Origin of the sequence: Rhodococcus sp. YH3-3 (assembly GCF_001653035.1) — a bacterium.
GTDB classification, from domain to species: Bacteria; Actinomycetota; Actinomycetes; order Mycobacteriales; family Mycobacteriaceae; genus Rhodococcus_F; species Rhodococcus_F qingshengii.
In genome coordinates this window covers 2,189,129-2,419,814 of sequence record NZ_BCWH01000001.1, presented here as the reverse complement: position 1 = coordinate 2,419,814, position 230,686 = coordinate 2,189,129, and the positions used below count along the sequence as shown (strand labels likewise).

The window sequence follows — 230,686 nt, the reverse complement described above, 5'->3', positions numbered from 1 at the left end:
CGCGCGATAGCTGTTGCCGCCAATCGTGTCATCCGGGTGCTCGATTCAGCGGGGTGCAAGGCGCGGATCCTGACCGCACCGGAGATCGCGTCGTCCACTGCCCAGGTGACAAGAGGAGTGGCCGGCCACGAGGTCACCGAAACGTGGCGAAGTACCCCCTTGCCTGGCGTGTCCAACGTCGGATTTGGGATCGAACCCCGTTTCATCACCACTGCGACCCTGACCCGAGTGTGGGCAGTGGCAACGGTCGGGACGTCCGTGACAATTCGGTTACGACCCACCGGACAACGCGGAGAGGCGAAGGTCAGTGCGACATGTCGCTTCACCACGCGCAATCCACCTGAGAACGCACCGCTGGCCGGTTTGGTCTCGCTACGTGGGCGCCAGCGCGACGGATTGCTGACCAACTTGCCAACCGCATTGGCCGCGCTGGACGGCATCACGCCGGGCGTTCGCATGGACGGGGGCACACTCGACTCACTCGCTCTACCCCTTGCCGGGTGCGGCCAACTCATCGGCTCGGACCGAAACGGGCACGGTGTCGCGGCCAGAATTTCGGGGCCGGGCGTCAACACCGTTCTTGTCGCCGGCGAACTCTATCTGGCTCAGCAGTTGATCTTTCGAGCCATCGCGACCGGCGCACTGGTACTCGTCCACACCGATCGACCGCAAGCGTGGACCGCGCTCACCGACTCGATGGGAGTGCCTGACCGACTCCGCGTGTCCGGGCAGGGCGGTGGGCCTGAGGGCGCCTTCAACACTGTCGTATTCGACGGCGTCGAGGGGTTATCTCCGCGTGCCGGCGTGACCGCAATCTATGTGTACGGACATCCACGCCAATGGCCTCGGATCGACCCTGAAATCTCGATAGTCCAGCCATTCGCACTCGGTGACAAGATCACGGTCGAAACCGGCCGTACACGCGTCGACCTGACTCTGGTGACCATCGCTTCCGAGACATCGTTCATCGGCCGTCCACGAGCCGGCGACGCTCACCAGATGGCGTGATCACGTATGTCCAAGATCAGCCGGGATAGGGATCACTTGCACGTTGCATCCGCAATCCGCTTCCCCACCAATCCAATTCACGAATCATCTTCTCGCTTGCATCGATCGCAATCGAATCGACGCCGTACGGCTCGTGTCCGAATTGCTTACGCACCCGGTGGATGGTCACGCTTTGACGCACCGAGACCATGTGCAACTCCGCCACCACTTGCCTCAGTTGCTCGACGGCCCGAACACCACCTGAAATCCCGCCGTAGGACACGAATCCGATCGGCTTGGCACGCCACTCGTGTTTCACCGAATCGAATGCGGTCTTGAGAGCAGCCGGATACCCGTGGTTGTATTCGGAGGTCACGGCGACAACAGCGTCGGCGCGCCCGATTCGCCGGCGGAAAACCTCCGTGGCAGGTGAATCCGAGAAATCCTGGGGCAACGACAGCTCTCTGAGGTCGATCACCGATACGTTCCACGACGGGTTCGCGGTTGCGCGCTCGACAAACCAGTCCGCCACTGCTCGTCCCATTCGCCCCTCGCGGACCGAACCTACGATGACTTCGACGTTCAAAGGTGCCATGAACGTCGATGCTAGCGACTGATCACGCAGTGATCCCGTCCGTGATGAGTGCTGCCAGTTCCCGATAAGCGCTGGCATCGTCCAGACCAGTTGCCCGGTAGACCGCGCGTTGCTGGATCCGAACCATCGTCGCCGCAGCGGCATCGGCGACAAATGATGCGTGTACCTGCCGGAATGCGCCCGAATCGACTCCCTCGACGATGAGCGATCGCACACGATCAGCAGCGATCGACGTGTTCTTCTCGTAGACCTGGCTCGCCGACACCGATTCGGCCAGGTCTTCCATGAACTGACTGGACGCCGCGGACAGCCGATCACCCACTGCTTCGAGATACACCGCGACTCGACGAGGCGGGGCCGTTTCGGCGGCGACTGCACTCTCCACTGCATCGGTCGCCGCCCGGAAGAAGTGCACTGTCACAGCCCGCACCAGATCCTCTTTGCCGGCCGCCACGGTGTACAAGGTGCTCTTGGAGCAGTGCAGACGAGCTGAGATCTCGTCGAGCGTGAGGTGGGCGAAACCCTCGCTCAAGAACAGTTCGACCAATTGATCGAACAACTCTGCCCTGCGCGCAGTCGTCTTGTGAACCAGCCTTGCCATACCTACAACAGTACTGCAGTATCGTTCTCAGTACTATTACCTAGCTAGGAGCCGACCGTGCCCGTCGAACGCCTGATGCCCAGCCAAGAAGCTCGCGATCTCATCGAACTGACGCGTGATGTCGCGGACAAGGTACTCGCGCCCAAGGTCAACGAATACGAGAAGGCCGAGAAGTATCCAGACGGAGTGTTCCCCGCACTCGGACAGGCGGGTCTGCTGAGCCTTCCGTATCCCGAGGAGTTCGGCGGCGGCGATCAGCCGTACGAGGTGTACCTCCAAGTGCTCGAAGAGATCGCCTCACGCTGGGCAGCGGTTGCAGTGGCGGTGAGCGTGCACAGCCTGTCGTGCTTCCCGCTGTTCACCTTCGGCACCGACGAACAGAAGAACCGCTGGCTACCGGACATGCTGGGCGGCAACACCATCGGCGCGTACAGCCTTTCCGAAGCGCAGGCCGGGTCCGACGCCGCCGCGTTGTCGTGCAAGGCGACGCCCACCGACGGTGGCTACCGCGTCAACGGTTCGAAAGCCTGGATCACCAACGGCGGCAAGGCGGACTTCTACAACCTCTTCGCACGCACCAGTGACGACGGTTCACGCGGCGTCTCCTGCCTCCTGGTGGACAAGGACACCGAAGGCCTCAGCTTCGGAAAACCCGAAGAGAAGATGGGGCTACGCGCGGTCCCCACTGCCTCCGCGAACTACGACGACGCCTTCATTCCTGAGGAGCGATTGATCGGTCAGCGCGGCCAGGGGCTGCCGATTGCCTTCAGCGCTCTCGACTCCGGCCGACTCGGAATCGCTGCCGTTGCCGTCGGAATCGCTCAAGGCGCGCTCGACGACGCGGTCGCTTACGCGAAGGAGCGCAAGGCATTCGGCAAGCGGATCATCGATCACCAGGGACTCGGTTTCGTGCTCGCGGACATGGCTGCCGCAGTCGACTCCGCGCGAGCCACCTACCTCGATGCAGCCCGCCGCCGCGACGCCGGAGTTCCGTATTCACGCAACGCGAGCGTCGCCAAGCTCGTGGCCACCGACGCGGCAATGAAGGTCACCACCGACGCCGTTCAGGTATTCGGTGGGTACGGATACACCCAGGACTTCCCCGTCGAGCGCTACATGCGCGAGGCCAAGATCACGCAGATCTTCGAGGGCACCAACCAGATTCAGCGATTGGTCATCGCGCGCCAACTGGCGGGATAGCCCCCCGATACGAATGCCCTCCCACACAGAGTGGGAGGGCATTTTGCATGGTGAAGTTCAGTCGCCGCAGCATCCACCCGAAGACGGAATCTCGCGGGTCTCACGGGTAATCGCGTTGCGGGCAGCCAGTTCCGAGTAGTCGGGGTAGTCCACGCGGACCAACGAAAGTCCGTGCGCCGGCGCAACGAGGATGGAACTGGACCGCGAAGTTTCGTCGAGCAAACCTGCCACCCAGTCGGCGGTGCGCCGTCCCTCACCGACGGAGAGGACTGCGCCGACAAGACTGCGAACCATCGACCAGCAGAACGCATCGGCATTCACGTACGCCGTGAACACCGTGCCCTCTTGGGTCCAGTCGAAACGCTGCAGCTCCCGCACCGTCGTGGCGCCTTCTCGACGCTTGCAGAATGCCGCGAAGTTGTGCAGACCCAGCAGCCGATTCGACGCTTCCTGCATCGCTCCGAGATCGAGTGGTTTGGGATACGAGACGGTGTCGCGTGCGCGTAGTGGCTCCACTCCGAACGCCGCGTTGGTCACCCGGTACTCGTAATAACGTCGCATCGCGGAGAAGCGCGCATCGAAGTCACCCGGAACCACCGATATCTGTTTGACCCGAACGTCCTTGGGCAGAAATCGTGCAAGTCTGCGCACGAGTCGCGACGGATCGTCCGGGAGCAACTCTCCCGGAACGTCGACGTGCGCTACCTGACCGGTGGCGTGGACACCGGCGTCGGTTCGACCGGCAACGGTCAACTGAACCGGGTGTCGAAGCACCGTTCCCAACTTGTCTTCGATCTCACCGCACACGGTGCGCAGATCGGTCTGGCGGGCCCAACCCGAGAAGTCGGTGCCGTCGTAGGAGATGTCGAGCCGCAATCGAACGAGCCCGCCGTCCCCGATGGGGGCGGCGGGCTCGTTCGATTCAGCGTGTGCCGAAACCAAGGGAGACTAGTCCTTCTTGGCCTCTTCGGCCTCGGGAGCGTCGGCCGCAGTTGCGGTCTCGTCCTCGATGGCCTCGACCACTGCGTCAGCGTTCTCGACCTCAGCGTCGGTCGCGTCGGCCTCTACGGCCTCTACGACGTTCTCTGCGGCGGGAGCTTCCTGCGAGGACTTGACGCGACGAGCGCGGTCAGCCTCGGAGGTGACGGTCTTTTCCTTGACGAGCTCGATGATTGCCATCGGAGCGTTATCACCCTTGCGGGGGATCGTCTTGATGATGCGGGTGTATCCACCGTTACGGTCCGCGTAGAACGGGCCGATCTCGGCGAACAGGGTGTGAACGACATCCTTGTTGCGGATGACCTTCAGCACCTCACGACGGTGAGCCAGCGTGCCGGCCTTTGCGTGCGTGACGAGCTTCTCGGCGTAGGGGCGCAATGCCTTGGCCTTGGACTCGGTGGTGGTGATGCGACCGTGCTCGAAGAGCGCGGTAGCCAGATTGGCGAAAATCGCCTTCTGGTGGGAAGCCGACCCGCCGAAGCGGGCACCCTTCTTGGGCTTGGGCATGATGATCTCCTAGTAAAGGACCTGAGCTGCTACAGCTGTTCGGTCTCGGCGTAGTCCTCGGTACCTTCGGCATCGCCGAAGGAACCGGCATCAGTGTCACTCCACGTTCCGGTGGCGGCGTCGTAGCCGGCAACGGTGGTGGGATCGAAGGATGCGGGGCTGTCCTTGAGGGACAGGCCGAGCGAATGCAGCTTGACCTTGACCTCGTCGATGGACTTCTGTCCGAAGTTGCGGATGTCGAGCAGATCGGACTCGGTACGGCCGACAAGCTCACCGACGGTGTGAACACCTTCGCGCTTGAGGCAGTTGTAGGAGCGGACCGTGAGGTCCAGATCCTCGATGGGGAGTCCGAAGGAAGCGATGTGATCGGCCTCGGCAGGCGAGGGTCCGATCTCGATTCCTTCTGCTTCGACGTTCAGCTCACGGGCCAGGCCGAAGAGCTCAACCAGGGTCTTGCCCGCCGAAGCGAGCGCGTCCCGTGCGGTGATGGAGTTCTTCGTTTCCACGTCGAGAACGAGCCGATCGAAGTCGGTGCGCTGTTCGACGCGAGTGGCCTCCACCTTGTAGGTGACCTTGAGCACCGGCGAGTAGATCGAGTCGACCGGGATACGGCCGATCTCTGCGCCGGACGCCTTGTTCTGAACGGCGGGGACATAGCCACGACCGCGCTCGACTACGAGCTCGATCTCCAGCTTTCCCTTGTCGTTCAGGGTGGCGATGTGCAGATCAGGGTTGTTCACGGTGACGCCTGCCGGGGGCACGATGTCGCCCGCAGTAACAGCGCCGGGGCCCTGCTTGCGGACGTACATGGTGACCGGCTCGTCCTCTTCGGAGTTCACGACGAGGCCCTTGAGGTTCAGGATGATGTCGGTGACATCTTCCTTCACGCCCGGGACGGTGGTGAACTCGTGGAGAACGCCGTCGATACGGATGCTGGTGACAGCAGCGCCGGGGATCGACGAGAGCAGCGTGCGGCGCAGCGAATTGCCGAGCGTGTACCCGAAACCTGGCTCCAGGGGCTCGATGACGAACTTCGAGCGGTTATCAGCGATGACCTCTTCGGTCAGCGTGGGTCGCTGAGAAATGAGCATTGGTATTTCCTCCTGTACGGACGTCCACTATTTGACGCCCACGATGGGAAAGGGCCTGCGGCCCTGTGAGTGGTTGAGGAGTCCGGAGACTCCTCAACCACTCACGGGGTGCGAAGCGCCTTACTTCGAGTAGTACTCGACGATGAGCTGTTCCTGCAGAGCAATGTCGATCTGCGCGCGCTCGGGAAGCTGGTGAACCAGGATCCGCAGACGCGAGCCGACAACCTGCAGCCACCCGGGAACCGGGCGATCGCCGACGGTCTCACGCGCAACCTGGAACGGAAGCGTGGAGAGCGACTTCTCCTTGACATCGATGATGTCGTACTGCGAGACGCGGTAGCTCGGGATGTCGACCTTCTTGTTGTTCACGAGAAGGTGACCGTGCGTGACCAGCTGACGTGCCTGACGGCGCGTGCGAGCGAGGCCTGCGCGGTACACGACGTTGTCGAGACGCGACTCGAGGATGCGAAGCAGGTTCTCGCCGGTCTTGCCGGGGCGGTTGTTCGCCTCCTTGTAGTACAGGCGGAACTGCTTCTCCATGACGCCGTAGGTGAAGCGAGCCTTCTGCTTCTCCTGCAGCTGGAGCAGGTACTCGCTCTCCTTGATACGCGCGCGGCCGTGCTGTCCGGGCGGGTACGGGCGACGCTCGAATGCCTGGTCGCCTCCAACGAGGTCGACGCGCAGACGACGCGACTTGCGGGTGATGGGTCCGGTATAACGTGCCATTTTCTTCTACCTATCCTTCCCGCTATACCCGACGCCGCTTGGGCGGACGGCAGCCGTTGTGCGGCTGGGGGGTTACATCGGAAATGGTGCCGACCTCGAGGCCAGCGGCCTGGAGGGAACGGATTGCGGTCTCGCGACCGGATCCCGGTCCCTTGACGAAGACGTCAACCTTCTTGACACCGTGCTCCTGCGCCTTACGGGCAGCGCTCTCAGCAGCAAGCTGAGCGGCGAAGGGAGTCGACTTACGCGAACCCTTGAAGCCGACGTGTCCCGAAGACGCCCAGGAAATGACATTTCCGGCGGGGTCCGTGATGGACACGATGGTGTTGTTGAAGGTGCTCTTGATATGAGCGGCGCCGTGCGGGATGTTCTTCTTATCCCTGCGACGCGTCTTCTGGGTCTTCTTCGGACCGGTGCTACGTGACTTCGGGGGCATTACTTCGCCTTCTTCTTGCCGGCAATGGTGCGCTTCGGACCCTTACGGGTACGGGCGTTGGTCTTGGTGCGCTGACCACGCACGGGCAGACCACGACGGTGGCGCAGGCCCTGGTAGCAGCCGATCTCGATCTTGCGACGGATGTCGGCCTGAACCTCGCGGCGAAGGTCACCCTCGACCTTGAGCGACTCCTCGATGTACTCGCGGAGCTTTGCCAGGTCCTCGTCCGAGAGGTCCTTGCTCCGGAGATCCGGGCTGACGCCGGTGGCGTCAAGGATTTCCTTGGAGCGGGTACGGCCGATGCCGTAGATGTATGTCAGTGCGATCTCCATGCGCTTTTCGCGAGGAAGATCAACACCAGAGAGACGTGCCATGGTGGCATTTCCTTATCGGTGTGCGGAGGTCTGCTCCCAGCCCTTCCCCTGTGCCTCTTGCCGAGTACCGACGCCCGAAGGCGCAGATGATCTCATCAACTAACTCAGTGGGGCCCCGGCCTCCGTGCCGGGGGTGAACCATTGTCCGACCTTGGCGATCGGTGAACGATCGCGTGGGGTCTCGTCAACAATGGCTGGTACTGGGAGGTCTTCTTTGCTTGTTGCCAAGCAGATCTTCGAAAAGCTAGATCTAGCCCTGACGCTGCTTGTGACGCAGGTTCTCGCAGATCACCATGACTCGACCGTTACGGCGAATCACTTTGCACTTCTCGCAGATCTTCTTGACGCTCGGCTGAACCTTCACGTCTTCTGATCTCCTGTTTTGTCGCAGCCCGCCGCGATGAACCGCGGCAGACATACTTCTCCCTGACCCAGGTCAGGTCCGGGAAGTTCGTTACTTGTAGCGGTAAACGATGCGTCCGCGCGACAAATCGTAGGGCGAGAGCTCTACGACAACGCGATCTTCCGGGAGGATGCGAATGTAGTGCTGACGCATCTTTCCGCTGATGTGGGCGAGGACCTTGTGGCCATTCTCGAGCTCAATGCGGAACATCGCATTGGGCAGCGGCTCGACTACTCGTCCTTCGACCTCGATGGCCCCGTCTTTCTTAGCCATATCCTCCGCGATCCGTTTGGTTTGGCATGCTTCGTGCATCGGCTTCCGTTACATTGGCACGCAATGGAAAGATCGTCGGCAGTTCGAAAGCCCGATCCCGGAGCGATCCAGGCGTAGGCACACGAACTATCGACGCGCATAGCGCACCGCCTAGCCATGTTACGCGATGTAAACGACCAGGCCAAATGCGCCTCCGGTCAGGGTGACGACGCACACCGCTCCCCCACCGAAAAAGTCCCAGCCTCGAAATGAGGCTGGGACTTCTCGAACATGAATCATGCTCGCTGCCAACACTTGTCAGCGACTGTGTCGACTACTCCGGCCGGAGTGTCAGAATCCGCGGACCGTCTTCGGTCACTGCGACAGTGTGTTCCCAGTGCGCCGCACGGGACCCGTCGGTCGTCACAACGGTCCAGTCGTCGTCGAGAATCACCGTGTCGGTGGTGCCGAGCGTGAGCATCGGCTCAATCGCCAGGCACGATCCGACAACCAGTTCAGGACCCTTACCCGGGGCACCTTCATTGGCGAGGAACGGATCCATGTGCATTTCCCGGCCGATTCCGTGTCCGCCGTATCCGTCGACGATGCCGTAGGAACGACCGTGCAACTTCTCGGCGGCATGAGTACCGACCTCGATCGCGTGCGAAACATCCGTCAGACGGTTGCCGGCGATCATTGCCGCGATCCCGGCTTCCATAGAAAGCCGAGTGGCTTCGCTGAGCTCCTGATCGGCGACGCTGATCTCACCGACACCGAACGTCCAAGCGGAGTCACCGTGCCATCCGTCGAGGATCGCGCCACAGTCGATGGAAACCAGGTCGCCTTCAGCCAGGATGTCCTGAGCTGAAGGGATTCCGTGAACGACGCGATCGTTGACCGAAGAGCAGATCGAGCCGGTGAAGCCGTGGTACCCGAGGAACGAGGGCACGGCGCCGGCGTCACGAATGACGGATTCAGCGACCGCGTTCAATTCCAAAGTGCTGACACCGGGCTTCGCCGCAGCGCGAACCGCCACCAGAGCCGAACCCACGATCGCGCCGGCAGCAGCCATCGCGTCGAGTTCGCCCGCGGAGCGGAACGGAACAACCTTGCGTTTGCGCCCGAAGACCATTACTTACCCAACGCTGCCAGTGCGCGAGCGTTGACCTCTTCGACCTCGCCGATCGCGTCGACGGAGACGATGCTGTCCTTGTAGTAATCGAACAGCGGTGACGTCTCGTCGCGGTAGACCCGGAGTCGGTTGCGAATGACGTCCTCGGTGTCGTCTGCACGACCACGGGCGAGCATACGCTCGACCACGATGTCCTCGTCGACGACGAAGGAGAGGACACCGTCGAGCTTGGTGTCGAGATCCTTCAAGATTCCCTCGAGTGCCTGAGCCTGTTCGACCGAGCGCGGAAATCCGTCGAGAAGGAAACCGTTTGCTGCGTCCGGTTCTGCGACGCGAGCCTTCACCATGTCGTTGGTGATCGAGCTCGGTACGAGTTCGCCGGCGTCGATGTACTTCTTTGCTTCCACACCGAGAGCGGTGGCCTGACCGATGTTCGCGCGGAAGAGATCACCCGTGGAGATATGGGGAACGCCGAACTTCTCGGACAAGATAGCGGCCTGGGTGCCCTTGCCGGCACCGGGAGGACCAAGGAGGACAAGTCTCACTTGAGGAACCCTTCATAGTTACGCTGCATTAGCTGACTCTCGATCTGCTTCACGGTGTCCAGGCCGACGCTGACCATGATCAGCACCGCGGTGCCACCGAACGGCAGGTTCTGCGCGCCGCCGCCGTTCCCGATGTCGAGGAACAGGTTGGGCAGAACAGCAATGGTGCCGAGGTAAATCGCACCCGGAAGGGTGATGCGACTCAGCACGTAGTTGAGGTAGTCCGCGGTCGGCTGACCGGGTCGGATACCGGGGATGAAGCCGCCGAACTTCTTCATCTCGTCGGCGCGCTCTTCGGGATTGAAGGTGATGGCGACGTAGAAGTACGTGAAGAAGACGATCAGGCCGAAGTAGATCGCGATGTACACCGGGTTGGCCGGATTCACCAGGTAGGTGTTGATGAGGCGCTGCCACCAACTGGGGTCGACCGCTGTACTGGCCGAAGTCAGCTGTGCAATCAAGTTCGGGAGGTACAGCAGTGAAGACGCGAAGATCACCGGGATGACGCCGGCCTGGTTCACCTTCAGAGGCAGGTACGTCGAGGATCCGCCGTACATCTTGCGTCCGACCATCCGCTTCGCGTACTGCACCGGGATACGACGCTGACCCTGCTCGACGAAGACGACACCGGCGATGATCAGCAGCGCTGCGAGGCAGACGAAGGCGAAGACCAGCGGACCACGGCTGTCGAGGATTGCCTTGCCCTCGCTCGGGATACGCGATGCGATACCGGCGAAGATGAGGAGGGACATGCCGTTGCCGACGCCACGTTCGGTGATGACCTCGCCGAACCACATGACCATGGCAGCACCGGCAGTCATGACCAGCACGATGATGACAAGACCGAAGATCGACTTGTCGGCGATGATGTCGTCACAGCCCTGGAGCAACTGTCCGCGTGCCGCAAGAGCGACGATGCCGGTCGACTGCAGGATTGCCAGAGCAATGGACAGGTAACGCGTGTACTGCGTCATCTTGGCCTGGCCGGACTGGCCTTCTTTCCGAAGTTCCTCGAACTTCGGAATCACCACGGTCAGGAGCTGCACGATGATGCTCGCCGTGATGTACGGCATGATGCCGATCGCAAAGATCGACATCTGCAGCAGAGCGCCGCCGGAGAACAGGTTGATCAGCGAGTAGATACCTGCTGAGTCACCGGAGTTGGCGATATCGATGCACTGACGCACACGGCCGTAGTCGACACCTGGGGACGGGATGAGAGCGCCGACCCGATACAGAGCCACCAAGCCGAGGGTGAAGAGGATCTTCCGCCTCAGGTCTGGGGTCCTGAGGGCCGAGACGAAGGCGGAAAGCAAAGATCCTCCTGGCACGACGGTAGGGAGACAGATCGTTTTGACCTGTCGAACTTTTGAACTCTAACAGTGAGCATTTGGGAACTAGGCAGGCAGACCACGAAAACCGGGTAAGCCGAAGATACATTTGCCACTCGGTGACCAGAATACTGGCCCGTCCGAGCATGCACGACCAATCTGTGACACGACCTCGTACCTGTGACACGACCTCGTAGACGCCGATGGCCGCACCGCAGCAAACGCTGCGCTGCGGCCATCGGACTAGCTACGCGTGATCACTCACAGCTCGGTGGCGGAACCACCGGCAGCAGCAATCTTTTCCTTGGCGGAACCGGTGAACTTGTCGACGGTCACCTGAACGGCAACTGTCAGTTCGCCGTCGCCCAGAACCTTGACGAGCTGGTTCTTGCGGACTGCGCCCTTGGCGACGAGATCCTCGACCGTGATTGCTCCACCTTCGGGGAACAGACGGGCGATGTCGCCGACATTGACGACCTGGTACTCGACGCGGAACGGGTTCGTGAAGCCCTTGAGCTTGGGCAGACGCATGTGAAGCGGCATCTGTCCACCCTCGAAGCCCACGCGCACGGTGTTACGTGCCTTGGTGCCCTTGGTACCGCGACCTGCGGTCTTACCACGCTTGCCGCCCTCACCGCGTCCAACACGAATCTTGTTGGACTTGGATCCCGGAGCGGGGCGCAGGTGGTGCAGTTTGATGGTCATGGTTAGACCTCCTCAACTGTTACGAGGTGGCGCACCACGTTGATCAGACCGCGGTTCTGTGCGTTGTCCTCACGAACAACGGTCTGACGGATGCCCTTGAGACCCAGCGTGCGCAGAGAATCCTTCTGGTTCTGCTTGGTCCCGATGATGCTCTTGATCTGAGTGACCTTGAGATCTGCCATTACTTCACACTCCCAGCAGCCTGTGCGCGAGCGCGAAGCATGCCGGCGGGTGCAACCTCTTCGAGGGTGAGGCCGCGGCGAGCCGCAACTTCCTCGGGACGCTGCAGACCCTTGAGCGCAGCAACGGTCGCATGCACGACGTTGATGGCGTTGTCGCTACCGAGCGACTTCGACAGGATGTCCGCGATACCAGCGCACTCCAGCACGGCGCGCACAGCGCCACCGGCGATAACACCGGTACCGGGGCTTGCCGGGCGAAGCATGACGATGCCGGCAGCAGCCTCACCCTGAACGGGGTGAGTGATGGTGTTGGCGATCATCGGGACGCGGAAGAAGCTCTTGCGAGCCTCCTCGACACCCTTCTGGATGGCCGCGGGAACTTCCTTGGCCTTTCCGTAGCCGACGCCGACCAGTCCGTTGCCGTCTCCGACGATCACCAGAGCGGTGAAGCTGAAGCGACGACCACCCTTGACGACCTTGGAAACGCGGTTGATCGTGACAACGCGCTCGATGAACTGTGACTTCTCCGCAGCGTTTCCGCCACGGCCACCGTCGCGACGGTCACGGCCGCCACCACGGTTGTCCCCACGAGCGTTGCTGTTGTCACCGCTGTTGGGGCCATTCTGTCCGGCGGGTCCGCTTCCGCCGTCACGCCTTTGACGTCCCGGCATCAGGCTGTCCTTCCGTTGAAAATGTTGGTCATCAGAACTTCAACCCGCCTTCGCGAGCCGCGTCTGCCAGGGCCGCGATGCGACCGTGGTAGCCGTGTCCGCCGTGGTCGAAGACAACTGCTTCCACGCCGGCAGCCTTGGCGCGCTCGGCGATCAGCTGACCGACCTTCGCGCTCGCAGCCTTCTTGTCGCCTTCTGCCACGCGCACGTCTGCTTCGATGGTCGACGCGGAGGCCAGGGTGTGGCCGGCCAGGTCGTCCACGAGCTGGACGTGGATGTGGCGCGAGGACCGGTTGACGACCAAGCGGGGACGCTCGGGCGTGCCGGAGACCTTCTTGCGGAGACGGAAGTGACGACGCGTCTTCGAGAGACGACGCTTGGTGGACGCATCCTTGCCCAGCGGAATCCGCTTGGCTTTCTGGTTTGCAGTCTGGCTCATATCACTTACCCGTCTTTCCGACCTTGCGGCGGATCTGCTCACCCTCGTAACGCACGCCCTTACCCTTGTACGGGTCCGGACGACGGAGACGACGGATGTTGGCCGAGATCTGCCCGACCTTCTGCTTGTCGATGCCGGACACCGAGAACCGGGTGGGCGACTCGACGACGAAGGTGATGCCTTCAGGAGCCTCGATCGGCACCGGGTGGCTGAAGCCGAGCGCGAACTCGAGGTCCTTGCCCTTCAGTGCCACACGGTAACCAACACCGTGGATCTCCATCTTCTTCGTGTAACCCTCGGTGACACCGGTGATGATGTTCGCAACCAGGGTCCGCGACAGACCGTGCAGCGCGCGGCTACGACGCTCGTCGTCGGGGCGCGTGACGCTCAGCGAGCCGTCCTCTGCCTTTTCGATTGCGATGGGCTCGGAGATGGTCAGCGCGAGGGTGCCCTTGGGACCCTTGACGGTGACATCCTGGCCGCTGATCGTGACGTCAACGCCCGCGGGGACGGTGACCGGAATCTTTCCAATACGCGACATTGTGGTGGCCTCCCTTACCAGACGTAGGCGAGGACTTCCCCGCCTACTCCTTGATTGGCCGCCTGGCGATCGGTGAGCAGACCGGACGACGTGGAGATGATGGCCACGCCGAGGCCTCCGAGGACCTTGGGCAGGTTGGTGGACTTCGCGTAAACCCGGAGACCGGGCTTGGAAACGCGACGCACGCCGGCGAGGCTACGCTCGCGGCTGGGACCGTACTTCAGATCGACGATGAGGGTCTTGCCGACCTCTGCGTCTTCGGTACGGAAATCGGAGATGTAGCCCTCGCGCTTGAGGATCTCGGCGATGTTCGCCTTGATCTTCGAGTGGGGAAGCTTCACCTCATCGTGGTACGCCGTGTTGGCGTTGCGCAGACGCGTCAAGAAGTCTGCGATGGGGTCAGTCATGGTCATAGGTCGACCTCGACACCTTTCTCGCTGTGGTTCCCATGCAACACCGGACGAATCCGATCGTGGGCCTCCAGCAATTCGGCTGGGCCGTCCGACTTGTGTCAGACGGCGTAAGTTACCGCACCGAGCTGAACGCATGCGTCAGCCACGGCAACCGCTCTAGTGTAGGGAACTTCGGCGCAGGTGTCCACCGGGATCCCATGTCGCCTCCCCCACTGCCGCCCGAAGGATGCGATCGGGAAGCTATCGACGCACCCCGAAATCTGAACTGCTCGTTCGGCACCGAAGAACGACACCGACGAACGATGATCGCTTTCAACCAGAGTCGCAGCGGGGCAGTTCTTTTCAGGATCGGCACGATTCACATCTCGATGAAAACCACGAATGGGCGTGGGTTCCAAAGGAACCCACGCCCATTCACATGCGTGGTGTGACGAAGCCCGAGGGCCTCAGATCACCAAGAGCTCTTGCGAACTCCGGGAAGCTCGCCGGCGTGAGCCATCTCGCGAACGCAGATACGGCACAAGCCGAACTTGCGGAACACCGAGTGCGGGCGACCGCACCGCTGGCAGCGGGTGTAGGCGCGAACCGCGAACTTGGGCTTCTTGTTGGCCTTGTTGACCAATGCCTTCTTAGCCATGCGCTCAGTTCTCCTTGAACGGGAAGCCGAGGTGCTTGAGCAGTGCACGGCCTTCTTCGTTGTTGGTTGCGGTGGTCACGACGGTGATGTCCATGCCGCGGGGGCGATCGATCTTGTCCACGTCGATCTCGTGGAACATCGACTGCTCGTTGAGGCCGAACGTGTAGTTGCCGTTGCCGTCGAACTGGTTGCCCGAGAGACCGCGGAAGTCGCGGATACGGGGCAGAGCGACAGACACGAGGCGGTCCAGGAACTCCCACATGCGGTCACCACGGAGGGTGACGCGTGCACCGATGGGCATACCTTCGCGGAGCTTGAACTGCGCGATGGACTTACGTGCCTTGCGGATCTCGGGCTTCTGGCCCGTGATCAGCGACAGGTCATGGACAGCGCCGTTGATCAGCTTGGCGTCACGGGCAGCGTCGCCGACGCCCATGTTGACGACAACCTTGACGACGCCGGGGATCTGCATGACGTTCGAGTAGTCGAACTCGCTGTTGAGCGCGTCCTTGATCTCAGCGCGGTAGCGTGCCTTGAGGCGCGGCTGGACCTTGTTTTCGGTGGAGGTCATGTCAGATGTCCTTCCCGTTCTTCCGGGAAATCCGAACGCGCTTGCCGGACTCTTCGTCGGTGCGGTAGCCCACGCGGGTGGGGTTTCCGTCCGAGTCGACGACTGCAACGTTGGAAACGTGGATCGGGGCTTCCTGCGTGACGATGCCGCCGGAGGATGCTCCGCGCTCGTTCGCGGAAACCGCGGTGTGCTTCTTGATTCGGTTCACGCCTTCGACGAGGACCTTGTCGGTCGCGGGGTAGGCCTGAATGACCTTGCCCTTCGCGCCCTTGTCCTTGCCGGCGATGACCAGAACGGTGTCACCCTTGTGCACCTTCATCACAGCACCTCCGGGGCAAGCGAAACGATCTTCATGAACTTCTTCTCGCGCAGCTCACGGCCGACGGGTCCGAAGATGCGGGTTCCACGGGGATCACTGTCAGCCTTGATGAGCACTGCAGCGTTCTCGTCGAACTTGATGTAGGAACCGTCCGGACGACGGCGCTCCTTGGTCGTGCGAACGATGACGGCCTTGACGACCTCACCCTTCTTGATGTTTCCACCGGGGATTGCGTCCTTGACGGTGGCGACGATGACGTCACCGATCCCGGCGTAGCGACGTGACGAACCGCCGAGAACGCGGATGCAAAGGATTTCCTTGGCACCCGTGTTATCAGCGACGCGAACTCGCGACTCCTGCTGAATCACTTGATCTCCCTAGACCTGGAATTTCGTGCGCAACGGATTACCGACCCGGTGCGCGCGGTCATTGTTGCCACCTGCGTCGTGTCTGAGCTGCAGTCCCACCGACTGACGTCGGGAGACGATCACTGCAAGCACCGTTCGAGCTGCGCACGTGAAGACACACCTCTGCCACAGGCAACCGTTCTATTGTAGGGAAGGGTTCACCGAATACCAAATCAGCCGTACTCGACGCAACTCGAACCCTTCGCCCGGAAAGCCCCGAAAGCCCCCGGAAAGCCGAATGGCCCACTCCCCCAAGGGGAAGCGGGCCATTCGGTGATACTCGATCAGCTCGAGGATTCGATCAGGCTTACTTGGCCTTTTCGAGGACCTCGACCAGACGCCAGTGCTTCGTCGCGGACAGCGGACGGGTTTCCATCAGCTGAACGCGGTCGCCGACGCCGGCAACGCCGTTCTCGTCGTGCGCCTTCACCTTGGTCGTACGGCGGATGATCTTGCCGTAGAGCTTGTGCTTGACGCGGTCTTCGAGCTCGACCACGATCGTCTTTTCCATCTTGTCGGACACGACGTATCCGACACGGACCTTACGGCTCGCGCGCTCTTCTGTGCTCACTGCTTTTTCCTCACTCATGCCGCGTCACCTGCATCCGGACCCACAGCGAGTCCGAGCTCACGCTCACGCAGGACGGTGTAGATGCGCGCGATCTCGTGACGAACGGTGCGCAGTCGTCGGTTGTTGTCCATCTGGCCGGTAGCCATCTGGAAACGAAGGTTGAAAAGCTCTTCCTTCGACTCACGGAGCCGGGTGACCAGCTCGTCTTCACTGAGCTCGCGGAGCTCTGCTGCTGGGGTTCCAGTAGCCATCAGAACTGCTCCTCTCTGGTCACGATCCGGCACTTGCACGGGAGCTTGTGCATCGCGCGGCGCAGGGCCTCACGAGCAATCTCCTCGTTGGGGTATGTCATCTCGAACAGAACGCGTCCGGGCTTGACGTTGGCAATCCACCACTCGGGCGAACCCTTACCGGAACCCATTCGGGTTTCGGCCGGCTTCTTCGTGAGGGGGCGATCCGGGAAGATGTTGATCCAGATCTTGCCGCCACGCTTGATGTGCCGAGTCATGGCGATACGAGCGGACTCGATCTGCCGGTTGGTGATGTAGGCAGGCTCGAGAGCCTGGATGCCGTAGTCACCGAAGGTCACCTGGGTACCGCCCTTGGCGGCACCCGAACGGCTCGGGTGGTGCTGCTTGCGGTGCTTGCCCCGCCGTGGGATCAACATGCGTCAGCCCTCCTGATTCTGTTCAGTTGCGGGAGCATCGGCGGTTGCGGTCGCTGCGCGGCCGGCCTCGGTGCTGGTCGCAGTGGTACCGGTGGCACCGGAACGACGCGGACGGCTCGGACGCTCACGACGCGGGCGATCCCCGGCCGGTGCGGCCGTGTTGGCGGCGAGCTCACGCTTGCCACCGACGATGTCGCCCTTGTAGATCCAGACCTTGACGCCGATGCGACCGAAGGTGGTCTTGGCCTCGTAGAGGCCGTAGTCGATGTCCGCACGAAGCGTGTGCAGCGGCACACGGCCTTCGCGGTAGAACTCCGACCGGGACATCTCGGCGCCGCCGAGACGACCGGAGCACTGAACGCGGATTCCCTTGACGTTGGGCTGACGCATGGCCGACTGGATGGCCTTGCGCATTGCACGACGGAAGGCAACGCGGTTCGAGAGCTGCTCGGCCACACCCTGTGCGACGAGCTGTGCTTCAGCTTCTGCGTTCTTGACCTCGAGGATGTTCAGCTGAACCTGCTTGCCGGTCAGCTTCTCGAGCTCGGAGCGGATGCGATCGGCTTCGGCGCCGCGGCGGCCGATGACGATGCCCGGACGTGCAGTGTGGATGTCCACGCGAACACGGTCACGGGTGCGCTCGATTTCGACCTTCGCGATTCCTGCGCGCTCCATGCCGGTGGCGAGGAGCTTACGGATCGCGACGTCTTCCTTGACGTACTCCGCGTACTGCTTGTCTGCGTACCAGCGAGACTTCCAGTCGGTGGTGATGCCGAGACGGAAGCCGTGCGGGTTGATTTTCTGGCCCACTACTGAGCACTTCCCTTCCGGCGATTACGGGTCGATGTTCCGGTCTTCGGCAGGCTCTCCACGATCACGGTGATGTGACTGGTGCGCTTGCGAATACGGAACGCACGTCCCTGTGCACGCGGCTGGAACCGCTTGAGGGTCGCGCCCTCGTCCACGAACGCCGTAGCAACGACAAGCGTGCTGGGGTCGAGGTCGAGGTTGTTCTCGGCGTTGGCTGCTGCGGAGGCGATCACCTTGGCGACCGGCTCGCTCGCTGCCTGCGGCGCGAACTTCAGGATGTTCAGGGCGTCTTCAACCGAGCGCCCGCGGACCAGGTCCACAACTCGACGTGCCTTCATCGGCGTAACGCGAACGTGCTTCGCTACAGCCTTGGCAGTCGGGTTGGCGGTTTCGGTGTTGCTCATCGCCTCTTCGCCTTCCGATCATCCTTGATGTGACCCTTGAACGTGCGGGTCGGTGCAAACTCTCCGAGCTTGTGTCCGACCATGGAGTCGGAAACGAACACGGGGACGTGCTTGCGGCCGTCGTGAACTGCAAACGTGTGGCCGATGAAGTCCGGGATGATTGTCGAACGACGGGACCAGGTCTTGATGACCTGCTTGGTTCCCTTTTCGTTCTGTACATCCACCTTCGCGAGGAGGTGGTCATCGACGAACGGGCCCTTCTTAAGGCTGCGTGGCATCCTTCACTCCCTCCTAGCGCTTGTTCTTGCCGGTGCGGCGGCGACGGACGATCATCTTGTCGCTTGCCTTGTTCTTGCGGGTACGGCCTTCAGGCTTACCCCACGGGCTGACCGGGTGGCGTCCACCTGAGGTCTTGCCCTCGCCGCCACCGTGCGGGTGGTCGACCGGGTTCATCACGACACCACGAACGGTCGGGCGCTTGCCCTTCCAACGCATACGGCCGGCCTTGCCCCAGTTGATGTTCGACTGCTCGGCGTTGCCGACCTCGCCGACGGATGCGCGGCAGCGCACGTCGACGCGACGGATTTCACCGGAAGGCATACGCAGCGTGGCGTAGCTGCCTTCCTTACCGAGGAGCTGGATGCTGGCGCCTGCGGAACGAGCCATCTTGGCTCCGCCGCCGGGACGCAGTTCCACACCGTGGATGGTGGTACCAGTCGGGATGTTGCGCAGCGGCAGGTTGTTGCCCGGCTTGATGTCGGCGCCTGCACCGGACTCGACCGGTGAACCCTGCACCAGGCCCTTGGGGGCGATGATGTAGCGCTTCTCACCGTCTGCGTAATGCAGGAGTGCGATGTTTGCTGTGCGGTTGGGGTCGTACTCGATGTGAGCGACCTTTGCCGGGATGCCGTCCTTGTCGTTGCGACGGAAATCGATCAGTCGGTATGCACGCTTGTGTCCGCCACCCTTGTGACGGGTGGTGATACGACCGTGTGCGTTACGTCCACCGCGACCGTGCAGCGGGCGAACCAGCGACTTCTCGGGGGTCGACCGAGTGATCTCGGCGAAGTCCGAGACGCTCGAGCCACGACGGCCCGGTGTTGTCGGCTTGTACTTACGGATTGCCATGAGTCTTCTCGTCCTCTATGTCTCGTCAAGTCCCGGCGCTTACGCGACCGGTCCTCCGAAGATCTCGATGGGCTTGCTGTCAGCGGACAGGGTCACGAGCGCGCGCTTGGTGTCCTTGCGCTTGCCGTAACCGAATCGGGTCCGCTTACGCTTGCCCTGACGGTTGGCGGTGTTGACGCTGGTCACCTTGACGCCGAAGACCTTCTCGACGGCAATCTTGATCTGCGTCTTGTTCGAGTCCGGGTGCACCAGGAAGGTGTAGGTGCCTTCCTCGATCAGTCCGTAGGACTTCTCGGAGATGACCGGAGCGAGCAGGATGTCGCGGGGGTCAGCGATGGTGCTCACTTGGCGTCCTCCTTGTTCTGAGCGCTCTCTGCGGGCCCGTGGATGAACGCGTTGAGTGCCTCGACGCTGAACACGACATCGTCTGCATTGAGCACGTCGTAGGTGTTGAGCTGGTCGGGTGCAATGGGATGCACGCCTTCCAGGTTCTGCACGCTCTTCCAAGCGGCTACATCCTGGCGACCCACGACGAGCAGCAGCTTCTTGCGATCCGAAATCTCGCCGAGGAACGCGATTGCGCCCTTGGTCGAAGGCGTCTGCCCTGCAACCAGTTCGGTGATGACGTGGATGCGCTCGTTGCGTGCGCGGTCAGAGAGGGCTCCGCGAAGAGCGGCTGCCTTCATCTTCTTGGGGGTGCGCTGGCTGTAGTCACGCGGCTGCGGGCCGTGAACGGTTCCGCCGCCGACGAACTGCGGTGCGCGAGTCGAGCCCTGGCGTGCGCGGCCGGTGCCCTTCTGGCGGTACGGCTTCTTGCCACCGCCGCGGACGTCGCCGCGGGTCTTGGTGGAGTGGGTTCCCTGACGAGCAGCTGCGAGCTGCGCGACGACAACCTGATGGAGAAGCGCGATGTTGGCCGGAGCGTCGAAGATCTCAGCGGGGAGATCGACGGTGCCGTTGGTCTTGCCGCCGGCGACCTTGACGTCCAGGGTCAACTTGGTCTCGGTGCTGGTCATGCCCGTGCACCACCCTTCACTGCACTCTTGACGATCACGAGGCCGCCCTTGCGGCCGGGGATCGCACCCTTGATCAGCAGCAGGCCGTTCTCTGCATCCACCTTGTGGACCGAGAGGTTCTGCGTCGTGATGCGGTCGCTACCCATGCGTCCGGACATGCGCATGCCCTTGAACACGCGGCCGGGAGTTGCACAGCCACCGATGGAGCCCGGGCGGCGGTGAACAGCCTGGGTACCGTGCGACGCGCCCTGTCCCTTGAAGCCGTGACGCTTCATGGTTCCGGCGAAGCCCTTGCCCTTGCTGGTTCCGGTGACGTCGACGTATGCGCCGTCCTCGAAGACCTCGGCGGTGAGCTCCTGGCCGACCTCGTAGTCGGAGGTGTCCGCAACGCGGAGCTCCACTACGTGGCGACGCGGGGTCACACCAGCCTTGGTGAACTGGCCGGAAGTCGGCTTGTTCACCTTGCGCGGGTCGATGGCGCCGAACGCGAGCTGAACGGCGCTGTAGCCGTCACGCTCTTCGGTACGGATCTGGGTTACGACGTTCGGCCCAGCCTTCACGACGGTGACCGGGACAACCCGGTTGTTCTCGTCGAAGACCTGGGTCATGCCGAGCTTGGTGCCCAGGATTCCCTTGATCTTGGTATCAGTCATTGTTTTTGTCTCCGCCGTCACTGAATGTTCACGTCGACACTGGCCGGAAGGTCGATGCGCATGAGCGCGTCAACCGTCTTCGGCGTCGGGTCGAGAATGTCGATCAGCCGCTTGTGAGTACGCATCTCGAAGTGCTCGCGCGAGTCCTTGTACTTGTGCGGCGAGCGGATGACGCAATATACGTTCTTCTCGGTCGGCAACGGCACAGGTCCAACGACGCGGGCACCCGTACGGGTTACCGTCTCGACGATCTTGCGCGCTGACGCGTCGATCGCCTCGTGGTCGTAGGCCTTGAGCCTGATGCGGATCTTTTGTCCCGCCACGCTTAGTGTCCTTTTCTTGCCGCGTTTCGTAGCCCGCCTGGTCAGGCTCGAGCTACCTCGTCTGCACAGTCCTTGCCTGGACGATGACACGACGAACACTGAAGCGATCGGGACCAAGTCCAAGTTCTCGGGAGTACCGAGATTCGGATCGAGATCAGGATCTGCTGCCGCTGTTCGTTTGTCATTGTTCTCCGGTACACGCGGTCGGGCGTGTCGCCTTCTCACTCATCCTGCGCCGGACAATCTTTCGATTATCTGGCGCGTGATGCATACCGGACGTGTTCGATGTCGAACACAAAGTAGGTACTGCTTCCGTCCTGCATTACTTCTCGTCTTGCATGGTCACAGTCGTTGACCCGATTACCCTGACGGGATCTGCGATCGATCGTCTGTGACGTCTTACCCTTACCCGATCACGGCCGCAATCGACCGCGTCCCGGACAAGGCAACCCGACCAGTATGCCGTACCTGGCCCAAATCCTCAACTCCCCCGAACTGCCTTTTCCGAGTGAGCTGCGCGACAACAACCTTACTCAGAAGTAAGATAGGCCTATGACTACCTCCAGCCCTACCTATCGCGGATGGCAGAAATTGCCGGACAATGCCCTCGGACATGCAGTTTTCTCGGCGGCGATGTCCATTCGCGTGCCCTATTTCGCCTCTGTTCTCCCCCGGGTGACCAAGTTGGAACCAGGGCTCTGCGAGGTCCGCTCCCCCAAATGGTGGGGCGTCCACAACCATCTCGGCACTTTTCACGCGATCGCTGCCTGCAACCTCGCGGAGGTCGCGATGGGCATGCTGAGCGAAGCGACGGTTCCGAACTCGCACCGCTGGATCCCCAAGTCGATGAAGGTCGACTACCTCGCCAAGGCCGAGACCGGCCTGCGGGCGGTCGCCCGACTCGAGACTTTGCCGGACTTCGCGGCGATCGAGAGTGGCACGGAACTTCTCGTTCCCATCTCGATCTTCGACCGGGGCGGCAAGGAAGTAGTCCACGCCGAAATCACCACCTGGGTCTCCCCCAAGTAGGCACTCACGAACCCGCCTGCATCGCAACCTGATTCGCCCGCCAATCAGGTTTCGCAGAATTAGGCACCACCGCAGGTTTCGGCGAATGACGATCGTGGAACACCTCCCCGAACGGCGATGGTCGGTCGGGGTGCCGGTGTCCGGAGGTGGGTTGCGTTCCGGGCACCACATTGTCGACCTCGCGTCACGCCGAGCACCGGGAGGCCTCGTGGAAGAGTTCTTGACCACAACGAGTTCCGAAGCAGGCACGCAGACCTCGTCGTATCCGGACGAGGCCGAGGGATTGGACAGCTTCCGGCGCGACCTCGACGCCATCGACGTTCTACTTCTCGAGACGGTGCGGCAGCGGCTGGAACTCTGCCTGCGCATCGGCGAGTGGAAGCGCTCCCGCGAGGTTCCGATGATGCAACCCGGCCGCGTCCGCCTCGTGCAGGAGCGGGCGCGTGAATTCGCCCGTAGACACGACCTCTCCCCCGACTTCTTCAACGCCCTGTACGAGCTGATGATTGCCGAGACCTGTCGACTCGAAGACCTGGTGATCAACGCACCTGTTGAGGAGGAGGACACTGTTCGGGAATCCGTCGGACCGAGATCAGGATCATCGACATGAGTTCCCGCACCCTTCTGGTGGACAATTACGACTCGTTCACCTACAACCTGTTCACCCTGTTGACCGAGGTCAACGGGGTTGTGCCGACCGTGGTCCGCAACGACGCGGATTGGGATTCCCTCGATCTCGCGTCGTACGACAACGTGGTCATCTCCCCAGGTCCCGGCCGGCCGGATCGCGACCGTGATTTCGGAATCAGCCGCCGTTTCATCGAAGAAGCGCCTCTCCCACTTCTCGGTGTCTGTCTCGGCCACCAGGGCCTGTGCGAGTTGTTCGGCGCGGACGTGGTGGTTGCGCCCGTCCCGATGCACGGCCGAATTTCGCTGATCGATCACGACGGCTCGGGCATCTTTGCCGGACTTCCGTCGCCGTTCCGAGCTGTTCGCTACCACTCGTTGACCGTCGAGAATCTGCCGAACGCCTTCGTTCGTACCGCGTGGACGTCCGACGGTCTGCTAATGGGTGTCCGGCACCGGACCAAGCCGATGTGGGGCGTTCAGTTCCATCCGGAGTCCATCAGTACCGAGTTCGGCATAGATTTGCTCGCGAACTTCCGCGATCTGTCCGTCGGACGCACTCTGGATTCGGTGATCCGACCCGAACCTGTTCCGCAAACACCCGACCTGCGGCCGGCGATCAACTACGACGTCGACGACGTGACTCTCGATTTTGCAGTGGACCCGTCGGCGGCCTATGCAGCACTGTTCGCCGACGGCCCGAACGCGTTCTGGCTGGACCGCGCGGCAACCGCAGAGCCGAGTGCGCGCTTTTCGATTCTCGGCGATTCGTCGGGGCCGCTGGCCGAGTTCATCACGTACGACGTGCAAGCCGAGGTACTGACTGTCAGCCGAAAAGGCTTGTCCGACGAGCACATTCGAGTTCCTTTCTTCGATTACTTGGACGCACAACTCTCGACACGCTTCGTGCCCTCGCATCCGGAACTCGACTTCAACCTCGGCTACGTGGGATACCTCGGCTACGAACTGAAAGCACAGACCGGAGGAAGGGCAGTCCATCCGGCACCCACTCCTGATGCCGCTCTGGTGTTTGCCGATCGCGCCGTCGTCATCGATCACACCGCGGGCCGCACTCACGTTTTGAGGTTGCGCGAGAAAGTCCGGGACGCCGGCTATGACGATTGGCTCGAATCGACCGTCGACACCCTGGCGCGGATCGGCGCGGACCTTCCGGAACGCACCCCCGTTCCGCTGATCAGCGACACCGTCTGGACGCAGGCTCGCCTTCGGCATGATCGCGATCAGTACCTGTCGTTGATCGGAACGGCCCTCTCGGAGATCCGGGCGGGTGAGTCCTACGAGGTGTGTCTGACCAACATGGCGAGCGTCGACGAGACGATCGATGCACAGCAGGCGTTCGAGTATCTGCGCTCGATCAATCCGACGCCGTACAGCGCACTTCTCGACTTCACCGGCATCTCGGTGGTCTCGGCCTCGCCTGAGCGGTTCCTTCGTGTCGACTCGGCCGGCAACGTCGAGTCCAAGCCGATCAAAGGGACCCGCCCGCGCGGCGTCACCCGAGCGCGTGATGCTGCCCTACGGCAGGACCTGCTCGACAGCGAGAAGGACCGCGCCGAGAACCTGATGATCGTGGACCTCACCCGCAACGACCTCACCAAGGTCTGCGTTCCGGGAAGTGTCCACGTTCCGAGGCTGTTCGCGATCGAGTCGTACTCGTCCGTTCACCAAATGGTGTCGACGGTGCGCGGACACCTGAGTCCGGGGTCGTCGGCGGTGGACTGTGTGCGTGCCGCGTTCCCCGGTGGATCGATGACCGGCGCCCCGAAGGTACGGACGATGGAGATCATCGACCGCCTCGAATCAGGCCCACGTGGGGTCTACTCGGGATCGATCGGGTACTTCGCGCTCGGTGGCGCCGCGGACCTCTCGATCGTGATCCGGTCGCTGGTCTGCACCGAGAGCGGCGTGACCTTCGGAATCGGCGGTGCCATCACAGCGTTGTCCGATCCGGAAGAAGAATTCGACGAGACCACGGTCAAGGCGTCCACGCTGCTCCGTGCGCTCGATGCGGTGTCCTCGCGGGTCCTCGAGTACGGCGGGTAGATCCAGCCATGACGGCGGCATCAGGCACAGCGACGGTTGTCGGCGGGCTGGGTGCCGTCGGATCCATGTTCGTCGAACTGCTTCGCGCCGGGGGGTCGACCGTCACCGTCGTCGACCCAGCAGGCAGCGATCCCGACGGAGATGTAGTCGTCGGAGACATCACGAAACCCAGTGAGCAAGCCCTCGCGCACGTGGAGTCCTCGCGCATCATAGTGCTCGCGGTTCCCGAACAGGTCGCTCTAGCCGCACTACCGAGCCTTCGGACATCCGGCGCTCTCGTTGTGGACACGCTGTCGGTCAAATCGCGGATGGACGCAGCAATCGCCGACGCCGGCCGAGAAGGGGAGTTCCTCGGACTCAACCCCATGTTCCGTCCGTCGCTCGGGCCACGCGGTCGGACCGTCATCGCAGTGCCGTACGTCGGCGGTCCGCAGTCCGACAGATTCCTCGACGTCGTGCGCTCGTGGGGAGCGTCGGTCGCGGTGATGGACGCCGATCGTCACGACCGGTTGGCCGCAGCTACCCAGGTTCTGACACACGCGTCGGTGCTGGCTTTCGGCGTTGCCCTGGCCGAACTCGGAGTTTCCGCGGACGAACTCCTCGCGGTCGCCCCTCCCCCGCATCGGGCCTTGCTCGCGCTCCTGGCGCGTGTAGCCGGCGGCGAACCGGAGGTGTACTGGGACGTACAAGCGGGCAATCCGTACGCAGGTGCGACACGAAAAGCACTGTTCGATGCCACCGCACAGGTGGACAGGGCGGCCGAGACCCTCGGCGACTTCACGACGCTGATGAAAACCGCCGACGCAGCGCTAGACAATCGCTCAGGCGAATTGAACGCGGAGTGCCAGAGCTTGTTCGATCGCATTGCCGAAGGGCACAGAGAGATCGCCGAAGGGCACAGAGAGTAGGGCACGATGAGACCTGGAGTGAGTCCGCCCAGCCTCCCGGAGTACGACGCCTCCGATCCGGTCGAGAGTGCAATCGTCCGCCGCCTTGCGAGCAATTGGGCGCGCCGGGCAACCGTGAAGAAGGCGGAGCCGGAACTGGACGATCTCTTCGATTCGTCGTTGTCCGACTACCCCGAAGCACTTCTCCCGTTCGCGGAGCATCCGACCTACCTGGCATTGAGCCCCGAGCAGAAGCAACGCCTGCAAGCCTGGGCATGGATCGCGTTCAACAAGAACGTCATGGACATCGAGAAGTACGTCGTCAATCCCGGCTTCGACGTTCTCGCCGAAGACCGACTCGGCGTCGGTCTCGGAGATTGGGCTGCAGTGGCGGTCAATCAGGCGATGGTCGACGAGCAATATCACACGCTCATGCACTTCAATGCCAGTTCAGCGACCCGTCGAGGCAGGGGCTGGGGGCTGCCGGCCAAGGCATTGCCCGACGTCCTGACGGTCCGCACGCAGGCGCAAGCCCTCGACGCAGCCGAGGGGCCTCGCAAGATTGCCCTGACACAGTTGGCGTTCATGACCGTCGCCGAGGTGTCGATCACCGCATACCTCGACCTGATCTCGGACGATCCGGGCGTTCAGTCGATCAACCGCGCGACCATTCGGTTGCACGCTCGCGACGAGTACTGCCATGCCTCGATTGCCGGGGAATTGGCCGTCCTGGTCTGGGATTCCCTGGGTGGTGGAGATCGCAGCTATCTACTCGAAGGTTTCGAGGACGCAATGCGTGCGTTCAGCGGGACCGACTTCGGCGCGTGGCGAGCAATCATGGAAATTGAAGCCATACCTGGAGGACGGAAGATGCTCGACGATGTCGCATTGGAACCGCACAACGAACTGTTCGTGCAGGACTACAGTGGAATAACGTCCCTGCTCCAAAAGCTACAAGTTACACCAGAAGTAACAATCGCTGCAGATAAATATTCTGCCAGTTAATCCCGTGCAATAAAAGAAATAGTTCGCAACGAACGAGAACCAGCAATAGTCCGCAATTATCGGGCACTCCCGATTTTTCAGCTAGACACGAGCGTTCTCGAATCAATACCGGACGGATTTATCAAGAAAAGACGGGAAGATCCCGCGCCCGCTGCCTCCGACCCAAGACCCGAGACGAGAGTTGTCCGGAATCCTTGTCATAAATTCGATAAAGAGGCCACAAGATTGCATGCAGAATACTGTCTGCTGCAATCAAGAATGTTAACTTCCAATTCGATACACCATGATGCTCGAGGGTTTTCTTCGATGCTCGATTATATCGTGCATACACTCGCGGCGAACTAACTCCACGTCTACCCGAAACCTTTGCGGCCATGCTCGAGATCTGCCCCACTGCGCAACGAACATGCGCCATGCAGAGGGATAGATCGATATCCTCATGAATGTCGGTTCGATCGCTGACCGCACCCCTAACGGCCAACCAAGCCGACCGACGCATCGCCATGTTACTGCCTGGAACTGCAACAACGGGCCGAACCGCCCCCTGAGCCCCGCGACCGAGTCGCCAATTCGTCCATCGGCGCTGAAGGCCGGCGATCGGAGATTCATAAAGGTAAGTCAGGCCAGTTACGCCCGAGAAATCGTCGCGACGCTCGAAGAATTCGTGAACCGCAACGGCCCAGTCTTCCCCCACGATCGTATCCGCGTCGATACGTCCGATAATTTCTCCACTCGCCGCGTCAAACCCTTTGTTTCTCGCATGCACCACCCCGGGGCGGGATTCTTTGAGAAGCCGAACCTTGGGACAACTACTTTGATACTTCTCGATCAACTCGGAAGTGTTGTCCGAGGAATTATTGTCAACGATGATGATTTCGTCGACATATTCACCTTGAGCAATGAGCGCTTCGATGCACGTTTCGATGTATTCAGATTCATTAAAAGCCGGAACAACCACCGACAACGTCGCGTTCGCCATTTCCCAACGGTATCGCGAATCTCTCCACAAGACATCGAGCAGCGGGCCCAGGGGACCAACCGGAAGGAATCGGGGGACTTTCGTCACCGGTCAAATCAAAGACCTCCGGTCCGCGCAACCGAATACCCACCTGCGCAGATGCGCTGAAAATCTATTTGGTCATTCGTTCAATTAGAAGAGATCTTTACGTTACAAAGAATATTTGTGATTCTTGCCACAAGGTGAAATCGAAGGTGAGAGTTGCTGGCAGGAGCCACATACTCCCTCTCACGCGTCCGATTGCCCGAGTGTCGGTTTGACCCTCCGGTAACATCTGAGCGGAGATCACGGATAGAAGACAGAAGGCATCTGTGCGCCCGTCGGGAGCGCGTGCCCGTTCCGACAATGCAGACAGCGGAGTGTTGATGCCCTTTTCCACGGACGCAGCGGTACTAGTGGAGGACGTACACAAGTCCTTCAAGAACGTGCACGCGCTGCGAGGGATCAACTTCACCGCCCCACGTGGGACAGTGCTCGGCATCTTAGGTCCCAACGGCGCAGGCAAGACGACGACGGTGAAGGTCCTCTCCACGCTCATTCGTCCCACCAGTGGACGCGCGATGGTGGCTGGCTACGACGTAGTGCGCAATGCTCCCGAGGTTCGACGCTCCATCATGATGACCGGGCAGTTCGCCGCCCTGGACGATTCACTCACCGGCCGGGAGAACATCGAACTGTTCGGCAGGTTGATGGGTCTCGACCGAATGTCGGCGAAGGTGCGCGCTGCCGACCTGCTCTCTCAATTCGACCTCGTCGAAGCAGGATCTCGAGTAGTGAGGAACTACTCCGGCGGTATGCGCCGACGAATCGATATCGCGTGTGGCCTGGTTGTTCGCCCCGAGGTCGTTTTCCTCGACGAGCCGACCACCGGCTTGGATCCGCGCAGTCGGCAGAGCGTCTGGTCGCTGGTCCAGTCACTGAAGGAGCAGGGAATCACCGTGCTCCTGACAACTCAGTACCTCGAAGAGGCAGATTTACTGAGCGACAACATCATCGTCATCGACAAAGGCGCAGTCATTGCTGAGGGGACTGCTGACCAACTGAAGGCGCGAACCGGCGCAAGCTTCTGCGAGATTGTGCCCGCAGATCTCAAACAGCTGCCTCATGCGGTCCATGCCCTGGGCAATCTGGTCCCCCGCGACTTCAGATTCGATCTGGCACAAGAAAGCGGTCGCATCGCTATCCCCGCACCTGTCGGCGCAGGAACCCTCTCCGAAGCGCTGCGTCGTCTGGACCACGCACGGATTCCGCTTGCAGACATCGCGCTTCGTCGCCCGTCACTCGATGACGTCTTTCTTTCACTCACAGGTGAACAGCACGTAAGCGAGACGCCGTGACGACAACTACAAAATTCGGGGTCGATCAAGTGACTGTCCGCGGGGAAAGTCGCAGCAAGATTGCAGTTCCCGAGGCTTTAAGCGTTGGAAAGCACCGCCGACCGCATCCATCAGCGATCAATCAGTGGTGGGTGCTGACTGCACGCACCGTCAAATCGATGGTCAAGCGCTATGAGCTGCTCGTTGCAGTCATCGCACCGCTGATCTTCACGATCGGGTTCTACCTTCCCTTGAAGTTCGTCATGCAACTTCAAGGGATCAACTACGCGCAGTTCTTGATGCCGATCATTGTCCTGCAGGCGATGGCATTCACATCGATCTCGGCTGCTCAAATGTCTTCGACCGAATCGATCACCGGCTTCAGCAACCGGATGAAAACCATGCCGGTCGTCGGCCCGATCCCGCTGCTGTCCCGTCAATCCAGTGGGTTCGTCAGATCAACAGTCTCGCTTGCTGCCGCATTGGCGTTCGGCCACTTGATCGGTTTTCGATTCTCAGCCGGAGTCGGGCAGGCCGTCTTGTTCTGCGCTGTCGCCCTGGCGTTCAGCACCTGCCTGTCCTTCGCTGGTGACGCCATCGGCTCATTGTCGAAGAGCCCGCAGGCCACCAGTCAAGCGCTGACATTGCCACAGTTGATTCTGGGGATGTTGTCCTGCGGTTTTGCGCCCGAGACCGGCTTTCCCGAGTGGATTCGGCCGTTTGTACGCAATCAACCGGTATCGCAGTTTTCATTCGCCATGCGTGATCTTGCACAAGGCGGAGTCACCTGGAGCGTCCTGTTTCCCGTCGTTGCGTGGACTATCGGGTTGATCGTCGTGTTCGCGCCACTCGCGTTCTGGGCAAGTATGAGGCGGTCATGAACGAACCGACAGATCGATTCATGGCTGTAGTCCGCCCGGTCGAGGGGTTCAACTTCCCTTACCCGGATAAAGCGCTCCCCGAGAACTCGTTCAAGGCGCTGGTCGTGCACAGTGGGATTCAGGCTAAACGCCTGCTGCTCACCTGGCTGCGAGATCCGTCGACGGCCATTCAAGCCCTCATATACCCAGCATTCATGTTGCTCATGTTCCGGGTCGTATTGGGCAATTCGATTACAGCAGCAACCGGCCAGTCGAGTATTTTCGGGACAGTTCCACTGATCATCCTCGTAGGCGCTATGTTCGGGTCGATTGCGAGCGCCGTCGGCCTCAAAGGTGAACGCGCGTCCGGACTGCTGAGTCGATTCTGGACGCTCCCCGCGCATCGCGCCTCGAGTCTCGTCGGACGCATGATCGCAGAAGCAGTCCGAGTTCTTCTCACGTCAATCGTGATTCTCGGCGTCGGCTATCTGCTGGGGTTCCGATTCAATCAAGGTCCGCTGGCGGCCTTCGCGATCTTGGCGTTGCCCGTCATTTTCGGCGTCGGTTTTGCCATGATGGTGACGGCCCTGGCCACTGTCTCCGACAACTTGCCGCTCGTCGAAATCGTATCCATCTCGTGCACACTATTGATGTTCTTCAATTCCGGATTCGTCCCTGTGATGGCCTACCCGAAGTGGCTTCAACCAGTGGTGGCAGAGCAACCGATGTCCGTCGCTATCGACACGATGAGAGGGCTGTCGTTGGGCGGTCCTGTGGCGGAACCCCTCGTCAAGACGCTGATCTGGTCCATCGGCATGATTCTGGTCTTCGTCTACCCAGCAATTCGGGGATACCGACGCGCCGCGGCGATGTCGTAACGAATACAGACCGCAAACCGACTTCACAGTTCGAGAAACAAGTGGCACCAGGGATGAGCATCGATGTACCCGTGCCACGCAACGAGAGGTATCTAACTTGACGCGTACAAGGCAGTCCATGTGGAGGCGCGCTACCGGTGTCGCCGCGGTGACGATGGTGTGCGCTCTGGTTCCGGCCGGTATCGCAACTGCGTCGCCTGTCACTCACCAGGGCGGCGGAGATTCGGTGGAGCCCGTCACGAGTGGTTCTTACGTCGTCTCAGTCGAGCAAGTGAACGATCGCCAAAAGATCGTGAATGTATACGCGGCGTCGATGGACCGCGTTGTTCCAATTCAGGTCATCACTCCTGCCGATGACTCCGCGCCCCGTCCCATCCTGTACTTGCTCAACGGAGCCGGTGGTGGACAAGATTCCGCTACTTGGGAGTACCAGACCGATGTCGTCGACTTCTTCCAGGACAAGAACGTCAACGTCGCGACGCCAGTTGGTGGACGCCTGTCGTACTACACCGACTGGCAGAAGGAAGACCCGAAACTTGGTAAGAACATGTGGAGCACTTTTCTGGGTAAGGAGCTCCCCCCGTTGCTGAACAAGCAACTTGGCAGCAATGGCGAACAGTCGATTGCAGCAATCTCGATGTCGGGTACTTCTGTGCTCAACCTGGCGATCGAGTACCCAGGTTTTTACAACTCCGTTGCCGCATTCAGCGGGTGTGCTCAGACCAGCGATCCGCTCGGCCAGCAGTTCGTCAAGACCACCACGGAGTGGATCGGCGGCGTTGACGACGTGCAGAACATGTGGGGTCCGTTCGACGGCCCCGGTTGGCGGGAACACGACCCCCTTGTGAACGCTGAGAAGCTGCGTGGCACACAGATTTACATGAGCACCGGCAGCGGGCTCCCCGGTTTCCCCAATGACACCCCTGCTAATCCGCGCATCCAGGACGGCCGCGCTGCGATGTTCGACCAGATCGTTGTCGGCAGTCCGATCGAGCTTGCAACCAACCTGTGTACCTCCAACATGGCGAAGCGGCTCTTCGAACTGAATATTCCGGCAGTAGTGGATTTCCGACCAACAGGTACCCATTCATGGGGCTACTGGCAAGACGATCTACACAAGTCCTGGCCATTCATCGCACAGTCTCTGGGCGTCTGATTCAAGTGCCTCGTGCTGGCTTCAACTCCAGCACGAGGCACCGATTAGCTTCATAGGAGGAATCAGCGGTGCGGTTCATTCGGATCATGCTGGTCGTACTGGGAACGTGTTTCCTGCTGTCTGGCACCTCAGTTAGTGCCCTGGCGGATGATCGAGAACCCAGCCCTGGTTTCGCGACTATGGGTCCATCGCCGGCGGGCTCCAACAACTGGAATTGCGTTCCGAGCGCCGATCATCCTCGTCCGGTAGTTCTCATCCATGGAACAACCGCGAACATGGTTGATACCTGGGCTGAACTTTCCCCGCAACTTGCTGATCTCGGCTACTGCGTATTTGCTCTCAATTATGGAGGGGCACGGGAAATCTTCAATCCCAACGCTCTCCAATGGGGTATCAGGGACATTGCGACTTCAGCGAAAGAGCTTGCAACCTTCGTTGATTCAGTTCGCCGTCATACGGGTGCAGGCCAGGTGGATCTCGTAGGCCACTCCCAAGGGGGAGTCGTCGCTCGCCAGTACCTGAAGTTCGACGGTGGTTCGACTCCGGAAGATCCGTCGAAAAACGCCGTCCATTCTCTGGTCACCCTCGGCGCTACCAACCACGGAACGACCTTCGGCGGCTTGCAAGCAAACGCCAAACAACTCTCAGATATGGGGCTTCCTGGAGACCTCTTGGTTCAGGCGATTTGGGGACCAGCCGGTGTTCAACAACTTCAAGGGACACCGCTGTTGACTGAGCTCAATGCGGGCTCGGAAACCCAACCGGGAGTTACGTATACCGTAATCGCGACCGCTCACGACCAGATTTCAACCCCTCCGGAAGCTTCGTTCCTTACCGCAGGCCCCAATTCCGTTGTAAACAACGTCTGGGTCCAGGATGGATGCCCAGGCAACACTGCCTCGCATGCGGGGCTGGTTCGTGACGCGCATTCGTTGGACCTCGTAAAATCCGCGCTCGATCCGGAATTCACGCCGATCCCCTGCGCATAGCTGCCCCAGACGTCGAGATGGTCAGCCGCAGCGGTCGAAATCGCACGCTCGACAAACTCCGATCGACAAGCGTGCGCTGTCACGGGTGAACATGACCTCCTACAAGGCCAATCACGAAGAGCGAAGCATACGAGCCTGGCCGTCGCCCGACCAGGCTCGTATACGCCGGTTGATCAATCAGCGGCGCCACCGCGCAACACACGCTCAATGATCAGCCCGATAGCGCGAACGCCTTCAGGAGACATCATCTCCAGGTGGTGAACGTCGACCAATTCATCCGTCAGTTCTCCTTGCGCGTACGGACCCCAAACCTTATCGGCTTGCTTTGCGTCCGAACGATCCAACGAACTCACGAAGGTGATCGGCCCCCCGAACGACTGCGGCCGATGGGCGTTGATCAGCTTCGCCGAAATCGCAATGCTTGTGAGCAACCGCTTGATCGCAGACGCATCGAGTCCGATTCTCTCTCCGTCGACAGCCGTCAAGATCTCTGCAGACCTTTCGACCGACAATTCATCGAGCTTTTCGTTCTCGCCGAAGACAATCCCCATTGCAGCCAACTCAGCGCGCACCTGGACAGCGTGCTCTGATTCGTCGCGTGTTTCCGGCGAACCGTCCAGCAAGATCAACGCCTCAACGATCTCGCCTCGCTCCTCCATCTTCGCCGCAACCGCTTGAGCAATGATCGCGCCGAGCGACCAACCGAGAATTCGGTACGGGCCTGACTGCTGAACCCGGGTGATCTCATCCACGTAGCGATCCGCGTAATCGTCAAGGGATCGTCCTTGGAATGCCTCATCAGTCAGAACAGGGCTCTGCAATCCATAAAGCGGAATCGAACGGTCCACAACAGCCGCCAACGGCGCAAAAGGCCACGCCAGTCCAACGAGTGGATGAACACAGAACAACGGCACATCGCTCCCTGTCGTTCTCAGCGGCAGAAGCGTTCGTAGTGCATCATCGGTTTTCGCATCGAAGCCCACCCGAATTCCGAGTGCAATTCGTTCTGCAAGTTCGCTGACCGTCGAAGTAGCGAAGATGAGTCGCAGTGGGACCTCCACGGAAACTGCTGCGCTCAGCCGAGCAGCAACCCTCGCTGCGACCAATGAGTTGCCACCCAACTCGAAGAAGCTGTCGTCCGCTCCGATGTGCTCGACACCGAGAATCTCCGAAAAGACGCTTGCGACAAGTAGTTCAGCTTCGGTAGTGGGAGCCCGGAACACCGCAACCTCGAACACCGGCTCCGGCAACAACTTCCGATCCAACTTCCCCGAAGCATTGAGCGGCAACGCATCCAACACCACAAACTGCGACGGCACCATATACGACGCCAACCGCTCCCCCACACCCACCTTCACCACATCAACATCAACCGAAGACCCCACCGCAGCAGTGACATACGCAACCAACTGATCACGCCACACCACCACCACAACAGAACCCACACCCACCTGATCCCGAACCGCAGCCTCGATCTCCCCCAACTCGATCCGCTGACCACGCAACTTCACCTGAAAATCACTACGACCGACATACTCGAGCTCACCCGACACACCGATCCACCGCACCACATCCCCCGTGCGATACATCCGCGAACCCACCCCACCGAACGGATTCGCCACAAACCGCTCCGCCGACAAATCCACCCGCCCGAAATACCCACGAGCGACCTGCACACCCGACAAATACAACTCACCCGCAACACCCACCGGCACCGGACGCAACCGCGAATCCAACACCAACACCGACGAATTCCACACCGGAGCACCCATCGGCACCACCACACCCACACCATCAAGCGGACCCGCCGCCGTCGCATGCACCGTGAACTCCGTCGGACCATACAAATTATGAACCTCAACCGACGGCAACACCGACAACACCCGACCCACCACCGACGCCGGCAACGCCTCACCCGCCGCGAAAATCACCCGCAACGAACCCAACCCACCACCACCGAGACGCGAAATCGTCGCCTCCGACGCGTCGACCAACTGATCGACGAACACCTCCAACATCGACGGCACAAACGAGACCATCGACACCGACTCCGCCGCCACCACCGACGCCAAATACCCCGGATCCCGATGACCGTCATGAGTAGCCACCACCAACCGAGCACCCACCGCCAACGGAACAAACAACTCCCACACCGACACATCGAACGTCACCGGAGTCTTGAACAACACCACATCAGAACCCGACACCGCATAACGCTCCGCCAACCACGACACCTGATTGACCACACTGCGATGACTGACCGCCACACCCTTCGGCCGACCCGTCGACCCCGACGTGAAAATCACATACGCCGTATTCCCCGACCGCAACGGCGAAACCCGATCCACATCCGAGACAGGAGCATCCGAAAAACCAGACACATCAACAACATCAACCTCGACCACCGGCACCACACCAGCATCGAAACCAACATCAGAAGTACTGACCACACACACCGGCGACGCCGCCGCCAACACATACCCATTACGCTCCGCAGGCTGATCCGGATCCACCGGAACATACCCACCACCAGCCCTGAGCACACCGTAAACCGCAACCAACAAATCAACCGACCGACGAACCGCCACACCCACCAACGACTCCGGCCCCACACCCACCGAAACCAAATACCTGGCAAAACGATTCACCCGAGCATCGAACTCCGCATACGACAACGACACACCCTCGAACGAGAGCGCTACCGCATCCGGAGACGCCGCCACCTGCGCATCGAACCCGTCCAACACCGACACACCCGCAACCTCACGAGCCGTATCATTCCACCCCTCGAGCACCAACGAACGCTCAACAGAATCCAAAATATCAACGTCACCAACAATGGTTGACCGATCAGCAACGACGGCAGCCAGGATGCGTTCGAATCGGGTTGCCATCGAGGCCACCGTCGACTCGTCGAACAGATCCGTCGCGTACGTGAACGTCGCCGCCATCCCGGCCGGGGCACCGGACTCGTCGAACTGCTCGACCATGGTCAACTGCAGATCGAACTTCGCCGCCACCGCGCCGGTATCGACGCCCGCAACCGTCAGATCGCCCAACTGCAACCCGGTCTGGCGTGCGCTCTGGAACGAGAGCATCACCTGGAACAACGGATTACGCGCCTGCGACCGCGCCGGATTGAGCACCTCCACCAACCGCTCGAACGGCACATCCGCATGCGCAAACGCACCCAGATCACCCTCACGCACCCGACCCAACAACCCCGAGAACGACTCCGAAGAATCCACCTCCGTCCGCAACACCAACGTATTGACGAACATCCCGATCAAATCATCGAGAACCTGCTCACCACGACCCGCCCCCGGAGTACCGATCGCAATATCGGACGTCCCCGACAACCGCGACAACAACACCGCCAACGCCGCATGCACCACCATGAACAACGACGAATTCGACTCACGCGCAGCGTCACTCAACGACACATGCACATCACGATCAATCACGAACGAATACGCAGCACCACGATTGGACGCCACCGCCGGCCGCGGACGATCAGCCGGCAAATCCAACTGATCCGGCAAACCCGCCAACGCCGACTCCCAGAACCCGATCTGACGCGAAATCAACGACCCCGCATCATCTTCCGACCCCAAAGTCTCCCGCTGCCACAACGCGTAATCCGCATACTGCACCGCCAACGGCGCCCACCCCGGCACCTCACCCCGAGAACGAGCCTCGTACGCCACCATCACATCACGCGTCAACGGCCCCATCGACACACCATCACCACTGATGTGATGAACCACCATCGCCAACACGAACTCCGACTCCGACACCGCGAACAACCGCGCCCGAACCGGAACCTCCACCGCCACATCGAAACCAGCCGACAAGAACTCCGTCACCGCACCAACGACATCGGACTCCGACACCGCCACCGGCGACAAATCCAACCGCACCCGATCCGCAGACAACACCTCCTGGAACCCGACACCGTCGACCTCCGGATACACCGTCCGCAAAATCTCATGCCGCACAACAACATCCGACACCGCAGCATCCAACGCCGCCACATCCAACAACCCCGACAACCGAATCGCCACCGGAATATTGTCAACATTGGATCCCGGATCGAATCGGTTCAAGAACCACATCCGCTGCTGCGCCAACGACAACGGCACCCGCTCCGGACGCACCCGAGCCGTCAACGCCGCCCGCGCACCCGAACCAATCTCCGACTCCATCAGCGCAGCCAACAACTCCACCGACGACGCCTCGAACAACACCCGCACCGGAACCTGCGCATCGAGCGCCTGCCCCAACCGCGCCGCCACCCGAGTAGCAATCAAAGAATTACCACCCAAAGCAAAGAAATCGTCATCCAACCCGACACGCTCGACCCCGAGAACGTCCCCGAACACCGACGCGACGATCTCCTCCACCGCCGTCACCGGAGCCCGGAACACCGCAACCTCGAACACCGGCTCCGGCAACAACTTCCGATCCAACTTGCCGTTCGCATTCAGCGGCATCCGTTCGAGAGTGATCAATTTGGTAGGGACCATGTAGCGCGGTAGCCGCAACGAAAGATCCTGCAGGATCAATTCGGCGGATATTGAGGCAGAGTCGTCGCCGACCCCATACGCGACGAGGTGCGAGCGCCGATCTGCATCATCATGAAGTACAACCACGGCCTGGCGAACCCCTGGAATTTCAAGTAAGGCACGCTCGATCTCACCAAGTTCAATCCGGAGCCCGTGCAACTTCACCTGGAAGTCGCTACGTCCGATGTACTCCAACTCTCCCGACTTATTCCATCGGGCAAGGTCACCAGATCTGTACATCCTCATGCCCGGCTGACTGAACGGATTGGCAACAAAGCGTTCGGAAGTCAGTTCACCCCTCGTCTCATACCCGCGGGCAAGCTGACCTCCGGCAAGGTACATCTCGCCCACTACACCAGATGGAACGAGTTGTAACTTATTGTCGAGCACATAGATATCGACACCGCCGGCGGGCGAGCCTATTGGAATACTCTGGTATTGCTCAGCTCTGACCGAATGACTGGATACCGAGACAGCCGACTCCGTCGGCCCATACTCGTTAAACAACTCTGCAAGACTCAAGTTACGGAAGCGATCCGCCAAATGCGGCGTAAGTGTCTCGCCACCGCAGAATACTTGACGAAGACTAACCAAGTCGTCCGGGCACGCTTGCTCCAGAATTTCGCCAAGAACTGATGGCACGAAATGGGCCGATGTAACTCGGTTTTCGCGGATCGCGCGAACCAAATAACCAGGATCACGGTGCCCATCAGCAGACGCAATCACCAATCGGGCACCAGACAACAGTGGCCACCAAAACTCGCGAACGGAAGCGTCAAAAGTGAAAGGGGTCTTCTGCAGTACAACATCTTCCGCGGTCAACCCATAGCGTTCCTGACGCCAATCCAAGGATCGCACTACAGATTGGTGTGGAACCGCCACGCCTTTCGGCCTTCCGGTCGAACCCGAAGTGAAGATGACGTACGCCGTATCTTCCGGATGAAGACTCCGGCCTCTTTCTCCCTGACGAACTGGAACCGACGAGTACCTATCGAGTTCGATCGAGTCCAGAAGAATTCTCGCGCCCCCGAAAGACTCGTCTAGATGGGTAGCAGATGTCGTTAGGATACAAATTGGTGAGGATGTTTCGATGATGAACTGATTTCGATCAATCGGTTGATCCGGGTCCAATGGCACATAGGCTGCACCGCTCTTTGAAATCGCATACATTCCAACCACAAGTTCGATCGATCGCCGAACTGAGAGCACTACACTTGTACCGGGACCCGCGCCAATCTCGATTAGGAATCTTGCCAACCGATTTATGCGGCTATCCAACTCGCGATAGGTCAACGCGTTATCGCCGTCAGCTATGGCAATTAGATCAGGAGTCTTCGCAACCTGCCTATCGAATCGATCCGGTAGAAGATCCGCCGTCAACGGAGTTCGAACCGGCGCTTGGGACCAAGCCAGTATCGACTGTCTTTCAGCAGCACCAATGATGTCTATGTCGCCCAAACATATTGAATGATCGGCGACGACAGTACCGAGAATCCGTCCGAACCGAACCGCAAACCCTGCCACCGTCGACTCGTCGAACAGATCCGTCGCGTACGTGAACGTCGCCGCCATCCCGGCCGGGGCACCGGACTCGTCGAACTGCTCGACCATGGTCAACTGCAGATCGAACTTCGCCGCCACCGCGCCGGTATCGACGCCCGCAACCGTCAGATCGCCCAACTGCAACGCGGTCTGCTCCATGTTCTGGAACGAGAGCATCACCTGGAACAACGGATTACGAGCCTGCGACCGCGCCGGATTGAGCACCTCCACCAACCGCTCGAACGGCACATCCGCATTCATGCACATCACGATCAATCCAACAACCCCGACAACCGAATCGCCACCGGAATATTGTTCGCCGACGACAACGTATCGAAACGGTTCAAGAACCACATCCGCGCCGGTATCGACGCCCGCAACCGTCAGATCGCCCAACTGCAACGCGGTCTGCTCCATGTTCTGGAACGAGAGCATCACCTGGAACAACGGATTACGAGCCTGCGACCGCGCCGGATTGAGCCCCTCCACCAACCGCTCGAACGGCACATCCGCATGCGCAAACGCACCCAGATCACCCTCACGCTCCCGACCCAACAACCCCGAGAACGACTCCGAAGAATCCACCTCCGTCCGCAACGCCAACGTATTGACGAACATCCCGATCAAAGCATCGAGAACCTGCTCACCACGACCCGCCCCCGGAGTACCGATCGCAATATCGGACGTCCCCGACAACCGCGACAACAACACCGCCAACGCCGCATGCACCACCATGAACAACGACGAACTCGACTCACGCGCAGCGTCACTCAACGACACATGCACATCACGATCAATCACGAACGAATCCGCAGCACCACGATTGGACGCCCCCGCCGGCCGCGGACGATCAGCCGGCAACTCCAACTGATCCGGCAACCCCGCCAACGCCGACTCCCAGAACCCGATCTGACGCGAAATCAACGACCCCGCATCATCTTCCGACCCCAAAGTCTCCCGCTGCCACAACGCGTAATCCGCATACTGCCCCGCCAACGGCGCCCACCCCGGCACCTCCCCCCGAGAACGAGCCTCGTACGCCCCCATCACATCACGCGTCAACGGCCCCATCGACACACCATCACCACTGATGTAATGACCCCCCATCGCCAACACGAACTCCGACTCCGACACCGCAAACAACCGCGCCCGAACCGGACCCTCCCCCGCCACATCGAAACCAGCCGACAAGAACTCCGTCACCGCCCCAACGACATCGGACTCCGACACCGCCCCCGGCGACAAACCCAACCGCACCCGATCCGCAGACAACCCCTCCTGGAACCCGACACCGGCGACCTCCGGATACACCGTCCGCAAAATCTCATGCCGCACAACAACATCCGACACCGCAGCATCCAACGCCGCCACATCCCAACCTCGAACACCGGCTCCGGCAACAACTTCCGATCCAACTTCCCCGACGCATTCAGCGGCAACGCATCCAACACCATGATCAACGACGGAACCATGTACGACGGCAACACCGCACGCAGCGAATCCGTAAGCGCTACAACATCAACCACCGCACCCGACGCCGGCACCACATACCCAACCAAGCTGTCACCCGACTTGGAGTCAGAGTGCATCACGACGACGGCGTCGTTGACGTTCTCATGCGTGAGCAGGGCTGATTCGATCTCACCCAGTTCGATCCGCTGACCACGCAACTTCACCTGGAAATCGCTACGGCCGATGTACTCCAGCTCCCCCGATTTGGTCCATCGAACCAAATCTCCGGTGCGGTACAACCTGGCGCCGGCTGATCCGAATGGATCGGCGACAAATCGCAGCGCCGTCATAGCAGGCTCACCGTGATATGCACGAGCCACCTGCGGTCCACCCAAATACAGTTCACCGGCCACACCCACCGGCACTGGCGCCAACCGGCCGTCAAGCACAACAGTGGACGCGTTAGCGACGGGCGTACCGATCGGGACGACCACCGCCTCAGGAGTCGCCTCCCAAGCTGTTACCACCTCGACCTCGGCAGGCCCGTACCAGTTGTGCAGGCTCGCCGAGGCGTACCCGCTGAATCGGCGTACGGTGTCGGCGCTCAACGCCTCTCCTGCGACAAAGACTCGACGCACCGATTCCGGCAGCGGCGCGGGCACCGCGGACATGAATGCGCTCAACATCGACGGAACGAAATGCACCGTCGTGACCCGCTCTTGAGTAATGGTTTTCGCAAGATAATCTGCGTCCCGGTGTCCATCGGGAACCGCGATGACCAGTTTCGCGCCAGTTTGGAGAGTCCAGAACAATTCCCAGACCGAAATGTCGAAGGTGATCGGCGTTTTGTGTAGTACCACATCCGAGCAATCAAGCCTGTAGGTCGCCTGAGCCCACACCAACTGGTTCACCGTTGCGCTGTGTGTAATGGCAACGCCCTTGGGTCGACCTGTCGAACCTGAAGTGAAGATCAGATACGCCGTGTTTTGCGATCGCAAAGGCGAATTGCGTTCAGAGTCGGCAATCCGGCGAGATGGGAACCCGTCCAAGTTCAGAGCCTCGACAGTCACCATCCGTCGACCCGTAGACGCGAACTGATCGCGAGCGGTAGTCAGAATCAGTACCGGATCCGCCGCCTCTACGACGTACTCGGTGCGTTCTGCTGGATGATCTGGATCGATAGGAACGTAGGCGCCCCCAGCCTTCAGAACGGCGTAGATCGCAACCACGAGGTCAATGCTCCGACGCATCGCCACACCGACCAACTGCTCAGGTCCGACTCCTTCGGAAATGAGGTGACGCGCGAGTTGATTGACCTTGGCATCGAACTCCGCATACGTAAGTTCAATTGCGTCCATGGCCAACGCGACAGAGTTAGGCGTCCGCGCAACCTGCTCGTCGAACAACGAGACCAGCGTCGCATTGTCCGAGCACAAAGATCCGGCCGAAACAGCTTGTGCCAGTACCTGTTCACTCTCGCTCTGTGAGAGTACGGGAATATCACCCACCAGTACGTCCGGAGTTGCGGACACTGTGCTCAGAATTCGCAACAGACGATCGACGAATTCCAGCACCGTTGATTCGTCGAACAGGTCGGTTGCGTAGTTGAACGATCCGTGTATCCCCGAGGGTTCTCCAGACTCGCTGATGACCTCGGACAGAGTGATCTGAAGGTCATATTTCGCCGTTCCCGAGTCCGCTTCGATCCCGGAAATCGTGAGTTCTGGCAACACGAACTGCGTTTGCGCAAAGTTCTGGAACACCAACAAAACCTGGAACAGCGGTGAGTGCGCAGTAGAACGCACGGGGTCGATCTCATCCACCAACCACTCGAACGGCACATCCGCATTGGCAAACGCCGATAGATCGATTTCACGCACCTGCTCCAGGAACGAACCGAATCCCTCCGACGCTTCGACGTTCGTGCGTAAGACCAGCGTGTTGACGAACATACCAATCAGATCGTCGAGTTCGGCCTCCCCGCGTCCTGCGACAGGAGTACCAAGCACCACGTCCGTGGAACTGCTCAGTCTGGACATCAAAACAGCCACTGCCGCGTGAATGACCATGAAGACAGTGACGTTGTGACCCACTGCAAGCCTCGACAAGTCTGAATGAAGGCGTGCATCGATCGTGAAATTGACTGTCGCTCCGCGTAACGACTGAATCGCCGGCCTTGCACGATCCAAGGGGAGATTCAAAACGGGGGGGACGTCAGCCAACTGAGTTCGCCAATACGCAATTTGCTTCGACGCGATCGAGTCCGGGTCACCATCTGAGCCCAACATCTCGCGTTGCCACAACGCATAGTCCGCGTACTGCACTCCGAGAGGTGCCCACCCCGGAACCACGCCCCGAGATCGGGCCTCATACGCGACCATGACATCGCGCCCGAGTGGCCCGACTGAGGAACCGTCTCCGGCAACGTGGTGGATCACGACAACCAACACGTAGTCGCCAGAGCCAAGGCTGAACAGTTTCGCTCGAACGGGGACCTCAGCACCGACGTCGAATCCCTGTCCGACAACCTCTGCTACGCGCAGCATTACAGACTCGGCGTCGACCTCGACTGGACTCAAGTCCAGCACGACCTCTTCGGGTGGAACAATTACCTGCATTGGTCCATCTGGATCGCTTGGGTACAACGTTCTGAGCGACTCGTGCCGTGCCAGGACATCGGAAACAGCAGCTTTCAGCCCCGCCACGTCCAGCTTCCCTGAAAGCCGGATCGCGAGAGGAACATTGTAGACCGGCGACTCTGGGTCGAGTTGGTTCAGAAACCACATCCGTTGCTGTGCAAGGGACAACGGCACCCTCTCCGGGCGCACCCGAGCAGTCAACGCCTCCCGAGCACCCGAACCGATCTTGGTCTGAACCCGGGCAGCCACGCGCTCGACCGAGGACACCTCGAACAGCACCCGTACCGGAACCTGCGTATCGAGCGCCTGCCCAAGGCGGGCAACCATCCGAGTCGCAATCAGCGAATTGCCACCCAAAGCAAAGAAATCATCATCAAGCCCGACCCGATCCACACCCAACACCTCGGCGAAAACCGAGGCAACCGACTCCTCCACCGGAGTCACCGGAGCCCGGAACGCTGCAGCCTCGAACACCGGCTTCGGCAACAGCTTCCGATCCAACTTCCCCGAAGCATTCAGCGGGAACGCATCCAACACCATGATCTGCGACGGCACCATATACGACGGCAACACCGACCCCAACGAATCCACAAGCGCCGCAACATCAACCACCGCTCCCGACGTCGGCACCACATACCCCACCAACTGATCACCGGTCTTGGTCGACACCACCGCCACCGACGACACCGACACCGACACATCGGCCACCAGGGCCGACTCGATCTCCCCCAACTCGATCCGCTGACCCCGGAACTTCACCTGGAAATCAGTGCGCCCGATGTACTCGAGCTCCCCCGACCAGCCCCACCGCACCAAGTCCCCCGTGCGGTACATCCGATCGCCGACACTGCCATGAGTGAACGGATTCGCGACGAAGCGATCCGCCGACAAATCCGGACGAGAAACATACCCACGAGCCAACTGATCACCCGCAAGATACAACTCTCCCGCAACACCCGCCGGCACCGGACGCAATCGCGAATCCAAGACGAAAACCTGCGAATTCCACTGCGGCACACCAATAGAAGCCACACCACCGTGGACAGCATCCGTCACATCCGCGAACGTGATCGACACCGCGGCCTCGGTCGGACCATACAAGTTGTGAACCCGCGCGCTTGAAACAACACCGAAATCGCGCACCGTCTGCGCCGGCAACGCCTCACCGATGACGAACACATCACGTAGCGAATCCAACTGGCTGGCAGAGACTTCCCCCGCGAACACCGACAGCATCGTCGGCACGAAGTCCGTCACCGTCACGCGCTGATCAGCGATCACCGACGCCAAATACCCCGGATCCCGATGACCGTCATGAGTGGCCACCACCAACCGAGCACCCACCGCCAACGGCAGGAAGAACCCCCACAAAGACACGTCGAACGTCGTCGCAGTCTTCTGCAGATACACATCCGACCCGGTCAGAACATACTGCCCCTGCATCCACGCCATCTGATTGACGATCGCCGCATGCGAAACCGCCACACCCTTCGGCTTCCCCGTCGACCCCGACGTGAAAATCACATACGCAGCATTCGAAACACGCAACGGCGCAACACGATCCACATCAGAAACAGGCGCATCCGAGAATCCGGACACATCCAGCTCGTCTATCAACACCACATCGAATTTACTCGGCAACACCACACCGTCACCAGCAGTGGACAACACACAGACCGGTGCCGCGGTCTCGAGAATATGACCATTGCGCTCGACCGGATGATCCGGATCCAACGGCACATACGCCCCACCCGCAGCAACCACTGCATACATACCAACCACAAGGTCAACCGACCGGCGCATCGCCAACGCCACCAACGACTCCGGCCCCACGCCCACCGAAATCAGATACCGTGCAAGACGGTTCACCCGAGACCCGAACTCCGCATACGTCAGAGACTGCCCCTCGAACACCACCGCCACCGCATCCGGCGTCGCCGCCACCTGCGCAACAAACCCGTCGAGCAACAAAGCACCAACAGTCAACTCGTGAACAGTGTCATTGACCGCCACCAGCACCTGCGAACGCTCGCCCTCACCGAGCAACTCCACATCCCCGACAACCGAATCAGGCTCCGCCACCATTGCTTCCAGAACACGCACCAACCGCTCCGCAAACGAAACAACTGTCGACGCGTCGAACAGATCCGTCGCATACGTCAACGACATCGGCATCCCCACACCGACGCCGTCCTCCTCCAACGGCGTCACCGTCAACTGCAGATCGAACTTCGCGATCTCGACACCGGCGTCGAAACCGGCAATCGACAGTCCCGGCAACTCCACGACATCCTGCGCCATGTTCTGAAAGAACAACGCAACCTGGAACAACGGATGATGGGCCTGCGACCGCGCCGGATCAAGCACTTCCACCAAACGCTCGAACGGCACGTCCTCGTTGCCGAACGCCCCGAGATCGACCTCACGAACCCGACCCAATAACGCCGAGAAAGACTCCGAAGAATCCACCTCGGTCCGCAACACCAACGTATTGACGAACATACCAATCAGATCGTCCAGCTCCGGCTCACCCCGCCCTGCGATCGGAGAGCCCACCACAACGTCGTCACTACCGCTCAGCCGCGCCAACAACACCGCCAACGCCGCATGCACCACCATGAACAACGACACATTACGATCAAGCGCCAACTGCTCGAGCGCTCGATGTAACCGCGCGTCTATCGAAAACTGGTAACTCGCACCCTGATTGGATGCCACCAACGGCCGCGGGCGATCCGCCGGCAGCTCGATCCGCTCCGGCAACCCCGCCAACACCGACGTCCAATACCCCAACTGCTCAGACATCAACGACGACGGATCACCCTCGGACCCCAACACCTCACGCTGCCACAACGCGTAATCCGCATACTGCACCGCCAACGGCGCCCACCCCGGAACCTGTCCACCCGCACGCGCCACATACGCCATCGACACATCACGCACCAACGGACCCATCGACACACCGTCAGCAGCGATATGGTGAATCACCAACGCCAACACAAACTCCGACGAACCCGTCTGGAACAAACGAACCCGTAATGGCACCTCGACCGTGACATCGAACCCCTCTGCCACCACTGGCGTCAGCACACCGAGCAAGTCGGCCGCGTCGACAGTTTCGGGCAATACAGTTTCCACGAATTCGTCCACCGGAAGTACTTGTTGGAACCCGATGCCCTCGAATTCCGGATAGACGGTCCGCAACACCTCGTGCCGCGCAACAACATCCGACAGCGCTGCGGACAGTGCCGAAACATCGACGGCACCGGACAACCGCAACACGATCGGAATGTTGTTCACACCAGACACAGAGTCGAATCTCGACAAGAACCACATCCGCGACTGTGCAAGGGAAAGAGGTATCCGCTCCGGACGAGAGCGAGGGGCCAAGGCAATTCGCACACGCCCCGCTGAATCTGACAAAACAGATGCAAGACCGGAGACTGTCGAGTACTCGAAGAGCGTTTTGACCTGAACCCGCACATCGAAAGCCGCACTGAGACGCCCGGCCAATTTCGCAGCAATCAACGAGTTGCCGCCGAGTTCGAAGAAGTCGTCGTCAGCGCCGACTCGGTCCACCCCCAAGAGTTCTTCGAATATGCGCGCGACCACGACCTCACCATCGGAGGATGGCGCTACAAACTCTCGGGCCTCGAATACGGGATCAGGAAGTGCTGCTGAATCCAGCTTTCCTACTGGCGTCAAGGGAATCTCGTCGATGACAACGACAGCCGCCGGAATCATGTGACGGGGAAGATCCGTCTTGACCACTGCCAGGACGTCATCCCCGGACAGCACGGCTCCAACTGCAGGAAGCACATAAGAGATGAGAGCCGTTTCACCGCTGGGCAACACTCGCCCGAGCGTTGTCACGAACTCGACCCGTTCGTCGAGTGCGATGACCGCGTCGATTTCAGTCAACTCGATGCGGAAGCCACGGATCTTGACCTGGGAATCGGACCGTCCGACGTATTCGACGCTACGATCGCCGGCAGCACTTTCCGTCCACCGCACCACGTCCCCCGTGCGGTACATTCGTTCACCCTGTGCCCCAAAGGGATTCGCGATGAATCGATCGGCCGTCATACCTGCCAAATTGTGGTATCCGCGCGCAACCTGCGGCCCTGCAAGATAGAGCTCACCCGTAGTCCCCGTCGGTACAGGCTGCAAGCGGGCATCCAATACCAAAGACGCTGCACCACGAATCGGACCACCGATCGTGACGGGATCACCCGCGCCGAGTTCCGTCATGTTCGTGACGATCGTCATCTCGGTCGGGCCGTACGCGTTGACAAAGTGGCGTCCGGGCGCCCACTTCGCGACCAACTCTGGCGGACACGCTTCACCCGCGACCACGACGACAGCAACATCGTCGAGTCCAGATGGATCCACCGATGCGAGCACCGAAGGAGTAGCGCCGACATGCGTCACTCGCTCTGTCTTGATCAGCTCGGCTAGCTCGGGCCCACCGTAGATGCTCGATGGGGCAATCACCATGACGGCGCCCGCCCCGATCGTCTCGAGTAGTTCGAAGATCGATACGTCGAAGCTTGGAGTCGTGAAGTGCAAAACCCGCGAATTGCCGTCGAGCGACAGCATGCGAATTTGCTCTCGCTGCAGGACGGCTAGCCCCGAATGCGAAACAACAACACCCTTGGGTCGCCCTGTGGAGCCGGATGTGTAGATGACGTACGCGGCGTGCTGCTCACGCAGTGTCCTTACCCGCTCGTCATACGTCACTGGCGCGCCGGAGACAGCGGCCAACGACTCGACAGTGTCCGAAGCATCGATCGAGATCCACCCGACCGAGTCGGTTAACCCGGCGCGTGCACCCTCAGTGGTCAACCCGACCGAAACTCCAGAATCGCTGATCATGTAGGCCACGCGATCGGCTGGATAGTTCGGATCCACCGGGACGAAGGCGGCGCCGGACTTGGCGACTGCCCACAGTGCCAGAACGGACTCGATGGACCGCGGTATCGAAATTGCAACCCGATCCTCTGGCCCCATGCCGCCGGCGATCAACAATCTCGCCAAACGAGACGATTGCTCGTCCAACTCTGCGTATGACAGCGAACGTCCTTCGAACCGCAACGCCTCCCGCTCGGGCCCCAGCTCGACGGCCGCCGCCAGCAGTTGCGGAAGCAACGAGGTGCTGGCACGACGGCCGCGTGCCGGACGCTCTCGACGTGCCTTGCGAGCTACCGAAGTCCCTGGCGTCACACCATCGGAGCTCATGCGGTCACGACCTGCACTCGAACGGCATGCTGGAGGAACACGTGCTGCGTCAAGACAATTTCACCTTCGCTTTGGTACTGCAGTTCGATCAGTATTCGCAGGAATCCGATCACTTCCGAGGTTCTACCCTTGACCTGGGCAAATCGCGTTCGACGTCCCGGTAAAGCCCCAATAGTTGATCGGACACACCGAACCATTGTTACAGCTGTCGCGGAGTGGACATCATCGGACTGTTCGGGATATGGGAGTCCATCAACTTCGTGAACGGCGGCGTCAGCTCAGAGTCCACGTCGCGGGATCACACGCCAGGCGTAGATCTGGCAAAGCTCCTTCGACAACACCTGTGAAGACGTCTGTCGGACCAACCGCGTGCGAAACCCACTCCTCTGCAAGTAGCTCCTGTACCTCTGCGTCCTTCGCCGCTTCCGAGTACAGCAGTACGACGCCACCGACCGCTCCGCCAAGCAGAATAGTCAGAATCGATGTTTCGTCTTCCTCGGGACCGAAGTACATCAAACGCGATTCATAGTCGACATCGTGCTTCTGCGACATCGCGTCCAACTTCGCTGCGAGCTCTCCATGGGTGATCTGGCCAGGGTGCGAACCGGCAACCACGACCGCGATGTCGTCCGCGCTCAGCGGACGAAGCCGGTCCGTGTAGTTCACGGAACGACTCGAGTACGACGCCACCAACTCGATAACATCTGGCTGGTCCAAGTCGAGGCTCGTGTCCAGCGGTACGTCAGATTCGGCCTCACCCGAAATCAACGCCAAGGCCACACTCGGAGCCGTTTCTGTCCCACGTGCTGCTCCTGTAGCTCCTACCAGAGCTGCCGCGCCGGCTTTGGACAGCGCCCAGGCCGCCACCACCAGTTCGATGCCACGCAATCCTGTGATCCCCACCGTGTCGCCCGGACCGATCCCAAGATTGATCAGGTGGCGAGCGAGGCGAGATGATCGTGCATCGACCTCGTGGTAAGTCATTTCCTCCTCATCGCACACGACTGCGACAGCATCAGGATCAGCCTCTACGGAATTTGCCAATCGCTGTGGCACGAGTCGGCCCGTCGGAGCGCCAACGGCCGGGGGCGGCGTTGTGTCCACGGAGCCGAGGACTTCTGCTCGTTCGGAGTCGGTGAGCAGTTCGATGTCACCAATCGGACGTGAAGGATCCGAGGAGACCCGATCTAGAACGCGGACGAAGCGCTCGACATGTGCGTCGGCGGTTGCTTGGTCGAAAAGGTCCGCAGCGAAAACCAAATGGCCGAGCAACCCTCCCGTTACCGGATCTGAACTGAGATTGAGTTGGAGGTCGAACTTCGCAGTCGCCTCCACACCCTCGACAGCCGTGATCTTCAAATCCGGCAGACTGAACGAGGCTCCTGCCATCGGTTCGACCGACAGTGCAACCTGGAAGAGCTCGCTCGCTGACGCCGACAAGGCGCCGGTTACTTCCTCGAACGGGATGTCTCCGTTCGCAAATGCCTCGAGATCGACGTTTCGGACGAGCGAGACCAAGTCGCCGAATCCCGCTCCGAGATCCGGAGCGGTCCTGAGTGCAAGCGTGTTGACGAACATTCCGACTATGTCGTCCAGTTGCTGCTCACCTCGCCCGGCCACTACCGTTCCGATCGCGAAATCTCGGCTTCCACTCAACCGTGCGATGAGTACTGCAAGCGCAGCGTGCACAACCATGAACAATGTGGCGTTGTGTTCGCGCGCAATCTCGTTGAGCCGCGCCGCCGTCTCCGCGTTGACGGAGAACTCCGAGACACCGGCACGTGCAGACATCTGCGCGGGTCGCTGACGGTCGGAAGGCAATCCGGGCGTCGACGACACACCGTCCAACGTCCGGCGCCAGAAGTCGAGTTGCCGTGCAGCCTGTGAGCCGACCTCGCCAGCGCTACCGAGTACTTCGCGCTGCCAGATCGCGAAGTCCGCGTACTGAACAGTCAACGGCGTCCACGACGGCGCGGTGCCGCGCACGCGAGCCTCGTAGGCGACCATCATGTCTCGGGCAAGAGGTCCCATCGATTCACCGTCAGCGGCGATGTGATGAGCGACCAAGACGAATATGAAGTCTGCCGGGCCCAACTCGAGCAACCCAGTGCGTACAGGTACCTCCTGAGCTACGTCGAATCCGGTCGTCACCAACTCCACGACGCGATTGAACGCCGCGGCCTCGTCGTCCACCTGAATCGTTTCGAGAGGCGAAAGGAGTTCGTCGATCGCGACGATTTTCTGAACCGGCCCTTCGATGTCACTCGGGTAGCTGGTCCGGAGCGACTCATGTCGAACCAAAACGTCGTGAAGAGCCTGGCGCAAAGCCGCGACATCCAAGTTCCCTGTCAATCGCAGAGCCAACGGAATGTTGTATGCCGCAGAACCGGGATCCATCTGGTTTACCAACCACATTCGCTGCTGGGCCAAGGACAGAGGAAGACGTTCTGGACGTTCCCGCGCCTCCAACTCCATCCTCGCACCGGAACCTGCGGTCTTTTGGACTACTACAGCCAAACCTTCCACTGTCGAGTTCTCGAACAGCACGCGCACCGGGACCTGCGCATCGAGTGCCTGCCCCAATCTTGCTGCCAACCTGGTAGCGATCAACGAATTACCACCCAGCGCAAAGAAATCGTCATCCAGACCGACCCGCTCCGCGCCCAACACATCTCCGAACACCGACACAACAATTTCCTGCACCGCTGTGACCGGCGCCCGAAACTCTGCTGCCTCGAATACCGGTGACGGGAGAGCCTTTCGATCCAATTTGCCCGACGCATTGAGTGGAAGCTCGTCGAGGACAAGAACCTTCGAGGGCACCATGTACGTCGGAAGCACGGCCCGGGCAGACTCCAGAACTTCCGACGCATCTACTGCAGTTCCCACGACATACCCGACCAGGCTGTCGCCGAACGTCGCATCGCTGTGCAGGACGACCACCGCATCTGAAACCGCCTCGTGCGAGATCAGAGCAGATTCGATCTCGCCGAGTTCGATACGCTGCCCCCGCAGTTTGACCTGGAAATCCGATCGGCCGATGTACTCGAGCTCGCCCCGACCGTTCCACCTGACGAGGTCGCCGGTTCGATACAACCTGCTGCCGCCATCTGAGGCGCCCCTTTCCCCGCCCGCAAAGGGGTTGGCGACGAAACGCTCCGCCGTCAACGCCGCTCGGTTTCCGTATCCGCGACCGACACCGACACCACCGACATACAACTCGCCGATCACGCCCGGCGGCACCATACCCAACGACCGATCCAGAACGAACAGATCCATGTTCGGCACCGGTGCACCGATCGGAACGCTGACGGTGTCATGCGCAGTCACCGCGTGGAACGAGACCACGTCCGACGCTTCCGTCGGGCCGTAACTGTTCACCACGCGTACTCCGCCTGACAACAAACTGCCAAGACGATTAAGCCGGATCGACTCGCCTCCAAGGAACACAACATCGAGAACGCTCAAAGCAGACTCCTCGTCGGAATCCACCACGGCTTCGAACGCGCTCGGCGACATGTTCGCCACTGCAACGTCACCGTGCCCGACGCGAGCAACGATCGCATCCGGATCGAAACCGTCCGAGGCAAGCACTACGCTCCGACCGCTGCTCAACGCTGCCCAGACGTTCTTCTGCGTCAAGTCGAAACTCGGTGACGACGCGATCAATAGACCACCAGTTTCGGGCAACTCGCTGCGGTACCAGGCCACCGTGTTCTCGATGCCGGCCATCGGCACCAACGTCGGCTTCGGACGACCCGTCGAACCGGATGTCGAAATGACATACCCCAAGCGGTCCCCCGCACCGAGTTCACGCCATCGATCCGTCGGCCTCTCCACCATCGGCGAATCACGCATGATGCTGTCGAGGACGATCACGTCCACCGCCAGATCGAGAGTCGTCGTACTCACCGCGCATCGGGCACCGGTGTCGGCGATTATCGCTTCGATCCGATCCTGTGGGTACGACGGATCGATCGGCCCGTACGCAGCACCCGCCTTCCACGCCGCCAACATACCTACGACCCACTCGACCGACCTCGGCACGATCAACGCGACGACGTCATCCGGACCGACGCCGGCCGCCGTCAATCGCTCGGCCACCACGTTTGCGTAGGCGTCGAGCTGCCCATAGGTCAGCGCCTCGCCATCGCACTCGACGGCAAGAGAATCGGGCGTCCGCCCAACCTGTTCTTCGAACATCGCAGTCAAGGACGCGCCTGCCAACGCTGTGCGCCCACCAGCGGACCAGCTGAGAAGGTTGCTGCGCTCAGCAGCGGTAAGTACGTCGATATCACCCAACCGAACTGACGGATCAACAGTGATCTCAGCAAGGATGCGCCCGAACCTGCCGGCAAAGCCTGCCACCGTCGACTCGTCGAACAGATCCGTCGCGTACGTGAACTGCGCCGCCATCCCCGCCGGGGCACCCGCCTCGTCGAACTGCTCGACCATGGTCAGCTGCAGATCGAACTTAGCCGCCACCTTGTTGGCGTCGATTCCCGCAACTGTCAGATCGCCAAGTCGAAGCACCGACTGCTCCATGTTCTGGAACGACAGCATCACCTGGAACAACGGATTACGCGCCTGCGACCGCGCCGGATTGAGCACCTCCACCAACCGCTCGAACGGCAGATCTACGTGCGCAAACGCACCCAGATCGCCCTCACGAACCCGACCCAACAACCCCGAGAACGACTCCGAAGAATCCACCTCGGTCCGCAACACCAACGTATTGACGAACATCCCGATCAAATCATCGAGAACCTGCTCACCACGACCCGCCACCGGAGTACCGATCGCAATATCGGACGTCCCCGACAACCGCGACAACAACACCGCCAACGCCGCATGCACCACCATGAACAAGGACGAATTCGACTCACGGGCAATTTTTTTCAAAGAATGATGCTCTGGCGCGTCGATAACGAAAGCGTGTTTGGCGCCACGATTGGACGCCACCGCCGGCCGCGGACGATCAGCCGGCAAATCCAACTGATCCGGCACCCCCGCCAACGCCGACTCCCAGAACCCGATCTGACGCGAAATCAACGACGACGGATCATCTTCCGAACCGAGAGTCTCCCGCTGCCACAACGCGTAATCCGCATACTGCACCGCCAACGGCGCCCACCCCGGCACCTCACCCCGAGAACGAGCCTCGTACGCCACCATCACATCACGCGTCAACGGCCCCATCGACACACCATCACCACTGATGTGATGAACCACCATCGCCAACACGAACTCCGACTCCGACACCGCGAACAACCGCGCCCGAACCGGACCCCCCACCGCCACATCGAAACCAGCCGACAAGAACTCCGTCACCGCACCAACGACATCGGACTCCGACACCGCCACCGGCGACAAATCCAACCGCACCCGATCCGCAGACAACACCTCCTGGAACCCGACACCGTCGACCTCCGGATACACCGTCCGCAAAATCTCATGCCGCACAACAACATCCGACACCGCAGCGTCCAACGCCGCCACATCCAACAACCCCGACAACCGAATCGCCACCGGAATATTGTTCGCCGACGACAACGTATCGAAACGGTTCAAGAACCACATCCGCTGCTGCGCCAACGACAACGGCACCCGCTCCGGACGCACCCGAGCAGTCAACGCCGCCCGCGCACCCGAACCAATCTCCGACTCCATCCGCGCAGCCAACAACTCCACCGACGACGCCTCGAACAACACCCGCACCGGAACCTGTGCATCGAGCGCCTGCCCCAACCGAGCGGCCATTCGAGTAGCAATCAAAGAGTTTCCGCCGAGTGCGAAGAAGTCGTCATCCAGACCCACTCGCTCGACCCCGAGTACCGCCGAGAAAACAGAAGCGACAATTTGTTCTACCGGCGTGACCGGGGCCCGGAACACCGCAACCTCGAACACCGGCTCCGGCAACAACTTCCGATCCAACTTCCCAGACGAGTTCAGAGGCAACTCGTCCAAGACCATGATCGCGTTCGGAATCATGTAGACAGGTAGCGATTCAGGAAGCGCATTCCTCAAGACTTCTACGTCGATCACAGAATCCGGGACCGCGATCACATATGCGACCAGCTGATCGCCCATATCGGTGGATGCCACAGTGACCACACACTGAGCTACCGTCGAATGCGCCAGCAGAGCTGACTCGATCTCACCCAGTTCGATCCTCTGACCACGGAATTTGACCTGAAAATCGGTACGCCCGACATACTCGAGTTCGCCTGCGGTGTTCCACCACACCAGGTCCCCGGTGCGATACATCCGACTGCCACCGGGATTGATTTCACCGTTCGTGTCGCTCGCCTCCACAAATGGGTTCGCGACAAAACGATCACTGGTGAGATCGGGTCGCGCGACGTAACCGCGCGCCAGTTGATCACCGGCCAGATACAGCTCACCCGCAACGCCTACCGGCACCGGCTGCAACCGACTGTCCAACACGTAGACCTGCGAGTTCCACTCGGGCACCCCGATCGGAATCCCTGTTGATTCCGATCCATCGACCTCGTAGTAGGTGATCGAGACCGCAGCCTCGGTTGGGCCGTACACATTGTGCAGGCCTGCAGACGACACCTGAGCGAATGCACGCACCGTCTCGACCGGCAATGCCTCACCGATCACGAATACGTCCCTCAGTGACACCAATGCGTGTTCCGGAACCGAAGTCGCGAAGACGGTCAACATCGATGGAACGAAGTCCGTCAGCGTCACCCGATGATCTTCGATCAGACGAGCCAGATACGCGGGATCTCGATGGCCGTCGTGAGATGCCAGCACCACTCTCGTACCGGACAAAAGCGCAGTGAAGTATCCCCACAACGAGACGTCGAATGTCGTAGCAGTCTTCTGCAAATAGACGTCTTCTGGGCCGATGGCGTACTGATCCTGCATCCACAGGACCTGGTTCACGATGGCGTGATGCGACACCGCAACGCCTTTGGGCTTGCCCGTGGAACCCGAGGTGAAGATCACGTAGGCGGCATTCACATCATGCAGACGACCGCGACGATCAGCATCGGAAATGACTGAAGCCGAGTAGCTCGAAAGATCGACATTGTCGATCAACAGCACGTCGGCGCCGTTCGGCGCTACGAAAGCGTCCCTCGTCGTCGACAGCACACAGACTGGATCGGCCGTCGTGAGGATGTGCCCGATTCGCTCGGCGGGGTGATCGGGATCCAAGGGCACGTAGGCTCCGCCCGCGGCGATCACCGCGTACATACCTACTACCAGATCGAGCGATCGACGCATCGCCAAGGCCACCAACGATTCGGGCCCGACACCATCTTCGATCAGCTTGCGTGCCAATTTGTTCACACGTTCCGACAACTCGCCATAGGTCAGCGACTGGCCGTCGAACACCACGGCAACAGCATCGGGTGCCAACGCAACGCGAGTGTCGAACAGCGAAGCCAATGTCTCACTGTTCCCGACGTCATGTGCGGTGGAGTTGCGCGCAGTCAACAGCGACTCGCGCTCGGCCTCGTCCAACAGCTCGATGTCACCCACGGTGATCGACGGATCCACGACCACCTGTTCGAGGATCCTGGTGAACCGATCGGCGAATCCACGAATCGTCGACTCGTCGAACAGATCTGTGGCGTATGCGAACTCGGCGAACATGCCGTCTTCGAGCGCATCTTCGACGCGGGGAGCGAGAGTAAGTTGAAGATCGAATTTCGCGATACCGGCATCGAACTCGACGCCTGAGACTTCCAATCCCGAAAGCTCCAAAGCATCCTGCGACATGTTCTGGAAGAACAACGCGACCTGGAACAGCGGGTGATGTGCCTGCGATCGGGTGGGATCGAGCACCTCGACCAGCCGCTCGAACGGAACATCGCCGTTGCCGAGCGCCTGAAGGTCTGTCCTCCGCGTTGCCGAGACGAGCGCACTGAACGAACTGGCGAGGTCAACAGGAGTCCGCAGGACCAGTGTATTCACGAACATACCGATCACATCGTCGAGCGCCTTTTCGCCTCGCCCTGCAACCGGAGTACCGATCACGATGTCACTGGTACCGGACAACCTTGCGAGAAGCACGGCGAGGGCCGAATGCACCACCATGAACAGCGATGCGTTCCGCTCGCGTGCGAGTGAGTCCAAGCTCGACCGAATCTCTTCGCTGACGGAGAAGCGATACGTAGCGCCACGATTCGAGGCGACGACCGGGCGGGATCGGTCAGCCGGTAACGCAAGCACTTCCGGAGAATCACGGAGGACGGAGCGCCAGTGGTCCAGCTGAGCCGAGATCAACGAATCCGGGTCGTCCTCGTCGCCGAGGACCTCCCGCTGCCAGAGTGCATAATCGGCGTACTGCACCTCGAGCGGAGTCCAATTCGGAACGCCGTTCGAAACCCGAGCGGTGTAGGCAACCATGACATCCCGAGTCAACGGGCGCATCGAGAAGCCGTCCGCTGCGATGTGGTGCACAACGAAGGCCAGAACGTACGAATCCTCTGCAAGTTCGAACAACCCGACTCGAACCGGAACGGTTGACGTCACGTCGAAACCCTGGAGCGCGAAACTCAGAAGTTCGTTGTGAATATGCGAGGCGTCGATGACCTTCGGTGTCAGTTCAACCGGCACCTCGGACGACGGGAGGACTACCTGGTGTCCTTGTCCACCTTGCTCCGGATAGACGGTCCGGAGCGACTCGTGGCGTTCGATTACATCAGAAATCGCATGCCTCAGCGCCGAAACATTCAGGACGCCTTTGATATTCAATGCGATTGGAATGTTGTTGACGGCAGAATCAGGATCGAAGCGGCTGAGGAACCACATTCGCTGCTGAGCTAGTGAGAGTGGGATCAACGCCGGCCGTGGGCGGGCCACGAGCGCGGTCCTCCCTCCTGCCCCTGCGATCAACTCAACCTGCGCTGCCAAACCTTCGACAGTCGAAGCATCGAACAACACCCTCACCGGAACCTGAGTGTCGAGCGCTTGACCTACGCGAGCCACCAACTGCGTTGCGACCAAAGAGTTTCCGCCGAGCTCGAAGAAGTCGTCATCCAGACCGACCTGTTCCAACCGGAGAACATCTCCGAAGACGCCGGCCACAGCGATTTCGGCGACACTCGACGGTGCCCGAAACTCGCGCGCCACGAACACCGGATCCGGAAGAAGCTTCCGATCCAACTTCCCCGACACACCCAACGGCAACTCTTCCAGCACCATCACCACCGCCGGCACCATGTAACCCGGCAGACGACCCGCAACAACTCTCTTCAACTCGTCAACGTCCACCACACCACCAGCGGCCGTAACGTACGCAACCAACACATCCTCACGCACAACCACAACTACCGACGACACCGACTCGTGCTCACGAATCACCGACTCGATCTCACCGAGCTCGATCCGCAAACCGTGCAACTTCACCTGAAAGTCACTACGCCCGATGTACTCCAACTCGCCCGACGCAGTCCACCGCACCACATCACCGGAGCGATACATCCGCCCACCATCACCCGAGAACGGATTCGCCACAAATCGATCCGACGACAAATCCGGCCGACCCACATACCCACGAGCCAGCTGAACACCCGCCAGATACAGCTCACCCGCAACACCTACCGGCACCGGACTCAATCGAGAGTCCAGAACAAACACCTGCGTATTCCATACCGGAGCACCGATCGGCACCCCCAGAACATCCGCCGGCACCACCTCGTGGAACGTCACATCCACCGCCGCCTCGGTCGGACCATACAAATTGTGCACCCCGACACCCGGCAACACAGCCCACACATCGGCAACAACACTCGCCGGCAACGCCTCACCTGACGCGAACACCCGAGTCAGCGAAACACACGCAGCCACAGACGAATCCGTCACGAAAACCTCGAGCATCGACGGCACGAAATGCACCGTCGTCACACCCTCCCCCACAATGACCGACGTCAAATACCGCGGGTCACGATGCCCATCCGGCACAGCCACCACCAACCGAGCACCAACCTGCAACGGCCAGAAAAGCTCCCACACCGACACATCGAACGTGAACGGCGTCTTCTGCAACACCACATCCGACGAATCCAACCCGTACTCGTCCTGCATCCACGCCAACCGATTCACAATCGCCGCATGCGAAACCGACACACCCTTCGGACGCCCCGTCGACCCCGACGTGAAAATCACATACGCCGCATTGCCCGACCGCAAAGGCGAGACCCGATCGATATCCGAAACAGAGTTATCCGAAAAACCAGACACATCAACAACATCAACCTCGACCACCGGTACCACACCGGCATCGAATCCAACGTCAGAGGTACTGATCACGCATACCGGCGACGCCGACTCCAACACGTACGCATTGCGCTCCGCAGGCTGATCCGGATCCACCGGAACATACCCACCGCCAGCCTTGAGCACGCCGTAAACCGCAACCAACAAATCAACCGACCGACGTACCGCCACACCCACCAACGACTCCGGTCCCACACCCACCGAAACCAGGTACCGGGCAAGACGATTCACCCGCGAATCGAACTCCGCATATGACAGCGAAACACCCTCGAACGACACAGCTACCGAATCCGGCGACGCCGCAACCTGAGCATCGAACACGTCCACCAACGACACATCCGCAACCTCATGCGCAGTGCCATTCCACGACTCGAGCACCAAAGATCGCTCACCCGAATCGAACATATCCACATCACCAACCCGAACCGAGGGATCGGCAACCACTGCTTCGAGAACTGAAATCAACCGCTTTCCGATTGATTTGGCAGACGACTCGTCGAACAGGTCGGTCGCATAGACCAGTGCGACGGTCAAACCACCGACCTTGTCCGCGGTATCAGATTCCCACACAGTGAATTGGAGGTCGAACTTCGCGGCCGACGACTCTACGTCCAGTCCGGAAATGCGCAGTCCCGGAACCTCCAGACTTTGCTGCATGCTCTGTCCCAAGTTCTGCAGCGAGAGCATCACCTGGAACAACGGGTTCCGTGCCTGAGACCGGGCGGGGTTGAGTACCTCCACCAGTCGTTCGAATGGCACATCGGCGTGCCCGAAGCCGCTGAGGTCGGATTCGCGCGCCCGCGAAATCATGTCCCGTGCCGAAGCTTCGAGATCAACCTCCGTGCGGAGGACGAGTGTGTTGACGAACATTCCGATCAGGTCGTCGAGAGCTTGATCGCCTCGACCGGCGACCGGAGTGCCGATCACGATGTCCGAAGTCCCCGACAACCGCGCCAGCAGAATCGCCACGGCACTGTGCAACACCATGAACAGAGATGCGTTGTTGTCGAGCGCAATTCGATTGAGAGCCTGGTGGAGATCCGGCTCGATCGTGAATGTGTGCCCGGCTCCCCGGTTCGACGCGACGCGCGGGCGCGGGCGGTCCGACGGAAGATCGAGCTGATCGGGGATACCGGCCAACGCGTGGCGCCAGTAGTCGACCTGGCGAGTGATCAGAGAATCCGGGTCGTCTTCACTGCCGAGAACCTCGCGCTGCCACAGTGCAAAGTCGGCGAACTGTACGGGCAGCGGAGCAAGATCGTGCGAAATTCCCTGTGTCCGAGACACATAAGACGAAACGATGTCCTTGGTCAACGGTCCCATGGAGAACCCGTCACCGCTGATGTGATGGACGACGAACACGAGGACGAATTCGTCGGCGGCGAATTGGAAGAGTGCCGCCCGAATCGGAACCTCGGTGGTCACGTCGAATCCCGGAGTCACGAAGTCGGTCACGCGCTCGACGATCGCCGACTCGTCCACCCGTATGGGAGTCAGGTTCGGTACCACGGCTGCAATGTCGACCAGGCGCTGATATCCGACGCCGTCGACCTCCGGGTACACAGTCCGAAGGATCTCGTGCCGCTCGATCAAATCCTCGAGTGCGCCTTGCAACGCATCGACATCGAGCGCTCCGCTGAGCCGCAGCGCGACCGGAATATGGTCGACTGCCGATTCTGGTTCGAATCGATTGAGGAACCACATGCGCTGCTGTGCCAAAGACAGCGGAACCAACTCGGGGCGCTCGCGAGGGATCAGGGGAACGTGAGCCTTGCGGTCTTCTGAGATTTTCGCTTCGTCGATGAAGACGGCAAGTTCTGCGGCGGTGGGTGCGTCGAAGAAGTTGCGCATGTCGATGGCGATGCCGTGTTCGGCATTGATCCGCGCAACCACGCGAGTGGCGAGCAATGAGTTGCCGCCCAGTTCGAAGAAGCCGTCATCTGCCCCTACCCGATCCTGCCCAAGTAGATCGGCAAAGATCGCGACCACACCGGCTTCGGTGGGTGTCGCGGGCTCGCGATACTCAACCGTCTTCGACGCGAATTCGGGTGTGGGCAAAGCCTTTCGATCCAGTTTGCCGCTGGCGTTGAGCGGAAACTCGTCCAGTTCGACGAACATGGCAGGGATCATGTAGTCGGGTAGCCGTTCGCCAAGCGACGACGTCAGATTCTCAGAATCGATACCCTCGGCGACGATGTAGGCCACCAAGTTGTCACCGATCGTTTCGTCCGAATGGACGATCACCACGGCTTGGGAAACACCTTCGCAATCGAGCAGTGCCGCCTCGATCTCACCGAGCTCGATGCGCAGACCGCGGAGCTTGACCTGAAAGTCGGTGCGACCGATGTATTCGAGCTGACGGTTCGCTCCGGCACCGCGCCAGCGCACCAGGTCTCCGGTTCGGTACATCCGGGATCCGTCAGTAGCGCCGGGCCGCGCCACGAATCGGTCTGCCGTGAGATCGGGACGCGACACGTATCCCCTGGCCAGCTGAATCCCGGCAAGATAGAGCTCTCCTGCTACACCCGACGGCGAGGGCCGCAGCGCATCGTCGAGCACCAGGAGCTCGGTGTCCGCAACTGCTGCACCGATCGGCACCGACACCTGATCCTGCTCGCCGGTTTCGTAATAAGTCACGTCGACGGCGGCTTCGGTCGGGCCGTACAGGTTGTGGAGTCCAGCGCTGCTGACCTCGCGCAGACGTGCCGCCGTTCGAGCCGGCAACGCCTCACCGGAAGCGAACACGTAGCGAAGGGTTTTGACCTGCGCAACAAGGGGTTCGGCGACGAACACGGCGAGCATCGACGGCACGAAGTGCACCGCCGTCACTCCGCGCTCGATCATCGTGCGAGCCACGTACACCGGATCACGATGTCCGTCGGGTTCCGCGATCACCAGCGATGCACCGACCTGCAGCGGCCAGAAGAACTCCCACACGGACACATCGAAAGTGAAGGGTGTCTTCTGCAAGATCACGTCGTCGGCAGTGAATCCGTACTCGGTCTGACGCCATTGCAGGTTCGCGACGATGGCACGGTGAGAGACTGCAACGCCTTTGGGGCGTCCGGTCGATCCGGACGTGAAGATGACATACGCAGTGTTGTCCGCGCGCAGCGGCGCCAACCGGTCGGCGTCGGTGACAGTTGTCTCGGCACGACCCGACAAGTCGAGGGTGTCGACGTCGAGCGTGGGCGTACCGTGCGGCAGCACCACGGCATCGGACGTTCGTGTGAGCACAGCCGTGGGCTTCGCGATCTCGAGTACGTAAGCGAGACGGTCGGCAGGATGATCCGGGTCGAGTGGAACGTACGCGCCGCCGGCCTTGACGATCGCGTACATCGAGACGAGGAGATCGATCGATCGACGCATCGCGAGACCGACGAGGCTGTCCGGTCCGACACCTGCCGCGACGAGTTCACGGGCCAGGCGGTTCGCCCGCGCGTCGAACTGCGCGTAAGTGAGCTGCGTTCCGGCGTAATCCAGCGCGAGCGCATCCGGCGTCCGCTCGACCTGCTCGTCGAAGAGTCCTGCGAGGGTCACGTGTGCATCGGACTCCGACGCGACCTCCACGATCGAAGTGCCGTCGGTGATGAGACGGTCGACCACCGCGCCGAGACCGTCGGCCTCGCTGCCGATCAGCTCTGGCAGCACCGTGGAAACGACAACAGGAACCAGGGCATCCGCCCCCAATGCCCCACCCATCGCGGTGTCGAGAGTGACCAACTCGTCATTGAGTCGTCCGTAGCTGATTTCGGTTCCACCGTGGCTCAGAGCCACACGATCAGGATCTACCGCCGCAACTGCAGCCACCAACTTCGGCAGATCTTCGATCGTCAGCGACTGCGGTCCCGGAATACCGACGGACATCTACACTTCCTCCAACTGACTTTCGTGAAGTGCGCCCCGGTCGAGCACAGCGTTCTGCTCGGCCGGAGGCGTTCACTGGGCAAATACTGAATGTTACCCGGCCGTACCCCCACGGCCCGCTGACACCGACTGTGCGTCAGCTATCACCGAGCTCACAAGTGTGGCGAGACCGTCGACGCCAAGTGCCGGCAGGATGCCCGGAACAAGTCCGGCGAGCGACACAGAAACCAGAGCATCGGGGGCGAGAGCAGCCCCCATGGCGGTACGCATGGCAACGAGCTTGGTCGACAACTCACCGAAGGTGACAGCCTGATCACCGTGGGTGAACGCAATTGCCTCAGGATCGGCGGCCGCCGCTGCGGCTGCCAGTTCGGGTAGGTCTGCCGCGGACTTCGGCTCGGCAGCGCTCGCTTCCTCGCGTTCCTGCTCGGTCACGATGTCGATCGTGCGAATCACGACCCCGGGATCGGTCACCAGTTCTTCGAGCACCCGCCCGAATCGCGCCGCAAAAAGCGCGATGGTCGATTCGTCGAACAGGTCGGTCGCATAGGTGAAACGCATCCTCAGCCCGGACAGCACCCCGGCATCGTCGAATTGCTCGATACCGGTGAGCTGCAGATCGAACATCGCCTGGTCGAAACCGTTGTCGACCGCAGAGAGCTCGAGGCCCGGGAGCTGGAACGTACCGAGAGCCATGTTCTGGAAGGTGAGCATGACCTGGAAGAGCGGCGAGTATGCGTGAGAGCGCTCTCGCCCCAGTTCGTCGACCAACCGCTCGAACGGTACGTCGGCATTGGCGAATGCCGACAAGTCCTTGTCCTTCACGTGTGCCAGAACGTCGACGAACGTCGAAGCAGGCGCGATCTCTGTTCGCAAGACCAACGTGTTGACGAACATCCCGACAAGATCGTCGAGCGCCCGCTCACCTCGACCCGCGATCGGCGTCCCGATTGCGATGTCGTTCGATCCACTCATCTTCGCCAGCAGCACGGCCAGGGCAGTGTGAACCACCATGAAGACTGTCGAGTTCTGCTCCCGTGCGATCGTCGCGAGCCGGTTGGTGGTCTCGGAATCGACGGCAAACTCGAATTCCGCACCGCGCATGCTGGCCCGCGCCGGCCGCGGCCGGTCGGTCGGCAGTTCCAGAAGCTCCGGAGTGCCCTTGAGCTCGTTCACCCAGTACGCGAGTTGACGGCCCAGCTGACTGTCCGCGTCCTCCGGCGATCCGAGGACATCACGCTGCCACAGCGTGTAGTCGGCGTACTGCACCTCGAGCGGAGCCCACTCCGGCGTCTCCCCGCCGGTACGTGCGGTGTACGCAACCATGGTGTCTCTGATCAACGGAGCCATCGAGAAGCCGTCACCGCTGATGTGGTGAATGACAACGACGAGGACCCGCTCGGATTCGTCGACCTCGAAGAGACGGATTCGCAACGGAACGGCTGTCGTGACATCGAAGCCCTCGCGAACTGTGTCAGCCACCTGCTCGGCGACCGACGCTTCGTCGGTTGCGATCACCTCCAGTCCCACCGCCGCTGCGGAGCGAGGCAGGATCATCTGAACCGGTCCGTTGCCCCGGTCCGGGTATACCGTCCGGAGCACTTCGTGACGCTCGATCAGATCCGACACCGCTGAGTGAAGTGCGTCGACATCGAGTGCGCCGGACAGCCGGATCGCGACGGGGATGTTGTACGCACCCGAGGTCTTGTCGAACTGATTGAGCACCCACATACGTTGCTGCGCCAACGACAGCGGAATCTCGTGCGGACGCACCTGAGCCACCAACGGTGGGCGGCCACCAGATCCCACGTGTTCGAGAACCCTCGACGCCAATGCCCCGACAGTCGACGCCTCGAAGATCACGCGGACCGGAATCTGCGCGTCCAACGCCTCACCCAGCCTCGACACGACCTGCGTCGCGACGAGAGAGTTTCCGCCGAGCTCGAAGAAGTCGTCGTCGAGTCCGACCCTCGCCACACCGAGTACGTCAGCGAACACACCCGCCACGATCTCTTCGACGGGGTTGGTCGGCGCACGGAATTCGGTCGCCTCGAATTCGGGGTCGGGCAGGGCTTTGCGATCGACCTTGCCGTTGATGTTGAGCGGTAGTTCGTCCAAGACCATCAATGCCGCCGGCACCATGTAACTCGGCAACTCAGCCACAAGAGTCCGCTTCAAGGTTTCGACATCGATGCTTTCCCCGCTTTGAGGAACGACGTAGCCGACAAGTCGATCACCGATACGCGCATCCGACTTGGCCACCACCACAGCGGAGTCCACGCTGGCCTGCTTGCGAAGAAGCGCTTCGATCTCACCGAGTTCGATGCGGTAGCCACGGATCTTGACCTGGAAGTCGGCGCGCTCCACGTAGTCGAGTTCGCCGTTCTCCGTCCACCGGACGAGGTCGCCCGTGCGGTACAACCGCGAACCCGCGTCACCGAAGACGTTGGCCACAAATCGTTCCGACGTCAGATCCGCGCGACCGTGATAGCCGCGAGCAAGCTGGGCACCGGCGAGGTAAAGCTCCCCGGTGACTCCGACGGGGACCGGATGCAAACGCGTGTCGAGCACGAACACCTGCGTGTTCCATTCGGGGGCACCGATCGGCACCGAGGTCGTATCGTCCGAACCGACGACGTGCGCTGTCACCGAGACGGCGGCCTCGGTCGGACCGTACAGATTCACCAACTGCGCGTCGCTGAGTTCTGCGAACTCGGTCGCGGTCGCGGCCGGCAACGCTTCACCGATCGCAAGCACCTGACGAAGTGATTCCGGAAGGCCATTTTCCGATGCCGACTGCAACATCGCGAGCATCGACGGCACCACGTGGAGCGTCGTGATCTTCTCCCGGGTCATCAGGTCGAGCAGGTAGCTCGGGTCCTTGTGACCTTCGGGTTCGGCAATCACCAGTCGTGCACCGGAAGTCAGTGCCGACCAGAACTCCCAGACCGAGAGGTCGAACGTTGCCGCGGTCTTGAGCACCATCGCATCGGATCGGTCCAGGCTGTACTGATCGCGCTTCCAGAGAATCTGGTTGACCACCGCCTGATGCGAGATCGCGACGCCCTTCGGTCGCCCCGTCGATCCCGACGTGAAGATCACGTAGGCGGTGTTGCCCACTCGCAGTGGAGCAATCCGATCCGCATCGGTAACCGTCGCTTCCGCGTAGGACGCGAGATCGATCGTGTCCACCTCGATCACGGAATCACCGAACGCCGGATTCTTCGCAGTGGTCGAGGCAGTGAGGACGCAGACCGGATCTGCCATGGTCAACACGTACTCGATGCGGTCCGCCGGGTGGTTCGGATCGATCGGTACGTATCCACCACCTGCCTTCACCACCGCGTACATGGCGACCAGCAGTTCGACCGATCGCTCGATTGCCAACGCGACCAACGACTCCGGACCGACACCGGTTGCAATCAGATGGCGTGCGAGACGGTTCACACGTGCATCGAACTCGGCGTAGGTCAGCGACGTGTTCCCTGCGATCACTGCCACCGCACCCGGGTTCGAACCGACCTGCTCGTCGAACAGTTCGACCAGAGTGACTCCCGGGACGGAGTGATCGGTCTCGTTCCAGCGGTTCAGGATCCGGTCGCTCTCGGACGAATCCAGCAGCGCGAAGTCGCCGACGGTCAACGACGGATCGGACGCGATCTCCGCGAGCAATCGCACGAATCGATCGGCGAAGTCCTGCACGGTCGACTCGTCGAACAGATCATGCGCGTAGCTGAACATCGACGTGATGCCGGCTGCAGATCCGTTCGCGTCGTACCGATCACTGACGATCAACTGAAGATCGAACTGCGCGACCCCGTTGTCGATATCGACGCCCTTGACGGTGAGCCCCGGAAGCTCGAGCCCTCCGGTTTCCATGTTCTGGAAGAGGAAGCCGACCTGATAGAGCGGATGACGAGCGGTCGAACGCGGTGGGTTGAGCACCTCCACGAGTCGCTCGAAAGGAACGTCCGAATGTGCAAATGCTTGAAGGTCGGTCTCCCTGACACGTCCGAGCAGGTCGAGGAACGGCGCGCCGCTGTCGATCTGCGTACGGAACACCAAGGTGTTCACGAACATGCCGATGAGATCGTCGAGTGCCCGCTCACCACGTCCTGCAATGGGTGTACCCACCGCGATGTCCTCGGTTCCGGACAGTCGAGCCAACAACATCGCGAACGCAGTGTGCGTGAGCATGAACAGCGTCGAATTATTTGCCCTGGCAAGACCGCTCAACCGAGCATGCAACTCTGCATCGATATCGAAGTGCAGGTAACCGCCGCGGAAGGACTGCGTCGCGGGGCGCGGCCGGTCGGCGGGAAGTGCAAGCTGATCAGGCAGCCCGGCAAGAGCATTGCTCCAGTACGCAATCTGCTGCGAAGCAATAGATCCCGCGTCTTCCTCACTGCCCAGCACCTCTCGCTGCCACAGGCTGTAGTCGGCGTACTGAACGTCGAGAGGAGCCCAGGACGGTGTGTACCCGGCAACCCGCGAGGCGTATGCGGTCACGACATCCCGAGCGAACGGTGCCATCGAGGAACCGTCGGCGGAAATATGATGAATCGCGACACCGAGTACGTATTCGTCGGAAGCCAACTGGAACAACCGGATACGAATCGGAATCTCGCGTGTGACGTCGAAGCGCGTCGACGCCAGCGCGACCAACTCACCTTCGAGTTCGTCCACGCCAGTCGGTTCTGCGACGATTTCGTCCGACCAACTCGACACGGGCTTGACGACCTGCACCGGACCGTCTCCGATTTCCGGGTAGACGGTTCGAAGTGATTCGTGCCGCCCGATCACATCAGAAATCGCCGCGCTCAGCGCCGAGACGTCAAGATCGCCCTGAAGGCGCAGCGCCATCGGGATGTTGTATGCCGCTGCACTCCCGTCGAATCGGTTGAGGAACCACATACGCTGCTGCGCCAACGAAAGCGGAATCCGCTCTGGCCGCTCGACCGCGGTCAGCGCGACTCGCCCACCCGACCCGGTCCGGCTTTCGGCGTGCGCTGCGAGATCCTGCACCGTGGATGCTTCGAACAGAACTCGAACCGAAAGTTCGGTGTCGAGAGCATCGGCGATTCGTTTGATCGTGCGAGTGGCGTTGAGAGAGTTGCCGCCGAGCTCGAAGAAATCGTCATCGAGACCCACACGATCAACACCCAACACCTCGGCAAACACCGACGCAACGATCTCCTCCACCGCCGTCACCGGAGCCCTAAACACCGCAACCTCGAACACCGGCTCCGGCAACAACTTCCGATCCAACTTCCCCGAAGCATTCAACGGCAACGCATCCAACACCACAAACTGCGACGGCACCATATACGACGCCAACCGCTCCCCCACACCCACCTTCACCACATCAACATCAACCGAAGACCCCACCGCAGCAGTGACATACGCAACCAACTGATCACGCCACACCACCACAACAACAGAACCCACACCCACCTGATCCCGAACCGCAGCCTCGATCTCCCCCAACTCGATCCGCTGACCACGCAACTTCACCTGAAAATCACTACGACCGACATACTCGAGCTCACCCGACACACCGATCCACCGCACCACATCCCCCGTGCGATACATCCGCGAACCCACCCCACCGAACGGATTCGCCACAAACCGCTCCGCCGACAAATCCACCCGCCCGAAATACCCACGAGCGACCTGCACACCCGACAAATACAACTCACCCGCAACACCCACCGGCACCGGACGCAACCGCGAATCCAACACCAACACCGACGAATTCCACACCGGAGCACCCATCGGCACCACCACACCCACACCATCAAGCGGACCCGCCGCCGTCGCATGCACCGTGAACTCCGTCGGACCATACAAATTATGAACCTCAACCGACGGCAACACCGACAACACCCGACCCACCACCGACGCCGGCAACGCCTCACCCGCCGCGAAAATCACCCGCAACGAACCCAACCCACCACCACCGAGACGCGAAATCGTCGCCTCCGACGCGTCGACCAACTGATCGACGAACACCTCCAACATCGACGGCACAAACGAGACCATCGACACCGACTCCGCCGCCACCACCGACGCCAAATACCCCGGATCCCGATGACCGTCATGAGTAGCCACCACCAACCGAGCACCCACCGCCAACGGAACAAACAACTCCCACACCGACACATCGAACGTCACCGGAGTCTTGAACAACACCACATCAGAACCCGACACCGCATAACGCTCCGCCAACCACGACACCTGATTGACCACACTGCGATGACTGACCGCCACACCCTTCGGCCGACCCGTCGACCCCGACGTGAAAATCACATACGCCGTATTCCCCGACCGCAACGGCGAAACCCGATCCACATCCGAGACAGGAGCATCCGAAAAACCAGACACATCAACAACATCAACCTCGACCACCGGCACCACACCAGCATCGAAACCAACATCAGAAGTACTGACCACACACACCGGCGACGCCGCCGCCAACACATACCCATTACGCTCCGCAGGCTGATCCGGATCCACCGGAACATACCCACCACCAGCCCTGAGCACACCGTAAACCGCAACCAACAAATCAACCGACCGACGAACCGCCACACCCACCAACGACTCCGGCCCCACACCCACCGAAACCAAATACCTGGCAAAACGATTCACCCGAGCATCGAACTCCGCATACGACAACGACACACCCTCGAACGAGAGCGCTACCGCATCCGGAGACGCCGCCACCTGCGCATCGAACCCGTCCAACACCGACACACCCGCAACCTCACGAGCCGTGTCATTCCACCCCTCGAGCACCAACGAACGCTCAACAGAATCCAAAATATCAACGTCACCAACACGCACCGAAGGATCGGTGGCTACGGAGGAGAGCAGTCGAAGAACTCTGTCCAGCAACGCAGTTGCGTAGTCGGCATCGAAGAAGTCCGGTAGGTACCGCAGCGTCAAGTGCAACTGCTCGTCGAGTGCGATCAGCAGGGTCAACGGGTAGTTCGTGGAATCGTCCGAGGCAATGTCGTCGATCATCATTCCGTCGAGAACATCCGCCTGTGCGGCGAGGCCCTCACGGTCGACCGGGTACGACTCGAATACAACCAACGTGTCGAACAGTGTTCCGACGTCCGCTGCTTTCTGGACATCGGTCAAACCGAGATAGTGATGATCAAGCATTCTCGCCTGCTCGATCTGGACCCTGGCAACCAATTCTTCGACGGACTCCGCGGCGTCGAGGCGCACCCGCACGGGGAGGGTGTTGATGAACAACCCGACCATCGATTCGACGCCGGTGAGCGCCGGTGGCCGGCCGGACACTGTTGCACCGAAGACAACGTCGTCGGTTCCGGTCAACGCACCGAGCAGGACCGCCCACGCGCTCTGCACGATCGTGTTGGCGGTGACCCCGAGTCGTGCGGCCAGAGCGGTGAGCGCCGCGGTTGTCTCCGACGACATCGACACGTTCAGCTTCTGTGACAGCGCGGTGAATTCCTGTCCGCCTGTGACCTGAGCAAGCAGCGTCGGCTCTTCGACGCCGGAAAGCACATCCGCCCAGGCTGTGAGTGATCGATCACGATCCTGATCGACAAGCCACGCCAGGTAATTGCGATAGCTACGCACACGCGGAAGAACCGAGTCGTCACCACGCGTCGCGTACAGCGCCAACAGGTTCTGCAAGAGCAGTGGCACCGACCAACCGTCGAGAATAATGTGGTGATTCGCCACCACCAAGCGATAGTCCCCCTCCGCCATGGTGACGAAGGTGAACCGAATCAACGGCGGTGACGCCATGTCGAAGTGTGTCGCCTGGTCAGCCGTCAAAACTTCGTTCAGAGCTGCCTCACGGTCGACGGCCGCAATATCGCTGAGATCGATGTTCCGCCACGGGACTGGAACGTCTTCGAGGACTATCTGGACCGGCGTTCCGTCGTCGTCGGCCGTGAATGCCGTTCGCAGGTTCGCATAACGGTCGATGATTCCCTGTGCTGCAGTGCGCAAGCGGTCGGCATCCACCTTCCCGGACAGAGTGAGAATCATCTGCACCGAGTAGAGGTCGACGCTGGATTCTGCCAGCATCGCGTGGAAGAGCAAACCGGACTGCAGCGGTGCCAGGGGCCAGATGTCGGTCACCGTACCGAATCGATTCTCGAAGCCGTCGATATCTCGTTGGCTCACGGAGACAAGCGGCACGTCGGACGGTGTGAGTCCACCGGCTCCGACGGAGCGAGAATGCTCCGCCAGGGCAGTCAGTGCTTCGACCCAAATCTGTGCAAATGTCTCGACACTCTCGCCGTCGATGGCACCGACGGGGTATGCGAAAGAGGCCTCCAGAACAGCACCGTCTGCGCCGTCGTTGACGATCGCATTGATGTCGACGACCTTGTTTGCGGGCATGTCGACGTCTTCGGGTGCCGACACGTTGGCGAAATCGCCGGCCGGCAGCCACCCGAGTCCCTCGACGCCTGCCGGAAGATCCTCGGCGACAACTCGTCCCAGGTAGTTGAAGCTGACCTGTCCCCCGGCGAAGCGAGAAAGCACTGCGCGCGTGTCTTCGTTCAGGTAGCGCAGCAGTCCGTACCCGACGCCCTTGTCCGGGATCGCTAGCAGCTGTTCCTTCACTGCTTTGATCGCGCGTCCCGCCGAATCACCTCCGGCGAAAGCGTCACCCAGATCTACCTCGGAAAGATCGAGACTGATCGGGAAGGCAGCGGTGAACCAACCAACGGTCCTTGACAGATCCGCGCCAGGAATCACGGCTTCTTCGCGACCGTGGCCCTCGAGTTGCAGCAAAGCAGACGTCGAGTCGATTCCGGCTCGGCGACGCCACTCGATCAGCGCGAGTGCCAGTCCAGCGAGCAGGCCGTCGTTGGCGCCGCCGTTGAAAACCTCCGGCAGCGTGGTCAACAGAGTCTCCGTCACCTGAGTGGGGACCGTCACGCTTATCCGCTGAACCGTTGCCGCAACGTCGACGGCAGAGTCGTACGCCCTCTTACCCAGCACCGGGTCCGGTGTCTGCAACACCTTCCGCCACGTATCCAGCTCGGCCACACGCGAATCCCGATGGGCCTCTTCGGACAAAGCATGAGCCCAGCGTCGCATCGACGTACCGGTCGGCTCGAGAGCAACATCCCCCGTCGCTCCGCTCGCCCCGGCCATCTGAGCCGCAGCCGACACCAGATCCGGAACGATGATTCGCCAGGAAACCCCGTCGACGATCAGGTGATGTGCAGCGATGATCAAGCGCCCGGTGCGAGTGGGACCGAAGTCGACCCACACGAACTGAACCATTACGCCGTCCGCCGGATTCAACCGGCCGAGAGCCTCGTCGAGGCCCTTGGAAGCCGTGAGAACAATTGTCGACTCGTCCGCAGCCGCGTCGACATCGACGCGGCTGAGCAGATCCTCGACGTCCACGGTTCCGGGCTCGGAGACCGACATCCCCCATCCGCGACCGTCGGAGATCAGCCGCGAGCGGAACATGTCGTGGTGGTCGACGACTGCGGCGAGTGTTCGCACGATGTCGGCTCGCTGCACTCCGAGTGGAAGCTCGAGAGTCATCGTCTGCGTGAATCGGTTGTAGCTGCCACCGCGCTCGACCATGAATCGTTCGATCGGCGTCAACGGCATCCAGCCGACTCCACCGCCCGGCAACTCCTCGAGCACCACCGCGGCCTCGACGTCGGCGGCATACTTCGCCACTTCGGCCAATGCCGCGACAGTCTTGCTCTCGAAGACGTCACTGGGTGCGAATACGACCCCACGTGCCTTCGCACGAGAGACGAGTTGGATGGACATGATCGAGTCGCCGCCCTGAGCGAAGAACGAGTCGTCGGTGCCGATGCGATCCAGGCCGAGAACGTCCGCGAAGATCTCGCTCAGGATTTGTTCCATCTCGGTGACCGGGGCGCGGAATTCCTTGGTCTCGAAAACCGGTGCTGGGAGCGCTTTTCGGTCCAGCTTGCCTGCCGGACTGAGCGGCATGTCCGAGGAGACCATGACCGAAGCCGGAACCATATGGGCCGGAAGGGTTCTGGAGACGAATTCGATCAATTCCGCCGAAGTGACCGAAGCGTGCTTTCCGGTGAACACGTACGACACCAGCGCCGGGGCACCCGACGGCAGGGTCGTACCCATCGTCGCAGCGAACTCGACCTCGGGGTGTGCCGTCAGCGATGCATCGATTTCGCCCAGTTCGATACGGAAACCGCGAATCTTGACCTGGAAATCGTTGCGGCCCACGTATTCCACGGCGTAGGTGGAGGGTGCCGTTCCAGCGACCCAGCGCACCACGTCACCGGTTCGGTACATTCGCTCGCCCGGATTACCGTGCGGGTTTGCCACGAATCGATCGGCACTCAAGCCTGGACGACGATGATAGCCGCGGGTCACCTGAGGACCGGACAGATACAGCTCGCCCGAGACTCCCAGTGGAACTGGATTGAGTCGTGTGTCCAGGACGAATGCAGCCATGTCACCGATCGTGGCGCCGATGTCCATTCGGTCACCGGGCAGAAGCGGAACGCTGACGTTCGTCACGATCGTCGTCTCGGTCGGGCCGTAGACATTCAAGAATGTCCTGGGAGCCGAAGCCGACGCGGCCGATCCGTCCCCTGTCGTCCACTTGCTGATCAGTTCCGGCGAATACGCTTCGCCACCCACGCCTACCACCGTCAGGTCGTCCAGGCCGCTCGGGTCCATCGACGCCAGGGCAGCGGGTGTGATGAACGCATGCGTGACTCGTTCGCTACGGAACACCTCAGCCAGTTCGTCGCCGCCGTACACGCCAGGCGGGACGATGACCATCGTCGCGCCGGTGGCCACCGCGAGGAACAACTCGAGCATCGACGCGTCGAAACTCGGTGACGCGAAGTGCAATGTCCGCGAGGTGGGCTTCACGAGGTAATGCGCGGCCTGCGTGACACTGAAGCTCGCCAGTCCCGCGTTGGTCGCGACAACGCCCTTCGGCAGTCCTGTCGTGCCGGAGGTGTAGATGACCCAAGCCGGATGAGCAGTCGTCAGTGCACGGACACGTTCCTCGGCATCTATTGGCGCTCCGGACACTCCGGCGATCATCTGTTCGCCGAGCGGTCCGTCCACGACCAACCACTCGACGTCGTCGGCGAGATTCGGACGTTCGACGTCGAGGGTCAGGCCAACCTTCGCACCCGAGTCGCTGAGCATGTGCGCGATACGGTCTGCCGGATAGTGCGGATCGATCGGAACGACCGCTGCCCCGGTCTTCGACACTGCCCAGACCGCGAGTACCGATTCGACGGATCTCGGAATCGACACCGCCACAAGATCTTCAGCCCCGAGACCACGGTTGATCAAAACGCGGGCCAGCCTCGACGACCACTCGTCGACCTCGCGATACGTCATGGACCTACCGGCCGCGGCCTGCGCCGTGCCGGGGTAGCGCAAAGCGACGTTGTCCGGGTAGCGCGCAGCAGCGTCGGCAAGAATCTCGGCCAACGGCGCCTGCGCTACTCCTGACGAAGCCCTTTGACTCGTCAGAACCTCACGCTCGGACGCGTCGAGGATTTCGATGTCACCCACTGAAGTTGCGGGGTCCGTCGCAATTCCGTTCAGAATGCGCATCAATCGTGCGGCGAATCCGCGGACGGTCGATTCGTCGAACAGATCCGTCGCGTACGTGAACGTCGCCGACAGCCCTTCTGATACCTCACTGATCGTAAGCTGCAGGTCGAACTTGGCCACGGTCTCGTCGATTTCGAACTCGGCCGCCGTCAGACCGGGCAGAGCCAACGAGTTCTGCCCCAGGTTCTGAAATGCCAATGCCACCTGGAACAGCGGGTGATGTGCCCTCGACCGAACGGGATCCAGCACTTCCACGAGCCGCTCGAACGGAAGGTCCGAGTGCGCGAACGCCTGAAGGTCGGTTTCCCGAGCCGAGGCCAGAAGTGTTGTGAACGCCGCCGAAGGATCAACCTCGGTACGCAAAACCAGGGTGTTGACGAACATTCCGATCAAATCGTCGAGTTCGGATTCACCTCGCCCGGCCATCGGTGCACCGATGTTGATGTCCGTTGTTCCCGACAGACGAGCGAGAAGCGACGCCAGAGCCGCATGGACCACCATGAACATCGACGCATTGTGTTCCCGGCCCACGCTGATCAGCCGCTCATGCAATTCCTGACCGATCGAGAATTCGAATGTCGCTCCCTGACCGGAGAATACCGCCGGCCGAGCCCGATCCCCCGGAAGATTCAACTGTTCGGGCACGCCGTCCAGTGCTTGCGCCCAGTAAGTGATCTGTTGCGCGATGACGGACTGCGGATCGTCCTCGGACCCGAGAACCTCACGCTGCCACAACGAATAGTCGGCGTACTGCACCGGCAACGGCGTCCAGGTCGGAGCCTGGTCGTTGGTTCGGGCGTAGTAGGCGGTCATGACGTCGCGGGTCAACGGGCCCATCGAGAAACCGTCGGTCGAGATGTGATGCACCACGAATACCAGAACGTGCTCGTCGGCCTTGATCTGGAAAAGCTTGGCGCGCAACGGCACCTCGGCCGTCACGTCGAAGCCTGCCGCTACGAAGTTCGTTACCTCGGAAACGATCTCCGAATCCGAGACCGAGGTTGCAGCGAGGTTCACGTCGACATCAGCCGGTGCAACGATCTTCTGGTAGCCGACGCCGTCGACCTCGGGGTAGACCGTGCGCAGAACCTCGTGACGGCCGATAACGTCGGCGACCGCTTGCTCCAGCCCCAAGACGTCCAGTTCTCCGGTGAGAGTTATCGCAACCGGGACGTTGTTCCCTGCCGAGCTCGTATCCAACTGGTTGAGGAACCACATGCGCTGCTGCGCCAACGACAACGGAACCCGAACCGGACGCACCTGCGCAGTCAACGCCGCACGTGAACCGCCACCGACATGAGAACCCAAACGAGCAGCCAACGCCTCCACCGTCGACGCCTCGAACAACTCCCGCACCGACACCGAAGCATCCAACGCCTGACCCAACCGAGACGTCACCTGCGTCGCAATCAGCGAATTACCACCGAGCGCGAAGAAATCATCATCCAAACCAACACGCTCGACGCCCAGAACATCCGCAAACGTCTGCGCAACAACCTCTTCCACCACCGACGTCGGAGCACGGAACACCGCAACCTGCAACGACGGAACCGGCAACGCCCGACGATCCAACTTCCCGTTCACCGTCAACGGAATCGAATCCAACACCACAAACGCCGACGGCACCATGTACTCCGGCAACAACGAACCCACACCGGTGCGGACATCGTCGACCGAAACGCTCACACCCGCAGCCGGAACCACATACGCCACCAACCGCTGATCACCCGGAGAATCCTCACGGACAACCACCGCCGTCTGCGCCACCGACACATCCGCCAACACCGCAGACTCGATCTCACCGATCTCGATCCGGAAACCACGGATCTTCACCTGATCATCCGCGCGACCCAGATACTCCAAATCACCAGCACTGTTCCACGACGCGACGTCACCCGTGCGGTACAACACCTCGCCGGCATTGAACGGATTCGCCACAAACCGCGTCGACGTCAACCCCGCCTGACCCAGATAACCCCGAGCCAACTGAACACCAGAGACATACATCTCACCCGCGACACCAACAGGCACCGGAGCCAAACGCGTATCGAGCACGAACACCTGCAGACCCGAAATAGCCTGACCCACAACACTCGCCGACGCATCCGCCACCAACGCAGCATCCAACACACGATGGCTCACATGCACCGTCGTCTCCGTGATGCCGTACATGTTCACCAACGTCGGCGCGAAGTCACCGCGGCGGCCGTACCAATCCGACAAGCGACGCAGCTCGAGCGCCTCGCCGCCGAAAACAACCCACCGCAACGACAACTCAGCAGCCCGACCGGATTCCGACGCCAACCGATCAGCCTCGGCCAACTGATAGAACGCCGACGGCGTCTGATTGAGCACCGTCACCCGCTCAGCAGCAAGCAACTCCAAGAACTGCTCCGGCGACCGCGACGTCACATAATCCACAACCACCAACGTGCCGCCGTACAACAGCGGACCCCACAACTCCCACACCGAGAAGTCGAACGCATAACTGTGGAACATCGTCCACACATCGGATTCGTCGAACCCGTACACACTCTCAGTATTCGCAAACAACTTCGCCACCGTCGTGTGCGGAACCTGCACACCCTTCGGGCGACCCGTCGAACCCGACGTGTAAATCACATACGCAACATTCGACGACCGCAACGGCGCAACACGATCCGCATCCGAAACCACCGAACCATCGAACTCCGACACATCCACCGCGTCGATATCAACCACAGGCAAACCAGCGGGCAACACCAACTCACGCCCGGACCACGAAATCGCAGCCACCGGAGCAGCATCAGCCAACATGAACTCGACACGATCAGCCGGATACGACGGATCCACCGGCAAATACCCCGCACCGGACTTCACCACCGCCAACAACGCCACCACAAGATCCGCCGACCGCGGCAACGCCACCGCCACCAACGACTCCGGACCACAACCCTGAGCAATCAACCTGCGCGCCAAACGATTAGCCCGCACCGACAACTCACCATACGACAACGACTCGCCACCGAACCGCACCGCAACCCGATCACCAAACCGCGCAGCAGCATCATCGAACCACGCCGACAACGTCGAATCCACACCACTGTCGACACCCGTGTCGCTCCATGACAGAACGCGATCCAACTCACCGGCGCTCATAACATCCACGTCGCCAACGGCAGCGGCCGGATTCGCGACAACGCCACGGAGGACGGACACGAACCGATCAGCGAACTCGGCCGCTGTCGACGCGTCGAACAGATCCGTCGCGTAGGTCAGGGTGCCGGACATACCGGCGTCAGCGACGTCTTCAAGTGTGAATTGCAGATCGAACTTGGCCAGTGCTGCGTCGAATTCCACAGCAGCGGCGGTGAGTCCGGGCAGTTCGAGAGCACTCTGTCCAAGGTTCTGGAACGTCAACGCCACCTGGAACAACGGATGACGAGCCTGCGAACGAACCGGATCGAGAACCTCCACCACACGCTCGAACGGAACATCCGCATGCGCGAACGCCTGCAAATCCACCTCACGCGCCGACGCCAACAACTCGGCAAACGACATCGACGGATCAACCTCGGTACGCAGCACCAAGGTATTGACGAACATACCGATCACGTCATCGAGCTCGGCTTCACCACGACCCGCGATCGGGGCACCGATCGCAATGTCGGTCGTCGCGGACAGTCGTGCCAACAGCACCGCCAGAGCCGAGTGAACAACCATGAACGGAGTTGCGTTCGTTGCCTTGGCCAGTTCGTCCAGCTCAGACCACAGCTGCGGTTCGATGGTGAAACTGTGATTGGCGCCGCGCCCTGAAGCAATCTCGGGACGCGGACGATCACCAGGCAGATCCAACTGCTCCGGAAGATCAGCCAACGCATCCGACCAGAACGCAATCTGCTTCGCGATCATGGACTGCGGATCGTCCTCGGACCCGAGAACCTCACGCTGCCACAACGAATAGTCGGCGTACTGCACCTGCAACGGCGTCCAGGTCGGAGCCTGGCCGTTGGTTCGGGCGTAGTAGGCGGTCATGACGTCGCGGGTCAACGGGCCCATCGAGAAGCCGTCGGTCGAGATGTGATGCATCACGAACGACAACACGAAGTCGTCATCGGCGACCTGAAAAAGCTTGGCGCGCAACGGAACCTCGACAGTGACATCGAAGCCCTGGGCGAAGAACGAATACAGCTCCGCCTGGATTCGGTCGTCTGTGACGCGTTCTGCGCCGAGATCGATCGAGACATCTTCTACCGAGCAGATCTTCTGGTAGCCGACGCCGTCGACCTCGGGGTAGACCGTGCGCAGAACCTCGTGGCGGCCGATAACGTCGTGAACTGCCGAATTCAGGGCCGCCAGATCGAGCGCACCCGTGAGCCGAACGGCAACAGGGACATTGTTGACAGCAGAATCGGTGTCGAATCGGTTGAGGAACCACATGCGCTGCTGCGCCAACGACAACGGAACCCGAACCGGACGCACCTGCGCAGTCAACGCCGCACGTGAACCGCCACCGACATGAGAACCCAAACGAGCAGCCAACGCCTCCACCGTCGACGCCTCGAACAACTCCCGCACCGACACCGAAGCATCCAACGCCTGACCCAACCGAGACGTCACCTGCGTCGCAATCAGCGAATTACCACCGAGCGCGAAGAAATCATCATCCAAACCAACACGCTCGACGCCCAGAACATCCGCAAACGTCTGCGCAACAACCTCTTCCACCACCGACGTCGGAGCACGGAACACCGCAACCTGCAACGACGGAACCGGCAACGCCCGACGATCCAACTTCCCGTTCACCGTCAACGGAATCGAATCCAACACCACAAACGCCGACGGCACCATGTACTCCGGCAACAACGAACCCACACCGGTGCGGACATCGTCGACCGAAACGCTCACACCCGCAGCCGGAACCACATACGCCACCAACCGCTGATCACCCGGAGAATCCTCACGGACAACCACCGCCGTCTGCGCCACCGACACATCCGCCAACACCGCAGACTCGATCTCACCGATCTCGATCCGGAAACCACGGATCTTCACCTGATCATCCGCGCGACCCAGATACTCCAAATCACCAGCACTGTTCCACGACGCGACGTCACCCGTGCGGTACAACACCTCGCCGGCATTGAACGGATTCGCCACAAACCGCGTCGACGTCAACCCCGCCTGACCCAGATAACCCCGAGCCAACTGAACACCAGAGACATACATCTCACCCGCGACACCAACAGGCACCGGAGCCAAACGCGTATCGAGCACGAACACCTGCAGACCCGAAATAGCCTGACCCACAACACTCGCCGACGCATCCGCCACCAACGCAGCATCCAACACACGATGGCTCACATGCACCGTCGTCTCCGTGATGCCGTACATGTTCACCAACGTCGGCGCGAAGTCACCGCGGCGGCCGTACCAATCCGACAAGCGACGCAGCTCGAGCGCCTCGCCGCCGAAAACAACCCACCGCAACGACAACTCAGCAGCCCGACCGGATTCCGACGCCAACCGATCAGCCTCGGCCAACTGATAGAACGCCGACGGCGTCTGATTGAGCACCGTCACCCGCTCAGCAGCAAGCAACTCCAAGAACTGCTCCGGCGACCGCGACGTCACATAATCCACAACCACCAACGTGCCGCCGTACAACAGCGGACCCCACAACTCCCACACCGAGAAGTCGAACGCATAACTGTGGAACATCGTCCACACATCGGATTCGTCGAACCCGTACACACTCTCAGTATTCGCAAACAACTTCGCCACCGTCGTGTGCGGAACCTGCACACCCTTCGGGCGACCCGTCGAACCCGACGTGTAAATCACATACGCAACATTCGACGACCGCAACGGCGCAACACGATCCGCATCCGAAACCACCGAACCATCGAACTCCGACACATCCACCGCGTCGATATCAACCACAGGCAAACCAGCGGGCAACACCAACTCACGCCCGGACCACGAAATCGCAGCCACCGGAGCAGCATCAGCCAACATGAACTCGACACGATCAGCCGGATACGACGGATCCACCGGCAAATACCCCGCACCGGACTTCACCACCGCCAACAACGCCACCACCAGATCCGCCGACCGCGGCAACGCCACCGCCACCAACGACTCCGGACCACAACCCTGAGCAATCAACCTGCGCGCCAAACGATTAGCCCGCACCGACAACTCACCATACGACAACGACTCGCCACCGAACCGCACCGCAACCCGATCACCAAACCGCGCAGCAGCATCATCGAACCACGCCGACAACGTCGAATCCACACCACGATCGATCTGGCCGGCACTGAAGCGGGACAGCAGGTTTCGTTCTCCATCGACCAAGATGTCAACGTCACCCACCGCTACGGTGGGATCAGCAGTCACCGCACGGAAGGTCCTTACCAGCCGATCACCGAATTCCACAACGGTCGACTCGTCGAACAGATCCGTCGCATACGTCAAAGAGGCGGACATTCCGGCGGGTGCGCCGGCCTCGTCGGTTCGTTCGGTCAGGGTCAACTGGAGGTCGAATTTCGCCAGCGCAAGATCGGCACTTTCGATCGACACTTCGAGGTCGCCCAGTTCGAGCGTTGTCTGTTCGTGGTTCTGGAACGTCAATGCCACCTGGAACAGCGGATGACGAGCCTGCGAACGAACCGGATCGAGAACCTCCACCACACGCTCGAACGGAACATCCGCATGCGCGAACGCCTGTAGATCCACTTCACGCGCCGACGCCAACAGATCCGTGAACGACATCGACGGATCAACCTCGGTACGCAACACCAAAGTGTTGACGAACATACCGATCAGATCGTCGAGCTGCGCCTCACCGCGACCCGCGATCGGTGTACCGATCGCGATGTCGGTCGTTGCGGACAAACGAGAAAGTACGACGGCGAGCGCTGCGTGAACAACCATGAATGGTGTCGAGTTACTGCTGTGCGCAATCGAATTGACAGCTTCGTGCAGGGTGGCGTCGATATCGAACTCGACCTCGGCTCCGCGCCCTGAAGCGACCTCGGGACGAGGACGATCGGCAGGCAGATCCAACTGCTCCGGAAGATCAGCCAACGCATCCGACCAGAACGCAATCTGCTTCGCGATCACGGACCGCGGATCGTCCTCGGACCCGAGAACCTCACGCTGCCACAACGAATAGTCGGCGTACTGCACCGGCAACGGCGTCCAGGTCGGAGCCTGGCCGTTGGTTCGGGCGTAGTAGGCGGTCATGACGTCGCGGGTCAACGGGCCCATCGAGAAACCGTCGGTCGAGATGTGATGCACGACGAACACCAGAACGTATTCGCTGTCGCCGACTTTGAAGAGCTTGGCGCGCAACGGGACTTCGGACGTCACGTCGAAGCCGACTGTCGCCAGCTCGGCGACGCCCGCAGCCAGGCGATCTTCCGTGATCGACACGGGGCTGAGGTCGACGACAACGTCTTGGACGTCGAGGACGTCCTGATAGCCGACGCCGTCGACGTCTGGATACACAGTTCGCAGTGATTCGTGTCGGCCCACGACATCGATCACGGCGGCGTCAAGAGCTGCCACATCGAGGGCGCCCGAAATCCTGATCGCCGCCGGGACGTTGTTCACTGCCGACGCGGGTTCGAACCTGTTCAGGAACCACATGCGCTGCTGCGCCAACGAAAGTGGGATCCGAGCTGGCCGGGGCTGCTGCACCAGTGGGGCGGTGGCGCCCGAACCGGCGTGCAGCTCGAGCCGGACGGCGAGTGACTGCACGGTCGACGCTTCGAAGAGCGCACGAACCGGAACGCTTGTGTCGAGCGCCTCTCCCAGCCGAGCGGCGACACGGGTCGCGATCAACGAGTTGCCGCCGAGTTCGAAGAAATCGTCGTCGCGGCCAACCTGTGCGACTCCGAGAACTTCGGAGAACACCTGCGCGACAGTCTCTTCGACGGTCGTGATCGGCGCCTGGTACACCTTGGACTCGAACACGGGCGAGGGCAGAGCCTTGATGTCCGTCTTGCCCGCGGTGGTCAACGGAATCGAATCGAGTACCAGTACCGAGTCGGGGACCATGTAGCCGGTCAGGAACGTCGACACCGACTCGATGACCTGTGCGGGATCCACCTCGGCGCCGGCCTGCGGCACGACGTATGCAACGAGACGATCTCCGAAGTGATCGTCGGAACGAACGAGAGCAACAGCTTGCGCAACGCCCGCGCAACGGGTCAGCGCGGCCTCGATCTCGCCGAGTTCGATACGGAACCCACGGATCTTGACCTGGAAGTCACTGCGGCCCACGTACTCCACTGCGCCACCGTCGATCCACCGGACCACGTCACCCGTGCGGTACAACCGCTCTCCCGGCGCCCCGAACGGGTCTGCGACAAAACGACCCGCTGTCAATGCCGGCTGTCCCAGGTATCCACGAGCGACCTGAACACCCGACACGTACAACTCACCTGCGACACCAACCGGAACGGGCTGCAAGCGGCCGTCCAAGATCCGCGCGGCCATTCCCCGAATCGGGCCGCCGATGTTCATACGATCAAACGCGGTCAGCGTATCGCTGATGTTCGAGGCGACTGTCGACTCCGTCGGACCGTACGCATTGAAGAATCCACGCACACCGCCATCCGGAAGCGGCACCGCCCACTTGGCAACGAGAGACCGCGAACTGGCTTCGCCACCGACGACAACCACCCGCAACGCGTCGAGCCCGCTCGGATCCACTGATGCCAGCGCAGCGGGCGTCACGAACGCATGCGTCACGCCCTCCGAGCGCAAGATCTCGGCCAATTCCGCGCCGCCGTACACCGTCGTCGGCGCAATCACCATCGTCGATGCTGCTCCGAATGCCATCAGCAACTCGAGAACAGAAGCATCGAAACTCGGCGAGGCGAAATGCAGCGTCCGAGCATCCGCGGTCAGCGCATAGCGCTCGACCTGCTCGGCGCAGAAGTTCGCCACACCCGCATTGGTGACCACAACGCCCTTGGGCAGACCCGTGGTGCCAGAGGTGTAGATGACGTAAGCAGGCTGCCGCTCGTCGATCGCACTGCGTCGATCCGAATCACTCACCGGCGCGCAAGATTCTGCCGCGCACGCCGCCACTGTCTTCTCGTCGTCGAGAACAACCCACGTCAACGCCGACGGCAATCCTGCCTCGACGTCACTGAGCGCAAGACCCAGCACCGCACCGGAATCGGAGATCATGTGGGCGATACGGTCAACCGGATACGTCGGGTCGACGGGCACGAATGCAGCACCCGTTTTCACCACTGCCCACAGAGCGAGAACCGAATCGGCCGAACGCGGAATCGCGATCGCGACCCGATCCTCCGGCCCGACGCCCTTCTCAATCAGAACACGAGCGAGTCGCGACGACCGCTCGTCGAGTTCGCGGTAGCTGATCGACTGACCGTCGAAGCGAATCGCATCCGCCGACGGATCCACAGCGGCCGCCGCTGTGAGGATCTCGACCAGGGTTCCCGAGACCGACTGACCTCCATGAACATCGGCCAGCACACCCCGCTCGGCCGCATCGAGAATATCGATGTCACCGACGACAATCGAAGGAACCGACACGACAGTCTCGAGGATACGAACCAGACGCCGAGCAAACCCCTCGACCGTCGAAACGTCGAACAGATCTGCAGCAAACGTGAATTCGGCCGAGAGCCCTTGCTGGATCCCGTCTTCGCCGATCGACTCTGTTACTGCGAGTTCGAGGTCGAACTTGGCAGTGGTCGTGTCGATTTCGGCGGCCTTGATCGCCAGTCCCGGCAGTTCCAATGCCGTTTGCGCGAGATTCTGCAAGGACAGCACAACCTGGAAGAGCGGATGTCTGGCCTGCGACCGGGCGGGAGCCAAGACGTCCACCAACCGCTCGAAGGGCACGTCCGAGTGAGCGAACGCTCCGAGCGCGGAATCACTCGCCGCAGCCAGCAGATCCGTGAATGCCTGGGCCTGGTCGACCTCGGTGCGCAGAACAAGCGTGTTGACGAACATACCGACGAGATCGTCGAGCGCCTCGTCCCCGCGACCGGCAACGGGAGTGCCCACGGCGATGTCCGAGGTCCCGCTCAGTCGGGCCATCAGAACGGCAAGCGCCGAGTGCAACGCCATGAAGAGCGTCGCGTTGTTCTCCCGTGCCAGCGCGTCCAATCGACGGTGCACATCCCCGGAGATCTCGAACGCAAATCGCTCGCCGCGCATCGACGCCACATCAGGCCGAGACCGGTCCGACGGAAGCTCGATCACATCCGGTAGGTCTGCCAGAGTCTCGGTCCAGTACGAGATCTGCTGCGAGATCAGTGATTCCGAGTCGTCTTCCGACCCCAGAACCTCACGCTGCCACAACGAATAGTCGGCGTACTGCACAGTCAACGGCTGCCACGCCGGCGCGATCCCGTCCTTGCGTGCCGAGTAGGCAATCATGACATCGCGAGCCAGGGGCGCCATCGACCAACCGTCAGCGGCGATGTGATGAACCACGATCGCAAGGGTGTGCTCGGTGTCGCTGACCGTCAACAGGCGGACACGGATCGGCACGTCGACGGTGACGTCGATCGCTGAGGATCCGATTGCAGCGACTCGACTTTCGAGCTCGTCCTGATCCGAAACCGACTCCACGGTCAGCCCGCCGAACGCCTCCGAGAGCGACAGAATCGACTGCTTCGGTCCGGAAGCCCCGTCCGGATATACCGTTCGGAGCACCTCATGCCGGGCCAGTACGTCCTCCAGCGCCATTTCCATCGCGGCAGTATCGAGATGACCAGTCAGGTGCAGAGCAAAAGTGATGTTGTAAGCAGCTGAGTCGGTGTCGAAGCGGTTCAGGAACCACATGCGCTGCTGCGCCAGCGACAACGGAATTTCCGCGGGACGCACCTGTGCGACGAGCGCCTTCTGCCCGCCGCTACCTACGTGCGACTCGATGTGTGCGGCGAGCGCTTCGACGGTGGAAACGTCGAATAGCGTTCGCACCGGCACCGTAGTGTCGAGCGCCCGGCCCAATCGGGAGGTGACCTGAGTAGCCACCAGGGAGTTGCCACCGAGTTCAAAGAAGTCGTCGTCGAGGCCGACTCGTTCCACTCCGAGAACATCCGCAATCACCTGCGCGACAATCTCTTCCACCGGCGTGGTGGGTGCACGAAACTCGCGGACCTCGAAAACAGGCTCCGGCAAAGCCCGGCGATCCAATTTGCCCACCGGGGTCAACGGAACCTCAGCGAGTTCCATGATGACGGACGGAACCATGTAGCTCGGCAGAGCCTCCGCCACGAACGAGGCGAGCACGTCCCGATCGAAACTCGACCCGTCAGCCAGTTCGACGTAGGAAACGAGGGTTGTGACACCCGCCGCGCCTTCGCTTCCGACTGTCACCGCGAAGCGCACAGACTCGTGCGACGACAGAACTGCGTCGATCTCACCGAGTTCGATACGGAATCCGCGAACCTTGACCTGGAAGTCACTGCGGCCGACGTATTCGAGGACCCCCGCGTCACCGCGCGCGTCACCGCCGGTCCAGCGCACGACATCGCCGGTCCGGTACATTCGCTCGCCGTCCGGCGAATACGGGTTGGCAACAAACCGTTCCGCAGAAAGACCTCGCCGCTCGTGGTAGCCGCGAGCCAAGGCAGCGCCCGCAAAGTAGAGCTCTCCCCTGGTACCGACTGGAACAGGATGCAGACGCTCGTCGAGTACCAGTGCCGACATGCCCTCGACGGGACGCCCGATGTCGATCGATCGGCCGATCGCGAGATCGCCGAACGACGAGATGATCGTGGTCTCGGTCGGACCGTACCCATTGAAGTAGGCGCGCCCTGGGGCCCATTTCGCCAGCAACTCGGGAGTGGTCACGTCACCGCCGACGGAGACGACTCGCAATTCAGGCAGCTCTGCCGGCTCCATGGTCCCGAGTACTGCGGGAGTGATGATCGCGTGTGTGACCTTCTCGGAATGAAGAAGATCCGACAACTCGTGTCCACCGATAATTGTCGACGGAACGATCACCAAAGTTGCACCCGCGGAGAAGGCGACCATCCATTCGAGTACCGACGGGTCGAAGCTCGGTGAACAGATATGGAGGAAGCGCGAGGACTGTTCTACCCCGTAGCGACGCTGTGCTGCGTCTCTGACGCCACGGAGTCCACCGTGAGTGACGCTGACACCCTTCGGTTTTCCCGTGGAACCGGATGTGTAAATGACATATGCAACGTGAGAACTGTGAATCGGAGCGATTCGGTCCTCGTCCGTGACCGGCGCTGAAGATTGCGCCGACAGTTCTCCGTTCAGCGCCTGGCCGTCAAGGACCAACCATTCTGTGACCGCAGGAAGCTGATCTACGAACTGTCCCGACGTGAGTCCGATCGCGGCCGAAGAATCGGCCAGCATGTGCCGGACACGATCTTCCGGATAACTCGGGTCGACTGGGACGTATGCCGCCCCTGACTTCGCCACCGCCCATACTGCACAGACCATCTCGTACGAGCGAGGAAAGGCGAGAGCAACAATGGTCTCGGGGCCGGCGCCACGTCCGATCAGAACCCGAGCGAGCTTCGACGACTGCTCATCGAGCTCTCGATAGGTGATCGATCGACCCTCGAAGCGCACAGCAACCGAATCCGCCTCAGCCGTGCCGGACAGGAAGATGTCGACGAGACTCTGCCGGGGCATCGTGTCATCCGCGGCTACGACCGTCAGATCGGTGCGCTCGGAGCGTGAGAGCAGGTCGATATCGCCGACGATCGTTTCAGGACGGGTAGCCACGGCATCGAGGATGCGCACGAACCGAGTAGCGAAAGTGTTCACCGTGGCCGGATCGAACAGGTCCGTGGCATAGGTGAAGGTGGCGCTCAAGACGTCCGAGTCTTCGCTGCCTTCAGGATTCTCGGACACCATGAGCTCGAGATCGAATTTGGCGACCGGGACTTCCAATTCAGCTGCAACTGCTTTGACACCTGAGAATTCCAGTTCGCGTCGTCCACTGATCTCCGCAGTGAGCGCAACCTGGAACAGCGGGTGACGAGCCTGCGAACGCGCCGGACTCAGGACTTCGACCAACCGCTCGAACGGCACATCGGCATGCCCGTAGGCAGACAAGCCCGATTCCCTTACCCGAGCGAGCAACTCTTCGAATCGTTCGTTCGGATCGACCTCGGTGCGAAGCACCAGGGTGTTCACGAACATGCCGATCACGTCGTTGAGCGCTTGATCGCCTCGCCCACCGATCGGGGCACCGATCGCGATGTCGGAGGTACCACTGAGCCGGCTCAACAGCGTTGCATATGCCGCCTGCAACACCATGAACAGCGAGACGCTCCTCGAGCGCGCCAACTCGTTCAACTTGCGCGTCGTGCGTTCGCTGATCTGAAAATGGTGCTTGGCGCCGTGATTGGACGCGATGGCAGGACGAGGTCGGTCGGTCGGCAGATCCAACTGATCCGGCAGATCGGCAAGTGCCCGGCGCCAGAAGTTTATCTGGCGAGACGACTCCGAGCGCGGGTCTTCGTCGGATCCCAGTGCTTCGCGCTGCCACACGGCGTAGTCGGCGTACTGAATTGGCAGCGGCGTCCACGCCGGCGCAGACTTCTCACTTCGCGCCGAGTAGGCGACGAGAAGGTCACGTGCGAGCGGACGGAACGACAGTCCGTCTGCAGCGATGTGATGGAGAACCATCACCAGGACGTAGTCCGTCGGAGACACCTCGAAGAGGGCAACCCGTACCGGGATTTCGAGCGTCACGTCGAAGCCGCGAGACGCCACGTCGAACAGCGCCGCGTCGAGATGCGAATTCCGAATCTTGACCGGATTCAACTCCACCGCGGCCCGGTCGACCGGCAGAACCAGCTGTTGCGCGGTTCCGTCGACATCAGGGTAGATCGTCCGCAAGGACTCGTGTCGCTCGAGAAGATCCATCACCGCGGCATGCAGGGCGGACGGGTCCACCGAACCGGTGAGCCGGACTGTGAACGGAAGATTGTAGGCGGGCGTCGACGGATCGAGACGGTTGATGAACCACATGCGCTGCTGCGCAAGCGAGAGCGGGACGACCTCGGGACGAGGCTTGGCGATCAGCGGGGTGAGCTGCCTGGCGTTGCCCGCCACCGACTCGGCGCGGGCCGCCAGGGTGGCGACCGTGGTGGATTCGAAGAGCTCTCGAACGCCGAGTTGCACTCCCAATGCCGAACCCACTCGCGTCACCAATTGTGTTGCAACCAGAGAGTTTCCACCGAGCTCGAAGAAGTCGTCATCGATACCGACGCGCTCGACACCGAGAACGTCGGCAAACACGTCCGCCACGATGCGTTCGATTTCGGTGCGGGGCTCGCGGTACTGCTTCGCACTCGCGAACACCGGCTCGGGCAACCCGGCACGATCCAATTTGCCACTCGTGTTGAGCGGCAACGCATCGAGCACCATCAACGCGGCCGGAACCATGTACGACGGGAGGCTTCGGCCGGCGAACTCACTGAGCACCGCAGCATCGATGTTTCGGCCTGGACCCGGCACTACGTAGCCGACCAATTGATCACCGGTCGGGGTGACGGTCACCAAAACGACAGCCTGCGAAACGTCGGGGTCCGCCAGAAGGACGGTCTCGATCTCGCCGAGTTCGATGCGCTGCCCGCGGAACTTCACCTGGAAGTCTGTACGCCCGATGTAGTCGAGATTTCCGTCCTCACGGCGACGAACGAGGTCGCCGGTCCGGTACATACGCTCACCGGCCGTGCCGTACGGATTGGCTACGAACCGATCCGAGCTCAGGTCCGGTCGACCAACGTATCCGCGCGCGAGTTGAACGCCGGCGAGATAGAGCTCACCCGGCTGCCCGATGGGGGTCGGGCGAAGTTGCCCGTCCAGTACGTGCGCCTGAGTGTTCCACTGCGGCATACCGATCGGCACGGAAGTAGTATCCGTGGCCACGGCCTCGTAGTACGTGACCGATACCGCGGCTTCGGTCGGACCGTACAGGTTGTGCAGTCCGGCTCCACAGAGTTCGCGGAAGGCGGAAGACGTCTCGGGCGGGAGCGCCTCGCCGATGACAAACACGTGGCGCAACGAATCACAAGATCCGGCAGGTGCATTCGCCGTGAACAGCGTGAGCATGGATGGCACGAAGTCGGTGATCGTGACGCCGAGCTCCGCGATCTTGTTCGCCACGTAGATCGGGTCTCGATGACCGTCCGGAGTCGCGACGACGAGCGTGGCGCCGACCTGCAACGGCATGAAAAATCCCCACAGCGACACGTCGAATGTCGTAGCGGTCTTCTGCAGGTAGATGTCCGACGCCGAAAGCCCGTACTCGGCGTTCATCCACTGAAGCTGATTGTTGATCGCCGCGTGAGTGACCGCGACACCCTTGGGTCGACCGGTCGAACCCGAGGTGTAGATCACGTACGCAGTGTTCGAGAAATGCAAGGGAGACAGGCGATCCGCGTTGACGATCGGCCTGCTGTCGAGCTGCCCATAGTCCAGTGTGTCGATCTCGATGACCCGTGTGCTCGAGGGCAGATCCACGTCGTCCCGCGCAGTGGTCACAACACACGTGGGCTGCGCCGACTCGAGCATGTAGGCGGTGCGGTCGGCTGGGTGGTCGGGATCCACCGGTACCCAGGCTCCGCCGGCCTTGGCAATCGCGTACAGACCGACCATCAAGTCCAAAGACCTGCGGATCGACAGTCCTACAAGCGATTCGGGCCCAACACCCATGGCGATGAGTTGACGAGCCAAACCATTTGCGCGAGAGTCGAATTCGGCGTACGTGAGGCTGGCGCCTTCGAAAACGACAGCGGTGGCATCGGGAGTTCTCTCGACCTGACGCTCGAATGCTTCGGTGATGGTCTGCGAGGCAACGTGGAAGCCGGTGCGGTTCCACAAGGCAACCTTGTTTCGCTCCTCGTCGGTTGCGACAGGAAGATCCCAGACCTTGCGGCTCGTTTCGGCCGAGACGAACTTCTCGAGAAACTCTACGAACCGCGAGTGATTTCGCTGGGCGTCCGCGGGCGCGTACAGATTGGGATTCGACTCGAAGTCGATGTGTGTGCGGGTATCGCCGACGCTCTGATACAGGTTGACACCGAGGTCTTCGATCAAACCCGTGGACAAGATGTGAAGTTCGCCGACGAGGGGCCCGAACGCCAACTCGGTGGAAAACATCATGATGTTGATCCACGGGCCGAAGAATCCGCCCCGGCCCGGCCCGTCACCGCCGCGAACCATGTCCTCGTGTCGGTATCGCTGGTGGCGCAGTGCGCCGGACATTTCGTTCCTGACGTCGTCCAGAAGCTCCTGGACGGTGGTGTCCGCAGTGACGGTCAGTCGCAGCGGCACGACGTTGGAGACCATGCCTCCGGATCGACGCAGCACGGCTGTTGTTCGACCGGAAACGGGCAGACTCAGCGACACGTCCTCTCGCCCGGTCATCTGAGCGAGGTACGCCGCAAACGCCGCGACGACAGTGCCGGCAACAGTGGTCTTCTCGATGCGCTCGAGGAACCGCCCGAGCAGAGCCTCGACGTGGTTGGACAGCGCTGCACTGTCGATCCGACTGACTGGAGCCGGCGCGGCACTTCGACCCGCGAGGCTCGAGATCTCGTCGAGATTCTCGATCTTGTCTGCCCAGTACTTGCGATCGGTTTCGAAACGACTCGACTGGCGGTACTTGTTGTCCACCTCGTAGACGTTCCGGAGATCGGAGGCCTCACTCGGCTCCGGATCCCGGCCCTCCACGCGCGCCGAGTACAGCTCCGCCACACGAGTGACGAACGTCGACGCACCGAATCCGTCGAGAATTGTGTGGTGGACCCGCGTGTACCAGTAGTAGCGATTCTCGCCGAGCCGCAGGATCGTGGCAGAGATCAAGCGGTCCGTGAGCATGTCGATCGGCCGGCTGCGATCTGCTCGCATCCACCGCATGGCAGCGTCGTGCGAGTCGTCTTCACTACGAAGGTCGACGTAACCGACCGAATCATCGAGTGTGGGGTCGATGATCTGGTAAGGCTGGGCGTCGATCTCGAAGATCCGGACGAAGGCCGACCCGATTTCGCGACCGGCGTCTGCGCAGGCCTGGCGAAGGGCGTCAAGTTCCAGAGCACCACGGAGTTCGACGTACTGAGCGATGTTGACCGGAACGGCGGGATCGAGGTGTTGCGCGAACCACATACCGAGCTGGGCCGCGGAAAGCGGGAATGCGTCGGATCGCTGAACGTCTTCCGGCGAGCTGCCGACCTCCGGCTTGCCGCTCCCCAGTTCTCCGTTACCCAGCGAATTCACGCCCACAGCCTCTCTTCCACACCATTGCGCACCCGTGCGAGCCGAACGTCCGATTCGCAGCAGCTACCGACCTCATCCAACCTCGACGAGCCAGAACCACCCATTGTCTCCGATACATAGGTGACAAGAGAAATCCATACCCCGGTGTATCGACGGTTTTGTTGCAATTCGTTACAAATCGCCCAGCTCATCTACCCCCCGATCGCATTGCCGAAACGCACCGTTCAGACGCGGCGCGCGATACCTCTCCCCCTGGGACAATCAATTGCAACCGACGATCTACACCCCAATCCACATCAGTCACCTCGGACAATTTACAGGGCCGCCAGGTACTGGGTGTCTGAGCTCGAACAAGATTCGACAGTCGCTGATCGAGACTATCGGTACTCGCCGACAGACCGACGAAAGAACGCGCCGACCAGCGGTCGGCGCGTTCTTCGATTTACGGTACGAAGCTTCAGGAAAAGCCCACACCAGTCACACTCTTCAGGTGCTCGCTGCTGACCCCTGGAGCCAGCTCCACAAGCTGCAGCCCGTCCGCGGTGACGTCCAGCACTGCCAGGTCGGTGATGATCCGGTTGACGACGCTCTGACCGGTAAGCGGCAGCGTGCAGGCCTCGACGATCTTGGGATTGCCGTCGCGGTCGGTGTGCTCCATCACGACGATGACGCGGCGGGCACCGTGGACCAGGTCCATCGCCCCGCCCATACCCTTCACCATCTTGCCCGGCACCATCCAGTTGGCAAGGTCACCGGTCTTCGATACCTGCATCCCGCCGAGCACCGCGGTGTCGATGTGACCACCGCGGATCATGCCGAAGGAGAGAGCCGAGTCGAAGAACGCGGCGCCTGAATTGACGGTGACGGTTTCTTTACCGGCATTGATGAGGTCGGCATCGACCTGATCATCGGTCGGATACGGTCCGGTACCGAGGATGCCGTTCTCGCTGTGGAGGACCACCTTGACGCCCTCGGGCAGGTAACTGGGGATCAGAGTCGGCAGGCCGATGCCGAGGTTGACGTACTCCCCCGGCCGCATCTCGGCGGCAGCGCGAGCGGCCATCTCGTGGCGAGTCCAACCGACACGGGTTTCCTCTGCGCTGGTCACTTGGTGCCTCCTGAGACGGTCCGCTTCTCGATCCGCTTCTCCTGTGGGCCTGTGTGTACGACGCGCGCAACGAACACTCCAGGTAGGTGCACGTGCGCGGGGTCGATGTCGCCCGGCTCGACGAGGTTCTCCACCTGCGCGATGGTGATCCGGCCGGCCATGGCAGCAAGCGGGTTGAAGTTCATCGCCGTCTTGTTGAAGACGAGATTTCCTTCGGTGTCGCCGTAGTCCGCATGCACGAGCGCGAAGTCAGCGGTGATCGCCTCTTCCAATACATACGTGCGGCCACCGAACACTGCCGTCGCCTTCGGTGGCGACGCCACGGCGATCGAACCGTCCGGGTTGTATCGCCACGGCAAGCCGCCCTCGGCGATCGGGGTGCCGACGCCAGCCGGCGTGTAGAACGCCGGAATGCCGGTACCGCCCGCTCGCAGCCGCTCGGCCAGCGTCCCCTGCGGCGTCAACTCCACTTCGAGCTCACCGGCGAGATACTGACGGGCGAACTCCTTGTTCTCTCCCACATACGACGCCGTCACCCTGGCGATCCGGTGCGCGCCGAGCAGAATGCCGAGACCGTAGTCGTCGACACCGCAGTTGTTGGAGAACACCTCGAGATCGGTGGCGTCGCCGTCGGCGATCGCCGCGATCAGTGCGTCGGGAATACCGCACAGCCCGAAGCCGCCCACTGCGAGCCTGGATCCGCTCGCGATGTCGGCAACTGCCTCAGCTGCCGTATTCACGACTTTGCTCATCCGTTAGTTCTCCTTCTGCTGAAAGATTCCGGCTCGGTGAAGAAGCTTCTCGGCGTGACGGAGAACGGGAGCGTCGACCATCTTGCCCTCGAACGCGAACACACCACGTTCAGTAGACACCGCGGCAAGCACTCGTGTGGCCCAGTCGATCTCTTTTTCCGAAGGTGCGAAGGCCCCGCGGATGACCTCGACCTGACTCGGATGGATCGCAACCTTCACGTCGAAGCCGACTGCGACGGCATCAGCGGACTCGACGCCGAGGCCGACGAGGTCCTTGATGTCGAGGTAAACGGAATCGACAGCCAACCGGCCGTAGCTCTTCGCGGCCAGGAGAGACGTCGATCGGACATGCTTGGCAACGTCGCGGTACGAACCGTTCGGGTGCCTGCTCGAATTACCGCCGAGACCGGCCACAAGATCCTCGGCTCCCCACATGACACCGATGGCGTTCGCAGCAAGCGCGATGTCGGCCACGGCGAGGGCTCCTCGAGGGGACTCGACGAGCGCAACCACGTCCGCCGGTGCGAGCGAGAGGACGTCCTCGGCCGATTCGCACTTGGACAGCATGAGACGCGAATAGTGTGTGCCGTCCAGCGCGATCAGATCGAGTTCGTGATCAGGTGTACCGACCGGATTGACGCGCACGACCGTCCGCTCCGGATCGAGAGGCGTGTCGATCAGGGCTGCACGTGCGGCTTCCTTGTCGGCCGGAGCCACACCGTCTTCGAGATCGAGGATCACGACGTCGGCAACAGCCGCGGCCTTCGCATAGCGCTCGGGACGATCCGCCGGGCAGAACAACCACGCCGGCCCCGGCGGTGTCCACGTCATGAGGACACCTCTGCCGGACGCAGTTGCACCAGTGTCTTGCGCGTGGCCAGTGCGACGACGTCACCGTGCTGGTTGCGCCCGGTGTGCACGAGCGTCACGATGCCTTCACCTGGACGGCTCTTCGACTCGCGCTTGTCCGCGATGAGCGTCTCGGCATACAAGGTGTCGCCGTGAAAGAGCGGCTTCGGGAAGCTGATCTCGGAGAAACCGAGGTTCGCCACGATGGTGCCCTGCGTCAACTGCGCGACGGACAGGCCGACGATGGTCGACAGGGTGAACATCGAATTGACCAGCCGCACACCGAATTGAGTGTCCTCGCTGTACGCGGCATCGAGATGCAACGCCTGCGTGTTCATGGTCAAAGTCGTGAACAGGACGTTGTCAGCCTCGGTCACCGTCCGGCCTGGGCGATGCTCGTAGATCGCGCCGACCTCGAACTCCTCGAACCAGAGCCCGCGCTGAGTGATCTTCTTGGGGTTCGTCACAGCCCTGCCTCACGAGCGATGAGCATCAACTGCACCTCGGTCGTTCCCTCACCGATTTCGAGGATCTTGCTGTCACGGTAGTGGCGCGCGACGGCGTACTCGTTCATGAAGCCGTATCCGCCGTGGATCTGCGTGGCGTCACGGGCGTTGTCCATGGCAGCTTCGGAGGAAATCAGCTTGGCGATGGACGCCTGCTTCTTGAACGGCTTGCCCGACAACATGAGTGCGGCCGCGTCGTAGTACGCGGTACGTGCGACGTGGGCACGAGCCTCCATACGCGCGATCTTGAACGCGATGGCCTGGTTGTGTCCGATGGGGCGACCGAACGCCTCGCGCTCCTTGGCGTACTTGATCGACTCGTCGACGCAGCCCTGGGCGGCACCGACGCTCAACGCGGAGATGGCGATGCGGCCTTCGTCGAGGATGCGCAGGAAGTTCGCGTAGCCGCGGCCGCGCTCACCGAGCAGATTCTCTTCGGGGACACGAACATCGGCGAACGTGAGCGGATGGGTGTCGGATGCGTTCCAACCGACTTTGTTGTACGCCGGTTCGGCCGTGAAGCCGGGCGTCGTGGTCGGCACGAGGATCGTCGAGATCTCCTTCTTGCCGCCGTCCTTGACACCCGTGACCGCGGTGACCGTCACGAGCTTGGTGATGTCGGTGCCCGAGTTGGTGATGAACTGCTTGTTGCCGTTGATGATCCACTCACCGCTGTCGAACTTCGCGGTGGTCTTGGTTCCGCCGGCGTCGCTACCCGCACCGGGTTCGGTCAGGCCGAAGGCAGCCAACGACTTGCCGCTGGTGAGCTGCGGAAGCCACTCCTGCTTCTGTGCCTCGTTACCGAAACGGTAGATCGGCATGGCACCAAGGGACACACCAGCTTCGAGAGTGATCGCGACGCTCTGGTCGACCTTGCCCAGCTCTTCGAGCGCCAGGCAGAGTGCGAAGTAGTCGCCGCCCATTCCGCCGTACTCCTCGGGAAACGGCAGGCCGAACAGTCCCATGTCGGCCATCCCGGCCACTACCTCGTACGGGAAGGTGTGGTTGGCGTCGTGCTCGGCAGCAACCGGTGCCACTACGGTCTTCGCGAAATCTGCAACCGTCTTGGCGAGCTGCTGGTATTCGTCCGGAAGCGCTCCGGTGGCAAGGTAATCGGACATCAGGCGTCTTCCTTCTGCGTCGTGTTCTCGGTCTTTACTTCTGCAGTCTCTTCGTCCGTGACAGGTACCACGCGGGCCAGAACCTGATCCACCATCACCTGATCGCCCTGACGGACAAGCACTTCCACGATCCCGTCGATCGGGGACGTCAAGGAGTGCTCCATCTTCATGGCCTCGACCACGACGAGTGGTTGTCCCGCGCTCACTGCCGCGCCGTTCTCGACGTTGACTGCGATGACGGCACCGGGCATGGGGCTGGCGATTTCGGCGTCACCGGCGTGCTTGTCCTCACCGCGAACGCTGACTTCGGCAACCTCGCGCACGTGCCAGGTTCCGCCGCCTGCCAGCCACAGACCACCATCGGTCTCGGCGACGACAAACGTGCGTCGACGTCCGTCGATCACCACCGCCAGTTCGGATCCCGTCAGGGTCGCGCTGAATGCGCGAGGCTGTGAACCTTCGACCTCGACCTTTGCATCCGCGGGAACGCCGACGATCGCAACGTGCGCCGTTCGGGTGCCGGCGGAGAGCCTGATGCTGGTCGGAGCGGGAGTTCCGACGCGCCACCCACTCGGGACATCCCAGGGATCAACGCATTCCGAGGTTGTCCACCGCGAGAGCCAGCGATACGCCGCGGCAGCAATGAGTACCTCGTCGGAGGCGTCGGCTGCGACAAAGTCTTCGACGCGACGATCGAGCAGACCGGTGTCGAGGTTGCCCGCGATCACATCCGGATCAGCGAGGAGGAACCGTGCGAATTCGATGTTGGTCACGACTCCGAGCACTGCGGTGTCACCGAGTGCGCGATCGAGCTTGCGCAGTGCGCCCGCGCGGTCGGGAGCGTGGGCGATGACCTTGCTGAGCATCGGGTCGTAGTCACTGCCGACGACGGTGCCCGCGAGCAGTCCGGAATCGACGCGCACGCCGGAACCTGACGGCTCGACCAGATCGACGACGCGGCCGCCCGTCGGCAGGAACCCACGGCCCGGATCCTCCGCGTACACACGAGCTTCGATGGCGTGCCCGGTCAGCGTGATGTCACTCTGGGAGAAGGCCAACTTCTCCCCTGCTGCCACACGGACCTGCCATTCGACCAGATCCAGTCCGGTCACCATTTCGGTAACGGGATGCTCGACCTGGAGGCGGGTGTTCATCTCCATGAAGAAGAACTCGTCCGGCTTGTCGGCGGAGACGATGAACTCCACGGTGCCGGCGCCGGTGTAATCGACGCTTCGAGCGGTGTTGCACGCTGCCGCGCCGATCCGGTCACGGGTCACCTGATCGAGCAGCGGCGAGGGAGCCTCTTCGATGACCTTCTGATGACGCCGCTGCAGGCTGCATTCGCGCTCACCGAGGTGAACGACGTTGCCGTGCTGGTCGGCGAGAACCTGGACCTCGATGTGCCGGGGCCGCAGGACGAATCGCTCGAGGAACAGGGTGTCGTCGCCGAACGACGACGCGGCCTCACGGCGGGCACTGCGAAGAGCCTCGGCCAGATTGGCCGGATCCTCGACCAGACGCATTCCCTTGCCGCCTCCGCCGGCCGAAGGCTTGACCAACACCGGGTAGCCGATGTCCTCGGCCGCTGCGATCAGTTCTTCGTCGGTCAGATTGGGGCGAGCGATACCCGGGACCACCGGTACGTCGAACGCGGCAACGGCGTTCTTCGCGGTGATCTTGTCACCCATCACCTCGATGGCGTGCTCGGAGGGACCGAGGAAGGCGATTCCGGCAGCCGCACAGGCAGCCGAGAACGCCGAGTTCTCCGACAGGAAGCCGTAACCGGGGTGAATACCCTGAGCACCGGTGGACTTGGCAGCGTCGATGACCTTGTCGATGACGAGGTAGCTTTCACGCGCCGCGGCCGGTCCGATGTTGACGGCAGTGTCGGCCTCGCGGACGTGGCGAGCATTCGCGTCGGCGTCGCTGTAGACGGCGACGCTGCGAATTCCCAACTCACGCAACGTGCGGATCACGCGAACCGCGATCTCACCGCGGTTGGCCACGAGAACAGTATCGATAGTGCGCAACTCAGTCATTTCGCTCACATCCGGAAGACGCCGTAGGAGACCGGCTCGATCGGCGCGTTCGCGCACACCGAAAGGGCCAGGCCGAGAACAGTTCTGGTATCTGCGGGATCGATGACACCGTCATCCCACAGCCGCGCAGTGGAGTAGTACGGATTGCCCTGAGCCTCGTACTGCTCGCGGATCGGCGCCTTGAAGGATTCTTCGTCCTCGGCCGACCACGGATTACCCGCGCTGTCGAGCTGGTCACTACGAACCGTCGAGAGCACCGACGCGGCCTGCTCGCCGCCCATGACCGAGATGCGCGCGTTCGGCCACATCCACAGGAAGCGAGGTGAATACGCGCGTCCACACATGGAGTAGTTGCCGGCGCCGTACGAGCCGCCGATGACGACTGTCAGCTTGGGGACCCGTGCACACGCGACTGCCGTGACCATCTTGGCGCCATGCTTGGCGATGCCGCCGGCCTCGTAGTCGCGTCCTACCATGAAGCCTGCGATGTTCTGCAGGAACAGCAGCGGCACACTGCGCTTGTCACACAGTTCGATGAAATGTGCTCCCTTCATGGCGGATTCGCCGAAGAGCACGCCGTTGTTGGCGATGATGCCGACCGGGTGGCCCTCGATGTGCGCGAAACCGGTGACGAGCGTCTTGCCGTATTCAGCCTTGAACTCCTGGAACGCGCCACCGTCGACGAGCTTGGTGATGACCTCGTGCACGTCGTACGGAGTACGGGGATCAGTCGGAACGACGTCGTACAGCTCGCTCTGATCGGCGACGGGCGGAACCGTGGAGATGACGTCCCACGGGCGCTCGGAGCGGGGGCCGAGCGTGGCAATGATGTTGCGCACGATCCGAAGTGCGTCGCGGTCGTCCTCGGCCAGGTGGTCGGTGACGCCGGAAACCTTGGAGTGCAGGTCGCCGCCGCCGAGCTCTTCCGCCGTCACGATCTCACCGGTGGCAGCCTTCACGAGCGGCGGTCCGCCGAGGAAGATGGTGCCCTGGTTGCGGACGATCACTGCTTCGTCGCTCATCGCGGGCACGTAGGCGCCTCCCGCGGTGCACGAACCGAGAACTGCGGCGATCTGGGGAATCCCCTTGGCGCTCATGGTCGCCTGGTTGTAGAAGATCCGGCCGAAGTGCTCACGGTCCGGGAAGACCTCGTCCTGGCGCGGCAGGAAGGCGCCGCCGGAGTCGACGAGGTAGATGCAGGGAAGGTTGTTCTGCAGCGCAACTTCCTGCGCGCGCAGGTGCTTCTTCACCGTCATCGGGTAGTACGTGCCGCCCTTGACCGTTGCGTCATTGGCAACGATCACGCACTCGCGGCCCGACACACGACCGATACCAGTGATGACGCCGGCGCCCGGGCACTCGTCGTCGTACAGGCCGTTGGCCGCCAGTGGGGACAACTCGAGGAACGGGCTGCCCTGGTCGAGCAGCGAGTCGACGCGATCTCGCGGCAGCAACTTCCCTCTGCTCACGTGACGCTCGCGAGAGCGCTCGTTGCCACCCAGCGCTGCTTGCGCCAGTTTCTTCTTCAGTTCGTCCACCAGAACGGTGTGATCGGACCGGTAGCCCGATCCTTGCGTGATTCCACTGGGAGTCATCCCGCCGCCTTCGCCATGAGTTAATGCTCGATAACTGAAACTAGATTAACTATGATTAACTGAGTTGTCCAGAACACAAGCGAAGAAAGATCGAGAGAATGACCTCTGAGCAGGTAGCAGCTCCGACGCGACGCGATCAGATGAAGGCCGACCGTCGACGTCAACTCTTGGACGCCGCCGCCCGGTTGATCGCCGAGCGCGGATTCGTGAGTGTGCGACTCGAAGACCTCGGCGCGGCCGTCGGCATCAGCGGCCCGGCCGTGTACCGGCACTTTCCGAACAAGGACGCCGTCCTCGTGGAACTTCTCGTCGGCATCAGCACGCGCCTGCACGAAGGCGGCTCTGCGGCGGCGGAGGCAGCGGACTCACCGAGCGCCGCACTCGACGCACTGGTGGAGTTCCACCTCGACTTCGCGCTCGGCGAGCCGGACCTGATCCGCATCCAGGACCGCGACCTCGAAAGCCTGCCGGCCGACGCGCGTCGACAGGTACGCCAGACGCAGCGCAAGTACGTCGAGGTGTGGGTCGGAGTCCTCGAGCAACTCGATCCCCAACTCGATCAGGCGGACGCACGAATCAAAGCGCATGCCACCTTCGGTCTGATCAACTCGACCCCTCACAGCGCCAACCCCGCTTCGCCGGCACGCGCGCGTCGCGTCCTGCGGGATATGACGCTCGCCGCACTGCGCACCCACTGAAACCGGACACGGCACAATCGGTGGCAGACTGGTTACACCAGCTAACAGATGAGGGTGCCGGACGTGGAAGACAGCAGTGGGGTCAGCAGGGCCGATTTCGCCGAACTGCGGACCGAGTTCTCCCGCTTCATGATGTTGTACCAATTCGGAATCTCCGAACTGATGACCAAGGTGAACATCCTCAAGGACGAGTTCACTCACATCAATCAGTACAGCCCCATCGAACACGTCACGTCACGAGTCAAGTCACCGGACAGCATCCTGCGAAAGGCTCAACGCCTGAACGTCCCGCTGACGATCGACGACATCTCGAAGAACATCTTCGACATCGCTGGAGTACGTATCACCTGCAGCTTCATTTCCGACACGTACCGAATCGCCGAGATGCTCACCAGCCAGACGGACCTTCGGGTGATCGAGCGCGAGGACTACATCGCCGATCCGAAACCCAACGGCTACAAGAGCTTGCACTTGATCGTCGAGGTCCCGGTTTTCATGAGTGACCGCGTCAGGCACGTACCGATCGAACTTCAGATCCGCACGATCGCGATGGATTTCTGGGCGAGCCTCGAGCACAAGATCTATTACAAGTACAACCGCGAGGTTCCCGTCGAACTCCTCGACGAACTCACCGAGGCTGCTGCCGCGGCACACCGTCTCGATGTCAAGATGGAACGACTCAACGACGAGTTCGCCAAAATCAAAGCGCTACCGCATCCTGACGACGAAATCCTCGAGCAGGATCTGCCGGCGCAGTTCCTCGAGGCGCTGCATCTTCAGCGACGGGCGCTCTGAATTCGGTCCCCTGCCCTGAGCGAACGCGCCTTTCGGCGCATCTGAGGCGACGAGAGTGCCGTTCGCTCACAACTGGGGTCGGACAACTAGGGCAAACCAAAAGTGCGCCCTCCCGAACTTCGGGAGGGCGCACTTCGCGAATTGCGTTGGCTTGCTATTTCTTGCCCGTGACGGCGCTGTAGCCGATCGAGAGCACGGCCGCCGCGGCGATGCTGATGATCCAGCGGATCCAGTCGATTCCACCCGTGTCGCCCTTGTCCGAGATCGCTCCCCAGACCCAGTACCCGATAAGCGCTCCGGCGATACCCAGCACGACGGTCACGATCATGCCGTACTGCTGCTTACCTGGCAGTACGAGACGAGCCAGGATTCCGATGACTGCGCCGAAAATGATGGTTCCGATAATTTGCCCCATGACAGCCCCTCTCACACGTCGTGCATGCACGCGGACGGAAGATCACCGCTCAGAGAAACAATAACCACAGTCACACACAACTGTCGCTTGTTGACCGAATTGTTGTCCGAGATGCAACCTCGACGCGTTACATCCACGACATTCGCGAGTTATTTTTTCGCAATCAAGCGGACCTACCGTTCCCATCCATGCCAACTTCCGTAAAACTGCCGAACAGCGAGCTCGCGCGACTCGCCAACAAGCCGCCCTGGTACCGATCACTGTTCGTGCAATTGATCGCCGCTATCGTCATCGGTGTTCTCATCGGCTGGTTGTGGCCGGAATTCGGCGCGAACCTCAAGCCCCTCGCCGACGGGTTCATCAAGCTGATCAAAATGCTGATCGCGCCGATCATCTTCTGCACCGTTGTGATCGGGATCGCCCACGTCGGGGATCTGAAGGCCGTGGGGCGTATCGGCGTCAAAGCACTCATCTACTTCGAGGTCGTGACCACCTTCGCCCTGTTGTTCGGGCTGCTCATCGGAAATCTGATGAAGCCGGGTGCGGGATTCGACATCGATCCGGAGACGCTGGCGAACGGTGCGGACGCCGTGGCAGCCAAGACCGGAAGTGGCGAACTTCCCCACACCGTCGAATTCCTGCTCAATATCATTCCGGTGTCGATAGTTTCGGCCTTCGCCGAGAACGCACTCCTCCAAGTCCTCTTCTTCGCCGTACTGTTCGGGCTCGCATTGGCCAAGGCGGGTGAGAGTGGACCACCGATCGTGTTCGAACTCGTCGATCGTCTGAGCCATCTGTTCTTCACGATCATCGGCTGGATCATGAGACTGGCGCCGTTGGGCGCTTTGGGCGCGATGGCGTACATCGTCGGTCAGTACGGGATCGCTTCGCTCGGAAGTTACGGAAAGCTGATCGCCGCATGCTATCTCGCCGCCGTCCTGTTCATCCTCATCCTGGCCGCGATAGTCAGGTACTTCGCGGGCGTGAACCTGTGGAAATTCGTCAAGTACATCAAGGACGAACTCTTCCTCGCTTTGGGAACGGCGTCGACCGAAGTAGTTCTGCCCCGAATCATGGTCAAGCTCACCAACGCCGGATGCTCGCGCACTACAACAGGATTGGTGGTGCCTACCGGCTACTCGTTCAATCTCGACGGCGCAACGCTGTACCTGTCGATCTGCATGCTGTTTCTGGCGCAGGCACTCGGCGTGGACCTGACACTCGGTGAACAGATCACTGCCGTCCTGGTTCTGATGCTCACCTCGAAGGGAATGGCCGGCGTGCCGGGATCGTCATTCCTGGCGCTGTCGGCCACCGTGGCCGCAATCGGTCACGGCGCAATTCCCGTCGCCGCAGTCGCTCTCCTACTGGGCGCCGATCGAATCATGGATTCGATGCGGGTGTCGGTGAACCTGCTCGGGAACTGTGTCGCAACCTTCGTGGTCGCCAATTGGGAGGGGCAGCTCGACAAGGAGCGCATGCGCCGAGTGCTCGACGGAGAAGACGTTCCACCGCTCGAGGAAGTCGATCCGATCACCGGGAAAACTGTTCCGGCACCGGAGGCCGAAGCACTCAAGACAGTTTCAACGCCGTGATGCGGTCTTCACTGGAACGCAACAGCATCTTGTCCCCCGCCCACAGCTCCCGCGGCATCGCCCAAGGCGTGAACTCGTCGTCCCCGTCCTGATCCACCCGAACCTCCCAACTACGTTGGCCCGTACGGACATCCGTTCCGTAGACGTTTCCCTCGTCGATAACGACATCGCCGTGCCAGACAACCTCCCCGGCGCGCTCGGCGTTCGATCGCCACAGGACCTCACCGGTGAAGAGGTCCACGAACTGGACCTCGGGTCCGGAACCGGAACGGGTCACGGCAACCACGTTGCCGATCACCGCCAACGACTGTGCGGTGTCGAAGAGTTCACTGTTGGACCACAATTTCTCGCCGGAAGTCCGGTCGAAACCGCTGTGTCCCAGAATGATCGGAGTCGATCTTCCCGCGGGATCATCTCGGCTGTATCGCCCGCCGTAGTACGAGGACTCCGAGGGCAGTTCGTCCGTCCTGGCGAACTCGCGCCCGTACTGATCGAGTGCGTACTCACTTGTCGGCCGGCCGTTCCCTTCGCAACCGCCGTCCGACACCAATGTCACACCGTCCGACGACGTATGCGCGGTCGAACAGGTGGAGTAACCGTGTACCCACCGCTGTTCGCCGGTCTTCAGGTCGAATCCCAGAGACTCGTCGAGAGCGATCACACCCAGATCGCCGTGCACCGACATCACCGGATCGACGTATCCGGCTTCCCACGATCCACCGACGTCGAACGCTTTGGACCAGTTCGCTTCCGGATCGTCGACGGTTCCGCTGTGCACGCGAACGTCGTTGCTCTCGATATCACCCTCGAGCGCGAGGACCGTATCACCCGAGACAACCGCGATGATCGGTGCCCACGGCGTCTTGACGTCTCGACGCTCTCCTGTCTCGATGTCGAAAAGTGAGTACGAACCACCGGATACGTACGGCCCGGAGAAACACAGCACCGAACTGCCGAGCAGAGTCTCGGAGCAACCACCGACGTCGACCGCCGACGTGCGCCAACGGACAGTGCCGTTGTCGGCATCGAGTGCGACCAATTCCGCGTCGTCCAGCGAGTATGCCTGGCGGTCCGGCATACCGATCATCGTGACCACGAGTGATCCGGCGTCGATGAATCCGCCCATGTCCATCTTGAATTCGGTTCCAACAAGCGGGCTCCGGAAGATCGCGAACTCGCGCCCGAGAATCTCGGAGGCCTCGACGCTCCATAGCTGCGACGAGATCGCTGTCGGGCCAGAACTCGTCGACGTGACCACCGTGGCGATGGCGGCAGTGGCGGTGACTACGGCTGCGGCGGCCGCGATCCGAAGTCGCGATTTCGGGGAGAATCTGGTGCTCATCGAATCTCCAAGCCTTCGGTCGTCGCGAGAAACTCCAACTGCTCGAACGTCATCGGATCGCTCGGGATCGCAGCCGACGACGAAACCGAGACTTGGGTCCCATTCGGGCGGGTGACGACCACCGACCTGCTCGTTTCCTGCGTCGATTCTGCTTTCGAGCCGTCATTTGTCATGGGCACGGTCGCGTAGTTCCGTTCGTCTCGCTCGATCACGGATCCATCCGGTCGCGTCACGACCTCCAAGGGGTGCCCGTCGTAGGAAGGGTCGTATTTGTTGGGCTCCGTAGGGAGTGGTTGTCCGCCGGTAATTGTCATGTTGAGCGTCGACTCGCTGTCTCCCGTCCGGGTGAGAAGTCTCTGACATGCAGTGGACTTGTCATTCTCCGCCACCGTCAGAGTGCCCGGTCCGGTATCAAGAATCGGAAAACCCGGAGATACAGCGCGCCATCTGATCTCGAGTACCGCGTTGAGACGTTCGATCGTCGCGCGATCGAGTTCAGCCACGTCGCTAGAGTCTCGAGGGATCCCGTGGCACCCGGGCGAAAGGGGTGCCGTACCCGGGGGAACTGGAGTAGTGATTCGCAGCTGTGGCATTTCGACAAGGGTTACAAGGTCGTCGAGAGTCAGTGGCACCACGCCGGAACTCTCGGCGTTCCGACCTCCGTCGTTGTTAGTGTCGTTGACATACGCCTGAATACGGGTCCCGTCGACTCCGTACAACATCGCCGACCGACCAAGGGTGCGTACACCATTGGTTTCGCTCCACGTATCCTGCAGATCCACTACCGACTGGTCAGCCAGCACCCGACGTTCGACGAGCGACCCCGCAACACACGATGGGATCGGATCAGAACTCGAGTGCAGCATCAGGCTGAGCGCGCCGATCTTCCCGTCCCGAATCAGCGTCCCGGACGCAGTGGTGGACGCCAACTCCTCGAGCGAGAAACCCTCGGGCAGCCCATCTGTGTTCGAAGGTGCAGAGATCGGCCCGAACTGCAGCGAATTACCCGGGCTGGCGAACTTCAGCTCGACATCTTTCGGGAGCGCCTGCTTGACCGCTTCCGACATCGCGGCGGCCTTGGCACTCGAGAACCACGGAAAGCGTGGATCGTCGTACGTATCAGATCCGTCGAGAATATAGGAGAAGAACGAATCCTCCTCCGGCGCTTCGACGCTTTCACAACCCGGAATCGTTGTCGGGTACACCGCGCTCGGCGTGACGTACGAGAATTCAGGCACGTCTTCCGCCGGAATCTCGTCCGGTGTGGATGTCATGGTGATCGAAGATGACGCAGCTACCGAGATGTCATCGGACGGCGAACTGCTCCACCGATCCACCAGCCCGGCAACCACTGTCCCACCGGCGATCAGGGAGACGACCGTCAGCGCGAAGGTCCACTTCTCGGCCCGCTTCAAATCGGTTTGCTCCTTCGACACGTACCCTCGCAGTCACCGTCACGGCTCGCCCCCGATGCGCGTCGCCTCTGGAATTCCTGTCGCGATCACAGCAATTTCTGTTACCAACCGGATGGTTTCCTATCGCGCGAGCTCCGTATGAACACAGAAGAACGGGGTGCCAGTTGCTGTGCAACTGGCCCCCCGTTCTGACTGCCTGAGTGCTTACACCCTCACAGGCACCTGATTCGGGTCTGGATCGGAATCCGGATCCTGCTCGATCGGAATCCGTCGAATCGCTTCACCCTCGATGTCGACGTTCGGCAGGATCTTGTCGAGCCACGCCGGCAACTTCCATGCCGAATCACCGAGAATCGACATGACCGCAGGGATCACGATCATGCGGATGATGAAGGCGTCGAAGAAGACTGCAGCCGCGAGGCCGAAGCCCATCATCTTGCTTGTCGTCTCCGAGGACAGCATGAATGCGCCGAACACGGAGATCATGATGATGGCCGCCGACGCGACCACGCGAGCACCATGGGTGTAGCCGGAGATGATGGCGTCCTTGGCCGACAATCCGTGCACGTATTCCTCGCGCATTCGCGTCACGAGGAACACTTGATAGTCCATCGCCAACCCGAAGACCACACCGATCATGAAGATCGGCAGGAACGAGATGATGGGTTGTGTGTGCTCGATCAGCCCGAAGTCGCCCTCCTGGAAGATGGCCACCGTGGCGCCGAAGGTCGCACAGACGGAAAACAGGAATCCGAGAGTTGCGGTCAGCGGCACCAGGATCGAGCGGAAGACGACCATCATGATGATGAACGCCAGCCCCACAACCACGATGAGATACGGGATGAGCGCGGAACTGAGCTTCGACGACATGTCGGCAACGATCGCGGTTTGCCCCGCTACACCGAGTTCTGCGCCTTCCGATTTCACCGTCGATCCGTAATCCCGGATCTGATTCATCAGCTCGTGGGTTTCGGGGCCGCTCGGTGACATCTGCGGGGTGACCGCGATCAGCGCAGAGTTGGCGCCCGCCATCGGGTTTGCTGCGTCCGGTCCGTTTCCGACCCACATCAACTGATCCGGAGTTGCGACGTTGTCGAGGCCCTTGATGTGCGCGACAGTGCCTTCGGCAATCGCGGTGATGTCGGTGCCGTCAGGCGCGTCGAGCACGACGAACAATTCGCCATTGACGCCTTCACCGAACCCACGTTGCAGCAGGGCAAGTGCCGGCCGCTCTTCGTCCTGAGTGAACGAGAGTCCGAGTTCGAGCTTCGTCATCGGAATAGCCGCGATCACCAGAAGCACCAGCGCAGCACCCGCGATCGGCCACGGGTACTTGGTGACTATCTTGGCCCAGCGATGTCCGTTGGATTCCATCGTCTCGGGCTCGTCACCGTGGCGCAGCCCGGGGATACGAGGCGAGAACGCGAATCGGCCGAAGATACCCAGAACCGCTGGGATCAATGTGATTGCGCCGAGCACAGCGATGATGACGGCAACCGCTGCCGAGATTCCCATCTGCGTGATCATCGGAACCCCGACCACCGCCAGGGCCGCCAGCGCAACCACCACTGTCAGGCCTGCGAATACGACAGACGAACCGGCAGTACCTACTGCGCGTCCGGCGGCGGCTTCCCTGGTTCCGCCCAGGTTGAGCTCACTGCGGTAGCGCGACACGATGAACAACGCGTAGTCGATCGAGACTGCGATGCCGATCATCGTGACGATTCCCGTGACGCCTTCGTTGATGTCGAAGAAGCCCGAGCCGAGGGTGACAGTCAGAGTGGCCAGCGCAATTCCCAGAATTGCAGTGAACAACGGGATGAACGCCGCGATGAGTGCACCGAACGCCACGATCATCACGATGAACGCCACCGCGAAGCCGAGCATCTCCGACAGACCGCCCGCGGCCTGCACCTGCATCATCGAGCCGGTTCCTTCGACTTGCAAGCCGCCGGTGCGGAACTTTGCCATCAAGTCGAGGAACGCGGTCTTGTTGGCCTGCGTCTGATCCTCGATGCGAATCGACTGATTGAGCTGGATCAGCCCGACCTTGCCGTTGTCGCCGAGAACGGCCGACGCCACCGCTGGATTGGCCTCCGCGAGAGTGACCGGATTGACGATCTTCTCGGGATCGACGATGTCCGGCAACGTCTTCGCCTGCGCGATCAACTGATCGATCTGATCGCTGTGCGCGGCAAGCCCGTCGTCTGCCGCGATGAGAATACTGGTCGACGCCTGAGTTTGCTGCTCCGCTGCAGCTGCAAAGTTCTCGTTCATCAACTCGGTCGCACGCTGTGAATCGGTGCCCGGAAGGTTGAATTCTTTGGAGAACGTCGGATTTGTGGCGCTGATAGCGCCCCCCACCACCGCGATCACGATAATCCACGCGGCCACCACAAGATACTTGTGGCGGAAAGCGAACTTCCCCAACCTGTAAAGATACGTAGCCAACGTAGGCCTCTCTCGCCGTGGACTGGTCTGTCCGAAGAACACGGAGTCTTTCGGTGCCAAGGTCATACGGTACGGACCGACCGGCTCGTTGGCACCTGGTATATCTGCGAAAACGGCATATCCGGCGCGCTCTCCGTCTCCTTTTCAGACCGCTCGGTACCGTGGACACGACACGGGCAGGCGCCTCACCAGAGCAGACGTCGCGTAGTACGAAAGGCAATCCCATGAATCACGGCCAGGCCGTCGATCGCGATCTCCTCCTTGCAGGCCAACAGCGACTCGACGCGCGAGGGCCACGATTGACGGGATCACCTTCACACCACGCGGTGGTGGAGGAAGTCGCGAACGAACTGACCGAACTGGGTCTCGAAGTCCGGCGTGATTCACACACTTTCGAACGCTGGGATCTACCGGCAACGTCTGACGGACTTCGCATCGAATTGCCGACGGGACCGATCAAGGTTTCGTCCGCATTCCCCTACTCGGGATTGACCGGGCCTCAGGGAGTCTCCGCTCCCCTGGTCCACGTCAGCGCGCGACGCCCCAAGTGGTCCTTGGCCAAGGGCGCGATCGCAGTGATCGAGGTCCCGCACATCGATCTTCCCCGCAAACTACTGGTCAGCGAGTGGGGTCCGATCGCCACCGACGAGACTCTTCGAAATCCGGTTCTCTCCGCGACTCTTCTTGGCCCGAAACTCGACAAGGCCCGCAAAGCCGGAGTGCTCGGCGTGATCGCGGTGTGGCGTGACATCGCTCCGGACAACGCGCTGGGACAATATCTTCCGTTCACGCAGCCGTACAACGACATCCCCGCCGTCTGGGTGGCCGGCGACGAGGGCAGGAAGGTTGTCGCTGCAGCTCGTTCGGGCCAGCGGGCCACTCTGGTTCTGGATGCAACTCTGCATCCGGACACCCGGACCGACACGGTGTGGGCGGTATCCCCGGGGACATCACCGGAAGAGACGATTCTGCTCATCACTCACAGCGACGGAACCAACGGCGTCGAGGAGAACGGGCATCTGGGAATGTTGGCCTTGGCGCGGCACGCCGTCGCGCAGCCGCATCGACGGTCGTACGTTTTTGTGCTGACGACCGGCCACCTTCGCATTCCAGCGGTGTCCAAGCACGGACAGGCAACGTCCACCTGGCTCGAAGCACACCCCGAGATGTGGAAGGGCGAAGACGGTCAGGCGCGCGCAGTAGCGGGGATCGCAATCGAACACCTCGGCGCACTGGGTGATACCGAGAACACCTCGATCGGCAGCTATTCGTTGGAGACCACTCCGGAACCGGAACTGCTCTACGCGACGAGTCGGGAAGTACACGACATCGTTGCACCGCTGTGGCGCGACATCGGGGCAGGCGATCGCCGAATCGTGGCGCCAGGACCGGTCATTCATTTCGGCGAGGGTGAACCACTGTTCGAGCGGAAGATCCCGGCAGTCGCCTTGGTGACGGCGCCGCAGTACCTGCTCGCTCTGCGTGACGCCGACACAGTCACGCACGTCGATCTCGACGCGATGGTCAAACAGGTCGAAAGTTTCCGCGATCTGCTCGACGCCTTCGACGCAACCGACACCGCGGCTTTCGGTCCGGTGGTCTCGCGCTCGGTGTTCGCGAAGTTCTCGGCGCTACTTCAGTTGATGCAGATTTTGTCGAAAGCCAAGAAATAGTGCTGTGCGCCTTTATTAACCGCGGGCGGTTAATAAAGGCGCACAGCACTTGGGGTTACTTGTCGTGAATGATCACGCCACGGATGTTCTTGCCGTCACGTAGATCCTGGTAGCCCTTGTTGACGTCTTCGAGGCTGTAGGTGTTGGTGATCAGTTCGTCGAGCTTGAGCTGACCGGCATCGTAGAGACGCAGCAGTCGCACGATGTCGTACTGCGGATTCATGGACCCGAACAACGTGCCCTTGATCGTCTTCTGATTCAGCGTCAGGTCGGTACCCGACACGTGAACGGTCAGCTTGGCGGGGTCGGCGAGTCCCGTGATCACCACGGTGCCACCCTTGCCGATCACTGCCGTCGCTGCACTGACCACGTCCTCGTCGACGGTGCCGACAAGGATGAGCGCAGCGTCGGCACCCTGTCCCCACGTCAGCTCGTTGACCTTGGCAGCAGCGCTCTCGGCGTCTGCAAAGGCATGGGTTGCACCGAACTTCAGTGCGGTCTCACGCTTGAGAGCAACCGGATCGACCACAACGACGTACTTGCAGCCGGCCGAAACGGCGCCCTGGACGGCGTTGATGCCGAGACCACCGATGCCGTAGATCACAGCGGTGTCACCGGCGCGAAGGTTACCGGCATTTACTGCCGTTCCCCAACCCGAAGGCACGCCGCAGCCGACGACCACCGCTGTCTCCAAGGGAAGCCAGTCGTCGATCTTGACTACCGAGTGCTGAGAAATGGTGGCGCGCTCGGAGAACGTTCCCAACATGCACATTCCGCCGAAATCCATTCCGTTGCCGTGGAAACGGAAGGAACCGTCGGGCATCGAGCCTTCGAGGATGGTGGCACCCATGTCGCAGAGGTTCTGGCGACCGGTCGAGCAGTAGCGACAGGTGCCGCAGTTGGGGATGAAGCTACACACGACATGGTCGCCCGGCTTGACCTTCGTGACGCCTGGGCCGACCTCTTCGATGATGCCCGAGCCTTCGTGTCCGCCGACGATCGGGTAACGCGGCGGGAGATCACCGTCGGTCAGGTGCAGATCCGAATGGCACAGTCCGGCAGCGGTGTACTTGATCAGTACCTCACCCACACCCGGGCCGTCGAGGTCGAGTTCCATGATCTCGAAAGGCTTTCCGGGCTCGAGCAGTACAGCAGCTTTGGTCTTCACTGGTGATCTCCTTGATTGTCGGACGAGAGAATGAGCGATGGGGTCGGTCAGAGAGCGATGTTGACGGCCTTGGTCTGGGTGTAGAGATCGATAGCCGAAGCGCCGAGCTCGCGGCCCCAGCCGGACTGCTTGTATCCACCGAAGGGCATTGCAGTGTCGAAGCCGTTGTACTGGTTGATCCATACCGAACCGGCCTTCAAGCGCTTCGCCGTGCGGTGAGCCTTGGAAATGTCCCGGGTCCAGATGCCGGCGGCCAAGCCGTAGATGGAATCGTTTGCGGCAGTGATCGGTCCGTCGTCCCCATTGAACGGCAGCGCCGCCACGACGGGTCCGAAGATCTCCTCCTGAACGATGGAGAATTCGGGCTTGACGTCAACGAAGACGGTCGGCTCGACGAAGTAGCCCTGATCGCCCCAGCGGTTGCCGCCCGTCAGTGCACGTGCGCCGTCGGCGATTCCCTCACGCAGGTAGCCGGTCACCTTGTCGAACTGCTCCTGCGAGACCAGCGGTCCGAGCTGGGTGGTGGGATCGAGGCCGGGTCCGATCTTGACCTGGCTCGCTGCGTGCGCGACGGCCTCGGTGAACTTCTCGAAGATGGTGTCCTCGACGTACAGACGAGTACCCGCAACGCAGCACTGTCCGTGGTTGAACAGCCACGCGTTGAGCGAACCCTCCACCGCGGAATCGAAATCGGCGTCGGCGAACACGATATTGGGGCTCTTGCCACCGAGCTCGAGCGTAACCTTCTTCAGATTGCCCTTGGCGGCGTCGACGATCTTCTTACCCACCTCGGTGGAACCGGTGAACGCAACCTTGTCCACGTCGTCGTGGCCGGACAGAGCAGCACCTGCATCGCCGAAGCCGGGAACGATGTTGACGACGCCGGGCGGGAAGCCTGCTTCTTCGAAGACCTCCGCGAGAAGCAGTGCGGTGAGCGGGGTCTGCTCAGCGGGCTTGAGGATCACCGTGTTGCCGGCGGCGAGCGCGGGGGCGAGCTTCCACGACGACATCAGCAGCGGGAAGTTCCACGGCACGATCAGTCCACAGACGCCGATCGCCTCACGCAGGGTGTAGGCGTGGAACTCGCCGCCCGGAGAGAAGGGCATCGACACGTTGACGGTGCTGCCTTCGATCTTGGTGGCCCAACCCGCGTAGTAGCGGAAAACGTCTGCGGCCCAAGCCACGTCGACGGCGGTGGCGATGGCAACGGACTTGCCGTTGTCGAGAGCTTCGAGCTGACCGAATTCCTCGGCACGAGCACTGAGAATGTCGCCGACGCGCCAGATCATCCGCTCGCGCTCGTTTGCCTTCATACGTGACCAGGGGCCGTCCTCGAAAGCCGTTCGAGCGGCACGTACCGCGCGGTCGATGTCTTCGGCCTGACCGTGTGCCACGTCTGCGAGCTTCTGTCCGTCAGCCGGGTTGTACGTCGCGAAGGTCTGACCCGAAGCGGCGTCGACGAATTCGCCGCCGATGTAGAGCTTCTTCGGTCCGTTCAGGAAACCCTGTACCGCGGAACTGATGGTGTGTTCGGCTACTGCCGTCATCGGAAACTCCCCTGAAGTAGTGAGGTGCGAATGTGATGCACGCCATACTTCCGCGCTTCCAGGGGTGCTAACTGTCCGAACTTTGTACAACTGAAGTCGGACAGCAAACTACACAGTGATGTCGAGCGCCCGCATCCGTGTATAGAGAGTGCTTCGGCTGATTCCGAGTTGCGCCGACGCGTGAACCTTGTTGCCGCCGCAGTCTTTCAACGCTCCGATGATCGCCTGGCGCTCGGCTTTCTCCCGCCCTGCCAACCGCGACACCTTGGTCGTGGTGCGATAGTCCTCGGGCAGATCAGCGACGTCGATGCGATTGCTCGAGCGTTCATCCGAGGCGCGATTCAACACGACGCGCAATTCGGCCAGGTTGCCCGGCCAGTTGGCCGCCGCGAGTGCTTCGGCAGCGCTGGCGGTCAACCTCAGTTCTGGCGAGATCCCCTCCAACATGACTTGTGCCAACTCGGCGATCTCAGCCTGTCGCTCGCGCAGTGGGGTGATGACAACCCGGGAGGCGCATCGTGAGAGCAGCGCGGCGATGGTCGGCGGAAGATCAACTGCCGCTCCGCTGGTCAGTACGATTTTCGGCCCCTCGGCGCTGGCGTCGATCAGGTCTGCGACCAGCGGCAACACCGAGTCAGGAAGGAGTTGTACCTGTTCGATCACGACCACGCCCGAACGCTTACGGGCTGCTCGCACGAGATCGGTGACCCACTGCTCACGGCCGTCGAACGCGATTCGCGTGGCATCGAGCCAACTCGCATCGACACTGCCGACGACATCCGATGCTGCCGAGGTTCGGCCGGATCCCGCTTCACCAGAGATCGCCACGGCGGCAGAGGTTGCCCGCGCCCGCATCAGGTCGCGCCGCAGTCGTTCGCCCGGAGACGGTGCCCGCTCGTGCGTTCTGCGGATCGGTGCCCGTTCCCGTTGGAGTGGTTCGACCAGGAAGAGCGCACCACCGTCAGCCCCGGAAATCCGGTCGGCTTGAACTCGCGCCAGAGCGCCGGACGCCAATTCGACTGTCACCAATCGTGATTGGTCCGGATTCAGGTCGGCAATCAAGGAACGGAGCGATACATGGTCTGCGGTGTCGAGCAAATCCAAAGCGGTTCGGTTGCTCAGCAGGATGTCGTCGCCGATGGCCGCGACGGCAATGTGGCGCTGATGTGAAACTCGCTGGAATGCGTCGACCAGCCGCTGCTCCGATGCTTTCGAGCCTTCGAGCAGCCGTTTCTCGATGTCCGCTGCAGCACGCGCAAGGAAGGGCGCGAACAGTGGGTTGGCCTGCGAGACAACGCCGGTCATGTCGAGAATGCCTTCGACACGACGTGTGACGGGATGCAGGATCGGCTGTCCGTAGCAGCTCAAACCCTTGAGGCTGTCGAGGAAATGCTCGTCACCGTGGATCACCACGCTTCGTCCGACCTCGAGGGGCGTACCGAGCGCGTTGGTGCCGGCGTGCTCTTCGCCGAAGCGTGAACCGTTGACGACGCCCAACCGCTCGATCGTTCGCTCGACGCGACTGTCGGAGTACACCGAAGCGACGACGCGGCATTCTCGATCGGCAAGCAGCACGCAGAAACCGGTGCCCGCGATCTGTTGCGAAACTTCGTCGAGCACGGGTGCGGCTGCCCGGAGCAGACGAGACTCACCGTCCTGCTCCTCGGTGTCCACGGCGATGGCCGACGACGGGTCGAGGCCACTGAGTCGAGAACGCTTCCAGGAGAGCGCGATCTCGGGGCGTACCGGCTCACGCTCCCCTGGGTTCGCGGACATACTCTCAGGCCTGACCGATCAATTCGATCGCCTGTTCTCGCATCGCGATCTTGCGGACCTTGCCCGTGACTGTCATCGGGAACTCGTCGACGACATGGACGTACCGCGGAATCTTGTAGTGCGCGAGCTTGCCGGTGCAGAACGCGCGGACCGAATCGGCGTCGAGATCGTCTGCACCTTCGCGCATCTGGACCCACACCATCAATTCCTCGCCGTACTTTGCGTCGGGTACACCGATGACCTGCGCATCGAGAATGTCGGGGTGGGTGTAGAGGAACTCCTCGATCTCACGCGGATAGACGTTCTCGCCACCGCGGATGACCATGTCCTTGATGCGTCCCGTGATGGCGACGTATCCGGCCTCGTCCATGACTCCGATGTCTCCGGTGTGCATCCACCGGGCAGCGTCGATCGCCTCGGCGGTCTTCTCCGGGTTCTCCCAGTATCCGAGCATGACCGAGTAACCACGCGTGCACAGTTCACCCGGCTCGCCACGGGGCACCGTCAATCCGGTTGCCGGATCGACGATCTTGATCTCGAGATGCGGCCCTACCCGTCCGACCGTTTCGGTGCGCTGCTCGATCGAATCGTCCGAGCGGGTCTGCAACGACACCGGCGAGGTCTCCGTCATGCCGTAGCAGATGGACACCTCCGACATGCCCATGCGATCGATGACCTGCTTCATCACCTCGACCGGGCAGGGCGAGCCCGCCATGATGCCGGTGCGAAGGGACGACAGATCGAAGCTGTCGAAGTCCGGCAACGCCAACTCCGCGATGAACATCGTCGGAACGCCGTAGAGGGACGTGCACTTTTCGGCCTGAACGGCTTCGAGCGAAGCACGCGGATCGAAAGCCGGACCCGGAATGACCATGGCAGCACCGTGACTGGTGCACGCAAGGTTGCCCATTACCATGCCGAAACAGTGGTAGAACGGCACCGGGATGCACACCCGATCGACCTCGCTGTAGTGGCACAACTCGCCGACGAAATAGCCGTTGTTGAGGATGTTGTGGTGACTGAGCGTCGCGCCCTTCGGGAAACCGGTAGTACCCGAGGTGTATTGGATGTTGATCGCGTCGTCGGCCGACAACGCGGCCTGGGCTGCGGCGAGCGGAGCCGGATCGCTTGCCTGCGCCGCCAAGCCGTCTGCAAGCACCGCGTCCCACTCGGGTGAACCGAGCAGGAGCACCGACGTCAGATCCGGGCACTGCGGCCGCACCGTCTCGATCATCGACGCGTAGTCCGAGGTCTTGAAGCTGGCCGCAGACACCAGCGTCGAGATCCCGGCCTGCTCGAGTACGTACTGCAACTCGTGCGAGCGGTACGCCGGATTGATGTTGACCAGGATCGCGCCGACCTTTGCCGTCGCGTATTGCGTGAACGTCCATTCCGGACAGTTGGGAGCCCAGATTCCTACCCGATCGCCCTTCCCCACACCACGGGAAAGTAGTCCGGCAGCGAGCCCGTTCACCTGCTCGGCGAACTCCCGGTACGTCCATCGTCGACCGCTGGCGTGGTCGATCAACGCATCGCGGTCGCCGTGTGCGGCAACCGTGCGATCGAGGTTGTCTCCGATGGTGTCGCCCAGCATCGGACCGTCCCATACTCCGGACGTATAGCTGGGCAGCGGCGTACTCATGTGTTCTGTCCTCTCCGGTTACCTGTTCAGGCACCTATGAGAGGGGCCGCCGCAGCGGACCCTCTCATCTACGAATTTACTCGATTCGGTGTGATGCACGACATACTTCCCGGTGCGGGGTGGCCGTAACTGTTCAGAGTCCGGACACCCCACCCGCCTGCTGTGCGCCTTTATTAACCGCCGGCGGTTAATAAAGGCGCACAGTGGTTACAGCGCGTGGTCCTTGGTCTCGACGAGCGCCCAGGTGCAGATCAGGCTCAACACACCCAGGATCGCCAACATGACTCCGATGGCCATACTCCCGTAGGCCGAGGCCAGCGGTGCGGCGATCAGCGGCGGCACTGCCCCACCGAGCACTCCGGCGAGGTTGTAGCCGAGGCCGGCACCGGTGTAGCGGTAGCGGGTCTGGAACATTTCCGGAAGCAGCGCACCGCAGGGGCCGTACGCGATTCCGAAGATCATGAGCGTGCCGAACATTCCGATGATGAACGCGATCGGCGATCCCGTGTCGAGGAGCGGGAACAGCACCAGCGCCCAGACGACGGCCAGACCACACGAGATCATGATGACCTTGCGGCGCCCGATGCGGTCCGAGTACAGAGCGGAAACGACGATCGCCGCACCGAAGACAACCGCGGAAGCGATACCGACCGACAGGACGAACGGACGGGAGAAGCCGAGGGTCTTTGTTCCGTAGCTCGTCAGGAAAGCCGTGCCCATGTAGAAAAACGCGAACAGGCAAGCCAGGGCGCCTGCCGAGAGCAGGATCTCCTTGGTCTGGAACCGCCAAGCATCCAGGAACGGGAGGGTGCGTGGTGCTTCGTTCTTCTGCTCAGCGACGCGCTCTGCCTGCTCCGCCTTGAAGACGGGAGTCTCCTCGATAGCGAGTCGCATGTAGAGGCCGATGCCGACCAACACGATGGAGAACAGGAACGGGATACGCCAGCCGTAGTCGAGGAAAGCCTGGTTGGTGTCGCCGAGAACTGCGCCGGTGATGAGGAAGGTACTGCTCGAGAGAACGAAGGCGATTGCAGGGCCGAGCTGCGGGAACATCGCATACAGACCACGTTTGCCCGGCGGAGCGTATTCCGCGGTGAGCAAGGTTGCGCCTGCCCACTCACCACCGACCGCGAAACCTTGGCCGAATCGCAAGAGCACCAAGATGATCGGGGCCGCGACACCGATGGTTGCAGCACCCGGCAGCAAGCCGATCAGGAGCGTCGAGATACCCATGAGCAGGAGCGTCGAGATCAGCGTCTTCTTGCGACCGATGCGATCACCGAAGTGTCCGAACAACATTGCGCCGACGGGCCGGGCGATGAATGCGACTGCGAAAGTCGCAAACGATGCGACAGTTCCCGCAGTGGCACCGAGCGCGGGGAAGAACACCGTCGGAAAGACAAGTGCCGCAGCGGTTCCGTAGATGAAGAAGTCGTAGAACTCGATAGTCGTGCCGATGCAACTCGCGATTGCGACGCGCCGCACACTGGTGGTGTTCTGCGGGGGCTGCGTCGCACCTGCGGCACTCGCACCCCCGGCGCCGGCGGCACTGGTGCCGCCTGTGGGAGAGACTGTGGTCACTCGATTCCTCCGTGGTCCCGTGGTGTCGCCCTGTGGGCATCACCGTCGATAGGAGGAAAGGTAGTGATGTGGCTCACCCCCGCACTACCCCCGAAAGGGGGTAGGAGTGATCTCGGTCACCACTTGTATGCAATGGTAACGAGTTTCACGACCCTCGACATGCCGCAGGCCGTCCGATTCGCTCTCACGAATCGGACGGCCCTCGAGAAACGGCGTCACGGTGCAACGCTACGGATCAAGCCTTACCGGCAGCCCCGAACAGTTCCTGACGGATCTCGCCCCACACCGTGGCGTAGGAGTCGATGATCGGTTCGGAAATCCACTTGGACTCCCCCGCTTGCACTTTCGCGAGAGCATCCGAGAAGAGATCCTGGTAACGAGACAACCGCGGAACGAATGCCGACAGATCGTCGAACAGGTTTGCCGCCCGGCGATCCAGCTCTGCAAGGGAATCCGCATCTGCGTCGTCGATGAGCGCGGCGAACTCCTCGTCCAAGGGAAGGAACGCCTCGTACACCTCACCGATGGAGTCCTCGTCGATCGAGACGCGCTCGGCGTCCAACTGATCTTCGAGTTCTGCCAAACCTTTCTCGGTCAGGCTGATGGCGTTTTCCGCTTCGACCGCTTTGCCCTGCGCGACAAGTGCGTCGTACGCAGCTTGACCGGAAGCCGAGCTGACGCCCAGGTGCTCGGCCAGGACGACCGCTCCGACCCGCTCCTTGAGACGTACTGCTTGGAGCAGTGCCAACTCGTCCACATTGCCAGCGAAGGCCATCGATTTCTCCTACTCACGTGCCGCCTCTGCGGCTCCAGCATCACAGCGGACACCCGTGGGTTTCCGCAGCCCGACAAAGGGCTCGACAGAATCAGATCACACCCCGATCGATCGTTGTGAAGTCACCGCGACAAGTCGACCGTCACGCGACGGTATCGGCCTGATCGGGGATCACGCTGCCGTCTACGCGAGTCACGGCACCTTTTGCCCCGGCCGCGTCGGTGTAAGCATCGGTCGAGCAGTGATAGGGAGCGTCCGCCCGGGACTTCGGTTCGATGAACATGGGGTTGACCAGCCATTTCCCGTCACTGTTGTCGTAGGCATTGCACATCAGTTCGGGATTGTTGCGGTTGATCACCAGGCGCGCACCGGTCGCATCTCCGAGGAACGTCACGTCGGTGACAGAATCACCGGCAGCAAATACCTGACGTCGATCGGCGGCCAACTGCTCGAACGCCGTAGGCCCTTGAACCCCGTAGACAACCTCGTTGACCTGGCACCGCTTGCCGTCGATGTACGGAATGACAGAGTCGTCGCCGTCCGCAACGCCACCACACCCACGCAGGCGCCCGGTGAGAACCCCGCCCTCGACGATGGGCCGAACTCCCATCACGTGATCGGCGTCCAATCCCAGCTGTTCCGCCCAGACTCGAACGACCGGTTCGGCCGACGCGGAGATGATCCGCACGTCGAATCCATGAGCGCCGAGGGATTTCACCAAATCTTCGATTTGCGCGTAGTACCGCACCGAGCCGTCGACTTCCGTCGTACCGACGGTCTGATCGGATCCTTCTGCAGCAGCGAGATTCTCGGCACGCGCTGCGCGGGCGTACTCGGTGATCTCGTCCTCGGTGTGCCCTGCCATCAACTGCACGGCCCACGCGTATGCGGCTTTTGTCCGGCGGTGATCGTAACCGTCGAATGCGGCCTGGCCGTCGCGAGTCTTCTCTTCGAGTACCGCAACGATCTCGTCCGCGCAGTCCAAGTCGGTGCTGGTTGCCAACGGTTGCCCCGGCGCGGTCTCGGAGCCGCACGCGGCGGAAAGTGCGGCAGCGCCGGCTGGCGTCATGAAGCGGCTGGTGGTTGCCCAGTCCCCTCCGGCAGGCTGTAACACCTTGTTGTTCTTGATCATCCAGAATGCGGTGGCGCTTCCGATGTCGTTCTTGACAACTGTGTTGTCCCAGTCGAAGAGCGCCAACGGAGCTCCGTCATCGACATCACCTGCAGCTCCACACGTTCCGAACTCCGTCATCATGGCATCCAACCTCACACGGTTGTCGCCGTACCACGCCAGACTGGGATCCAACGCAGCACAGGATGAACCACTCTGCGCCACAACTTCTTTCGGGGAGCTCTCGGCCGAACTACATGCAGTTGCACTCAACAGGACACTACCTACCGCCAACGCACACAGGGCGCGGGCATGCAGCGAACGGAACATCGATTCCCTCGTTTTCGTCGTGATTCGGGTACGACGGCATACCCGAGTGTCGATCGACCCGGGTATGCCGTGCAGTTGTCAATTAATCGAGCGTCAGCACTTCTCCCGACGCAACGGCGTCGGCGCGAGAGGTGTCCTTGAGGTCGACGCCGGAGCGGCCCAACTGGCGCGCTCCCGTCACCAATCCCAGGACGACACGAGCAGCCTGCTCGTATCCGAGTCCCTCGGGTGGGTGGACATTGGAAATGCAGTTTCGATCCGCGTCGGTACGACCGACGCGGGGAAGGTGAGTCAGATAGATCCCGACACTGTCCGCAACGGAGAGCCCTGGACGTTCGCCGATCAGGACGATCGCCGTCTGCACTCCCATCGCGGCAGCGATGTGATCACCCAGTGCCACACGGGCATTCGTGGCGATCACGGGCGGCGCGATCGAGTACCGCTCCCCCAACACCGTGACCAACGCAGACAGTAATTGCTCGCCGTGGTCCATCAGTGCTCGCGGCGAGAGTCCGTCGGCGAGGATGAACCCGATTTCCTTGTCGGAACTCGAGATCGCACCCAGGTCAGCCGGTTGGCGCCCCAGGTCGGGTCTCCGGAGATACTCACTGCGGGTGGAGACGCTGCTCGCGACCACCACCGGCGCCCCGATGCCCACCCCTTCGACCCGACTGGCAAGCGTCTCGGAGTCGAGTGGCTCGTGGACCGCGTCGCGGGCTGCGGCGTGAGCTGCCTTGAATTCGAGAACCCGTTTGGTGGGCAACGAATCTCCGGCACGCCCCAGCCCGATACGCGATTGTGTGGTCTTGCGCAGTGGACCCCAGAAATCGAGGATCGGTGCCTGATCTTCGGTCATGAGTTCACCGTCAAAGCCCGCAACGGCGACATTTCGGCGTCGATCGGAAGAACCCGACCGTTTGCGTCGGTCATCCCCAAGTTGTGTAGCCAGGTCTCGAACTCCGGGGCGGGCTGCAAACCGAGAACCTTACGCACATACAGCGCGTCGTGGAACGCCAGACTTTGATAGCCGAGCATCACGTCGTCGGCGCCGGGCACCGCGATCACGAACGCCGCGCCGGCGACGCCCAGCAAGGTGAGCAGGTTGTCCATGTCGTCTTGATCGGCTTCGGCGTGGTTGGTGTAGCAGACGTCCACTCCCATCGGCAGCCCGAGGAGTTTTCCGCAGAAGTGATCCTCCAAGCCCGCGCGAATGATCTGCTTGCCGTCGTAGAGATACTCGGGACCGATGAAGCCGACCACGGTGTTGACCAGCAGCGGTTCGAGATCACGTGCCACTGCGTATGCCCTGGTCTCGAGTGTCTGCTGATCGACCGGGGCTCCGCCGGTGCCGTAGTGGGCACCTGAGCTGAGGGCGGACCCCTGCCCCGTCTCCAGGTACATGACGTTGTTGCCGACCGTTCCGCGGTTCAAGGAGCGCCCGGCCTCGTTACCCTCACGCAGGAGCGGAATGTTCACTCCGAAACCGGAATTGGCGCCTTCGGTACCGGCAATCGACTGGAAGACGAGATCGACCGGCACCCCCGATTCGATCAGTCCGATCGTGGTGGTCACGTGCGAGAGCACGCACGACTGAGTCGGGATCTCGAATCGCTGACGGATGTCGTCGAGCAGGTGGAGCAGATCCGAGGTGGCCTGGGGTGAGTCCGTCGCAGGGTTGATACCGATGACGGCGTCGCCACATCCCATCAGGAGACCGTCCAATGTGGCCGCCGCGATGCCGCGTGGATCGTCTGTCGGGTGGTTTGGCTGGAGTCGGGTGCTCAGCCGGCCGGGCAGTCCGATGGTCGTACGGAACCCCGCGGTCACGGTGATGGCCTTCGCGACGGCGATCAGGTCCTGATTGCGCATGATCTTGCTGACCGCCGCAACCATCTCGGGGGTGAGCCCGGGACTTACGGCGGACAACCGTGCGGAAGCTTCCGGCGCCGACGCGGTCTCGAGCAACCAGTCTCGTAGTCCGCCAACAGTCAGGTGGGCCACCGGCGCAAAGGCCAGGCGATCGTGGCTGTCGATGATGAGCCTGGTTACCTCGTCGTCCTCGTACGGAACCACCAGATCTTCGAGGAACACCGTCAACGGAAGATCAGCCAGAACCCATTGAGCAGCAGCACGTTCGGCGTCGGAGCTTGCCGCGCAACCGGCTAGTTCGTCACCCGACCGCAGTGGTGTCGCTTTTGCCATCAGATCGACGAGACCGTCGAACGAGTAGTTGGTTCCGGATACCTGCTGGTGATACTTGGCCATCCCGCGACTCATCCCAATTCTTCTTCCGCCTGTGCAAGTACAGCAAACTCCTCGTCCGGCGAGTTGGCAACAAGGTGGTGACGACTGTAGAGACCGAAGTACGCCATCAGAACTCCGAAGGCGACCAACGTCAGCAATGCCGCAACGGGATCGACCAGGAAGGTGGCCACCACCGACACTGCCGCGATCACGAGCGCAAACGAGGTGGTGGCGATACCGCCGGGCGTGCGGTACGGGCGCGGCATGTTCGGCTCACGCTTACGAAGAACGATGTGACTCACCATCATCAGGACGTAGCTTACTGCCGCGCCGAACACCGCCATGTTGAGCAACATTGCACCTTCACCGGTGAGTGAGAGCGCGAAGCCGATGATTCCGGGTACGACGAGCGCGAGAGTGGGGGCCTTGCGCTTGTTGGTCACCGACAGGTTCTTCGGCAGATAGCCGGCGCGGGAGAGCGCAAACGTCTGGCGTGAGTAGGCGTACATGATCGAGAAGAAGCTCGCGACCAGACCGGCAAGTCCGATGTAGTTGACGGCCTTTGCCGCTCCGCTGTCCCCCAGAGCCTCGACGAGCGGATTTCCGGAGGTGGACAGGGCGTCTGCGCCGAGCGCACCGGTGGCGAGGAAGAGAACCGTTGCGCCTGTGACGATCAGGATCAACATGCTGATGATGATGCCGCGGGGGACGTTCTTCTCCGGCTCACGTGCTTCCTCGGCGGCCAGCGGTACACCTTCGACCGCAAGGAAGAACCAGATCGCGAAGGGCACGGCGGCCCAGATTCCGAGCAGACCGAATGGCAGGAACGACGACGATCCGACTGCGCTGGTTTCGACGGCGATATCGGTGAGGTTGGACGAATCGAAAAGGCCGACAGCCGAAACCGCGAACACGACCAGGCCGACGAGTGCAATGGCGGTGATGATGAACATCGCCTTGAGTGCCTCACCGGCGCCGGTGAGGTGAATGCCGATGAAGATCGCGTACACCGCGAGGTACACCCACCAGCCGTCGGTGATCCCGAACAGGTTCAGGGACTCGACGTACGCACCGATGAAGGTCGCGATCGCTGCGGGTGCTATCGAGTACTCGATGAGAATTGCTGTGCCGGTGGCAAATCCGCCCCAGGGCCCCATGGCCCGTCTGGCAAACGTGTATCCACCACCAGCGGCAGGAAGTGCCGACGACATCTCGGCCATACCGAGCACCATCGCCAGGTACATACCCGCGATGACAACCGCCGCGATGAGAAGGCCACCGAAACCACCTTCGGCCAGACCGTTGTTCCAGCCGGCGTAGTCACCGGAAATCACATAGCTGACACCCAACCCCGCAAGCAGCACCCACCCTGCTGTTCCCTTTCGGAGTGTTCGTTTCTCCAGATACGAATTGTCTTCCGCATGGAAGTCTGCGCCGTCGTGGTGTGCACCCGCGGCACCGGCGTTTTTGCCGGTTGCGTGGTCGGAAAGAGACATGTCCATCCTCTGAATCGGTCAAGAATGAGACGACGCACGGTGGATGCGTCGCGTGAAATGAACGGTATGTGGGCGATGTACGGAGAAGGTCGCCTGGAGATGACCGTGCTGTTAACTGGCTGTCATGTGAGCGGCCCCGAGTCTGTTCAGATCTTCTTCAGGCTGCCGTTCTCAGGATCGGGCGGCCGCGCCCGGCACCGGGCAGGCGTCGACGGCCTCGGCGACCACCTGGGGAACCGTCGGGGGCAAAGGACGCACGCCCGCTTCCCAATCAGCGCCCACGAGAATGCTCGACGCGCCGAGTGCTTCGTTTTCGTCCGGTGTGAATGCCCTTGCTCGACTGAGGAATCTGAATCCTTCAGGAGACTCCAGGCTGAATCCACTGCCGCGGCCGGGCACGACGTCCAGTACCAACTGGGTGTGCTTCCAGGCTTCGAACTGTGATCCGGAAATCCAGACCTGTACAGCGTCGGTTCCGGTGGGAAGGTCTTCGGGAGTCTCTCCGACAGCAAGTCGGAGATCGACGATTCCGAGTAGTACGTCACGGTCCCCGACGATGAATTCGCCTGAGGGATAACACATCGGGGCCGAGCCGTCGCAGCATCCGCCGGATTGATGCATCATCAGTTCGCCGTGAGTCCCGCTGAGGCGGCGCAGGAGGTCAGCCGCCCCAGCGGTGGTCACCAACGGGGGTGGAACGGCGCCGGTATCGGGTGTGTCCGTGGCGCTCATTCCAACCTCCGTGTGTTTGTGCAGGTTTCGCGTGTTGCAGTCTTGCTCACCGGCACCCGCAGCGAGGGGCTCACGGGTGCCGGTGGGTAGGGTCTGAGACCAGGATCAAGCGTGTCCAACCCGCGGGGTCAAGGCCCCTTGACTCCTCGGGCACAATCAGACGTGTCGATTGAAACGCACAAATAGGCATCAACCGTCAAACTGTCCGCCGCTGTCCATGGCCCCGTTTGCTCCGAACTCAAGCGTCACTCCGATAGAGAGTGAAATACCATCCATTGATGTCGAGTGCTTGTCGCCAGCGCTAAATGGTCCTACGCGCCAGACCCAAATCGAGTAGAATCCTTCGAAACATGTTGCGCCGCAAAACAACGGTAGGCCTGCGGCGCAACATCGACTTCGGTTCCCACCTGGTCATTGCATCAGAAGAAGCCCTGAGCCTTCTGGGCGTAGCTGACCAGGAGGTTCTTGGTCTGCTGGTAGTGCGAGAGCATCATCAGGTGGTTCTCGCGGCCGATGCCGGACTGCTTGTATCCACCGAAGGCGGCATGTGCCGGGTACTGGTGGTACGTGTTGGTCCAGACGCGACCGGCCTGGATGTCGCGGCCTGCGCGGTAGGCGACTCCGCCGTCGCGGGACCAGACACCGGCGCCCAAACCGTAGAGGCATCAGGTGGTTCTCGCGGCCGATGCCGGACTGCTTGTATCCACCGAAAGCGGCGTGTGCCGGGTACTGGTGGTACGTGTTGGTCCAGACGCGACCGGCTTGGATGTCGCGGCCTGCGCGGTAAGCAACTCCGCCGTCGCGGGACCAGACACCGGCGCCCAAACCGTAGAGGGTGTCGTTGGCGATTTCGATGGCCTCGTCGTAGTCCTTGAACGAGGTGACCGAGACGACGGGTCCGAAGATCTCTTCCTGGAAGATGCGCATCTTGTTGTTGCCGGTGAACACCGTCGGCTGGACGTAGTAGCCGCCGGACAGGTCTCCGCCAAGTTCGGCTCGCTCACCACCGGTGATGACCTTGGCGCCTTCGGCCTTGCCGATCTCGATGTACGAGAGGATCTTCTCGAGCTGATCGTTGCTGGCCTGGGCACCGATCATGGTGTCGGTGTCGAGCGGATCCCCTTGGCGCACAGCCTTGGTGCGGATGGCTGCCATCGCGAGGAACTCGTCGAAGATGTCTTCCTGGATCAGCGAACGTGACGGGCAGGTGCAGACCTCGCCCTGGTTGAGGGCGAACATCGTGAAGCCCTCGAGTGCCTTGTCCTGGTAGTCGTCGTTTGAGGCGAGAACGTCGGAGAAGAAGATGTTGGGGCTCTTGCCACCGAGTTCGAGGGTGACGGGGATAAGGTTCTGCGACGCGTACTGCATGATCAGGCGACCGGTGGTGGTCTCACCGGTGAACGCGATCTTCTTGATACGCGGGCTGCATGGTGTCGGTGTCGAGCGGATCCCCTTGGCGCACAGCCTTGGTGCGAATGGCGGCCATCGCGAGGAACTCGTCGAAGATGTCTTCCTGGATCAGCGCCCGCGACGGCGCTGTGCAGACCTCGCCCTGACATGGTGTCGGTGTCGAGCGGATCCCCTTGGCGCACAGCCTTGGTGCGGATGGCTGCCATCGCGAGGAACTCGTCGAAGATGTCTTCCTGGATCAGCGAACGTGACGGGCAGGTGCAGACCTCGCCCTGGGAGTGCCTTGTCCTGGTAGTCGTCATTGGAGGCGAGGACGTCGGAGAAGAAGACGTTGGGGCTCTTGCCACCGAGTTCGAGGGTCACGGGGATGAGGTTCTGCGACGCGTACTGCATGATCAGGCGACCTGTGGTGGTTTCACCGGTGAACGCGATCTTCTTGATACGCGGGCTGGACGCGAGCGGCTTTCCGGCCTCGACGCCGAAGCCGTTGACGATGTTGAGAACACCGGCAGGCAGCAGGTCACCGATGATGCCGATGAGGTGCAGGATCGAGACGGGTGTCTGCTCGGCAGGCTTGAGCACGATGGCATTGCCGGCAGCAAGGGCGGGAGCGGGCAGGCAGCAGGTCACCGATGATGCCGATGAGGTGCAGGATCGAGACTGGCGTCTGCTCGGCAGGCTTGAGCACGATGGCATTGCCGGCAGCGAGGGCGGGGGCAAGCTTCCACACGGCCATGAGGATCGGGAAGTTCCACGGAATGATCTGGCCGACTACGCCGAGCGGCTCGTGGAAGTGGTACGCCACGGTGTCGGAGTTGATCTCCGAAAGCGAACCTTCCTGTGCGCGAATAGCTCCCGCGAAGTAACGGAAGTGATCGATGGCGAGCGGAATGTCGGCGTTGAGGGTCTCGCGGATCGGCTTGCCGTTGTCCCACGACTCGGCGAGTGCGATGGATTCGAGGTTCTCCTCCATACGATCAGCGATCTTGTTCAAGATGATCGCGCGCTCGGCGACCGAGGTCTTGCCCCAGGCCGGAGCTGCTGCGTGCGCTGCGTCGAGAGCGAGCTCGATGTCTTCTGCGGTGGAACGAGCCACATCACAGAAATTCTGTCCGGTCACCGGTGTCGGGTTCTCGAAGTACTGACCCTTGACCGGAGCAACCCATTCGTTGCCGATCCAGTTGTCGTATCGAGACTGGAAGGACATGATCGCGTCGGCGGTACCTGGGCGGGCGTACACGGTCATTGCAAGCTCCTATGTAAACGTGATCTTCCTGGGCGCACCCACCAAATCGGTGACTGCAATCCCACCCCCCGGTGGGGTGTGATTCACAACACTAGGAGTTGCAACGTTGCAAGTACGTTGCGTGCGAGAAACGCAGATGATTCTCAGATGCCCAATTGGCGGTCGAGGAGATCAATTCTAGCCTGGACCTGCGAATACAGCGGAGATTGAGGATCCAACGTGGACAGGTAGGCCTCCCACACGACGGAGTCTTCGCGGCCGTGCACCGACGTGGTCCACCGGGCCAGAAGGTTGGCGTCACCTCCACGCAGCAGAGCTGCCTGGACCCTGGTGCGTAGTTCTTCCCGCACCTCTTCGATTCCCGGGGAGGCAGAGCCCGCCAGCACCGGGCCCGAATACAGTTTCATCGCCGTCGCTGCGTCGCCTCGGTCCAACGCTGCCCGCACATCGCCGACATCTGTCGTGAACTCCGTGATGATCCGATAGGGGCGCGAAGCCAGCCGGTCGGCGCCGAAAACCTTACGAAGCCGCGACATTTCCGCGCGAATGGTCACTGCGTCGAGTTCGCCCTCGTCGAGCAGGACCGCAAGGTGGTCGGAGCTGAGGCCCTCCGGGTGTTCGGAAAGCAGAAGGAGAATCTCGGCGTGACGCTGCGAAATCGGGATGCGGTCACCGCCGCGAACCAGCGTCGGCCGGCCGGCACCGAATGTTTCGAGGCGCGGAGCCGTGGCACTGAGCGGGATGGGCGAGTTCAAGAGATGGAATCGCAATTCCGATTCGGCGGCCGCGACAGTTGCACGGATCAGTGACAGCACTTCGGGAACCGCAACCCTGGGACCACCGGTGATGTCGATGGCACCAAGGATTTGCCCAGTGGTGGGATCGTGGACGGGTGCGGCCGAACAACTCCAGTCGTGCACGGTTCGGTTGAAATGCTCGGATCCGAAAATCTGTACGGAGTGATCGAGAGCAAGCGCCGTTCCCGGCGCATTGGTGCCGACACGATCTTCGCTCCAGTCGGCGCCTTCAACGAAGTTCATGGACAACGCCTTGTCCTTGGCCGAGTTGTCACCCTCCACCCAGAGCAATCGACCGTGTGCGTCACTGATCGCGATCAGTAGTCCGGTCTCGGCAGCATCTTCCACCAGGAGTTTCCGAATCACCGGACGGATCAGTGACATGGGATGCGCGGAGCGATACTTTTCGAGCTCCAACCCTTCGAGCATCTCAGGGTTGCCGACCACATCGGGATTTACCCCCTTGTTGCGGCTCCGCATCCAGGACTCGAGTACGACCGAGCGGACATGGGAGTCGTCGGTCAGCCCCTGGCCGGGCACGCCGCGAGCATCGATGAACGACTGATGGGCAGACGAAAGTCGCCGCGCGAGTAACGCGACGTCATCGCCTGGCCTGACCGCCACCCACGGGTTGCCGGGCACAGCCTGTTCACGTGCCATATTTTGCGTTCCTCCGCTCCGTGGACCACTGTAACGCCGATCACAGCCCATAGGCGAGAACGACCATTCGGTATGACTGCCGACCCAGCCTGCTACCCCTCGCGGTCACTCGTCACCGAGCAGAATGGCGCTTGCTCGTTCCGCGACCATCACCGCGGTCGCATGCGGGCCGCGGGTCGGGATCGTCGGCAGGATTGACGTGTCAACAATACTGAGTCCTTGCGCGCCGATCACACGGCACCGACCGTCGACGACTGCGAACGGGTCCGCCTCGGCACCCATCACGCAACTACCGGACATATGCAGCGACGTTCCCAAGCGGGATTCGACCCACTCATCGGTGTACTCCACGACGGGGCGATCGATCAACCCCGTCTCGGCGATCGACTCGAGAAGATTCTCGGCGATCCGCATCCCTTCCCGAATGGCAGCTCGATCGTGCGCCGACGCGACATAGTTGTACCGAATACGCGGCGCCCCAGCGGGATCCCCCGATACCAGTTCGATGCTTCCCCGGCTGTGCGGCGCCATCAGGACCACTCCGACGCCGTGGTCCATGCGAGGCACACCGGGAACCAGGTCTGTGAAAGATGCGGTGTACGGACGGATTTCGATCTCAGCGAGGTTGAGGGCTGTCTCCAGCACCGGAGTCTGCGATCGAATCGTGCGGGGCTTCGAAAAATGGTACGGCAGCAGCACTTCCGGGTGGTCGACGAAGTTCTGTCCGACGCCCGGTCGATCGAGAACGACGGAAACTCCCTGCCCTACAAGTTGTTCCGCTGGACCAACACCGGAATTCAGGAGAATGTGCGGTGTCGCCACCGCGCCCGAACACACGACCACATGGTCGGCACGAATGCGTCGGACATTACCGTCGTCGAGAACGTCGACGCCGATCGCACGGGTACCCGAGAACGCGATGCGAATGACGTTCACTCCGGATTCCACCCGCAGATTCGGCCGGTGCAACGCCGGCATCAGATACCCGATCGCCGTACTGATCCGACGATGATCCGAGACGTTCAGTGGCACTCGGCCCACCCCGAACGAGTCCGGCGCATTCTTGTCGACGTCGTCGGGAAAGCCTGCTCCGAGCGCTGCCGCATGAAACTCGCCGCTCAGTGGATGTAGTTGGTCCCACGCTCGACGCTCGACCGGGATCGGTCCGGCGGTCCCGTGGAACTCGCCCTCGAAATCACGATCCGTTTCGGACTTCTTGAAGTACGGCAAGACGTCGTCGTATCGCCATGAACTCGGCCAATTCTCGAAATCAGCACGGGTCGCGCGGGTGAAGTACGCACCGTTGACGGCTCCGGATCCACCGAGTGTCCGCCCCCGCGCAATTGTGGACGCCCGACGCGGCGTCAGTTCGACCGGATAGGTCCACGTGTATTCGCTCGCAGGTCCGACCGGCAGTCGGTACGGATCACCCAGGACGTCCGGGAGTTCGAGCGCCGATCGATATCCGCTTCCCGATTCGAGGAGCATCACCGTGGCGGATGGATCTTCACTGAGCCTGGCTGCGACCACGCAACCACACGTGCCACCACCGACAACCAGGAAATCTGCGTAGTCGGCTTCTGTCACTTGGTGATTCGAGGTTTCAGCGCCGCCCAGTCGCGGGCGTCGAATGCGCCACGCCAGAGTCCGGCCCCATACGCGATGTCGTCGGCTCGTTTGAAGAAGACGTACCGAACCGGTCCCAGCCCGCCTGGCTCACGGTGGCGATACCAGTCCACCAAACCTTCGGTGACTGCTGCAGCGACGGCCAGCCGCCGAATTCGCCTGGAGGCGATCACCGCCAGGAGCGTCACGGGCCAGTAGTGACGACACATTGCCGAGGCGAGTTGCCAGAATCCGCCGACAACTCCCTGCGCGGTGAGGATCGCCGCGATCCGGGTGGGTTGACTCAGGCCGGTGAACATCTTTCGCAGCCGGTAAACGGTAAACAGCAAAGCGCCGAGTGCGCCGGCAAGACCGGAACGGGTCAGTGTTGCGGCGGCGATACACGCGAAGAGCGTCGAGAACGACATCGCCATCGGCGGAACCGAACCCTCGTGTCTTGCAGCCAACGGCGCCGCACCCGTGCCGTAGAACGCTCTCCTGGCGAACCACTTGTCGAACTGAACTCGATGATCGTGGGCGACATGCGCAACCGGTTCGTACCTCAGTCGCCAACCCGCAGCCTGCAGTCGCCAGCAGAAATCGACGTCCTCGGCTACTTCGAGACTCTCGTCGAAACCGTTGCATTCGAGTGCCACGTCGCGCCGGACGATCACGGCGGCGCTGGGGACATAGGCGACCGGACTGCCCGACTTCACCGCAGCTTCCTTGCGTCCGAGGTCGAGAGACGATCGCATGTTCTCGTACCGCGCCAGCGCCGTCCCGTACGGATCGAGGGCGACGATGCGGGGTGCAACAAGGGCAACCCCCGGATCGCTGAAGTGGCCCAACATCAACTCGAGCCAACCGGCACGCGGTATGACGTCGGAGTCCAGAAAAGCTACGAAACGTGTTTGGGCCGAACGCAATCCCGAGTTTCTCGCTGCCGAGGGACCGCGGGCACTCTCGTGCCGGACCACTGTGATGGTGCCGGTGCCCGGGCAGGCGCGACGGGGCTCCACCGGCACTTCCGAACCGTCGTCGACAACGATGACGGTCAGATCCTTGAGGACGGGCAATAGGCGTTCGACGCCGGCCTGGTTGTCCTTGACCGGAATCACGACCGTGACATCGGCAGCGGACGGCGTCGACATCGGACGAGGATTCGCGACACCTGAATCGAGAAGGTGTCGCGCAACCGCAGCGCTCTGCTGATCGACCACCTCGAGGAAGCCGTCGCCGATCATCGCCGCAGCCGTCGGCGCCAGCTTGAGCATCCGCGTCGGAGATCCGCCGATGAGTACCCGGCCACCCGAGTACGTGCGCACCTTGGGGTCCAACCGAATGCCGAAGCCGTCGGGGAGTCTTGCTGGTCGCATCAGATGATCGTAAGGGACGTAGCCCGTCGTGCTGCAACTCGTCGCAGCCTCGAAAGCCGTCGCAGGTGGACCGTCCGCCCCCACTCGGTCGTGGTCGTCACCGAAGCCTCCCATCTGGACCAGGCTCCCACCGGGCCAGTCCATCCGTCACGCGTCCTACCAACTCACCGAAGATGTATGCGCCGTCTTCGGCGGTAGCCCCGACTGGATTGCCGAGAACGCCGTTTTGCGACACAGCGACCATACCGCCCGAACGCATTCCTGGCATCAGGTCCGCGATAGGAGACAAATTTCCTGTCTCAGCAAGGCTCATGTGCACCAAATCGGGCGAAAGGTGCAGCAATAGGCTCGTTTCAGTGTGTCCGGCATGAGCGTCGGCACCCGCAACAGCGCACGGCACCCAAGCAGCATCACGCCCCTCATACCGCAGAAGTGCCACCGCTTTGGCCAATGCGGGACCATTTCCGCCGTGGCCGTTGACGAACAGCACCCGCTTCGTCCATCGGAACGCCGACCTTCCGTATTCGACGACGACGGTTTCCATAGCCTCGGCACCGATCGAAATCGTGCCGGCAAACCCTTCGTGTTCGCCGCTCGCCCCGTATTCGATGGCCGGGGCCACGACGACGTCGGGCAGAGCCTCTGCGACTGCTCTCGCGATCCGAGTGTCGGTATCGAGAGGCAGGTGCGGTCCGTGTTGTTCAAAAGAACCGACCGGGACCACGACGGTGAGCGCAGTGCCCTCGAGCGAAGGACTCGGGATGGCAGCAAGGTCACGCGGAGAACTCATCCCCCGATCGTATTGGTGCGGGCCCCTCCCACCGCAACACTGCATGCGGATACACCGGGGCATTGTTGCGCCCCGGCGTATTCGTCAGTTGTCGCGGTTCACGCCGCTGTCGGTGGGCTGTTCCCGCCGATCGGCTGTTGATACGGATCCACCGACATCGGCGGATAGAACACCGATTTACGATCCGGACCGATCTCCACCCGCCACTCCGTGTGATGCAGCGTCTGGTGATGATGACCGCACAACAGAATCAGATTGTCGAGATCCGTTGGGCCACCATCACCAGTGAACAATATGATGGGCATCGCACCACCCCGACGGAGTTCCGCACCCGGGAAACGCACACCCACCATCACGAACCGCCAACACCCGCCGCTGCGGCGCCGTCGCCGTTCTCACTTCCTTGCCGCAGTCGAGCGGAACACCATTCTCGTCCAACAAGATCCGCGTCACGGTGCAGTCGCACGCCAACATCCGCGCAGTGTCGATACTGATCGGGCCCACCCAATCGGTCCACGCAAATCCGAGTTCTTCGGTGGACGGCAGGAGGTCTTTCAACGCCTTGAGGTCGGTCATGTCTTTCGCGGACGCGGTAACGGTGATGTGCGGTTTCACTCCGCCTTCGATCGGACCCAACCCCGCCCGCTCGTACCGGCGCAACAGTTCGCAGAACCCGTCCGCACGTCGTAATGCCGGAGTGCGGGTGTCTTTGGCGCCGTCCTTCTCCGGTGTCGGCGCCAAAGGCTCGACAACAATGTGATCAGACGCGCCCCGTTCACAGCATCTAGGTCTCCCTTCACCGACACGCGCCCGTACAAGCCTTTCGAGGCGTAGAACTCGTTGCGCTCCGAATCCTCACCCACCGGAACGCCGTCCTCACGGTTTCCGTACTGCTTCTCGATCCGCCGGATCGCCGCCCGCACCGCATCGCAATCCACGATGTTCTTCGACGCCAACCCCAACAAGATCCCGCGGGCCTTGTCGACATCCGCCGGCGTCATGTTCTTCGGTGGATGCTGACAAAACGACGCCACCTGACGGGCTTTCAACGCATCAACGTCACCGCGGTGAAACGCATCGCCCACCACGGGTTCGAGCATCAGCAACCGCGCCAACCCGACGAGCAGGCTGCATTCGCCGATCTCCAGATTCGTCGACCCGTGCAACCACTGTGCGATCGCCCGAAAACCCTTCCCGACCACAGTCTCCCGGGAAAACATTTCGACGATCAGCAACACCATCCGCGACTGCAACTCGTGCCGGGCGCGCACCAGATCGAGAACCTCACTCTTGAGGCCCTCACCATCCAGCTGCCACGCATCCCGACTGTCCATGCTCAAAGTTTAATCGAACATACTTTCGAGAACCAGAGACAAAACGGACGACTTATATCGCCAACGCGGCCCGATGCCCCTCGATGACGGCCGCGTGCGAACGCCTCGGAGACAAGGCGTCACCGATGCGAAATTTCTCGAAACAGCTTCCCTGCAAGGTGTTCCACAACTCGTCGACAGGTTCCTGCTGTGTCGCGAAGACCACCCAGTCGACTGCAACTTCCTCGGTCACACCCGTCGGAAGGTGAACCAAGCTCACGAGCGGCGAGGCCCCAGCGCTCACCGAAGTCACCATCAGATCTGTCCGTTGACCGATCGACTTCTCGAACGCTCGGCGGTTCCACCCCTCGAAATCCAGGGTGATGCTCAGGTCCTGCGCGACCACCATGCCGTTGGTCGCGATCGTGACGGCACAGCCTCGATCAGCGAGGAACTCCGCCACCGACGTACCTTGATGGAATCCCAGTTCGTCGTAGACGAGCACCGTTCCACTCGGCAGAATCTTGCCGTCGAGAACGTCTCGAACACCCACCACACGCTCTGATCCACCCGCCCACGCCGGTCGCACAGGCCGCGCTCCGGTTGCAATCACGACCACCTCGGGCGCGCGCTCCTCCACGATCGCGAGATCAGCTCCAGCATCCAACTCGATCGTCACACCGCTTCGGCGACACTCAGATTCGAGATTCCGGACGAGGTCGACGAGCTCACGGCGAGCCGGTACCACCGAGGCGGTAAGAATCTGTCCCCCAAGTCTTCGTTCACGCTCGAACAGCGTCACCGCATGACCTCGCTGGGCCGCTGTAGCCGCAGCTTGCAGGCCGGCCGGGCCACCACCGACCACCACCACCGTGCGGCCCCGTCGCCGCGGCATCGGCAGCGGTACCGATTCCCGACCGGCGCGCGGATTTTCGGTGCACCCCAACCAACGTCCCAGACCCATCCGCCCGACGCATTCCTGGTTGCAGGACAGGCAGGTTCGCACCTGTACCGATTGACCAGCACGCGCCTTGTTCACAAAATCCGGATCGGCGATCTGCCCGCGAACTACTCCCACCAGATCGCATACACCGTCCTCGAGTGCGGCTTCGGCTTGCTCCGGCGTCTTGAAACGGCCGACTCCGACGACTGGAAGATCGACGACCTCCCTGATAGCAGACGGGACGAAGTTGGCGTAGCCGGTGGGTGCAGCCATCGATGCTTCCACCAGATGCAGTGTTTCCGTGGCCATTCCGACGGTGGTGTTGATGTAGTCGACGTGACCGTCAGCTTCGATGAGTTGAGCGGTGGCTACTGCGTCGGACAGTTCGATGCCACCCCGCGTTCCTTCGTATCCACTCAGGCGCACACCGAGCACACGATCCGGGCCGATGGCCTTACGCAGTACCCCGAGCACTTCGAGAAGGAAACGCGCACGATTCGCCACGCCCCCGCCGTAGCGATCGGTGCGCAGGTTGGTCGAGGGTGCGAGAAACGCGCGCACGATGGACGACTGCGACGCCTGCAATTCCACCCCGTCGAAGCCACCGGCAACGCAGTTGCGCGCAACAAGGGCGAACCCTGCGAGAATCTCGGCGATGTCCGCGTCGTCGACAGCCTTGGGCACCTCGCGGAACAACGGATCCGCAACGGCGCTCGGCGCCAACAGCGGCGATCGCGAATAGGTTCCAGCGCCCTGACCCCCATTGTGGTTGATCTGCGCGAGAATCGACGAACCATGCGCATGAACGGCGTCGGTGATCCGCCGGTATCCCTCGATCGCTTCCGGCCGATAGCCCGCAATCATCTTCTCGTACGGTCGATCCGAAGGATGCGTCGAGTGCTCCTCGGTGATGATCAGACCCGCACCGCCGCGTGCCCGCGCCTCGTAGTAGCTCGAGTGCTGCTCCGTCGGCAACCCGTTCTCCGCGTAATTGGTCAGGTGTGCGGAGAACACGACCCGATTGCGGAGTGTCAGGTTGCCCAGGCGCAGTGGCGCGAAGAGGCGCGGGTACGGCGTCATCAGACCTTGGAGTTTCCTTGATCGAGAGCGATATGACTTGCCGTGACGGTGCGGGAACCGTCCCCGGCGAGCCACAGGACGGTATCGGCGATCTCGTCAGGTTCGGCGAAAGCGATGTCCGAGAGGATCGGAGTGAAGTTGGGAAGGTACTGCGGAAACTTTGCGAATACCTCGAGAGCGCCCTGGTCGACCCCCATCGGCGTATTCACTCCGTAAGGATGGATCGAGTTGACCCTGATCTTGTACTCCCCCAGTTCCTTTGCCGCGGCCTGCGTCAGACCGACGAGACCGAACTTGGCGCTCGCGTAGTGCGCCTGTCCGGGCAGCGCCTTGAGTCCGGCCACCGAACTGACCACGATGATCGATCCACCGCGCCCACCCTCGATGATCGCCGGCACCGAGGCCTTGAGGGTTTTCCAGACTCCGGTCAGGTTGATGTCGATCAGGGTTTCCCACTGCTCGTCCGACATTTCCCAGAATCGATTCCAGTTGCAGACCCCGGCGTTGGCGACCACGATGTCGAGACGTCCGAACTGTTCGACGCCGTCCTTGACCACCGCGGTGAGCGCTGCGCCGTCACGGACATCGACCTCACGGGCGAGGATCTTCCCGCCCTCCGCTTCCACCAGACGTATCGTCTCGGCAAAGTCCTCGGAAGTTGCTGCGTCGTAGGAATTGTCCGACGCCACCGACGCGCATACGTCGACCGCGATGATCGCTGCTCCCTCGCGCGCCATCTTGACCGCGTGCGCACGTCCTTGACCGCGCGCTGCGCCGGTGATGAAAGCAACGCGACCTTCGAGCGAACGAACTGAACCCTGTGTCATGAGATAGCCCTCTCTGCAGAATTGAAACTCGTTCTAGTAGTAAACCCTGCAAAGCGCCCTTCGCGGATGGATTCGAGAACAGTTCTCGGGGCAACCGAGTCGCCCACCTGAATGTCGGCCTCTTCCTTCAGCGTTTCGTTCGGCAGACGAGGCGAGCAGTCGATCACCACTTCGCACTCGAGCTGTGACCGCTCGCCGGTATGGACGTGTTCGACGCAGACGGCCCCTCGTGCGATTTCGGTGACACGTGACGCGAGCACCCTGGTGATCCCGGCCTGCTGGATGCGCGTGTTGGCGCCGACCAGATCCCCACTCGCGCCGAGCCTCGAACCGACGATGCTGTCGGGAGTCACAATCGAGACGGAGATGCCATGGGCCGCGAGTGCTTCTGCGAACGCCACCGCGATCGGTCCACCGAGGGGATCGATCAGCGCGACCGGACCCGGCCCCACGGTGCTCAACTTCTCGAAGGCTTCCGACGCATCCAACCACCGAACCGAATCGTCGACCGGATACGTCGGCGGCCTCGCAGCACTACCGGTGGCAACGACAACAAACTCGCCCCGGCTGCGTGCGTCACCCAGGCCTTGGGCGTCGAGCGCCGCCCCGGTCCGCATCGTCACGCCGCTACGACGGCATTCGTCCTCCAACCACTGCGCGAGGAGTGCGAACCGGCTACGGCCGTCACCTCGCGCAAAAGTTCGGATCATGCCGCCGAACTGCGATGAACTCTCGACGAGTGTGACCGAGTGCCCCGCCACCGCCGAGATCCGTGCGGCTTCCATCCCAGCGGGGCCACCCCCCACGACCAGCACGGCTCCCGGTGTCGAAATCTGCTCTCGCTCATCGGGGTCCACCGTCTCGAAACCCGCGCTCGGATTCCCGACGCACGTCACGACAGGATTGCGAGGATCACGCACGAGGCACGTCTGATTGCAGAGCACACACGGCCGGGGACGATCGCCGCGCGCGGCTTTCACAACCAGGTCCGGGTCTGCGATCTGGGCCCGGGTCATCTCGACGAACTCACCTACTTCCAGCGCCGCGTGAGCGTCGGCGATGTCCACGACACTCCCCTGCACGACAACAGGAATCGACAGAGCGGCCTTGATCTCACGGCACAGATCGAGGTTGAAGTTCGGCGGGCAGTGAAAATCGGGGCGGTACCGGTCAGACGAATAGAGTCCGCCACGAACGACGACAAGGAGATCGAGGAACGGAGACACTTCACGCGCGATACCGATGGCAAGATCGGGCGTCAGACCCGCCCATGGAGCTTCCTCGTCACAGGACAACCGCAGGGAGACAACGTGATCCGACCCGACTTCCTCGCGCACTGCCGAGATGACCTCGCGAACAAGAGCAACGCGATCGCTACCGTATCGGTCTTGCCGAGTGTTGGTCAGACCCGAAAGGAATTGTCGCAGAATGCTTCGAGGACCGGCATCGAGTTCCACTCCGTCCATTCCCGAAGCGACGGCCAGCGCCGACGCCTCACGGAAGCCGACTATCAGCTGGTCGATTTCCGGCTGCCCCATTGCCATCGGCAACTCACGCGTCGCCGGGTCGGCCACTCTTGACGGTCCCCACAGCACCGACTGGGAGTATGCGCTCGATCCCTGCATGCCGGTATGACCGAGCCCGGCCAGAACCAGCGTTCCGTACGGAGCACATGCAGCCGCGATCGACTGCCACCCCGGGCCACATTGCGACGCCAACGGCGCCCGCTCGTACGGCCAGTCGTTCTCCGATACCGAGGCCACTTCGGTGACGACGATCCCGGTTCCGCCCTCGGCGCGGCGCTGGTAGTACGCACGGTGCCGATCGGAAAGCGAGCGTCCCACAGCAAGATTGGTCTCGTGCGGACCGAAAACAACCCTGGACCGGACGAGGCGTCCGGCCAGGGTCGTGTGTTCGTCGAGTGTCAACTCACAGCTCTATCGGAGCCGTAATCTCAGCTGGCACCCAATGTGCGTGTGAAGCCTTCCGGAATCACCAGGTCCGCCGGGCTCAGTTCGGTGATGGACGAGTGGCCGAGGCCCATCAGCCCCGAGTCGATGCCCATCCGCATGAGGTCGAGCACGTTCTCGACACCGGCCTGGCCGTTGGCCGAGAGGCCCCACAGGTAGGCGCGCCCGAGCATGACGGCCTTGGCTCCGAGTGCGAGCGCCTTGACGACGTCGCCGCCGCGTCGAATGCCGCCGTCGAGAACAACTTCCACCTGATCGCCCACGGCCTCGGCAATGCCCGGGAGCACACGGATCGGCGCCGGGGTGCCGTCGAGGTTGTTACCACCGTGGTTGGAGACCGAGATAGCGGAGACACCGGCGTCGACAGCTCGCTTGGCGTCGTCGATGCGCATGATGCCCTTGAGCATGAACGGTCCACCCCACTGCTCACGAAGCCAGGCGATGTCTTCCCACGTCGGAAGCGGAGTCTGCATCCACTCGCCGTATGCGCCGAAGAACGTCGGTGCAGGCTGGCCGGGAGCCGCGAGGTTGGGGGTGGTCAGGTCCGGGATCTTGCCGGTCTTGGCGAACTCGAGCAACCACTTCGGGCGCATGATTCCCTCGGGTGCGAACTGGAACATCGCCTTGAGGTCCATCTTTTCGGGGATGGACGGGCTGCCCCAGTCGCGACCGTACGAGAAGGACCAGTCGGTGGTGATGATCAGGCCCTTGGCACCGGCAGCGCGAGCGCGCTCCATACGCTGCAGGAGCACGTCGCGGCTGCCGACCCAATACATCTGGAAGAAGACCTGCGGGTTGGCCGCGGCAACTTCTTCGATGGACTTGCTGGCAAAAGAACTCAGTCCGATGGCTGTTCCCCGTGCTGCAGCCGCACGGGCTACCGCTACTTCACCGTCGGGGTGCACTGCCTGCACACCGGTCGGTGAAATCATGACGGGCAACGAAATGTCCTGGCCCATAATGGTGGTGGACATCTCGCGCTTGTCCGACAGCCCGGCAGCGTGGGGAGCGAAACCCAATTCGCTGAATGCCGCGACGTTGTCGTCGACCGTCAGCCCTTTCTCGGATCCCGCTACCAACGCCGCGTACACGGACTTGGGCAACCTCTTCTTCGCGCGGCGCTGTGCTTCTGCCACCGTCTCGAAGAAAGCATTCTTAGCCATTGAACTGACCTCTCTGGGGTGCAGCTTTCGCCGCACTGTCGGTATCGCGCAGTAGTTACTGCATTCCCGCAAGCGGGTTTTCGTCACAAATCTTGGCGGGCGGACGCATCATCAGTGTCAGTGGCACCGATGCACGTGGGGTCTTACGTTGACCGGAACGGGAGTGGTCGACACTGGACTTCGGGACCTCTCCCGCCGACGCCAGTGCCATTTCACCGTTGCCGATGACGCACTCGGGGTCAGGTCCGTCCATCGGCAGTCCGGTGAAGAACTTGGCCGCCATGCAGCCGCCGCGGCAGGAGTCGTAGTGGTTGCACTTGCTGCAGGCGCCACCGGTTTGGGGCGATCGCAGCTCCTCGAACAGGTCCGAGTGCTGCCAGACTTCCTGGAATCCACCGTCTTTCACGATGTTTCCGGCGAGGAACTGCTCGTGAATCGCGAAGGGGCATGCGTACACGTCACCGACCGGGTCGATCAGGCACACGACGCGGCCCGCGCCACAGAGATTGAGACCGGGCAGTGCATCGCCGAAGGCGGAGAGGTGGAAGAACGAGTCGCCCGTCAGGACGCCTTCGCCATTGGCGACCAGCCAGTTGTAGAGCTCACGCTGCTGCTCCGGACGCGGGTGCAGGTCGTCCCACACGTCGGCGCCGCGGCCCGAAGGACGCAGTCGAGTGATGCGCAGGGTCGCGTCGTACTTGTCCGCGAGAGCCTTGAACTCGTCGAGCTGACTGACGTTGTGCCGCGTGACGACCACCGAAATCTTGGCGTCCTTGAAGCCGGCTTCCTTCAGGTTCGCGAGAGCGCGCTCGGCCATCGCGAACGAACCAGGCCCGCGCACAGCGTCATTGACCTCAGCGGTGGCACCGTCGATGGAAATCTGCACGTCGACGTAGTCACTGGCTGCGAGGCGCGCCGCGACCTTCTTGTCGATCTTCACGCCGTTGGTGGAGAACTTCACACCAACCTGGTGGTCGGTCGCGTAGTCGACGAGCTCCCAGAAGTCGGAGCGTACCGTCGGCTCGCCGCCACCGATGTTGACGTAGAAAACCTGCATACGCTGCAGCTCGTCGATGATGGACTTGCACTGTTCGGTGCTCAGCTCGTTGGGGTCACGACGACCCGACGACGAAAGGCAGTGCACGCAGGACAGGTTGCAGGCGTAGGTGAGTTCCCACGTCAGGCAGATGGGGGCGTCGAGTCCGAGTTCGAACTGATCGACGAGGCGACCCACCTTGGCGGGCGGGGAGGGCTGTTCAAGAACTGAGGTCATGGCTGTGTCCTCGCGAAGAAATGAAGCGGGCGAACGTGCGGAAGGGCTGTTCCGCACGTGGGGGCGAGCGTCTGGCTCAGACAGGCACGATCATGTGCGAGTCGGCGAGAGTGCTCAGCGCGCGGGCATATTGGGGAGCCGCGTCATCTTCGATGCCTTGCGCACGTAGTGCGGACCGGACATCAGGATGGTCTGGCAACGCCTTGACCACCGCAACGATGGTCGTGTTCTTCAGGAACGACAGCTTGCGTGTTCCGAAGTGGTAGAGCAACGCCCCGAAAGGTTCGGGGCGAAGCGCTACCTGCGGGTGGAGTTTCCACCCCGCATCGAGATCCAAAGCAGACACGGTCAGTACACGCCGCACATGCCGTCGATGGAAACTTCCTCCACGAGGGACTCCTCGACGAGGTCGTTCTCGAGCGCCTTGTTGTCACGATCTGACATGGATTCCTCCTGCGGTCGCACTCCGTCTGGAAGTCTGTAGATCAGACTTCCAACCTGGGAGTTGGTGGTCACTAGTGGGACTTCACTGTGACTCGGTTCACCACTGTAATGGCATCGAGTGCAGAATGACACACATGGAGCGAAAAAAGTATGCGTAGCCGCAAGAAACCGTCCGCTCGGATAGGTCGTCGCCCCTCCACAACGAAGGAGGGAATCAGCACGATCGGGATCGAACTGTTTTCGACAGTCGGCTTCAACGAGGTGAGCGTCGACCAGATAGCCGACGCCGCCGGCATCGCGCGTCGGACCTTCTTTCGCTACTTCCCGTCCAAGAACGCCGTCCCCTGGGGAGACTTCGACGGACATCTCGACGAGATGCGCGAGCACCTGGATTCACTGCCCGCTGATATTCCGTTGGTCGACGCACTCGAATCCGCATTGTTGACGTTCAACACCTTCCCACCGGAAGAGACTGCGGTACATCGCAAACGGATGGAATTGATCCTCGAAGTTCCGACGCTTCAGGCATACTCTGTGGTGATGTACGAAGGTTGGCGGCAGGTGGTCGCCGACTACGTCGCACGCCGAATGAATCTCGAGCCGACCGATCACGGCCCACGCACGGTCGGCTATCTTCTGCTCGGGGTCGCGATGTCGGCGTACGAGCAGTGGCTCACCGACGATTCACTCGAGCTACCGGAACTCTTGAAAACAGGTACGCAGTCCCTGCGGACCGGTATCAGCACCTGAGAAAGCATCACCACCTGAGAAAGGCGATCATGTCCACCATCACGAACGAACCCGTCCTGGATTCCCTGGCGCCGTCGACGCCGGGCTTGTGGTCGTTCGGACATGTCACCGTCGAACGCGTCGAGTCCGGTCCGATCTCGCTCGATCGCCGAGGCGGTCGCCTCCACGTCAGGCACTCCCTCACTCCCGCCGATCTGAGTGAGCGACTCGTCGCCGGAGTCACCTCGTCGATCCAGGACGCGGAGTTCGGTCAGGACGAATTCGAGTTGACGATGGTCGGCCTGGTTCGCTCCACCGTGGACGGCGCTCTCGAATCCTGGACCACCTACTACCGGAACTCACTTGCCGAACTACTGGACGGCACTGCAGATTTCGCGCCGATTCACGACAAAGCCGAAGAGCTGGTCCGCGGTTCCGTGCTCGATCTGGGTTCCTGCTTCGGTTTCCTGCCCCTGCGGCTCGCGCGCGCCGGAATGGACGTGACCGCCACGGACATCCTGCCCGGAACGATGATCCTGCTCGACGCGGTTGCCCCCGAACTCGGCATCACGATCGACACGGTGATCTGCGACGCGGGTGAAGTACCGGCACCGGACAACAGCGCCGACACCGTCACCGCGATTCATCTCCTCGAACACGTCGACGACGCAGTCGGCGAGGCCGTGATCGCGCAAGCACTCCGGATCGCGCGTCAACGGGTCGTCCTTGCCGTCCCCTTCGAAGACGAAGCCACCGCGTGCCACGGCCACATCCGCACTTTCGATCTCGAGTCACTGCGTGCGGTCGGCCGGCAGAGCCGTGTGCCGTTCGAGGTATTCGAGCATCACGGCGGCTGGTTGGTGCTGGACGCATCGGCCGCCTGAAAAGAACTACCCTTCTTTCAGCGTATGGGCGACAAGCGCATTCGCGTGCCCATGACCCATACCGTGCTCCGACTTCAACCAGTTGACCAATTCCATGTGCTTCGTGAGGTCTGAGCTTCTGATCAGCTCTTGCCATTCACCGATCGGCCGACCGTACTTCTTCTCGATCGACGGAAAATACGACGCCGGGCCTTTCACGGGTTCAGTCATGACCGGAATCTACCTCCACCGCCCGACAATATTCGCGCACCGGCGGCGCCCGCATGTCCGCACCTGCGGAATCGCTGGGTAGATACGCGACCATCGCATTATGGTCGAAGAACACCCACCCGAGAGCACAGGAGTTCAGCGATGCGACTGTCCACACGAAATCAACTCACCGGCACCATAACCGAGGTCAACCTCGGCACCGTCATGGCGACGGTCAAGGTGAAGTTGGACGGCGGGAATCAGATTGTGACCTCGTCGATCACCCGCGATGCCGCACTGGATCTCGATCTTGAACCAGGCCAAGCCGCAACGGTATTCGTGAAGTCCACCGAGGTGACGATCGGCGTCGAGTAACTGGCGAGCGATGTGATCAGGGCCGGGTGAGATGCGTGGTCATCGTGTAGTCCTTGCTCGGCCCCGTCACGGTCCAGACGACAGTCCAGGTCGATCGATCTCCGGCAGTGACGTCGATTCGCCCGCGGTAGGTATCCGCACCGCACAGGTGCTCGACTTCCTCCCCCGGCGCCCAGTCGTGGAACTCTCTGCCGTCTTCGAATGTCACGGCCCACTCGAGGCCGCGCTCGGCAACGAACAGAGTTCGGAACACGGGTAATTCCAGGTCGCCGTCACGCAGCGTGCCGCTCTCGTACCAGCGCATCAGACCGTCACCGGCGTCGGAGATAGTGGTCTCGCCGAATACATGCTTGGTGGAACCAGAAAGGCGGTCGACGATGTCCCGCTCGAAGTGCCACTTTCCTACCAGCGCCCTCGGCTCGATTTTCGCGTCGTCGACCATGTGGCGATTCTAGTGACCCTGCATTGCCCGACGACACCGGAGACCGACTCGAACACACTGCGAGAGTATGTTCCGAGTACACCCGGAACACGCAGGAGATTTTCACAACCATGAACGATTCGGCCGCCCTTCACAAACGCGCAGTGTTCGCCGAGGATCTCGAGATCGGCCAAGTGATCCCATTGGGTTCGTATTCGGTGACCGAAGAGGAAATCGTCGAGTTCGCAACTCAGTGGGATCCCCAGTGGTTTCACATCGACAAGGAAGCCGCCGAGTCCGGCGTCTTCGGCGGGTTGATCGCCAGCGGGCTGCACACCCTGTCGATCTGCCAGAAGTTGGTGGTCGCCAGTCTCTACGACCAGTGGAACGTGATCGCCGGGAAAACCATGCGCGACGTGAGCTTCCTCCGTCCGCTTCGCCCCGGTGACACCCTGAGCGGAAAGGTCACCGTCGACAACGTCGTGTTCGACAATCGCGCGCGAGGATTGGTGACCATCACAGCGAAATTGGTCGATGCACACGGCAATCGCGTTCTCGACGTGGTCACTGACGCCTACCTGCACTGCCGCTCGACTCTCGGACAGTGAATTATCGGTAAATTTCGCACCACACTGTCCGAATTGCCGTACTTTCAGTGACGTTGCGACGCAACAATACCCATCCCTGCAATCAGGAGTTCCTCACACATGAGCAGCCTCGGCGAGATCAATCCTCTCGGCATTCTTCAGATCCTCATCTACATGCTCTTCGGTGGGTCGTCCAGCACTCCCGAATAGACCCTAGCTTGCCATAGCCATAGTCAGCATCTAGGGTGCTGACTATGGCAATTACTAGTCAGGCATCAGTGGCGGCCGCGCCGTCGACCGACGCAGCGCGTCATCACACCGAATTCGACTCCAGTTGGCGGAGTTTCGACGGCATCCAGGGCGGACTCGCAATTGCACGGATGCTGCGAGTGGCGGCCGACGCGTCCGGAGCCGAACCGCTGGCAGTTACGGCGCACCTGGACCGCCCCGTTCCTCCTGGGCCGGCCGAGTTGACTGTCGGCGAGATGCGGGGCGGGCGGACCGTCAGTTGCCACGTCACGCTGACCGGTTCGGGATCCGCTCTCGTTCGGTTGGCCCGCGACATAGGAGCTACAACAATGTCCGCCCCTGTCGCCGAACCGGCTCCGGCCGACCCGTCAACCCTGCCGCCGCTGGAGATTCCGGTGGATTTTGTGCCGTTCGCCCAGCACCTCGACATCCGGCCGATCAATTCCGCGAGGCCGTTCGCCGGTGGCGACTCCCCTGAATTCGACGTTTGGATCCGCCTGCTCACAGACCTCGATTTCACGGCCCAAGAGCGTGCCGCGGTCCTTCTCGACGCGCTTCCGCCCGGACTGTTCGCGACACTGACGATGCCCGTGGCCATACCGACCATCGAGTTCACCGCGCATTTCACACCGGAGCACCTCACGGCAGATCCCCGAACGCTGTCACCGTGGTATCGCCTACGCCACGGGACTGCCTGGGCGACGGACACTCTCTGTGTTGACGAATCCGAACTATTCGACTCGACCGGACGACTTGCTGCTCGGGCTCGCCAGCTTCGTCGAATTCTTAGTTGAGTTCAGCTCTCCTACACCTGGAGGTCGCGAGCACGGAACGCAACAAGCGATGCTGTCGAAAGCGCTACTGCCACAACGATCATTGCCAGCAGTGGCAGAACTGTTACCGGCTCGGCAGGGGCACCCGGCACGTGGGTGAAGGGCGACAGATCCAGCACTACCTGCGGAAGCTTCAGCAACGTGCCGAGTTGCCCGAGCACGATGCATGCCGCCAAGATTCCCCAGGAGAGCGCCGACGCGTACGTCGGAAACAGTCCGAAAGCCAACGACACCAACCCCACGACTACGAGCACCGCAGGCAGATAGGCCAACGCGGCGCCAGTCATACGAAGTGTGTTGCCGCCGATGTCGTCCGTGACGAGCCCGAAGGCAAAACCGGTGAAGGCACCCATCAAGACGTGCGCGAGGATCACGCCGCCCACAACCACACCCAGGTGGGAAAGCATCCACTTCCACCGCGACAAAGACGTTGCCAGCAACGGTTCGAGCCGTCCCGATGTTTCCTCGCCCCGCATCCGGAGAAGACTCTGGACCGAATACGCCGCGATGACTATCGACGTGAGCCCCAGAGCAGTGGCCAAGTAGGAATCCACCAGATCCGATCCGCCGCCGCCAAGTTTCTCGAACATCTCCGCAGTCTGCTGCGACGATCCCACCATCGCGTCGATCTCGTTGCCCACAGCGCCGTAGGCGAACCCGAGAACGACAACGGCAAAGATCCACCAGAACATCGTCATTCGCTGCATGCGCCACGCCAGGCCCCAGGCCGACGGTAGCCACGATGCCGCGACTGGCGGGCCGGGACGGGGCTGTACGAGCCCCGCTCCCTGATCGCGATGGCCGATGAGAACAAAAGCCACCACCACGTGCACAGCCGCAAATCCGAGCAGCAACAAAAGGATCCACCAGGCGTCGTCGTCGAAAGGTCTGATCTGTTGTGCCCATCCGATCGGCGAGAGCCACGACAACCAGCCACTGACCACGCGAGTTCCGTCGTCGACGACCGTACTGTTCACGTCGCCGATCGCGCGCAGCATGAACGCAACGCCGATCGCGGCACCCGCCAGGCCGTTGGCCGTACGAGCACCGTCGGTGATCTGCGCCGTCACGGCTGCCACTCCGGCAAACGCGATTCCGGTCCCACCTATCGAGGCGCCCAACGCGAACGAACCGACGACAGGCAAACCGACGGCGATCGATCCCAGTGCAATTCCCAGTGCAAGAACGACGTTCGCACCGACCGTTACGATCAGTGCGGAGGTCAGGAGCGCTCGTCGACCTACCACCGCTGCACCGATCATCTCGGCTCGGCCGGTCTCCTCGTTCTGTCGCGTATGGCGAACCACCGCAAGGGTGCTCATCAATGCGGCCACCAACGCGAACACGAGCACCGACTGACTGGCGACTATCGCGCCCTGCGAATCACCGGACACGATCCCGTTGGTCGCCAGCGCGACCGGCGATACCGCGGAACTGACTGCGATGTTTCGTAATTCCTCGGGTGTCGAGTACAGCCCGGTCACACTGGCGACAACCAGCAGCATGAACAAGACGATGGAGATAACCCACACGGAGAGCTGAATTCGGTCCCGCCGCAAAGCCAGCCGAACCAGTCGGCGTGTGCCGGTGAATTGACTTGCCGAGGCCGGTACCGGTGAAGCGGCCTCGACAACAACGGTCACGGCCGTACTCCGGTCTCGGCTCGCAGGTGTACCGAAGTCTCCCTGGCCCGTTCGTCACCGTAATGCCGCAAGAAAAGTTCTTCGAGAGTCGGCGGAGTGGAAGTGAGCGCCACGATTCCGAATCCGACCAAGTACGTCATGAGTGGTCCGAGTTGCGCGCTGTCGACTTCGCAGGTGACGTGGTTACCGTCGATCACCGCGTCGTGGACACCGCCGAGTCCGTCGAGTCCACCGATCGGACGCTGCGTCTCCGCCGCGACGGACGTGCGCGTGAGATGCCTGAGTTCGGACAGTGTTCCCTCTTCCACCGTCCGCCCGTCGCGGATGATGCTCACACGATCGCACAGCGCTTCGACCTCGGCGAGGATATGGCTCGACAGCAGTACCGTCTTTCCGGCGTGAGCCACCTCCTCGACGCAGTCCTGGAATACCGCCTCCATCAACGGGTCGAGCCCCGATGTGGGTTCGTCGAGGACGTAAAGGTCGACGTCGGACGAGAACGCGGCCACGAGTGCAACCTTCTGCCGGTTACCTTTCGAGTACGTACGCGCCTTCTTGGTCGGGTCCAATTCGAAGCGATCGAGCAACTCGCTGCGGCGTTTTCGGTCCAAGCCACCGCGCAGGCCCGCCAACAGATCGATAGCCTCACCGCCGGTGAGGTTGGGCCACAGATTCACGTCGCCAGGCACATAGGCGAGACGTCGATGCAAAGTAACAGCGTCTCGCCACGGATCGCCGCCGAGAACGGTTGCGTCTCCGGAGTCCGAGCGGAGCAGGCCGAGGAGCACCCGAATAGTGGTGGACTTTCCGGAACCGTTCGGCCCCAGGAATCCGTGCACTTCACCCGTCGAGACGTCGAGGTCGAGGCCGTCCAGCGCGCGGGTGGTACCGAAGGTCTTGACGAGGCTTTTCACTGAAATTGCCGCACCCATGAATTTGACCGTACGCCGATTTCACAAATGTGTGAAGATAGAAAAGACGGAAAGATCGAAGGGTTCCGATGACCGACACCAGCCACACCGTTGCACCGGACGAGAGCCGACACTATGTCGAGCGACTCTCACTCGTACTGAGCGACATGGGTTTTCCGCCGATGCCCGCCCGCGTCTGGGCCGCGTTGATGACCAGCGAGACACCCTCGTCCACGCCAGGAGATCTCGGATCTCGGTTGGGAGTGAGCCCCGCCGCCATTTCCGGAGCCGTCAGATACCTCCAGCAAGTCGGATTGATCGAGCGTGTGGCCGTCCCCGGATCGCGGCGTCAGCACTACTGCGTCAGCGTCGACATGTGGGCCGACGCGTTTGTCACGAAACAGTCCTCGCTCTACCAGGTCTCGGCAGTTGCGGACGAGGGCATACGAGTCCTCGGTGAAGGAACAACCGCCGGCGATCGTATGGCAGATCTGCGCGACTTCTTCGACTTCATGGCCGCGGAAATGCCGCGAATGCTCGCGGACTGGCGCTCCCGGCGAAAAGACCGGACACCTGGCAGGTAACTTCAGGTTTACCCGCAATTTCGGCGGGGTACCTCAATTCTCGTTCCAGCATGGTCAGGTGCGGTGTAATCGAGGAGTTGCTGATGAAGCTGTCGATCAGGGGCGCGAACACTTCACCGACTCCACCCTTCGCGCGTACCACTTCACCCGAAACCTGTGAACGATCGATTTCCCTGAATCGCACCGCCGCCGAGGCATTCGCCGGTGATCACCATGCACTGTCGAAACTACTGGCCCGGTTGCACCCTCGCGTCGTTCTCTACTATCGCGCCAGACTCCTCGGGACGCCCGTCGCGACATTCGCCGACGATCTCGCCCACCAATGCACCCTGGACGTCGTCACACGAATGTCCGACACGATCTCGGCCGACACACGCATCGAGACCTTCGCGTACGAGTTGGCCTCTCGACGAATTGCGTCAATTCCCCAGTCACGCAACATCGACGGACAATTCAAACGCCCGCGTCGCCTGACCGACGACCAACGTGAGGTTCTGGTACTACGAATCGCAGTGGGTCTGACTGCCGAGATGACCGCGTCGACTCTGCGCACAACTCGTTCGAGCGTGCTCCTCCTACAGCATCAAGCGCTGCGCGCCTGGACGGTCTCCGAGCAGAGCTAGATCAGACCTTGCTTACTCGCGGCATAGACGGCCTCTGCTCGACGGCTCACCTCGAGTTTGCGCATGATGTTGCTGACGTGAAACTTGACGGTGGTCGGTGAGATGAACAATCTCTCACCGATCTTGATGTTGGACAAGCCGTTTGCGAGGAGTCTGAGCACTTCGAGTTCGCGATCGGTCAATCGTTCTTTCGACGACGACTGCCCGTTGAGCGATCGCACGACAGCTGACGCGCTGCGCGAATCGAACGCACTCTCACCCCGCGAGACCGCCCTGATCGCACGCACCAATTCGGTGGTGTCGACGTCTTTGACGACATAGCCGCGAGCACCCGCGTGCACCGCTCGCACCACCAGTTGATCGTCGAGAAACGTGGTGAGAACCAACAGTCCGAGGCCGGGATGCGCCGAGGACAGCTGGCCACACAGGGTCAGTCCCTCGTAGTCCGAACTGGCGGAGAGTTTGAGATCCATCAGGACGATGTCCGGGCCGACCTTGTCGACCACGGCGAGTGCCTCGGCGAGGGACGACGCCTCCCCCACGATCTCGAGATCGCTTTCGCGCTCGAGAACCGAGCGGAGCCCTTGCCGCAGAATTGCATGGTCGTCGACCAGGACGATTCGAACCAATCCCAGAACCGGCGATGCTCCGCGGGTGATGACGGGACGCGCAGTAGTCATGATTCCTCGCTCTCGATTTCAGTGGTGGAGCAAAGGTTTTCCATGCCCGAGTCGAACGGCAGTGGTAGTCGCACGAGAATCTGAATCCCACCGATCCGCGCGCGCCGTACTTCGAGCGCACCACCCAACTCGAGTGTTCGCGCCTGCATGTTCGCGAGACCGCGATGGCGGCCGTCGACGTCGTTGGTGGCTGCGAGTTTGAGGATCAGACGCATTCGCGCAGGGTCGCCGTCACCGTCGTCGGAGACCGACAGCAACACGGAGTCCGCCCGATAGGTCAGACGAAGCACCGCCCGATTCGCGTGAGCATGGACCGCTGCATTGAAGAGCGCTTCCCCCGCGATCCGGAGAAGAGCGTGTTCGGCATCGCCCGGAAGTTCGGTCGGGGTACCGCCGACGCGAACGCTCACCGCCAACTCGTCCGGCATGTGAACCACGCCGAGCTGCTCGAGCATCTCGGGCAACGACGTCCGGTCCGCGTCCGACGAATGATTGAGCGCGTAGATCGCCGAACGAAGCTGCTCGACCGCCCTCCTGGTCAAATCCTTTGCCAAGTCCAGTCTTTCACTGCGTTCAGCCTCCGGGATGTCACTCCGGCAGACCTCGATCTGCATGCCGGCCGACAACACCGCCTGTGTCACACTGTCGTGCAGTTCGCGGGCGATCCGGTGACGTTCGTCGTCGACCACTTGGTGCCGGTGCGCCACTCCGAGTTGACGCTGAGTGGACTCCAATTCGCTGTTGCGCACCGCAAGGTCGGCTGCAGTACGATTGGCCTCCGCATACGCATCTTCGGCACGCTCGAGCAGTAGTTGTCCGCGCTGATAGAGCGCCGAATTCTGCAGAGCCACAGCAGTCTGGCTGGCCAGAATGCTGAGCACGGCTCCGTCCGTCGTGTCGAGGGTTCGGTTGGCCGGCGTCCAGGCCGCAAAGGCACCTACCACGCCGCCACCGAGCACGATCGGCACAAACGCGTAGTGCGCGTCGATCACCGAGTTGGATTCGATTCTTCCGTACCGGATGTCGTCGAGGCATTCGACGACATCCTCCGGAAGTGGCGGCCCCTCGACGTTGTCGACCAGAAAAGGGGTGGCGTCCGGGCCGAGAACCAGTCGCCGTGGTCCGGCGTCGGGCAAAGTTCCGTCAGCCAAGGCGAAGACCATCCAGTTGGCACTCAGATGCGCACGGGCAGCTTCCGCGACCGCGCAGACGAGGGTTTCCGGCCCCTCGACGGTGCGCACCAAAGCCCGCGAGATCAACTCCAAGGCATGCACGACGCGTTCGAGGCGCTCGGCCGCACCGCGATACTGCGGGTAGAACGAACTCTTACCCGATCGTAATCCGGTGAGCCGGGACAGGTCCGCGGTCATCGCCTGCACCAATTCACAGCGGCCCTCTTCACAGCGTCCATCTTCACAAGGCACCTCGGAACAACGCCACCATCTGTTCCTGCGTCGCTTCCCTGGGATTGGTGGACATGCAGGCGTCGAGCAACGCGAAGCTGGCGAGCCTACTCAGGTCTTCCTCGCGAACACCCAACTCCCCCAGCCCCTTCGGCACACCGACCTCCCGTGCGAGACGTTCGACCCGGTCGGCCACTGCCAGCGCTGCTTCCTCCGGGGTGCCGCGTTGCTCGGGAAGACTCAGTGCCGCAGCGATGGCGACAAAGGGGGCGGCGTCCGTGGTGGAATTGAACCGGATGACGTGGGGCAAGAGAATTCCGTTGATGACGCCGTGCGGAAGGTCGAGCATGCCGCCCACCTGATGGCTCATGGCGTGCGCGGCTCCGAGTATCGCGTTGGTGAACGCCAACCCGGCCTCGAGGCTCGCCTGCGCCATCACCGATCGAGCTTCCATCTCCATCGGGTCCTGGATCGTGTGCACCAGATTCTCGGTCACGAGGCCGACAGCGCGGAGCGCGTGATGATCGGTCAACGGATTGTGCGCCAGTGAGACGAAGGCTTCGATTCCGTGCGTCAGTGCGTCCAATCCTGTTGCCGCATTGAGCCACTCGGGCATCGTCGTGAGCAACCGCGGATCGATGACCGTCACATCTGGAACCAGCGCCCGGCCGATGATGGTGATCTTGGTGCCGCGGGTCGTGTCCGTGACGATGCAGAACTGCGACACGTCCGCGCCCGTGCCGGACGTGGTGGGAACCATCACCAACGGCGGGATCGGTTTGGTCGCCTGATCTACCCCCTCGTAGTCGAGTATGTTGCCACCGTTGGCAGCGAGGACGGCTACACCTTTAGCCGCGTCGATGACCGAACCGCCGCCGAGCGCGATGATGACGTCACACTCGCCTTCCTGGTACACCTCGAAACCGGCCGCGATCTCGAAGTCCTTGGGATTGGGCGTCAGCCCTGACCACACCGTCGCCGTCAATCCCTGCTCCGTGAGATGGTCTTCGAGTTCGCTGACCCACCCCGCGTCGATCAGACCGGGATCGGTGACCAGGAATGGTCGGAACCCGCCGAACCTCAGAGTCGCGTGTGCTGCCTCGACCAGGGAACCGATACCGAAGACGATCTCGGGGGCGTGAAATTTGACCAGTCGAGCAGCAGTGCCGCGGCGATGAACACCGTGGTTCACAGCATCCGGGTATGCCACGGACACGACCCCACTCTCCTCTCGCTGCTCTGAGATCTCCGGTCGGGATTTCGCATCCGTCGCTCTCAGCGCATCAACTCCCACGTGCACACACTGGTGTGATCCACCTTACAATCGCTGGCCCCGAGCCTACGCGGACAGCAGACGGGGCACACCCACCGAAGGAGAGGCGCTTACCTACCCGTTCGGGCAGGTAAGGCGTCTCGGGAAAATGAATGGCGCGGCGAGAAGGTCCCGCTGTACTTTCGGTTGCGGCCAGAGTGGCCCGTAGAACCGATTCAGAAGGTGTTTATGACCCAGCCCGCGCCGAGCGCGCCTCTCGCCCCTGCACTGCCGGCAACCTCGAGGGTCACATGCTGATCCTCGAACCGTCGGACTGACAGCCGCGAGGCCCCCTCGGCCTGCTCCTACTGCTTTGTTCACTCAGCTAGGAGTTCTCCAGTGCCTCAATCACACAATTCCATCTCGAAAACCGACACCTTCTCGTGCATTCAGTGCGGACTCACAGTCATGACGTACGGCCCCGATGGTGATCGCCGAAACCACTGCCCCAGTTGCCTGCATTCCCGACACCTGTTCGACCAGGTGAAAGGTGGACCGTCGGACTGCGGAATGCGGATGGCTCCCATTTCGATCGCAGTACTGCGCAGTGGCGATTGGATGATCATCCACCGCTGCGCACAGTGCCTCGAGCTCACCTCCAACCCCGTCAGCCGAGACGACAACCAGTTGTTGTTGATGAGAATGGCAGTGCGGCCGCTCGCGCACCCGCCCTTCCCGCTCGAAGCCTTCGGCGACTTGTGAGGAGGAATCAGATGCCACGTAGGAATCCCAGCACCCGCCCGCGGCGGGCACCGCAACGGGCCAAGCACGTACTGCACGGAATCGGTGGAGAACAAGGATCGAGCTTCCGTTGTCTCACATGCCGTTTGGACATCTCCACTGCGGCGCCGGGTACCGCTCATCGGAACCACTGCCCGAACTGTCTGGCCAGCCGCCACGTGGACGGTCGCGTTCCGGGCGACCGAGCACAACAGTGCCGAGGTGCCATGGCGGCGCTCTGCCTGTCGGTCCGTCAAGACGGTGAATGGATGCTCGTTCACCAGTGTGTCGAGTGCAATACGTTGAAAGTCAACAGGATTGCCGGCGACGACAACGTCTTGGTCCTGCTGCGCTTGGCGCTACGTCCGTTGGCAGACCCTCGCCTGCGCTCGCGCGCGTTGCTAGCGCTCTGATGATTCGTCCGGTGTACTCGCGCGGCTCTGCGCACGATTACACCGGACGAAGACCACGAACACGATCCCGGCGAGCAAGCCCACCGCCGTCGGTCCGAGGACCAGTCCCGAGTACAACCACGGGGCAGGTTCTGCCGGAAAGAGGTCCATGAATATGGGTCCGGTGTATGTCGGTTCGGAAAACGGCTCCCGATAGGATCCTCCGGTGAGAATGTGCGGTGACGCCAACGACTTCCACCACCACTGAAACACGCCGAGCGCCACAACCCCACACACGGCGCCGAGCACTGTCAGCGCCGCGATCGGTCGCCAGATCGATCCCCTGATTTCGGACACGAGATCAAACTAGTTCACGACAGATCGCGCAGTGACATCGGTGAAGTGCACTGACATCAGCGAAGTGCGTGCCCCAGCTCGGCGGCCTTTGCCATCAGTTGCGCGGCATCTCGGGCAACAACAACCTCGTCGCAGATCTCCGAATACTCCGGCATCGCGCACGATGCCTGGTTCCAGTAACGCTGTGGTTCAGGCGTGATCCAGGCCAGACGGTGGACCTTTCGGCGGAGTTCCTCGAGCTTGTCCACCTGCGGGGGCAACCCGTTGCACCGACCGTCGCCCACGATGATGACAGACGTCCGTGAGTTCAAGGTGTTTCCGTGCTCGTCCAACAATTCTGTGAGCACCCGCCCGTAATCGCTGCTGGCTTCCAGATCCAGACCCGGGTGCGCGAGTACCGCGGCCAGTGCGCCGTCACCACTACTGGCGAGAAGGGTGTCGGTCACGTCGACCGGACGATCGACGAAGGCGAGGACTTCACAACGATCTGCTCGGCGATGCATTGCCTGAGCCAAGCGCAGAGTGAACGCGGTGATGGGGCGCACGGACAGCGACACGTCGGCGATGAGAAGTAGTCGAACACGATCGGGGCGAGGAGCTTTCACGACGAGATGGAAGGGTATCCCGTCGGTGCGCAGGCTCGAACGCACCGTGCGCCGCATGTCGAGATGCCCACGAGAGCGCTCACGGGGCCGAGGTCTGGACGGTCCTCTCATCCGCCGAAGCACTTCGTGGCACGCGAGTTCGATGTCGTTGTGCGTTGCGCCCGCGGCAGATTCACTGTCGGGCGCATCGGGAGCGGTTTCGGCGAGTGCAGCTGCCGAGAGTGCTTGCACGAACGCTTCGACCGCCTCGACGAGCCGGTTCAATTGTGCTTGCGTCAACGGCCCGTCGTCGGAGACATCTGCATACGCTTTGCTCGGGTCGTAGGCATCCAACCAGGCGAGGATCGACGTCGGATCGTCCCAGGACAACGAGCCGACCACTGCTGCAGCAACACTGGTGCTCAGGTCACCGACCACCGCCGATGCTGCACGGTCCACGTCGACCGTGTAACTGACTCCGCGTCGACCGGTCTCCGAACCGGTATCGACCGACAGTTCGGCATCGCTCGACGTCATCGACACATCGTCGTCGTCCTTGTGCGGGTTGAAGCCCTTCTCCGCTTCCGGAGTGTCGAAGTAGTCGCCGACCTCGGCCGCACGCTCGTTGTACTCGGCGTACCGACCAACTTCTTGATCCTCGTCGATCCCCAGCGCGGTGGGCAGACCGTCCGCCACCTCGGCGCGCGAACCCATCCGCTCGCCGTGCGCTTTGCCTGCGGCCGGCCGGAACAGCGCGTCGAATGCCCGATCGAAACCGGCCTGCTCGTGAGAGTACTTGGCGCACACTGCCCGAAGACATGCTCGCAACGTCTCACGATCCGAAGCGCCGACCATCGCGAGAACACGCCGAACCTCGATGACCTCGGCCGGTGACGCGGAAACTCCGGCCGCCCTCAGCAATCGGCCGAAACTCGCGGACACCACGTCGAGAACAAACGACGGTTGCCACACAGCAAGGCCACCGAGCGTCGTCATCGCGTCGAACGGATTCCGCTGCCGCCGCGGATTCCCTGTTGATGTGGGTCACGCCCACCCGTGCCCCGGAACACGGCCGTCGTCGTGTTGGCGGGTTTGCTTGCCACCGTGGACCGCTCGATCGGCTCGCCGCCGTCACGCGACGGTGATTCGAGACGCTTTCCGTCGAATCGTTCCTTGGCCAGCGTCACATCGGACGAGTACTTGAGCAACGCCGTGAGCAGGATGTCGCGCACCTTGGCGTCGGAAGCGGTGTCGAATCCGCCGGCCGCGAGCACTGTTGCCGCTCTGGCCGCGTCGATGACCTCCGAGATGGACGGACTCTTGCGCAGCGGGAGGTCACGCAGGATGCGAGCCAATTCGACGACCTCGGTGGCCGTAGCCGAATCCACCTCCGGCGCTCGGGCCGTGACGATCTCGCGTTCACGCTCCGACGTCGGATAGCCGAGATGGTAATGCAGACAACGACGCTTGAGTGCGGGCGAGAGCTCGCGGGTGTCGTTGGACGTCAGAATGACCCAGGGCTGCGAGCGGGCAACGAACGTACCGACCTCGGGAATGGTGACCTGCTGTTCGGCGAGAATCTCCAGGAGCAGTGCTTCCATCGACTCCTCGGTGCGGTCCACCTCGTCGACCAGAAGTACTACCGGATCGGGTGAGAGGATTGCTTCGAGCAGCGGCCGTACGGACAGGAAGTTCTCGGAGTACAAACCGAAATCCTGATCGGCCAGAAACTTGGACGCTTCGGCGACGCTGTCGAATTCGGAAACCTGATCGCTGATCCGGTCGCGGAGCATCTGCACGTGCAGGAGTTGCTTCGCGTAGTCCCATTCGTACAGGGCGCGATTGTCGTCCAGCCCTTCGTAGCACTGCAATCGCACCAGTTTGCGGCCCCCGATCGCAGCCAGAGACTTAGCCAGTTCCGTCTTGCCGACACCGGCCGGCCCTTCGAGCAGGAGCGGGCGCCCCAGCGCCGTCGCCAGATGAACGACTACCGCGAACTCGTCATCGGCAATGTAGTCCTGCTCTCGCAGAGCATCTTTCACTTCGATTCCGCTGGAGAAACTGCGACCGGACATGGAACACCTTTCATGGGGGGCAAGCCCCTGTGCGCCTTTTTGGTAGTGCGGGCTACCAAAAAGGCGCACGGGGCCGAAGGCCCTGCTAGAAGTACGACTTGTTGATCGCGTGATCGACAACCGGGATCATCGACTCCACGGTCACCTCACGGGGATTGCCCGGGGTGCACCAGTCGTCCTGAATGTGCTCGGAGATGGCGCGCACAGTCTTCTCGTCACCCTTGATGACATCACCACGGCCCTCGTACTTCTTGGTGTTCATCTGGTTCTTCGCGTACGAGTCGGTGCGAACCTGACCGAAGTTGTCGGGGATACCGACGTCCTTGGCCAGACGGATGGCAGCCTCGACGGCAGCATCCGCGGCCTGAACCGTGGTGAGGTTGCGAGTGTCGACACCGAGTGCGCCGGCCAACTGGGCGTAGCGCTCGTAGCGCGAAGGCAGGTTGTACTCCCACACACGCGGCAACGCGATGGCGTTGTTCAAACCGTGGTGGCTGTCGAAGAAGGCACTGACCGCGTGCGAGATCGAGTGAACGATGCCGAGGCCACCGGAGTTGAAGGCCTGCCCGGCAATGTACTGCGCGTTCATCATTCCCTCGCGGGCCTTGAGGTTGCGCGGCTCGAAGACGGCCTCGCGCAGGTTCTTCGCGACCAACTCGACCGAGTAGATCGCATTACCGAGCGAAGGTGCGAAATCGAGACGAGACACGAAAGGCTCACTGCCGTGCGCGAGTACGTCGAAGCCGCAGTACGCGGTGAAATGCTGAGGGCAGGTGTAGTAGAGCAGCGGATCGTCGATCGCCAGGGTGACGATGGTCGCCTCGTCGAAACCCACCCACTTGTGCGGGTTGTTCATGTCCGACGTGTCGGTGATGACGTACGCCCACGACGTCTCGGAACCCGTTCCGGCCGTGGTGGATACGGCGATATGGGGCGGGTTCTCCTTGTTGGTGGACTTGGCGAAGCCCTCGAACTCGTTGATGTTGCGACCGTCGTGTGCGATCACGACGCGAGCGCCCTTGGCGGCGTCGTGGCTCGAACCACCGCCGATCGAGATGATCGAGTCGCACTTCTCCTTCTGGTAGAGAGCCGCGGCCTCCATGACGTTGTAGTCCTTGGGATTCGACTCGACCTTGTCGTAGAGCACGACCTCGACACCCTGGTACTCGATCTTGCCGACGAGTTCCTCGATGATGCCCGAACCGCGCAGACCGGTCGTCATCAGAAGGGTGCGCTTGAAGCCGAGGTTCTTGGCCTCCACCCCGATGATGTCGTGAGCGCCCACACCCATCAGGGCGCGAGGGAAGGGGTGGAACTCCTTGATGGGAAAGTCCCAGATCTGGTTGAGCTCGATAGCCATCGGTATCTCCTCAGGGATGTGCACGAATGTGACTGCGGGAGGGATTCGAGCCGATTCTTTGTGACCGGCGTCTCACCTGGTTCCCACTGTGTACCGACAAACAGCCCGTGCACAGACTTCGGCAGCTCAACCGCCCGGACGCCGCCCACGAACCGCCCGTTCGGGCAGGTCGACGCCACCCCGGACTGCCAGGACGGCTGGATCAGACCGCCGTGGTTCCCGCTGATCGGGAACGTGTTGCTCGGCGACTACGATCCCCAGTAGCTTTTCATCACTGCTAACATTGAACTAGAACACGTTCTAGATGTTGCACTTCACTGACCTGCGCTTTACCCAGCTTCACGAGAGGACTAGCTTCGCGATGACGACAGTCGAGGTACCGCACAGCTCGCGATCGGCGGTACTCACCGTGTCCGGAGTCATCGAAGAGACTTCCGACGCCCGGTCGCTGGTGTTCGAGATTCCCGCAGAACTGAAGGACAAGTTCGACTACAAGCCAGGTCAATTCCTGACCCTGCGCATCCCGAGTGATCAGACCGGCTCGGTCGCACGCTGCTACTCGCTGGCCAGTTCACCCTTCACCGACGACGCCCCCAAGGTGACCGTCAAGCGAACCGTCGACGGCTACGGCTCCAACTGGTTGTGCGACAAGCTCCAGGTCGGCGACACCATCGAAGTGCTGCCGCCGTCAGGTGTCTTCACGCCCAAGTCGCTCGATCACGACTTCCTGCTCTTCGGTGCAGGCAGCGGTATCACTCCGGTGATCTCGATCCTCAAGTCCGCCCTCACGCAGGGCAGCGGCAACGTCGTGCTCATCTACGCGAATCGCGACGAGAAGTCCGTCATCTTCGGCGCCGAACTTCGCGAATTGGCAGCGCAACACCCCGGCCGCCTCACCGTTGTCCACTGGATCGAAACCGTGCAGGGACTCCCCGCCGTCTCACAGTTGGCGACACTGGCCAAGCCATTTGTCGCGTACGAGGCCTTCATGTGCGGTCCGGGCCCCTTCATGGACGCCGTCCACAAGGCACTGGCAGAGGCCGGCATGCCCCGCACGCAGGTTCACGCCGAGGTCTTCAATTCACTCGCGGGTGACCCGTTCCGTGACGTCGAGGTAGCCGAGGTCTCCGACGAGGAAGCAGCCGACGCCGCAACCGTCGAGGTCGAACTGGACGGTGAAACCCACACCCTCGTCTGGCCGCGCAAGCAGACGCTCGTCGACATCATGCTCGCCAAGGGCCTCGACGTGCCGTACTCCTGCCAGGAAGGCGAGTGCGGGTCGTGTGCCTGCACCGTCACCGAAGGCGAAGTTCAGATGGACAACTCCGAAATCCTCGACGCCGAGGACGTGGCGAACGGCTACATCCTCGGTTGCCAGGCGAAGCCGATCACCGATCACCTGAAGATCGAGTTCTGAACCCTGCTTCGATGCATGACGGCCCCTGATTCCCTGCGGAATCGGGGGCTTTGTCATGTTCGGAGTCTCCCGAGTCATCTCCCGAGTCATCTTCCGAGTCCCGCCGCGAAACCCACGCAGGCTCCGTTGTGGGCAACCTCCACAGCGCAAGAATCAGTGCGAGGGTCACGATCAGGAAACCCTCACGAAGGACCAACCCGAACGGCAGCAGGAGCGGTGACGTCTCGATGAACTGCTGCCCCATGCTCGGCCCGCAATAGACGACGGCCAACCCCACAGCGGCCGCACCGAACTGCAGCGGCGATCGAAGCCGAAAGAGAACCGTGACGGCAGCAGGCACGAGATACACCCAGTGATGAATCCAGCTGATCGGCGAAAGAATCGGCGCGCTCAATCCGATCACCAACGCCGCATCGACCGCTCGCCCGACGCGATAGACATCTCGGGCGATCCATAGCGCTACCCCCGCGCACAGCACGGTCGACGGCATCGCCAGAGACGCTGTCCATGGGCCCAGCGCGGCAAGTCCGCCCTGCAGCGAACTGTTGCCGGCACTCGCGATCGCCTGCCCGCTCAAATCCACCCGGTCGCTGAGGTTCCAGACGACGTCCGACCAGAAGGTCCAGCTGACGGCCGGGTCCACCACTGCTGCGACGGCGGTCGCCGCGGCAAATCCGATCGAACTCCAGATCGCGAGTCGCCACTGCTTCGTGACGACGAAGTAGACGATGAAGAGAGCCGGAGTCAGCTTGATCGCGGCCGCGACGCCAATCAGCAGTCCTCGCGGAAACCACCGGCCGAATCTCGAATCCTCTCGGCGAGTCACGTCGAGCAGTACGAGCACCATCAGCACCAAGTTCACCTGGCCGAATGAGATGTGCGCACTGACAATGGGAGTCACCGACACGGCCAGGACCAATGCCGCCATGACGAGCGGCCGCTTGGGGACGCGAGCGGGAGTGAACCTCGCAACCGTCCACACCAACGCCGCGATGCACAATCCCGACCACAGCAGATAGGCAGTCCACCAGTCGAAGAGGACAGTCGGCCAGAGGAAGATCACCGCGAACGGGGTGTAGGTGAACGGCATCCCTTCGTCGACGATCAACGGGCCGACGAGATTGCCCTCGTAGATGTTCGATCCCGCTGCGAACGCCTGGGCAGCGTAGCGGTAGACGAGAAAATCAACGGGTTCGACGGCTCGAACGGAGTACACGAGATAACACAGAGCTGCGACGCCGGCAGCGATCAGTGAACCGATCGTCACAATTCGAGACGCCTCGACACGGGTGGCGGGCATACCGAGAATCGTCCCACAACCTACCGAGCGGTACTTCGCTAGCGGGCCGCCCGGAAGTGCGCTCGCTCGTCTGCGGTCAGGTGTTCGCACGCGTAGCTCAGCGCCGTGCGTCCCATGTCTGCTGCATTCTTCGCGAGGAAACCGGTCAACAAATCCCGGTCCACCCGCTTGCCCACCTCGCGGAGCATCCAGCCCATCGCTTTCTGGGTCAGGTCTCGTCGATCACCCAGCACCCGCGCGGCAAGCTCGAGCGTGGTCGACCCGTCGCCGCGAGTGATGAATCCGTACGTCGTCAGCAGCGCCACCCGTCGTCGCCACAGGTCACCCGAATCGGAAAGCTCGAAGATCAGCCGGCGATCTCGGTCGTACAGCCAGCCGCCGAGGATCTGTCCGGCGGACGAATCCACGAGATCCCAATTGTTCACCCGCCCGTCCTCGACAGCGCTGAGATAGAAGTCGGCGATGCGGGAGCGACTCTCGTCGTCGAAAAATTTTGGGCGACTGACCTTTTCGAATCGAGCAACAAGGATCAACAGACCGGCCAAGCGATGCTCGTGGACGTCGCTGTCGAGAAGGAGGCGTACCTGAGGCAACTCGAGACCGACATGCTTCTTCACCACCGAACGCGTCTTCGGTACTCGCACGCCGATGAAGACGTCACCCTCGCCGTACTCCCCCGGCGCTGTCTTGAAGAACTTCTGTAGCTGGACGGCATCCGCGGGATCCGCGAGGTCGGCCAACTGTTCGATCACGTCCTGGGCACTCGATTGCGTCACCCCAGAACCTTCTCACGGGTCGTCTGTGCGGACTCTTCGATTCTCTCAGCGTCCTCACACCGTGTGCCCTGCTCGGCCACAGGTCGGCAGACGACACTCGAGGACAGTCAGTGAAAGGACCACCCATGATCACCGCCGCTATCGCATTCACCACTCTCACCCTCATGGCACTCTCGGGACATATCGCGGCCAGCGCTCCGCGCGGGCTCGTGGCAATCCGGACGAATAGTCACAAATCTTGATATTCGAGCCTCCACATCGCCTCTAACTGCAACGCGAATGCAATTGGCGGAGAGTTGATCTCGATCTGCCGCGGGCGTGTACTACAGGTGGACACACTCTCGTCTTTGGAGGTCTCGTCATGAAGTCGTGGAATCGAATGCAAGATGCCGTCGCGGTGGTTCTCGGCGTCTTTGCGGCTCTCTCGCCGATGTGGCTCGACACCACCGATCGGGCAATGTGGTCACTCGTCGTCCTGGGTGTCCTGGTTGCACTGTCGGGTCTGGCGCACATGGCACGTCCGGACATGGCCATGGCGGATTACGCGATGGGCGTTTTCGGCGTCTTGATGTTCATTTCACCCTGGGTCATGAGCTTCGACGCTCTACGCGGTGCGTCGTGGACGGCCTGGGTGGTCGGGGTCCTGACCGTTGTGGTCGCGGTGAGTGCGATGCCGGTGATGAGTGCGCGGATGCATCACGGGGGTCACGGCGGAGTAGCCGCCCATTGACAGAGCGGAGTAGCCGCCCATTGACAGAGCGGAGTAGCCGCCCATTGACGGAGCGGAGTAGCTGCCCATTGATGAATGGCTGGCTGCAGGCTGGATCAGGCTTTGATCGCGCCCAACAACCGCCCGGCGTCGAAGGCTTCGGCGCTGGGCGGTAGCGCGCCCGGACGTCCGCTCACGAAAACCTCGACGGTTCCCGATCCTTCACCCGCGTCACCGAGCCCGTCGATCCGCCGCAGGGTCTGTCGTGCAACGGCTTCGGCACTGTCGAAGAGTGTGACACCGGCGGGTAGCCGCGCTGCGATTTCGTCCGCGAGCAGTGGGTAGTGCGTGCAGCCGAGGACAACGCCGTTGACGTCGTCCGGCGTCCGGGCCACTGCGGATTCGATGGCTGCAAGTGCGGCTGCACGATCACCGAGGTCTATCGAATCGGCCAAGCCGTGGCACGGCACCCCGACGACTTTGGCGCCGTTGCCGAACTGTTCGATCAGATCGGCTTGGTACCGGCTGGCAGTCGTCGCGGCGGTAGCCCAGATCGCCACTGAATCGCACGCGGCGGCCGCGGGCTTGATCGCGGGCACCGTTCCGATGACCGGCACACCCGGTCCGACCAGTTCGCGGACGTGTGGGAGAGCGGTGACGCTCGCGGTATTGCATGGAAGAACGATGACCTGAGCCCCACGATCGAGGCTCCGCCGCACCGCACCGAGTACCCGGTCGACGACCCACGGCTCGGGCTTGGGCCCCCAGGGGGCGCCGTCCGGATCGAGGGACAGCACAAGATCGAGATCCGGGCGCAGGCGTCTGAGCCACGCAGAGGTAGGGAGCAGGCCCAGTCCCGAGTCGATGAGTGCAACGATCACCGCACAAATCTATCGCCTCGGAACCGGTCCTGCCTCATCCGTTCAGGCCGGTGTGGACTCCAACACGTCCGAGATGGGCGTGCCGGCTGCGATCTTCGCGCGCATCTTCATCACAGCTCCCGCGCTACCGCCGCCGACGACAGCTGCCAGCACACCGTCGCGCTCGTAGTATGCGACGAACTTTCGGCCGTCGTCCTTCACGATGTGAACGGTGTCCGTGGGTGCGACGGTCCCCAATGCCTGGATCTTGACGTCGTACTGATCGCTCCAGAAGTACGGAACCTGCGCCGGCGCGTCCGGATCACCCGTTCCGGTGATCGCTCCCGCCAGGATCTTGGCCTGGTCCCCAGCATTGGTCCAGTGTTCGACACGCTTGCGTCGATCTCCGATCTGCCAGGACGCGACGTCGCCGACCGCCCAGACGTGTTCGGTGCTGGTGCGGCCGACGCCGTCGCAGAGCACTCCGTTGTCGAGTTCGATCCCCGAACCGTCGAGCCATCCCGTGACCGGCACCGAACCGACTCCGATCGCGACCACGTCGACCGGGATTTCCGAACCGTCACTCAAGGTCGCAGCGGCAACCGCTCCGTCGCCGGACAACGAGGTCAAGCCCGTACCGACTCGGACGTCGATGCCCTCGTTCCGATGCAGACGTTCGACGAGGGCGCCGACGGTGGGGCCGAGCACCGACGCCAGCGGCGTCGGCTGGGGTTCGAGCAACACGACGTCGACGCCGTGAGACTTCATGCTCGCGGCCAGTTCGCAGCCGATGAAGCCGGCCCCGACGATCAGCGCACGCTTACCGGGAGCAAGGTCGGCGCGGAGGGCCAACGCTTCCTCGATGGAGCGCAGAACGTGCACTCCGGACAACTCCGGAAGGCCGGCGATGCGACGCGGAGTCAGTCCGGTCGCGATGACCAACTCGTCGTAGTCCAGGGTGGATCCGTCGGCGAACGCCACCGACTTGGCGACCGTGTCCACCGAGGTTGCCGGCGAACCGAGCTTGAGATCGACCTTGTTCTCGACGTAGAACTCGGCCGGACGCAAGGTCGTCTCGTCCTTGTCGCCGCGGATCACTTCCTTCGACAACGGAGGCCTGTCGTAGGGCAGATGCGTTTCCCCACCCGCGAGCGTCAATTCACCTTCGAAACCCGCTCGTCGCAGTTCCTCGACGGTCCGCAGTCCCGACAAACCCGCACCCACGATCACTATCCGTGCCACCACGTACCACCCTGTCCGACCCACGTCACTTGCAGCGCTCACTATGAACGCCGTCACTATTTGCCTCCGACTCTGCCATACCAAATGCCGGAGTAGGTGTGGTGCATCCCGCATGGTCACCTACCAGTCACTACAGTTGGAGGTACTTCAGACGCACGCACTGACACATGAGCAGGGAGCCCCCATGACCAGCGATTCCAGTGAAAAGAACAGCGTCCGATTCGGCGCCGACGGTGGCGCGGAACTAGTCAGCACCCAGGGTAAGACGATCATCGCCGACGCCGTGGTCGCCAAGATCGCCGGTATCGCGACCCGCGAGATCAACGGCGTGTACGACGTCGGCGGGGGCACAGCGCGTGCGGTGGGGGCACTTCGCGACCGCATACCGGGCGCCCGCGTCAACCATGCCCAGGGCGTGGCGGTGGAGGTAGGCGAGAAACAAGCCGCCATCGACATCGGCATTGTCGCCGAGTACGGCGTCGCACTCCACGAACTGGCGGTAGGTATCCGCCGCAACGTCATTGCCGCAGTAGAAAGCATGACGGGTCTCGAGGTCACCGAGGTCAACATCACCGTCTTCGACGTCATGCTCTTCGAGGATGCAGAGAGCGGCGGCAGTACCGATCCGGAAGCCAAGCCGAGGGTTCAGTGAGTACCGCCGACGCCGGCCGCGAGATCGACGCGGCCGAGGTAGTCGCCGACGCGGTTCTTGCCATCCCGGAAGTGGCAGATCTGCACGGAGGACAGTTCGGCGAAGTGGGAACCTACCTCCCCGGACGCCGCATCACCGGCGTCGTCGTCGACGAAAACTCCTGTGCTGTACACATTTCCGTTCACTATCCGGCAGACGTTCGCAGCGTCGCCGAACGCGTACGAGCGGTGGTGGCGAGATTGGTCGACGTACCGGTGAACGTGACCGTCGGCGACCTGTCGACAGCGGGATATCTACCCGTTGATGCCGAAAATGCAGTCACCGAGCCTGCCACCGTCACAGACATTGCACCGAACATTCGAGAAGGGAACTGACATGAACAGCACCACCGTCGGACTGCTGGTCGGTCTGCTCCTCGCACTCGCCGGAATCATGGGTGGGTTCAGCGGTTTCGTCTTCGCAGTCCTGCTCGGCGCCGCCGGTATGGCGATCGGAGCACACCGCGACGGACATCTCGACCTCGGCGCGATCCTCCGAAGCCGTGGCCGTGGCTGAGCCGTCCGATCCCAGCGCAGCGGACGATCCTGGTCTACGCGGCTCCTTGGTCATCAAGGACCGTGCGATGGCCAAGATCGCCACGGCCGCAGCGGTGAACGTCCCGGGGGTGGTCCGCCAGTCCGGTGGCTTGACTCGCCTGACAGGACGCGACCTTCCGCGAGCCGACATCTCGATGGGTAGCGACGCCGTCGCCATCAATCTCTTCCTCGCCGTGTCCTGGCCGTGTTCGGTCACCGAGTTGACCGGCCGGGTGCGAACGGAAGTCGGACGCAGCGTCGAATCGCTGACCGGGCTTCCACTCCACGACATGAACGTGATGATCGCGGCAACCGAGGGTTCTGACGACTCCTGTGTTTCCGGCGTCGAGATCGCGGAGGGCCCGGCACAGCAGGCACTCTCGGATCCGATTCCGCCGCGTGTCCCCTCTGCGAACCCGGCGGCCGCAGTTTCGGCCGTCGTCATCGCGTGTGGTCTACTCGCACTCGCCTTCGTCGTCTCGCGCGAATGGTTCATCAACCGTGGAACTTTCGAATCGGCACCCTGGATCCGAAACTCCGTGGAGTGGACGTCTCGTCTGCACTGGCAACCGTGGCTACTTCCGGTGGCAATCGCTGCCGTTGTCGCGGGTGTTGTCCTGATAATGTCGGCGATCAAACGCCGTGCGAAAACCCATGTCCCACTCGGGAACCCGAGCGCATCGACGGTGTGGATGCGGCCGACTGACATTGCACGTCTGTGCAGTAGCCACGCAGCGGTCGTTCCCGGCGTCGGCTCGGCTCACACCAGCGTCGACCGTAAACACGTCAAGGTCCACATCGAATCGACCGGTGGCGATCGAGCTGAACTTGCCGCAGCCGTCGACGCGGCGGTTCGGCCTCATCTCGCGATACTGCAGCGGCCACTGCAACTTTCGGTTGTCGTGCGAGAAACTGTAGTACGACGAAAGGACGCCTCGTGAACCGTTGGATCTCCGTGGTCGATCGGATCATCGTCCTCATCGTCGGAATCGCGTTGCTTGCAGCGGGCGCATACGCCATCGCGTGGGACGCGGGCGCGTCGCTGATTCGAACCTGGGTGTCACGCCTCGATCGGGAGGTCCTCTTCGGCCTTCCGGAGGAGCCGTGGTGGCACTGGGTACTGTCGGGCACCTTCGTCCTCTGTGTCTTCGCCGGTCTCGGGCTGTTGTACCTGAACCTTCGCCGGCGCCGCACAAGCGCAGTCACATTGCGGCACAACGAATCCGGTACCGACGTCAGCGTGGATCTCGGACCCGTCGCAGACGGCGTAGCGGCCGAACTCGCTCAGCTGACCGGCGTGCGGAGCACCAAGAGCAAAGCGACGGTCGATCGCGGACTGCCGACGCTGTCGATTGTCGTCACTGCAGATCCGTCGATCGACGTCGCCGGATTCACCGCTTCGGCCGAACGCATCGCCGGCGCAACCAGGCGCAGCCTCGACGGCTCAACCGTCGCAGTACAGGTTCTGCTGCACCTCGACAGGGTGGAAGCCAACAAGTAAGTAAGAAGCACGCAGGCACCCGATCACCGAACACTCGATCACAGGCCACTCGATCACAGACACAGAAAAGGCGCTCACTCCCCGAAGGGAATGAGCGCCTTTTCAGTGCTGTGAATCAGCTAGCGAGACAAGAGTCTCACTTGATGATCTTGGCAACCTTGCCGGCGCCGACCGTACGGCCGCCTTCGCGAATTGCGAAGCGCAGGCCCTCGTCCATGGCGACAGGCTGGATCAGCTTGACGGACATCTCGGTGTTGTCACCGGGCATGACCATCTCGGTGCCCTCAGGCAGCGTCACGACGCCCGTAACGTCCGTGGTACGGAAGTAGAACTGCGGGCGGTAGTTGTTGAAGAACGGGGTGTGGCGGCCGCCCTCGTCCTTCGACAGGATGTATGCCTGGCCCTCGAACTCCGTGTGGGGAGTCGTGGTGCCCGGCTTGACGACAACCTGTCCACGCTCGACATCTTCGCGCTTGATGCCACGAACGAGCAGTCCGACGTTGTCGCCGGCCTGGCCCGAGTCGAGCAGCTTGCGGAACATCTCGATACCCGTGACCGTGGTCTTGGTCGAGGTTTCCTTGATGCCGACGATCTCGACCTCTTCGTTGACGTTGACAACGCCACGCTCGATACGACCGGTGACAACGGTGCCACGGCCGGTGATCGTGAAGACGTCCTCGACGGGCATGAGGAAGGGCTTCTCGGTCTCACGAATCGGGTCCGGGATGGACTCGTCGACAGCAGCCATCAGGTCGAGAATGGACTGCGTCCACTTCGGGTCACCCTCGAGTGCCTTGAGTGCCGAGATCGGAATGACGGGGGCTTCCTCGTCGAATTCCTGAGCGGCCAGCAGTTCGCGGACCTCCATCTCGACGAGCTCGAGGATCTCGTCGTCGTCAACCATGTCGGCCTTGTTCAGGGCGACGAGGATGTAAGGAACGCCAACCTGGCGAGCGAGCAGGACATGCTCGCGCGTCTGGGGCATCGGGCCGTCGGTAGCTGCGACGACGAGAATAGCGCCGTCCATCTGAGCTGCGCCGGTGATCATGTTCTTGATGTAGTCGGCGTGACCCGGTGCATCGACGTGCGCGTAGTGGCGCTTTTCCGTCTGGTACTCAACATGCGAGATGTTGATCGTGATGCCACGAGCCTTTTCCTCGGGAGCCTTGTCGATCTGATCGAAGGCCGAAGCCTCGTTCAGGTCGGGGAATGCATCCGCGAGAACCTTGGTGATGGCCGCCGTCGTCGTGGTCTTGCCGTGGTCGACGTGACCAATGGTGCCGATGTTCACGTGCGGCTTCGTCCGCTCGAACTTCGCCTTCGCCACTTTGTGTCCTCCTGGACTGTTGTTGCTTGCCGTATGCAGCAGTGCGGTTGGTTGTTACTAGGTCGTGCTTCGTGCCGGAAGAAACCGAGGTTACTTGCCGGCGCGGGCTGGGGAGCTCGCTGTGCTTACTCGCCCGTCGCCTTGGCGATGATTTCCTTCGAGACGTTCGCGGGAACCTCTGCGTAGGAATCGAACACCATGGAGAAGTTCGCTCGGCCCTGGGTCTTCGACCGCAGGTCACCGATGTAACCGAACATCTCCGAGAGCGGAACCAGCGCCTTCACGACACGGGCACCACTGCGTTCCTCCATGGCCTGGATCTGGCCACGGCGGGAGTTGAGGTCGCCGATCACGTCGCCCATGTACTCCTCGGGCGTTGTGACCTCGACAGCCATGAGCGGCTCGAGAATGACGGGGCCGGCCTTGCGGGCGGCTTCCTTCAGTGCCTGCGAACCGGCAACCTTGAACGCCATTTCCGAGGAGTCGACGTCGTGGTAAGCACCATCGAGCAGCGACAGCTTCAGGTTCACGAGCGGGTAGCCGGCGAGAACACCGTACTGCATCGCGTCCTGCGCACCGGCATCCACGGAGGGGATGTACTCGCGCGGGATACGTCCGCCGGAGACCTTGTTCTCGAACTCGTAGGTAGCACCGTCTTCGCCCACGAAAGGCTCCAGAGCGATGATGACCTTTGCGAACTGGCCCGAGCCACCCGTCTGCTTCTTGTGGGTGTAGTCGTGCTTCTCGACCTTCTTGGTGATGGTCTCGCGGTACGCAACCTGCGGCTTACCGACGTTCGCCTCGACCTTGAACTCGCGACGCATGCGGTCGACGAGGATGTCGAGGTGGAGCTCGCCCATACCGCCGATGACGGTCTGACCGGTCTCTTCGTCGAGTTCGACCGAGAAGGTCGGGTCCTCTTCGGCGAGCTTCTGGATCGCGACGCCCAGCTTTTCCTGGTCGGACTTGGTCTTGGGCTCGATGGAGACCTGGATGACCGGCGCGGGGAACGACATCGACTCGAGGACGATGGGGCTCGCCTGATCGCACAAGGTGTCACCGGTGGTGGTGTCCTTGAGGCCGATCATTGCGTAGATGTGGCCGGCTACGGCCTCGTCTACCGGGTTCTCCTTGTTGGCGTGCATCTGGAAGAGCTTTCCGATGCGCTCCTTCTTGCCCTTGGTTGCGTTGAGCACCTGAGCACCCGGATCGATACGACCCGAGTACACGCGGACGAAGGTCAGCTTGCCGAAGAACGGGTGAGCAGCGATCTTGAAGGCGAGAGCCGAGAACGGCTCGTCCTTGCTCGGCTTGCGAGTGATCTCTACTTCTTCGTCACCGAGCTTGTGGCCGATGACCTCGCCGATGTCCAGCGGGTTCGGAAGGTAGTCGATGACAGCGTCGAGCATGGGCTGAACGCCCTTGTTCTTGAACGCGGAGCCACAGAGAACCGGGTACAGCTCGGAGGCGACCGTCATCTTGCGGATGGCGCCCTTGATCTCCTCGATGGTGAGCTCTTCGCCGCCGAAGTACTTCTCCATGAGAGCTTCGTCGGACTCTGCAACCGTCTCGAGCAGCTTCTCGCGGTACTCGGCAGCCTTCTCGACGAGATCCGCGGGGATCTCCTCGATGGTCGGAGCGGTTCCCGTCGGGACCACGCCGCGCCAGGTGATGGCCTTCATCTCGACCAGGTCGACGACGCCGTCGAAGTCGTCCTCAGCGCCGATGGGCAGCTGGAGAACGAGCGGCTTCGCACCCAAGCGGTCGATGATGGTCTGGACTGTGAAGTAGAAGTCCGCGCCCATCTTGTCCATCTTGTTGACGAAGCAGATGCGCGGAACGTCGTACTTGGCAGCCTGACGCCAAACCTGCTCGGACTGCGGCTCGACACCCTCTTTACCGTCGAAGACAGCAACTGCGCCGTCGAGCACGCGCAGCGACCGCTCCACCTCGACCGTGAAGTCGACGTGGCCGGGGGTGTCGATGATGTTGATCTGGTTGTTGTTCCAGAAGCAAGTCACGGCGGCAGACGTGATCGTGATGCCGCGTTCCTTCTCCTGCTCCATCCAGTCCGTCGTCGACGCACCGTCGTGCGTCTCACCGATCTTGTAATTGACACCGGTGTAGAACAGGATGCGCTCGGTGGTGGTGGTCTTGCCGGCATCGATGTGCGCCATGATGCCGATGTTGCGGACCTTGTTCAGGTCAGTCAGCACTTCCTGTGCCACAGGTTTCTTCCCCGCTCGTTGCTTGGTTTTCGGGTGTCGGCCTTATCGGTGTGTTCCACCGTCAGGGCCATGGTCTTTCAATTATGTCTCTGCCGAGGCGAACCTGGCCACCTGCGTCCGGAATCCGTCGCGATGATCAGGCCGCCAACGGCGACAAGCGTCGGAGCCCCACCCGATGGCAGTTGCTCCGACGCTTTACATCACCAGCGGTAGTGGGCGAATGCCTTGTTGGCTTCGGCCATCTTGTGAGTGTCTTCGCGACGCTTCACAGCTGCACCGAGGCCATTGCTGGCATCGAGGAGCTCGTTGGCGAGACGCTCGACCATGGTCTTCTCACGACGTGCACGCGAGAAGGTGACCAGCCAGCGCAGTGCCAGCGTGGTGGAACGACCGGGGCGAACCTCGACCGGCACCTGGTAGGTAGCGCCACCGACGCGGCGGCTACGAACCTCGAGTGCAGGCTTGACGTTGTCCAGGGCGCGCTTGAGGGTGACGACCGGATCGGTGCCGGTCTTCTCGCGTGCCTGCTCGAGAGCCTGGTACACGATTCGCTCTGCGGTGGACTTCTTGCCGTCCAGCAGGATCTTGTTGACGAGCTGCGTCACCAACGGGGAACCGTAAACCGGGTCGTTGATGAGCGGGCGCTTCGGAGCGGGGCCCTTACGTGGCATTAGCTCTTCTCCTTCTTGGCGCCGTAGCGGCTGCGTGCCTGCTTGCGACCCTTGACACCCTGGGTGTCGAGGGAGCCGCGGATGATCTTGTAACGGACACCCGGGAGGTCCTTCACACGACCGCCACGGACGAGCACCATGGAGTGCTCCTGAAGGTTGTGACCTTCACCGGGGATGTACGCGGTGACCTCGACCGAAGTCGTGAGGCGAACACGTGCGACCTTACGGAGCGCGGAGTTCGGCTTCTTGGGGGTGGTGGTGTACACGCGAGTGCACACGCCACGACGCTGCGGGCTGCCCTTGAGGGCTGCCGTCTTGACCTTGGCGGTCTTGTCGCGGCGACCCTTGCGGACCAGCTGGTTGATGGTTGGCATTTACCGGCTTTCTTGTGACGAACAGACTGCTCGAGCGAACTCGGGCCGTTCGAAAACGTGGCTGTTCTGAAATTAGGGATCTAGCAGTTGGAGCAAGAGAGCTGCTGCTCCTCACCCACCTCAGAGTCTGTACTCAGCACTTTCATGCCGCGCACTGCCCCCGAGGTCGGGCGTGTCGCATACCCCCACACAGGCAGCCGGATGCTCGTTCATCAGCAGTTTCTGCTCGAACGCGCGCACGGCAATACCTAGCTAGGCACACAGATCGGCCCGGGCATGCCGGACACGACCCATAACGATACCTGTCGGCGCGCCACGAGGTCAAAGCGAGGCCACGGTGATAGTGACCTCACGCTCTGACCAGACACTCTGGCTGCACACTCAGACCACGCAGCCGGACCGGTCGCGATCAGATGCTGCGGTTCAACGTCAACGCGCCGAGCTTTGCCGCAGCCTCGCACGGATCCGCGCCGCCTTGCGGCTCGGTGACCCACCAACCGAACACTCCCCCGGCCGGTGCGCTCGCGCTCACCCCGCAGCTCTGCGGATCGGCCGGCTGGCGAACCTGGTACCCGCCACTGCCGTTGATGTCGATTTTCGCCACCACGTATCCCAGGTGCTCGAATGCAGCGCGCTCGTGATCGAGGGTGCCCGTCTCGAACCAGTTGAAGGTGATCTTGATCGGACCCGCAGCTCCGATGCCGTCCCAACGGCAGATAGCGCCGAAGAACCCACGCCCGACGGCGTCGGCACCCACTGCGCCGGCGATCTGCTCGTCGGTGACGGCTTCGCATTCTTGGAGGACGTTCGCGAATTCCTGGCTGTCACTACCGCCGTAGCTGCCCTCCGCACGGGGAGTCCCGGTGACCACCGAGCCGCAGCCTGTCAGCAGAACCAGCGACCCCGCCAAGGCGTGTCCGATCCTTATGCGCTTCACGGCGCCCTCGAACTTCACTGTGCCCTCGAAACTGTTTTTTCCATCAGATCCCGCGCCACCGTGCATGGATCCGCGGTCGGTGGCAGCAAACCGTAGGTGATCGACCAGTGCACGAAGTCTCCGCCGAACGCGATACCCAACTCGCACAACGAACCTGCCGTGGACGCGATGAAGCCCTGGTGTCCACCGATCGTGATGTCGTCGGCAGGACGTCCGAGCAGGTCGGACCCGGCCCGTTCGCGGCCGATCGGGCTACCGCGGTACCAGGAGAAACTGACGCTCGGACCGTTCGAACCGGCGACTTCCCACTGGCAACCGACGCCGTTGCGCGTCGTCGTCGCAAAAGCGCCGAGATTGAAGGCGTTGACAACTTCCTCGTCGGTCACCGAGCCGCATTCGGCGAACATCGGGCCCGGATCCGTAGGTGCGAGTGCCTGCGAACCCGCACCGTCGCCCGGCTGATCGACGGACCCGTCGCCGGAGCTGCAGCCGACCACGGCCGAGAGCACGGCAGCCGAGACCAATACCGAAGTCCCGATCGAAGTGAGAGTGCGTGCGGCCATGGAGCCGACTGTACTTCTCGGTGGCCCCCGACACACGCCACGTGCGCGTCGAGAGCACCGGCGCCGGCCCCGCCGCTACCGATTCAGGGAGTTGCCACCGGTACCCGAACAAGCGTGGAATCCAATTGCGCCGCCCACTGTTTGACCACCTCGGTGCGTCGGCGCGAGTCGTCTGTCAAGACATCAGCCAGCCCCAGCCCGCGGGCCAGGTCCAGGGTCGCCTGTACCAAGCGGTGCGTCACCGGGTCGGAGTCGTCGACACCCAGACTCTCGACGGCCATGCGGTGCGCGATGCGCCCGAATCGTTCCTCGAGGGGCAGTACGCGGGCACGCAGGTCGGGGTCGGAGGCAGCGGCCGTCCACACCTGCAGTGCTGCTTTGAACAGAGTCCCGGTGTAGTACTCCACCAACCGCGAAATGATCGCCTCGGTTCGTCCGGCACCCACCGGAAGGTCGGTCGATTCCTTTCGTGCCTGATCCATCCGGGCGTCGAACATCACCTCGAGCGCCGCGGTGATGAGGTCCTCGCGGGTCGGGAAGTGATGCTGCATCGCGCCTCTGGACACCCCGGCACGCTGCGCGACGACGCTCATCGTCGTTGCGCTCCACCCGAGTTCGGCGAGACACTCCACAGTCACTTCGAGCAGGTGGGAGCGCGTGACTCGACTTCGGTCCTGCTTGGGCTCTCGAGTCATCGCGCCGCCATCCCTTCTACTTCTGTGTCCCAGCTGCGCAGTTTCTACTGCGCCCAGGCTGCTGGACGCTTCTGCAAGAAAGACATCATGCCCTCACGAGCCTCGTCAGAGGAAAACAGCCGAGCCGACTGCGCGATCATCTCCTCGCCGTCCCGGTCGAATCCGGCCAGGACCGAACGCGTCGTGATCCACTTCGATTCGGCAAGTCCCTGCGGTGAACATTGGCGCAGGGTGCCGAGCAGTTCGGTGATCGACTCCCCCGTGTCCTGCGACGCGGCGGTGACGAGTCCGATGGATTCGGCCTCGTGCTGGCCGAACTTCTCTCCGGTGAGCAGATAGCGGCTCGCAGATCGCTGGTCGAGCCTCGGCAGGACCGTGAGCGAAATGATGGACGCTGCCAAACCCAACCGTGATTCCGTCACCGCGAAGGTGCTCGCCGGTCCGGCGACGACGATGTCGCACGCCCCGACAAGACCCATGCCTCCGGCCCGGACGTGACCGTCGATCCGCCCGATCACCGGCTTGGGAAGCTCGAGAATGCTGCGCAAGAGTGTCAGCATCCCCCGTCCTCGCTCCTTGACGGCGTCCTCCGGTGATGCGGACGAACCGGAGGCCTCACTCAGATCGGCTCCCGCACAGAATGTTCCACCGGTGTGGGTGAGTACCACCGCTCGAACTGCCGGATCGGCGGCAGCCGCCGTCAACCCAGCCTGCAACTCCGTGACCAACCGCGTCGAAATCGCGTTGCGGTTGTGGGGTGAGTCGAGAGTGATCGTGGCAGCACCGCCCGATACTTCGTACCGTACGTATGGCTTGTCCTGATCCGTCATGAGTCGCCTCTTCCTAGTAGGACCGTGGCAGACCGAGGGAATGCTGTGAGACGAAGTTGAGGATCATCTCGCGGCTCACCGGCGCGACACGGGCGATACGAGCCGCACCGAGCATGGCGGCCAGTCCGTATTCCTTCGTCAGTCCTGCGCCGCCATGCGTCTGGATCGCCTGATCGAGCGCCTTGATGCTGGCTTCGGCGGCGGCGTACTTTGCCATGTTCGCGGCTTCGGCAGCACCGAAATCGTCACCGCTGTCGTAGAGCACCGCGGCCTTCTGCATCATCAGCTTGGCGAGCTCGAGTTCGATCTTCACCTGCGCGAGTGGATGCGAAATACCTTGGTGCGCACCGATCGGCGTCTTCCACACCGTGCGCTCGTTGGCGAACTTCACTGCGGCGTTCAGGGCGTAACGGCCCATGCCGATGGCCATCGACGCACCCAGGATGCGCTCGGGGTTGAGGCCGGCGAACAACTGCATCAAGGCGGCATCGGCTTCGCCGACCAGAGCGTCGGCCGGCAGACGGACGTCGTCGAGGAAGAGGATGAACTGGTGGTCCGGTTCGATGATGTCCATCTCCATCTGCGTCTTCACGAATCCGGGAGAATCCGTGGGGACGATGAACAGAGCGGGCTTGAGCTTGCCCGTCTTGGAGTCCTCGGTCCGCGCAACGACGAGGACCGCGTCAGCCTGATCGACACCCGAGATGTAGATCTTGTTGCCGCTCAGGATCCAGTCGTCGCCATCCCTGCGTGCCGTCGTGGTGATCTGATGAGAGTTGGAACCAGCGTCGGCCTCGGTGATTCCGAACGCCATGATCTTGGAGCCGTCGGCGAGGCTGGGTAGCCACTGCTGCTTCTGCTCCGCCGTGCCGTACTTGCCGATGATGGTGCCGCAGATGGCCGGGGATACGACAACCAGGAGCAGACCGGCACCCTGCGCCGCCAATTCCTCCTGCACCAGCGCGAGTTCGTAGATGCCTGCACCGCCGCCGCCGTATTCCTCCGGCAGGTTGACGCCCAGGAATCCGAGTTTGCCGGCCTCGTTCCACAATTCGGTGAGCGGCTCCCCCTTTCGCGCCTTGGGCAGCACGTAGTCGACGTAGTTGAAGCGCTCACCCAGTTTGGAAACGGATGCCCGCAGTTCCTTCTGCTCTTCGGTTTCGATGAAACTCATCATGCTTCCTCTTCTGTAGCGGGTTCTTCCACACGTGCGAGTACCGATCCGACCTCGACCTGCTGGCCGACGGCGACCGGAAGTTCCACCAGGACACCGGCAGTCGGCGCGGTGACGGTGTGTTCCATCTTCATGGCCTCCAGCCACAGAATCGGCTGGCCGGCGGTGACGGTGTCACCGAGTGCGGCACCGAGGCGGATGACCGATCCCGGCATCGGAGCGAGCAACGAACCGGCGGCGACTTCTGCCGACGGATCCACGAAGCGCGGTGCTGCCGTCAACGCGACGGGTCCGAGCGAGGAGTCGACAAAAATCTCACTCCCGTAGGCCGCAACGTCGAACGAGCGCTGTACTCCGCTCTGCTCGAGCACTACCCGGGTCGCAGTTGCCGATACCAGGCGCACGTCGTCGAAGCCTTCTGCACTCAGCACGCCGCTTCGGCTCAGGGAGTAGCGGACGTCGTAGTCGCCCGACGCAGTGGAATAGCTCTTGCTCTGCGGCTGCGACGGGAGGTTGCGCCACCCGCTGGGCAAGCGGCCGATGACGCGGGCCGACGCCCGGTTGTGCGCGGCATCGGCAAGTGCCGCCGCCAGCGCCGAGAGTCTTTCGGCGTCGGTATCGGCCAAGGGCGTAGACAGCTTCTCGAGGTCGTGAGTCTCGAAGAAGGCAGTGTCGGTGTCTCCGGCAATGAAGGCGGGGTGGGCCAGGACGTTGACGAGCAGGTCGCGGTTGGTGCGCAGCCCGTGAATCCTGGTGCGCGCCAGCGTCGATGCGAGCAGCCGGGCAGCTGCGGTCCGCGTCGGCGCGTACGAGATGACCTTGGCCAACATCGGGTCGTAGTGGACGCCGACAACACTGCCGTCGACGACGCCGGAGTCGAGGCGAACGCCCTGCTCACGCAGAACACTGAATTCTTGCGGGTCACCGGGCAACTCGATGTGGTGGACGGTTCCGCTCTGCGGCTGCCAGTTCTTGGCGGGGTCCTCGGCGTACAGGCGCACTTCGATCGAATGCCCACGGATCTCCGGCTGATCGTCCGGAAGTGCTTCACCTGAAGCGACCTGCAATTGCAGTTCCACCAGATCGAGTCCAGTGGTGCACTCGGTGACCGGATGCTCCACCTGCAAACGCGTGTTCATTTCCAGGAAGAAGAAGTCGCCTTTTTCGTCAGCCAGGAATTCAACGGTTCCTGCCCCCTCGTAACCGATGGCGTTGGCTGCGAGCCGCGAGGCGTCGAACAGCTTGTCGCGCATGGCGGGGATGCGTTGCACGAGCGGCGACGGGGCCTCTTCGACCACCTTCTGATGCCGACGCTGGATCGAGCACTCGCGCTCCCCCACCGCCCACACCGCACCGTGGCGGTCGGCCATGACCTGAACCTCGATGTGCCGACCGGTCTCGAGGTAACGCTCACAGAAGACTGTCGGGTCGCCGAAAGCGGACTGCGCCTCACGCCGCGCCGCTTCCAGTTCGCCGTCCAGCGCCGACAATTCACGAACGACACGCATTCCGCGTCCGCCGCCGCCCGCCGACGCCTTGATCAGCACCGGCAGATGAGCCTCGGTCACCGCGGCGGGATCGAGTTCGGAGAGCACCGGCACTCCGGCGGCGTCCATGATCTTCTTGGACTCGACCTTCGACCCCATGAGCTCGATGGATTCGACGGGCGGGCCGATCCACGTCAGTCCCGCGTCGATGACGCTGCGCGCGAACTCCGCGTTCTCGGAGAGGAATCCGTATCCGGGGTGAATCGCGTCGGCGCCCGAAGCCTTGGCGGCGGCGATGACGAGCTCACCCCGCAAGTAGGTCTCGGCAGGCGTGTTACCCGGCAGGCGAACCGAAGCATCGGCTTCGGCGACGTGCGGGCTGTCGGCATCTGCGTCGGAAAATACCGCGACCGTGCCGATTCCGTTCTTGCGGCAGGTTGCAAAGACACGGCGGGCGATTTCGCCACGATTGGCGACCAGTACTGAAGTGATTGTCACGGCGTGCCTCACATACGGAAGACGCCGAAGTTCTCGGTGCCTTCGATCGGGGCGGTGGCGATGGCCGACAGGCACATTCCCACCACGGTGCGGGTGTCTCGGGGGTCGATGACGCCGTCGTCGTACAGACGACCCGACAGGAACATCGGGAGTGACTCGGCCTCGATCTGGTTCTCGATCATCGCGCGCATGCCGGCGTCGGCCTGCTCGTCGAAGACCTGGCCGCGCGCCTCGGCAGCAGCGCGTCCCACGATGGAGATGACGCCGGCGAGCTGCGCACCGCCCATGACGGCGGACTTGGAACTGGGCCACGCAAAGAGGAACCGTGGATCGAACGCGCGTCCGCACATACCGTAGTGACCGGCGCCGTAGGACGCTCCGAGCAGGATCGAGATGTGCGGAACCTTGGAGTTGGCAACCGCATTGATCATCATCGATCCGTGCTTGATCATGCCGCCCTCCTCGTATTCCTTACCCACCATGTACCCGGTGGTGTTGTGCAGGAACAGCAACGGCGTGTTGGAACGATTGGCGAGCTGGATGAACTGCGTGGCCTTCTGTGATTCCTCACTGAAGAGCACTCCACGTGCGTTCGCCAGGATGCCGATCGGGTAGCCGTTGAGCTCGGCCCACCCGGTCACGAGGGAGGAACCGTAGAGCGGCTTGAACTCGTCGAAGTCGGAACCGTCGACGATACGGGCGATGACCTCACGCGGATCGAACGGGATCTTCAGGTCGGCCGGAACGACGCCGAGCAACTCTTCCGGATCCTCGAGCGGTTCGATGATCTCCGCGCGCGGCGCCGGCCCCTTCTTGGTCCAGTTGAGCCGCTTGACGATCGAGCGCCCGATGCGGATCGCGTCCTGCTCGTCGGCGGCGAAGTAGTCGGCCAACCCGGACTTGCGAGCGTGCATTTCGGCGCCGCCGAGTGCCTCGTCGTCGGATTCCTCACCGGTGGCCATCTTGACCAGCGGCGGGCCTGCGAGGAACACCTTGGAGCGTTCCTTGATCATCACGACGTGGTCGGACATGCCCGGGATGTACGCACCGCCGGCCGTCGAGTTACCGAAGACCAGTGCAATGGTGGGGATTCCGACTGCGGACAGCTGAGTGAGGTCACGGAACATACGCCCGCCCGGGATGAACACCTCTTTCTGCGTCGGCAAGTCTGCGCCGCCGGACTCTACGAGGGAGATCACCGGGAGGCGGTTCTGCATGGCGATGTCGTTGGCCCGGAAACCCTTACGCAGCGTCCACGGATTGCTGGTGCCGCCGCGCACGGTGGGATCGTTGGCGACGATCAGGCATTCGACACCTTCGACGACGCCGATACCGACCACGGTGCTGGCTCCGACCGGGAAGTCACTCCCCCACGCAGCGAGGGGACACAGTTCGAGGAACGGTGAATCCTGATCGAGCAGGAGTTCGATCCGCTCGCGTGCCAGGAGCTTTCCCCGCTTGTGGTGCCGCTCGGTGTACTTCTCGCCGCCACCCGCCAACGCCTTGGCGTGCTCGACCTCGATCTCGGCGAGCTTGGTGTTCATGGTCGAAGTTGCGGTCTTGTACACCTCGGAATTGGTGTCCAGTGTTGACCGGATGACACTCATGACTGATACCCCAATCGCTTGGCCGCGAGGCCGGTGAGGATTTCGGTGGTTCCGCCACCGATTCCCAGAATTCGCATGTCCCGGTACTGCCTCTCCACTTCGCTTTCCTGCATGTATCCGAGGCCGCCGAACAGCTGAACAGCTTGGTTCGCAACCCATTCGCCCGTCTCGACTGCCGTGTTCTTCGCAAAGCACACCTCGGCGATCAGATCGCCGTCACCGGCCATGTACCGCTCGATCACCGAGTGCGTGTACACCTTGGCGACGTCGATCTTGCGGGCCATCTCGGTGACGGTGTTCTGGACGGCCTGCCGACTGATCAGGGGGCGACCGAAAGTCTCACGGGCGCGGCACCATTCGAGCGTCAGCTCCAGGCAACGTTCTGCACTGGCATACGCCTGCGCGGCGAGCGCTACCCGCTCGGAGACAAATGCCTGGGCGATCTGCGCGAAGCCGCTGTTCTCTGCACCGACCAGATTCTCCACCGGAACCCGGGCGTCGACAAAGGAGAGTTCCGCGGTATCGGATGCGCGCCAGCCCATCTTCTCGAGTTTGCGCGAGACGGTGAATCCCGGTGTGCCCTTCTCGATCACGAGCAGTGAGACACCACCCGCGCCGGGACCACCGGTGCGCACCGCTGTAACGACGAAGTCCGCTCGAACGCCGGAGGTGATGAACGTCTTGGCGCCGTTCACGACGTAATGATCGCCGTCGCGCTTGGCTGTAGTTGTCAGGTGCCCGACGTCGCTGCCTCCGCCGGGCTCGGTGATGGCGAGCGAGCCGATCTTGTCGCCGCGCAGGGTCGGCTTGACCCACTTCTCGATCTGCGCCTCGTCGCCGGCCGCGATCAGGTGCGGCACCGCGATGCCGCAGGTGAAGAGCGATGCGAACAGCCCGCCCGACGCACCTGCCTGATGCATCTCCTCACAGATCACGATGGAGTCGACGGCGTCGCCGCCCTCACCACCGGCCGATTCGGGTGCGCTGGCCCCGAGGAGTCCGAGAGCGCCTGCCTTGCGGTGCAATTCGCGCGGAATCTCGCCGTCTCGCTCCCACTGCGTCAGATGCGGCAGAATCTCCTGGTTCACGAATCCGCGTACGGTCTCGCGAAGCGCAAGCCTTTCCGGTGTGGTCCACACGGTCACCGTGAATCCTCTTTCTCGTCAGTTACGGGGAGTAGCGAAATCGGGATGTCGATGTGGCGCGAACGCAGCCATTCACCAATTCCCTTGGCCTGCGGATCGAACCGCGCCTGCGAGGCGACACCCTGACCGAGAATTCCCTCGATCACGAAGTTGACGGCACGAAGGTGCGGAAGCTGGTAGCGAGTGACGTTCAGGTCTGCTGCTTCCGGTAGCAGTTCCTTGAGCATCTCGACGGTCAGTGTGTGCGCCAACCACTTCCACTGATCGTCCGTGCGAACCCAGACGCCGACGTTGGCATTTCCGCCCTTGTCGCCGCTACGGGCACCGGCGATCGTGCCGAGTGGTACTGAAAGCGACGTCTGTGGCGGCAACGGCTCCGGACGCTCCGGTTCGCCGACGGGTTCGAGGTCCTGCGTCAACGTGGACGGAGCGATGTCCACGCGCGTGCCGTCCGGCAGTACGGCCACGTGCGGCACCGATCCCGCATCGACGTAGCCGGGGGTGAACACTCCGTACGGTTGGCCGTTGCTCGGCGGAGCCGTCAGCGAGAAGCCGGGGTAGCTGGCAAGTGCCATTTCCACCGCAACCGCGGAGAAAGGGCGACCGATCACCTTGGGGTCGGAATCGCGAACCACGCAGCGCAGCAACGCACTCGCGGTTTCCTCGGTGTCGGAATCCGGATGATCCGTGCGAGCGAGAGTCCAGACCAGTTCGGCGGGCTTCTTCGTCAGCCAGGATTCGAGCTGAGTCTTCGCCAGATCGGCCTTGGCCTCGATGTCGAGACCCGTGAGGATGAAGGTGGCCTCGTTACGGAACCCGGCCAGCGTGTTCAGGGAGACCTTGTACTGCGGCGGCGGAGCCTCGCCCGTGACGCCGCTGATCAACACCCGGTCCGGGCCTTCCTGGGTGAGCACTGCGTTGTCGATGCGGGTCGTCACGTCCGGGCCTGCATAGCGTCCACCGGTGATCTCGTACAGCAGCTGCGCCGTCACCGTGCCGACGCTCACCTCGCCGTCCGTTCCGGCGTGCTTGGTGATGACCGAGGTTCCGTCCGCGTTGATCTCGGCGATCGGGAAGCCAGGCCGGCCCAGATTGGGAATCTCTGTGAAGAACGCGTAGTTGCCGCCGGTGGCCTGGGTTCCGCACTCGATGACGTGGCCCGCCGCGACAGCACCGGCAAGCTGATCGAAATCATCTCGCTTCCAACCGAAATGGTGAGCGGCCGGACCGACGATCACCGACGCATCGGTGACCCGTCCGGTGACCACGACATCGGCGTCGGCCGACAATGCTTCGACGATGCCCCAGGCGCCGAGGTACGCGTTGGCCGTCAGTGGGGAGCCGAGTCCGAGTTCGTCTGCCCGAGAGATCAAATCGTCGCCCTCGACGTGGGCGATCTTTGCGTTCAACCCCAGCTTGGTGTTGACCTCGCGCAACGCGTCGGCCAGTCCGGCGGGATTGAGACCGCCTGCATTCGCGACGATCTTCACCCCCTTGTCGAGCGCAAGGCCGAGCGTGTCCTCCACCTGCCGCAGGAACGTCTTCGCGTAGCCGAGCGACGGGTCCTTCATCCGATCCCGCCCGAGGATCAACATCGTCAGTTCGGCCAGGTAGTCGCCGGTCAGGTAGTCGAGTTCGCCGCCCTCGAGCATCTCGCGCATCGCCGAGACGCGGTCGCCGTAGAACCCGGAGCAGTTACCGATCCGTACCGAACTCATTTGCCCACCTTCGATGCTCGTCCCTCACCGCTGGATCCGACGGCGGCTCGTCCCTCACCGCTGGGTCCGGCAAAGGCCTGCGCGACCCCGAGCCACTCGTCCGCGTCGGCACCCACGGCGACCAGATCGAGATCGGCGCGATTGGCGCGCTGGGTGACCAGCAAGCAGAAGTCCAACGCCGGCCCGGTAACCTTCTGCGGCGCATCTTCCGGCCCCCAGGTCCAGAGCGACCCGTCCGGCGCGGTCAACTCAACCCGGAAATCGTCGGCGGGCGGCGTCTTCTCGTTGACCGAGTACGCGAAGTTTCGCGTCCGCACACCCAGGTGAGCGATGTTCTTGATGCGCGCCGTCGGAGCGCGTTCGACGCCGAGTGCGTCGGCAACGTCCTGCCCGTGCGCCCACGTCTCCATCAGTCGCGCGGTAGCCATGGAGACACCGCCCATGGGCGGGCCGTACCAGGGGAACTTGGTTCCGGCCGGGGCGGCGGTGAGCGCCTCGACGAGAGCGGTGCGCCCCGCTCGCCAATCGGCGAGCAACTCCGCCGGCTGGCGGGCCGCCTGTTCGGCAGCACCGTCGTCGACAAACCCTGCCGGGTTCACGAACGCCGCCTTCAACTGCTCCGCGAACCCGTCCGGGTCGGTGATCGCCAGGATCGCTGCACTGTCCGTCCAGTGCAGGTGCCCGATCTGATGTGCGATGGTCCACCCTTCCGCAGGCGTCATTGTCGCCCACTTCTCCTCGGGCAGATCCGCAACCAGGGCGTCGAGGCTCTCGCCTTCGGCCCGCAAGTCATCGATGAACGTCTGAAGTTCGGCCATGCGACCAGCATCACACCCACATCCATAAAAATCAAGCACGAATGATTGTTATTGCGAAATCCTGTGGTGAGAGACTGAGTTCAACTGCCATCGACAACCAGGAGCACCCATGAGCGACGCCGTACTGATCTCGCGAACCGGCGATGTGGTCACGTGGACCCTCAATCGCCCGGACACCCGCAATGCGATCTCCGAGATCGACATGATCGAGGCCCTCGAAGACGCAGTCACCGCGGTCAACCGAGATCAGAGTGTGCGCACGGTCATTCTGACGGGGGCCGGATCGGCCTTCTCCTCCGGCGGCAACGTCAAGCACATGCGAGACAAGGAGGGCATGTTCGGTGGCGCACCCGGCGAGATCCGCCAGGGCTACCGGCACGGCATCCAACGCATCCCGCTCGCGCTGTACACGTGTGAGGTGCCGACCATCGCGGCGGTCAACGGCCCGGCCATCGGAGCGGGCTGCGACCTCTCACTCATGTGCGACCTCCGCATCGCCTCGACCGCCGCAGTCTTCGCCGAGAGTTTCGTCAAGGTAGGACTCATCCCCGGCGACGGCGGAGCGTGGCTGCTCCCGCGCGCGATCGGCAACGCCCGCGCGGCCGAGATGGCGTTCACCGGTGAACCGATCGATGCTGCGAGAGCACTCGACTGGGGTCTGGTCTCGCAGGTGACCGAGCCCGAGGAATTGCTTTCCGCTGCGCACGCTTTGGCGGCTCGAGTAGCCGCCAATCCCCCGCAGGTACTCCGCATGACCAAAAAGCTCCTCCGCGAGGGCCAGCACCAGAGCCTCGAGAGCTTGCTCGAACTCTCCGCCGCCATGCAGTCGATCGCCCACCACACCCGAGATCACCACGAAGCCGTCGCCGCAATGCTCGAGCGTCGAAGTCCCGAGTTCACCGGAGAATGAAGGCCGGCAGTCAGCTACTGCCGGTCGGAGCAGTCCTCACGTCGATACTGTCGCTCCAGTTCGGCGCGGCATTCGCGACGACATTGTTCTCGCAGATCGGACCGGCCGGAGCCACGACGCTGCGGCTGACGATCGCCGCGATCATCCTCGGCGTCATCGTCCGCCCGCGATGGAGCAGATGGTCGAACCGGCAGCGCAAAGGCATCTTCGCACTGGGCATCGCCCTCGCCGTGATGAACGGCGCCTTCTACCTCGCCCTCGACACGGTGCCCATCGGAACGGCCGTCACCATCGAGTTCCTCGGACCGCTCACCCTGGCCGCAATTCTGTCTCGTCGGTGGGCCGACGGAGCATGGGTGCTGCTCGCCTTCGGCGGAGTGTTGCTGCTCGGGTTAAGCGATCACGGCGAATCCGGTTTGGACCCGATCGGGGTGATGTTCGCGTTGATCGCCGCTACTGCGTGGGCCGGATACATCGTGGCCGGTTCCCACCTGGCCGCGACGCTCCCGAGCGCCGACGGGTTGGCAGGCGCAAGCATCGTCGCGGCCGTATTGACGCTGCCCTTCGGCGTCGTCTCGGGAGGAAGTGAACTACTGGATCCGACGATGCTCGCCGCAGGCGCAGCCGTCGCCGTCCTCTCGTCCGTCATCCCGTACAGCTTGGAAATGTGGGCGCTGCGCTCTCTCGCCAAGAAAGTCTTTGCCGTCCTCATCGCCCTCGAACCCGCAGCGGCCGCACTGGCCGGAGTCCTCGTGATCGGGCAAACGCTCGACGCATTCACACTCGTGGCCATCGCACTGGTGGTGACCGCGGGTGTCGGCACTGTCGTCATGAATCGAAAACCCACAGCGAAGTAGTCCAGGTACCGTCAGAGCACGTCATTCCAACGCACAGGAGAACCATGACCAACCCGATCATCGCCACCGTTCTCGGTAACACCCCGCAGATCGACGAAAGTGCGTTCATCGCACCCAACGCCACCGTTGTCGGCGCGGTGACCATCGCTGCGGGAGCCAGCATCTGGTACGGCGCGGTTATCCGCGGCGACGCAGAATCGATCTCCATCGGCGCTGACACGAACATTCAGGACAACTGCACCGTGCACGCCGACCCGACGTTCCCCGCAGTGCTGGGCGAACGAATCTCGGTCGGCCACAACGCAGTGCTGCACGGGTGCACCGTCGAAGACGACGTTCTCGTCGGCATGGGTGCCGTGGTGCTCAACGGCGCACACATCGGCTCGGGGTCACTGATTGCAGCCGGCGCCGTCGTGTCTCAGGGGATGCAAATCCCACCTGGATCACTGGTCGCCGGCGTGCCCGCCAAGGTCAAACGTGAACTCTCCGAAGGCGAAAAGGCCGGTATCACCGCCAACGGCGCCGGCTACATCATGCTCGCGAAGGCTCACCAGGACATCGAACAAGCCTGATCGAAACGACGCTCGCGGCCGGTAGCAGCAAGAGCAACGACTAGCCTCGGGGCCGCAACGTGCTGTTCGGCAACTCGGGTGCCGGGAGCGCCGGACCGTCGTATCCCGGCACGACGCCGAAACGCCGGTCCGGGACGCTGCCGTCGAATCCGGAGGCAAGCTCGGCCTGCCACTTGCGTCGATACTCGACGATCTCTTCGTGTGTACGGCCCATGAAGTTCCACCACATGATGACCTGCTCGCCCAACGGTTTCCCGCCGAGAAGTAGCAGTCGAGCCGGTTCGGATCCCGGATTGCGCAAAGTCAGTTTTCCGAAACCCGGTGCTTGATAACCCAACTCGGCCCAGCCGACAGTGGTACCACGCAGAACAACCGATCCTTGATCGACGATCACGCCGTGCTCATGTGAACGATCGACATCGAGGGCGATCTCGGCCCCAGGATCGAGAATCACCTCGGCACCGAGTAATTCGGTGAAGGTAGACACCGGAGACGTTTCACCGGCGAGCGAACCGAGGAACACACTGAGCGTGACACCATCGGTGGTCACCGGCTCCGGTCGATAGTGAACGAACGCGGGTGCGGTATCGCGCGCCGCATCCGGCAGGGCCACCCACAACTGCATCCCGTGCAGAACCTTCGTATTCGGCGTCGACACCTCGGAGTGCGCGATCCCACTCCCGGCCGTCATCAGATTCAGTTCACCCGGCCGCACCATCGCATGGGAACCGATGCTGTCACGGTGCTCGATCTCTCCGGTGAACAGCCAACTCACCGTCTGCAAACCGGTATGCGGATGCGGCGGCACATGCATGCCCGGTCCTGAGCCGACGTCATCCGGACCGTAATGATCTGCAAAACACCATCCCCCGATCAGCGAACGCTCGCGTTGCGGGAGGGTGCGTCGCACTCGCATGGCCCGCGGGCCACCGAGCGGTACGTCGCGCGGGGTGAGGATCTGAATCTCGCTCTCCGCCGGATGGCCTTCGCATTCCTGCTCGACGGGCTGCGCTTCGAGGTTGCTCATATCGTCCATCCTGCCTCCAGTCATGACTGCGCGAGACGCAGACGCGTGCACAATTCGGCCAACAGTCGAAGTTCATCCGCGTCCAGGGCCGGTCCGACGTGGCGGCGGATGCTGGCGGCATGACGGCGACCCACTGATTTCTGCAGCGCTGCACCCGTTTCGGTGAGTTGCACGATCGTCCCGCGGCGATCCTGTGGATCAACACTTCTCGTTACCAGACCTTCGCCCTCCAACCGTTCCACCAGGCGACTGAGCGAAGGCTGGCTCAGCAATATCTCCCGATTCAGGTCATGCAGGCGAAGGGAACTACTCGGCGCAAGACTCAGCGTGAACAGCACGTCGTACTCGCGCATCGACACCTGATCCCAGACGTCATCGGCAGAGAGCCGCCGCAGCACCGACACCTGGGCGCGAAACAAGGCTTCCCAGGCGTCGGTGGCGAGTTCGGTGGTGCTGACCGGAACCTCAGGCGGTTGCTCGTCAGGCAGTGACACTGCTTGCCTCACGAGCCGCCTTCATCGACGCGTGAGTGGGCGGGTTGTCCGGCACATGTGCTGGCCGCCTGGCCGCGAACTCACGGCGCAGAACCGGAACAACTTCCTCACCGAGCAGATCGAGCTGCTCGAGCACCGTCTTGAGCGGCAGCCCGGCGTGATCCATCAGGAACAGCTGGCGCTGGTAGTCGCCGAAGAAATCGGCAAACGCCAACGTCTTCTCGATGACCTGTTCAGGGGAACCGACGGTCAGCGGCGTCTGCTCGGTGAACTCTTCGAGTGAGGGCCCGTGGCCGTACACCGGAGCATTGTCGAAATACGGACGGAATTCCTTGACCGCGTCCTGACTGTTCTTGCGCATGAAGACCTGACCACCGAGACCGACGATCGCCTGATCCGCGGACCCGTGGCCGTAATGCTCGTAACGCCGGCGGTAAAGATTGATCAGCTCGATGTAGTGCTCTTTCGGCCAGAAGATGTTGTTCGCGAAGAATCCGTCGCCGTGATACGCCGCGATCTCCGCGATCTCGGGGCTGCGGATCGAGCCGTGCCACACGAACGGCGCGACGCCGTCCAGCGGGCGCGGGGTGGACGTGAAGCCCTGGAGTGGAGTGCGGTACTCCCCTTGCCAGTTCACGACCTCCTCGTCCCAGAGCCGGCGAAGAAGTTGATAGTTCTCGAGAGCCAACGGGATACCGGCGCGAATGTCCTTGCCGAACCACGGGTACACAGGCGCGGTGTTTCCGCGACCCATCATCAGATCGACGCGCCCCTCGGCGAGGTGTTGAAGCATCGCGTAATCCTCGGCGATCTTCACCGGGTCATTGGTGGTGATCAGCGTCGTGGACGTGGAGAGCGTGATCTTCTCGGTCTGGGCCGCGATGTATCCGAGCATCGTGGTCGGAGATGACGGCACGAACGGCTTGTTGTGATGCTCGCCGGTCGCGAAGACGTCGAGACCGACTTCCTCGGCGTGCTTGGCGATGGTCGTCATGGCCTTGATGCGCTCGTGCTCTGTCGGGGTCTTACCCGTCGTGGGATCAGTGGTGACGTCACCGACCGTGAAGATTCCGAACTGCATGGTTGCTCCTCCGCGAACTAGATCCATGCGTTTGCATGTAACTGATCAAACATTCAACCATCCAGCTGTATTCCACGGCAAAAAGGTGAGGGCGGCACACAAGATGTGTGCCGCCCTCACCTGGACGAACGATCTACCGAAAAGCGGTCAGTGCATAACGATCGGCGTTGCCGTCTCGCCCTCGGCCACCGGCCTGGTGGTCTTGCTCCGCGGCAGGAAGAACGCCGGGATGAGGGTCAGGACGATCAACACAGTGGCAACGAGGAAGGTGTTACCGAAGGCATCCGACGCCGCACTGAGAATCGAATTCGCAGCAGACTCCTGCGGACTTCCCGGTTCGGTCGGAATGTGCGAGGCCGCACCGACCATCGTCGTGTCGAGGCCACGATCGAGAAGCTGGTTGGTCAAGACCACCGACATCACGGCGGTACCGATCGAACCTGCGGTCTGCTGAACGATGTTCATCAGGGTGGAGCCGCGAGCAATCTGCTCGTTGGAGAGCGTCACGATAGCTGCGGTCATCAGCGGCATCATGGTGCAACCCATACCGAGGCCCATGACGAACAAGGCACCCATCAGCAGCCACGTCGGGGAATCCGAGGCAACCTGTGTGAACACACCCAAGCCGATCAGAATCAACGGCAAACCGGTCAGGACGATCTTGCCCGGGCCGATCTTGTCGACCAGTCGACCAGCGATCGGCATGGTGACCATAGCGCCGAGACCCTGCGGAGCCATCAACAATCCGGCAGCGAGCGTGGTGTGACCGCCGACCTGGATGAAGTAGCTCGGGAACAGCAACCCGGCGCCCATGAAGGCGACGATGAACAGCGACGTCGTGATGACGGCGGTGGTCAACTGACGGTTCTTGAACAGGTGCAGGTCGATCAGCGGGTGATCCTTGTTGAGCGCGTGGAACACGAAGGCGATGATCAGCGCCAGACCGATACCGGCCGACACCAGAACCCGAGCCGACGCAACCGTTCCCACCTCAGGGATGGACGACACACCGAACAGGAACAGCGCCAGGCCGGGCGACAGCAGGATCATGCCGAGGAAGTCGAAGGACTCCGAAGGCTTCGCCTTGTCGGACGGCAGAATGATGAATGCTGCTGCCAACGCGATGATGCCGATCGGCAGGTTGATCAGGAAGATCCAGTGCCAGCTCGCGGCCTCGATCAGCCAACCACCGAGGATCGGGCCACCGATGGGGCCGAGCAGCATCGGGATTCCGAGAACTGCCATGACGCGACCGACGCGGTCCGGACCGGCGGCCCGGGTCATGATGGTCATACCGAGCGGCATCAACATGCCGCCGCCGAGGCCCTGGAGCACACGGAAGCCGATGAGCGAGGTGATGTCCCACGCCATCGCACAGGCGACCGAACCGAGCACGAACAGCACCAGGGCAGTCATGTAGAGGCGCTTGGTGCCGAAACGGTCGGCAGCCCAACCGGTAACCGGAATGACCGTCGCCAAAGCGAGGGTGTAGGCCGTCATCGTCCACGCGACGGTGGCGTACGAAGTTTCGAAGTCCTCGGCAAAGGTGGTGAGCGCGACGCTCACCACGGTTACGTCGAGAATCGACATGATGGCGCCGAGCACCACCACGGAAGCGATCTTGAGGACCGCCCCGTCAAGTTTGTCGGACGCCGGTGCCGGCGCGTTCGGCGATGTCATCGCGAAGTCTCCTGGTTAAGTGCTCGCAGATAGTCACCCGCGAGAATGGGCTTGAGAGCCTCGAACAAACGAATCCGCTCTGGCTCAGGAACACGCGACGCGAATTCGCGAAGCTGGCCGCGCTTGCACTCGATGTGGTTGGTCGTCACCTTACGACCGGCCTCCGACAAGGAAACCCGCTTGACGCGTCGGTCCCGCTCGTCTTCACGGCGATCGACCAGACCCATGTTCACGAGCTGATCGATGTTCCGCCCCGTAGCTGCCACCGAGAGCCGAAGCTCGTCGGCAACCTCGTTGATCGGGATCGCCGCATCACGTTGTGCAAGTACGAACAGCACACGCACCTGAGAGAACGAGAGATCCAGTTCGATCAACGCATCGATCGACTCCGAATCACCGGCGCTCATCAGGCGAGTGAACAACTCGTCGAGTGCTCCATACAGGTCATCAGAATCGGAAGCGATCACCTGGCAAATGGTAGTGCGGTTGCAACTATTGCCCAAATGAAAACATGTTGCAACTTATTATTTGGTGACCACCATCACGTTGCGAAGAATCATTCCTGCAGCAAGATGGCCTTTCCGAGAACTTTGCCGCTTTCGAGATCAGCCAGGGCAACTGCTGCGTCGGCAAGCGGATACCGTGCCTTGACCAGCGGACGCAAGCCGTTTCGGACGTGTTCTACCAGCGATGCGTGTACCTCGGCTACCGCCTCGGGATTGGTACGCGTGAACTCACCCCATGCCGCGCCGACAATGCTGATATTGCGAAACAGCACCCGGTTCACCTTTACCTCGGGAATACCGCCGCCGGCGAATCCGATCACCACGAGTCGTCCTTCGGGTGCCAGAACCCGGACCGCGTCGTCGAACGCATCGCCGCCCACCGGATCCACCACGATCTGAGCGCCGACGCCGTCGGTCAGTTCCCGAATCCGCTCTCCCCATCCCGGAGCCAGCGCGACCACCTCGTCGGCACCGAGCTCACGCAAGAAGTCATCGACGCCCTCGCGTCGTACCACGGCGATCACCCGGGCACCGTGCGCCTTGGCCAGCTGGATGGTTGCCGTTCCGACTCCGCCTGCAGCGCCGAGCACGACGACAGTCTCCCCCGCGACGATCTTCGCGCGACGAGCGAGCGCGAACTCCATCGTCTGATAGTTGATGATCAGCGAGGCCGCCTCGTCGAAGGCGAGTCCGTCCGGAATTCGGAGTACCTGCGCCGGGTTGACGGCAATCCGCTCTGCATACCCACCCAGATACGCGGCCGCGAGAACACGATCGCCCGGAGCGAAACCCGACCCTTCCGGCGCGGAGACCACGACGCCCGAGATCTCCGCGCCGGGAATGAACGGCGGTTCCGGGCGGATCTGATACTTGCCGTAGGTGATGAGCAGGTCCGGAAAGCAGACGCCACTTGCCTTCACATCGATGAGAACAAGACCTTCGGCTGCGGGCTCGGGAACCTCCTGCGCGACAATTCCTTCGGGACCGGACAGTTCCGTAACCACCATGGCGCGCACAGAAAGCTCCTCTTCGGGACATCTGAAGTCTGGACCGGTAACCCGGTTTTCTCGACTTTAACCCGGTACTCACGTCAGATCATCGTTCGCTCCCGATGTGCAGACGTTCGAGTCCGTCGAGAATCAGATCGAGACCGAAAGCGAATTCGGCGGCGTAGCTGTATCCCGGAGCAAGGACGTGCTTGGTGGTCAACTCGGCCAGGTGCGGATACTGACCGCTCTCGAATGAGCCCATGATCGCCTTCGCCAGTTCCGTCGTTTCCTGCGCTGTTTCGAACGGCAAGCTCACTTCTTGCAGCACGAAGCCGTAGATGTACGCATCCATGATCGAAAAGGCATGCGCAGCAAGGGCGACGGGAAAGTCGGCGGCGCGTAGCGTTCCGATGACGGCATCGTGGTGGCGCAGGGTCGCGGGACCAGGCGTCGTTCGGGACTCCATCAACGGAGTTGCCCACGGGTGCCTCCCCAACACTTCCCTTGTCGATACCGCTCGCACGTGAAGTTCCGTGCGCCACGGGCGTCCCGGCGTCGGCAGATCGATCTCCGCGAAGACCGCATCGACCATTCCGTCGAGCAGATCCCCTTTGTCCGAAACATGGTTGTACAGAGACATCGCTTCGACGCCCAGTTCGGTGCCCAGCTTCCGCATGGTCATCGAATCGATTCCGACGGAATCGGCAAGCGCGACAGCAGCGTGTACGACGTCGTCTCGGGTCAATCTTGCGCGCTTCTCCACGTTGACAGAACTTACACCGTAAGTGCAATACTTACGCTGTAAGTATTCGACGAACGGAGACTCGCATGCCGAAGGAACTGATGACCGCCGTCGTACAGGATCGCTACGGCGAGGCCGACGTTCTCTACCTCGACCACATTCCGCGCCCCACTGTCGCCGACAACGAAGTGCTGATACGCGTCGAGGCCGCGTCCGTCGACCGCGGGGCATGGCATCTCATGGCCGGACTGCCATATCCGTTGCGCCTCGCGGGTTTCGGGCTGCGCAGACCTAGGAACCGGGTACGCGGACTGGACGTATCCGGCCGAGTCGAGGCCGTCGGCAGTTCGGTGACCCGCGTGGCAGTCGGCCAGGAGGTATACGGGATCGCGGTCGGTTCGTTCGCGGAGTACGCACGCGCACTCGAGACGAAGATTGCCGCAAAACCTGCCCGGTTGTCGTTCGCGCAAGCAGCAGCGGTGCCGGTCTCCGCCCTCACAGCGTTGCAAGCCGTGCGCGACCACGGCCGCGTGCAGGCGGGCCAATCCGTCCTCGTGCTCGGCGCATCCGGTGGCGTCGGGATCTACGCGGTGCAGGTGGCAAAAGCCATGGGCGCTCACGTCACCGGCGTGTGCAGCACCTCGAAAACCGATACCGTCCGCTCCATCGGTGCCGACGAGGTTCTCGACTACCGCGTCGACGACGCCACCGACGGATCGCATCGGTACGACGTCATCATCGATACCGGCGGCAACCGCCGACTGCGAGATCTTCGACGGGCGCTCACACGCACCGGAACGCTGGTGATCGTCGGCGGCGAGAACGGCGGACGGTGGCTCGGCGGAACCGATCGCCGAATACGCGCACAGTGCCTGTCTCCGTTCATATCTCAGAAAATGGGCACCTTCATCGCTTCGGAGAACGCCGACGATCTGGAGGTCCTGACGCAGATGATCGACGCAGGTGACATCACCCCGGTGATCGACTCCGTTCATCCCCTTGCCGACACCGCCGTCGCCGTGGCACGAATGGTCGACGGCTCCGGCTGCGGAAAGCAGATAATCGCCACTCGCTGAAAAGCCTGACAGAATCGGCTCACTCCAGCGAACAGGAATCTCACGTGAACCCAGATCTCACGCTCGCGCAACAGCCGGACCGAGGACCGATCTTCGTCAAGTCCCGCCCGGTCCGCACCGGCGACATCGACGTCGCCAAGCAGGTCAGGCTCGACGCCGTCGCCCGCTACCTGCAGGACATCGGCAACGACAACATCGAGGCCGCGGGAGCCATCGACACCCATCCGCTCTGGATAGTGCGTCGTACGGTCGTCGACGTCGTACGCCCGGCGATCTGGCCGGAAGAGTTGACGATGACTCGCTGGTGCTCCGGCTTCTCCACGAGATGGGCGAACATGCGTGTGCGCTTCGACGGCAGCAACGGCGCGCTGATGGAAACCGAAGGCTTCTGGATCAACATCAGCGCCGAATCGGGCATGCCCACGCGGATGAGTGACGACTTCATGCGGCCACTGGAGGAATCCACCGACGAGCATCGCCTGAAGTGGAAGCGTGTCCTCGCCGAGAACGCACCGGAGGCGGACGACGCCGGTGTTCTGGACACGCCGTTCGCTCTGCGCGCCACGGATATCGACCCGTTCGACCACGTCAACAACGCCGTCTACTGGCAGGCAGTCGAAGAGGTCCTCAGCGCTCGCACCGAACTACGGACAGTTCCGCATCGAGCACTGATCGAGTACCTCTCCCCCATCGTCTCCAGCGACGACGTCGTCCTGCGCAGCCGCGTCGACGACAAGACCGTCACGGTCTGGTTCCTGGTCGGCGAAGCGCTCCGCGCAGTTGCGCAGGTGAGCGCCCTCTAACGCAGTTTCTGGGTCGCGACAGCCGCGACACCGAACACCAACGCAAGAAGAATCGCGGCCCAGAAACCGAAGAGCCACCACACCACGCCGAACACGACCACTGCCGGGGCAACGGTGATGAAAGCGATGGTGGGGCTTTCGCGTACCACCTCGAGTGCAGTTCGGGCATTAGTTCGATCGAGCTTCTTACCGGCCATCGAAAACCTCCTTCAAGGTCCTGACCATCCAGAGTAACCGGACTGACGGGCACAAAGCGGATACCGTGAACGCATGGCCGACCACCGCACCCTCGTCCTCATGCGACACGGCAAGTCCAGCTACCCCGAGGGCATCCGTGATCACGAGCGTCCGCTCGCCGAACGGGGCCTGCGCGAGGCCCGCATCGGCGGCGAATGGATCCGTGAAAACGTCCCGCCCGTCGACGCCGTTCTGTGCTCCACCTCCCGGCGGACCGTCGAAACCCTTGCCTCGACGGGAATCGAAGCTCCCGCCGGGTTCGAGAAGTCCATCTACGGCGGCTCACCCGCAGACGTCATTGCAGCTGCGCGAACCACGTCCGACCACGTCAAGACGCTCCTGATCGTCGGACACGAACCCGGAATTCCCTGGACTGCACTCGATCTCGCATCGAACGAAAACTCCGAAGCGGCCCAACGTATCCGCGACAAGTTCCCGACTTCGGCGATCGCCGTCCTCTCCGTACCGGTGCCGTGGACCGAACTCGACGACTCCGTCGCCACTCTGCTCGAGTTTCACGTGCCTCGTTAGATCAACCACACTGCTAAACCACCTCACGCAGTAGGCGGTCCGAAAGTGCAAGCGCGTCACGGTCGTACGTCGACGTGGACGCCAGCAATTCGTCGGCACCGGTTCGCTCGGCCAGATCGTGAAGCTGCTGCTTCACCTCGACGGGCGTCCCGTGCAGCGCCGAAGCCGTGAACGACTCGATGCGCCTGGCGTTTCGATCACTGCGCGGGGCGCGCCTGATCTCGTCCGGCGACACGAGCGGCGGAAACTCCCCTGTCCGTGACGATTCTGCGAGCGCGTACGCCTCCGGGATCAGCAACTCACGGGCCGCCTCGGTGGTATCGGCAACCGCCACCTCGAGGGAAACCACCACATAGGGTTCGGGGTGTGTGTCGGTGGGCTGGAAAGCTCGGCGGTACTCGTCCAACGCATCCACCCGATCGGTGCTACCGATTCCCAGTATCGGCCCACCCACGACCACCGGAAGCCCCAGCTGCGCTGCCACTTTCAGACCTGTGCGCGTCGCCAGCACGAAGATCGGCACCCCAGTCTGCGACGCCGGCCGTGCCGTCACTGCGGCGGATCCGTCCAGGTAACGCCTCACCTCGTCCAGGTCCGACACAAACGTGTCCGGAGCGTCCTTGCTGCGTCGTAGTGCCTGACGTACGGGCTCCGTGAATCCCAGCGATCGGCCGAGGCCGAGATCGATTCGCCCCGGGTAGAGAGCCTCCAGCATCAAGAACTGCTCGGCGACGATCAGCGGTTGGTGATTCGGCAGCATGACTCCACCGCTGCCGAGTCTGATATCGCGCGTATGCGCGCCGATCGCGGCAAGCAGTACTGCCGGCGACCCGCTCCCGATCCCGGGCACCGCGTGATGCTCGGCGACCCAGAACCGGTGGTAGCCGAGAGCGTCGGCGTGCGCGGCACGTTCGACGGAATGCGTCAGAGCTGCGGAGTCGGGGTATCCGCTCCTGGTTCGGGATCGGTCGAGCAGTGAGAGAAGCACCCTCGGAGCAACAAGGAATTCGGAAAGTTTCATCCGGACGCCGAACGAGGACCGTTTCTGACCGCAATACCCGCAACACTGGACCTGTCGCCGGAATTCACCATCACATGAAGGGCACGTCATGGACATCAAGCTCGAACTGGTCGCCATTCCCGTCACCGACATCGACCGCGCCAAGGACTTCTACGTCCGCCTCGGATTCAATGCCGACCACGATCACACGGTCAGCGAAGACCTGCGATTCGTCCAGCTGACCCCTCCCGGTTCGGCCTGCTCGATCTGCATCGGCAAGGGAATCACCGACGCCGAGCCCGGCTCGGTCGTCGGCATGCAGGTAGTGGTCAAAGACATCGAAGAGGCCGAGCGCGAGTTCAAGAGCCGCGGCATCGACATCAGCCCGATCGACGACCAGGCCTGGGGGCGGTTCATCTACTTCGCCGACCCCGACGGGAACAAGTGGGCCGTCCAGGAGATCGTCATCCCGGACCTCAGCGGCAGCAACTCCTGAAAACGTCCCACTCCTGACATGAAAAATCCCCCCACCTCTTTCGAAGTGGGGGGATTTCTACGAACTAACGCTTAGCGGTAGTCGTTGCTGAAGCCGTAGTCGTCCAGCGGAACTGCAGCACCGGTGTTCTGGCCGAAGCCGTCCGGGCTGTAGTACTGGTCGTCGTACGACGGCACGGCGTAAGCAGCGGCGCGTGCCTCTTCGGTGGGCTGAACCTGGATGTTGCGGTAACGGTTGATACCGGTACCGGCAGGGATCAGCTTGCCGATGATGACATTTTCCTTCAGACCGATCAGCTTGTCCGAGCGGCAGTTGATAGCCGCGTCGGTCAAGACACGAGTGGTCTCCTGGAACGATGCCGCGGACAGCCACGAATCCGTCGCGAGCGACGCCTTCGTGATACCCATGAGCACCGGACGGCCGGCTGCGGGCTCGCCACCCTCGGCGACAACGCGGCGGTTTGCCGACTCGAACTCGGCGCGCTCGGTGAGCGAACCGGGCAGGAACTCGGTGGCACCGGAATCGATGATCGTCACGCGACGAAGCATCTGGCGCACGATGACCTCGATGTGCTTGTCGTGGATCGACACACCCTGGCTCCGGTACACCTCCTGGACCTCGTTGACCAAGTGGATCTGAACCTGACGCGGACCCATGACTCGCAGGACCTCGTGGGGATCGGCAGCACCTTCCATGAGCTGCTGTCCGACCTCGACGTGGTCACCGTCAGCCAAGAGGCTTTCGCGACCGTCGGCATGCTTGAAGACGCGCAGACGCTGACGCTTGCTGAGCTTGTCGTAGACAACCTCTTCGCCGCCGTCGTCCGGAACGATGGTGATCTTGTAGAAACGATCGCCGTCTTCGAGCTGTACCCGACCGGTGACGTCCGCGATAGGAGCCTTGCCCTTGGGCACACGTGCCTCGAACAGCTCCTGGACACGCGGCAGACCGCCGGTGATGTCATCTCCTGCGACACCACCCTGGTGGAAGGTACGCATGGTCAGCTGAGTACCGGGCTCACCGATCGACTGTGCGGCGACGATACCGACAGCCTCACCGATGTCGACCAGCTTGCCGGTGGCCATCGAGCGGCCGTAGCAAGTGGCGCAAACGCCGGTGCCGGTGGTGCAGGTCAGGACCGAGCGGACCTTGACCGTCGTGATGCCGGCTTCGAGCAGAGCATCGATCGCGGGGTCACCGAGATCGTGGCCACGCTCGACGATGACGGTGCCGTTCGCGTCGACTGCATCGGCCGCCAAGGTACGGGCGTACGTGCTGGTCTCCACGTGAGCATCGCGGATCATCGTGCCGTCGGCCTGCTTCTCGGCGATCGTGGTGACGATGCCGCGCTCTGTTCCACAGTCGACCTCGCGGACGATGACGTCCTGCGAAACGTCCACCAGACGACGGGTCAGGTAACCCGAGTCGGCGGTGCGGAGTGCGGTATCGGCCAGACCCTTACGAGCACCGTGCGTGTTGATGAAGTACTCGAGAACGGTCAGGCCTTCCTTGAAGGAAGACTTGATCGGACGCGGGATGAACTCACCCTTCGGGTTTGTCACCAGGCCCTTCATACCGGCGAGCGAGCGAACCTGAGTCATGTTGCCGGCTGCGCCGGACTTCACGATCATCGGGATCGGGTTGCTGTCGGGGAAGTGAGCCTCCATGGCCTTGCCGACCTTGTCGGTCGCTTCCTGCCAAATGGTGACCAGAGCGCTGTTGCGCTCCTTCTTGTCCAGAGCACCACGCTGGTACTGCTTCTCGATCTTGTCGGCCTGAGCCTCGAAGTCCTCGATGATGGCAGGCTTCTCCGGCGGCACGAGCACGTCGGAGATCGAGACCGTGACACCCGAACGGGTGGCCCAGTAGAACCCGACGTCCTTGAGCTTGTCGACGGTCTGAGCAACCACGATCATCGGGTACCGCTCGGCGAGATCGTTGATGATCGTCGCCTGGCGCTTCTTCGGCATCTGCTCGTTGACGAACGGGTAGTCCGCCGGAAGCAGCTCGTTGAAGAGCACACGGCCGAGTGTCGTGGTGGCGGTCCAGCCTTCACCGTAGTTCCAGCCCTCGGGGAACAGTTCGTTCTCGAGGTCGCGCGGCGGACGCTGCTGCGTCAGACGCACCTTGATCTGAGCCTGAACCGAGAGCGCGCCGCGGTCGACTGCCATCTGAGCCTCGGCGGGCGAGGAGTACACGCCCTGCTCTGCCTCGTCGTTGGTCGGAGCAACGAGCTCACCGGTGACGCCCTCGTCGAGACGGGTCAGGTGGAACAGACCCGTGACCATGTCCAGACGCGGCATGGCGAGCGGGCGACCCGAAGCAGGCGAGAGGATGTTGTTCGAGGACAGCATCAGGATGCGTGCCTCGGCCTGAGCCTCTGCCGACAGCGGGAGGTGAACAGCCATCTGGTCACCGTCGAAGTCGGCGTTGAAGGCCTCACACACCAGCGGGTGGAGCTGAATGGCCTTGCCCTCGACGAGCTGCGGCTCGAATGCCTGGATACCCAGACGGTGCAGCGTAGGTGCACGGTTGAGCAGCACGGGGTGCTCGGCGATGACCTCTTCGAGGACGTCCCACACCTGGACGCGCTTGCGCTCGACCATGCGCTTTGCCGACTTGATGTTCTGCGCGTGGTTCAGATCGACCAGACGCTTCATCACGAACGGCTTGAACAGCTCGAGAGCCATCAGCTTGGGCAGACCACACTGGTGCAGCTTGAGCTGAGGACCGACGACGATGACGGAACGACCCGAGTAGTCGACGCGCTTACCGAGCAGGTTCTGACGGAAGCGACCCTGCTTGCCCTTGAGCAGATCGCTCAGGGACTTCAGCGGGCGGTTACCCGGTCCGGTGACCGGACGTCCACGACGACCGTTGTCGAACAGGGCGTCGACCGACTCCTGCAGCATCCGCTTCTCGTTGTTGACGATGATCTCGGGAGCACCGAGGTCGATCAGTCGCTTGAGGCGGTTGTTGCGGTTGATGACGCGGCGGTACAGGTCGTTGAGGTCGGACGTCGCGAAACGTCCACCGTCGAGCTGAACCATCGGGCGAAGCTCCGGCGGGATCACCGGAACAGCGTTGAGGACCATGCCCATCGGCGAGTTGCCGTTGGTCTGGAATGCCGCAACCACCTTGAGGCGCTTGAGTGCACGCAGCTTCTTCTGGCCCTTGCCGCTGCGGATGGTCTCGCGGAGAGACTCTGCCTCGGCGTCGAGGTCGAAGTTCTGCATCAGGATCTGGATGGACTCTGCGCCCATCGCACCCGTGAAGTACTCGCCGTAACGGTCGACCAGCTCGCGGTACAGGAGCTCGTCGATGATGAGCTGCTTGACGCTCAGCTTGGTGAAGGTGGTCCAGATCTCGTCGAGACGATCCAGCTCACGCTGCGCGCGGTCACGGAGCTGACGCATTTCGCGCTCGCCGCCGTCCTTGACCTTGCGGCGGACATCGGACTTCGCGCCCTCTGCCTCGAGCTCGGCGATGTCGGCTTCGAGCTTCTGCGCACGTGCCTCGAGATCGGCGTCGCGCTGATCTGCGACGGTCTTCTTCTCGACCTGCATCTCGGCTTCGAGGGTGGACAGCTCGTTGTGACGGAGCTCCTCGTCGACACCGACGATGACGTAGGCAGCGAAGTAGATGATCTTTTCGAGATCCTTCGGAGCCAGGTCGAGCAGGTAACCGAGACGGCTCGGAACACCCTTGAAGTACCAGATGTGCGTGACCGGTGCGGCCAGTTCGATGTGACCCATGCGCTCACGACGAACCTTGGCGCGAGTGACCTCGACGCCACAGCGCTCACAGATAATGCCCTTGAAGCGGACACGCTTGTACTTACCGCAGTAGCACTCCCAGTCCCGAGTGGGGCCGAAGATCTTCTCGCAGAAGAGGCCGTCCTTCTCGGGCTTGAGCGTGCGGTAGTTGATGGTCTCCGGCTTCTTGACCTCGCCGTAGGACCAATTGCGGATGTCCTCTGCACTGGCCAAGCCAATGCGGAGTTCATCGAAGAAGTTGACGTCGAGCACGTAACTTCCTTTCCCCGTTGGGGTTACGGTTGCCGGTCACCCGGCAACCTGACTGCCAATTCAAATGTGAACTACGCCCCCGGGCCGCTCTCTCAAGAGCAACCCGGGGACCGAAACCTAGTTCGCGAGGTCGTCGACCGTCGCAGCTTCGTTCCTGGACAGGTTGATGCCCAGGTTCGCTGCGGCCCGCTCCAAGTCCTCGTCGTCGCCGTCCGCCATCGTGATGGCCGCGCCGTCCGAGGACAGCACCTCCACGTTGAGGCAGAGCGACTGGAGCTCCTTGAGGAGCACCTTGAACGACTCGGGGATGCCGGGTTCGGGGATGTTCTCGCCCTTGACGATGGCTTCGTACACCTTGACTCGACCGACCACGTCGTCAGACTTGATGGTCAGCAGTTCCTGCAGCGTGTAAGCCGCGCCGTAGGCCTGCATCGCCCAGCACTCCATCTCACCGAAGCGCTGGCCACCGAACTGGGCCTTACCGCCGAGAGGCTGCTGCGTGATCATCGAGTACGGACCGGTCGAACGAGCGTGGATCTTGTCGTCGACCAAGTGGTGCAGCTTGATGATGTACATGTAACCGACCGAGACCGGGTACGGGAACGGCTCGCCGGAGCGGCCGTCGAACAAGGTGGCCTTTCCGTCGGGTCCGACCATCTGCTCGCCGTCACGGTTCGGCAGCGTCGCGCCGAGGAGACCGGTGAGCTCGTCTTCCTTCGCACCGTCGAACACCGGGGTGGCGATGTTCGAGTCGGCCGGAGCGGACAGCATCTCTTCCGGCAGGGTCGCAGCCCAGTCGGGACGAGAGCCGTCGGACGCGATCTGAACGTTCCAGCCGGTCTTGCCGATCCACCCGAGGTGGGTCTCCAAGACCTGACCGATGTTCATACGACGCGGGACGCCGTGCGTGTTCAAGATGATATCGACAGGCGTGCCGTCCGAGAGGAACGGCATGTCTTCCTGCGGCAGGATCTTGCCGATGACGCCCTTGTTACCGTGGCGGCCGGCGAGCTTGTCGCCGTCCTGGATCTTGCGCTTCTGTGCCACGTAGACGCGGACCAGCTCGTTGACACCGGGAGGCAGATCGTCGTCTTCGTCACGCGAGAACACGCGGATTCCGATGACCTTGCCGGTCTCACCGTGAGGAACCTTGAGGGACGTGTCACGAACCTCGCGAGCCTTCTCACCGAAGATGGCGCGAAGGAGGCGCTCTTCGGGGGTCAGCTCGGTCTCGCCCTTCGGCGTGACCTTTCCGACCAGCACGTCGCCGTCACGAACCTCGGCACCGATACGGATGATGCCGCGCTCGTCGAGGTCGGCGAGGACCTCGTCGGAGACGTTCGGGATGTCGCGAGTGATTTCCTCGGCACCGAGCTTGGTGTCGCGGGCATCGATCTCGTGCTCCTCGATGTGAATCGAGGTCAGGACGTCCTCCTCCACGAGACGCTGCGACAGAATGATCGCGTCCTCGTAGTTGTGGCCTTCCCACGGCATGATCGCGACGAGCAAGTTCTTGCCCAGCGCCATCTCACCGTTCTCGGTGCAAGGACCGTCGGCCAGAACCTGGCCGGCCTCGACACGCTGTCCCTCGTCCACGATCGGACGCTGGTTGGCGCACGTGCCCTGGTTGGAACGCGCGAACTTGCGCATCCGGTACGTCTTGCGGCTTCCGTCGTCAGCCATCACCGTGACGTAGTCCGCGGAGATCTCCTCCACGACACCGGTCTTCTCGGTGATGATGACGTCGCCGGCATCCACAGCTGCACGCAGCTCCATGCCGGTACCGACGAGAGGTGCCTCGCTGCGAACCAGCGGGACAGCCTGACGCTGCATGTTCGCGCCCATCAGGGCACGGTTTGCATCGTCGTGCTCGAGGAACGGAATCATCGCGGTTGCGACGGACACCATCTGACGCGGCGAAACGTCCATGTAGTCGATGTCGGAGGACGCGACGAACTCGACCTCGCCACCCTTACGGCGGACGAGAATCTTCGAGTCGGTGAAGCGACCCTCGCGGTCGATGGCCGAGTTGGCTTGCGCGACTACGTGGCGGTCTTCTTCGTCAGCGGTCAGGTAGTCGACCTCGTCGGTCACCTGTCCGTCGACGACGCGACGGTACGGGGTCTCGATGAAACCGAACGGGTTGACGCGGGCGTAGACCGACAGCGAACCGATCAGGCCGATGTTCGGGCCTTCCGGGGTCTCGATCGGGCACATGCGGCCGTAGTGCGACGGGTGAACGTCGCGAACCTCGAGGCCGGCGCGCTCACGGGACAGACCGCCCGGGCCGAGGGCGGACAGACGACGCTTGTGCGTCAGCCCCGACAGCGGGTTGTTCTGGTCCATGAACTGCGACAGCTGGGAGGTTCCGAAGAACTCCCTGATCGCAGCGACGACGGGACGGATGTTGATCAGCGTCTGAGGCGTGATTGCCTCGACGTCCTGCGTGGTCATGCGCTCACGAACCACACGCTCCATGCGGGACAGGCCCACGCGGATCTGGTTCTGGATGAGCTCGCCGACCGTACGCAGACGACGGTTGCCGAAGTGGTCGATGTCGTCGACCTCGACGGGAACCTCGACGCCGCCCGGAGCCGTCATCGAGGTGTCACCTGCGTGCAGACGCACGAGGTACTCGACGGTGGCGACGATGTCTTCTTCGGTGAGCGTGGATGCAACGATCGGCTGACCCGCGTTCAGGCCGAGCTTCTTGTTGATCTTGTAACGACCCACGCGAGCGAGGTCGTAGCGCTTGTCCTTGAAGAACAGGTTCTCCAGCAGGGTCTGCGCGCTCTCCTTGGTGGGGGGCTCGCCCGGACGCAGCTTGCGGTAGATGTCGAGCAACGCCTCATCGGTGCCGGCGGTGTTGTCCTTCTCCAGCGTGGCCATGAGGATCTCGGAGAAGCCGAAGCGCTCCGTGATCTGCTCGGTGGTCCAGCCGAGTGCCTTGAGCAGGACGGTGACAGGCTGACGACGCTTGCGGTCGATACGGACACCAACGGTGTCGCGCTTGTCGACGTCGAACTCGAGCCATGCGCCGCGACCCGGGATCACCTTGACGCTGTGCAGATCCTTCTCGGTGCTCTTGTCGACGCTCATGTCGAAGTACACACCGGGGGAACGCACGAGCTGCGAGACGACCACACGCTCGGTGCCGTTGATGATGAAGGTGCCCTTGTCGGTCATCATCGGGAAATCTCCCATGAAGACCGTCTGGCTCTTGATCTCACCAGTGTTGTTGTTGATGAACTCCGCGGTGACGAACAACGGCGCCGCGTAGGTCATGTCCTTGTCTTTGCACTCGTCCGTCGAGGCCTTGACCTCGTCGAATCGAGGGTCGGAGAAGGACAGCGACATAGTGCCGTTGAAATCCTCGATCGGAGAAAGCTCCGCGAGGATGTCCTCGAGACCACCGGACACTGCATTGTCGCCGAGTGCAGCTGCTCGTTCACGCCAACTCTGCGCGCCGATCAGCCACTCGAACGAATCTGTCTGTACGTCAAGAAGCCCGGGAACTTCGAGGGGTTCGCGAACTTTCGCGAACGAAACCCTCTTCGGGGCTCCGGGGATTCCGGAAACTGCCTTGGTCTGGCTAGAGACTGCCAAGATGCGTCCTTCCAGCACCTCACGCGGGCCGCTCCGTGCTGTTGCGACCGCCGCTGTATCTGCTTCGAATTTCGCTGGTTACAACCCGAACGAAACCCGTCGCAGAAAGCAAGAAGTACTTGACTTCGCAGCGGTTGAGACGAGGGGTGGACAGGAGGCAGCCAGCGCAACGTCCAAAAGTACACCCTTACTCTGGAAATGTCGAGTCGGGTGTAACTGAGGGTCGAATTCAGATACTGACGTGAGACTGCCGATCACTCGTCCGTGCATGTTCACCGATCAGAGTGGACCTTGCGGACCGCTCCGTCAAGGGCGAGAGCGCGTGTCGCAGCATTCGAACATTCGTGACGCGCATTCGAACACTGCCACCGGGAGTGTAGCCAGCAACGGCGTCACATACGAAAAATCTGGACCGACATCGTGCGTCGATCCAGATCTTCGCGCTGGTGCGCAGGTGCTACTGGTCGCGGATCTCCGAGCTACTGGTCGCGAATCTCCGAGATCAGCCAGTTTCCATCCTGCTTCTCCAGACTCACGATGACCATTCCGGAGCGAGAGTCTGCCGCCACGCCGTTCTGCGTCGAGCTGACGTTCAGTTGGGCGAGCAACTGCGCCCGGTCCTTCTCGAGCCGTGTGATCCCGATCAGCGGGACATCAGCGGTCGTTGCCGTCTGGGTTTGTTCGACGCCGGCCTTCTGCGTGTCCTTGTACTGCGTCAGCTGATCGCGCATCGACTGGTTCAGGCCCTGGACACCCTTGTCGAAATCGGCGTCGAACGTGTCGGGAGAAAACGTGAAGACTGCAGCCAACGCCGACGGCGTCACACGAAGAACTTCAGCCGTGGCGCCTTCGTCCACCCAGGCGATGTCGTCCGTCTTCGCGCCGACTTTGAAGAAGGCGATGCCGGCGAGGATCGCGACGATGACCGCTGCGGCCCCCAGGATCGCGACCAGGCGCCAACCGGCCTTGGATTGTGTAGGTGTTGTCGCCGACTCCCCCGCGCCCGTCTCCGGGGTAGCAGGGGCCTTGGGCTCGTCTGCGACGGTTTTCGCCGGTTTGGTCAGATCGGGGCCCGGTGTGGATTCCGGAGCGTCGGTTTCCGTCTTCGGCGGCTCGATTTCTCCGGACTCGGCCTTCGTGAGCGTCGGCTTCGCAACCTCCGGCTTCACAGCCTCCTGTGTTTCTTCTTCCGGCTGTTCGATCGTGGGCTCGACCGGATCCGAATCGGACGTCCCCGCGGGGACGTTGAGCGAGCGAGCGCTTCCCGCGATCTTCGGCCGACGGTTCTGCGGGGAGGACGGTCCGCCGGTACGACGTTTGGGTGGCATTACGCGCTTCTCCTTCGAGGGATGTCGGTGTGCAGGTTCGACGAACTACTGGCCACCGGAATCACCACCCTCGGTTGTCGGTGCGGGAGCACCGGAGGCAGGTGCCTCGGTCCCCGAACCGGGTGCGGGCGTTGCGTCAGGAGCAGGCGTGGAGCCGTCGGTGGCCGGCAGGGTGCCGGAGCCGAGATCGAGCCGAGAGCCGATCGGATCAGCCGACTGAGCCTTCCAGACCCCGTCGACCTCGACCATGCCCAGCCGCATGCCGAGCTGATTCTTGACGAACTGGTTGCCCTGGGTCGTGGTGACTCGAACGACGACCAGTGCCGTGGCGGTCCGGTCATCGGTATTGAGCTCGGTCAGCGCGGACTGAACGACTTCGGTGTCAGCCTTCGAGCCCGAGTTACGCAACTCGTCTGTGATGGAATCCTGAACGGTCTGCAGATACGTCGTCATCTCGTCACCGGTCACCGAAGAACGCATGTTCTCGATCGACTGGTCGAGATTGGCCGAATCCGCGTTGTTGAGGTTGATCGCGACTTGCTGCGCACCGATCAACGCGTCGTCACGCATCTCGGCGGTGGTGCGGTCGGTGGTGAGCGCCCGAACGTACGGGACGCCGAACACACCGAGCGCAACCACTGCCGCCAGAAGCAAGACACCGACCGCAATCAGAGACGCTGTCAGCCCCTTCGGTCTACCGGTTGTCGGCGCTCCCGATTCGACTTGCTCGGGCCCGCCGGACTGCGGGGAACTGTTTCTCTGAATCACACTCACTACCCTACTTACCTGTTTTGCCCAGCCTCTGGCCGCGAATCGTCAACTGCCACAACTCAGTAGCCTGAACTGCACAAACTCGACCACATTCGGATCGGTCTACTTCGGTGTCACTCCGAGCAACGGCGCCAACTGCGTCGCGATCGGGTTGAGGTTCAACTTGTCCGGATCGACCTTCGGCTTGAAGTCCCAAGGCTGGATCGTGTCGGGATCGGCGTACACCACGCGGTTGGCACTGCGGACGCCCGTCTCGCTGCCCAGCGGCGTCTCACACGAGGCCGCGGTGTTGAGCGGGAAATCCTGCTGGGTGTCGTCGAAGTTGGGATTCTGACGCTTCATCTCGTCCAGGATCGCCATGGTGCCTTCGTAACCCACCGTGCACGAGAGCGGATTGTTGGTCTCGAGCACCAAGCCCTGATGGACCGTTCCGTCGCCGGGAGCAACCGTCGGTGCGGCAGCGGCCAGGCCGGGAAGGAAGATCAGGAACGGCTGCAGCGCGATCGTTCGGGGTGCAAGCGTCTTGGTGGTCGCGGCAAGATTGGTCAGGTCAGTCGTCAGGCTCGGGCCCGCCTCGTTGATGAGGGCACCGATCTGATCGCTGGCCGGGATGCCGTTGTCGATCAAGCGACGGATGTCCGGATCGCTGGTCCTCAACTGCGCCGTGACAGCATCGAGATCGGTACTGAACTGCTTGATCGCGGAGGACTGATCCGACTGCGTCGTCAGTACCGTCTCACTGTTCCGAATCAGCGCGAGCGTCTGAGGCAGAGTGTCGAGCCCGGACTGCGAGAGACCGGACAGCGAATCGGCCAGGACCTGAATGTCCTCGCCCTTGCCGTTGAACGCTGCACCGAGTTCGACGGCGACGGTGTGGAGCGCGTCGACGGGCACGGACTTGACCAAGCCGTTGGCACTGGTCAGCACATCCTCGATCGGGATCGGAGTTGTGGTGTCCCCCACCGCGATCACCGAGCCGTCCTCGAGAAACGGTCCCTGGTCGGTATCGGGCTGAAGGTCGACGTACTGCTCACCGATGGCGGAGCGGTTGGCCACGACGGCACGGGCCGACGCGGGAATCTCCGGAGCACTGTTGTCGATCTTCAGGTCGACCTGAATTCCGTCCTCGGTCAACGACATGTCGCCCACTCGCCCGACCGGCACGCCGCGATACGTCACCTCGGCGTTGGTGAAAATTCCACCGGACGTGGCCAATTCGGTCTTGACCGTGTACTGACCGAACCCCATGAGGTTGTCCAGGCGCACGTACTTGGCGCCGACGTAGATGAGACCCAGGAGCGCAACCACGACAAAGCCGACGAGCTGCCATCTGACCAGAGCTGATCTCACTGTCCATCACCGCCGATTCCGAACTGTTCCAGCATTCCCTGGATGGGGTTGAGTGGGTTCGCCGCGGGCGCCGGCGTTGCCGGGTCACCCGCTGTTGTGGCGGGAAGGCCGGCGACAACGGGAACCTGCGGCAGGATCGGAGCGATCGGCAGCAGTGACACTGTCGGCCAGCCCGGTCGCGGTCCGTTGCCGTTGTAGTACGGGTTGGAGGGGTCGACCACCGGCTTGGGATTGCCGAACTTGGGCTGGCGGTATTCCGGTTCTCCCTGCCCGACACCGAGACCCGAGAGTGTATTGCCGATCTGCAGGTCGACACTCAGGAAGAGGTTGACGGAACCACCCTGTGCAATCTTCTCGACACCGTCCGGGAACGGGAACGTCGGAAGGAACGGAAGTGCCCCCACGAAGTCGTCACCGGAGTCTGCGAGCGCCTGCAGCGTCGGACGCAGAGCCTGAAGATCAGCGATCAGATCGTCCTTGGACTGTGTGAGGACGTCGGTTCCCACTGTTCCGAGTCGATCCACCTGAGCGAGCATCTGCGTCAGCTGCGGACGCTGCTCGTTGAGAACCTGTGTCGCAACGGGGAGTTCCTCAAGAATCTTCCCGATCTTCTCGTTCTGATCGTTGACGCGAGTCGAGAGCACATCCAGGCCGTCGAGCGCGCGTGTGATGTCGTCACGCTGCTCGTTGAGTCCACCGATGAGTGTGTTCGCCTGCTCCAGAAGACTTCTCGTCTTGCCTTCGCGACCGTCGAACGCGGCACCGAGTTCTTCGACGATGGGCTGCAACTGGCCCACACCGCCGCCATTGAGCAGCAGCGACAATGCGCCGAGAACCTGCTCGATCTCCGTGGCGTGGCGAGTGCGATCCAGCGGAATGAGATCACCGTCGGCCAGCTTCGTAGAGTCCGGTCCGGACGGCGGGGCCGACAGCTGGATGAACTTCTCGCCGAGCAGGTTGGTCTGCTCGACCGCGGCAATTGCGTTGGCGGGCAGATCAACCGACGAGTCGAGGATAATGCCGACATCCGCGGTCCATCCGTCCGGTCCGACCGACACGTCGTCGACGCGACCGACGGGAACGCCGTCGACCTTCACAGCGGACTGCGGAACCAAGTCGAGCACGTCGTCGAACTGAATGGTCAAGTGCATCGGATCGGAACCCACATCAGGACCGCCGGGAAGCGGGACAGCGTAGATCCCCTCGGACGAGCAGGCGGTTGCCGAGATCAGGACGGCGCACAATCCGGCGCCGACTATCAATGAACGCTTCACTCGCCCTCCCCGTTTCCACTGGTCAGTCGCGGTGACACGACGCCGGGCACAGTGCCCGGAACTACCTGCATCTGTCGTTCGGAACCGGCAAGGATGCCGAAGGGAAGGTTCAGGCCTGCAGCCTGATTGGCTGCGTCGGTCATCGCTGCGACGTTTGCGCACTGGTCGATAGCCGGTTGCATCTGCCTTCCCAATGCCTCGAACCGCGGATCACCGGGCAACAGCTTGCCGAGGTCCATCAACTTGCAGAGCACGCCGGCCGGGTTCTGAAGATCAGGGAACGCCAGACGTGAAGCCAGCACACCTGATTCGGCGTCGTACGAGTTGACCAAGTTGGAGATCGCCAGCGGAAGCATGGTGAGCGTGTTGGCCAGTGCTTCCTTGTTGTTCGCCAATGTCTGTGTCGGTTCGACGAGACCTTCGGTTGTCTGGACCAGTTGATCGCGGTTGTCGGCCACGAACTTCGCGACGTCGCCGAGCGCAATCGAGAGCTGGTTCAGAGCGGCACCGAGATCGTCGCGCTCACCTGCCAGGAATCCGGTCAGGTCCGACAACTGCGTGTTGAACTGGCGCACCTGCTGATCGTTGGCCGCGAGAGCGCCCACAAAAGTATCCAGGTTCTTGATGGTGAGCGAGATGTTGTCACGCGAATCGTTGAGCGTCCGTGCGGCATCCGAGAGGTTGGTGATGCTGTCTCCCAACGCTTCACCGTTGCCCTCGAGGTTGGCCGCACCTGTCTCGACGAAATCGGACAGTGCTCCGTTCTTGTTGGCACCTTCAGGACCGAGAGCCGACGCGAGTTCGTCGATGCTGGAGTACAACTGGTCGACCTCGACAGGCGTCGCCGTCTTCTCGATCGGAATTACTGCACCGCTGGCCATCTTGTCGCCGCCGGTGAAGACCGGTGTCAGCTGGATGTAGCGGTCGGCAACCACCGACGGCGTGATCTGAGCGGCACTGGCACCCGCGGGAATGTCGATCCCACGATCGACACGCAGCTCGACCTTGACCTGATCTCCCTGGGGTTCGACGGATTCGACGGTGCCGACCTTGACACCGAGGACACGAACGTCGGAACCGTCGTAGATACCCACCGACTTGTCGAAGTAGGCGGTGATCTTGGTGGTACCGGCGCGAGTGAACACCCACCACAGCGCGCCACCGATTACGAGTAACCCGATCAGAACAGCGGCGATGATCGCGACCGAGCGCTTCTTGGAGCCGCTTCCGGCTTCGGCAGTATCAGCCATCAGTTGCCTCCCAACGTACGAACGGGGTCACGGTAGCCCGGAATGTCCGGCAGACCCGGCGGAAGGAGGTTCACGACGACCTGGTCGAACCAACGGCCGTTGCCGACCACGTTGGCGTACAAGCGAATGAAGGGTTCGTAGAGCTTCAGTGCCTTGTCCAAGTTCTCGTTGTTGGCCTTCAAGATGTCGATGACGCCGTTGAGCTGCGTCAGCGCCGGCCCGATTGCCGCCTCGTTGTCACGAACGAGACCGGTGAGCTGCTGAGAGACGCGCTGAGTTCCGGTGAGCAGCTGCGAAATCGCTTGCTGGCGATTGTTGAGTTCCTGCACCAAAAGTCCGCCGTCACGGATCAGCTGGGTGAATTCCTTGTTGCGGTCAGCAAGAATCTGCGACGTCTTCCCGGTGGCGGCGAAGAGCTTCTGCAAGTCCTGATCGCGGCTCGCGATCGTCTGCGACAGCCGACTGACGCCGTCGAGCGAAGCGCGGACATCGCCAGGTGTCTCGGAGAATGCCTGGGACAACGTCTCCATGCTCTTCGCCAACTGGTCGGTGTCGATGTCGCCGACGGTGTCCGCCGCGGCCGAGAAGGCCTGAACGACGTCGTACGGAGAGGTGGTGCGCTCGAGCGGAATCCGATCCTTGGGATCGAGGTTGTCGGTTCCGCGCGGATCTAGGGCGAGGTACTTCTGTCCCAGAATGGTCTTGATCTGAATGGACGCAGAGGTTTGATCTCCCACCCACGCGTCACTGACCTTGAAGTCGACGAGAACACGGTCACCGTCGAGATCGACGGAAGTGACCTTGCCGACCTTCACGCCGGCGATACGAACCTCGTTACCAGGCTTGAGACCCGCGGCTTCGGAGAACTCGGCGGAGTAGGACGAGCCTGCTCCCACGAACGGAAGCGAATCGAGGAAGAACGCGGACAAAGTGGCCAGCAGCACCACGAAGATACCGATGGCTCCGGCCATTGCCGGACTGCGACGTTTACTCATCGACCTTGCAACTCCCTCATACCGTCTTGAGTGCATCGCGTGGCCGCGTTGGTGTAAATCGGCTGATTGACCGTCGGCAGGCCGGTGGGCAGATTCAGCGACGCAGACTGTCCTGGACCGGCAACGATGTCGATTCCGCACAGATAGAACTGGAACCAGGAACCGTAGCTCGCTACGCGTGCGAGCTTCTCGAGCTTGACCGGCAAGGTCTCGAGCACCGCGTTGACGTCGTCACTCCGACGATTGAGTGTGGTCGCCAGCGTGTTGAGTGCCGTGATCGAGCCCTGAATCGACGGCCGCGTCGGCTCGAGCAAGTCTGCCGTCGCGTCGGTCAGGCCTGCGAGTGAGGTGACGGCCGAACCGACCACCCCACGCTCGTTGGCCAACCCGGTGACGAGTTGCTGGGTGTTGACGATCAGTGAATCGAGGTTCTTGTCGTTCGCGTTGACGGTGTCGAGAACGTCGTTGAGGTTCTTGATCACCGCGCCGATGACCGCGTCCTTGTCCGCGACGGTGTTGGTCAGGCTCGCGGTGTTGCGCACGAGCTCACTGATGGTGCCCGATTCGCCTTGGAAGACCTGGATGATCTGGTACGACAGCTTGTTGACGTCGTCCGCGCTCAGGGTGGTGAACAGCGGCTTGAAGCCGTTGAAGAGTGTCGTGAGGTTGACTGCCGGGCGCGTCTGAGACAGCGGCAGGGTATCGCCGCCGGTGATCTTCTTGCCTTGGCTGCCTTCACCTTGCGAGAGCGAGATGTAGCGCTGCCCCACCAGGTTGCGGAACCGTATGGTGGCGATGGAACTGGCCGGCAACCAATCACGGTCGGATACCGAGAACTGGACCTCGGCCTGGTTGTCGTTGACGATGGCAATCTTCTCGACCTGGCCGACACGAACACCGGCAATGCGAACCTCGTCGCCCTCGTTCAACGAAGTGACGTCGGAGAAGACGGCGTTGAACTTGGTGCCGCCACCGCCGCCGAGGTTGGCGATACTGGCTGCCAGCAGTCCTGTCGCCAGGACCGTCACCACGACGAAGATGATGAGCTTTGTCAGCGGAGCTGCGAGTCCTCTCATTGGACGCTCACCTCCGCACCTGCGAATGCCGGAGCGCTGACCATCGTGGTCCACGCCGGAACATCGTCCGGCGCAACACCGTTGGCCTGTCCGTAGATCACCTTCAACGTATCCTCTTCGAGTTTCGAGCCCGCGTAACCGGCCTGCTGAGCCGGACCGCTGTTGTTGGTCGAGAACAACTGAGGTCCGGAGCCCTCGGGTGCAGGCAGGAATTCCATGGTGGCGGGACCTGGATTGCGGGAAGGAACCTGGTAGGAACCGTCACCGTACGAACCGCCGGGGTACTGCGGGAACGGACGACCGGGCTCGGTGACGTTGTCGTAGCAAACCGGGCCGCGGTTGTCGACGAGCCGTGGCTCGTCCTGGTTGGGCAGGTAGCGACCCTTGGGGTTCACGATCTGAATACTCGCACGCACACCAGGATTGGGCGCGTCGGTGGACAGGATCTTGGCAGCTTCCGGAGCGGTGTCCGAGAAGCCCTTGAACGTGCACCCGAAGGTCGGAGAGTACTGGGCCAGAAGCTGGAGAGCTTCCTTCGAATCCGCAGCGAGCGTGATGATCGAGGACGAGTTCGCTTCGAGGAAGGCTGCGGTGTCCGACGATGTCACGGTGAGCGACGCCAGCAGTGTCCGCAACTGGTCCTGCTTCTGCACCACCGTGTTACCCGTGGTCCGCAGATTGTCGAGAGCATTGATCAGATCGGGCGCAGCGTCCGAGTACGTCTGGGAGAAGTCCGCGAACTTGCGCAGATCCTCTTGCACCGCGGGCAGTTCGGTATTGACGCCGCGGAAGATCTCCTCGAGACGATCGACCGTCAGACCGAGCTCGGCGCCGCGTCCCGTCAGACCCTGCGCGAGAGAACCGAGAGTGTTCGCCAGATCCTGCGGCGGAATCGCCTGCAGAAGTGGGAGCAGTCCGTCCAGAACGTCGCCGACCTCGACAGCATTGCCGCTCTTGTCCTGGTGGATCACCGTTCCCGCGGAAATCGGGGTCGCGGTGGTTCCCTCCGGAATGATCAGGGAGACGTAGCGCTCACCGAAAAGCGTCTTCGGGAGCAGACGCGCCGTGACGTTGGACGGAATCAGATCAGCCTTGTCCGGCTCGATCGCGAGGACCGAGGTGACCTGGCCGTCTTTCGTCGACGCGGATCGCACCTCGCCGACCAGCAGCCCACGGACCTTGACGTCCGCGTTGGGTGGCAACGCATTTCCGACTGTGTCGGTCACGAGGTCGATCTTCACGACGTCCTTGAACGTCTTGTTGAAGGTTCCAATGGTGAAGGCCAGGAACAATGCCAACACCACGAAGAACACGAGTCCGAGCACACGGCGGCGCAGGACTGACGGAGCCTCGATCATCCGGCCACCCTCACTGTCGTCGTGGTGCCCCAGATTGCGAGGCTGAGGAAGAAGTCGAGAACGGCGATCGTCACGATTGCGGCGCGAACAGCGCGGCCGACGGCCACGCCGACACCTGCGGGACCACCTGAGGCATGGAACCCGTAGTAGCAGTGGATCAGGATCAGCACGAAGGCGAATACCAGGACTTTCGCAAACGAATACAGCACGTCCTGCGGTGGCAGGAACAGGTTGAAGTAGTGGTCGTAGGAACCCGTCGACTGCCCGTTGAAGACCGTGCTGATCACTCTCGAGGCGAGGTACGCCGCAAGCAGACCCACGATGTACAGCGGGATGACGGCGACGAAGCCGGCGATCATGCGCGTCGTGACCAGGAACGGCACCGACGGAACTGCCATGACCTCGAGCGCGTCGATCTCTTCGGAGATACGCATGGCACCGAGTTGGGCGGTGAAGCCACAACCAACCGTGGCCGAGAGCGCAAGAGCCGCAACGATCGGAGCGATCTCACGGGTGTTGACGTATGCGGAGAGGAAGCCGGTCAGGACCGAGCTACCCAACTGCTCCAGAGCGGCGAAGCCCTGGAGGCCGACGACGACACCGGTGAATCCGGACATCATCGCGATGACGCCGATGGTTCCGCCGATCACTGCGAGCGCACCGCTACCGAAGGTCACTTCGGCGAGTAGTCGAAGCGTCTCCTTCCGGTACCGATGCAGGGTGCGCGGGGTCCACGCGATGGCGCGCGCGTAGAACGACATCTGCTCGCCCGCGCGGTCCAACGCGTTCACTGGAATTCTGGCTACTTTGCGACTCTTCAGCAGGAACTGATCGCCGCGGCCTCGTGCGATGGTCATTTAGGTCAAGATCCCTTCGCCGGCACGATCTGGAGGTACACCATCGTCAGAATCAGATTGGCGAAGAACAACAGCAGGAACGTGATGACGACGGCCTGGTTCACCGCCTCACCGACGCCCTTCGGGCCACCGGACGGGTGGAGTCCCTTGTACGCGGAGATCACACCAGCGATGACACCGAACACCGCGGCTTTGATCTCACCGCTCCAAATGTCCGGTAGCTGCGCAAAAGCTGAGAACGACGAGATGTAGGCACCGGGGTTACCGCCCTGCAGGATCACGTTGAAGAAGTAACCACCCGCGATACCGACGACGGACACCAGTCCGTTGAGCAGAACAGCGATCAGCACCATCGCGAGTACACGCGGAACCACCAGGCGCTGAATCGGATTGATTCCGAGGACTTCCATCGCGTCGATCTCTTCACGGATGGTTCGAGAACCGAGATCGGCCGTCACGGCCGATCCGGCCGCACCGGCGACCAGCAACGCTGTCACCAGGGGGCTACCCTGCTGGATCACCGCCAGGACGCTGGCAGCGCCAGTGAACGATTCTGCACCCAACTGCTTGATCAGCGAACCGGTCTGCAGTGAGACGACGGCGCCGAAAGGGATGGCTACCAATGCCGTCGGCAAAATTGTCACGCTGGCGATGAACCAGGCCTGCTCGATGAACTCACGGAACTGAAATGGACGCCGGAACGTATTCCTGACGACGTCGACAAACAGTTCGACGATGTTTCCGGCCTGAGTTAATGCTCCGTTGACCGGACTCAGAACCGAGTTGCGGGTAACCCCCATCCGATATGCCTACCCTTGCCCGTGTGTCGTGTTTCCGTAGGGATCGCCCTCGTATGCAGGAATGACCTGCGTGTCTTGCGAGTTGTCGTTCCACTCCCCCTGATAGCCGCTCGCTTCGGCGTACTGGGGATCGTACTGCCCAGTTCCGTCAACCTCGTCGAGGCTGTCCTGAATCGCCGCCTGTGCGTTAGCTGGGAGGGTGTGCATGATCTGACGGACGCGCTCCTGGCGACGACGAACAGCCTGACGCTCCGGGTTTCCGGGGGTGGCCTTCATCTGCGGCACGATGCCCTCGACGTCGTCGACACCACCGGCGTGGTGACCGGCGTCGACGAGCGCCTGCTCGTGCGCCATCTGAGCCTCGTCCTTCTCCTCCGACATACCGATCGGACCGATCATCGTTCCGTTGAGGAACTGCTTGACGACGGGCTCGTCCGAGGTGAGCAGCACCTCACGAGGACCGAACATCACCAACTGACGACGGAAGAGCATGCCGATGTTGTCCGGCACCGTGCGTGCGAGGTTGATGTTGTGCGAGACGATCAGAATCGTCGCGTCCGACTGGGCGTTGATGTCGATCAGCGTTTGGCTGATGTACGTCGTACGCACCGGATCCAGACCAGAGTCGGGCTCGTCGACGAGGATGATCTCGGGATCGAGAACGAGTGCACGCGCCAGACCGGCACGCTTGCGCATACCGCCGGAGATCTCACCGGGAAGCTTGTCCTCGGCGCCGACCAGACCCGTGAGGTCCAACTTCTCCATCACGATCTTGCGGATATCGGATTCCGACTTCTTGGTGTGCTCACGAAGCGGGAAGGCGATGTTGTCGTACAAGTTCATCGAGCCGAACAGTGCGCCGTCCTGGAAGAGAACGCCGAACAGCTTGCGGATCTCGTAGAGCTCCTTGGAGGAGCACTGCAGGATGTCCGTGCCGTCGATGACGATGGAGCCTTGTTCAGGGCGGAGCAGTCCGATCAGGGACTTCAGGAACACCGACTTACCGGTACCCGAAGGCCCGAGCAGTGCGCTGACCTCACCCGCGGGAAGTGTCAACGACACGTCCTGCCAAATCCTCTGCGACCCGAAAGACTTTGTCAGTCCTTGTACCGCTACCTCGACTCCCACCATTACCTCCGCGACGTCCGTTGCATGCATGCACCCGTGTGGGTTGGGTCACTCTATCGCATGGGAGTGGTACCCGTGACTGCGAATACTACTAACGAGTAGGGAAGAAGCATAATTCAGATCACAGCCTAGTTCGGACACCCCTCCCACCTGCATGAATTCCGGCATATCACCCGCGAAAAAAGTTCAAAAAAAGAGGGCCACTCCCCGTGGGGAGTGGCCCTCTTCGTTACTACTCGCGAAGAGCAGCGGGAAAACCGTCTTACTTGATGACGATCTTTGCGCCGGCAGCTTCGAGCTTTTCCTTGGCAGCCTCTGCGGCGTCCTTGGCAACCTTCTCGAGGATGGCCTTCGGAGCGCTCTCGACGAGATCCTTGGCTTCCTTCAGGCCGAGGCCGGAAACGACCTCACGGACGACCTTGATGACCTGGATCTTCTTGTCGCCAGCCGACTCGAGGACGACGTCGAACTCGTCCTGCTCTTCAGCAGCTTCTGCGCCGGCAGCCGGTGCGCCTGCAGCGGCGACGGCGACGGGAGCAGCAGCGGTGACCTCGAAGGTCTCCTCGAATGCCTTAACGAACTCCGAGAGCTCGAGGAGGGTGAGCTCCTTGAACTGGTCCAACAACTCTTCGGTGCTGAGCTTCGCCATTGTGGCGGTCCTTCCTGTAAGTCCCATGTCGCTGATCCGCGACCGGGCGGGGTTATAGCAGTGATGCGCGGGTGCGGATCAGCTTTCGGCTTCGGCCTCGGCCGGAGCCTCGGTGGCAGCCTCTGCGGGGGCCTCTGCGGCTCCGCCTTCTGCAGCCTTCTTCTCCTGCAGGGCAGCGGCCAGACGGGCCATCTGCGAAGCGGGAGCATTGAACAGGCCTGCGGCCTTTGCCAAGTTGCCCTTCATCGCGCCGGCAAGCTTTGCCAACAGGATTTCGCGGGATTCGAGATCCGCGATCTTGTTGACCTCTTCCACGGACAGCGCAGCGCCGTCCATGTAGCCGCCCTTGATGATGAGCGCCTTGTTGTCCTTAGCGAAGTTCTTCAGAGCCTTCGCAGCGTCGACCGGTTCGCCCTTGATGAATGCAATGGCGGTCGGACCAACGAACAGGTCATCAAGGCCCTCGATGCCAGCCTCTGCGGCGGCACGCTTGACCAGGGTGTTCTTGGCGACGGAGTAGGTGGCACCTTCTCCGAGAGCGCGTCGCAGTGTCGTGATGTTGCCAACCGAAAGGCCACGGTATTCCGTGACCACAGCGGCGGTCGAACCCTTGAACTGCTCGGTGATTTCCGCAACTGCGGAAACCTTCTCAGGCTTTGCCATACTTCGCCTCCTCTCGTGACAGTCGTTGTCCCACTCAGGAACCGCTGCACCTCATCGGGGTGAACCCGAGAAGACACAGTCCGCGACATGCAAAACGCCCCGGCGCAAGCGCACGGGGCGTACAGAGGAAACATGAAGAAGAGGCTTACGAATCAGCGTAACGATGCAAAGCGAGGCAGTGCATAACCAGGCAAACTGTAGAACCACTACATCAAGCTATCCCCCTACCTCGTTCACCTACGTGGGCCGCCGGGCACTCCCGGACTTTCAACCACACCCATCACTGAGTGCAATCACCAACGGTCTTGGGTAGAACATGATTTTGGGGTGAAGTTCATATCCAGCACTGAACTCCGCCTCGAAGACTACCTGACTGCTCGCTGCACAACCAAATCGGGTTCGTCACGCACCCGATTCCTTCAAGCACCGATAGCCCTGGCGATCTTGTGTTCGATTGCTGCCCGAGCTCGGTCCGGCAACACCAGCAATCCATCGAGTTCCTTGTGGGCCTTCCGGTACGCACTCTGACGTTCCTGTGGCGTCGCGCCCTCGTCCATGGCCAGTCGCAGCAGACGTTGCGCCCTTACCAGGCGTTCTTGTTCGTCGAGGGTGAATCCGCTCCGTCGGCGGCGCTTCGCCTCAGCTTCCGCGATTTCGAAGGCGATCGAGTAAGCGTGCACCGCCTCGCGGTACTCGGTTTGTGCCTGCTGGTTGCCGATCATCGTCTCCGGATTGCCTGGGCGAAGCAGATCGGCACGATATTTGGCTCGATGAAAATCGGCCGTCAAAGGCTCGCGCATGTCCGTCATCATCGGGGTGTCGAGCAGTGTGACCGGATCGAGCTCATACGAGAACCATCGGGCGTCGACCGCATCGTGCTGCTCGATTGCCTTGGCCAGCTCTCGGCGCTGTGTTTCTTCGTCGGCGTGATGTTGTGCGTTGGCCTGCGCGATGGCCACCTTGGTCTGCTGCTTGAGCCGGAAGCGCTCTTGCCGGCGCTCGATCCGCCTTTCGTTGGCAACCGCGACACCCTTCAGCGCCCCACCGATGGTGCCGCCGAAAACGAAGATCAGCCACCAAAAGTTTCCGAGGAACTGGAACGCTTCGTGCATACCCCGATGATGCCACCGTTGGACCGATACCACCGGCAGAGGCAGGCCCTCCCGACACAGACAAGAAGGCCGGCAGGGAGTGATCCCTGCCGGCCTTCTTGTTCGTATGCGGACTGCTTACGCGTCTGCAGCATCCTCGAGGAGGTTGCGAGTACGGTTCGGATCCACCGGGATGCCCGGACCGGTGGTGGTCGAGACCGTGATCTTCTTCACGTAGCGGCCCTTGGCCGACGAGGGCTTCGCACGCAGGATCTCGTCCAGGGCTGCGCCGTAGTTCTCCACCAGCTTCTCATCGTCGAACGATGCCTTGCCGATGACGAAGTGCAGGTTGGCCTGCTTGTCGACGCGGAAGTTGATCTTTCCGCCCTTGATGTCGTTGACAGCCTTGGTGACATCCGCCGTGACGGTGCCCGTCTTCGGGTTCGGCATCAGGCCACGCGGTCCGAGGACACGGGCGATGCGGCCGACCTTGGCCATCTGATCAGGAGTCGCGATTGCGGCGTCGAAATCGACCCATCCACCCTGGATGCGCTCGATCAGGTCTTCTGCACCGACTACGTCAGCGCCTGCAGCCTCGGCTTCTGCTGCCTTCTCGCCAACAGCGAACACGATGACGCGAGCGGTCTTACCGGTGCCGTGGGGCAGGTTGACCGTTCCGCGGACCATCTGGTCAGCCTTACGGGGGTCGACACCCAGACGAACTGCAACCTCAACGGTTGCATCCATCTTGGTGGACGACGTCTCCTTGGCGAGCTTTGCAGCCTGAAGCGGGCTGTAGAGCTTGTCTGCGTCGATCTTCTCAGCGGCGGCGAGGTACGCCTTGCTGCGCTTTGCCATTTGTTCTGTCCTTACTTGTCACTGCAGCGAATTACCTGTGCAGTGGTGAATGGTTCAGTTGTGGTCGGGGCCTGGCCGGCCCTCCCACGTAATGCTGTGGAGCGGACTATCAGCCCTGGACCGTGATGCCCATGGAACGAGCGGTGCCGGCGATGATCTTCGCGGCCTGCTCGATGTCATTGGCATTGAGGTCTTCAGCCTTGGTCTTCGCGATTTCGCGCACCTGATCCATGGTCACCGAGGCAACCTTGGTCTTGTGCGGTTCGCCGGAGCCCTTGGCGACGCCGGCTGCCTTGAGGAGCAGCTTGGCGGCGGGAGGGGTCTTCAGCTTGAAATCGAAGGTCCGGTCTTCGTAGACCGAGATCTCGACCGGCACAACGTTGCCGCGCTGGGACTCAGTCGCCGCGTTGTAGGCCTTGCAGAACTCCATGATGTTCACGCCGTGCTGACCGAGTGCGGGACCCACGGGAGGTGCAGGGTTAGCCTGACCTGCCTGGATCTGCAGCTTGATGAGCCCGGCGAGCTTCTTCTTCTTTGGGGGCATCTCTAGTTCCTAGTTTCTAGCTTGGGTGTGTGTCTTGCGTCGAACAAATTGCAAGTTTTGGGGTGGTCAGATCTTCGCGACCTGGTTGAAGTTGAGCTCAACCGGGGTTTCACGACCAAAGATCGACACGAGAACCTTGAGCTTCTGCTGCTCGCCGTTGACCTCGCTGATGCTGGCCGGAAGGGTTGCGAACGGGCCGTCCATGACGGTGACCGACTCGCCGACCTCGAAGTCGACTTCGATGAGGGGCTTGCCGAAGGACTCGGACGGTGCCTCGCCTGCTGCGACGGCGGCCGCTGCAGCCTGCTGCTTCTTCTGCTCCTGCTGCGGGAGCAGGAACTTGACGACCTCGTTGAGGGTCAGCGGCGAGGGACGCGACGTGGCACCGACAAAACCGGTGACACCAGGCGTATTGCGCACGGCGCCCCACGACTCGTCGTTGAGCTCCATGCGAACGAGGATGTATCCGGGCAGAACCTTGCGGTTGACCTGCTTGCGCTGGCCGTTCTTGATCTCGGTGACCTCTTCGGTGGGAACTTCCACCTGGAAGATGTAGTCGCCGACATCGAGGTTCTGAACGCGAGTCTCGAGGTTGGTCTTGACCTTGTTCTCGTAACCGGCGTACGAGTGGATGACGTACCAGTCACCCGGGGCGCGGCGCAGCGCAGCCTTGAGTTCGGCAACGGGATCCTCGACCTCGAGCTCGGCGGCGGGAGCGGCCTCGTCGGAGTTCTCGGCATCGTCGGAGATGACGTCCTCGGTCGCTGCAGCGTCTGCATCAGTGCCTTCGGCAACGTCTGCATCGGTGCCTTCGGCAACCACGACGTCTACTTCGGCTGCCGCCTCGGCAGAAACACGCTCTTCGGCCAAAGCCTCATTCGTGTCGTTCTCGGGGGTGCTCACTGGGGCACTCGCTTCCTCTCGTTACTCGGACCCGGGTCGGGTCTTGTCGCGCTCGCAGGCAAAGACGCCCGACTGCTACGGCGATCAGCCGAACAGCCAGGTGACACCCTTGATCACAGCGATATCGACGCCGCTGATGAAAGCGACCATGAAGACCACGAACGTCAGCACGACGCTGGTGTAGGTGATCATCTGCTTGCGGTTCGGCCAGATGACCTTACGGAGTTCTGCGATGACCTCGCGGAAGAATTTGCGCAGGCGCTTGAAGATGTTGTCCTTCTTCGCCTTGGGCTTCTTGCCGGGGTTCGTTGCAGTCGGCTTGGCCGAAGATGTCCGGGATGCCGTCCGGGCCGGAGTCTTCACGGTGGACGCGCTGACCGAGGCGCCGCGTGCAGCGCGCTTGCCGGTCGGCTTGTTGGAAACCCCACTGGATGCGGAGGGAGCCTTTTCGGCACCGTCCTTGTCCAACGAAAGATCGGAACGCGTAGTCGCGTCAGCTGCAGTGTCGTCGACACCGGTCGAATCGGCAGACGGTGAAGTCTCCGCATCCGAAGTGTCGGCGTCGCGCTTGGCGCGCTCCTCGCTCACGTCGTTCCTCTCAGTCGCTGGCATCCGGGGGCAGGGGCGACAGGACTTGAACCTGCAACCTGCGGTTTTGGAGACCGCTGCTCTGCCAGTTGAGCTACGCCCCTTTGGTTGACCTCGACAGGTAGACCCTGCCTGAATCAACCGTTCTGCGATCACACAACATACGCGCTACCCGAGGTGAATGTCTTGCCACATTCAGGGCAGCGCGCAGCGCTGAGGAATCCCAGAAATCTCAGTGTACTTCAAAGCCCCGGAACAAACACAATCCGCCCTGCGATCAGGCTAGACGGACCGTGGCAGTGGCACGACCGAAGATCTTCTTACCTTCGGACTTGGCCACAATTGCCAGTACTGCGGTCTTGCTTTCTTCGTCGATCGACTTCACCTTGGCGGTGAACTCGATCTCGGCAGCCTTGTCGGCTGCCACGATCACCGGGCTCGTGAACCGTACGTTGTACTCGGTCACTGCGCCCGGATCTCCCAGCCATTCGGTGACGTAGCCGGCACCGATGCCCATGGAGAGCATGCCGTGCGCGACGACGTCCGGCAAGCCGGCAAGTCGTGCGACCTCGTCACTGAAGTGAATCGGATTGGGATCTCCCGAAACACCCGCGTAGTTGGCGAGGTTTCCACGCGTCAGGGTGACGGACTTCTCGGGGAGAAGTTCGCCGACACTCACGTCGGAAAATTTACGAAGCGACATGCATCATCACGTCCTTGACTGCGTGGGCGATGTTCTCGTCCACTTCCCCACCCGTTCGAGCAACAAGCGTCGTCCACGTGGTGACGACGGCTTCGTCGTTCTGATCGGTGATGATGTTCTTGGTCACGATGATGTCGCTACCTGCGGCCTGCCTGAACGAATCCAGGAAGACGTCGCAGAAGAGTCGGTCACCGACCTGCATGGGCTTGTGCAGCACCAAGCGCTGATCGGTCTGAAGAATCTGACTCAGGTCGTAGCCTGTGACGATCTCTTCGAACAGACGTCGCTGAGCAATGGCACCCACGATGGCGACGAACGTGATGGGAGCGATCAGGCCGTCGTATCCGAGGCCCTTGGCTGCCGACTCGTCGTAGTGCGCGGGATGGGCGTCCTGGACGGCGCGAGCGAACTCGCGCACCTTCTCGCGTCCGACCTCGTAGAAGTCTTCGACACGATAGTGGTGACCGACCATCTGGACGGCATGAGCGGCCGGGTCCGTAGGGACCTCGGCCGCTGCCTGGTTCTCTTGCAAATCTGTCACGCGGTGAGACTCTCTTCTAGCTAGGACCCGAAGACGCAGGCCCAGAGAGGGTCTTCCGCGAAAATCGTCGTCCTGTTAAGGACTTACTACTTCGACTCGCGATGCGACTGGTGGGTTCCGCAGTTGGGGCAGAACTTCTTGAGCTCCAGGCGATCGGGGTCGTTGCGCCGATTCTTCTTGGTGATGTAGTTGCGGTGCTTGCATACCTCGCAGGCCAAGGTGATCTTGGGCCGAACGTCGGTCGAGGAGGCCACGGGATGCCTTCTTTCGGGTGTATCTGATTACGAGCAATCAGGGTGGATCATGCATATTGTGTAGCGGTGACCGGACTTGAACCGGCGACGCAACGATTATGAGTCGTTTGCTCTACCAACTGAGCTACACCGCCTCGGTGTCGAGTGTCGCGCGGAAAGCACGGCACCACAATCCAGCGAGCCCCCTAACGGAATCGAACCGTTGACCTTTTCCTTACCATGGAAACGCTCTACCGACTGAGCTAAGGGGGCGTGGCTCAGGAGTGCGTTGCCGCTCTCTTGAAGCCTCCGAAAGATTACACACGAACGAGCGCCAGCACCAAATCCGCTGGTCATCGGGGCAAAAATGGTGCCGGAGCCCATTGTTGCACCGATCGGGGCCGCTGGCGAGGGCTTTGCGGGAACCAGCTCGACCCTGCACTCCCCCTGAAACCATCCCCCGGTGCCCATCCCGAGGCCCCTGAGCCCCCGACACCCCTGAGCCGAAGCCGGCGCCTGCGTCGCCAACGCGCGCTCGACCTCGGTACACGCACAAAAAAGTCAGCCCCGACTCTCGCGAAGAGAATCGGGGCTGACTTGGTGTGGCAGATGTAGGATTCGAACCTACGTAGGCATAAGCCGACGGATTTACAGTCCGCTCCCATTGGCCGCTCGGGCAATCTGCCGTGCTTGCACCAGGCTTCGATCCGGCGCATTCGCAAGTATATCGCGACGTGCGGCGGCCGAAAACGGCTTCCTCGGTGCGGTGAGAAGAATACAACGAACACACCCCCATTTTGCAAACCGGGTGGTAACGGGCGGTGCCGACCCGATAACGTCGAGGTGTCCACCGGTATGGAAGGTGGGCGGAACTCGATGTTCGTGAACTACCGGAAAGCGGGAGTGTGAAGTGGCTGATTCGTCCTTCGACGTGGTGAGCAAGGTTGACCGTCAAGAGGTGGACAACGCCCTGCATCAGGCTGCCAAGGAGTTGACCACGCGTTTCGACTTCCGAAACACGGGAGCGTCGATCGAGTGGTCTGGTGAAGAGACGATCACGTTGAACGCCGACACCGAGGAGCGACTGCTGGCCGCCCTCGACGTGTTCAAGGAGAAGTTGATCCGTCGCGACATCTCGCTGAAGGCATTCGATGCCGGCGAGCCGGCGCAGTCCGGAAAGATCTACAAGCTGTCCGGAACCTTGGTCCAGGGCATCAGCAGCGAGAACGCGAAGAAGATCACCAAGAAGATTCGCGACGAGGGCCCCAAGGGCGTCAAGGCGCAGATCCAGGGTGAGGAACTTCGTGTGAGCAGCAAGAAGCGCGACGACCTCCAGGGCGTCATCTCCCTGCTCAAGGGTGAGGACTTCGGGATCGCCCTGCAGTTCGTGAACTACCGGTAGTAGGGGCTGCGCCCCTGTGCGCCTTTTTGGTAGTTCCGACGACCAGAAAGGCTCACAGGGGCCGAAGGCCCCTACATCCCCGCCATCTTCTCCAAACGCTCGATCCGGTCCGCCATGGGCGGATGCGTCGAGAACAGCTTGCTGACCTTGTCCCCCGCTCTGAAGGGGTTGGCGATCATCAGGTGGGACTGCGCCGCGAGCTTGGGCTCAGGCGGCAACGGCGCGGCTGCGACGCCCGACTCGAGCTTGCGCAGCGCCGACGCCAACGCCAGCGGGTCACCGGTGAGCTCGGCTCCCGATTGATCCGCCTGGTACTCGCGAGAGCGCGAGACGGCCAGCTTGACCACGGTTGCCGCGATCGGTCCCAGTAGGGAGACGAGCAGCAGCGCGATCGGATTGCTTCCCTGCCCGTTCCCTCGGCCGCCGAAGATGCTCGCGTACATCGCGAAGTTGGCCAGGCCAGAGATGACGCTGGCCATCGCGCCGGCCACGGACGAGATCAAAATGTCCCGGTTGTAGACGTGGGAGAGTTCGTGCCCGAGCACGGCACGCAGTTCGCGTTCGTTCAGGATCTGCATGATGCCGCTGGTCACGCACACCGCGGCGTGCCGAGGGCTACGACCGGTGGCAAACGCGTTCGGGGCGTTCGTGGGGCTGACGTACAGCCTGGGCATCGGTTGGTGCGCCGTCGTGGCGAGTTCGCGCACGATCCGGTAGATCGCCGGTGCCTCGACCTCGGTGATGGGCTGGGCGCGCATCGATCGAAGCGCCAGCTTGTCGCTGTTGAAGTACACGTAGGCATTCATGCCGACGGCAAACAGAACGGATCCCCACAGAAGGAACGGGCTGTTGAACAGCGAGCCGATGAAGACGATCAGCGCCGACATCCCCACCAACAAGCCGAATGTCTTCGCACCGTTCGCGTAGCCGTGCAAACCGCTCACCTCTTGCCTCGCTGGAGCCGAAGGCTCACCTGAACTCCCCGGTGTATGCACCGGTTCTGTTCAGTCAACGAAGGACAGGGTCATCAGGGTTCCCACCCAGTGACTGTCGGGGTTTCCACCCGGTAGCCCGATTCGCCGAGGTGTCAGCCGACTCGTTCGATCGTGTAATCGACGAGACGCACGAGCGCTTCGTTGGCCGGTCCCTGCGGGAGCTCAGCCAACTGAGCTTTCGCCGCGACGGCATACTCGCCCAGCTTTGCCTTCGCCTTGACCATGCCCGGCGAACGCTCGAGCAGTTCGAGAGCTTCTTCTACCAGGGCATCTTCGGTAACCGGGCCCGCGAGCAGCTCCCGCAGGCGATCTGCGTCGGCCCCTTCTTCGCGGAACGCGTACAGGACGGGCAGGGTGTGGACACCCTCGCGCAGGTCGGTGCCCGGAGTCTTGCCGGACTGCGCCGAGACGGACGAGATGTCGATGATGTCGTCGGAGATCTGGAACGCGGTGCCGACGGCGTCACCCAGGCGCTCGAGGCGCTCGATGTGAGCTGCGTCGGCGCCGGAGAAGGTGCCGCCGAAGCGTCCCGAAGCAGCGATCAGCGAACCGGTCTTCTCCCACACAACCTTGAGGTAGTGCTCGACCGGATCCTGCTCCTTCTTGACACCGATCGTCTCGCGCATCTGGCCGGTGACCAGTTCGGCGAATGTTTCGGCGATGATCCGAACGGCCTCGGGTCCGAGCGTCGACACCAGTCGTGATGCGTGCGCGAACAGATAGTCGCCGGCCAGGATCGCCACGCTGTTTCCCCAGCGGGCATTGGCGCTGGGTGCTCCGCGCCGCATGGACGCCTCGTCCATGACGTCGTCGTGATAGAGCGTCGCCAGGTGAACGAGTTCGGTGACAGTCGCTGCGGTGATGATCGACGGATCGTTCGGCACCGGTCCGAGTTGCGCGGTCAGGATCGTGAACAACGGACGGAAGCGCTTTCCACCAGCTCGCGCGAGATGCAGCGCGGCCTCGGTGAGGAAGTCTTCTCCGTCGGACAGCTCGCTGACCAACAACTCCTCGACATCGGAGAGTCCACCACGCACTACTGCGGCGAGCTGTTCGTCGCCCAGGTCGATGCCTGCAACGACGGTGCTCGATGCGGTTGCGTCGGCAGCAGTCTTTTCGGTGCTCACGATGTCAGTACCCATTCCTGTCGTCAGTGACGGCTCGGTTCCCACGGTAGTGAACCTAGCGGTTCGCACTCGGGACGGCCTCGCCACGGTGGCGATCGCGAGCCTGGGAAGATGTGAGTGTGTCCGTAGAAGAGCAGTCCCCCGTCGTCGATTCGCTTCCGAACGAAACCGACATTGTGGTCATCGGCGCAGGTCCCGCGGGTTCTTCGGCCGCTGCATGGGCCGCCCGCAGCGGCCGAGACGTCGTCCTCGTGGACTCTGCCGTCTTCCCGCGAGACAAGACTTGTGGTGATGGACTCACTCCGCGCGCCGTGGCCGAACTGGATCTCCTCGGCCTCGGCGAGTGGGTTCGGTCACATACGACGAACAAGGGCCTGCGGTTGTCCGGCTTCGGACAAGAACTCGAACTCGAGTGGCCGGGGACGTCGTTCCCGCCGATCGGCAGCGCCATCCCCCGCACCGAACTCGACGACGCCATTCGCCGGTGCGCCGTCGAATCGGGCGCGGTCATGGTCGAGGGCACCAAGGCCGTCGACGTCGAACTCGACGGTGATCGAGTAGCCGCCGTCGTACTCGCCGGCCCCTCGGGACGCAGCGCTCTTCGTTGCCGGACGCTGATCATCGCCGACGGCGTTCGCTCGACGCCGCGCTTACGTCGCGACGCCGCGCAGCGCCGACCCGTGGATCACCTCGCATCTGGAACTGCGGGACGCGGAGGGCACGTTGCAGGCGGGGTACGGCTGGATCTTCCCGCTCGGTACCGGCGAGGTGAACATCGGCGTCGGGACACTGGCGACGTCCAGGCGCCCGGCACCAGGTGCCCTGCGACCCTTGCTGGACCTCTACACCGATCAGCGCCGAAGCGAGTGGCAGTGGAGCAGCGAAATACATTCCGTCGCTTCGGCTTTGCTACCCATGGGTGGAGCCGTTTCCAACATCGCCGGACGCAACTGGGCCGTGATCGGCGACGCCGCAGCGTGTGTGAACCCGCTCAACGGTGAGGGCATCGACTACGGCCTCGAAGGCGGACGTCTGGTGGTCGAACAGCTCGGCGCCGACGATCTGACGGAGCTGTGGCCGACCGTGCTTCGGGAGCACTACGGGCAGGCGTTCTCGGTCGCGCGCCGGCTCGCAGGCCTGCTGACGGTTCCGCAGTTCCTGCCCGCGTCGGGTCCGATCGCGATGCGCTCACGGGCACTGATGACGGTCGCCGTTCGGGTGATGGGGAACCTCGTCACCGACGCCGACGCCGATCTGACGGCGAAGGCATGGCGGGCGTCGGGGGCCGCGTCGAGAAAGATCGACTCCCGACCGTTGTTCGGTTGAGCAAGTGCTGTGCGCCTTTATTAACCGCCGGGGGTTAATAAAGGCGCACAGCAGTTCAGGCAGTGGCGTAATGCAGCGCCACGATGCCGCCGGTGAGGTTGCGCCACTTGACGTTCTTCCACCCGGCAGCCTCGATCTTGCGGGCCAACTCTTCCTGGGTCGGCCAGGCGCGGATCGATTCGGCGAGGTAGACGTAGGCGTCGGGGTTGCTGCTGACGGTGCGTGCAACCCGAGGGAGCGCCTTCATGAGGTATTCCATGTAGACCGTGCGGAAGGGCCCGAAGACGGGCGTCGAGAACTCGCTGACGACGAGACGTCCGCCCGGCTTGGTGACGCGGGCGATCTCACGCAGTCCGGCTTCGAAGTCGGAGACGTTGCGCAGACCGAAGGAAATCGTCGCGGCGTCGAACACGTTGTCGGCGTAGGGCAGGTACATCGCGTCACCAGCGACCATCGGGACCTTGCGCGAGATTCCAGCCTTGAGCATTCCCTTGGAGAAGTCGGTGGCGACGCACCAGGCACCGGAGCGCCCCAGTTCGACGGTCGAGACTCCGGTTCCGGCGGCGAGGTCGAGTACCTTCTCGCCCGGCTTCAGATCGAGGGCTTCGCGGGTGGCCTTGCGCCAACCCTTGTCCTGGCCGAAGGACAGCACGGTGTTGGTGAGGTCGTATCGCTCCGCGACGTCGTCGAACATCGACGCTACTTCGTGCGGTTGCTTCTCGAGAGTTGCTCGGGTTCCGTGTGTAGTGGCCACACCCGAAACGCTACCAACCCTCGTGCAGCGAGGGCGTTCAGGCTGCTCTGGCACCCGTTCGCCGCCCGAGGCCCTGCACGTCCTCGTAGTGACGGAGCAACTCTTCGCAGATTGCCGGCCAGGTCCGGTGCAGCACCGAGCGCCTCGCCGCGGAGCCGAACTGCACCCGCAGATCACGCTGACGAAGTGCGTCCACGGCGCTTGGCAGGAGTTCGGTGAACCTGTCCGTCGGCAGGAGGTAGCCGTTGCGGCAATGCGAGATCAGGTCACGTGGTCCGCCGGCGTCCGGTCCGACGACAGGCACACCGCTCGCGAGGGCTTCCTGGACCGCCTGGCAGAAGGTCTCGTGCTCGCCGGGGTGAACGAATACGTCCAGGCTCGCATAGGCGTCGGCCAGCGCGGTACCGCCGAGTTGTCCGGTGAAGATCGCGTCCGGCATCAGTCGTCGTAGGTTCTCGCGGTCCGGGCCGTCTCCGACGACGACGATCTGCACACTGGGATCGCCGGCCAGGGCCGCCAATCGTTCGACGTGCTTTTCGGGCGCGAGGCGACCGACGAAGCCGACCACCAACCGGTCGCTGTCGCCGATCCAGGACTGCCGCAACACCGAACTACGACGCGAAGGCGCGAATCGTTGTGCGTCGACGCCGCGGGCCCATCGGTGCACGCGCGGAATGCCGTGCTCTTCGAGGGCGTCGACTGCCGACGTGGAGGGCGCGAGTGTCCTGTTGCAGCTCTTGTGGATTCGACGGGTCCACGCCCATGCGGCGCGGCTGGTGACGCCGAGACCGTAGCTTTCGGCAAATCCGGCGACATCGGTTTGGTAAACCGCGACGGTCGGGATCCCGAGCCGCTTGGCGACGGCCACTCCCCCGGCGCCGAGCAGGAACGGTGACGCCAGATGGACGACGTCGGGCGCGAAGGTCCGCACGGCCGTGGTCAATCGTGGTTGCGGCAGGCCGACGGGAAGTGAACTGACTTTGGGCACCATGACGGCTGGCACCCGAACCACCTGAACGCCTTCGTGTTCGGTGGCGGCAGAGGTGTCGGATCCGACGGTGTCCGGCGCAATGACCATGGCGTCGTGGCCAGTGCGATCGAGGTGTTCGAGCACGCGTAGTACCGAGTTGGTGACGCCGTTCATGTTGGGCAGGAATGACTCCGCAACGATGGCTACTCTCACACCGAGAACGGTGACAGGGCCAGGAAAAGTCCACGTCATGTTCGTGTGAAGTTCGGGCGAAGCGCGAACTAACTCGAGGCGACCGGCGCCGAACTTGCCGCCTGCGCTTCCCGCTTGCGCAGGTACCAGATCGACGGTCCAGCCAGGAGCCACGTCACGACGATCACCGATCCTGCCGGGATCAGCGCCACCGTCGCGTTGCGTCCCGCTACCCGGACCAAATCAGGGTCGGCTTTGGAGTACTCCACCTCGATGCGTTGTCCCACAGTCAGATTGGTGGGGTAGAGCACGCCGAGTTCAGGGTTGTGGTTGGCGCCGTCCGGTGTCACGAAGCTGATCGCCGAACGTAGCGAGCCTGCCGAGAGCACCTCGGCAGTTGCGGTCCCCATGTTCGATTCGATGGTCCGATCGTTGCGCCAGGCACCGAGAACCAGAATCACCGCGAGCACGGAAATGCCGACCGCAACCACCAGTACGCCGATGCGGAGACGACGCAGAACCGTTTGCGTCACAGCTGTGCCCGCACGGAAGCGTGGAGTTCGCGCAGCCCACTGCGATCCGTCGCGACCTCGAGCACACGAATGCCGTTGGCCGGTTGCGCCAGCGTCGTTGCCAGAGCGTCGACGGTGACCGCTGCGTGCGGCACGCGGTAGGCCGCGCACAGCGCAGCGAGGTCCATGCCGTGTGGTGTTCCGAACACTCGCTCGAAGACGCCGGCGTACTGCGGGTCGCCTTGTTCGAGGAGCTCGAAGATACCGCCGCCGTCGTCGTT

General features: G+C 62.0%; 178 protein-coding genes, 4 tRNA genes and 8 pseudogenes (1 of these 190 only partly in view). 41 read left to right on the top strand and 149 right to left on the bottom strand.

Annotated features, from left to right (window positions below):
- Positions 1-1,008: the 3' portion of a type VII secretion protein EccE gene (gene eccE, locus YH3_RS11250; RefSeq protein WP_007728584.1), read on the top strand. It extends 633 nt beyond the left edge of the window; the window shows 1,008 of its 1,641 coding nt (coding positions 634-1,641); its start codon lies beyond the left edge, outside the window; the stop codon is at positions 1,006-1,008.
- A gap of 16 nt (positions 1,009-1,024) precedes the next feature.
- Here eccE and YH3_RS11245 read toward each other — a convergent pair whose 3' ends face one another.
- Positions 1,025-1,582, bottom strand: coding sequence for an NADPH-dependent FMN reductase (locus tag YH3_RS11245; RefSeq protein ID WP_003940967.1), 558 nt, complete (start codon positions 1,580-1,582; stop codon positions 1,025-1,027).
- A 22-nt stretch (positions 1,583-1,604) separates the two neighbouring features.
- A complete protein-coding gene (locus YH3_RS11240) occupies positions 1,605-2,183 on the bottom strand; it encodes a TetR/AcrR family transcriptional regulator (protein WP_007728583.1) in 579 nt (192 codons plus the stop codon).
- Between the two features lie 57 nt (positions 2,184-2,240).
- Between YH3_RS11240 and YH3_RS11235 the strand changes: the two genes are divergently transcribed.
- Positions 2,241-3,383: an acyl-CoA dehydrogenase family protein gene (locus YH3_RS11235; RefSeq protein ID WP_007728582.1), complete on the top strand. Its 1,143-nt coding sequence runs from the start codon at positions 2,241-2,243 to the stop codon at positions 3,381-3,383.
- A 57-nt stretch (positions 3,384-3,440) separates the two neighbouring features.
- Here the strand turns inward: YH3_RS11235 and truA are convergent, their stop codons facing one another.
- The 32 genes from truA to rpsJ all read right to left on the bottom strand — a co-directional run bounded on the left by truA (position 3,441) and on the right by rpsJ (position 21,636).
- Positions 3,441-4,325 carry a tRNA pseudouridine(38-40) synthase TruA gene (truA, locus tag YH3_RS11230; protein WP_007728581.1) on the bottom strand — a complete coding sequence of 295 codons (885 nt, stop codon included), beginning with the start codon at positions 4,323-4,325 and terminating at the stop codon, positions 3,441-3,443.
- A 6-nt stretch (positions 4,326-4,331) separates the two neighbouring features.
- Entirely contained in the window at positions 4,332-4,889 is a 558-nt protein-coding gene (gene rplQ, locus YH3_RS11225; RefSeq protein WP_007728580.1) for a 50S ribosomal protein L17, read from the bottom strand.
- Between the two features lie 29 nt (positions 4,890-4,918).
- Positions 4,919-5,980 (bottom strand): DNA-directed RNA polymerase subunit alpha, encoded by a 1,062-nt coding sequence (locus tag YH3_RS11220; protein WP_003941016.1) that lies wholly within the window; start codon positions 5,978-5,980, stop codon positions 4,919-4,921.
- A 120-nt stretch (positions 5,981-6,100) separates the two neighbouring features.
- Entirely contained in the window at positions 6,101-6,706 is a 606-nt protein-coding gene (gene rpsD / locus YH3_RS11215; RefSeq protein ID WP_003940769.1) for a 30S ribosomal protein S4, read from the bottom strand.
- A gap of 22 nt (positions 6,707-6,728) precedes the next feature.
- Positions 6,729-7,142: a 30S ribosomal protein S11 gene (gene rpsK, locus YH3_RS11210; protein ID WP_003940683.1), complete on the bottom strand. Its 414-nt coding sequence runs from the start codon at positions 7,140-7,142 to the stop codon at positions 6,729-6,731.
- Positions 7,142-7,516, bottom strand: a complete 375-nt coding sequence (rpsM, locus tag YH3_RS11205; RefSeq protein ID WP_003940834.1) for a 30S ribosomal protein S13 — start codon at positions 7,514-7,516, stop codon at positions 7,142-7,144. Before rpsM ends, rpsK begins: the two co-directional genes overlap by 1 nt.
- 250 nt (positions 7,517-7,766) lie before the next feature.
- Positions 7,767-7,880 carry a 50S ribosomal protein L36 gene (gene rpmJ / locus YH3_RS34960; protein ID WP_003938068.1) on the bottom strand — a complete coding sequence of 38 codons (114 nt, stop codon included), beginning with the start codon at positions 7,878-7,880 and terminating at the stop codon, positions 7,767-7,769.
- Between the two features lie 90 nt (positions 7,881-7,970).
- Positions 7,971-8,192 (bottom strand): translation initiation factor IF-1, encoded by a 222-nt coding sequence (infA, locus tag YH3_RS11195; protein ID WP_003418601.1) that lies wholly within the window; start codon positions 8,190-8,192, stop codon positions 7,971-7,973.
- Between the two features lie 313 nt (positions 8,193-8,505).
- On the bottom strand, positions 8,506-9,303 hold the full coding sequence (gene map / locus YH3_RS11190; RefSeq protein WP_003940806.1) for a type I methionyl aminopeptidase: 798 nt from the start codon (positions 9,301-9,303) through the stop codon (positions 8,506-8,508).
- Positions 9,303-9,848 (bottom strand): adenylate kinase, encoded by a 546-nt coding sequence (locus YH3_RS11185; protein ID WP_003940868.1) that lies wholly within the window; start codon positions 9,846-9,848, stop codon positions 9,303-9,305. Before YH3_RS11185 ends, map begins: the two co-directional genes overlap by 1 nt.
- Positions 9,845-11,164 (bottom strand): preprotein translocase subunit SecY, encoded by a 1,320-nt coding sequence (gene secY / locus YH3_RS11180; RefSeq protein ID WP_003940773.1) that lies wholly within the window; start codon positions 11,162-11,164, stop codon positions 9,845-9,847. The genes YH3_RS11185 and secY overlap by 4 nt, the downstream gene beginning before the upstream one ends.
- 276 nt (positions 11,165-11,440) lie before the next feature.
- Positions 11,441-11,884, bottom strand: a complete 444-nt coding sequence (gene rplO, locus YH3_RS11175) for a 50S ribosomal protein L15 (RefSeq protein ID WP_003940829.1) — start codon at positions 11,882-11,884, stop codon at positions 11,441-11,443.
- A gap of 2 nt (positions 11,885-11,886) precedes the next feature.
- Positions 11,887-12,066 carry a 50S ribosomal protein L30 gene (gene rpmD, locus YH3_RS11170; protein ID WP_003940751.1) on the bottom strand — a complete coding sequence of 60 codons (180 nt, stop codon included), beginning with the start codon at positions 12,064-12,066 and terminating at the stop codon, positions 11,887-11,889.
- Positions 12,066-12,737 carry a 30S ribosomal protein S5 gene (gene rpsE, locus YH3_RS11165; RefSeq protein ID WP_003940718.1) on the bottom strand — a complete coding sequence of 224 codons (672 nt, stop codon included), beginning with the start codon at positions 12,735-12,737 and terminating at the stop codon, positions 12,066-12,068. Before rpsE ends, rpmD begins: the two co-directional genes overlap by 1 nt.
- A gap of 31 nt (positions 12,738-12,768) precedes the next feature.
- Positions 12,769-13,176 carry a 50S ribosomal protein L18 gene (gene rplR / locus YH3_RS11160; protein WP_003940996.1) on the bottom strand — a complete coding sequence of 136 codons (408 nt, stop codon included), beginning with the start codon at positions 13,174-13,176 and terminating at the stop codon, positions 12,769-12,771.
- A gap of 1 nt (position 13,177) precedes the next feature.
- Complete coding sequence (gene rplF / locus YH3_RS11155; RefSeq protein WP_003940970.1) at positions 13,178-13,717, bottom strand: 50S ribosomal protein L6; 540 nt, start codon at positions 13,715-13,717, stop codon at positions 13,178-13,180.
- Positions 13,718-13,731: 14 nt separating this feature from the next.
- Positions 13,732-14,130, bottom strand: a complete 399-nt coding sequence (gene rpsH / locus YH3_RS11150) for a 30S ribosomal protein S8 (RefSeq protein ID WP_003940873.1) — start codon at positions 14,128-14,130, stop codon at positions 13,732-13,734.
- 451 nt (positions 14,131-14,581) lie between these two features.
- Entirely contained in the window at positions 14,582-14,767 is a 186-nt protein-coding gene (locus YH3_RS11140) for a type Z 30S ribosomal protein S14 (protein WP_003940698.1), read from the bottom strand.
- 4 nt (positions 14,768-14,771) lie between these two features.
- Complete coding sequence (rplE, locus tag YH3_RS11135) at positions 14,772-15,338, bottom strand: 50S ribosomal protein L5 (RefSeq protein ID WP_003940924.1); 567 nt, start codon at positions 15,336-15,338, stop codon at positions 14,772-14,774.
- 1 nt (position 15,339) lies between these two features.
- Positions 15,340-15,657 carry a 50S ribosomal protein L24 gene (rplX, locus tag YH3_RS11130; protein ID WP_003941019.1) on the bottom strand — a complete coding sequence of 106 codons (318 nt, stop codon included), beginning with the start codon at positions 15,655-15,657 and terminating at the stop codon, positions 15,340-15,342.
- Complete coding sequence (gene rplN, locus YH3_RS11125) at positions 15,657-16,025, bottom strand: 50S ribosomal protein L14 (protein ID WP_003940951.1); 369 nt, start codon at positions 16,023-16,025, stop codon at positions 15,657-15,659. Before rplN ends, rplX begins: the two co-directional genes overlap by 1 nt.
- Positions 16,026-16,371: 346 nt before the next feature.
- Positions 16,372-16,653 (bottom strand): 30S ribosomal protein S17, encoded by a 282-nt coding sequence (gene rpsQ, locus YH3_RS11120; RefSeq protein ID WP_003941020.1) that lies wholly within the window; start codon positions 16,651-16,653, stop codon positions 16,372-16,374.
- On the bottom strand, positions 16,650-16,886 hold the full coding sequence (rpmC, locus tag YH3_RS11115; RefSeq protein WP_003940734.1) for a 50S ribosomal protein L29: 237 nt from the start codon (positions 16,884-16,886) through the stop codon (positions 16,650-16,652). The genes rpsQ and rpmC overlap by 4 nt, the downstream gene beginning before the upstream one ends.
- Positions 16,886-17,302 (bottom strand): 50S ribosomal protein L16, encoded by a 417-nt coding sequence (rplP, locus tag YH3_RS11110; RefSeq protein WP_064443348.1) that lies wholly within the window; start codon positions 17,300-17,302, stop codon positions 16,886-16,888. Before rplP ends, rpmC begins: the two co-directional genes overlap by 1 nt.
- Positions 17,303-17,305: 3 nt before the next feature.
- Complete coding sequence (gene rpsC / locus YH3_RS11105) at positions 17,306-18,112, bottom strand: 30S ribosomal protein S3 (RefSeq protein ID WP_003941003.1); 807 nt, start codon at positions 18,110-18,112, stop codon at positions 17,306-17,308.
- A complete protein-coding gene (gene rplV / locus YH3_RS11100; protein WP_003940717.1) occupies positions 18,112-18,516 on the bottom strand; it encodes a 50S ribosomal protein L22 in 405 nt (134 codons plus the stop codon). Before rplV ends, rpsC begins: the two co-directional genes overlap by 1 nt.
- Positions 18,513-18,794, bottom strand: a complete 282-nt coding sequence (rpsS, locus tag YH3_RS11095) for a 30S ribosomal protein S19 (RefSeq protein WP_003940820.1) — start codon at positions 18,792-18,794, stop codon at positions 18,513-18,515. The genes rplV and rpsS overlap by 4 nt, the downstream gene beginning before the upstream one ends.
- 13 nt (positions 18,795-18,807) lie before the next feature.
- Positions 18,808-19,644, bottom strand: coding sequence for a 50S ribosomal protein L2 (gene rplB, locus YH3_RS11090; RefSeq protein ID WP_003940895.1), 837 nt, complete (start codon positions 19,642-19,644; stop codon positions 18,808-18,810).
- A gap of 39 nt (positions 19,645-19,683) precedes the next feature.
- On the bottom strand, positions 19,684-19,989 hold the full coding sequence (gene rplW / locus YH3_RS11085; protein WP_003940990.1) for a 50S ribosomal protein L23: 306 nt from the start codon (positions 19,987-19,989) through the stop codon (positions 19,684-19,686).
- Complete coding sequence (gene rplD / locus YH3_RS11080) at positions 19,986-20,660, bottom strand: 50S ribosomal protein L4 (RefSeq protein ID WP_003940723.1); 675 nt, start codon at positions 20,658-20,660, stop codon at positions 19,986-19,988. Before rplD ends, rplW begins: the two co-directional genes overlap by 4 nt.
- Positions 20,657-21,313: a 50S ribosomal protein L3 gene (gene rplC / locus YH3_RS11075; RefSeq protein ID WP_003940826.1), complete on the bottom strand. Its 657-nt coding sequence runs from the start codon at positions 21,311-21,313 to the stop codon at positions 20,657-20,659. The genes rplD and rplC overlap by 4 nt, the downstream gene beginning before the upstream one ends.
- Before the next feature lie 17 nt (positions 21,314-21,330).
- Entirely contained in the window at positions 21,331-21,636 is a 306-nt protein-coding gene (gene rpsJ, locus YH3_RS11070) for a 30S ribosomal protein S10 (protein ID WP_003938093.1), read from the bottom strand.
- Positions 21,637-22,188: 552 nt separating this feature from the next.
- Here rpsJ and YH3_RS11065 point away from each other — a divergent pair.
- From YH3_RS11065 to YH3_RS11045, 5 genes are all read left to right on the top strand, one after another.
- On the top strand, positions 22,189-22,665 hold the full coding sequence (locus tag YH3_RS11065) for a hotdog fold domain-containing protein (protein WP_003940943.1): 477 nt from the start codon (positions 22,189-22,191) through the stop codon (positions 22,663-22,665).
- 85 nt (positions 22,666-22,750) lie between these two features.
- A complete protein-coding gene (locus YH3_RS11060) occupies positions 22,751-23,275 on the top strand; it encodes a chorismate mutase family protein (protein ID WP_007728562.1) in 525 nt (174 codons plus the stop codon).
- Positions 23,272-25,356: an aminodeoxychorismate synthase component I gene (gene pabB, locus YH3_RS11055; RefSeq protein WP_007728560.1), complete on the top strand. Its 2,085-nt coding sequence runs from the start codon at positions 23,272-23,274 to the stop codon at positions 25,354-25,356. Before YH3_RS11060 ends, pabB begins: the two co-directional genes overlap by 4 nt.
- A gap of 8 nt (positions 25,357-25,364) precedes the next feature.
- Positions 25,365-26,264, top strand: coding sequence for a prephenate dehydrogenase dimerization domain-containing protein (locus tag YH3_RS11050; RefSeq protein WP_007728558.1), 900 nt, complete (start codon positions 25,365-25,367; stop codon positions 26,262-26,264).
- 6 nt (positions 26,265-26,270) lie between these two features.
- Positions 26,271-27,248 (top strand): diiron oxygenase, encoded by a 978-nt coding sequence (locus YH3_RS11045; protein ID WP_064443347.1) that lies wholly within the window; start codon positions 26,271-26,273, stop codon positions 27,246-27,248.
- 121 nt (positions 27,249-27,369) lie between these two features.
- Here the strand turns inward: YH3_RS11045 and YH3_RS11040 are convergent, their stop codons facing one another.
- Positions 27,370-28,227 carry a glycosyltransferase family 2 protein gene (locus YH3_RS11040; RefSeq protein ID WP_064073940.1) on the bottom strand — a complete coding sequence of 286 codons (858 nt, stop codon included), beginning with the start codon at positions 28,225-28,227 and terminating at the stop codon, positions 27,370-27,372.
- A 404-nt stretch (positions 28,228-28,631) separates the two neighbouring features.
- Here YH3_RS11040 and YH3_RS11035 point away from each other — a divergent pair, with 404 nt between their 5' ends.
- The 5 genes from YH3_RS11035 (at position 28,632) to YH3_RS11015 (ending at position 33,465) form a co-directional block, all read left to right on the top strand.
- Positions 28,632-29,603 carry a daunorubicin resistance protein DrrA family ABC transporter ATP-binding protein gene (locus YH3_RS11035; protein WP_020969036.1) on the top strand — a complete coding sequence of 324 codons (972 nt, stop codon included), beginning with the start codon at positions 28,632-28,634 and terminating at the stop codon, positions 29,601-29,603.
- Positions 29,600-30,463, top strand: coding sequence for an ABC transporter permease (locus YH3_RS11030; protein ID WP_054781949.1), 864 nt, complete (start codon positions 29,600-29,602; stop codon positions 30,461-30,463). The genes YH3_RS11035 and YH3_RS11030 overlap by 4 nt, the downstream gene beginning before the upstream one ends.
- Entirely contained in the window at positions 30,460-31,320 is an 861-nt protein-coding gene (locus YH3_RS11025) for an ABC transporter permease (RefSeq protein ID WP_058039006.1), read from the top strand. Before YH3_RS11030 ends, YH3_RS11025 begins: the two co-directional genes overlap by 4 nt.
- Positions 31,321-31,438: 118 nt before the next feature.
- Complete coding sequence (locus YH3_RS11020; protein ID WP_058039005.1) at positions 31,439-32,476, top strand: alpha/beta hydrolase family protein; 1,038 nt, start codon at positions 31,439-31,441, stop codon at positions 32,474-32,476.
- Between the two features lie 86 nt (positions 32,477-32,562).
- Positions 32,563-33,465 (top strand): triacylglycerol lipase, encoded by a 903-nt coding sequence (locus YH3_RS11015; RefSeq protein ID WP_064443511.1) that lies wholly within the window; start codon positions 32,563-32,565, stop codon positions 33,463-33,465.
- A 173-nt stretch (positions 33,466-33,638) separates the two neighbouring features.
- Here the strand turns inward: YH3_RS11015 and YH3_RS35560 are convergent, their stop codons facing one another.
- The 11 genes and pseudogenes from YH3_RS35560 to YH3_RS10960 all read right to left on the bottom strand — a co-directional run bounded on the left by YH3_RS35560 (position 33,639) and on the right by YH3_RS10960 (position 99,834).
- On the bottom strand, positions 33,639-40,943 hold the full coding sequence (locus tag YH3_RS35560; RefSeq protein ID WP_154100289.1) for a non-ribosomal peptide synthetase: 7,305 nt from the start codon (positions 40,941-40,943) through the stop codon (positions 33,639-33,641).
- A gap of 80 nt (positions 40,944-41,023) precedes the next feature.
- A pseudogene (locus YH3_RS11005) lies at positions 41,024-48,901 on the bottom strand (amino acid adenylation domain-containing protein); the annotation flags it as partial.
- 273 nt (positions 48,902-49,174) lie between these two features.
- On the bottom strand, positions 49,175-63,025 hold the full coding sequence (locus YH3_RS11000; RefSeq protein ID WP_064443344.1) for a non-ribosomal peptide synthetase: 13,851 nt from the start codon (positions 63,023-63,025) through the stop codon (positions 49,175-49,177).
- Positions 63,026-63,118: 93 nt separating this feature from the next.
- Positions 63,119-91,864 (bottom strand): non-ribosomal peptide synthase/polyketide synthase, encoded by a 28,746-nt coding sequence (locus YH3_RS10995; protein ID WP_154100288.1) that lies wholly within the window; start codon positions 91,862-91,864, stop codon positions 63,119-63,121.
- 457 nt (positions 91,865-92,321) lie between these two features.
- The gene (locus tag YH3_RS10990; protein WP_039973146.1) at positions 92,322-92,927 is read right to left on the bottom strand and encodes a 3-oxoacid CoA-transferase subunit B; all 606 of its coding nucleotides are present in this window, start codon (positions 92,925-92,927) and stop codon (positions 92,322-92,324) included.
- A gap of 41 nt (positions 92,928-92,968) precedes the next feature.
- On the bottom strand, positions 92,969-93,724 hold the full coding sequence (locus YH3_RS10985) for a CoA transferase subunit A (RefSeq protein ID WP_007730192.1): 756 nt from the start codon (positions 93,722-93,724) through the stop codon (positions 92,969-92,971).
- A 3-nt stretch (positions 93,725-93,727) separates the two neighbouring features.
- Complete coding sequence (locus YH3_RS10980; protein WP_003942031.1) at positions 93,728-94,555, bottom strand: CoA ester lyase; 828 nt, start codon at positions 94,553-94,555, stop codon at positions 93,728-93,730.
- Positions 94,552-95,040 carry a MaoC family dehydratase gene (locus YH3_RS10975; RefSeq protein WP_003942078.1) on the bottom strand — a complete coding sequence of 163 codons (489 nt, stop codon included), beginning with the start codon at positions 95,038-95,040 and terminating at the stop codon, positions 94,552-94,554. The genes YH3_RS10980 and YH3_RS10975 overlap by 4 nt, the downstream gene beginning before the upstream one ends.
- Positions 95,037-96,200 (bottom strand): acyl-CoA dehydrogenase family protein, encoded by a 1,164-nt coding sequence (locus YH3_RS10970; protein ID WP_007730190.1) that lies wholly within the window; start codon positions 96,198-96,200, stop codon positions 95,037-95,039. Before YH3_RS10970 ends, YH3_RS10975 begins: the two co-directional genes overlap by 4 nt.
- Positions 96,200-98,239, bottom strand: a complete 2,040-nt coding sequence (locus tag YH3_RS10965) for an acetyl/propionyl/methylcrotonyl-CoA carboxylase subunit alpha (protein WP_007730189.1) — start codon at positions 98,237-98,239, stop codon at positions 96,200-96,202. Before YH3_RS10965 ends, YH3_RS10970 begins: the two co-directional genes overlap by 1 nt.
- A 5-nt stretch (positions 98,240-98,244) precedes the next feature.
- Positions 98,245-99,834 (bottom strand): carboxyl transferase domain-containing protein, encoded by a 1,590-nt coding sequence (locus tag YH3_RS10960; protein WP_042453308.1) that lies wholly within the window; start codon positions 99,832-99,834, stop codon positions 98,245-98,247.
- Between the two features lie 98 nt (positions 99,835-99,932).
- On the opposite strand from YH3_RS10960, the gene YH3_RS10955 reads away from it, so the two are divergent.
- Both YH3_RS10955 and YH3_RS10950 read left to right on the top strand, forming a co-directional pair.
- Positions 99,933-100,532 (top strand): TetR/AcrR family transcriptional regulator, encoded by a 600-nt coding sequence (locus tag YH3_RS10955; protein WP_003941968.1) that lies wholly within the window; start codon positions 99,933-99,935, stop codon positions 100,530-100,532.
- A gap of 48 nt (positions 100,533-100,580) precedes the next feature.
- A complete protein-coding gene (locus YH3_RS10950; RefSeq protein ID WP_064443342.1) occupies positions 100,581-101,327 on the top strand; it encodes a GTP pyrophosphokinase family protein in 747 nt (248 codons plus the stop codon).
- Positions 101,328-101,481: 154 nt separating this feature from the next.
- Here YH3_RS10950 and YH3_RS10945 read toward each other — a convergent pair whose 3' ends face one another.
- The gene (locus tag YH3_RS10945) at positions 101,482-101,742 is read right to left on the bottom strand and encodes a GlsB/YeaQ/YmgE family stress response membrane protein (protein WP_003942027.1); all 261 of its coding nucleotides are present in this window, start codon (positions 101,740-101,742) and stop codon (positions 101,482-101,484) included.
- A 188-nt stretch (positions 101,743-101,930) separates the two neighbouring features.
- Here YH3_RS10945 and dctA point away from each other — a divergent pair, with 188 nt between their 5' ends.
- The gene (gene dctA / locus YH3_RS10940; protein WP_064443341.1) at positions 101,931-103,337 is read left to right on the top strand and encodes a C4-dicarboxylate transporter DctA; all 1,407 of its coding nucleotides are present in this window, start codon (positions 101,931-101,933) and stop codon (positions 103,335-103,337) included.
- Here the strand turns inward: dctA and YH3_RS10935 are convergent.
- The 3 genes from YH3_RS10935 to YH3_RS10925 all read right to left on the bottom strand — a co-directional run bounded on the left by YH3_RS10935 (position 103,315) and on the right by YH3_RS10925 (position 108,545).
- Positions 103,315-104,679 (bottom strand): PQQ-binding-like beta-propeller repeat protein, encoded by a 1,365-nt coding sequence (locus YH3_RS10935; RefSeq protein WP_064443340.1) that lies wholly within the window; start codon positions 104,677-104,679, stop codon positions 103,315-103,317. The two genes, dctA and YH3_RS10935, sit on opposite strands and share 23 nt — an antisense overlap.
- Positions 104,676-106,115 (bottom strand): hypothetical protein, encoded by a 1,440-nt coding sequence (locus YH3_RS10930; RefSeq protein ID WP_064443339.1) that lies wholly within the window; start codon positions 106,113-106,115, stop codon positions 104,676-104,678. The genes YH3_RS10935 and YH3_RS10930 overlap by 4 nt, the downstream gene beginning before the upstream one ends.
- A gap of 183 nt (positions 106,116-106,298) precedes the next feature.
- On the bottom strand, positions 106,299-108,545 hold the full coding sequence (locus YH3_RS10925) for an MMPL family transporter (protein WP_047268953.1): 2,247 nt from the start codon (positions 108,543-108,545) through the stop codon (positions 106,299-106,301).
- A 224-nt stretch (positions 108,546-108,769) separates the two neighbouring features.
- Here YH3_RS10925 and YH3_RS10920 point away from each other — a divergent pair, with 224 nt between their 5' ends.
- The gene (locus tag YH3_RS10920; RefSeq protein ID WP_064443338.1) at positions 108,770-110,218 is read left to right on the top strand and encodes a hypothetical protein; all 1,449 of its coding nucleotides are present in this window, start codon (positions 108,770-108,772) and stop codon (positions 110,216-110,218) included.
- A gap of 55 nt (positions 110,219-110,273) precedes the next feature.
- Here YH3_RS10920 and YH3_RS10915 read toward each other — a convergent pair whose 3' ends face one another.
- The 28 genes and pseudogenes from YH3_RS10915 to mftA all read right to left on the bottom strand — a co-directional run bounded on the left by YH3_RS10915 (position 110,274) and on the right by mftA (position 141,517).
- Positions 110,274-111,386: an NDMA-dependent alcohol dehydrogenase gene (locus YH3_RS10915; RefSeq protein WP_003942086.1), complete on the bottom strand. Its 1,113-nt coding sequence runs from the start codon at positions 111,384-111,386 to the stop codon at positions 110,274-110,276.
- Between the two features lie 47 nt (positions 111,387-111,433).
- The gene (locus YH3_RS10910; RefSeq protein WP_007730174.1) at positions 111,434-112,933 is read right to left on the bottom strand and encodes an aldehyde dehydrogenase family protein; all 1,500 of its coding nucleotides are present in this window, start codon (positions 112,931-112,933) and stop codon (positions 111,434-111,436) included.
- A gap of 108 nt (positions 112,934-113,041) precedes the next feature.
- The gene (locus YH3_RS10905; protein ID WP_003942072.1) at positions 113,042-114,709 is read right to left on the bottom strand and encodes a sigma-54-dependent Fis family transcriptional regulator; all 1,668 of its coding nucleotides are present in this window, start codon (positions 114,707-114,709) and stop codon (positions 113,042-113,044) included.
- Between the two features lie 4 nt (positions 114,710-114,713).
- Positions 114,714-116,351, bottom strand: a complete 1,638-nt coding sequence (locus YH3_RS10900; RefSeq protein ID WP_039973143.1) for an AMP-binding protein — start codon at positions 116,349-116,351, stop codon at positions 114,714-114,716.
- 207 nt (positions 116,352-116,558) lie between these two features.
- Positions 116,559-117,836, bottom strand: coding sequence for an MFS transporter (locus YH3_RS10895; protein ID WP_085998903.1), 1,278 nt, complete (start codon positions 117,834-117,836; stop codon positions 116,559-116,561).
- 331 nt (positions 117,837-118,167) lie between these two features.
- The gene (locus tag YH3_RS10890; protein WP_007730168.1) at positions 118,168-118,707 is read right to left on the bottom strand and encodes a hypothetical protein; all 540 of its coding nucleotides are present in this window, start codon (positions 118,705-118,707) and stop codon (positions 118,168-118,170) included.
- Between the two features lie 142 nt (positions 118,708-118,849).
- On the bottom strand, positions 118,850-120,148 hold the full coding sequence (locus YH3_RS10885; protein ID WP_007730167.1) for an HAD family phosphatase: 1,299 nt from the start codon (positions 120,146-120,148) through the stop codon (positions 118,850-118,852).
- A gap of 82 nt (positions 120,149-120,230) precedes the next feature.
- Positions 120,231-121,004: an ethanolamine ammonia-lyase subunit EutC gene (gene eutC / locus YH3_RS10880; RefSeq protein ID WP_007730164.1), complete on the bottom strand. Its 774-nt coding sequence runs from the start codon at positions 121,002-121,004 to the stop codon at positions 120,231-120,233.
- Entirely contained in the window at positions 121,001-122,425 is a 1,425-nt protein-coding gene (locus YH3_RS10875; RefSeq protein WP_007730162.1) for an ethanolamine ammonia-lyase subunit EutB, read from the bottom strand. The genes eutC and YH3_RS10875 overlap by 4 nt, the downstream gene beginning before the upstream one ends.
- Positions 122,422-123,894: an ethanolamine permease gene (gene eat, locus YH3_RS10870; RefSeq protein ID WP_085998902.1), complete on the bottom strand. Its 1,473-nt coding sequence runs from the start codon at positions 123,892-123,894 to the stop codon at positions 122,422-122,424. Before eat ends, YH3_RS10875 begins: the two co-directional genes overlap by 4 nt.
- 165 nt (positions 123,895-124,059) lie before the next feature.
- On the bottom strand, positions 124,060-124,620 hold the full coding sequence (locus YH3_RS10865; RefSeq protein WP_064443337.1) for a DUF779 domain-containing protein: 561 nt from the start codon (positions 124,618-124,620) through the stop codon (positions 124,060-124,062).
- Positions 124,621-125,039: 419 nt separating this feature from the next.
- A pseudogene (locus YH3_RS37300) lies at positions 125,040-125,237 on the bottom strand (aldehyde dehydrogenase family protein); the annotation flags it as partial.
- A 37-nt stretch (positions 125,238-125,274) separates the two neighbouring features.
- Positions 125,275-126,057 (bottom strand): annotated as a pseudogene (adh, locus tag YH3_RS10860) (aldehyde dehydrogenase); the annotation flags it as partial.
- Positions 126,011-126,139 (bottom strand): hypothetical protein, encoded by a 129-nt coding sequence (locus tag YH3_RS37295; RefSeq protein WP_371594814.1) that lies wholly within the window; start codon positions 126,137-126,139, stop codon positions 126,011-126,013. The pseudogene adh and the gene YH3_RS37295, both read right to left, overlap by 47 nt.
- Positions 126,140-126,170: 31 nt before the next feature.
- A pseudogene (locus YH3_RS10855) lies at positions 126,171-126,582 on the bottom strand (aldehyde dehydrogenase family protein); the annotation flags it as partial.
- A 60-nt stretch (positions 126,583-126,642) separates the two neighbouring features.
- Positions 126,643-127,276 (bottom strand): annotated as a pseudogene (locus tag YH3_RS10850) (aldehyde dehydrogenase family protein); the annotation flags it as partial.
- 143 nt (positions 127,277-127,419) lie between these two features.
- Complete coding sequence (locus YH3_RS10845) at positions 127,420-128,733, bottom strand: helix-turn-helix domain-containing protein (protein ID WP_007730155.1); 1,314 nt, start codon at positions 128,731-128,733, stop codon at positions 127,420-127,422.
- A gap of 105 nt (positions 128,734-128,838) precedes the next feature.
- Positions 128,839-130,320, bottom strand: a complete 1,482-nt coding sequence (gene mftG, locus YH3_RS10840; protein ID WP_007730154.1) for a mycofactocin system GMC family oxidoreductase MftG — start codon at positions 130,318-130,320, stop codon at positions 128,839-128,841.
- Positions 130,317-131,714 carry a mycofactocin biosynthesis glycosyltransferase MftF gene (gene mftF, locus YH3_RS10835; protein ID WP_007730153.1) on the bottom strand — a complete coding sequence of 466 codons (1,398 nt, stop codon included), beginning with the start codon at positions 131,712-131,714 and terminating at the stop codon, positions 130,317-130,319. The genes mftG and mftF overlap by 4 nt, the downstream gene beginning before the upstream one ends.
- Before the next feature lie 97 nt (positions 131,715-131,811).
- Complete coding sequence (gene mftE, locus YH3_RS10830; RefSeq protein WP_007730152.1) at positions 131,812-132,504, bottom strand: mycofactocin biosynthesis peptidyl-dipeptidase MftE; 693 nt, start codon at positions 132,502-132,504, stop codon at positions 131,812-131,814.
- 98 nt (positions 132,505-132,602) lie between these two features.
- Positions 132,603-133,838, bottom strand: a pseudogene (locus tag YH3_RS10825) (DUF222 domain-containing protein).
- Positions 133,839-133,890: 52 nt separating this feature from the next.
- Positions 133,891-135,840: a mycofactocin system FadH/OYE family oxidoreductase 2 gene (locus YH3_RS10820; protein ID WP_064443335.1), complete on the bottom strand. Its 1,950-nt coding sequence runs from the start codon at positions 135,838-135,840 to the stop codon at positions 133,891-133,893.
- Positions 135,840-136,667, bottom strand: coding sequence for a mycofactocin-coupled SDR family oxidoreductase (locus YH3_RS10815; RefSeq protein ID WP_003941966.1), 828 nt, complete (start codon positions 136,665-136,667; stop codon positions 135,840-135,842). The genes YH3_RS10820 and YH3_RS10815 overlap by 1 nt, the downstream gene beginning before the upstream one ends.
- Positions 136,664-138,595 (bottom strand): mycofactocin system FadH/OYE family oxidoreductase 1, encoded by a 1,932-nt coding sequence (locus tag YH3_RS10810; protein ID WP_064443334.1) that lies wholly within the window; start codon positions 138,593-138,595, stop codon positions 136,664-136,666. The genes YH3_RS10815 and YH3_RS10810 overlap by 4 nt, the downstream gene beginning before the upstream one ends.
- Before the next feature lie 26 nt (positions 138,596-138,621).
- Positions 138,622-139,800 carry a pre-mycofactocin synthase MftD gene (gene mftD, locus YH3_RS10805; RefSeq protein WP_003942047.1) on the bottom strand — a complete coding sequence of 393 codons (1,179 nt, stop codon included), beginning with the start codon at positions 139,798-139,800 and terminating at the stop codon, positions 138,622-138,624.
- 55 nt (positions 139,801-139,855) lie between these two features.
- Positions 139,856-141,073, bottom strand: coding sequence for a mycofactocin radical SAM maturase (mftC, locus tag YH3_RS10800; RefSeq protein ID WP_003942089.1), 1,218 nt, complete (start codon positions 141,071-141,073; stop codon positions 139,856-139,858).
- A gap of 76 nt (positions 141,074-141,149) precedes the next feature.
- The gene (mftB, locus tag YH3_RS10795) at positions 141,150-141,437 is read right to left on the bottom strand and encodes a mycofactocin biosynthesis chaperone MftB (RefSeq protein ID WP_007728309.1); all 288 of its coding nucleotides are present in this window, start codon (positions 141,435-141,437) and stop codon (positions 141,150-141,152) included.
- A complete protein-coding gene (gene mftA, locus YH3_RS10790) occupies positions 141,422-141,517 on the bottom strand; it encodes a mycofactocin precursor MftA (protein ID WP_063836238.1) in 96 nt (31 codons plus the stop codon). The genes mftB and mftA overlap by 16 nt, the downstream gene beginning before the upstream one ends.
- A gap of 150 nt (positions 141,518-141,667) precedes the next feature.
- Between mftA and mftR the strand changes: the two genes are divergently transcribed.
- Together mftR and mftM are read left to right on the top strand one after the other, a co-directional pair.
- Entirely contained in the window at positions 141,668-142,267 is a 600-nt protein-coding gene (mftR, locus tag YH3_RS10785; protein ID WP_007728311.1) for a mycofactocin system transcriptional regulator, read from the top strand.
- Positions 142,268-142,296: 29 nt separating this feature from the next.
- On the top strand, positions 142,297-143,130 hold the full coding sequence (gene mftM, locus YH3_RS10780; protein WP_042920988.1) for a mycofactocin oligosaccharide methyltransferase MftM: 834 nt from the start codon (positions 142,297-142,299) through the stop codon (positions 143,128-143,130).
- A 6-nt stretch (positions 143,131-143,136) separates the two neighbouring features.
- On the opposite strand, the gene YH3_RS10775 is transcribed toward mftM, so the two are convergent.
- Complete coding sequence (locus YH3_RS10775) at positions 143,137-143,340, bottom strand: DUF4287 domain-containing protein (RefSeq protein ID WP_007728313.1); 204 nt, start codon at positions 143,338-143,340, stop codon at positions 143,137-143,139.
- A 141-nt stretch (positions 143,341-143,481) separates the two neighbouring features.
- Between YH3_RS10775 and YH3_RS10770 the strand changes: the two genes are divergently transcribed.
- Positions 143,482-143,694, top strand: coding sequence for a molybdopterin-binding protein (locus tag YH3_RS10770; protein WP_003942061.1), 213 nt, complete (start codon positions 143,482-143,484; stop codon positions 143,692-143,694).
- A gap of 16 nt (positions 143,695-143,710) precedes the next feature.
- Here the strand turns inward: YH3_RS10770 and YH3_RS10765 are convergent, their stop codons facing one another.
- Positions 143,711-144,136 (bottom strand): DUF6314 family protein, encoded by a 426-nt coding sequence (locus tag YH3_RS10765; protein ID WP_064443333.1) that lies wholly within the window; start codon positions 144,134-144,136, stop codon positions 143,711-143,713.
- A gap of 110 nt (positions 144,137-144,246) precedes the next feature.
- Here YH3_RS10765 and YH3_RS10760 point away from each other — a divergent pair, with 110 nt between their 5' ends.
- Positions 144,247-144,723, top strand: coding sequence for a MaoC/PaaZ C-terminal domain-containing protein (locus tag YH3_RS10760; protein ID WP_064443510.1), 477 nt, complete (start codon positions 144,247-144,249; stop codon positions 144,721-144,723).
- Positions 144,724-144,956: 233 nt separating this feature from the next.
- The gene (locus YH3_RS10755; RefSeq protein WP_042920993.1) at positions 144,957-145,745 is read left to right on the top strand and encodes a thioesterase family protein; all 789 of its coding nucleotides are present in this window, start codon (positions 144,957-144,959) and stop codon (positions 145,743-145,745) included.
- Between the two features lie 11 nt (positions 145,746-145,756).
- On the opposite strand, the gene YH3_RS10750 is transcribed toward YH3_RS10755, so the two are convergent.
- Positions 145,757-147,427 carry an ABC transporter permease gene (locus YH3_RS10750; RefSeq protein ID WP_064114061.1) on the bottom strand — a complete coding sequence of 557 codons (1,671 nt, stop codon included), beginning with the start codon at positions 147,425-147,427 and terminating at the stop codon, positions 145,757-145,759.
- Complete coding sequence (locus YH3_RS10745) at positions 147,424-148,359, bottom strand: ABC transporter ATP-binding protein (protein WP_003942009.1); 936 nt, start codon at positions 148,357-148,359, stop codon at positions 147,424-147,426. The genes YH3_RS10750 and YH3_RS10745 overlap by 4 nt, the downstream gene beginning before the upstream one ends.
- Before the next feature lie 68 nt (positions 148,360-148,427).
- Between YH3_RS10745 and YH3_RS10740 the strand changes: the two genes are divergently transcribed.
- Both YH3_RS10740 and YH3_RS10735 read left to right on the top strand, forming a co-directional pair.
- Positions 148,428-148,922 carry a GbsR/MarR family transcriptional regulator gene (locus tag YH3_RS10740; RefSeq protein WP_007728322.1) on the top strand — a complete coding sequence of 165 codons (495 nt, stop codon included), beginning with the start codon at positions 148,428-148,430 and terminating at the stop codon, positions 148,920-148,922.
- 83 nt (positions 148,923-149,005) lie between these two features.
- A complete protein-coding gene (locus YH3_RS10735) occupies positions 149,006-149,545 on the top strand; it encodes a hypothetical protein (protein ID WP_064443509.1) in 540 nt (179 codons plus the stop codon).
- On the opposite strand, the gene YH3_RS10730 is transcribed toward YH3_RS10735, so the two are convergent.
- The 3 genes from YH3_RS10730 to YH3_RS10720 are packed head-to-tail and all read right to left on the bottom strand — an operon-like array spanning position 149,542 to position 152,844.
- Positions 149,542-150,225, bottom strand: a complete 684-nt coding sequence (locus YH3_RS10730) for a response regulator transcription factor (protein WP_042453153.1) — start codon at positions 150,223-150,225, stop codon at positions 149,542-149,544. The genes YH3_RS10735 and YH3_RS10730 overlap by 4 nt on opposite strands.
- The gene (locus YH3_RS10725; RefSeq protein WP_064443332.1) at positions 150,222-151,595 is read right to left on the bottom strand and encodes a GAF domain-containing sensor histidine kinase; all 1,374 of its coding nucleotides are present in this window, start codon (positions 151,593-151,595) and stop codon (positions 150,222-150,224) included. Before YH3_RS10725 ends, YH3_RS10730 begins: the two co-directional genes overlap by 4 nt.
- 43 nt (positions 151,596-151,638) lie before the next feature.
- On the bottom strand, positions 151,639-152,844 hold the full coding sequence (locus YH3_RS10720; protein ID WP_003942060.1) for an iron-containing alcohol dehydrogenase: 1,206 nt from the start codon (positions 152,842-152,844) through the stop codon (positions 151,639-151,641).
- A gap of 435 nt (positions 152,845-153,279) precedes the next feature.
- On the opposite strand from YH3_RS10720, the gene YH3_RS10715 reads away from it, so the two are divergent.
- Both YH3_RS10715 and YH3_RS10710 read left to right on the top strand, forming a co-directional pair.
- Complete coding sequence (locus YH3_RS10715) at positions 153,280-153,642, top strand: RNHCP domain-containing protein (RefSeq protein ID WP_064443331.1); 363 nt, start codon at positions 153,280-153,282, stop codon at positions 153,640-153,642.
- Positions 153,643-153,653: 11 nt separating this feature from the next.
- Complete coding sequence (locus YH3_RS10710) at positions 153,654-154,073, top strand: RNHCP domain-containing protein (protein ID WP_037129880.1); 420 nt, start codon at positions 153,654-153,656, stop codon at positions 154,071-154,073.
- Here YH3_RS10710 and YH3_RS10705 read toward each other — a convergent pair.
- The 4 genes from YH3_RS10705 to mdo form a co-directional block, all read right to left on the bottom strand.
- Complete coding sequence (locus tag YH3_RS10705) at positions 154,062-154,409, bottom strand: hypothetical protein (protein ID WP_064443330.1); 348 nt, start codon at positions 154,407-154,409, stop codon at positions 154,062-154,064. The two genes, YH3_RS10710 and YH3_RS10705, sit on opposite strands and share 12 nt — an antisense overlap.
- A gap of 56 nt (positions 154,410-154,465) precedes the next feature.
- Entirely contained in the window at positions 154,466-155,989 is a 1,524-nt protein-coding gene (locus YH3_RS10700; RefSeq protein ID WP_064443329.1) for a VWA domain-containing protein, read from the bottom strand.
- Positions 155,986-157,068, bottom strand: a complete 1,083-nt coding sequence (locus YH3_RS10695) for a MoxR family ATPase (RefSeq protein ID WP_054187807.1) — start codon at positions 157,066-157,068, stop codon at positions 155,986-155,988. Before YH3_RS10695 ends, YH3_RS10700 begins: the two co-directional genes overlap by 4 nt.
- Positions 157,069-157,153: 85 nt before the next feature.
- Positions 157,154-158,428: an NDMA-dependent methanol dehydrogenase gene (gene mdo / locus YH3_RS10690; RefSeq protein WP_003942095.1), complete on the bottom strand. Its 1,275-nt coding sequence runs from the start codon at positions 158,426-158,428 to the stop codon at positions 157,154-157,156.
- Positions 158,429-158,789: 361 nt separating this feature from the next.
- Between mdo and YH3_RS10680 the strand changes: the two genes are divergently transcribed.
- The gene (locus tag YH3_RS10680; protein WP_003941851.1) at positions 158,790-159,845 is read left to right on the top strand and encodes a ferredoxin--NADP reductase; all 1,056 of its coding nucleotides are present in this window, start codon (positions 158,790-158,792) and stop codon (positions 159,843-159,845) included.
- Here the strand turns inward: YH3_RS10680 and YH3_RS10675 are convergent.
- Positions 159,817-161,145, bottom strand: a complete 1,329-nt coding sequence (locus YH3_RS10675) for a glycosyltransferase 87 family protein (RefSeq protein WP_007728378.1) — start codon at positions 161,143-161,145, stop codon at positions 159,817-159,819. The genes YH3_RS10680 and YH3_RS10675 overlap by 29 nt on opposite strands.
- A gap of 38 nt (positions 161,146-161,183) precedes the next feature.
- Positions 161,184-161,921 (bottom strand): DNA alkylation repair protein, encoded by a 738-nt coding sequence (locus tag YH3_RS10670; protein ID WP_007728380.1) that lies wholly within the window; start codon positions 161,919-161,921, stop codon positions 161,184-161,186.
- A gap of 361 nt (positions 161,922-162,282) precedes the next feature.
- On the opposite strand from YH3_RS10670, the gene YH3_RS10665 reads away from it, so the two are divergent.
- A complete protein-coding gene (locus YH3_RS10665; RefSeq protein WP_003941901.1) occupies positions 162,283-162,651 on the top strand; it encodes an SPW repeat protein in 369 nt (122 codons plus the stop codon).
- 95 nt (positions 162,652-162,746) lie between these two features.
- Here YH3_RS10665 and YH3_RS10660 read toward each other — a convergent pair whose 3' ends face one another.
- Both YH3_RS10660 and YH3_RS10655 read right to left on the bottom strand, forming a co-directional pair.
- Positions 162,747-163,511, bottom strand: a complete 765-nt coding sequence (locus tag YH3_RS10660) for a glutamate racemase (protein WP_003941981.1) — start codon at positions 163,509-163,511, stop codon at positions 162,747-162,749.
- Positions 163,512-163,553: 42 nt separating this feature from the next.
- Entirely contained in the window at positions 163,554-164,732 is a 1,179-nt protein-coding gene (locus tag YH3_RS10655; RefSeq protein WP_238592553.1) for an NAD(P)/FAD-dependent oxidoreductase, read from the bottom strand.
- A 184-nt stretch (positions 164,733-164,916) separates the two neighbouring features.
- Between YH3_RS10655 and YH3_RS10650 the strand changes: the two genes are divergently transcribed.
- Genes YH3_RS10650 through YH3_RS10630 form a run of 5 tightly spaced genes read left to right on the top strand, consistent with a single transcriptional unit; the run spans position 164,917 to position 167,460 of the window.
- Positions 164,917-165,384, top strand: coding sequence for an Asp23/Gls24 family envelope stress response protein (locus tag YH3_RS10650; protein ID WP_003941912.1), 468 nt, complete (start codon positions 164,917-164,919; stop codon positions 165,382-165,384).
- The gene (locus YH3_RS10645) at positions 165,381-165,758 is read left to right on the top strand and encodes a hypothetical protein (RefSeq protein WP_042453130.1); all 378 of its coding nucleotides are present in this window, start codon (positions 165,381-165,383) and stop codon (positions 165,756-165,758) included. Before YH3_RS10650 ends, YH3_RS10645 begins: the two co-directional genes overlap by 4 nt.
- Before the next feature lies 1 nt (position 165,759).
- Positions 165,760-165,939, top strand: coding sequence for a hypothetical protein (locus YH3_RS10640; RefSeq protein ID WP_003942043.1), 180 nt, complete (start codon positions 165,760-165,762; stop codon positions 165,937-165,939).
- Positions 165,926-166,900, top strand: a complete 975-nt coding sequence (locus tag YH3_RS10635) for an Asp23/Gls24 family envelope stress response protein (RefSeq protein WP_007728390.1) — start codon at positions 165,926-165,928, stop codon at positions 166,898-166,900. The genes YH3_RS10640 and YH3_RS10635 overlap by 14 nt, the downstream gene beginning before the upstream one ends.
- On the top strand, positions 166,897-167,460 hold the full coding sequence (locus YH3_RS10630) for a hypothetical protein (protein WP_064443328.1): 564 nt from the start codon (positions 166,897-166,899) through the stop codon (positions 167,458-167,460). The genes YH3_RS10635 and YH3_RS10630 overlap by 4 nt, the downstream gene beginning before the upstream one ends.
- Before the next feature lie 136 nt (positions 167,461-167,596).
- Here YH3_RS10630 and tuf read toward each other — a convergent pair whose 3' ends face one another.
- The 14 genes from tuf to YH3_RS10560 form a co-directional block, all read right to left on the bottom strand.
- Positions 167,597-168,787 (bottom strand): elongation factor Tu, encoded by a 1,191-nt coding sequence (gene tuf / locus YH3_RS10625; protein ID WP_003941926.1) that lies wholly within the window; start codon positions 168,785-168,787, stop codon positions 167,597-167,599.
- A 125-nt stretch (positions 168,788-168,912) separates the two neighbouring features.
- Positions 168,913-171,015, bottom strand: coding sequence for an elongation factor G (fusA, locus tag YH3_RS10620; RefSeq protein WP_007728394.1), 2,103 nt, complete (start codon positions 171,013-171,015; stop codon positions 168,913-168,915).
- Between the two features lie 200 nt (positions 171,016-171,215).
- Positions 171,216-171,686 (bottom strand): 30S ribosomal protein S7, encoded by a 471-nt coding sequence (gene rpsG / locus YH3_RS10615; RefSeq protein ID WP_003941856.1) that lies wholly within the window; start codon positions 171,684-171,686, stop codon positions 171,216-171,218.
- Positions 171,686-172,060 (bottom strand): 30S ribosomal protein S12, encoded by a 375-nt coding sequence (gene rpsL, locus YH3_RS10610; protein ID WP_003941908.1) that lies wholly within the window; start codon positions 172,058-172,060, stop codon positions 171,686-171,688. The genes rpsG and rpsL overlap by 1 nt, the downstream gene beginning before the upstream one ends.
- A gap of 409 nt (positions 172,061-172,469) precedes the next feature.
- Complete coding sequence (locus YH3_RS10605) at positions 172,470-173,015, bottom strand: DUF3558 domain-containing protein (RefSeq protein WP_064443327.1); 546 nt, start codon at positions 173,013-173,015, stop codon at positions 172,470-172,472.
- Positions 173,012-173,560, bottom strand: a complete 549-nt coding sequence (locus YH3_RS10600) for a DUF3558 domain-containing protein (protein ID WP_003941874.1) — start codon at positions 173,558-173,560, stop codon at positions 173,012-173,014. The genes YH3_RS10605 and YH3_RS10600 overlap by 4 nt, the downstream gene beginning before the upstream one ends.
- An 83-nt stretch (positions 173,561-173,643) precedes the next feature.
- Complete coding sequence (locus tag YH3_RS10595; protein ID WP_003942008.1) at positions 173,644-174,255, bottom strand: TetR/AcrR family transcriptional regulator; 612 nt, start codon at positions 174,253-174,255, stop codon at positions 173,644-173,646.
- A gap of 44 nt (positions 174,256-174,299) precedes the next feature.
- Complete coding sequence (locus YH3_RS10590; RefSeq protein ID WP_047268915.1) at positions 174,300-175,085, bottom strand: enoyl-CoA hydratase family protein; 786 nt, start codon at positions 175,083-175,085, stop codon at positions 174,300-174,302.
- Positions 175,086-175,098: 13 nt separating this feature from the next.
- Positions 175,099-176,259 (bottom strand): acyl-CoA dehydrogenase family protein, encoded by a 1,161-nt coding sequence (locus YH3_RS10585; RefSeq protein WP_003942033.1) that lies wholly within the window; start codon positions 176,257-176,259, stop codon positions 175,099-175,101.
- Positions 176,259-178,244 carry a biotin carboxylase N-terminal domain-containing protein gene (locus YH3_RS10580; protein WP_050656406.1) on the bottom strand — a complete coding sequence of 662 codons (1,986 nt, stop codon included), beginning with the start codon at positions 178,242-178,244 and terminating at the stop codon, positions 176,259-176,261. The genes YH3_RS10585 and YH3_RS10580 overlap by 1 nt, the downstream gene beginning before the upstream one ends.
- Positions 178,245-178,252: 8 nt before the next feature.
- A complete protein-coding gene (locus YH3_RS10575; protein ID WP_064443326.1) occupies positions 178,253-179,851 on the bottom strand; it encodes an acyl-CoA carboxylase subunit beta in 1,599 nt (532 codons plus the stop codon).
- Positions 179,848-180,996, bottom strand: a complete 1,149-nt coding sequence (locus YH3_RS10570) for an acyl-CoA dehydrogenase family protein (protein ID WP_007728404.1) — start codon at positions 180,994-180,996, stop codon at positions 179,848-179,850. Before YH3_RS10570 ends, YH3_RS10575 begins: the two co-directional genes overlap by 4 nt.
- The gene (locus YH3_RS10565) at positions 180,993-182,714 is read right to left on the bottom strand and encodes an acyclic terpene utilization AtuA family protein (protein ID WP_047268913.1); all 1,722 of its coding nucleotides are present in this window, start codon (positions 182,712-182,714) and stop codon (positions 180,993-180,995) included. Before YH3_RS10565 ends, YH3_RS10570 begins: the two co-directional genes overlap by 4 nt.
- Complete coding sequence (locus YH3_RS10560) at positions 182,711-183,532, bottom strand: TIGR03084 family metal-binding protein (RefSeq protein WP_064443325.1); 822 nt, start codon at positions 183,530-183,532, stop codon at positions 182,711-182,713. The genes YH3_RS10565 and YH3_RS10560 overlap by 4 nt, the downstream gene beginning before the upstream one ends.
- 109 nt (positions 183,533-183,641) lie before the next feature.
- Between YH3_RS10560 and YH3_RS10555 the strand changes: the two genes are divergently transcribed.
- From YH3_RS10555 to YH3_RS10545, 3 genes are read left to right on the top strand one after another with little or no spacing between them, the layout of a single operon-like run.
- On the top strand, positions 183,642-184,442 hold the full coding sequence (locus YH3_RS10555; protein ID WP_003942035.1) for a crotonase/enoyl-CoA hydratase family protein: 801 nt from the start codon (positions 183,642-183,644) through the stop codon (positions 184,440-184,442).
- Positions 184,439-185,299, top strand: coding sequence for a DMT family transporter (locus YH3_RS10550; protein WP_058227497.1), 861 nt, complete (start codon positions 184,439-184,441; stop codon positions 185,297-185,299). Before YH3_RS10555 ends, YH3_RS10550 begins: the two co-directional genes overlap by 4 nt.
- Positions 185,300-185,343: 44 nt before the next feature.
- Positions 185,344-185,871 (top strand): gamma carbonic anhydrase family protein, encoded by a 528-nt coding sequence (locus tag YH3_RS10545; protein WP_003941993.1) that lies wholly within the window; start codon positions 185,344-185,346, stop codon positions 185,869-185,871.
- 40 nt (positions 185,872-185,911) lie between these two features.
- Here the strand turns inward: YH3_RS10545 and YH3_RS10540 are convergent, their stop codons facing one another.
- The 7 genes from YH3_RS10540 to YH3_RS10510 all read right to left on the bottom strand — a co-directional run bounded on the left by YH3_RS10540 (position 185,912) and on the right by YH3_RS10510 (position 192,411).
- Positions 185,912-186,898: a pirin family protein gene (locus tag YH3_RS10540; protein WP_039972959.1), complete on the bottom strand. Its 987-nt coding sequence runs from the start codon at positions 186,896-186,898 to the stop codon at positions 185,912-185,914.
- A 20-nt stretch (positions 186,899-186,918) separates the two neighbouring features.
- A complete protein-coding gene (locus YH3_RS10535; RefSeq protein ID WP_042453108.1) occupies positions 186,919-187,392 on the bottom strand; it encodes a MarR family winged helix-turn-helix transcriptional regulator in 474 nt (157 codons plus the stop codon).
- The gene (locus YH3_RS10530; RefSeq protein WP_054187847.1) at positions 187,379-188,473 is read right to left on the bottom strand and encodes an LLM class flavin-dependent oxidoreductase; all 1,095 of its coding nucleotides are present in this window, start codon (positions 188,471-188,473) and stop codon (positions 187,379-187,381) included. The genes YH3_RS10535 and YH3_RS10530 overlap by 14 nt, the downstream gene beginning before the upstream one ends.
- Before the next feature lie 147 nt (positions 188,474-188,620).
- Entirely contained in the window at positions 188,621-190,153 is a 1,533-nt protein-coding gene (locus YH3_RS10525) for a DHA2 family efflux MFS transporter permease subunit (protein WP_003942006.1), read from the bottom strand.
- Entirely contained in the window at positions 190,150-190,620 is a 471-nt protein-coding gene (locus YH3_RS10520) for a MarR family winged helix-turn-helix transcriptional regulator (protein ID WP_003941890.1), read from the bottom strand. Before YH3_RS10520 ends, YH3_RS10525 begins: the two co-directional genes overlap by 4 nt.
- A gap of 89 nt (positions 190,621-190,709) precedes the next feature.
- Entirely contained in the window at positions 190,710-191,675 is a 966-nt protein-coding gene (locus tag YH3_RS10515) for an NADPH:quinone oxidoreductase family protein (RefSeq protein ID WP_003941986.1), read from the bottom strand.
- Between the two features lie 79 nt (positions 191,676-191,754).
- Positions 191,755-192,411, bottom strand: a complete 657-nt coding sequence (locus YH3_RS10510) for a TetR/AcrR family transcriptional regulator (protein WP_039972951.1) — start codon at positions 192,409-192,411, stop codon at positions 191,755-191,757.
- Between the two features lie 65 nt (positions 192,412-192,476).
- Between YH3_RS10510 and YH3_RS10505 the strand changes: the two genes are divergently transcribed.
- Together YH3_RS10505 and YH3_RS10500 are read left to right on the top strand one after the other, a co-directional pair.
- Positions 192,477-193,466: an NAD(P)-dependent alcohol dehydrogenase gene (locus tag YH3_RS10505; RefSeq protein ID WP_064443324.1), complete on the top strand. Its 990-nt coding sequence runs from the start codon at positions 192,477-192,479 to the stop codon at positions 193,464-193,466.
- Between the two features lie 44 nt (positions 193,467-193,510).
- The gene (locus tag YH3_RS10500) at positions 193,511-194,269 is read left to right on the top strand and encodes an acyl-[acyl-carrier-protein] thioesterase (RefSeq protein ID WP_007728423.1); all 759 of its coding nucleotides are present in this window, start codon (positions 193,511-193,513) and stop codon (positions 194,267-194,269) included.
- Here the strand turns inward: YH3_RS10500 and YH3_RS10495 are convergent.
- Complete coding sequence (locus YH3_RS10495) at positions 194,266-194,466, bottom strand: hypothetical protein (RefSeq protein ID WP_003941897.1); 201 nt, start codon at positions 194,464-194,466, stop codon at positions 194,266-194,268. The genes YH3_RS10500 and YH3_RS10495 overlap by 4 nt on opposite strands.
- A 73-nt stretch (positions 194,467-194,539) precedes the next feature.
- Here YH3_RS10495 and YH3_RS10490 point away from each other — a divergent pair, with 73 nt between their 5' ends.
- Positions 194,540-195,037, top strand: a complete 498-nt coding sequence (locus YH3_RS10490; protein ID WP_007728426.1) for a histidine phosphatase family protein — start codon at positions 194,540-194,542, stop codon at positions 195,035-195,037.
- A gap of 13 nt (positions 195,038-195,050) precedes the next feature.
- Here YH3_RS10490 and YH3_RS10485 read toward each other — a convergent pair whose 3' ends face one another.
- Positions 195,051-196,058, bottom strand: a complete 1,008-nt coding sequence (locus YH3_RS10485; RefSeq protein ID WP_058227495.1) for an LLM class flavin-dependent oxidoreductase — start codon at positions 196,056-196,058, stop codon at positions 195,051-195,053.
- A gap of 88 nt (positions 196,059-196,146) precedes the next feature.
- On the opposite strand from YH3_RS10485, the gene YH3_RS10480 reads away from it, so the two are divergent.
- A complete protein-coding gene (locus tag YH3_RS10480; RefSeq protein ID WP_003942070.1) occupies positions 196,147-196,533 on the top strand; it encodes a glyoxalase superfamily protein in 387 nt (128 codons plus the stop codon).
- A 71-nt stretch (positions 196,534-196,604) separates the two neighbouring features.
- Here the strand turns inward: YH3_RS10480 and YH3_RS10475 are convergent, their stop codons facing one another.
- The 27 genes from YH3_RS10475 to YH3_RS10345 all read right to left on the bottom strand — a co-directional run bounded on the left by YH3_RS10475 (position 196,605) and on the right by YH3_RS10345 (position 223,813).
- Positions 196,605-200,561 carry a DNA-directed RNA polymerase subunit beta' gene (locus YH3_RS10475; RefSeq protein ID WP_064443323.1) on the bottom strand — a complete coding sequence of 1,319 codons (3,957 nt, stop codon included), beginning with the start codon at positions 200,559-200,561 and terminating at the stop codon, positions 196,605-196,607.
- A gap of 117 nt (positions 200,562-200,678) precedes the next feature.
- Positions 200,679-204,185: a DNA-directed RNA polymerase subunit beta gene (gene rpoB, locus YH3_RS10470; RefSeq protein ID WP_003942068.1), complete on the bottom strand. Its 3,507-nt coding sequence runs from the start codon at positions 204,183-204,185 to the stop codon at positions 200,679-200,681.
- Between the two features lie 461 nt (positions 204,186-204,646).
- Entirely contained in the window at positions 204,647-205,495 is an 849-nt protein-coding gene (locus tag YH3_RS10465; RefSeq protein ID WP_064113963.1) for a hypothetical protein, read from the bottom strand.
- Between the two features lie 45 nt (positions 205,496-205,540).
- Positions 205,541-206,269 carry a hypothetical protein gene (locus YH3_RS10460; RefSeq protein WP_007728440.1) on the bottom strand — a complete coding sequence of 243 codons (729 nt, stop codon included), beginning with the start codon at positions 206,267-206,269 and terminating at the stop codon, positions 205,541-205,543.
- A 99-nt stretch (positions 206,270-206,368) separates the two neighbouring features.
- Positions 206,369-207,616, bottom strand: a complete 1,248-nt coding sequence (locus tag YH3_RS10455; RefSeq protein WP_003942085.1) for an MCE family protein — start codon at positions 207,614-207,616, stop codon at positions 206,369-206,371.
- Positions 207,613-208,890: an MCE family protein gene (locus tag YH3_RS10450; RefSeq protein ID WP_042453094.1), complete on the bottom strand. Its 1,278-nt coding sequence runs from the start codon at positions 208,888-208,890 to the stop codon at positions 207,613-207,615. Before YH3_RS10450 ends, YH3_RS10455 begins: the two co-directional genes overlap by 4 nt.
- Entirely contained in the window at positions 208,887-210,140 is a 1,254-nt protein-coding gene (locus YH3_RS10445; RefSeq protein WP_003941941.1) for an MCE family protein, read from the bottom strand. Before YH3_RS10445 ends, YH3_RS10450 begins: the two co-directional genes overlap by 4 nt.
- Positions 210,140-211,135: an MCE family protein gene (locus tag YH3_RS10440; protein ID WP_003942053.1), complete on the bottom strand. Its 996-nt coding sequence runs from the start codon at positions 211,133-211,135 to the stop codon at positions 210,140-210,142. The genes YH3_RS10445 and YH3_RS10440 overlap by 1 nt, the downstream gene beginning before the upstream one ends.
- Positions 211,132-212,211, bottom strand: a complete 1,080-nt coding sequence (locus tag YH3_RS10435) for an MCE family protein (protein WP_003941932.1) — start codon at positions 212,209-212,211, stop codon at positions 211,132-211,134. The genes YH3_RS10440 and YH3_RS10435 overlap by 4 nt, the downstream gene beginning before the upstream one ends.
- Entirely contained in the window at positions 212,208-213,569 is a 1,362-nt protein-coding gene (locus YH3_RS10430) for an MCE family protein (RefSeq protein ID WP_003942007.1), read from the bottom strand. Before YH3_RS10430 ends, YH3_RS10435 begins: the two co-directional genes overlap by 4 nt.
- Complete coding sequence (locus YH3_RS10425) at positions 213,566-214,426, bottom strand: ABC transporter permease (protein ID WP_003941894.1); 861 nt, start codon at positions 214,424-214,426, stop codon at positions 213,566-213,568. Before YH3_RS10425 ends, YH3_RS10430 begins: the two co-directional genes overlap by 4 nt.
- Before the next feature lie 5 nt (positions 214,427-214,431).
- Positions 214,432-215,226, bottom strand: coding sequence for an ABC transporter permease (locus tag YH3_RS10420; protein WP_003942038.1), 795 nt, complete (start codon positions 215,224-215,226; stop codon positions 214,432-214,434).
- Positions 215,227-215,235: 9 nt separating this feature from the next.
- Positions 215,236-216,357: an ABC transporter ATP-binding protein gene (locus YH3_RS10415; protein WP_007728450.1), complete on the bottom strand. Its 1,122-nt coding sequence runs from the start codon at positions 216,355-216,357 to the stop codon at positions 215,236-215,238.
- A 259-nt stretch (positions 216,358-216,616) separates the two neighbouring features.
- Positions 216,617-217,003: a 50S ribosomal protein L7/L12 gene (rplL, locus tag YH3_RS10410; protein ID WP_003941857.1), complete on the bottom strand. Its 387-nt coding sequence runs from the start codon at positions 217,001-217,003 to the stop codon at positions 216,617-216,619.
- A 78-nt stretch (positions 217,004-217,081) separates the two neighbouring features.
- Complete coding sequence (gene rplJ / locus YH3_RS10405; RefSeq protein WP_003942074.1) at positions 217,082-217,666, bottom strand: 50S ribosomal protein L10; 585 nt, start codon at positions 217,664-217,666, stop codon at positions 217,082-217,084.
- Between the two features lie 419 nt (positions 217,667-218,085).
- Positions 218,086-218,778, bottom strand: a complete 693-nt coding sequence (locus YH3_RS10400; RefSeq protein ID WP_042453090.1) for a hypothetical protein — start codon at positions 218,776-218,778, stop codon at positions 218,086-218,088.
- A 117-nt stretch (positions 218,779-218,895) separates the two neighbouring features.
- Entirely contained in the window at positions 218,896-219,615 is a 720-nt protein-coding gene (gene rplA / locus YH3_RS10395; protein ID WP_003941982.1) for a 50S ribosomal protein L1, read from the bottom strand.
- Between the two features lie 109 nt (positions 219,616-219,724).
- A complete protein-coding gene (gene rplK / locus YH3_RS10390; protein ID WP_003941896.1) occupies positions 219,725-220,159 on the bottom strand; it encodes a 50S ribosomal protein L11 in 435 nt (144 codons plus the stop codon).
- Between the two features lie 66 nt (positions 220,160-220,225).
- Positions 220,226-221,062 carry a transcription termination/antitermination protein NusG gene (nusG, locus tag YH3_RS10385; protein ID WP_003942049.1) on the bottom strand — a complete coding sequence of 279 codons (837 nt, stop codon included), beginning with the start codon at positions 221,060-221,062 and terminating at the stop codon, positions 220,226-220,228.
- Positions 221,063-221,146: 84 nt separating this feature from the next.
- Entirely contained in the window at positions 221,147-221,650 is a 504-nt protein-coding gene (gene secE / locus YH3_RS10380) for a preprotein translocase subunit SecE (RefSeq protein WP_003942030.1), read from the bottom strand.
- 31 nt (positions 221,651-221,681) lie between these two features.
- Positions 221,682-221,754: transfer RNA gene (locus tag YH3_RS10375), tRNA-Trp, on the bottom strand.
- Positions 221,755-221,927: 173 nt separating this feature from the next.
- The gene (hadB, locus tag YH3_RS10370; RefSeq protein ID WP_003941909.1) at positions 221,928-222,353 is read right to left on the bottom strand and encodes a (3R)-hydroxyacyl-ACP dehydratase subunit HadB; all 426 of its coding nucleotides are present in this window, start codon (positions 222,351-222,353) and stop codon (positions 221,928-221,930) included.
- Positions 222,340-222,894, bottom strand: a complete 555-nt coding sequence (hadA, locus tag YH3_RS10365; RefSeq protein ID WP_019744315.1) for a (3R)-hydroxyacyl-ACP dehydratase subunit HadA — start codon at positions 222,892-222,894, stop codon at positions 222,340-222,342. The genes hadB and hadA overlap by 14 nt, the downstream gene beginning before the upstream one ends.
- An 86-nt stretch (positions 222,895-222,980) precedes the next feature.
- Positions 222,981-223,148 (bottom strand): 50S ribosomal protein L33, encoded by a 168-nt coding sequence (rpmG, locus tag YH3_RS10360; RefSeq protein WP_003941903.1) that lies wholly within the window; start codon positions 223,146-223,148, stop codon positions 222,981-222,983.
- A gap of 61 nt (positions 223,149-223,209) precedes the next feature.
- Positions 223,210-223,282, bottom strand: a tRNA-Met gene (locus YH3_RS10355).
- Positions 223,283-223,327: 45 nt separating this feature from the next.
- Positions 223,328-223,400, bottom strand: a tRNA-Thr gene (locus YH3_RS10350).
- Between the two features lie 330 nt (positions 223,401-223,730).
- Positions 223,731-223,813 (bottom strand) — tRNA-Tyr (locus YH3_RS10345).
- Positions 223,814-224,037: 224 nt separating this feature from the next.
- Here YH3_RS10345 and YH3_RS10340 point away from each other — a divergent pair.
- Positions 224,038-224,529 (top strand): YajQ family cyclic di-GMP-binding protein, encoded by a 492-nt coding sequence (locus YH3_RS10340; protein WP_003941854.1) that lies wholly within the window; start codon positions 224,038-224,040, stop codon positions 224,527-224,529.
- A 71-nt stretch (positions 224,530-224,600) separates the two neighbouring features.
- Here the strand turns inward: YH3_RS10340 and htpX are convergent, their stop codons facing one another.
- Together htpX and YH3_RS10330 are read right to left on the bottom strand one after the other, a co-directional pair.
- Positions 224,601-225,464, bottom strand: coding sequence for a zinc metalloprotease HtpX (gene htpX, locus YH3_RS10335; protein WP_007728460.1), 864 nt, complete (start codon positions 225,462-225,464; stop codon positions 224,601-224,603).
- Positions 225,465-225,616: 152 nt separating this feature from the next.
- A complete protein-coding gene (locus YH3_RS10330) occupies positions 225,617-226,666 on the bottom strand; it encodes a polyprenyl synthetase family protein (protein WP_037129929.1) in 1,050 nt (349 codons plus the stop codon).
- 104 nt (positions 226,667-226,770) lie between these two features.
- Here YH3_RS10330 and YH3_RS10325 point away from each other — a divergent pair.
- Positions 226,771-227,977, top strand: a pseudogene (locus YH3_RS10325) (geranylgeranyl reductase family protein).
- Between the two features lie 55 nt (positions 227,978-228,032).
- Here YH3_RS10325 and YH3_RS10320 read toward each other — a convergent pair.
- The 4 genes and pseudogenes from YH3_RS10320 to YH3_RS36650 all read right to left on the bottom strand — a co-directional run.
- Positions 228,033-228,731, bottom strand: coding sequence for a demethylmenaquinone methyltransferase (locus YH3_RS10320; RefSeq protein WP_042925614.1), 699 nt, complete (start codon positions 228,729-228,731; stop codon positions 228,033-228,035).
- Positions 228,732-228,768: 37 nt separating this feature from the next.
- Positions 228,769-229,914 (bottom strand): glycosyltransferase family 1 protein, encoded by a 1,146-nt coding sequence (locus tag YH3_RS10315; protein ID WP_197523597.1) that lies wholly within the window; start codon positions 229,912-229,914, stop codon positions 228,769-228,771.
- 68 nt (positions 229,915-229,982) lie between these two features.
- Positions 229,983-230,426, bottom strand: coding sequence for a DUF3592 domain-containing protein (locus YH3_RS10310; RefSeq protein ID WP_007728471.1), 444 nt, complete (start codon positions 230,424-230,426; stop codon positions 229,983-229,985).
- Positions 230,423-230,686 (bottom strand): annotated as a pseudogene (locus YH3_RS36650) (2-succinyl-5-enolpyruvyl-6-hydroxy-3-cyclohexene-1-carboxylic-acid synthase); the annotation flags it as partial. The pseudogene YH3_RS36650 and the gene YH3_RS10310, both read right to left, overlap by 4 nt.

What these genes read in the sequence shown, in the direction of transcription:
- YH3_RS10775 (WP_007728313.1), bottom strand. Translation starts at nt 143,340, where the DNA reads ATGACTGAACCCGTGAAAGGCCCGGCGTCGTATTTTCCGTCGATCGAG.
- YH3_RS11035 (WP_020969036.1), top strand. Translation starts at nt 28,632, where the DNA reads ATGCCCTTTTCCACGGACGCAGCGGTACTAGTGGAGGACGTACACAAG.
- mftD (WP_003942047.1), bottom strand. Translation starts at nt 139,800, where the DNA reads ATGGCTAAGAATGCTTTCTTCGAGACGGTGGCAGAAGCACAGCGCCGC.
- YH3_RS10490 (WP_007728426.1), top strand. Translation starts at nt 194,540, where the DNA reads ATGGCCGACCACCGCACCCTCGTCCTCATGCGACACGGCAAGTCCAGC.
- YH3_RS10710 (WP_037129880.1), top strand. Translation starts at nt 153,654, where the DNA reads ATGCCACGTAGGAATCCCAGCACCCGCCCGCGGCGGGCACCGCAACGG.
- YH3_RS10935 (WP_064443340.1), bottom strand. Translation starts at nt 104,679, where the DNA reads ATGAGCACCAGATTCTCCCCGAAATCGCGACTTCGGATCGCGGCCGCC.
- dctA (WP_064443341.1), top strand. Translation starts at nt 101,931, where the DNA reads ATGCCAACTTCCGTAAAACTGCCGAACAGCGAGCTCGCGCGACTCGCC.
- rplV (WP_003940717.1), bottom strand. Translation starts at nt 18,516, where the DNA reads ATGAGCAACACCGAAACCGCCAACCCGACTGCCAAGGCTGTAGCGAAG.
- YH3_RS10765 (WP_064443333.1), bottom strand. Translation starts at nt 144,136, where the DNA reads ATGGTCGACGACGCGAAAATCGAGCCGAGGGCGCTGGTAGGAAAGTGG.
- YH3_RS10650 (WP_003941912.1), top strand. Translation starts at nt 164,917, where the DNA reads ATGACCAGCGATTCCAGTGAAAAGAACAGCGTCCGATTCGGCGCCGAC.
- YH3_RS10965 (WP_007730189.1), bottom strand. Translation starts at nt 98,239, where the DNA reads ATGACTGAGTTGCGCACTATCGATACTGTTCTCGTGGCCAACCGCGGT.
- YH3_RS10665 (WP_003941901.1), top strand. Translation starts at nt 162,283, where the DNA reads ATGAAGTCGTGGAATCGAATGCAAGATGCCGTCGCGGTGGTTCTCGGC.
- YH3_RS10435 (WP_003941932.1), bottom strand. Translation starts at nt 212,211, where the DNA reads ATGAGAGGACTCGCAGCTCCGCTGACAAAGCTCATCATCTTCGTCGTG.
- pabB (WP_007728560.1), top strand. Translation starts at nt 23,272, where the DNA reads ATGAGTTCCCGCACCCTTCTGGTGGACAATTACGACTCGTTCACCTAC.
- rpsM (WP_003940834.1), bottom strand. Translation starts at nt 7,516, where the DNA reads ATGGCACGTCTCTCTGGTGTTGATCTTCCTCGCGAAAAGCGCATGGAG.
- mftM (WP_042920988.1), top strand. Translation starts at nt 142,297, where the DNA reads ATGTCCACCATCACGAACGAACCCGTCCTGGATTCCCTGGCGCCGTCG.
- YH3_RS10440 (WP_003942053.1), bottom strand. Translation starts at nt 211,135, where the DNA reads ATGAGTAAACGTCGCAGTCCGGCAATGGCCGGAGCCATCGGTATCTTC.
- YH3_RS10725 (WP_064443332.1), bottom strand. Translation starts at nt 151,595, where the DNA reads ATGACCGCGGACCTGTCCCGGCTCACCGGATTACGATCGGGTAAGAGT.
- rpsK (WP_003940683.1), bottom strand. Translation starts at nt 7,142, where the DNA reads ATGCCCCCGAAGTCACGTAGCACCGGTCCGAAGAAGACCCAGAAGACG.
- YH3_RS10910 (WP_007730174.1), bottom strand. Translation starts at nt 112,933, where the DNA reads ATGACGGCAGTAGCCGAACACACCATCAGTTCCGCGGTACAGGGTTTC.
- YH3_RS10920 (WP_064443338.1), top strand. Translation starts at nt 108,770, where the DNA reads ATGAATCACGGCCAGGCCGTCGATCGCGATCTCCTCCTTGCAGGCCAA.
- rplK (WP_003941896.1), bottom strand. Translation starts at nt 220,159, where the DNA reads ATGCCCCCAAAGAAGAAGAAGCTCGCCGGGCTCATCAAGCTGCAGATC.
- YH3_RS10950 (WP_064443342.1), top strand. Translation starts at nt 100,581, where the DNA reads ATGAGGGTGCCGGACGTGGAAGACAGCAGTGGGGTCAGCAGGGCCGAT.
- YH3_RS10525 (WP_003942006.1), bottom strand. Translation starts at nt 190,153, where the DNA reads ATGACATCGCCGAACGCGCCGGCACCGGCGTCCGACAAACTTGACGGG.
- YH3_RS10730 (WP_042453153.1), bottom strand. Translation starts at nt 150,225, where the DNA reads ATGACTACTGCGCGTCCCGTCATCACCCGCGGAGCATCGCCGGTTCTG.
- rplF (WP_003940970.1), bottom strand. Translation starts at nt 13,717, where the DNA reads ATGTCGCGTATTGGAAAGATTCCGGTCACCGTCCCCGCGGGCGTTGAC.
- rpsL (WP_003941908.1), bottom strand. Translation starts at nt 172,060, where the DNA reads ATGCCAACCATCAACCAGCTGGTCCGCAAGGGTCGCCGCGACAAGACC.
- rpsD (WP_003940769.1), bottom strand. Translation starts at nt 6,706, where the DNA reads ATGGCACGTTATACCGGACCCATCACCCGCAAGTCGCGTCGTCTGCGC.
- mftE (WP_007730152.1), bottom strand. Translation starts at nt 132,504, where the DNA reads ATGAGTTCTCCGCGTGACCTTGCTGCCATCCCGAGTCCTTCGCTCGAG.
- YH3_RS10555 (WP_003942035.1), top strand. Translation starts at nt 183,642, where the DNA reads ATGAGCGACGCCGTACTGATCTCGCGAACCGGCGATGTGGTCACGTGG.
- YH3_RS10430 (WP_003942007.1), bottom strand. Translation starts at nt 213,569, where the DNA reads ATGATCGAGGCTCCGTCAGTCCTGCGCCGCCGTGTGCTCGGACTCGTG.
- YH3_RS10960 (WP_042453308.1), bottom strand. Translation starts at nt 99,834, where the DNA reads ATGACTCCCAGTGGAATCACGCAAGGATCGGGCTACCGGTCCGATCAC.
- rpsG (WP_003941856.1), bottom strand. Translation starts at nt 171,686, where the DNA reads ATGCCACGTAAGGGCCCCGCTCCGAAGCGCCCGCTCATCAACGACCCG.
- YH3_RS10495 (WP_003941897.1), bottom strand. Translation starts at nt 194,466, where the DNA reads ATGGCCGGTAAGAAGCTCGATCGAACTAATGCCCGAACTGCACTCGAG.
- YH3_RS11000 (WP_064443344.1), bottom strand. Translation starts at nt 63,025, where the DNA reads ATGTCCGTCGGTATTCCGGGACCGCAGTCGCTGACGATCGAAGATCTG.
- YH3_RS10905 (WP_003942072.1), bottom strand. Translation starts at nt 114,709, where the DNA reads ATGTCCGCGAACCCAGGGGAGCGTGAGCCGGTACGCCCCGAGATCGCG.
- YH3_RS10770 (WP_003942061.1), top strand. Translation starts at nt 143,482, where the DNA reads ATGCGACTGTCCACACGAAATCAACTCACCGGCACCATAACCGAGGTC.
- YH3_RS10465 (WP_064113963.1), bottom strand. Translation starts at nt 205,495, where the DNA reads ATGCCACCCAAACGTCGTACCGGCGGACCGTCCTCCCCGCAGAACCGT.
- rpmC (WP_003940734.1), bottom strand. Translation starts at nt 16,886, where the DNA reads ATGGCTACTGGAACCCCAGCAGCAGAGCTCCGCGAGCTCAGTGAAGAC.
- YH3_RS10695 (WP_054187807.1), bottom strand. Translation starts at nt 157,068, where the DNA reads ATGTCCGGTCGCAGTTTCTCCAGCGGAATCGAAGTGAAAGATGCTCTG.
- rplR (WP_003940996.1), bottom strand. Translation starts at nt 13,176, where the DNA reads ATGAGCCAGACTGCAAACCAGAAAGCCAAGCGGATTCCGCTGGGCAAG.
- rplO (WP_003940829.1), bottom strand. Translation starts at nt 11,884, where the DNA reads ATGACCATCAAACTGCACCACCTGCGCCCCGCTCCGGGATCCAAGTCC.
- YH3_RS10545 (WP_003941993.1), top strand. Translation starts at nt 185,344, where the DNA reads ATGACCAACCCGATCATCGCCACCGTTCTCGGTAACACCCCGCAGATC.
- YH3_RS10530 (WP_054187847.1), bottom strand. Translation starts at nt 188,473, where the DNA reads ATGCAGTTCGGAATCTTCACGGTCGGTGACGTCACCACTGATCCCACG.
- mftC (WP_003942089.1), bottom strand. Translation starts at nt 141,073, where the DNA reads ATGACCTCAGTTCTTGAACAGCCCTCCCCGCCCGCCAAGGTGGGTCGC.
- eat (WP_085998902.1), bottom strand. Translation starts at nt 123,894, where the DNA reads ATGGACATGTCTCTTTCCGACCACGCAACCGGCAAAAACGCCGGTGCC.
- YH3_RS10540 (WP_039972959.1), bottom strand. Translation starts at nt 186,898, where the DNA reads ATGAGCAACCTCGAAGCGCAGCCCGTCGAGCAGGAATGCGAAGGCCAT.
- YH3_RS11025 (WP_058039006.1), top strand. Translation starts at nt 30,460, where the DNA reads ATGAACGAACCGACAGATCGATTCATGGCTGTAGTCCGCCCGGTCGAG.
- YH3_RS10505 (WP_064443324.1), top strand. Translation starts at nt 192,477, where the DNA reads ATGCCGAAGGAACTGATGACCGCCGTCGTACAGGATCGCTACGGCGAG.
- YH3_RS11015 (WP_064443511.1), top strand. Translation starts at nt 32,563, where the DNA reads ATGCTGGTCGTACTGGGAACGTGTTTCCTGCTGTCTGGCACCTCAGTT.
- YH3_RS11045 (WP_064443347.1), top strand. Translation starts at nt 26,271, where the DNA reads ATGAGACCTGGAGTGAGTCCGCCCAGCCTCCCGGAGTACGACGCCTCC.
- YH3_RS10445 (WP_003941941.1), bottom strand. Translation starts at nt 210,140, where the DNA reads ATGGCTGATACTGCCGAAGCCGGAAGCGGCTCCAAGAAGCGCTCGGTC.
- rplE (WP_003940924.1), bottom strand. Translation starts at nt 15,338, where the DNA reads ATGACCTCCACCGAAAACAAGGTCCAGCCGCGCCTCAAGGCACGCTAC.
- YH3_RS10565 (WP_047268913.1), bottom strand. Translation starts at nt 182,714, where the DNA reads ATGAGTTCGGTACGGATCGGTAACTGCTCCGGGTTCTACGGCGACCGC.
- YH3_RS10755 (WP_042920993.1), top strand. Translation starts at nt 144,957, where the DNA reads ATGGCAATTACTAGTCAGGCATCAGTGGCGGCCGCGCCGTCGACCGAC.
- rplD (WP_003940723.1), bottom strand. Translation starts at nt 20,660, where the DNA reads ATGACCAGCACCGAGACCAAGTTGACCCTGGACGTCAAGGTCGCCGGC.
- YH3_RS11060 (WP_007728562.1), top strand. Translation starts at nt 22,751, where the DNA reads ATGACGATCGTGGAACACCTCCCCGAACGGCGATGGTCGGTCGGGGTG.
- rplL (WP_003941857.1), bottom strand. Translation starts at nt 217,003, where the DNA reads ATGGCGAAGCTCAGCACCGAAGAGTTGTTGGACCAGTTCAAGGAGCTC.
- YH3_RS10700 (WP_064443329.1), bottom strand. Translation starts at nt 155,989, where the DNA reads ATGACGACGCTCGGTGGCCTTGCTGTGTGGCAACCGTCGTTTGTTCTC.
- rpsS (WP_003940820.1), bottom strand. Translation starts at nt 18,794, where the DNA reads ATGCCACGCAGCCTTAAGAAGGGCCCGTTCGTCGATGACCACCTCCTC.
- YH3_RS11140 (WP_003940698.1), bottom strand. Translation starts at nt 14,767, where the DNA reads ATGGCTAAGAAGGCATTGGTCAACAAGGCCAACAAGAAGCCCAAGTTC.
- YH3_RS10990 (WP_039973146.1), bottom strand. Translation starts at nt 92,927, where the DNA reads ATGGCCGCTCGCGCTGCCGCCGAGATGCGGCCGGGGGAGTACGTCAAC.
- YH3_RS10945 (WP_003942027.1), bottom strand. Translation starts at nt 101,742, where the DNA reads ATGGGGCAAATTATCGGAACCATCATTTTCGGCGCAGTCATCGGAATC.
- YH3_RS10575 (WP_064443326.1), bottom strand. Translation starts at nt 179,851, where the DNA reads ATGAGTGTCATCCGGTCAACACTGGACACCAATTCCGAGGTGTACAAG.
- YH3_RS10680 (WP_003941851.1), top strand. Translation starts at nt 158,790, where the DNA reads ATGACGACAGTCGAGGTACCGCACAGCTCGCGATCGGCGGTACTCACC.
- YH3_RS10550 (WP_058227497.1), top strand. Translation starts at nt 184,439, where the DNA reads ATGAAGGCCGGCAGTCAGCTACTGCCGGTCGGAGCAGTCCTCACGTCG.
- YH3_RS10640 (WP_003942043.1), top strand. Translation starts at nt 165,760, where the DNA reads ATGAACAGCACCACCGTCGGACTGCTGGTCGGTCTGCTCCTCGCACTC.
- rpmD (WP_003940751.1), bottom strand. Translation starts at nt 12,066, where the DNA reads ATGGCAGATCTCAAGGTCACTCAGATCAAGAGCATCATCGGGACCAAG.
- infA (WP_003418601.1), bottom strand. Translation starts at nt 8,192, where the DNA reads ATGGCTAAGAAAGACGGGGCCATCGAGGTCGAAGGACGAGTAGTCGAG.
- rpsE (WP_003940718.1), bottom strand. Translation starts at nt 12,737, where the DNA reads ATGCCGGGACGTCAAAGGCGTGACGGCGGAAGCGGACCCGCCGGACAG.
- rplX (WP_003941019.1), bottom strand. Translation starts at nt 15,657, where the DNA reads ATGAAGGTGCACAAGGGTGACACCGTTCTGGTCATCGCCGGCAAGGAC.
- YH3_RS10865 (WP_064443337.1), bottom strand. Translation starts at nt 124,620, where the DNA reads ATGAGCGCCACGGACACACCCGATACCGGCGCCGTTCCACCCCCGTTG.
- rplB (WP_003940895.1), bottom strand. Translation starts at nt 19,644, where the DNA reads ATGGCAATCCGTAAGTACAAGCCGACAACACCGGGCCGTCGTGGCTCG.
- YH3_RS10815 (WP_003941966.1), bottom strand. Translation starts at nt 136,667, where the DNA reads ATGACACAGGGTTCAGTTCGTTCGCTCGAAGGTCGCGTTGCTTTCATC.
- YH3_RS11245 (WP_003940967.1), bottom strand. Translation starts at nt 1,582, where the DNA reads ATGGCACCTTTGAACGTCGAAGTCATCGTAGGTTCGGTCCGCGAGGGG.
- eutC (WP_007730164.1), bottom strand. Translation starts at nt 121,004, where the DNA reads ATGACCGAAGATCAGGCACCGATCCTCGATTTCTGGGGTCCACTGCGC.
- mftR (WP_007728311.1), top strand. Translation starts at nt 141,668, where the DNA reads ATGCGTAGCCGCAAGAAACCGTCCGCTCGGATAGGTCGTCGCCCCTCC.
- YH3_RS11050 (WP_007728558.1), top strand. Translation starts at nt 25,365, where the DNA reads ATGACGGCGGCATCAGGCACAGCGACGGTTGTCGGCGGGCTGGGTGCC.
- YH3_RS11240 (WP_007728583.1), bottom strand. Translation starts at nt 2,183, where the DNA reads ATGGCAAGGCTGGTTCACAAGACGACTGCGCGCAGGGCAGAGTTGTTC.
- YH3_RS10875 (WP_007730162.1), bottom strand. Translation starts at nt 122,425, where the DNA reads ATGAGTCGCGGGATGGCCAAGTATCACCAGCAGGTATCCGGAACCAAC.
- YH3_RS10970 (WP_007730190.1), bottom strand. Translation starts at nt 96,200, where the DNA reads ATGTCCGATTACCTTGCCACCGGAGCGCTTCCGGACGAATACCAGCAG.
- hadB (WP_003941909.1), bottom strand. Translation starts at nt 222,353, where the DNA reads ATGTCGCTTCGTAAATTTTCCGACGTGAGTGTCGGCGAACTTCTCCCC.
- YH3_RS11220 (WP_003941016.1), bottom strand. Translation starts at nt 5,980, where the DNA reads ATGCTCATTTCTCAGCGACCCACGCTGACCGAAGAGGTCATCGCTGAT.
- YH3_RS10420 (WP_003942038.1), bottom strand. Translation starts at nt 215,226, where the DNA reads ATGGGGGTTACCCGCAACTCGGTTCTGAGTCCGGTCAACGGAGCATTA.
- rplP (WP_064443348.1), bottom strand. Translation starts at nt 17,302, where the DNA reads ATGTTGATCCCACGGCGGGGCAAGCACCGCAAGCAGCACCACCCGAGC.
- YH3_RS10985 (WP_007730192.1), bottom strand. Translation starts at nt 93,724, where the DNA reads ATGAGCAAAGTCGTGAATACGGCAGCTGAGGCAGTTGCCGACATCGCG.
- YH3_RS10885 (WP_007730167.1), bottom strand. Translation starts at nt 120,148, where the DNA reads ATGTTCCGTTCGCTGCATGCCCGCGCCCTGTGTGCGTTGGCGGTAGGT.
- YH3_RS10595 (WP_003942008.1), bottom strand. Translation starts at nt 174,255, where the DNA reads ATGACTCGAGAGCCCAAGCAGGACCGAAGTCGAGTCACGCGCTCCCAC.
- YH3_RS10415 (WP_007728450.1), bottom strand. Translation starts at nt 216,357, where the DNA reads ATGGTGGGAGTCGAGGTAGCGGTACAAGGACTGACAAAGTCTTTCGGG.
- YH3_RS10425 (WP_003941894.1), bottom strand. Translation starts at nt 214,426, where the DNA reads ATGACCATCGCACGAGGCCGCGGCGATCAGTTCCTGCTGAAGAGTCGC.
- mdo (WP_003942095.1), bottom strand. Translation starts at nt 158,428, where the DNA reads ATGGCTATCGAGCTCAACCAGATCTGGGACTTTCCCATCAAGGAGTTC.
- YH3_RS10480 (WP_003942070.1), top strand. Translation starts at nt 196,147, where the DNA reads ATGGACATCAAGCTCGAACTGGTCGCCATTCCCGTCACCGACATCGAC.
- YH3_RS10590 (WP_047268915.1), bottom strand. Translation starts at nt 175,085, where the DNA reads ATGACGGATCAGGACAAGCCATACGTACGGTACGAAGTATCGGGCGGT.
- YH3_RS10745 (WP_003942009.1), bottom strand. Translation starts at nt 148,359, where the DNA reads ATGGGTGCGGCAATTTCAGTGAAAAGCCTCGTCAAGACCTTCGGTACC.
- YH3_RS10330 (WP_037129929.1), bottom strand. Translation starts at nt 226,666, where the DNA reads ATGGGTACTGACATCGTGAGCACCGAAAAGACTGCTGCCGACGCAACC.
- YH3_RS10760 (WP_064443510.1), top strand. Translation starts at nt 144,247, where the DNA reads ATGAACGATTCGGCCGCCCTTCACAAACGCGCAGTGTTCGCCGAGGAT.
- YH3_RS11020 (WP_058039005.1), top strand. Translation starts at nt 31,439, where the DNA reads ATGTGGAGGCGCGCTACCGGTGTCGCCGCGGTGACGATGGTGTGCGCT.
- YH3_RS10820 (WP_064443335.1), bottom strand. Translation starts at nt 135,840, where the DNA reads ATGACGCCGTACCCGCGCCTCTTCGCGCCACTGCGCCTGGGCAACCTG.
- YH3_RS10675 (WP_007728378.1), bottom strand. Translation starts at nt 161,145, where the DNA reads ATGCCCGCCACCCGTGTCGAGGCGTCTCGAATTGTGACGATCGGTTCA.
- rplC (WP_003940826.1), bottom strand. Translation starts at nt 21,313, where the DNA reads ATGACTGATACCAAGATCAAGGGAATCCTGGGCACCAAGCTCGGCATG.
- rplQ (WP_007728580.1), bottom strand. Translation starts at nt 4,889, where the DNA reads ATGCCCAAGCCCAAGAAGGGTGCCCGCTTCGGCGGGTCGGCTTCCCAC.
- YH3_RS10900 (WP_039973143.1), bottom strand. Translation starts at nt 116,351, where the DNA reads ATGAGTACGCCGCTGCCCAGCTATACGTCCGGAGTATGGGACGGTCCG.
- YH3_RS10890 (WP_007730168.1), bottom strand. Translation starts at nt 118,707, where the DNA reads ATGGCCTTCGCTGGCAATGTGGACGAGTTGGCACTGCTCCAAGCAGTA.
- rpsH (WP_003940873.1), bottom strand. Translation starts at nt 14,130, where the DNA reads ATGACCATGACTGACCCCATCGCAGACTTCTTGACGCGTCTGCGCAAC.
- rpsQ (WP_003941020.1), bottom strand. Translation starts at nt 16,653, where the DNA reads ATGAGTGAGGAAAAAGCAGTGAGCACAGAAGAGCGCGCGAGCCGTAAG.
- rplA (WP_003941982.1), bottom strand. Translation starts at nt 219,615, where the DNA reads ATGGCAAAGCGCAGCAAGGCGTACCTCGCCGCCGCTGAGAAGATCGAC.
- mftA (WP_063836238.1), bottom strand. Translation starts at nt 141,517, where the DNA reads ATGTCAGATCGTGACAACAAGGCGCTCGAGAACGACCTCGTCGAGGAG.
- YH3_RS10955 (WP_003941968.1), top strand. Translation starts at nt 99,933, where the DNA reads ATGACCTCTGAGCAGGTAGCAGCTCCGACGCGACGCGATCAGATGAAG.
- YH3_RS10740 (WP_007728322.1), top strand. Translation starts at nt 148,428, where the DNA reads ATGACCGACACCAGCCACACCGTTGCACCGGACGAGAGCCGACACTAT.
- YH3_RS10980 (WP_003942031.1), bottom strand. Translation starts at nt 94,555, where the DNA reads ATGACGTGGACACCGCCGGGGCCGGCGTGGTTGTTCTGCCCGGCGGAT.
- YH3_RS10735 (WP_064443509.1), top strand. Translation starts at nt 149,006, where the DNA reads ATGAAGCTGTCGATCAGGGGCGCGAACACTTCACCGACTCCACCCTTC.
- YH3_RS10560 (WP_064443325.1), bottom strand. Translation starts at nt 183,532, where the DNA reads ATGGCCGAACTTCAGACGTTCATCGATGACTTGCGGGCCGAAGGCGAG.
- YH3_RS10400 (WP_042453090.1), bottom strand. Translation starts at nt 218,778, where the DNA reads ATGCACGAAGCGTTCCAGTTCCTCGGAAACTTTTGGTGGCTGATCTTC.
- rplJ (WP_003942074.1), bottom strand. Translation starts at nt 217,666, where the DNA reads ATGGCAAAGCCTGAGAAGGTTTCCGCAGTTGCGGAAATCACCGAGCAG.
- mftF (WP_007730153.1), bottom strand. Translation starts at nt 131,714, where the DNA reads ATGCGACCAGCAAGACTCCCCGACGGCTTCGGCATTCGGTTGGACCCC.
- YH3_RS10485 (WP_058227495.1), bottom strand. Translation starts at nt 196,058, where the DNA reads ATGAAACTTTCCGAATTCCTTGTTGCTCCGAGGGTGCTTCTCTCACTG.
- YH3_RS10585 (WP_003942033.1), bottom strand. Translation starts at nt 176,259, where the DNA reads ATGAGTTTCATCGAAACCGAAGAGCAGAAGGAACTGCGGGCATCCGTT.
- YH3_RS10600 (WP_003941874.1), bottom strand. Translation starts at nt 173,560, where the DNA reads ATGGCCGCACGCACTCTCACTTCGATCGGGACTTCGGTATTGGTCTCG.
- YH3_RS11040 (WP_064073940.1), bottom strand. Translation starts at nt 28,227, where the DNA reads ATGGCGAACGCGACGTTGTCGGTGGTTGTTCCGGCTTTTAATGAATCT.
- YH3_RS10845 (WP_007730155.1), bottom strand. Translation starts at nt 128,733, where the DNA reads ATGGCACGTGAACAGGCTGTGCCCGGCAACCCGTGGGTGGCGGTCAGG.
- map (WP_003940806.1), bottom strand. Translation starts at nt 9,303, where the DNA reads ATGGTCTTCGGGCGCAAACGCAAGGTTGTTCCGTTCCGCTCCGCGGGC.
- YH3_RS11065 (WP_003940943.1), top strand. Translation starts at nt 22,189, where the DNA reads ATGACTACCTCCAGCCCTACCTATCGCGGATGGCAGAAATTGCCGGAC.